At 60.3% G+C, this 228,417-nt stretch carries 209 protein-coding genes, 3 tRNA genes, 3 pseudogenes and 1 riboswitch (2 of these 216 cut by a window edge); of the genes and pseudogenes, 132 read left to right on the forward strand and 83 right to left on the reverse strand.

The features are described from left to right. Positions 1-102, forward strand: the final stretch of a protein-coding gene (locus J3P92_RS04770) for a DUF2975 domain-containing protein (protein WP_420764052.1). 417 nt of this gene lie to the left of the window's left edge; 102 of the gene's 519 nt are visible here — the last part of the coding sequence; its start codon lies beyond the left edge, outside the window; it ends in the stop codon at positions 100-102. A gap of 7 nt (positions 103-109) precedes the next feature. Beyond that, a complete protein-coding gene (locus tag J3P92_RS04775; RefSeq protein ID WP_434562314.1) occupies positions 110-343 on the forward strand; it encodes a helix-turn-helix domain-containing protein in 234 nt (77 codons plus the stop codon). On the opposite strand, the gene ggt is transcribed toward J3P92_RS04775, so the two are convergent. After that, complete coding sequence (gene ggt / locus J3P92_RS04780) at positions 325-2,169, reverse strand: gamma-glutamyltransferase (protein ID WP_434650013.1); 1,845 nt, start codon at positions 2,167-2,169, stop codon at positions 325-327. The two genes, J3P92_RS04775 and ggt, sit on opposite strands and share 19 nt — an antisense overlap. A gap of 107 nt (positions 2,170-2,276) precedes the next feature. Further along, positions 2,277-3,077 carry a helix-turn-helix transcriptional regulator gene (locus tag J3P92_RS04785; protein WP_420764055.1) on the reverse strand — a complete coding sequence of 267 codons (801 nt, stop codon included), beginning with the start codon at positions 3,075-3,077 and terminating at the stop codon, positions 2,277-2,279. Positions 3,078-3,200: 123 nt separating this feature from the next. On the opposite strand from J3P92_RS04785, the gene J3P92_RS04790 reads away from it, so the two are divergent. Both J3P92_RS04790 and J3P92_RS04795 read left to right on the forward strand, forming a co-directional pair. Further along, a complete protein-coding gene (locus J3P92_RS04790; RefSeq protein WP_434562318.1) occupies positions 3,201-4,022 on the forward strand; it encodes a carbon-nitrogen hydrolase family protein in 822 nt (273 codons plus the stop codon). Positions 4,023-4,169: 147 nt separating this feature from the next. Further along, positions 4,170-5,495 carry an APC family permease gene (locus J3P92_RS04795; protein WP_434562320.1) on the forward strand — a complete coding sequence of 442 codons (1,326 nt, stop codon included), beginning with the start codon at positions 4,170-4,172 and terminating at the stop codon, positions 5,493-5,495. Positions 5,496-5,626: 131 nt separating this feature from the next. Here J3P92_RS04795 and J3P92_RS04800 read toward each other — a convergent pair. Together J3P92_RS04800 and J3P92_RS04805 are read right to left on the reverse strand one after the other, a co-directional pair. Continuing rightward, positions 5,627-5,703: transfer RNA gene (locus tag J3P92_RS04800), tRNA-Met, on the reverse strand. 103 nt (positions 5,704-5,806) lie between these two features. After that, entirely contained in the window at positions 5,807-7,864 is a 2,058-nt protein-coding gene (locus tag J3P92_RS04805) for a methyl-accepting chemotaxis protein (protein WP_434650014.1), read from the reverse strand. A gap of 335 nt (positions 7,865-8,199) precedes the next feature. On the opposite strand from J3P92_RS04805, the gene J3P92_RS04810 reads away from it, so the two are divergent. The 3 genes from J3P92_RS04810 to J3P92_RS04820 all read left to right on the forward strand — a co-directional run bounded on the left by J3P92_RS04810 (position 8,200) and on the right by J3P92_RS04820 (position 11,796). Next, on the forward strand, positions 8,200-9,417 hold the full coding sequence (locus J3P92_RS04810; protein ID WP_434562324.1) for an MFS transporter: 1,218 nt from the start codon (positions 8,200-8,202) through the stop codon (positions 9,415-9,417). A gap of 144 nt (positions 9,418-9,561) precedes the next feature. Continuing rightward, positions 9,562-9,717, forward strand: coding sequence for a hypothetical protein (locus J3P92_RS04815; protein ID WP_420764060.1), 156 nt, complete (start codon positions 9,562-9,564; stop codon positions 9,715-9,717). Positions 9,718-9,720: 3 nt separating this feature from the next. Next, complete coding sequence (locus J3P92_RS04820; protein ID WP_434650015.1) at positions 9,721-11,796, forward strand: calcium-binding protein; 2,076 nt, start codon at positions 9,721-9,723, stop codon at positions 11,794-11,796. A gap of 55 nt (positions 11,797-11,851) precedes the next feature. On the opposite strand, the gene ychF is transcribed toward J3P92_RS04820, so the two are convergent. The 8 genes from ychF to J3P92_RS04860 all read right to left on the reverse strand — a co-directional run bounded on the left by ychF (position 11,852) and on the right by J3P92_RS04860 (position 18,769). Beyond that, a complete protein-coding gene (gene ychF / locus J3P92_RS04825) occupies positions 11,852-12,952 on the reverse strand; it encodes a redox-regulated ATPase YchF (protein WP_420764062.1) in 1,101 nt (366 codons plus the stop codon). Positions 12,953-12,974: 22 nt separating this feature from the next. Continuing rightward, positions 12,975-13,559, reverse strand: a complete 585-nt coding sequence (gene pth, locus J3P92_RS04830; RefSeq protein WP_003185374.1) for an aminoacyl-tRNA hydrolase — start codon at positions 13,557-13,559, stop codon at positions 12,975-12,977. Between the two features lie 166 nt (positions 13,560-13,725). Next, on the reverse strand, positions 13,726-14,328 hold the full coding sequence (locus J3P92_RS04835) for a 50S ribosomal protein L25/general stress protein Ctc (RefSeq protein ID WP_420764064.1): 603 nt from the start codon (positions 14,326-14,328) through the stop codon (positions 13,726-13,728). A gap of 140 nt (positions 14,329-14,468) precedes the next feature. Continuing rightward, positions 14,469-15,410 (reverse strand): ribose-phosphate pyrophosphokinase, encoded by a 942-nt coding sequence (locus J3P92_RS04840; RefSeq protein ID WP_003171603.1) that lies wholly within the window; start codon positions 15,408-15,410, stop codon positions 14,469-14,471. A gap of 47 nt (positions 15,411-15,457) precedes the next feature. Further along, positions 15,458-15,532: transfer RNA gene (locus tag J3P92_RS04845), tRNA-Gln, on the reverse strand. Between the two features lie 37 nt (positions 15,533-15,569). Then, positions 15,570-16,421 carry a 4-(cytidine 5'-diphospho)-2-C-methyl-D-erythritol kinase gene (gene ispE, locus J3P92_RS04850; protein WP_434650016.1) on the reverse strand — a complete coding sequence of 284 codons (852 nt, stop codon included), beginning with the start codon at positions 16,419-16,421 and terminating at the stop codon, positions 15,570-15,572. 1 nt (position 16,422) lies between these two features. Then, positions 16,423-17,040: a lipoprotein insertase outer membrane protein LolB gene (gene lolB, locus J3P92_RS04855; RefSeq protein ID WP_420764066.1), complete on the reverse strand. Its 618-nt coding sequence runs from the start codon at positions 17,038-17,040 to the stop codon at positions 16,423-16,425. A 4-nt stretch (positions 17,041-17,044) separates the two neighbouring features. Next, entirely contained in the window at positions 17,045-18,769 is a 1,725-nt protein-coding gene (locus J3P92_RS04860; protein WP_434650017.1) for a tetratricopeptide repeat protein, read from the reverse strand. Between the two features lie 181 nt (positions 18,770-18,950). Between J3P92_RS04860 and hemA the strand changes: the two genes are divergently transcribed. The 6 genes from hemA to J3P92_RS04890 all read left to right on the forward strand — a co-directional run bounded on the left by hemA (position 18,951) and on the right by J3P92_RS04890 (position 24,331). After that, entirely contained in the window at positions 18,951-20,240 is a 1,290-nt protein-coding gene (gene hemA, locus J3P92_RS04865) for a glutamyl-tRNA reductase (protein WP_039592198.1), read from the forward strand. Further along, a complete protein-coding gene (prfA, locus tag J3P92_RS04870; RefSeq protein WP_039592197.1) occupies positions 20,237-21,319 on the forward strand; it encodes a peptide chain release factor 1 in 1,083 nt (360 codons plus the stop codon). The genes hemA and prfA overlap by 4 nt, the downstream gene beginning before the upstream one ends. 14 nt (positions 21,320-21,333) lie before the next feature. After that, positions 21,334-22,164, forward strand: coding sequence for a peptide chain release factor N(5)-glutamine methyltransferase (prmC, locus tag J3P92_RS04875; RefSeq protein WP_434650018.1), 831 nt, complete (start codon positions 21,334-21,336; stop codon positions 22,162-22,164). Next, entirely contained in the window at positions 22,158-22,913 is a 756-nt protein-coding gene (locus J3P92_RS04880; RefSeq protein ID WP_434650019.1) for a molybdopterin-synthase adenylyltransferase MoeB, read from the forward strand. Before prmC ends, J3P92_RS04880 begins: the two co-directional genes overlap by 7 nt. Continuing rightward, positions 22,906-23,697 (forward strand): glutamate racemase, encoded by a 792-nt coding sequence (gene murI, locus J3P92_RS04885; RefSeq protein ID WP_434650020.1) that lies wholly within the window; start codon positions 22,906-22,908, stop codon positions 23,695-23,697. Before J3P92_RS04880 ends, murI begins: the two co-directional genes overlap by 8 nt. Positions 23,698-23,812: 115 nt before the next feature. Continuing rightward, a complete protein-coding gene (locus tag J3P92_RS04890; protein WP_434562343.1) occupies positions 23,813-24,331 on the forward strand; it encodes an acyloxyacyl hydrolase in 519 nt (172 codons plus the stop codon). 120 nt (positions 24,332-24,451) lie between these two features. Here the strand turns inward: J3P92_RS04890 and J3P92_RS04895 are convergent, their stop codons facing one another. The 6 genes from J3P92_RS04895 to J3P92_RS04920 all read right to left on the reverse strand — a co-directional run bounded on the left by J3P92_RS04895 (position 24,452) and on the right by J3P92_RS04920 (position 30,143). Beyond that, positions 24,452-24,757: a YkgJ family cysteine cluster protein gene (locus J3P92_RS04895; RefSeq protein WP_420764073.1), complete on the reverse strand. Its 306-nt coding sequence runs from the start codon at positions 24,755-24,757 to the stop codon at positions 24,452-24,454. 28 nt (positions 24,758-24,785) lie between these two features. Then, entirely contained in the window at positions 24,786-25,493 is a 708-nt protein-coding gene (locus tag J3P92_RS04900) for an SDR family NAD(P)-dependent oxidoreductase (RefSeq protein WP_434611520.1), read from the reverse strand. Positions 25,494-25,633: 140 nt separating this feature from the next. Further along, positions 25,634-27,073: a deoxyribodipyrimidine photo-lyase gene (phrB, locus tag J3P92_RS04905; protein WP_434650021.1), complete on the reverse strand. Its 1,440-nt coding sequence runs from the start codon at positions 27,071-27,073 to the stop codon at positions 25,634-25,636. An 11-nt stretch (positions 27,074-27,084) separates the two neighbouring features. Beyond that, positions 27,085-28,023, reverse strand: a complete 939-nt coding sequence (locus tag J3P92_RS04910) for a MerR family transcriptional regulator (RefSeq protein ID WP_434609588.1) — start codon at positions 28,021-28,023, stop codon at positions 27,085-27,087. Continuing rightward, a complete protein-coding gene (locus J3P92_RS04915; protein ID WP_434650022.1) occupies positions 28,023-28,985 on the reverse strand; it encodes a YbgA family protein in 963 nt (320 codons plus the stop codon). Before J3P92_RS04915 ends, J3P92_RS04910 begins: the two co-directional genes overlap by 1 nt. 171 nt (positions 28,986-29,156) lie before the next feature. Further along, positions 29,157-30,143, reverse strand: a complete 987-nt coding sequence (locus J3P92_RS04920; RefSeq protein ID WP_434562351.1) for an NAD(P)/FAD-dependent oxidoreductase — start codon at positions 30,141-30,143, stop codon at positions 29,157-29,159. Positions 30,144-30,338: 195 nt separating this feature from the next. Here J3P92_RS04920 and J3P92_RS04925 point away from each other — a divergent pair, with 195 nt between their 5' ends. Next, positions 30,339-31,238, forward strand: coding sequence for a TIGR01777 family oxidoreductase (locus tag J3P92_RS04925; protein ID WP_420764079.1), 900 nt, complete (start codon positions 30,339-30,341; stop codon positions 31,236-31,238). A 13-nt stretch (positions 31,239-31,251) separates the two neighbouring features. Next, positions 31,252-32,277 (forward strand): ferrochelatase, encoded by a 1,026-nt coding sequence (hemH, locus tag J3P92_RS04930; RefSeq protein WP_434650023.1) that lies wholly within the window; start codon positions 31,252-31,254, stop codon positions 32,275-32,277. Positions 32,278-32,420: 143 nt separating this feature from the next. Here hemH and J3P92_RS04935 read toward each other — a convergent pair whose 3' ends face one another. After that, entirely contained in the window at positions 32,421-33,695 is a 1,275-nt protein-coding gene (locus J3P92_RS04935; RefSeq protein ID WP_434562355.1) for a uracil-xanthine permease family protein, read from the reverse strand. Positions 33,696-33,697: 2 nt separating this feature from the next. Further along, positions 33,698-34,336 carry a uracil phosphoribosyltransferase gene (gene upp, locus J3P92_RS04940; RefSeq protein ID WP_039592183.1) on the reverse strand — a complete coding sequence of 213 codons (639 nt, stop codon included), beginning with the start codon at positions 34,334-34,336 and terminating at the stop codon, positions 33,698-33,700. Between the two features lie 163 nt (positions 34,337-34,499). Between upp and J3P92_RS04945 the strand changes: the two genes are divergently transcribed. The 4 genes from J3P92_RS04945 (at position 34,500) to J3P92_RS04960 (ending at position 36,492) form a co-directional block, all read left to right on the forward strand. Beyond that, positions 34,500-35,057 carry a hypoxanthine-guanine phosphoribosyltransferase gene (locus tag J3P92_RS04945; RefSeq protein WP_030138595.1) on the forward strand — a complete coding sequence of 186 codons (558 nt, stop codon included), beginning with the start codon at positions 34,500-34,502 and terminating at the stop codon, positions 35,055-35,057. A 4-nt stretch (positions 35,058-35,061) separates the two neighbouring features. Further along, complete coding sequence (locus tag J3P92_RS04950; protein ID WP_434650024.1) at positions 35,062-35,535, forward strand: WbuC family cupin fold metalloprotein; 474 nt, start codon at positions 35,062-35,064, stop codon at positions 35,533-35,535. Between the two features lie 122 nt (positions 35,536-35,657). After that, positions 35,658-36,143 carry a hypothetical protein gene (locus J3P92_RS04955; RefSeq protein ID WP_420764083.1) on the forward strand — a complete coding sequence of 162 codons (486 nt, stop codon included), beginning with the start codon at positions 35,658-35,660 and terminating at the stop codon, positions 36,141-36,143. Positions 36,144-36,204: 61 nt separating this feature from the next. Further along, positions 36,205-36,492 (forward strand): PA4642 family protein, encoded by a 288-nt coding sequence (locus tag J3P92_RS04960; RefSeq protein ID WP_420764084.1) that lies wholly within the window; start codon positions 36,205-36,207, stop codon positions 36,490-36,492. A 112-nt stretch (positions 36,493-36,604) separates the two neighbouring features. On the opposite strand, the gene mqo is transcribed toward J3P92_RS04960, so the two are convergent. Beyond that, positions 36,605-38,113 carry a malate dehydrogenase (quinone) gene (gene mqo, locus J3P92_RS04965; protein ID WP_420764085.1) on the reverse strand — a complete coding sequence of 503 codons (1,509 nt, stop codon included), beginning with the start codon at positions 38,111-38,113 and terminating at the stop codon, positions 36,605-36,607. Positions 38,114-38,848: 735 nt separating this feature from the next. Beyond that, positions 38,849-39,082, reverse strand: coding sequence for a hypothetical protein (locus J3P92_RS04970; protein ID WP_420764086.1), 234 nt, complete (start codon positions 39,080-39,082; stop codon positions 38,849-38,851). A 205-nt stretch (positions 39,083-39,287) separates the two neighbouring features. Here J3P92_RS04970 and J3P92_RS04975 point away from each other — a divergent pair, with 205 nt between their 5' ends. Further along, on the forward strand, positions 39,288-39,872 hold the full coding sequence (locus J3P92_RS04975) for a YajG family lipoprotein (protein WP_030138601.1): 585 nt from the start codon (positions 39,288-39,290) through the stop codon (positions 39,870-39,872). Positions 39,873-40,005: 133 nt separating this feature from the next. Here J3P92_RS04975 and J3P92_RS04980 read toward each other — a convergent pair whose 3' ends face one another. Continuing rightward, positions 40,006-40,212, reverse strand: a complete 207-nt coding sequence (locus J3P92_RS04980; protein WP_420764087.1) for a hypothetical protein — start codon at positions 40,210-40,212, stop codon at positions 40,006-40,008. A 225-nt stretch (positions 40,213-40,437) separates the two neighbouring features. Between J3P92_RS04980 and J3P92_RS04985 the strand changes: the two genes are divergently transcribed. Then, positions 40,438-40,719 carry a hypothetical protein gene (locus tag J3P92_RS04985; protein WP_420764088.1) on the forward strand — a complete coding sequence of 94 codons (282 nt, stop codon included), beginning with the start codon at positions 40,438-40,440 and terminating at the stop codon, positions 40,717-40,719. 66 nt (positions 40,720-40,785) lie between these two features. Here the strand turns inward: J3P92_RS04985 and J3P92_RS04990 are convergent, their stop codons facing one another. Next, positions 40,786-41,952 (reverse strand): 1-acyl-sn-glycerol-3-phosphate acyltransferase, encoded by a 1,167-nt coding sequence (locus J3P92_RS04990; RefSeq protein WP_434562359.1) that lies wholly within the window; start codon positions 41,950-41,952, stop codon positions 40,786-40,788. 137 nt (positions 41,953-42,089) lie between these two features. Here J3P92_RS04990 and J3P92_RS04995 point away from each other — a divergent pair, with 137 nt between their 5' ends. The 3 genes from J3P92_RS04995 to J3P92_RS05005 all read left to right on the forward strand — a co-directional run bounded on the left by J3P92_RS04995 (position 42,090) and on the right by J3P92_RS05005 (position 43,344). Continuing rightward, entirely contained in the window at positions 42,090-42,272 is a 183-nt protein-coding gene (locus J3P92_RS04995) for a CPXCG motif-containing cysteine-rich protein (protein ID WP_186612369.1), read from the forward strand. Positions 42,273-42,281: 9 nt separating this feature from the next. Next, a complete protein-coding gene (locus J3P92_RS05000; protein WP_434609604.1) occupies positions 42,282-42,542 on the forward strand; it encodes a putative signal transducing protein in 261 nt (86 codons plus the stop codon). 178 nt (positions 42,543-42,720) lie between these two features. Further along, on the forward strand, positions 42,721-43,344 hold the full coding sequence (locus J3P92_RS05005) for an SOS response-associated peptidase (RefSeq protein ID WP_434562365.1): 624 nt from the start codon (positions 42,721-42,723) through the stop codon (positions 43,342-43,344). A gap of 57 nt (positions 43,345-43,401) precedes the next feature. Here the strand turns inward: J3P92_RS05005 and J3P92_RS05010 are convergent, their stop codons facing one another. After that, on the reverse strand, positions 43,402-44,244 hold the full coding sequence (locus J3P92_RS05010) for a methyl-accepting chemotaxis protein (RefSeq protein ID WP_434564080.1): 843 nt from the start codon (positions 44,242-44,244) through the stop codon (positions 43,402-43,404). A gap of 63 nt (positions 44,245-44,307) precedes the next feature. Continuing rightward, positions 44,308-45,585, reverse strand: a pseudogene (locus J3P92_RS05015) (methyl-accepting chemotaxis protein); the annotation flags it as partial. A gap of 172 nt (positions 45,586-45,757) precedes the next feature. On the opposite strand from J3P92_RS05015, the gene J3P92_RS05020 reads away from it, so the two are divergent. Further along, positions 45,758-46,573, forward strand: a complete 816-nt coding sequence (locus J3P92_RS05020) for a M48 family metallopeptidase (RefSeq protein WP_434650025.1) — start codon at positions 45,758-45,760, stop codon at positions 46,571-46,573. Positions 46,574-46,634: 61 nt separating this feature from the next. On the opposite strand, the gene J3P92_RS05025 is transcribed toward J3P92_RS05020, so the two are convergent. The 3 genes from J3P92_RS05025 to J3P92_RS05035 form a co-directional block, all read right to left on the reverse strand. After that, the gene (locus J3P92_RS05025) at positions 46,635-47,219 is read right to left on the reverse strand and encodes a TMEM165/GDT1 family protein (RefSeq protein ID WP_039592168.1); all 585 of its coding nucleotides are present in this window, start codon (positions 47,217-47,219) and stop codon (positions 46,635-46,637) included. A 90-nt stretch (positions 47,220-47,309) separates the two neighbouring features. Next, positions 47,310-47,431, reverse strand: a riboswitch (yybP-ykoY riboswitch). A gap of 50 nt (positions 47,432-47,481) precedes the next feature. Further along, the gene (locus J3P92_RS05030; protein WP_434650026.1) at positions 47,482-48,480 is read right to left on the reverse strand and encodes a methyltransferase; all 999 of its coding nucleotides are present in this window, start codon (positions 48,478-48,480) and stop codon (positions 47,482-47,484) included. A gap of 33 nt (positions 48,481-48,513) precedes the next feature. Further along, a complete protein-coding gene (locus tag J3P92_RS05035) occupies positions 48,514-49,479 on the reverse strand; it encodes a 2-hydroxyacid dehydrogenase (RefSeq protein WP_434609611.1) in 966 nt (321 codons plus the stop codon). A gap of 199 nt (positions 49,480-49,678) precedes the next feature. Between J3P92_RS05035 and J3P92_RS05040 the strand changes: the two genes are divergently transcribed. From J3P92_RS05040 to J3P92_RS05065, 6 genes are all read left to right on the forward strand, one after another. Beyond that, complete coding sequence (locus J3P92_RS05040; RefSeq protein WP_420764095.1) at positions 49,679-50,308, forward strand: LysE family transporter; 630 nt, start codon at positions 49,679-49,681, stop codon at positions 50,306-50,308. A gap of 145 nt (positions 50,309-50,453) precedes the next feature. Continuing rightward, complete coding sequence (locus tag J3P92_RS05045) at positions 50,454-52,136, forward strand: fatty acid--CoA ligase (RefSeq protein WP_434650027.1); 1,683 nt, start codon at positions 50,454-50,456, stop codon at positions 52,134-52,136. 287 nt (positions 52,137-52,423) lie between these two features. Continuing rightward, entirely contained in the window at positions 52,424-54,286 is a 1,863-nt protein-coding gene (locus J3P92_RS05050; RefSeq protein ID WP_434650028.1) for a DUF1302 domain-containing protein, read from the forward strand. A gap of 25 nt (positions 54,287-54,311) precedes the next feature. Next, a complete protein-coding gene (locus J3P92_RS05055) occupies positions 54,312-55,676 on the forward strand; it encodes a DUF1329 domain-containing protein (RefSeq protein WP_434650029.1) in 1,365 nt (454 codons plus the stop codon). A gap of 336 nt (positions 55,677-56,012) precedes the next feature. After that, positions 56,013-58,745: a LuxR C-terminal-related transcriptional regulator gene (locus J3P92_RS05060; protein WP_434650030.1), complete on the forward strand. Its 2,733-nt coding sequence runs from the start codon at positions 56,013-56,015 to the stop codon at positions 58,743-58,745. Positions 58,746-58,916: 171 nt separating this feature from the next. Then, on the forward strand, positions 58,917-59,417 hold the full coding sequence (locus J3P92_RS05065; RefSeq protein ID WP_434609621.1) for a methylated-DNA--[protein]-cysteine S-methyltransferase: 501 nt from the start codon (positions 58,917-58,919) through the stop codon (positions 59,415-59,417). A gap of 87 nt (positions 59,418-59,504) precedes the next feature. On the opposite strand, the gene J3P92_RS05070 is transcribed toward J3P92_RS05065, so the two are convergent. The 5 genes from J3P92_RS05070 to J3P92_RS05090 all read right to left on the reverse strand — a co-directional run bounded on the left by J3P92_RS05070 (position 59,505) and on the right by J3P92_RS05090 (position 65,619). Then, positions 59,505-61,412: an alkaline phosphatase D family protein gene (locus J3P92_RS05070; RefSeq protein ID WP_434650031.1), complete on the reverse strand. Its 1,908-nt coding sequence runs from the start codon at positions 61,410-61,412 to the stop codon at positions 59,505-59,507. A 111-nt stretch (positions 61,413-61,523) separates the two neighbouring features. Further along, the gene (gene dctM, locus J3P92_RS05075) at positions 61,524-62,807 is read right to left on the reverse strand and encodes a C4-dicarboxylate TRAP transporter large permease protein DctM (RefSeq protein WP_420764102.1); all 1,284 of its coding nucleotides are present in this window, start codon (positions 62,805-62,807) and stop codon (positions 61,524-61,526) included. After that, positions 62,804-63,436, reverse strand: coding sequence for a TRAP transporter small permease (locus tag J3P92_RS05080; RefSeq protein ID WP_420764103.1), 633 nt, complete (start codon positions 63,434-63,436; stop codon positions 62,804-62,806). The genes dctM and J3P92_RS05080 overlap by 4 nt, the downstream gene beginning before the upstream one ends. 66 nt (positions 63,437-63,502) lie before the next feature. Then, complete coding sequence (gene dctP / locus J3P92_RS05085) at positions 63,503-64,498, reverse strand: C4-dicarboxylate TRAP substrate-binding protein DctP (protein WP_434650032.1); 996 nt, start codon at positions 64,496-64,498, stop codon at positions 63,503-63,505. Positions 64,499-64,623: 125 nt separating this feature from the next. Beyond that, positions 64,624-65,619 (reverse strand): TRAP transporter substrate-binding protein, encoded by a 996-nt coding sequence (locus tag J3P92_RS05090; RefSeq protein WP_434562385.1) that lies wholly within the window; start codon positions 65,617-65,619, stop codon positions 64,624-64,626. Positions 65,620-65,820: 201 nt separating this feature from the next. Here J3P92_RS05090 and J3P92_RS05095 point away from each other — a divergent pair, with 201 nt between their 5' ends. After that, positions 65,821-66,192 carry a PH domain-containing protein gene (locus J3P92_RS05095; RefSeq protein WP_039592153.1) on the forward strand — a complete coding sequence of 124 codons (372 nt, stop codon included), beginning with the start codon at positions 65,821-65,823 and terminating at the stop codon, positions 66,190-66,192. A 21-nt stretch (positions 66,193-66,213) separates the two neighbouring features. Here the strand turns inward: J3P92_RS05095 and J3P92_RS05100 are convergent, their stop codons facing one another. After that, the gene (locus tag J3P92_RS05100; RefSeq protein ID WP_434650033.1) at positions 66,214-66,630 is read right to left on the reverse strand and encodes a VOC family protein; all 417 of its coding nucleotides are present in this window, start codon (positions 66,628-66,630) and stop codon (positions 66,214-66,216) included. A 265-nt stretch (positions 66,631-66,895) separates the two neighbouring features. Here J3P92_RS05100 and J3P92_RS05105 point away from each other — a divergent pair, with 265 nt between their 5' ends. The 7 genes from J3P92_RS05105 to J3P92_RS05135 all read left to right on the forward strand — a co-directional run bounded on the left by J3P92_RS05105 (position 66,896) and on the right by J3P92_RS05135 (position 74,202). Next, positions 66,896-68,050, forward strand: a complete 1,155-nt coding sequence (locus J3P92_RS05105) for a mandelate racemase family protein (protein ID WP_434650034.1) — start codon at positions 66,896-66,898, stop codon at positions 68,048-68,050. A 69-nt stretch (positions 68,051-68,119) separates the two neighbouring features. Then, positions 68,120-69,742, forward strand: coding sequence for an ABC transporter substrate-binding protein (locus J3P92_RS05110; protein WP_434650035.1), 1,623 nt, complete (start codon positions 68,120-68,122; stop codon positions 69,740-69,742). Positions 69,743-69,775: 33 nt separating this feature from the next. Beyond that, on the forward strand, positions 69,776-70,813 hold the full coding sequence (locus tag J3P92_RS05115) for an ABC transporter permease (RefSeq protein WP_420764109.1): 1,038 nt from the start codon (positions 69,776-69,778) through the stop codon (positions 70,811-70,813). Beyond that, complete coding sequence (locus tag J3P92_RS05120; RefSeq protein WP_420764110.1) at positions 70,813-71,721, forward strand: ABC transporter permease; 909 nt, start codon at positions 70,813-70,815, stop codon at positions 71,719-71,721. The genes J3P92_RS05115 and J3P92_RS05120 overlap by 1 nt, the downstream gene beginning before the upstream one ends. A 10-nt stretch (positions 71,722-71,731) precedes the next feature. Continuing rightward, positions 71,732-72,571, forward strand: coding sequence for an ABC transporter ATP-binding protein (locus J3P92_RS05125; protein ID WP_434650036.1), 840 nt, complete (start codon positions 71,732-71,734; stop codon positions 72,569-72,571). Positions 72,572-72,581: 10 nt separating this feature from the next. Continuing rightward, positions 72,582-73,349, forward strand: a complete 768-nt coding sequence (locus J3P92_RS05130; RefSeq protein WP_420764112.1) for an ABC transporter ATP-binding protein — start codon at positions 72,582-72,584, stop codon at positions 73,347-73,349. 130 nt (positions 73,350-73,479) lie between these two features. Next, entirely contained in the window at positions 73,480-74,202 is a 723-nt protein-coding gene (locus J3P92_RS05135; protein ID WP_434609638.1) for an oligogalacturonate-specific porin KdgM family protein, read from the forward strand. 147 nt (positions 74,203-74,349) lie between these two features. On the opposite strand, the gene J3P92_RS05140 is transcribed toward J3P92_RS05135, so the two are convergent. Further along, positions 74,350-75,093, reverse strand: a complete 744-nt coding sequence (locus J3P92_RS05140) for a FadR/GntR family transcriptional regulator (protein ID WP_434609640.1) — start codon at positions 75,091-75,093, stop codon at positions 74,350-74,352. Between the two features lie 96 nt (positions 75,094-75,189). On the opposite strand from J3P92_RS05140, the gene J3P92_RS05145 reads away from it, so the two are divergent. Next, positions 75,190-75,903, forward strand: coding sequence for a FadR/GntR family transcriptional regulator (locus tag J3P92_RS05145; RefSeq protein WP_434650037.1), 714 nt, complete (start codon positions 75,190-75,192; stop codon positions 75,901-75,903). 55 nt (positions 75,904-75,958) lie between these two features. Here the strand turns inward: J3P92_RS05145 and aceE are convergent, their stop codons facing one another. After that, the gene (gene aceE / locus J3P92_RS05150) at positions 75,959-78,628 is read right to left on the reverse strand and encodes a pyruvate dehydrogenase (acetyl-transferring), homodimeric type (RefSeq protein WP_434650038.1); all 2,670 of its coding nucleotides are present in this window, start codon (positions 78,626-78,628) and stop codon (positions 75,959-75,961) included. Between the two features lie 174 nt (positions 78,629-78,802). Here aceE and J3P92_RS05155 point away from each other — a divergent pair, with 174 nt between their 5' ends. Further along, complete coding sequence (locus J3P92_RS05155) at positions 78,803-79,255, forward strand: MarR family winged helix-turn-helix transcriptional regulator (protein WP_420764117.1); 453 nt, start codon at positions 78,803-78,805, stop codon at positions 79,253-79,255. Positions 79,256-79,266: 11 nt separating this feature from the next. On the opposite strand, the gene J3P92_RS05160 is transcribed toward J3P92_RS05155, so the two are convergent. Beyond that, positions 79,267-80,118, reverse strand: a complete 852-nt coding sequence (locus tag J3P92_RS05160) for a transketolase-like TK C-terminal-containing protein (protein WP_434650039.1) — start codon at positions 80,116-80,118, stop codon at positions 79,267-79,269. Between the two features lie 344 nt (positions 80,119-80,462). On the opposite strand from J3P92_RS05160, the gene J3P92_RS05165 reads away from it, so the two are divergent. Then, a complete protein-coding gene (locus tag J3P92_RS05165; protein ID WP_434628286.1) occupies positions 80,463-81,101 on the forward strand; it encodes a glutathione S-transferase family protein in 639 nt (212 codons plus the stop codon). A 217-nt stretch (positions 81,102-81,318) separates the two neighbouring features. Further along, on the forward strand, positions 81,319-82,047 hold the full coding sequence (locus J3P92_RS05170; protein ID WP_434609653.1) for a helix-turn-helix transcriptional regulator: 729 nt from the start codon (positions 81,319-81,321) through the stop codon (positions 82,045-82,047). A 16-nt stretch (positions 82,048-82,063) separates the two neighbouring features. Here the strand turns inward: J3P92_RS05170 and J3P92_RS05175 are convergent, their stop codons facing one another. Then, positions 82,064-82,699 (reverse strand): acyl-homoserine-lactone synthase, encoded by a 636-nt coding sequence (locus J3P92_RS05175; protein ID WP_434609655.1) that lies wholly within the window; start codon positions 82,697-82,699, stop codon positions 82,064-82,066. A 227-nt stretch (positions 82,700-82,926) separates the two neighbouring features. On the opposite strand from J3P92_RS05175, the gene J3P92_RS05180 reads away from it, so the two are divergent. From J3P92_RS05180 to J3P92_RS05200, 5 genes are read left to right on the forward strand one after another with little or no spacing between them, the layout of a single operon-like run. Further along, on the forward strand, positions 82,927-84,102 hold the full coding sequence (locus J3P92_RS05180) for a pyridoxal phosphate-dependent aminotransferase (RefSeq protein ID WP_434609657.1): 1,176 nt from the start codon (positions 82,927-82,929) through the stop codon (positions 84,100-84,102). Further along, complete coding sequence (locus J3P92_RS05185) at positions 84,095-84,613, forward strand: DUF6190 family protein (RefSeq protein ID WP_434609660.1); 519 nt, start codon at positions 84,095-84,097, stop codon at positions 84,611-84,613. Before J3P92_RS05180 ends, J3P92_RS05185 begins: the two co-directional genes overlap by 8 nt. Beyond that, positions 84,603-85,406 carry a dihydrodipicolinate synthase family protein gene (locus J3P92_RS05190; RefSeq protein WP_434650040.1) on the forward strand — a complete coding sequence of 268 codons (804 nt, stop codon included), beginning with the start codon at positions 84,603-84,605 and terminating at the stop codon, positions 85,404-85,406. Before J3P92_RS05185 ends, J3P92_RS05190 begins: the two co-directional genes overlap by 11 nt. Beyond that, positions 85,403-86,260 (forward strand): iron-containing redox enzyme family protein, encoded by an 858-nt coding sequence (locus J3P92_RS05195; protein ID WP_434650041.1) that lies wholly within the window; start codon positions 85,403-85,405, stop codon positions 86,258-86,260. Before J3P92_RS05190 ends, J3P92_RS05195 begins: the two co-directional genes overlap by 4 nt. Next, complete coding sequence (locus tag J3P92_RS05200; RefSeq protein ID WP_434628289.1) at positions 86,244-86,480, forward strand: Rieske (2Fe-2S) protein; 237 nt, start codon at positions 86,244-86,246, stop codon at positions 86,478-86,480. The genes J3P92_RS05195 and J3P92_RS05200 overlap by 17 nt, the downstream gene beginning before the upstream one ends. 190 nt (positions 86,481-86,670) lie before the next feature. On the opposite strand, the gene J3P92_RS05205 is transcribed toward J3P92_RS05200, so the two are convergent. Next, positions 86,671-86,970: a hypothetical protein gene (locus J3P92_RS05205; protein ID WP_434650042.1), complete on the reverse strand. Its 300-nt coding sequence runs from the start codon at positions 86,968-86,970 to the stop codon at positions 86,671-86,673. Positions 86,971-87,140: 170 nt separating this feature from the next. Between J3P92_RS05205 and J3P92_RS05210 the strand changes: the two genes are divergently transcribed. Continuing rightward, positions 87,141-87,683 carry a DUF4256 domain-containing protein gene (locus J3P92_RS05210; protein ID WP_434650043.1) on the forward strand — a complete coding sequence of 181 codons (543 nt, stop codon included), beginning with the start codon at positions 87,141-87,143 and terminating at the stop codon, positions 87,681-87,683. A gap of 23 nt (positions 87,684-87,706) precedes the next feature. On the opposite strand, the gene J3P92_RS05215 is transcribed toward J3P92_RS05210, so the two are convergent. Continuing rightward, complete coding sequence (locus tag J3P92_RS05215; RefSeq protein ID WP_420764120.1) at positions 87,707-89,218, reverse strand: DUF6630 family protein; 1,512 nt, start codon at positions 89,216-89,218, stop codon at positions 87,707-87,709. A gap of 100 nt (positions 89,219-89,318) precedes the next feature. Further along, the gene (locus J3P92_RS05220) at positions 89,319-89,723 is read right to left on the reverse strand and encodes a DUF488 domain-containing protein (protein WP_434650044.1); all 405 of its coding nucleotides are present in this window, start codon (positions 89,721-89,723) and stop codon (positions 89,319-89,321) included. 281 nt (positions 89,724-90,004) lie between these two features. Between J3P92_RS05220 and J3P92_RS05225 the strand changes: the two genes are divergently transcribed. From J3P92_RS05225 to J3P92_RS05245, 5 genes are all read left to right on the forward strand, one after another. Further along, positions 90,005-96,148: a filamentous hemagglutinin N-terminal domain-containing protein gene (locus J3P92_RS05225; protein ID WP_434650045.1), complete on the forward strand. Its 6,144-nt coding sequence runs from the start codon at positions 90,005-90,007 to the stop codon at positions 96,146-96,148. Between the two features lie 97 nt (positions 96,149-96,245). Next, a complete protein-coding gene (locus J3P92_RS05230; RefSeq protein ID WP_420764123.1) occupies positions 96,246-97,910 on the forward strand; it encodes a ShlB/FhaC/HecB family hemolysin secretion/activation protein in 1,665 nt (554 codons plus the stop codon). Positions 97,911-98,236: 326 nt separating this feature from the next. Further along, on the forward strand, positions 98,237-99,073 hold the full coding sequence (locus J3P92_RS05235; RefSeq protein WP_420764124.1) for a response regulator transcription factor: 837 nt from the start codon (positions 98,237-98,239) through the stop codon (positions 99,071-99,073). Continuing rightward, positions 99,073-101,460, forward strand: a complete 2,388-nt coding sequence (locus J3P92_RS05240; RefSeq protein WP_434650046.1) for a 7TM-DISM domain-containing protein — start codon at positions 99,073-99,075, stop codon at positions 101,458-101,460. The genes J3P92_RS05235 and J3P92_RS05240 overlap by 1 nt, the downstream gene beginning before the upstream one ends. A 1-nt stretch (position 101,461) precedes the next feature. Beyond that, positions 101,462-103,813 (forward strand): TonB-dependent receptor, encoded by a 2,352-nt coding sequence (locus tag J3P92_RS05245; RefSeq protein WP_434711771.1) that lies wholly within the window; start codon positions 101,462-101,464, stop codon positions 103,811-103,813. Here J3P92_RS05245 and J3P92_RS05250 read toward each other — a convergent pair. Next, positions 103,797-104,882 (reverse strand): diguanylate cyclase domain-containing protein, encoded by a 1,086-nt coding sequence (locus J3P92_RS05250; protein ID WP_434650048.1) that lies wholly within the window; start codon positions 104,880-104,882, stop codon positions 103,797-103,799. The genes J3P92_RS05245 and J3P92_RS05250 overlap by 17 nt on opposite strands. Positions 104,883-105,096: 214 nt before the next feature. Here J3P92_RS05250 and J3P92_RS05255 point away from each other — a divergent pair, with 214 nt between their 5' ends. Then, entirely contained in the window at positions 105,097-105,330 is a 234-nt protein-coding gene (locus J3P92_RS05255; protein ID WP_434651102.1) for a DUF4160 domain-containing protein, read from the forward strand. 3 nt (positions 105,331-105,333) lie between these two features. Next, a complete protein-coding gene (locus tag J3P92_RS05260; RefSeq protein WP_434650049.1) occupies positions 105,334-105,819 on the forward strand; it encodes a DUF2442 domain-containing protein in 486 nt (161 codons plus the stop codon). A 168-nt stretch (positions 105,820-105,987) separates the two neighbouring features. Here the strand turns inward: J3P92_RS05260 and J3P92_RS05265 are convergent, their stop codons facing one another. The 3 genes and pseudogenes from J3P92_RS05265 to J3P92_RS05275 all read right to left on the reverse strand — a co-directional run bounded on the left by J3P92_RS05265 (position 105,988) and on the right by J3P92_RS05275 (position 108,056). Beyond that, positions 105,988-106,269 (reverse strand): Rho-binding antiterminator, encoded by a 282-nt coding sequence (locus J3P92_RS05265; RefSeq protein ID WP_434650050.1) that lies wholly within the window; start codon positions 106,267-106,269, stop codon positions 105,988-105,990. 96 nt (positions 106,270-106,365) lie between these two features. After that, positions 106,366-107,254, reverse strand: a pseudogene (locus J3P92_RS05270) (dihydrodipicolinate synthase family protein). A gap of 19 nt (positions 107,255-107,273) precedes the next feature. Beyond that, positions 107,274-108,056, reverse strand: coding sequence for an aldolase (locus tag J3P92_RS05275; protein ID WP_420764132.1), 783 nt, complete (start codon positions 108,054-108,056; stop codon positions 107,274-107,276). Positions 108,057-108,206: 150 nt separating this feature from the next. Between J3P92_RS05275 and J3P92_RS05280 the strand changes: the two genes are divergently transcribed. Both J3P92_RS05280 and J3P92_RS05285 read left to right on the forward strand, forming a co-directional pair. Further along, on the forward strand, positions 108,207-108,773 hold the full coding sequence (locus tag J3P92_RS05280) for a helix-turn-helix domain-containing protein (RefSeq protein WP_420764133.1): 567 nt from the start codon (positions 108,207-108,209) through the stop codon (positions 108,771-108,773). Between the two features lie 508 nt (positions 108,774-109,281). Continuing rightward, positions 109,282-109,641, forward strand: coding sequence for a DUF6124 family protein (locus tag J3P92_RS05285; protein WP_434650052.1), 360 nt, complete (start codon positions 109,282-109,284; stop codon positions 109,639-109,641). A 143-nt stretch (positions 109,642-109,784) separates the two neighbouring features. Here J3P92_RS05285 and J3P92_RS05290 read toward each other — a convergent pair whose 3' ends face one another. Then, positions 109,785-110,594, reverse strand: coding sequence for an AraC family transcriptional regulator (locus tag J3P92_RS05290; protein WP_434650053.1), 810 nt, complete (start codon positions 110,592-110,594; stop codon positions 109,785-109,787). A gap of 44 nt (positions 110,595-110,638) precedes the next feature. Between J3P92_RS05290 and J3P92_RS05295 the strand changes: the two genes are divergently transcribed. Together J3P92_RS05295 and J3P92_RS05300 are read left to right on the forward strand one after the other, a co-directional pair. Continuing rightward, the gene (locus tag J3P92_RS05295) at positions 110,639-111,796 is read left to right on the forward strand and encodes a trans-sulfuration enzyme family protein (RefSeq protein ID WP_434650054.1); all 1,158 of its coding nucleotides are present in this window, start codon (positions 110,639-110,641) and stop codon (positions 111,794-111,796) included. A 435-nt stretch (positions 111,797-112,231) separates the two neighbouring features. Beyond that, a complete protein-coding gene (locus tag J3P92_RS05300; RefSeq protein WP_434650055.1) occupies positions 112,232-112,846 on the forward strand; it encodes a hypothetical protein in 615 nt (204 codons plus the stop codon). Between the two features lie 135 nt (positions 112,847-112,981). Here the strand turns inward: J3P92_RS05300 and J3P92_RS05305 are convergent, their stop codons facing one another. Together J3P92_RS05305 and J3P92_RS05310 are read right to left on the reverse strand one after the other, a co-directional pair. After that, positions 112,982-113,656 carry a DUF4276 family protein gene (locus tag J3P92_RS05305; RefSeq protein WP_434650056.1) on the reverse strand — a complete coding sequence of 225 codons (675 nt, stop codon included), beginning with the start codon at positions 113,654-113,656 and terminating at the stop codon, positions 112,982-112,984. Continuing rightward, complete coding sequence (locus J3P92_RS05310; protein ID WP_420764139.1) at positions 113,653-114,780, reverse strand: AAA family ATPase; 1,128 nt, start codon at positions 114,778-114,780, stop codon at positions 113,653-113,655. The genes J3P92_RS05305 and J3P92_RS05310 overlap by 4 nt, the downstream gene beginning before the upstream one ends. Before the next feature lie 305 nt (positions 114,781-115,085). On the opposite strand from J3P92_RS05310, the gene J3P92_RS05315 reads away from it, so the two are divergent. Next, positions 115,086-115,757, forward strand: a complete 672-nt coding sequence (locus J3P92_RS05315; RefSeq protein ID WP_434650057.1) for a hypothetical protein — start codon at positions 115,086-115,088, stop codon at positions 115,755-115,757. A 14-nt stretch (positions 115,758-115,771) separates the two neighbouring features. After that, entirely contained in the window at positions 115,772-116,458 is a 687-nt protein-coding gene (locus J3P92_RS05320; RefSeq protein ID WP_434650058.1) for a tetratricopeptide repeat protein, read from the forward strand. Positions 116,459-116,565: 107 nt separating this feature from the next. Here J3P92_RS05320 and J3P92_RS05325 read toward each other — a convergent pair whose 3' ends face one another. Both J3P92_RS05325 and J3P92_RS05330 read right to left on the reverse strand, forming a co-directional pair. Continuing rightward, a complete protein-coding gene (locus J3P92_RS05325) occupies positions 116,566-116,895 on the reverse strand; it encodes a hypothetical protein (protein WP_434650059.1) in 330 nt (109 codons plus the stop codon). Between the two features lie 344 nt (positions 116,896-117,239). Continuing rightward, a tRNA-Leu gene (locus J3P92_RS05330) sits at positions 117,240-117,324 on the reverse strand. Between the two features lie 108 nt (positions 117,325-117,432). Between J3P92_RS05330 and queA the strand changes: the two genes are divergently transcribed. The 6 genes from queA to J3P92_RS05360 all read left to right on the forward strand — a co-directional run bounded on the left by queA (position 117,433) and on the right by J3P92_RS05360 (position 123,513). Next, entirely contained in the window at positions 117,433-118,482 is a 1,050-nt protein-coding gene (queA, locus tag J3P92_RS05335; RefSeq protein ID WP_018607457.1) for a tRNA preQ1(34) S-adenosylmethionine ribosyltransferase-isomerase QueA, read from the forward strand. A 14-nt stretch (positions 118,483-118,496) separates the two neighbouring features. Further along, positions 118,497-119,612 (forward strand): tRNA guanosine(34) transglycosylase Tgt, encoded by a 1,116-nt coding sequence (tgt, locus tag J3P92_RS05340; RefSeq protein WP_161951757.1) that lies wholly within the window; start codon positions 118,497-118,499, stop codon positions 119,610-119,612. A 43-nt stretch (positions 119,613-119,655) separates the two neighbouring features. Continuing rightward, positions 119,656-119,991: a preprotein translocase subunit YajC gene (gene yajC / locus J3P92_RS05345; RefSeq protein ID WP_007956696.1), complete on the forward strand. Its 336-nt coding sequence runs from the start codon at positions 119,656-119,658 to the stop codon at positions 119,989-119,991. A gap of 63 nt (positions 119,992-120,054) precedes the next feature. Continuing rightward, positions 120,055-121,923 (forward strand): protein translocase subunit SecD, encoded by a 1,869-nt coding sequence (secD, locus tag J3P92_RS05350; protein ID WP_420764144.1) that lies wholly within the window; start codon positions 120,055-120,057, stop codon positions 121,921-121,923. A 9-nt stretch (positions 121,924-121,932) separates the two neighbouring features. After that, positions 121,933-122,847, forward strand: coding sequence for a protein translocase subunit SecF (gene secF / locus J3P92_RS05355; RefSeq protein WP_434650060.1), 915 nt, complete (start codon positions 121,933-121,935; stop codon positions 122,845-122,847). A 117-nt stretch (positions 122,848-122,964) separates the two neighbouring features. Then, a complete protein-coding gene (locus tag J3P92_RS05360; RefSeq protein WP_014336691.1) occupies positions 122,965-123,513 on the forward strand; it encodes a glycine zipper 2TM domain-containing protein in 549 nt (182 codons plus the stop codon). 312 nt (positions 123,514-123,825) lie between these two features. Here the strand turns inward: J3P92_RS05360 and suhB are convergent, their stop codons facing one another. Then, complete coding sequence (gene suhB / locus J3P92_RS05365; RefSeq protein ID WP_039592127.1) at positions 123,826-124,644, reverse strand: type III secretion system regulator SuhB; 819 nt, start codon at positions 124,642-124,644, stop codon at positions 123,826-123,828. Between the two features lie 144 nt (positions 124,645-124,788). On the opposite strand from suhB, the gene trmJ reads away from it, so the two are divergent. The 22 genes from trmJ (at position 124,789) to J3P92_RS05475 (ending at position 144,149) form a co-directional block, all read left to right on the forward strand. After that, on the forward strand, positions 124,789-125,559 hold the full coding sequence (gene trmJ, locus J3P92_RS05370) for a tRNA (cytosine(32)/uridine(32)-2'-O)-methyltransferase TrmJ (protein WP_434609706.1): 771 nt from the start codon (positions 124,789-124,791) through the stop codon (positions 125,557-125,559). A 1-nt stretch (position 125,560) separates the two neighbouring features. Beyond that, a complete protein-coding gene (gene cysE, locus J3P92_RS05375) occupies positions 125,561-126,337 on the forward strand; it encodes a serine O-acetyltransferase (protein ID WP_434562427.1) in 777 nt (258 codons plus the stop codon). 241 nt (positions 126,338-126,578) lie between these two features. After that, positions 126,579-127,070: a Fe-S cluster assembly transcriptional regulator IscR gene (gene iscR, locus J3P92_RS05380; RefSeq protein ID WP_030139599.1), complete on the forward strand. Its 492-nt coding sequence runs from the start codon at positions 126,579-126,581 to the stop codon at positions 127,068-127,070. A gap of 50 nt (positions 127,071-127,120) precedes the next feature. Then, positions 127,121-128,335: an IscS subfamily cysteine desulfurase gene (locus J3P92_RS05385; protein ID WP_030139598.1), complete on the forward strand. Its 1,215-nt coding sequence runs from the start codon at positions 127,121-127,123 to the stop codon at positions 128,333-128,335. Positions 128,336-128,378: 43 nt separating this feature from the next. After that, complete coding sequence (gene iscU / locus J3P92_RS05390; protein ID WP_003185157.1) at positions 128,379-128,765, forward strand: Fe-S cluster assembly scaffold IscU; 387 nt, start codon at positions 128,379-128,381, stop codon at positions 128,763-128,765. Between the two features lie 24 nt (positions 128,766-128,789). After that, positions 128,790-129,113, forward strand: a complete 324-nt coding sequence (iscA, locus tag J3P92_RS05395; protein WP_420764149.1) for an iron-sulfur cluster assembly protein IscA — start codon at positions 128,790-128,792, stop codon at positions 129,111-129,113. 8 nt (positions 129,114-129,121) lie between these two features. Continuing rightward, complete coding sequence (gene hscB, locus J3P92_RS05400) at positions 129,122-129,643, forward strand: co-chaperone HscB (RefSeq protein ID WP_420764150.1); 522 nt, start codon at positions 129,122-129,124, stop codon at positions 129,641-129,643. A 50-nt stretch (positions 129,644-129,693) separates the two neighbouring features. Further along, complete coding sequence (gene hscA / locus J3P92_RS05405) at positions 129,694-131,556, forward strand: Fe-S protein assembly chaperone HscA (protein WP_434562429.1); 1,863 nt, start codon at positions 129,694-129,696, stop codon at positions 131,554-131,556. Positions 131,557-131,559: 3 nt separating this feature from the next. After that, the gene (gene fdx / locus J3P92_RS05410; protein WP_420764152.1) at positions 131,560-131,901 is read left to right on the forward strand and encodes an ISC system 2Fe-2S type ferredoxin; all 342 of its coding nucleotides are present in this window, start codon (positions 131,560-131,562) and stop codon (positions 131,899-131,901) included. Between the two features lie 13 nt (positions 131,902-131,914). Further along, the gene (iscX, locus tag J3P92_RS05415; RefSeq protein WP_305498989.1) at positions 131,915-132,115 is read left to right on the forward strand and encodes a Fe-S cluster assembly protein IscX; all 201 of its coding nucleotides are present in this window, start codon (positions 131,915-131,917) and stop codon (positions 132,113-132,115) included. 87 nt (positions 132,116-132,202) lie between these two features. Continuing rightward, a complete protein-coding gene (gene ndk / locus J3P92_RS05420; protein WP_042727994.1) occupies positions 132,203-132,628 on the forward strand; it encodes a nucleoside-diphosphate kinase in 426 nt (141 codons plus the stop codon). Between the two features lie 28 nt (positions 132,629-132,656). Then, positions 132,657-133,805 (forward strand): 23S rRNA (adenine(2503)-C(2))-methyltransferase RlmN, encoded by a 1,149-nt coding sequence (rlmN, locus tag J3P92_RS05425; RefSeq protein WP_420764153.1) that lies wholly within the window; start codon positions 132,657-132,659, stop codon positions 133,803-133,805. A gap of 12 nt (positions 133,806-133,817) precedes the next feature. Further along, positions 133,818-134,576 carry a type IV pilus biogenesis/stability protein PilW gene (gene pilW / locus J3P92_RS05430; RefSeq protein WP_434609712.1) on the forward strand — a complete coding sequence of 253 codons (759 nt, stop codon included), beginning with the start codon at positions 133,818-133,820 and terminating at the stop codon, positions 134,574-134,576. Continuing rightward, positions 134,576-135,607 carry a RodZ domain-containing protein gene (locus J3P92_RS05435; protein ID WP_434609714.1) on the forward strand — a complete coding sequence of 344 codons (1,032 nt, stop codon included), beginning with the start codon at positions 134,576-134,578 and terminating at the stop codon, positions 135,605-135,607. The genes pilW and J3P92_RS05435 overlap by 1 nt, the downstream gene beginning before the upstream one ends. 3 nt (positions 135,608-135,610) lie before the next feature. Continuing rightward, positions 135,611-136,720, forward strand: coding sequence for a flavodoxin-dependent (E)-4-hydroxy-3-methylbut-2-enyl-diphosphate synthase (ispG, locus tag J3P92_RS05440; RefSeq protein WP_325717643.1), 1,110 nt, complete (start codon positions 135,611-135,613; stop codon positions 136,718-136,720). A gap of 22 nt (positions 136,721-136,742) precedes the next feature. Then, positions 136,743-138,032, forward strand: coding sequence for a histidine--tRNA ligase (gene hisS, locus J3P92_RS05445; RefSeq protein ID WP_434562435.1), 1,290 nt, complete (start codon positions 136,743-136,745; stop codon positions 138,030-138,032). A gap of 40 nt (positions 138,033-138,072) precedes the next feature. Beyond that, positions 138,073-138,714, forward strand: coding sequence for a tetratricopeptide repeat protein (locus J3P92_RS05450; protein ID WP_039592112.1), 642 nt, complete (start codon positions 138,073-138,075; stop codon positions 138,712-138,714). Then, positions 138,707-139,858 carry an outer membrane protein assembly factor BamB gene (bamB, locus tag J3P92_RS05455; RefSeq protein ID WP_420764157.1) on the forward strand — a complete coding sequence of 384 codons (1,152 nt, stop codon included), beginning with the start codon at positions 138,707-138,709 and terminating at the stop codon, positions 139,856-139,858. Before J3P92_RS05450 ends, bamB begins: the two co-directional genes overlap by 8 nt. A gap of 134 nt (positions 139,859-139,992) precedes the next feature. Further along, positions 139,993-141,465 carry a ribosome biogenesis GTPase Der gene (der, locus tag J3P92_RS05460; RefSeq protein ID WP_045155133.1) on the forward strand — a complete coding sequence of 491 codons (1,473 nt, stop codon included), beginning with the start codon at positions 139,993-139,995 and terminating at the stop codon, positions 141,463-141,465. 269 nt (positions 141,466-141,734) lie between these two features. After that, on the forward strand, positions 141,735-142,883 hold the full coding sequence (locus tag J3P92_RS05465) for a pyridoxal phosphate-dependent aminotransferase (RefSeq protein WP_434562437.1): 1,149 nt from the start codon (positions 141,735-141,737) through the stop codon (positions 142,881-142,883). Then, positions 142,871-143,665, forward strand: a complete 795-nt coding sequence (locus J3P92_RS05470; protein WP_420764159.1) for an amidohydrolase — start codon at positions 142,871-142,873, stop codon at positions 143,663-143,665. Before J3P92_RS05465 ends, J3P92_RS05470 begins: the two co-directional genes overlap by 13 nt. 64 nt (positions 143,666-143,729) lie before the next feature. Continuing rightward, positions 143,730-144,149: a hypothetical protein gene (locus J3P92_RS05475; protein WP_434650061.1), complete on the forward strand. Its 420-nt coding sequence runs from the start codon at positions 143,730-143,732 to the stop codon at positions 144,147-144,149. Between the two features lie 111 nt (positions 144,150-144,260). Here the strand turns inward: J3P92_RS05475 and leuA are convergent, their stop codons facing one another. From leuA to xseA, 3 genes are all read right to left on the reverse strand, one after another. Further along, positions 144,261-145,940 (reverse strand): 2-isopropylmalate synthase, encoded by a 1,680-nt coding sequence (gene leuA, locus J3P92_RS05480; RefSeq protein ID WP_420764161.1) that lies wholly within the window; start codon positions 145,938-145,940, stop codon positions 144,261-144,263. A 463-nt stretch (positions 145,941-146,403) separates the two neighbouring features. Beyond that, complete coding sequence (locus tag J3P92_RS05485; protein WP_434650062.1) at positions 146,404-147,225, reverse strand: peptidoglycan DD-metalloendopeptidase family protein; 822 nt, start codon at positions 147,223-147,225, stop codon at positions 146,404-146,406. 3 nt (positions 147,226-147,228) lie between these two features. Further along, positions 147,229-148,608, reverse strand: coding sequence for an exodeoxyribonuclease VII large subunit (xseA, locus tag J3P92_RS05490; RefSeq protein WP_420764163.1), 1,380 nt, complete (start codon positions 148,606-148,608; stop codon positions 147,229-147,231). Between the two features lie 216 nt (positions 148,609-148,824). On the opposite strand from xseA, the gene J3P92_RS05495 reads away from it, so the two are divergent. The 7 genes from J3P92_RS05495 to J3P92_RS05525 all read left to right on the forward strand — a co-directional run bounded on the left by J3P92_RS05495 (position 148,825) and on the right by J3P92_RS05525 (position 155,253). Next, positions 148,825-149,592 carry a sulfite exporter TauE/SafE family protein gene (locus tag J3P92_RS05495; RefSeq protein ID WP_434650063.1) on the forward strand — a complete coding sequence of 256 codons (768 nt, stop codon included), beginning with the start codon at positions 148,825-148,827 and terminating at the stop codon, positions 149,590-149,592. A 70-nt stretch (positions 149,593-149,662) separates the two neighbouring features. Beyond that, positions 149,663-150,211 (forward strand): sugar ABC transporter ATPase, encoded by a 549-nt coding sequence (locus J3P92_RS05500; protein WP_420764165.1) that lies wholly within the window; start codon positions 149,663-149,665, stop codon positions 150,209-150,211. A 242-nt stretch (positions 150,212-150,453) separates the two neighbouring features. Further along, a complete protein-coding gene (guaB, locus tag J3P92_RS05505) occupies positions 150,454-151,923 on the forward strand; it encodes an IMP dehydrogenase (protein ID WP_434650064.1) in 1,470 nt (489 codons plus the stop codon). A 79-nt stretch (positions 151,924-152,002) separates the two neighbouring features. Then, positions 152,003-153,580: a glutamine-hydrolyzing GMP synthase gene (gene guaA / locus J3P92_RS05510; protein ID WP_420764167.1), complete on the forward strand. Its 1,578-nt coding sequence runs from the start codon at positions 152,003-152,005 to the stop codon at positions 153,578-153,580. A gap of 356 nt (positions 153,581-153,936) precedes the next feature. Next, positions 153,937-154,212, forward strand: a complete 276-nt coding sequence (locus tag J3P92_RS05515; RefSeq protein ID WP_434650065.1) for a hypothetical protein — start codon at positions 153,937-153,939, stop codon at positions 154,210-154,212. A 4-nt stretch (positions 154,213-154,216) separates the two neighbouring features. After that, entirely contained in the window at positions 154,217-154,741 is a 525-nt protein-coding gene (locus J3P92_RS05520) for a helix-turn-helix transcriptional regulator (protein ID WP_434650066.1), read from the forward strand. A 218-nt stretch (positions 154,742-154,959) separates the two neighbouring features. After that, the gene (locus J3P92_RS05525; RefSeq protein WP_434650067.1) at positions 154,960-155,253 is read left to right on the forward strand and encodes a hypothetical protein; all 294 of its coding nucleotides are present in this window, start codon (positions 154,960-154,962) and stop codon (positions 155,251-155,253) included. A 186-nt stretch (positions 155,254-155,439) separates the two neighbouring features. Here the strand turns inward: J3P92_RS05525 and J3P92_RS05530 are convergent, their stop codons facing one another. Beyond that, complete coding sequence (locus J3P92_RS05530; RefSeq protein WP_434650068.1) at positions 155,440-161,391, reverse strand: RHS repeat domain-containing protein; 5,952 nt, start codon at positions 161,389-161,391, stop codon at positions 155,440-155,442. Between the two features lie 352 nt (positions 161,392-161,743). Here J3P92_RS05530 and J3P92_RS05535 point away from each other — a divergent pair, with 352 nt between their 5' ends. Next, on the forward strand, positions 161,744-163,120 hold the full coding sequence (locus tag J3P92_RS05535; protein ID WP_434650069.1) for a multicopper oxidase family protein: 1,377 nt from the start codon (positions 161,744-161,746) through the stop codon (positions 163,118-163,120). Next, positions 163,120-163,617: a tRNA adenosine(34) deaminase TadA gene (tadA, locus tag J3P92_RS05540; protein WP_434650070.1), complete on the forward strand. Its 498-nt coding sequence runs from the start codon at positions 163,120-163,122 to the stop codon at positions 163,615-163,617. Before J3P92_RS05535 ends, tadA begins: the two co-directional genes overlap by 1 nt. A 73-nt stretch (positions 163,618-163,690) precedes the next feature. On the opposite strand, the gene cmoB is transcribed toward tadA, so the two are convergent. The 8 genes from cmoB to J3P92_RS05580 all read right to left on the reverse strand — a co-directional run bounded on the left by cmoB (position 163,691) and on the right by J3P92_RS05580 (position 173,055). Beyond that, positions 163,691-164,647: a tRNA 5-methoxyuridine(34)/uridine 5-oxyacetic acid(34) synthase CmoB gene (gene cmoB, locus J3P92_RS05545; protein ID WP_434650071.1), complete on the reverse strand. Its 957-nt coding sequence runs from the start codon at positions 164,645-164,647 to the stop codon at positions 163,691-163,693. Then, positions 164,644-165,387, reverse strand: a complete 744-nt coding sequence (gene cmoA, locus J3P92_RS05550; RefSeq protein ID WP_434562463.1) for a carboxy-S-adenosyl-L-methionine synthase CmoA — start codon at positions 165,385-165,387, stop codon at positions 164,644-164,646. Before cmoA ends, cmoB begins: the two co-directional genes overlap by 4 nt. A 60-nt stretch (positions 165,388-165,447) precedes the next feature. Further along, entirely contained in the window at positions 165,448-166,083 is a 636-nt protein-coding gene (locus J3P92_RS05555; RefSeq protein ID WP_434650072.1) for a lysoplasmalogenase, read from the reverse strand. A gap of 2 nt (positions 166,084-166,085) precedes the next feature. After that, on the reverse strand, positions 166,086-166,478 hold the full coding sequence (locus tag J3P92_RS05560) for a protease inhibitor I42 family protein (protein WP_434650073.1): 393 nt from the start codon (positions 166,476-166,478) through the stop codon (positions 166,086-166,088). Positions 166,479-166,686: 208 nt separating this feature from the next. Then, positions 166,687-169,101 carry an endopeptidase La gene (gene lon / locus J3P92_RS05565; protein ID WP_420764176.1) on the reverse strand — a complete coding sequence of 805 codons (2,415 nt, stop codon included), beginning with the start codon at positions 169,099-169,101 and terminating at the stop codon, positions 166,687-166,689. 150 nt (positions 169,102-169,251) lie between these two features. After that, a complete protein-coding gene (locus J3P92_RS05570; protein WP_434562467.1) occupies positions 169,252-170,565 on the reverse strand; it encodes an MFS transporter in 1,314 nt (437 codons plus the stop codon). 426 nt (positions 170,566-170,991) lie between these two features. Further along, positions 170,992-172,230: a CNNM domain-containing protein gene (locus J3P92_RS05575; protein ID WP_434650074.1), complete on the reverse strand. Its 1,239-nt coding sequence runs from the start codon at positions 172,228-172,230 to the stop codon at positions 170,992-170,994. A 12-nt stretch (positions 172,231-172,242) separates the two neighbouring features. Next, the gene (locus tag J3P92_RS05580; protein ID WP_434562471.1) at positions 172,243-173,055 is read right to left on the reverse strand and encodes a cytochrome C assembly family protein; all 813 of its coding nucleotides are present in this window, start codon (positions 173,053-173,055) and stop codon (positions 172,243-172,245) included. A 206-nt stretch (positions 173,056-173,261) separates the two neighbouring features. Here J3P92_RS05580 and ffh point away from each other — a divergent pair, with 206 nt between their 5' ends. From ffh to J3P92_RS05635, 11 genes are all read left to right on the forward strand, one after another. Next, the gene (ffh, locus tag J3P92_RS05585; RefSeq protein WP_413794151.1) at positions 173,262-174,638 is read left to right on the forward strand and encodes a signal recognition particle protein; all 1,377 of its coding nucleotides are present in this window, start codon (positions 173,262-173,264) and stop codon (positions 174,636-174,638) included. Between the two features lie 251 nt (positions 174,639-174,889). Further along, positions 174,890-175,141 carry a 30S ribosomal protein S16 gene (rpsP, locus tag J3P92_RS05590; RefSeq protein WP_003198088.1) on the forward strand — a complete coding sequence of 84 codons (252 nt, stop codon included), beginning with the start codon at positions 174,890-174,892 and terminating at the stop codon, positions 175,139-175,141. Positions 175,142-175,146: 5 nt separating this feature from the next. After that, positions 175,147-175,683 (forward strand): ribosome maturation factor RimM, encoded by a 537-nt coding sequence (gene rimM / locus J3P92_RS05595; protein ID WP_420764180.1) that lies wholly within the window; start codon positions 175,147-175,149, stop codon positions 175,681-175,683. Further along, complete coding sequence (gene trmD, locus J3P92_RS05600) at positions 175,665-176,438, forward strand: tRNA (guanosine(37)-N1)-methyltransferase TrmD (protein ID WP_434650075.1); 774 nt, start codon at positions 175,665-175,667, stop codon at positions 176,436-176,438. The genes rimM and trmD overlap by 19 nt, the downstream gene beginning before the upstream one ends. A gap of 45 nt (positions 176,439-176,483) precedes the next feature. After that, positions 176,484-176,834 carry a 50S ribosomal protein L19 gene (rplS, locus tag J3P92_RS05605; protein ID WP_003175895.1) on the forward strand — a complete coding sequence of 117 codons (351 nt, stop codon included), beginning with the start codon at positions 176,484-176,486 and terminating at the stop codon, positions 176,832-176,834. A 126-nt stretch (positions 176,835-176,960) separates the two neighbouring features. Continuing rightward, entirely contained in the window at positions 176,961-177,857 is an 897-nt protein-coding gene (xerD, locus tag J3P92_RS05610) for a site-specific tyrosine recombinase XerD (protein WP_434650076.1), read from the forward strand. A gap of 161 nt (positions 177,858-178,018) precedes the next feature. Then, a complete protein-coding gene (locus tag J3P92_RS05615) occupies positions 178,019-178,750 on the forward strand; it encodes a DsbC family protein (protein ID WP_420764182.1) in 732 nt (243 codons plus the stop codon). A 132-nt stretch (positions 178,751-178,882) separates the two neighbouring features. Further along, positions 178,883-180,187, forward strand: a complete 1,305-nt coding sequence (locus J3P92_RS05620; RefSeq protein WP_434650077.1) for a homoserine dehydrogenase — start codon at positions 178,883-178,885, stop codon at positions 180,185-180,187. 104 nt (positions 180,188-180,291) lie between these two features. Further along, positions 180,292-181,701 (forward strand): threonine synthase, encoded by a 1,410-nt coding sequence (gene thrC / locus J3P92_RS05625; protein WP_420764184.1) that lies wholly within the window; start codon positions 180,292-180,294, stop codon positions 181,699-181,701. Between the two features lie 120 nt (positions 181,702-181,821). Beyond that, a complete protein-coding gene (locus J3P92_RS05630; protein WP_434562475.1) occupies positions 181,822-183,198 on the forward strand; it encodes a transporter substrate-binding domain-containing protein in 1,377 nt (458 codons plus the stop codon). A gap of 157 nt (positions 183,199-183,355) precedes the next feature. Continuing rightward, positions 183,356-183,643 (forward strand): DUF3509 domain-containing protein, encoded by a 288-nt coding sequence (locus J3P92_RS05635; protein WP_420764186.1) that lies wholly within the window; start codon positions 183,356-183,358, stop codon positions 183,641-183,643. Positions 183,644-183,887: 244 nt separating this feature from the next. Here the strand turns inward: J3P92_RS05635 and J3P92_RS05640 are convergent, their stop codons facing one another. Further along, positions 183,888-185,087, reverse strand: coding sequence for a CaiB/BaiF CoA transferase family protein (locus J3P92_RS05640; RefSeq protein ID WP_434650078.1), 1,200 nt, complete (start codon positions 185,085-185,087; stop codon positions 183,888-183,890). A 147-nt stretch (positions 185,088-185,234) separates the two neighbouring features. Between J3P92_RS05640 and J3P92_RS05645 the strand changes: the two genes are divergently transcribed. The 3 genes from J3P92_RS05645 to J3P92_RS05655 all read left to right on the forward strand — a co-directional run bounded on the left by J3P92_RS05645 (position 185,235) and on the right by J3P92_RS05655 (position 189,014). Further along, positions 185,235-185,777: a YaeQ family protein gene (locus J3P92_RS05645; protein ID WP_434650079.1), complete on the forward strand. Its 543-nt coding sequence runs from the start codon at positions 185,235-185,237 to the stop codon at positions 185,775-185,777. Positions 185,778-185,934: 157 nt separating this feature from the next. Next, a complete protein-coding gene (gene recJ / locus J3P92_RS05650) occupies positions 185,935-187,644 on the forward strand; it encodes a single-stranded-DNA-specific exonuclease RecJ (protein ID WP_434650080.1) in 1,710 nt (569 codons plus the stop codon). A 263-nt stretch (positions 187,645-187,907) separates the two neighbouring features. After that, a complete protein-coding gene (locus J3P92_RS05655; RefSeq protein ID WP_434650081.1) occupies positions 187,908-189,014 on the forward strand; it encodes an NADH:flavin oxidoreductase/NADH oxidase in 1,107 nt (368 codons plus the stop codon). Positions 189,015-189,090: 76 nt separating this feature from the next. Here J3P92_RS05655 and J3P92_RS05660 read toward each other — a convergent pair whose 3' ends face one another. Continuing rightward, positions 189,091-190,716: a glucan biosynthesis protein D gene (locus tag J3P92_RS05660; protein ID WP_420764191.1), complete on the reverse strand. Its 1,626-nt coding sequence runs from the start codon at positions 190,714-190,716 to the stop codon at positions 189,091-189,093. A gap of 359 nt (positions 190,717-191,075) precedes the next feature. Here J3P92_RS05660 and J3P92_RS05665 point away from each other — a divergent pair, with 359 nt between their 5' ends. Next, positions 191,076-191,261, forward strand: a complete 186-nt coding sequence (locus J3P92_RS05665; RefSeq protein WP_434562483.1) for a hypothetical protein — start codon at positions 191,076-191,078, stop codon at positions 191,259-191,261. Between the two features lie 45 nt (positions 191,262-191,306). Here the strand turns inward: J3P92_RS05665 and J3P92_RS05670 are convergent, their stop codons facing one another. The 9 genes and pseudogenes from J3P92_RS05670 to J3P92_RS05710 form a co-directional block, all read right to left on the reverse strand. Then, a complete protein-coding gene (locus J3P92_RS05670; RefSeq protein WP_434650082.1) occupies positions 191,307-191,606 on the reverse strand; it encodes a type II toxin-antitoxin system RelE/ParE family toxin in 300 nt (99 codons plus the stop codon). Next, positions 191,569-191,832 carry a CopG family ribbon-helix-helix protein gene (locus tag J3P92_RS05675; RefSeq protein WP_420764194.1) on the reverse strand — a complete coding sequence of 88 codons (264 nt, stop codon included), beginning with the start codon at positions 191,830-191,832 and terminating at the stop codon, positions 191,569-191,571. The genes J3P92_RS05670 and J3P92_RS05675 overlap by 38 nt, the downstream gene beginning before the upstream one ends. A 145-nt stretch (positions 191,833-191,977) precedes the next feature. Beyond that, positions 191,978-193,402, reverse strand: coding sequence for a gamma-aminobutyraldehyde dehydrogenase (locus tag J3P92_RS05680; RefSeq protein WP_434562487.1), 1,425 nt, complete (start codon positions 193,400-193,402; stop codon positions 191,978-191,980). A 146-nt stretch (positions 193,403-193,548) separates the two neighbouring features. Further along, a complete protein-coding gene (locus tag J3P92_RS05685) occupies positions 193,549-194,361 on the reverse strand; it encodes an ABC transporter permease (protein ID WP_434650083.1) in 813 nt (270 codons plus the stop codon). After that, positions 194,351-195,298: an ABC transporter permease gene (locus J3P92_RS05690; protein ID WP_420764197.1), complete on the reverse strand. Its 948-nt coding sequence runs from the start codon at positions 195,296-195,298 to the stop codon at positions 194,351-194,353. The genes J3P92_RS05685 and J3P92_RS05690 overlap by 11 nt, the downstream gene beginning before the upstream one ends. A gap of 1 nt (position 195,299) precedes the next feature. Further along, positions 195,300-196,336 (reverse strand): annotated as a pseudogene (locus J3P92_RS05695) (ABC transporter ATP-binding protein). Between the two features lie 193 nt (positions 196,337-196,529). Further along, the gene (gene ydcS, locus J3P92_RS05700; protein WP_420764199.1) at positions 196,530-197,681 is read right to left on the reverse strand and encodes a putative ABC transporter substrate-binding protein YdcS; all 1,152 of its coding nucleotides are present in this window, start codon (positions 197,679-197,681) and stop codon (positions 196,530-196,532) included. A 129-nt stretch (positions 197,682-197,810) separates the two neighbouring features. Beyond that, entirely contained in the window at positions 197,811-199,268 is a 1,458-nt protein-coding gene (locus tag J3P92_RS05705) for a gamma-aminobutyraldehyde dehydrogenase (protein ID WP_420764200.1), read from the reverse strand. 97 nt (positions 199,269-199,365) lie between these two features. Further along, entirely contained in the window at positions 199,366-200,280 is a 915-nt protein-coding gene (locus J3P92_RS05710) for a LysR family transcriptional regulator (RefSeq protein ID WP_420764201.1), read from the reverse strand. A 185-nt stretch (positions 200,281-200,465) separates the two neighbouring features. Between J3P92_RS05710 and J3P92_RS05715 the strand changes: the two genes are divergently transcribed. The 8 genes from J3P92_RS05715 to J3P92_RS05750 all read left to right on the forward strand — a co-directional run bounded on the left by J3P92_RS05715 (position 200,466) and on the right by J3P92_RS05750 (position 208,485). After that, positions 200,466-201,176 (forward strand): tellurite resistance TerB family protein, encoded by a 711-nt coding sequence (locus tag J3P92_RS05715; RefSeq protein WP_434650084.1) that lies wholly within the window; start codon positions 200,466-200,468, stop codon positions 201,174-201,176. 392 nt (positions 201,177-201,568) lie between these two features. Then, a protein-coding gene (gene prfB, locus J3P92_RS05720; protein WP_095963568.1) for a peptide chain release factor 2 occupies positions 201,569-202,664 on the forward strand; the annotation gives its coding sequence in 2 pieces (ribosomal slippage) (positions 201,569-201,640 and positions 201,642-202,664; 1,095 coding nt in all). A 107-nt stretch (positions 202,665-202,771) separates the two neighbouring features. Further along, a complete protein-coding gene (gene lysS / locus J3P92_RS05725; protein WP_434650085.1) occupies positions 202,772-204,274 on the forward strand; it encodes a lysine--tRNA ligase in 1,503 nt (500 codons plus the stop codon). A gap of 101 nt (positions 204,275-204,375) precedes the next feature. Next, positions 204,376-205,092, forward strand: a complete 717-nt coding sequence (locus tag J3P92_RS05730; RefSeq protein ID WP_420764204.1) for a TetR/AcrR family transcriptional regulator — start codon at positions 204,376-204,378, stop codon at positions 205,090-205,092. A gap of 147 nt (positions 205,093-205,239) precedes the next feature. Next, positions 205,240-205,794 (forward strand): hypothetical protein, encoded by a 555-nt coding sequence (locus tag J3P92_RS05735; RefSeq protein WP_434562495.1) that lies wholly within the window; start codon positions 205,240-205,242, stop codon positions 205,792-205,794. Positions 205,795-205,831: 37 nt separating this feature from the next. Beyond that, on the forward strand, positions 205,832-207,109 hold the full coding sequence (locus tag J3P92_RS05740) for a flavohemoglobin expression-modulating QEGLA motif protein (RefSeq protein WP_420764206.1): 1,278 nt from the start codon (positions 205,832-205,834) through the stop codon (positions 207,107-207,109). 144 nt (positions 207,110-207,253) lie between these two features. Beyond that, complete coding sequence (locus tag J3P92_RS05745) at positions 207,254-208,159, forward strand: alpha/beta hydrolase (protein ID WP_434650086.1); 906 nt, start codon at positions 207,254-207,256, stop codon at positions 208,157-208,159. Further along, the gene (locus J3P92_RS05750) at positions 208,156-208,485 is read left to right on the forward strand and encodes a hypothetical protein (RefSeq protein WP_434609784.1); all 330 of its coding nucleotides are present in this window, start codon (positions 208,156-208,158) and stop codon (positions 208,483-208,485) included. Before J3P92_RS05745 ends, J3P92_RS05750 begins: the two co-directional genes overlap by 4 nt. 186 nt (positions 208,486-208,671) lie before the next feature. Here J3P92_RS05750 and J3P92_RS05755 read toward each other — a convergent pair whose 3' ends face one another. The 3 genes from J3P92_RS05755 to J3P92_RS05765 all read right to left on the reverse strand — a co-directional run bounded on the left by J3P92_RS05755 (position 208,672) and on the right by J3P92_RS05765 (position 210,557). Beyond that, positions 208,672-209,463 carry an OmpA family protein gene (locus J3P92_RS05755; RefSeq protein ID WP_434650087.1) on the reverse strand — a complete coding sequence of 264 codons (792 nt, stop codon included), beginning with the start codon at positions 209,461-209,463 and terminating at the stop codon, positions 208,672-208,674. Between the two features lie 49 nt (positions 209,464-209,512). Then, complete coding sequence (locus J3P92_RS05760; protein ID WP_014336761.1) at positions 209,513-209,926, reverse strand: DUF4398 domain-containing protein; 414 nt, start codon at positions 209,924-209,926, stop codon at positions 209,513-209,515. A gap of 286 nt (positions 209,927-210,212) precedes the next feature. Next, positions 210,213-210,557: a pilin assembly protein gene (locus tag J3P92_RS05765; protein WP_420764210.1), complete on the reverse strand. Its 345-nt coding sequence runs from the start codon at positions 210,555-210,557 to the stop codon at positions 210,213-210,215. Between the two features lie 176 nt (positions 210,558-210,733). Between J3P92_RS05765 and ppc the strand changes: the two genes are divergently transcribed. The 7 genes from ppc to J3P92_RS05800 all read left to right on the forward strand — a co-directional run bounded on the left by ppc (position 210,734) and on the right by J3P92_RS05800 (position 218,157). Then, positions 210,734-213,364 (forward strand): phosphoenolpyruvate carboxylase, encoded by a 2,631-nt coding sequence (gene ppc / locus J3P92_RS05770; protein ID WP_434609786.1) that lies wholly within the window; start codon positions 210,734-210,736, stop codon positions 213,362-213,364. A 289-nt stretch (positions 213,365-213,653) separates the two neighbouring features. Next, positions 213,654-214,301 (forward strand): adenylate kinase, encoded by a 648-nt coding sequence (gene adk / locus J3P92_RS05775; RefSeq protein ID WP_420764212.1) that lies wholly within the window; start codon positions 213,654-213,656, stop codon positions 214,299-214,301. A gap of 94 nt (positions 214,302-214,395) precedes the next feature. Further along, positions 214,396-215,076: a tRNA (adenosine(37)-N6)-threonylcarbamoyltransferase complex dimerization subunit type 1 TsaB gene (gene tsaB / locus J3P92_RS05780; protein ID WP_434562505.1), complete on the forward strand. Its 681-nt coding sequence runs from the start codon at positions 214,396-214,398 to the stop codon at positions 215,074-215,076. A 342-nt stretch (positions 215,077-215,418) separates the two neighbouring features. Then, the gene (locus tag J3P92_RS05785) at positions 215,419-215,727 is read left to right on the forward strand and encodes a hypothetical protein (protein ID WP_420764214.1); all 309 of its coding nucleotides are present in this window, start codon (positions 215,419-215,421) and stop codon (positions 215,725-215,727) included. Then, the gene (locus tag J3P92_RS05790) at positions 215,727-216,587 is read left to right on the forward strand and encodes a DUF72 domain-containing protein (RefSeq protein WP_434650088.1); all 861 of its coding nucleotides are present in this window, start codon (positions 215,727-215,729) and stop codon (positions 216,585-216,587) included. The genes J3P92_RS05785 and J3P92_RS05790 overlap by 1 nt, the downstream gene beginning before the upstream one ends. A 33-nt stretch (positions 216,588-216,620) precedes the next feature. After that, the gene (locus tag J3P92_RS05795; RefSeq protein ID WP_434650089.1) at positions 216,621-217,442 is read left to right on the forward strand and encodes an isocitrate lyase/PEP mutase family protein; all 822 of its coding nucleotides are present in this window, start codon (positions 216,621-216,623) and stop codon (positions 217,440-217,442) included. Positions 217,443-217,458: 16 nt separating this feature from the next. After that, positions 217,459-218,157 (forward strand): extensin-like domain-containing protein, encoded by a 699-nt coding sequence (locus tag J3P92_RS05800; RefSeq protein ID WP_434562511.1) that lies wholly within the window; start codon positions 217,459-217,461, stop codon positions 218,155-218,157. 3 nt (positions 218,158-218,160) lie between these two features. Here J3P92_RS05800 and J3P92_RS05805 read toward each other — a convergent pair whose 3' ends face one another. Next, positions 218,161-218,781 carry an energy transducer TonB gene (locus tag J3P92_RS05805; RefSeq protein ID WP_420764218.1) on the reverse strand — a complete coding sequence of 207 codons (621 nt, stop codon included), beginning with the start codon at positions 218,779-218,781 and terminating at the stop codon, positions 218,161-218,163. A gap of 92 nt (positions 218,782-218,873) precedes the next feature. Between J3P92_RS05805 and J3P92_RS05810 the strand changes: the two genes are divergently transcribed. Next, positions 218,874-219,656, forward strand: a complete 783-nt coding sequence (locus tag J3P92_RS05810) for a class I SAM-dependent methyltransferase (protein WP_420764219.1) — start codon at positions 218,874-218,876, stop codon at positions 219,654-219,656. Between the two features lie 111 nt (positions 219,657-219,767). Here the strand turns inward: J3P92_RS05810 and J3P92_RS05815 are convergent, their stop codons facing one another. After that, a complete protein-coding gene (locus J3P92_RS05815) occupies positions 219,768-220,403 on the reverse strand; it encodes a TetR/AcrR family transcriptional regulator (RefSeq protein WP_420764220.1) in 636 nt (211 codons plus the stop codon). Between the two features lie 93 nt (positions 220,404-220,496). On the opposite strand from J3P92_RS05815, the gene J3P92_RS05820 reads away from it, so the two are divergent. Together J3P92_RS05820 and J3P92_RS05825 are read left to right on the forward strand one after the other, a co-directional pair. Continuing rightward, positions 220,497-221,597 (forward strand): efflux RND transporter periplasmic adaptor subunit, encoded by a 1,101-nt coding sequence (locus J3P92_RS05820; RefSeq protein WP_420764221.1) that lies wholly within the window; start codon positions 220,497-220,499, stop codon positions 221,595-221,597. A gap of 6 nt (positions 221,598-221,603) precedes the next feature. Continuing rightward, on the forward strand, positions 221,604-224,669 hold the full coding sequence (locus tag J3P92_RS05825; RefSeq protein WP_434562513.1) for an efflux RND transporter permease subunit: 3,066 nt from the start codon (positions 221,604-221,606) through the stop codon (positions 224,667-224,669). 135 nt (positions 224,670-224,804) lie between these two features. Here the strand turns inward: J3P92_RS05825 and J3P92_RS05830 are convergent, their stop codons facing one another. The 3 genes in view from J3P92_RS05830 to plsB are tightly spaced (at most 53 nt apart) and all read right to left on the reverse strand, a layout consistent with a single transcriptional unit that may run on beyond the window. Further along, a complete protein-coding gene (locus J3P92_RS05830; RefSeq protein ID WP_434650090.1) occupies positions 224,805-225,494 on the reverse strand; it encodes a DUF4197 domain-containing protein in 690 nt (229 codons plus the stop codon). A gap of 29 nt (positions 225,495-225,523) precedes the next feature. Continuing rightward, positions 225,524-225,922 carry a YbaY family lipoprotein gene (locus J3P92_RS05835; RefSeq protein WP_420764223.1) on the reverse strand — a complete coding sequence of 133 codons (399 nt, stop codon included), beginning with the start codon at positions 225,920-225,922 and terminating at the stop codon, positions 225,524-225,526. Positions 225,923-225,975: 53 nt separating this feature from the next. Beyond that, positions 225,976-228,417: the 3' portion of a glycerol-3-phosphate 1-O-acyltransferase PlsB gene (plsB, locus tag J3P92_RS05840; protein ID WP_434562517.1), read on the reverse strand. It continues 60 nt past the right edge of the window; only the last 2,442 of its 2,502 coding nucleotides appear in the window; its start codon lies beyond the right edge, outside the window; the stop codon is at positions 225,976-225,978.

Consider the following 228,417-nt stretch of genomic DNA (forward strand, 5'->3'; position numbering starts at 1 on the left):
CCGTCCTTCGTCGCTTTGTTTCTGGCGGCGTGCATTGCGATCATTGCCCGGATATTGTCCCAGGCCGCTGAAGTCGATTCAGAAAACCGAACTTTCGTTTGAGATACCCATGCCTATCGTGATTCAACTTGATGTGATGCTGGCGATGCGCAAGGTCAAGTCCAAGGATCTTGCCGCCGCCATTGGCATCACCGAGGCCAACCTTTCCCTGTTGAAGCAGGGAAAGGTCAAGGGCATACGTTTGGCGACCCTGGAAGCCATCTGTGACTATCTGCACTGTCAGCCGGCCGACCTGCTGGTTTACCAGCCGCGAAGCGAATCCGATCAGTCGCCCAGCGCTTGACCTTCGCGCCTTGGATCCGCCCCGCCAGCCAGCGAGGATTTCCCTTGGCCATCACGCACCCGGATGATCGCCTGGGTGCCGCTGGTCATGTCGATTTCGCCCACTGTGTGGCCTTTGTCTTTCAACGCCTGGACCAACGCCGGGCTGAATTGCCCCTGTTCCAGTTCGGTGGGGCCATTGCGGCTGCCGAAGTTGGGAAGATTGATGGCGGCTTGCGGGTCCAGGTCCCAATCCAGCAGGCCGATGACGGACTTGGCGACGTATTCAATGATCTGCGATCCACCTGGGGAACCAACCGCGGCCAGCCATTCGCCGCTCTGTCGATCAAAGATCAGGGTCGGAGCCATGGACGATCGCGGGCGTTTGCCGGGCTCGACGCGGTTGGCGACTTTGCGCCCGTTCTCTTCAGGTATGAAGGAAAAGTCAGTCATCTGGTTGTTGAGCATGAATCCCTGCACCATCAAGTGCGAACCAAACGCTGACTCCACCGTGGTCGTCATCGACACGGCGCCGCCCTGGTCATCCACGGCCACTACTTGCGAGGTGGAGATTCGCAGGGGCGAGCGATCCGGCGCGAAGGCCATCTGGATGCCCGGTGGTGTTCCCGGCTTGGCAACGCCCATGCTGCGAGGGCCGATGAGGCTTGCGCGGCTCGCCAGATACGTGGGGTCGACCAAGCCTTTGACCGGCACGGGGACAAAATCCTGATCGGCAACGTAGAGGGCGCGGTCAGCGTAGGCCAGGCGCTCAGCCTCGGAAATCATGTGCACGGCTTCGGGCAAAGGCTCGATACCAGCGGGGTTCGTGGATTTGATCGGTTTCAATGCCGCGAGGGCGGTTAGGCCGTCGCGCTGTTCCAGGTTCTCCAATGTTCCGAGGATCTGCGCCACGGCAATCCCGCCGGAGGAGGGCGGCGCCATGCCACAGACTTGCCAGCGTTTGTAGTCGGTGCACAACGGCGCGCGCTCGCGGGCGGCGTAACCTTTGAGGTCGCTCAACGACAGACTGCCCGGATTGGCGTGGCTTTGGACCTTGGCGACAATTTCTTCAGCAACGGGCCCTTCGTACAAAGCATTGGGGCCTTCGTTGGCAATACGCTTGAGGACGCCCGCCAGTGCCGGATTTTTAAGCAGGGTGCCCATTGCCTTGGGGCTGCCGTCGGCATTCAGGAAATAGGCGGCCATGTCGGGGGAGCCGGGTAAAGAGGCATCGGCGGCAATCATCGAGTGAAGTCGAGGCGAAATCCTGAACCCCTGTTCCGCCAATACAATCGCCGGCTCGAACAGTGTCGCCCACTTCAGGCGGCCATGTTTGCGATGGGCCAGCTCCAGGGCACGCAACACGCCCGGTGTACCCACGGAGCGGCCGCCGATCTGCGCGGCGGTAAACGGCATCGGTTTGCCGTCGGCCTGGATGAAGAGTTTTTCGGTAGCACCGGCCGGCGCCGTTTCGCGGCCGTCGTAGGTACGCACCGCCTTGCCGTCCCACAGCACAATGAACGCACCTCCGCCGATGCCGGAAGACTGCGGCTCCACCAACGTCAGCACTGCCTGCATGGCAATTGCCGCGTCGATGGCCGACCCGCCGCGCCGGAGCATTTCCCGGCCGGCTTGCGCGGCAAGCGGGTTTGCCGCGGCGGCCATGTGTTTGTCGGCATGATGTGTCTGTAGGTCGGTGCGGTAGCCGGAAGCGATTTCCGGAGCCGTGGGCAAGGCAGAAGCGGACGTGGAGGAGGGCGGAGCCTTGCAGGCGACGAGTGCCAAGGCGACAGCCAGCAGCGAAACGGCTGACAGGCGATGAAGATTCGATTTGAGATCTGAAAGCACGTGTCGCTCCGTCCATGGGCCAAGGATATTGAGATCGACTGTAGCGATACGAGGCGTGGGGCGCAAATCGACGGGGGGCGGCGATTCGGCTTCGCCCCCACAAGACGTCAGGCGTTCTGCGCCTGGAGAAAAATAGAAAACAGCTCGGACTGGGACTTGATCCCCAGTTTGCTGTACATATGTTTTTTATGGACTTTTACGGTTTCGGCGGAAATTTCCAGCTTGCGGGCGATTTCCTTGCTGGAGCAACCGCTGAGCATCAAGCGCCCGACATCCAGCTCCCGTGCGGTCAATTGCGCGCCTTTGAGCTGCTGGACTGACGCTTCCAGCTGCACGCGCCAATCGGCTTGCGGCGGTGCTGGTGCAAGGGCCACCACTTCGTTGATTTCGTAAGGCAGGCGCTGGCGCAACAGGCCGAGCACCCAGGGCTGGATGAGTGACAGCAAGGCAGTCTGCTCGCCACTGAACCGCTGCTTGCTGCCCAGCGACAGGCAAAGCGTGCGGTCGCCTTCGAGCTGGCAATTGAATTGGACCTCATCGGACACCACATTCAGGCGGAAGTAACGCTGGTAGTACTCGGTCAACTCGAAATGTTCCGGTGCGACTTCCGACAGGCGATACAGCCCGGTGCGCGACTGCTCGCGACAGGCGATGTAGAACGGATCGAGCAGATACAGGCCGCGCAGATAATCCTGGAACAATTGATCCGGACTGCCGTCCGCACCCGGGCACTCTGCGAATACCTGCGGGCGCTGGTCGGCGCTGAAAAGCAGTGCCACCCAGCTGTCGAAAGGTACGTATTGATCGAGCAAACGGACCAGCTGCGTCCAGAAATTAGGCTTGTCCAAGGCGTCGATCAGTTGCCCAACCGAGCGGTGCCACGCAATGTCGTCTAACGAAAGTGTCATGCCTCTACCCCTATCGGGTTACCCCAGCGGCGTGATTTCCCGCCGTGGGCCTGCTGCGCATACTGGCGCACAGACACCGACCGGGCAATCTTTCAGCCCGCCTGGTTAGAACAAGGAATACCCATGAAAGTCGAACTCGCCCAGTTGGCGGGCCGTGATAACGACACGGCCTATAACCTCGAACGCGCCCTTCAGGCGATTGCCGCCTGTGCGGCCGATACGCAGTTGATCGTATTTCCCGAAACGCACCTGATGGGCTTCCCATCGCTTGAGACAGTGGCAGAAACCGCTGAGCCATTGGATGGCCCGACTGTCAGCGCGGTGCTTGCTGCGGCCCGGGAGCACAACATTGCCGTGGTCATAGGCGTGGCCGAAAACGACCGTGGCCGCTTCTACAACACCACGCTGCTGATCACCCCGCAGGGCATCGCGCTGAAGTATCGCAAGACCCACCTCTGGGCGTCGGACCGCGGTGTGTTCGAGGCCGGCGACCGTTACGCCACGTGTGAGTGGAACGGTGTGCGCGTCGGTCTGCTGATCTGCTACGACATCGAGTTCCCGGAAACCGCCCGAGCCCTGGCGCAACTGGGGGCCGAACTGCTGATCGTCACCAACGGCAACATGGACCCCTACGGGCCGACTCACCGCACCGCGATCATGGCTCGAGCCCAGGAAAACCAAGCGTATGCGCTGATGGTCAATCGGGTGGAAGAAGGGGATGGCGGGTTGGTGTTCGCAGGCGGCAGTGCGTTGGTGGACCCGCTGGGCACGCTGTTGTTCGAGGCCGGGCGCGAAGAAGGGCAGTTTGCGGTGGAATTGGACCTGAACCAACTGACGGCGGCGCGGCGTGATTATCGCTACCTCGATGATCAGCGGCTGAAGATGCCGGGAGAGATTGTCGAGCATCCCTATGGATTGCGAGAGCTGTTGATTCCTTCGCGTTGATCCTGAATCTGTGTCGTCAGGGCTTGCCCGCGAAGAGGCCCTGACAAGCAACACGTTTGCGTTGAAAAAAACAGAACAAGAACCTAACACCCGAAATTGCGCCGAACTCGGCTCTGCCATAAATCTAATAATTCGGAGTAGTCACTCATGGCTCATTTGCAACGCACCCTGTCATTGGGGTCGGTGGTGCTGTTCGGCATCGCCTATATGACACCGATCATTGTCCTTGGCACTTTCGGTATTCTCGCTCAATCCACCTCCGGCATGGTCCCCGCCGCTTACCTGGCAGCACTGGTGGCGATGTTCTTCACCGCGATGAGCTACGGCCGAATGGCCGCGGCGTTCCCTGTCGCCGGTTCGGCCTACAGCTATGTCCGCAAGGCGATCAGCCCGAAACTCGGTTTCATCGCCGGTTGGGCGGTATTGCTCGATTACCTTTTCTTGCCCATGGCCATCTGGCTGATCGGCGCGGCCTACCTTCATTCCGCATTCCCGACCGTGCCGCAGTGGCTCTGGGTGCTGGTCTTCATTGGCATCACAAGTGCGATCAACATCGTCGGTCTGAAACTGGCCAACGGCATCAACGCGCTATTGATGCTGGTGCAATTCCTGGTGCTGATCGCCTTCGTTGCGTTGTGCGTTCATTATGTCGGCGGGGATGCGAGCACACCGTTATGGTCGGTCGAGCCCTTTTTTAACGGTGACATGCAGATGCCATTGATCATGAGCGGCGCAGCCATCGCCTGTTATTCATTCCTGGGGTTCGACGCGGTCAGTACCCTGACCGAAGAAACCCGCGATCCGCGCCGTACCATTCCACGAGCGATCATGCTGATTACCCTGGTCGGCGGATTGATCTTCGTCAGCGTGTCGTACTTCGTGCAGATCGCCCATCCGTCGTCCCAGTTCGACAGTGTCGACGCGGCGGCCTATGAAATTGCCCGCAATATTGGTGGCGACCTGTTCGTATCGATCTTCCTGATCGGCCTGATCGTTGGCCAATTCGCGTCGGGGCTGTCGGCCCAGGCCAGCGGCTCCCGGCTGTTGTTCGCCATGGGCCGAGATGGCGTACTGCCGAAATCGTTCTTTGGCGCCTTGCATGAACGCTTCGGTACGCCGGTCAACAGCATTCTCTTGTGCGCTGTGGTCGCGTTGCTGGCACTGAAACTGGACGTCACCACCTCAACCTCGTTCATCAACTTCGGCGCGTTCCTGGCATTCAGCCTGGTGAACCTGTCGGTGATTTTTCACTACTGGATCGGCGCGCAGAAGAAAGGGCTGCGTGAATTCGTGTTGTTCCTGCTGTTCCCGTTCGTTGGTCTGGCGGCTGATGTATGGCTGATGGTCAGCCTCGATCACTTGGCGATCTACCTTGGCCTGAGCTGGCTGGCGATTGGCTTGGTGTATCTGGCGGTGCTGACGGGAGGTTTTCGTCGCCAGCCACCGGAGATGGATTTCCAGGAAGCCACATAAATCACTACGCCCCGTGGGAATAGCTGAATCTTGCGGGGGCATTCAGGGAGATATATCCAGAAACAAGAAAGCCCGCACTAGGCGGGCTTCTTGTTGTTCAAAGACATTCAGGAACATCTTTGAACAGGACTTGGTGGCTACACAGGGACTTGAACCCCGGACCCCAGCATTATGAATGCTATGCTCTAACCAACTGAGCTATGTAGCCAAGTGGCGCGCATTATTCGCTGGTAACGAAGATGTGTCAAGCGTAAATCCAAAATATTTCTCTGCACTTTCAACCGCTTAACCATCCTCGTCGCCAATGTGCGTCAACTGAGCTGAAATCTCCCTGTGTTCGCGCTCAAGGCCTGGCTGCCTTGGCTCAAGGTGTCCGCCGCCACGTTCACCGCGCGGGCGCCTTCCAGCAGGCGCATGGCCGCTTGATCGACCTGCTGGATATTGCCGCTGACCTCGTCGGCTGTGCTGGCCTGCTCATCCACCGCGGTGGCGATTTGCGCCAGGGTATCGGTGACGCTCTGTACGGCGCTGGCAATTTCCCCCAGACGCTCGCCAAGGCCGGTCACGGCTTGCGCGTCGGTCTGGGCTTGGCCGCACGCCGCTTCCATCAGGCTGACGGCTTCGTTGACCGTGGCGCGCAGGCTGTCGACGGTGCCGGCGATCTGTTGGGTGGAGGACTGGGTACGTTGCGACAGGCTGCGCACTTCATCGGCCACCACGGCAAAGCCCCGGCCTTGTTCACCGGCGCGGGCGGCTTCGATGGCGGCGTTGAGCGCCAGGAGATTGGTCTGCTCGGCCACGCCGCGAATGGTATCGACCACCAGCTGGATCTGTTGGCCCTGCTCGCTGACCCGGCCCAAGGCGGCGGCGGTTTCGTTGAGCCGCTGGTTGAGCTGCTGAATGCTCGCCGTGGTGCGCTGGCTGTCGCGGCTGCTGTCGGCGGCGATGCGGCGGGTCTGTTGCGCGCTGTCTGACGCCTGTTCGCAACTTTTCGCAACGCCTTGGGAGGTCGCGGCCAGCTGCGTCGCGGCGGCGGCGATCTGGCTGATTTGCATCTGCTGAGCCTCGACTTCGCCCAAGGCGCCGCTGGAGTGTGTATTGAGGGTGCGCACGGCGTCGCTCAGTTGCAGCGTTTCGTGATCCACGCCCAGCAGGCTGGTGCGCAACTGCACCACGGCGACATTGAGCGCGGTGCTGATAGCTGCCAGCTCGTCGCGTCCTTGCACGGGTACCTGGAGGCTCAGGTTGCCGTCACGCAGGGCTTCGGCCAGTAGGGTTATGCCACTGGCGCTGCGGCGGATAGAGGCTTGCAAGCAGACGAACAGGTACAGCGCCGCCAGCAATAGGCAGCCAAGCACCGTGGCGACCAAGGTGAACTGGCGGATCGCAGAGCCGTGGTAATGGTCCAGCCGCGTGTCCAGTGCGAACAGCGATTGTTGTCGCAGGGTCGCCAGGTCCCGAAGAAGGGCGTCCATGTGTTTCTCGAACGCTTCCGGCTTGAGATTGATGGAGCCACCGAACACGCCGTCATCCAAGACTTTCAAGCCGGCGTCCAAGTGCTTGAGGCTGCCCTGGAACTGTCCGGCCCAGGATTGCAATTCGCTGGGCAAGCGTGTCTCCAGCAACGCACCGGTCTTGACCAACTGATCCCGGGCGTCGCCGATGCGGCTGCGCAAGTCACGCAGTTGCAGGCGGCTCTGCAAAGTGAATTGGCCTGACACCACCGAGGCCTGGCCAACGCTGGCCAGGCGGCCGACACGTTCGATCAGCTCGGGTGTCTGCTGGGTCGAAATCTGGGTGAGCAGGTAGGTTTCCAGCCAGGAGGCGAGCGTCAGGCGATTGTCCATGACCATCTGTTCGCGCAACGCTTGCAATGCGCTGAGGGCAGCGGTGAAACGATCATAGCCATCCGGCCACCAACCCACGGCGCCCAGGCTCTTGGAATCCAGGCCGTTGAGGCTGGTCTGCAAGGCCTGGTAGCGGGCGAGGGTGTCGGCTTCGACGCCCTCGGCCTGCAAGGTCGCGCCAAGATCGTTGGCGACCTGGTTGAGCTCTGGTTGCACCGCATCGAACGCGGCCATGGCGGCGATCGTCGCAGGGGTGGGTTGTCGATTGGTCTCCGTGGCCCGCCAGCGCGCCGCGCGATTGCGCTGTGCGGCGAGCAGGTTGTCCAGGTTATCCAGGGCGAGCAACTGGCGTACGCCGGCGCGCTCTCCGGAAATCAGGTTGAGTTTGTCCCGGTAGTCCTGGCCGATGAGCCACAGGCTGCCCATGAGCGGCAGGATGAACAAAAGGAACAACAACTGGAATTTACGGGCGAAACCAAAATGCCCCAGCAACCGGATGCCCGGTGATAGAAAAGCCTGCATGCCCATACTCCCCTGAACACCCTTGCACTTTTTTTGTGCGTTTTTACACAAGTGCCGAAACGGGTGCTCTTTCAAAAGGCCTCGAAAGCTTGTCCAGGCCGGCTCTGTAGGCCTGCTCTGTAGCGAAACTTCCCATTCTCGGTCCCCTTTGTAAGGGGCCGCGTCGTAAGACTTTTACAAGGCAAGATTCAGACCATGGCGTTGCGCTATCACCTTGTTTGCCGACTATTTTTTATCGGTCGATAGCAAGCTAATGGGATAGCCTTGTCGCACTGAAAAATGGCACATTGGCGAACCTTGCCCATGTGTTCCCACCTGCCGTCTGGAAACTTCCCATGGCTATCAGCAATACCCCGGCTGACGCGACGCCCATTGGCGCCACGCCCCAAAGCAGTCCTTTGGTCATGCGCATCATTGGTGCGGTGGCGTTGGCTCATCTGATCAACGATCTGATCCAGGCTGTGCTGCCGTCCATCTATCCGATGCTCAAGGACAGCTATGGCCTGACGTTTACCCAGGTCGGCCTGATCACCCTTACGTTCCAGTTGACCGCATCTTTGTTGCAGCCTTGGGTCGGCTATCACACCGATCGGCACCCGAAGCCCTGGCTGTTGCCGGCCGGAACGGTGTGCACGCTGATCGGCATCGTGATGATGTCCATGGTCGGCAGCTTTGCCATGATCCTGCTGGCGGCGGCCTTGATCGGTATCGGCTCGTCGACTTTTCACCCCGAGGCATCGCGAGTGGCGCGACTGGCTTCCGGCGGTCGTTACGGCCTGGCGCAATCGACTTTCCAGGTGGGCGGAAACGCCGGCTCCGCATTCGGCCCGCTGCTGGCCGCAGCGATCATCATTCCCTACGGTCAAGGCAATGTGGCCTGGTTCGGCTTGTTCGCGCTGTTTGCCTTGTTCGTGCTGTACCGCATCAGCCGTTGGTACGCCAATCACCTGAACCTGTTCAAGCTCAAGCAAGGCCAGGCGGCGACGCATGGCTTATCCAAGGGGCGGGTCCTGAGTGCGTTGGTGGTGCTTGGCCTGTTGGTGTTCTCGAAGTATTTCTACATGGCCAGTTTCACCAGCTATTTCACCTTCTACCTGATCGAAAAGTTCGACCTGTCGGTGGCATCTTCCCAACTGCACCTGTTCCTGTTCCTTGGCGCAGTGGCGGCGGGGACCTTCTTTGGCGGCCCGATCGGCGACAAGATCGGACGCAAGGCGGTGATCTGGTTCTCGATTCTGGGTGTGGCGCCATTTACGCTGATCTTGCCTCACGTGGACCTGCTGTGGACCAGCATCCTCAGCGTAGTGATCGGCTTCATCTTGGCTTCGGCTTTCTCCGCCATCGTGGTGTATGCCCAGGAGCTGGTGCCGGGCAACGTTGGGATGATCGCCGGCGTGTTCTTCGGGTTGATGTTCGGCTTCGGTGGGATCGGCGCCGCGCTGCTGGGGCATCTGGCGGACATCCGGGGTATCGAATACGTGTATTGGCTGTGCTCGTTCCTGCCGTTGTTCGGCGTGTTGGCGATTTTCCTGCCAAGGACCAAAAGGGCCTGAATCGAACATTCCGAGCCCCGTTTCAACGCAGTATGGGCCAGTGCGGATACCTTTCGTACAGAGCCTCGGTCAATCCATCAGGCATTTTTGCTCTCGACCCCGGATGGGGTCGATGTACCGTTTATCGTTGTCCCTGAGCCATGAATGAACTTGCCGCTCTTTGGTGTTTCCGACGCAAAGAGCCTGTTCCAGTCAATTGGCTCCAACAAGAAGCCACCGGTCATGGTTATGACCGAGGCAGCGTGCAAAGCGTTGTCGCTCTACCAGGTGACGAAACTGGCATTTCTTTTAAGGGACTAAACCATGGCAACCGTCGATAACCCGAACCTGAATTCCCATACCGTAAGAACCGGCCCCGGCACTGTCCAGGTCGACCTCACCGGCCAGCTAGATGATGCCCAGAGCATCATTATCCAGCCGGACGGCAAGATATTGATTGGCGGCTATACCGAGTACCTGGCATGGGGCTACCCCGGGGCGCCAGGTGAGGAAAGCTACGGCTACGAGCAGAACCATTCCGTTATCCGCCTGAATGCGGATGGCAGCCTGGACACCCGCTTTCATGAAGGTGGCGTCGATACGATACCGACCACGACAGCCCCAGCGTCCCGCTATGAGCTGACGGCGGTGCAGGCCGATGGCAAGGTGCTCGTCGCTGTGGCGCTGAACACCGGCATACAGGTGGAGCGCTACAACAGTGACGGGACGCGTGATGTCGGCTTTGGTCAGAACGGTGTCGTGACGGTCGACATCAGCCATGATTTCAAGGATATCGACCTGACGGCCAATATGGACGGCACCTTTCAGGTCAGTGCCCGCGGGTTTGACCAGGCTACCGTGACCAAGGCTGGCAATGACGGCAGCTTGTTCGACGGCTTTGGTCACAACGGCGTGCTCACCGTCGACATTTACGAAGACCCGTTTTTCAACGGAGGGATCTCCAGTGCGGTGTTGGCAGATGGGAGTGTCGTGGTCGGGGCTGCCTACAATGCCGCCGGCACGGGCGATCCGACGTTCGCCTTGCAGCGTTTCAACGCCGACGGTCAGTTGGATACCCGTTTCGGTGACGACGGCGTCCTGCATTTGAGCGCTGCCATGGGGTTTGGGGAAGACTCGGTGGTCACCGTGCAGGCTGACGGAAAGATCATCGTGATGGGGCATGGCGAGGGCGATCGCCTGGCTACCGTGGCGCGGCTCAACGCTGACGGGTCATTCGACAGTAGTTTCGGCAGCAATGGCTCGGTGACCTTCGAGGCCGACACGCCGGCGGCTTTGACGGTGCAAGCCGATGGCAGGATCGTGGCTGCCGGCACGAACAACGGAGATTTCAATGTCATCCGCTTGAACGCCGACGGTAGCCTGGACTCAAGCTTTGGCAGCCAGGACGGCAAGCTCCATATGGAGGGGTACGCCGGCGAGGAAATCTTGCGGGGCACCGATGCCGCCGAAATCATCCACGGCCTGGCGGGCGATGATGTGCTCCACGGCGACGGCGGGCGTGATGTGTTGCAAGGTGGCTCAGGCTCGGACATCTTCCGTTTTACCGAACTGGGCGACAGCTTCCGCACCGCCACGCTGAACAGCAGCGACCGAATCCAGGACTTCGATGTCTCCGAGGACCGCATTGACCTGATCGGCCTGGGCTTCACCGGTATTGGCGATGGCCATGACGGTACCTTGGCCATCCAGGCCAGCGCGGACGGCACCCGCACCTACCTCAAGAGCTTCGACGCCGATGCTACCGGGCAACGTTTTGAACTGACCTTGGATGGCAATCTGGTCGGGCAATTGAACAACACGAATCTTGTGTTCACAGCGCCCACTCTTGAAGGGGAATCTACCAACGATACGATTACCGGTTCTGCCTTGTCGGAAATCATCCATGGCCTGAACGGCAATGACCGTATCAACGGCGGCGCCGGAGCGGATGTCATCATCGGCGGCGCGGGCGCCGATCGTCTCAACGGTGGGGACAGAGCCGACATTTCGTTGTGGACGGACAATCGGGAAAACGCCGACGTGTTCCGCTATCTCTCCATCGAGGACAGCTACCGTACCGACAACCAGAGCTTTGCCGACCTTATCGAAGGCTTTACGGTTGACGACAAGATCGATGTGTCGGCACTGGGCTACACCGGCTTCGGAGAGGGTACGGGCACTACGCTGAAGTTGGTCTACAACGAGGCATTGGACCGCACTTACCTGAAGGATGCGCAAGCGGACGCGAAAGGCCATTCGTTCCAGATTGCGCTGGCCGGGGACTGGCGGGAAAGCCTCGGCGAAGACAACATGGTCTTTGCTCCCACAGCGGCTCCCGACGCCCAACTAGGCCTGATCGGGGTGGCGCCAGACGTCGATCAATGGCATTTGTTAAGTTGACGCCCATAAAAAAACACCGCGTGACAGTCACTGCCACGCGGTGTTTTTTTTCATTTCAGACGTTGAAGCGGAAGTGCATCACGTCGCCGTCCTTGACGATGTATTCCTTGCCTTCCAGACGCCACTTACCGGCTTCCTTCGCGCCAGCTTCGCCCTTGTACTGGATGAAGTCGGCGTAGGCGATGACTTCGGCGCGGATGAAGCCCTTTTCGAAGTCGGTATGGATGACGCCAGCGGCTTGCGGGGCGGTGGCGCCCACGCGAACGGTCCAGGCGCGCACTTCTTCGACACCGGCGGTGAAGTAGGTCTGCAGGTTGAGCATTTCGTAGCCAGCGCGGATCACCCGGTTCAGGCCAGGCTCTTCCAGGCCCAGGGCCTCGAGGAACATGTCCTTCTCTTCGCCATCGTCCAGTTCGGCGATTTCCGCTTCGATCTTGTTGCAGACCGGAACGACCATGGCACCTTCTTCCTCGGCGATGGCACGGACCACGTCCAGATGCGGGTTGTTCTCGAAACCGTCTTCGGCGACGTTGGCGATATACATGACCGGCTTGGTGGTCAGCAGGTGGAAGCCCTTGATCACCAGCTTCTCGTCGGTGCTCATGTCCTTCATCAGGCTACGCGCGGGCTTGCCCTCGGTGAAGTGAGCGATCAATCGCTCCAACAGGCCTTTCTGGACGACTGCATCCTTGTCGCCACCCTTGGCGTTGCGGGCAACCTTCTGAAGTTGTTTCTCGCAACTGTCGAGGTCGGCGAAGATCAGTTCCAGGTCGATGATCTCGATGTCGCGTTTCGGGTCGACGCTGTTGGAAACGTGGATCACGTTCTCGTCTTCGAAGCAGCGCACCACGTGGGCGATGGCATCGGTTTCGCGGATGTTGGCCAGGAACTTGTTGCCCAGGCCTTCACCCTTCGAAGCACCGGCCACCAGGCCTGCGATGTCGACGAACTCCATGGTGGTCGGCAGGATGCGCTTGGGATTGACGATGGCCGCCAGTGCGTCCAGGCGCGGATCGGGCATCGGCACGATGCCGCTGTTCGGCTCGATGGTGCAGAAGGGGAAGTTCTCGGCCGCGATACCGGATTTGGTCAGGGCGTTGAACAGGGTGGACTTGCCGACGTTAGGCAGGCCGACGATGCCGCAATTGAATCCCATGGTGTTTCCCCTCGGATAAGTGTCAGGCCTTCTGGCTGTGCAGGTTTTTCATCGCGCGGTTCCATTCACCGGCGAGGATATCCGGCAGCACGCCGAGGGCAAAGTCGATGCTGGCATCGAGTTTTTCCTGTTCGGCGCGAGGCGCGCGACCCAGGACAAAATTTGAAACCATACTGGCAACGCCCGGGTGGCCGATGCCGAGCCGCAGGCGGTGAAAGGTATTTTGATTGCCCAGTTGCGCAATGATGTCGCGCAACCCGTTGTGACCGCCATGGCCGCCGCCCTGCTTGAGCTTGGCAACGCCCGGAGGCAGGTCGAGTTCGTCGTGGGCCACCAGGATTTCTTCAGGCTTGATGCGAAAGAAACCGGCCAACGCCGCCACGGCCTGGCCGCTGCGGTTCATATAGGTGGTGGGAATCAACAGGCGAACATCCTGACCCTGGTGTGAAAAACGCCCGGTCAGGCCAAAATATTTGCGATCGGCGGCCAGGCTGACGCCTTGGGCGTGCGCGATGCGCTCAACAAAAAGGGCCCCTGCGTTATGCCGGGTCTGTTCGTATTCGGCGCCTGGATTTCCCAGGCCAACGATCAGTTTGATGGCAGTCACGATAGGGGCCCTTCCTGGAGTGGTGGTTAACATGTCGCGGTCAGACGGTGTGGCGACAACGAACGAAAATTGCGGATCTACCGTTAAGTAAACTTCGCGTTCTTGCCCGTTGTCTCGCTACGTTCCAGTCCGCGATGTTTCCGGTCACTCCGGCGACAGAGTGTAATTACTCTGCTGCGCCTTCTTCAGTCGCTTCTGGAGCAACACGTGGAGCGTGGACGTTGGCAACAGCCTTGTCATCACCGTGTGCCAGGGCAACAAACTCAACGCCTTTAGGAGCCTTGAGGTCGGACAGGTGAACGATCGTGCCAATCTCGGCGTCAGCCAGGTCGACTTCGATGAATTCAGGCAGGTCCTTCGGCAGGCAGGAAACTTCCAGCTCGGAAGTCACGTGCGAGATTTCGCCGCCTTTCTTGATCGGAGCAGCTTCGTTGATGAAGTGCACTGGAACGGTAGCGGTCAGTTTCTGGCCAGCCACGACGCGGATGAAGTCAGCGTGCATGATGAACTGCTTGGCCGGGTGACGCTGCATCGCTTTAACGATGACGTTTTGCTTCTTGCCATCAACGTTCAGTTCGATCACGTGGCTGAAAGCAGCCTCGTCTTCGAACAGCTTGGCCACTTCTTTGGCCAGCATGGTGATGGATTCAGGGGCCTTGTCACCACCGTATACAACGGCAGGAACCTGGCTGGCGAGACGACGCAGGCGGCGGCTCGCACCTTTCCCCAGGTCGGTACGCGCTTGGGCGTTCAGAATGAAATCGGTCATGTTGTTTCTCCAAAATAGCCATATCCGAATGACGTCTGCGACCGACGCCAAAGCGGTATGGGCAAAAAAGCCCCGCCCCAACATGAGTGTTGGGGCGGGGCGCTTTTCGTCAACGAGATATCCGGGAAAGGGCAGGGCCCTTAGCGGAACATCGCACTGATCGATTCTTCATTGCTGATGCGGCGAACCGCCTCGGCAACCACCGGTGCGATATCCAACTGACGGATACGCGCACAGGCTTGTGCTGCAGCGGACAGCGGGATGGTGTTTGTCACCACCAACTCGTCCAGCACGGAATTTTCAATGTTTTCGATCGCCCGACCCGACAGCACAGGGTGCGTGCAGTAGGCGAAGACCTTGGCAGCGCCATGCTCCTTCAAGGCCTTGGCCGCGTGGCACAGGGTGCCGGCGGTATCGACCATGTCGTCGACCAGGATACAGGTGCGCCCTTCGACATCGCCGATGATGTGCATCACTTCGGAGTGATTGGCCTTCTCGCGGCGTTTGTCGATGATACCCAGATCAACGCCCAAGGATTTGGCTACGGCCCGTGCACGCACGACGCCGCCAATGTCCGGGGACACGATCATGAGGTTTTCGAAGCGCTGATCCTCGATGTCATCCACCAGGACGGGGGAGCCGTAGATGTTGTCCACGGGAATATCGAAGAAGCCCTGGATCTGGTCAGCATGCAGATCGACCGTCAGTACACGATCGATGCCGACCACGGTCAGCATATCGGCAACGACTTTCGCGCTGATGGCCACGCGTGCGGAACGCGGACGGCGATCCTGGCGGGCATAACCAAAGTAAGGAATAACAGCAGTAATACGAGTAGCCGAGGAACGGCGGAAGGCATCAGCCATCACGACGAGTTCCATCAGGTTATCGTTGGTCGGAGCGCAAGTCGGCTGAATAATGAAGACGTCTTTACCGCGAACGTTTTCATTGATCTCGGCAGTGATTTCGCCGTCGGAGAACTTACCGACAGAGATGTCACCGAGAGGGATATGCAGCTGACGTACGACACGCCGAGCCAGATCGGGGTTAGCGTTCCCCGTAAAGACCATCATCTTGGACACGCGCAGTACCTGAAGGCTGAGGGTATACCTGGATGAGTATAGGAAAATGGCAGGGGCGGCTGGATTCGAACCAACGCATGGCAGGATCAAAACCTGCTGCCTTACCGCTTGGCGACGCCCCTGTATCTGTTGCTGCGAGTGCCCAGCACTCGATTCCTTTTAGAGCAGACTTTGCAGCTTGCGATGCAACATCGAAACGTTGCTTCCTTTTGCTACAAACCCTGTAAGGGTCTCTGTAAGAAGGGCCGAGACTTTATCAGCTTCAGCTTTGCTTGGGAAGCCCCCAAACACACAACTTCCAGTTCCGGTGAGTTTTGCTTCGGTAAATTTACCTAACAAATTCAATGCGTTACGAACATCTGGATAACGCCTTGCTACCACCGGTAAGCAGTCATTTCGACTGTTTCCCTTGGGAACGGGGCGCACTTTAATGGGAGGAGAGTTACGTGTCAACAGTGGATCTGAAAAAATTTCTGCTGTACTTACAGAGACTTGCGGCACCAGCACCAAGTACCAAGGTTCCTCGGGCTCTACCGGTGTGAGTTTTTCCCCGACGCCCTCGGCGAAAGCCGCGTGGCCACGCACGAAAACCGGTACGTCGGCACCCAGCGAAAGGCCCAGCGCCGCGAGGCGATCCATGTCCCAGCCCAACTGCCAGAGATGATTGAGGCCTAGCAGCGTCGTGGCCGCATTCGAACTGCCGCCACCGATTCCTCCGCCCATGGGCAGGATTTTTTCGATCCAGATGTCGATGCCCAGCGAACAGCCGGATTGCTCCTGAAGCTTCTTCGCCGCCTTGACGATCAGGTTGCTGTCGTGGGGAACACCGTTGAATTCGGTGTGCAAACGGATCACGCCGTCATCGCGCACGGCAAAAGTGATCTCGTCGCCATAATCCAGGAACTGGAAAATCGTTTGCAGCTCGTGATAGCCATCCGGGCGACGACCGAGGATGTGCAGCATCAGGTTGAGCTTGGCCGGGGAGGGCAGCGTCAGGCGTGCAGCGGTCATGTCATTGCCCCAGCTTGCGCGGCTGCCATTGCTTGATGACCAGCGTGACGTCCAGGTTGCTGCCGTGCAGCTTGATGCGCTCCGGCAACCAGTAGCCGTTCTGCTCGGCATAGCTCAGGTATTCGATCTGCCAGTCATCCTGCTCCAGGTTCGACAGGCGGCTGTCGGCGTCCAGGGTCAGACGGCTCTTGCTGTCCGGTGCCGGGAGGCCGCGAACCCACCAGGTGAGGTGGGAAACCGGCAGTTTCCAGCCCAGCTGTTCTTCCAGCAGTGCTTCGGGGCTCGGAGCCTCGTAGCGTCCCTGGTTGGCGACTTCCAGCGAAACCTGCCCCGGCCGGCCGGTCAGCCGCGCCGCACCGCGCCCCAGGGGGCCCGAAAGTCGAATGTCGTAGTAATCCTGGCGCTGCAACCAGAACAAGGTACCGCTGCCAGAGTCCTTGGGCGCACGAATGCCGATCTTGCCGTCGATCTGCCAGCCGTCGAGGCCGCTGAGCTGTTCTTTATGCTCGCGCCACTGGGCCGGGTCGCCATGGCCCTGGACGGATTCTCGGGCGCCGAAGCCCGCGCAACCGGCGAGCAGGGCGATGAAACTGAAAATAATGAAGTGGCGCACAAACATAATCTTAAAGGGTCTCTGATCCGGTCAGGCGTTTGATGGTGCCGCGCAGAATCGGGCTGTCCGGTTGTTCCTTGAGGAACTTGTCCCAGATCTGCCTGGCTTCGCGTTGTTTGCCGTTGGCCCACAGTACTTCACCCAGGTGCGCGGCGACTTCCTGGTCGGGGAAGCGCTCCAGGGCCTGGCGCAACAGGCGTTCGGCTTCGTCGAGGTTGCCCAGGCGGAAATTCACCCAGCCGAGGCTGTCGAGTACGGCCGGGTCTTCCGGATTGATCCGGTGGGCCTGCTCGATCAGCACCTTGGCCTCATCGTAGCGGGTGGTCCGATCCGATAGCGTGTAGCCGAGGGCGTTGAGGGCCATCGCGTTGTCGGGGTCGCGCTGGATGATCAGCCGCAGGTCTTTTTCCATCTGGGCCAGATCGTTGCGTTTTTCCGCGAGCATGGCGCGGGTGTACAGCAGGTTCAGATCGTCCGGGTATTGCTTCAACGCTTGTTGCAGAACAGCCCAGGCTTTATCGCCCTGCTTGTTGGCCGACAGGGTTTCGGCCTCGATCAGGTAGAGCTGGATGCCATAGTCCGGCTGGGTGTCGCGCTGAACGGCCAGGCGACTTTGGGCCTCGGCCGTCCGGCCGTTGCCGATCAGGATGTCAGCCTGGCGCAGCTGCGCTGGGAGGTAGTCATTGCCCGGGCCGACCTGGGCGTACTCGATCAGCGCGCTCTCGGGATCGTTGCGCTCCTCGGCGATGCGGCCCAGGTTCAGGTGGGCCGAGTCGACGTGGCTTTCCCGGGCTATCAGGTCTTCCAGGTAACCCTTGGCTTCTTCCCACGCCTTGGCCTCCAGGCAGACCAGCGCCAGGGAATAACGCAAATCGTCGTCTTCGGGGTATTGCTGCACCAGGCTGGAAAACTCGACCTTGGCGTCGTCCATGCGGTTGTTTTCCACCAGCATGCGGGCGTAGGTGAGGCGAAGGCGTTTGTCGTCCGGGTACTTCTTGATGCTTTTTTCCATCAGCGGCAGCGCTTCGTCGCCGCGATTCATGCCTTGCAGCAAGCGTGCACGCAACAGGATAGGCGCCACTTCGCCCGCTTCCGGCGGGTTGTCTTCCAATAAGGTGAGGGCGCCTTGGGAGTCGCCGTCCTGCTGCAGCAGCAAGGCCTTGCCGAAAATCAACTGGCCGTTGTTCGGGTGACGTTCCAGCAGGCGATCGAAACTCTTCTTCAAGCCGTCGCGGGTCTCTTGGTCGGTATCGGCGGCGGACAGCGCAAGGAAATCGAAATGGGTATCGCCCTTGCCCAGCAAGACTTTTTCCATGTACACCATGGAATCGTCGTAACGCCCGGCGCGCGCCAGTTGCACGGCGGCGGCGCGTTGCGCTTCGAGGTCGTCCGGGGCGTTTTTGGCCCAGATCAGCGCCGTATCCAGCGCGGCCTGGTCGGCCCCCAGGTATTCGGCAATGCGGAACGCCCGCTCGGAAATGCCCGGATCCTGAGTGTTGATGGCCTGGGTGACGTAGTTATCCAGGGCAATGTCGAAACGATTGCGCTGGCCTGCCAGCTCGGCACTCAGCAGGCTGAAGACAGTTTCTTCGCTGAACGAGCCGTACACCTTGGGCTTTTCGGGAGCCGGAGTGCTGCCTTCGACCGGTGGCGTACCGTCCGTCGAAACGGGGGCCATGGACTGGCAGCCGCCGAGAAAGGCAAAAGCGAGGAGCAACGCAAAAGATCTATTCATATAGGAAGAGGACGACTTACCTGCGGTCGGATCATCATGACACAAGCCATCGGTCAAACATAACCGAGTCTCGGCGGATGCCTTATAGGCACAGGTAATTGTGACAATAGTCGGTGGTGGTTGTTCTCAATCTGGCGAAGTAGGACAATTGCCGGCTTCACGTCACCATCAGCGACCTTGAATGGCCTTCCTTGCACTTGGTATTAACCACAAGACTGCTTCAGTAGATGTCCGCGAGCGCGTGGCCTTTACGCCTGAGCAGCTGGTTGAGGCCCTGCAGCAGCTCTGCCGACTCACCGACAGCCGCGAAGCTGCGATCCTCTCCACCTGTAATCGCAGTGAGCTTTATATAGAACAGGATCACGTCTCGGCCGATTCGGTGCTGCGCTGGCTGGCCGAATACCATGACCTGAGTCTGGAAGAGCTGCGCGCCAGTGCCTATGTCCATGAGGACGATGCGGCTGTTCGTCACATGATGCGTGTCGCTTCGGGGCTCGATTCGCTGGTGCTCGGCGAACCGCAGATTCTCGGCCAGATGAAGTCGGCCTATGCCGTGGCGCGCGAGGCCGGCACCGTCGGGCCGCTGCTGGGGCGTCTGTTCCAGGCCACTTTCAACGCCGCCAAGCAAGTGCGCACCGACACCGCCATTGGCGAAAACCCTGTGTCCGTGGCGTTTGCCGCTGTCAGCCTGGCGAAGCAGATATTCAGCGATTTGCAACGCAGCCAGGCGCTGCTGATCGGTGCTGGCGAGACCATCACCCTGGTCGCCCGCCATCTGCATGACCTGGGGGTGAAGCGCATCGTGGTCGCCAACCGCACCCTTGAGCGCGCCAGTACCCTGGCCGAGCAATTCGGTGCGCATGCGGTGCTGCTGTCGGATATTCCCGCCGAACTGGTGCACAGCGACATTGTCATCAGTTCCACCGCCAGCCAGTTGCCGATTCTGGGCAAGGGCGCGGTGGAAAGCGCCTTGAAACTGCGCAAGCACAAGCCGATCTTCATGGTCGACATTGCCGTGCCCCGCGACATCGAGCCCGAAGTCGGCGAACTGGATGACGTATACCTCTACAGTGTCGATGACCTGCACGAAGTCGTAGCCGAGAACCTGAAGAGCCGGCAAGGCGCGGCGCAGGCCGCCGAGGAAATGATCACCGTTGGCGCCGAGGATTTCATGGTGCGCCTGCGCGAGCTGGCGGCGGTGGACGTGCTCAAGGCGTATCGTCAGCAAAGCGAGCGCCTGCGCGACGAAGAATTGCAAAAGGCCCAGCGCCTGCTGGCCAACGGCGGCAGCGCCGAAGAGGTGTTGGTGCAACTGGCGCGCGGCCTGACCAACAAATTGCTCCATGCCCCAAGCGTCCAGCTCAAGAAGCTGACGGCCGAGGGCCGCCTCGATGCGCTGGCCATGGCCCAGGAACTTTTCGCCCTCGGTGAGGCTTCACCGGATAGCTTTTCGGATAAAAAATCGCAATGAAAGCGTCACTGCTCAATAAGCTGGACATTCTCCAGGACCGTTTCGAGGAACTGACCGCCTTGCTGGGCGACGGCGAAGTCATTTCCGACCAGAACAAATTCCGCACCTATTCCAAGGAGTACGCGGAAGTCGAGCCGATTGTCGCCACCTATAAGCAACTGCTCAAAGTGCAGGGCGACCTTGAGGGCGCCCAGGCGCTGCTCAAGGACAGCGACCCGGACATGCGCGAAATGGCCGTGGAGGAAGTGCGCGAAGCCAAGGAGCAATTGGTCGAGCTGGAAAGCAATCTACAACGCATGTTGCTGCCAAAGGACCCGAATGACGGACGAAACGTCTTTCTCGAAATCCGCGCCGGCACGGGCGGCGACGAAGCCGCGATCTTTTCCGGCGACCTGTTTCGCATGTATTCGCGTTATGCCGAGCGTCGCGGCTGGCGGGTGGAGATCCTGTCGGAGAACGAAGGCGAACACGGTGGCTATAAAGAAGTCATCGCCCGGGTCGAGGGCGACAACGTCTACGGGAAGTTGAAGTTCGAATCCGGCGCCCACCGCGTACAACGGGTGCCGGCCACCGAATCCCAGGGCCGCATCCATACATCGGCCTGCACCGTCGCGGTGTTGCCCGAGCCGGACGAGCAGGAAGCCATCGAGATCAACCCGGCGGACCTGCGGATCGACACCTACCGTTCTTCGGGGGCTGGTGGCCAGCACGTCAACAAGACCGATTCGGCGATCCGCATCACTCACTTGCCCTCGGGCATTGTCGTCGAGTGCCAGGAAGAACGCTCCCAGCACAAGAACCGGGCACGGGCGATGGCCTGGCTTTCGGCCAAGCTCAACGACCAGCAGACCAGCGCCGCCGCCAACGCCATCGCCAGCGAGCGCAAACTGCTGGTGGGGTCGGGCGACCGTTCCGAGCGCATCCGTACCTACAACTTTGCCCAGGGCCGGGTGACCGATCACCGGGTCAACCTGACCTTGTACTCCCTCGACGAGATCCTGGCCGGTGGTGTCGACGCCGTCATCGAGCCTTTGCTCGCCGAATACCAGGCCGACCAACTGGCCGCGATTGGCGAGTAAGCACGGGTGACCCAATGACCATCATCGCCAGTTTGCTTCGCGCCGCCGAATTGCCGGATTCCCCCACGTCACGCTTGGATGCGGAGTTGTTGCTGGCCGCTGCCCTGGGCAAGTCCCGCAGCTTCCTGCACACCTGGCCCGAGCGGATCGTGCCGAGCGAGGCCGCGCTGGTGTTTTCCGAATATCTACGCCGTCGTCGCTCCGGCGAGCCGGTGGCCTATATCCTCGGGCAGCAGGGTTTCTGGAAACTGGACCTGGAAGTCGCGCCCCACACATTGATCCCGCGTCCCGACACCGAGTTGCTGGTTGAAGCTGCGTTGGAGCTGCTGACAGCCACGCCGGCCCGGGTCCTCGACCTGGGCACCGGCAGCGGCGCGATTGCCTTGGCATTGGCCAGCGAGCGTCCGGCCTGGAGCGTGACGGCGGTCGATCGTGTGCTGGAGGCTGTGGCGTTGGCCGAACGCAATCGCCAGCGCCTGGGCCTGCGTAACGTCGCAATCCTGAGCAGCCACTGGTTCAGTGCGCTGGAAGGCGAACGTTTCGGGCTGATCATCAGTAACCCGCCCTATATAGCCGCCAGCGATCCGCATCTGGCCGAGGGCGACGTGCGTTTCGAGCCGGCCAGTGCGCTGGTGGCGGGGCCGGACGGGCTCGACGATTTGCGCGTGATTGTCCAGCAGGCCCCCGATCACCTCGAGGCAGGCGGCTGGCTGATGCTCGAGCATGGTTATGACCAGGCCGACGCGGTGCGGGGGCTGCTGCAAGAACAAGGTTTTGCCCAGGTCCATAGCCGCAAGGACCTCGGTGATCACGAACGCATCAGTCTGGGACGCCTGCCGTGCTGAACGATCAAGAGCTGCTGCGCTACAGTCGACAGATCCTGTTGCAACACGTCGACATCGATGGGCAACTGCGCCTCAAGCAGAGCCGCGCATTGATTGTCGGCCTCGGTGGCCTGGGCGCGCCAGTGGCGTTGTACCTGGCCGCAGCCGGTGTCGGCGAGTTGCACCTGGCCGACTTCGACACGGTCGACCTGACCAACCTGCAGCGACAGATCATCCACGACACTGATAGCGTCGGGTTGACCAAGGTCGATTCGGCGATGCGCCGCCTCACCGCCATCAACCCTGAAGTCCGACTGGTCCCCCATCCAACGGCCATGGACGACGGCAGCCTGGCTGACGCGGTGGCGGCGGTCGACGTCGTGCTGGACTGCTCCGACAACTTTTCCACCCGCGAAGCGGTGAACGCAGCCTGCGTCGCCGCGGGCAAGCCCTTGATCAGCGGCGCGGCCATCCGCCTGGAGGGCCAACTGTCGGTATTCGACCCGCGCCGCCCCGAAAGCCCTTGTTACCACTGCCTCTACGGGCACGGCAGCGAAGCCGAGCTGACCTGCAGCGAGGCCGGCGTTCTTGGGCCGCTCGTGGGGTTGGTGGGCAGTCTCCAGGCGCTTGAGGCCCTGAAACTGTTGGCCGGCTTTGGTGAGCCGCTAATGGGGCGCCTGCTGTTGATCGATGCGCTGGGCACGCGATTTCGCGAATTGCGGGTCAAGCGTGATCCGGAGTGCGGCGTTTGCGGTACCCGACATGAGTGAGGCACCGGTCGGGGTGTTCGATTCAGGGGTCGGCGGGCTGTCGGTGCTGGGGGAAATTCGCCGATTGCTGCCCCATGAGTCGCTGCTGTACGTAGCCGATTGCGGGCATATTCCCTACGGAGAAAAAAGCCCGGAATTCATCCGTCGGCGGTGCGCGATCATTGCCGATTTTTTTCAACGCCAGGGAGCCAAGGCGCTGGTGGTGGCCTGCAATACGGCAACCGTCGCCGGAGTGGCTGACCTGCGTCGTGATTATCCGGACTGGCCCATTGTCGGCATGGAACCGGCGGTCAAGCCGGCCGCTGCGGCGACTCGAAGCGGCATCGTCGGTGTGCTCGCCACCACAGGCACGTTGCAGAGCGCCAAATTTGCCGCATTGCTCGACCGCTTCGCCACGGACGTGCGAGTGGTCACGCAGCCCTGTCCCGGATTGGTCGAACTGATCGAGGCTGGCGACTTGCACAGCCCGGCCTTGCGCCAGGTGCTGCAGGGCTACGTTGCCCCGTTGCTGGCGGCTGGTTGCGACACGGTGATCCTGGGTTGCACGCACTATCCATTCCTCAAGTCACTGCTCAAAGAGATGGTTCCGGAGGATGTCAGCCTGATCGACACTGGCGCTGCCGTGGCTCGCCAACTCCAGCGCTTACTGAGCGAGCGGGCAATAGCTGCCGAGGGGCCTGCTGGCGAAACGCAATTCTGGAGCAGTGCCGATCCGTCACATTTAAGAAAAATCCTACCGATGCTATGGAATTCTTCCGGCATTGTGCGAAGCTTCGTCCTGTAAAAAAAACGTGAAAATTATGTAAATCGTGCTGAACTTCTGTTTTGGCGCGGATTTCTATAGCTCTGTCTGTTTGTAAGAAAAAACTAACTAAAGCTGTCGGAAAAGGATGTTTCTAATGAAGCGTTTATTCTGCTTTGCCGCGCTTGCGGCTGCGTTGCTGGGGCACACTTACACCGCACAGGCGGCAGGCGTGGAGTTCGGGGTCGGCCAGACCGGCGACTCGACCATGACCTATCGCCTGGGCATGCAGTTCGATTGGGACAAGAGCTGGCTGCAGAGTGACGTGGGTCGGCTGACCGGTTATTGGAGCGGTGCCTACACTTACTGGGAAGGGGACAAGACCTCCAGTAACCATAGCCTGTCGTTCTCGCCGGTGTTTGTGTACGAATTTGCGGGTCAGAACGTGAAGCCCTACATCGAGGCGGGGATCGGCGTCGCGTTTTTTGACAATACCGAGATCGAAACCAACAAGCTCGGTACGTCGTTCCAGTTCGAAGACCGTGTCGGTTTCGGCCTGCGCTTCAATGGCGGACACGAAGTGGGCATTCGTGCCACTCACTATTCCAACGCCGGCATCTCGTCGGACAACGACGGGGTAGAAAGTTACGCGCTGCACTACACGATGCCGCTGTAACAGCAAAAACCGTGTCAGCGAGCTTGCTCGCGATAGCGGTGACCAGCGCCTGCACTCGCCTGGTCCACCGCTATCGCGAGCAAGCTCGCTCCACAGGGATCCAGTGCGTCAGACCATTCTTTATCGATACGCCGTCGCAATGCCCTGGCGTTCTTCCAGGCACTCCGGCGCGCCCATCTCGAATTCTCTGCAGATCAGCGGGCGCTTTTCGTAGATCGTGCACATCATGCTGTCGCGATCCAGCGCCGCGCACCAGCCGTCATCGAGCCTCAGCATGACCTCCCCACCCCAATCGTCTGTGTCGATGAAACGTTCCGGAACGCCAGTATCGGTGATCAACATCACTTCCAGCTGGCAGCAGCACGCCGCGCATGTCGAGCATGTGACGACCGGCGCAGGCAGTTCAACGAGGGGGATGGTTTTCATGGCGCGCAGTGTAAGGCAACCGGGTCGATCAGGGTTGTCCCTTGATCGGGGATTCGCCAGCGGGCTGGGTGTCCGCGGGAAAATTGTTGGCCGGGGAGGGTAACGGCCAGAGGGTCTTCATGGAGGCGGCGGGTAGGGGCGTTTCGTGGGGGCGTTCGTTCAACTGCGCCAAGATGTAGTTCGCCGTCGCTGGGGCCGACCATCGGGTCGGGATGGGAAGGCTACCGTCGAGACCCATCGCCGGGTCGTCGAATCCTGGGATAACCAGCGTTACGTCGATGCCTTTGCCGGACGGGGCGCCACGAACCGATTCAAACACCTGGCGCAGCGTAGTGCCGTCGCCTGGCGCGTGGGAGGGCGCCAGGTACGTGACGGGGCTGGTAATGCCTACCAGGTGAGGCGTGCCCCCCTGGCGCAATAACGGCAGCGCCACGTCAATGCAAAAACTTGCAACCAACAGATTGCTGCGGATGATGCGTTCGACCAGCGTATGGTCAGCCGGTTGGCCTTCAACGTATTCGGCCGTTCCGGCATTGATGATCACCGTGTCCAACGCGCCCCATTGCTGGGAAATCAATTGGCCGACCTCTCGAGCGATCTGGCTGTTGGTCAATTTGGCCGGTACCGCCAAGACTTGGTCGGGAAAGCGCTGGGAAAGGAGGTTGGACATTTTAGACGAGCCGATAGCCAACTGCGCCCCGGTCTGAAGCAATGCTTCAGCCAGCGAGGCACCCACGCCATCAGCCGCACCGGTTAGCCAATACCTTCGTCCCAATCCTGTTCTCCTATGCAGAAGCCCTAAGTTAGTAAGACTATATAAGGTCCAGCGCGATGTGAATTCCCGATCTGGCCAATTTCATGTCTGATAATCGCGCTTCAGTTTGATTTCATGTCCTGGCGAGACGGCAACCGCTTGAAGGCCGCCAAAGCCCGCATTCTTGATTGCGCCAGATCAACGATCGGTGACGGATAATCCGTTGCGTCAAACAGTTCGCGCTGGGCATCAGGACGGTGGACACGTTGGTTATCCAAATTGTTCAATTCAGGCAGCCAACGCTTGATAAATAGTCCCTCGCGATCAAATTTCTCCGATTGGCTCAGTGGATTGAAGATGCGGAACCAGGGCGCCGAGTCCGTCCCGGTGGAAGCGCTCCATTGCCAGCCGCCATTGTTGGCCGCCAGGTCGCCGTCGATCAGATGGCGCATGAAAAAACGTTCGCCTTCGCGCCAGTCGATCAGCAGATTCTTGGTCAGGAACATGGCCACCACCATCCGCAACCGGTTGTGCATCCAGCCCGTCTCCAGCAGCTGGCGCATGGCCGCATCGATGATCGGCAGGCCGGTGCGCGCCTGTTGCCACGCCGCCAGTTCATCCGGCGCTTGGCGCCACGCCAAGGCCTCGGTCTCCGGGCGAAACGCGCGGTGTCGGGACACGCGTGGATAGCCCACCAATATGTGTTTGTAAAACTCCCGCCAGAGCAATTCATTGATCCAGGTCACTGTTCCTGCATTTCCACTTTCGAATTCACCCTGGTTGGCGTGCAGTGCCGCGTGCAGGCATTGGCGCGGCGATACCACGCCGGCCACCAGGTAGGCCGAAAGCTGGCTGGTGCCAGTCCTGGCCGGGAAGTCCCGCTCAGTCAGGTAGTCGTCGATGTGCTGCTCGACAAACCCATCCAGCCGCCGCCGGGCTTCGCTCTCACCGGCCGGCCACAGGGTTCGCAGCGTTTCGCTGGGTGGCTCGAAACCTTCGACGCACGTCGGCACGGGATCACTGGCTATGGCGGTGGACGCTTGCCGGGCAGGCGTGGGCACCACGCTCGGTAGTGAGAAATGCAAGCGTTGGTAGCACACCTTGCGAAACTGGCTGAATACCTGGAAATAGTTGCCGGTCTTGGTCAGCACGCTGCCGGGCTTGAACAAGAGCTGGTCGAGGTGGCTATGAAACTCGACACCCTCTCCAGCCAGCGCACGAGCGACTTCGGTGTCGCGTCGGGTTTCGTTCAGGCCGTATTCTTCGTTGACGTGCACGGCGTCGATGTTCAGCTCCCGGCACAGTGTCGCCAATACTTCTGGCGCCTGGTCCCATTGGGGCGCTTGGCGGATCAGCAGCGGGATGTTCAGTCCTTCCAACGCCGTGCTCAGCGACGCCAGGTTGCGCAACCAGAAATCGACTTTGCAAGGCGCATCATCGTGGGCGCGCCATTGCCCCGGGCTTGGCAGATATACCGCCACGCAGGGGCCTCGGGCGGCAGCGGTGGCAAGCGCGGTGTTGTCGTGCACGCGCAAATCGCTGCGCAGCCAGATCAATTGCATGGACATACTCTTTAAAGAAGCGCCCGACGATTCAGTTCGGCGTGAGCGCAGAGCGGGTTTTCGGCCCAACTGACGTGGGGCATCGAGACGTCGGTGGATAGCCTGGCGAGATGAATGGACACGGCCGGGCCGGCGATGATGATCGGGCAGTCGACGGCATTCAGTTGCCTAGGCAATTGGGAAAGGTTCAAGGCATTGCTTGAATACAGCAACACGGCGCGGGCCTTGAGCCGTTCGACCGCCAGCGCCAACTCTCCCGCCGGCAAAGGCGCATCGAAGACCTCCACGGGGCAATCGGAGCTGCTGGCGAGCCAGGCCGTCAACCACAGGTGCGGTTCCTGGGACGACAGAGAATGATTGACCATCAGCAACGGCGCGCCATGCACCTGGCGGTTGTTGTGGTAGACCCGGCTGCCGAACTTGCTGCGCAGCCAGGAATAAAAGAACACCTGCTCCAACTGCGCGCCGAACTGCCCTTGCCAACGTGTCTGCAATTCGTCGAGCAAGGGCAGCAGCAACTGTTCGCAAACAGTACTGGGCGGATAAAGCGCCATCGCCTGGTTGACCAGATGATCGACTTGCCGCTCGGCCAGTTGCATCACCGCCAGGGCAAGGGCGTGGCGCTGGCACTGCCAATCATCTTCCAATGGCTCGTCGGGCGGCTGCGGAGTGTCGAGCAACGGCTTGACCTTGCTCACGGCCACGCCGCGATTGATCCAAGTGAGGATGCTCTGGATCCGTTGCACATGTTCAGCGCTGAACAAGCGATGGCCCTTGGGGGTGCGGTGCGGCACGATCAAGCCATAGCGGCGCTCCCAGGCACGCAGCGTGACGGCGTTGACGCCGGTCCGCCGGGACACTTCGCGTATGGGCAGCCAGCCCTGCGCCAGCGCTGTGGCAAAATCAGCGCCGAGGTCTTCGCTGGCGCTGGAGTCGGGTTCGTCGTTCATCAGATGGCGTTTCGCAGGCTGAGGTTTTCCGGGTGGGGTTGCAGGTACGCCTGTTGCGCAAGATATGGATCGGGATGCTGGCGCAGGTGATGCTTGAGTAACGTCAGCGGCACCACCAAGGGCACGATGCCGAGGCGATATTGCTGGATGAGGTGCTGCACTTCCCGCTTGTCATCGGCGCCGATGGCGCGTTTGAGATAGCCGCTCAAATGTTGAAGTACGTTGGCGTGGGTTCGGCGGGTGGCGCATTTCTTCAAGGCCGTCATCAGGGCACTGAAATAACGCGGGCCCAACTCATTGGGATCCGACGTGCCCATGTTGCCCAACAGGTTGCCGAGGGCCTTGTATTGCACCGGATCGTGAGCCATCAGCAAGTATTTGTAGCGCGAGTGGAATTCGATGAGATCACGCCGGGTCAGGTCGCGACGGCGCAGCGGTTGCCAAGCGGCGTAGACGAACACACGCGTGAGGAAGTTCTCACGCAATACCGGGTCGTTGAGGCGACCGTCTTCTTCCACCGGCAGGTCCGGATGCCGCGCACAAAAGGCCTGCGCGTAGATACCACGCCCGCCGCCGTCCTGGGGCACGCTGTTGTGATCGTAGACCTTGACCCGTTCCAGCCCGCACGACGGCGACTTCTGCATGAAGATGTAGCCGCAAATGTCGTTTAGTTCCTCGGCCATTTGCCGACCGTAATCGTCCAGCGGTTGGGTGACATCGAGATCGCGGTTCACGGTGCCGACCGCGTGGGGTTGCTCGGGTTTGCCCACCAGCCGAATCGGTTCCCGGGGAATGCCCAAGCCTATGGCGACCTCAGGGCAAACCGGGACGAAATCGAAAAAGTCATTAAGCGTGCGGCTGCATAGCTGGGATTGCTTGTGCCCGCCATTGAAGCGAACTTCGGCGCCCATCAGGCATGCGCTGATAGCAATCTTGGGTTTGGCGTTCGCTTCGCTGGGCATGAGCTACCTCTGGGATAAAAATCTTGTACATATTTACTTCGCTGTACAATATTTTTAATCATAGGTCCGAATGGACACAAGTCAACCGGCAATGGAATGAACGGGCGATGCCACGGAGGGCGCAGATGGGCTGCTGTCTGTTGCGACAGCAGCGAGGGAGGCAAGGGCGATCTATTGGAGGCTGGCGTGCAACCGGCGCGCGGCGTCCTGGCCGCTGAGCCAAGCCCCTTCGACCCGGCCGGACAGGCACCAATCTCCGCACACGTACAACCCCAGGTCGGCATCGGCCAGCGCGCCCCATTCGTGACTGCTGGCGGGGCGGGCGTACAGCCAGCGGTGGGCTACGCTGAAGCTCGGAGCGGGCATCGCGCTGTGCAGCAGTTCGGCGAAGGCACCGTGCAGGTGTTCGATGACCGCTTCCTTGGACATGTCGATGTGCTGGCGGCTCCAGTCGCTGGTGGCGTGCAGCACCCAAGTGTCGAGCTTGCTATCGCGGCCTGGCTTGCTGCGGTTGCGTGCCAGCCAGTCGAGAGGGCTGTCCTGCACGAAGCAGCCTTCCATGGGCGTATCCAAAGGCTGTTCGAAGGCCAGCGCCACCGCCCAGGTCGGGTCCATTTTCACCCCGGCGGCCACGCCAGCCAGTTTCGGCACCGCGGCCAGTAATGCGGTCGCCTGGGGCGCGGGCGTGGCGATGACCACCTGGCCGAACGGGCCATGGGTGAACCCTTCAGCGTCCTGCAGATGCCAGTGCTCCTGGCCGCGAAACACTTCGGTGATGCGGCAGGAGAACTGCACGGGCAGGTCGCCGAGCAGGGCACGGGTAATCGCGCTCATGCGCGGGGTGCCGACCCAACGGGTCTGTTCGTCCGGTGAAGGGCTCATCTGCCCGTCCTGGAAGTGATAGAGCTGCGGGTTCCATTCCGCTGCCCAGCCGTTGGCTTGCCAGCGCTGCACCTCCGTGACGAAGCGCCGGTCCCGGGCAGTGAAATACTGGGCGCCCATGTCCAGCGCGCCAGCGTCGCTGCGCTTGCTCGACATGCGTCCGCCGCTACCGTGGCTTTTATCGAAAAGTTGGATGACATGCCCGGCCTCCGTCAGGGCCTGGGCGGCGGAGAGTCCGGCGATGCCGGTGCCGATGATTGCGATAGGTACAGTCATGAGGGCCTCGTTTACTTTCTGTACAGACTACGCCGTCGTTTAATCCTGTACAATTTTGGTTTTTGGTATAAGTTTTACCGTTCGCGTTTTGGCAGGTTGTCCTATTGTTAGAAACAGACCTTGGCCGATGTGAAAAAACTCTACCTATAAAAATAGACTAATGGACCGGGTAAAACGCGATGCGAGGAACACCTCATGCACATATTGCTGACCGGCGGTACTGGTTTGATCGGACGTCAGCTCTGCCAGCACTGGTTGGAGCAAGGCCATCGCTTGACGGTATGGAGTCGTCGACCCGAGCAGGTGGCGAAAATCTGCGGGGCGCAGGTGCGCGGCATCGCCGCGCTCGATGAAATTGGCGAGCCGGTGGACGCGGTGGTCAACCTCGCCGGCGCGCCCATCGCTGATCGGCCCTGGAGCCACAAGCGCAAGATCTTGCTGTGGAGCAGCCGCATCACGTTGACCGAGGCTTTGCTTGCATGGCTGGAACGGTGCGAGCAGAAACCGCAGGTGCTGATTTCCGGATCCGCCGTGGGCTGGTATGGCGACGGTGGCGAGCGGGAGCTGACCGAGGAATCAGGGCCGGTCAGCGAGGACTTCGCCAGCCAGCTGTGCATCGCTTGGGAGGAAACGGCGCAGCGGGCCGAGGCCTTGGGCCTGCGCGTGGTCCTGGTTCGAACCGGCCTGGTCCTGTCCGCCGAGGGCGGCTTTTTGTCGCGGTTGCTGCTGCCCTTCAAACTGGCGCTGGGCGGGCGTATCGGCAACGGGAGACAGTGGATGCCATGGATTCATATCGACGATCAAATCGCTCTGATTGATTTTCTTCTGCACCGCAGTGATGCCAGCGGTCCTTATAATGCCTGCGCGCCGAACCCGGTGCGCAACCGCGATTTTGCCAAGGCCCTGGGGCACGTGTTGCATCGCCCGGCCGTGGTGCCGATGCCGGAGCTTGCGCTGAAAGTCGCGTTGGGGGAATTGTCATTGCTGTTGCTGGGCGGCCAGCGCGCCACGCCGGCCCGATTGCAGGCGGCGGGTTTTTCATTCCAGTTCACTGATTTGCCCGCGGCCCTGGAAGATTTATCGGGTCGCCTTTGAAATAGGACGTTGCATGACCGATCACGCGTTGCTTCTGGTGAATCTGGGTTCGCCTGCCTCCACCTCGGTGGCCGATGTGCGCCGCTACCTCAATCAATTCCTGATGGACCCGTACGTGATCGACCTGCCATGGCCGGTCCGGCGGTTGCTGGTGTCGCTGATCCTGATCAAGCGCCCCGAACAGTCTGCCCACGCCTACGCGTCGATCTGGTGGGAAGAGGGCTCACCCCTGGTAGTGCTCAGCCGCCGCTTGCAACAGGCGATGACCGCCCAATGGACGCAGGGGCCCGTAGAGTTGGCGATGCGTTACGGCGAGCCGTCGCTGGAGTCCACCTTGGTGCGCCTGGCGAGCCAGGGCCACAAGAACATCACCCTGGCCCCGTTGTATCCGCAATTTGCCGATAGCACCGTCACCACGGTCATCGAAGAAGCCAAGCGGGTTGTGCGCGAGAAGAAGCTCGACGTGAAATTCTCGATTCTCCAGCCTTTCTACGATCAGCCGGAATACCTCGATGCGCTGGTTGCCACCGCCAAGCCGTACCTGATGCAGGACCATGATCATCTGTTGTTGAGTTTCCATGGCTTGCCCGAGCGGCACCTGACCAAGCTCGACCCCACCGGTTACCACTGCTTCAGGGATGCCGACTGCTGCAAGAACGCGCCGCCTGAAGTCATGGCGACCTGTTACCGCGCCCAGTGCATTCGTACCGCCGAATTGTTCGCCCAGCGCATGGGCCTGGCGCAGGGTAAATGGTCGGTGTCGTTCCAGTCGCGATTGGGCCGTGCCAAGTGGATCGAACCCTACACCGAAGCGCGTCTGGAGGAACTGGCCAAGAGCGGCGTGAAAAAAGTCCTGGTGATGTGCCCGGCGTTCGTGGCCGATTGCATCGAGACGCTCGAGGAAATCGGTGATCGCGGCCGAGAGCAGTTCCGCGAGGCGGGAGGCGAGGAGTTGGTACTGGTGCCTTGTCTCAATGACGATCCGCGCTGGGCGCAGGCCTTGAGTACCCTCTGCGAACGGGCGCCTTTAGCGCTATAAAAATTCTGCGGCCCCTTCGCGAGCTGGCTCGCTCCCACAGTAGATCTCGAGTGGTCACAAAATTTGTGTTCACAACGGATCTCCTGTGGAAGCGAGCCTGCTCGCCAAAGCAATCTGACTGACAGCAATAACCTCAAGCTGAGTCAGACCAGCGGCTCATCCGCCTTCTTCTGCTTCCATCCGTCATTGCCTGGCAAGATCAGGTTCAACGCGATCGCCACCACGGCGCACAGCGCGATGCCCTTGAGGCCGAAGTCGTCCGGGCCCGTGCCGGTGCCGACCAGCACGCCGCCGATGCCGAACACCAGCGTCACCGAAACGATCACCAAATTGCGCGCCTCGCCCAGATCGATCTTGTGACGAATCAGCGTGTTCATGCCCACTGCGGCAATCGAGCCGAACAACAGGCACAGGATCCCACCCATCACAGGCACCGGAATGCTTTGCAGCAGCGCGCCGAACTTGCCGATGAACGCCAGGCTGATGGCAAAGATCGAGGCCCAGGTCATGATCTTCGGGTTGTAGTTCTTGGTCAGCATCACCGCGCCGGTGACTTCGGCGTAAGTGGTGTTGGGCGGGCCGCCGAAGAGGCCGGCTGCGGTGGTGGCGACGCCGTCGCCGAACAACGTGCGATGCAGGCCTGGCTTTTTGAGGTAATCGCGACCGGTCACGCTGCCCACGGCAATGACGCCGCCGATGTGCTCGATGGCCGGTGCCAGCGCGACGGGCACGATGAACAGGATCGCCTGCCAGTTGAACTCCGGTGCGGTGAAGGCGGGCAGGGCGAACCAGGGGGCCGCGGCGATCTTCGCGGTGTCGACGACGCCAAAGAAAAACGCCATGGCGAAGCCCACCAGCACGCCGGAGATGATCGGCACCAGGCGGAAAATGCCCTTGCCGAACACGGCGACAATCAACGTGGTGAGCAACGCCGGCATCGAAATCATCATCGCGGTCTGATAATGAATCAGCTCGGTACCGTCGCCGGCCTTGCCCATGGCCATGTTCGCGGCAATCGGCGCCATCGCCAGGCCGATGGAAATGATCACCGGACCGATCACCACCGGCGGCAGCAGGCGGTCAATGAACCCGGTGCCCTTGATCTTCACCGCCAGGCCCAGAAACGTGTAGACGAAACCGGCCGCCATCACGCCGCCCATGGTCGCCGCCAGGCCGAACTGGCCCTTGGCGAGGATGATCGGTGTGATGAAGGCAAAGCTCGACGCCAGGAACACCGGCACCTGGCGCCCAGTGACGATCTGGAACAGGATCGTCCCCAGGCCCGCCGTGAACAGTGCCACGTTCGGGTCCAGGCCCGTGATCAGCGGCATCAGCACCAGCGCGCCGAAGGCGACGAACAGCATCTGCGCGCCGGACAGCACCTGACGCCAGAGCGGATCGTTGAATTCGTCCTGCATGCTCAGGCGTCCTTCTGCTTGGTGCCGAAGATCTTGTCGCCGGCATCGCCCAGGCCCGGAATGATGTAGCCGTGTTCGTTGAGTTTCTGGTCGATGGAGGCGGTGTAGATGGTCACGTCGGGGTGGGCATCTTCCACGGCCTTGATGCCTTCGGGCGCGGCGACCAGCACCATGGCGCGGATATCGCGGCAACCGGCCTTTTTCAACAGATCGATGGTGGCGACCATCGAGCTGCCGGTGGCGAGCATCGGGTCGATGATCATTGCCAGGCGTTCGTCGATTTCCGGCACCAGTTTTTCCAGGTAGGTGTGGGCTTGCAGGGTCTGCTCGTTGCGGGCCACGCCCACGGCACTGACCTTGGCGCCCGGGATCAAGCTGAGCACGCCTTCGAGCATGCCGATACCGGCGCGCAGGATCGGCACCACGGTAATCTTCTTGCCGGCGATTTTTTCCACTTGCACCGCACCGGCCCAGCCGGCGATCTCGTAGGATTCGAGCGGCAGGTCTTTGGTGGCTTCGTAGGTGAGCAGGGCGCCGACTTCCTGGGCGAGTTCGCGGAAGTTCTTGGTGCTGATGTCTGCGCGGCGCATCAGGCCGAGTTTATGTCTGATCAGCGGATGGCGGATCTCGAGGATGGGCATGGGGAAGGCTCCGGCGGCGGGCAAAAAAACCGGCCTAGATTAATCTATCCGAGGGTGTTGTCCTATAGACAATACAGAACGTTAGTCCACAAATGCTTGATCTGGCCGGGCGGGATGCGTACCTTTGCCCGCTTTTCCGAACTGCCACCCCTGGAGAGCGCACATGTCCGCTGATCTCGAGCATATCCGTCAAGTCATGCGAGAGGCTGACTGCCTGTACACCGAAGCTGAAGTCGAAGCGGCCATCGCCCGTGTCGGTGCGCAAATCAACGATCAATTGGCTGAAAGCAATCCGGTCGTGTTCTGCGTGATGAACGGCGGGCTGATTTTCTCCGGCAAGCTGCTGACCTATCTGAACTTCCCGCTGGAAGCTTCCTACCTGCACGCCACCCGTTATCGCAACGAGACCAGCGGCGGCGACCTGTTCTGGAAAGCCAAGCCGGAAGTCTCGTTCATCGACCGTGACGTGCTGATCATCGACGACATCCTGGATGAAGGGCATACCCTGGGCGCGATCATCGATTTCTGCAAACACGCTGGCGCCCGCGCGGTGCACACCGCCGTGCTGATCGACAAGGACCACGACCGCAAGGCCCGTCCTGACCTGAAGGCCGATTTTGTCGGCCTGCCGTGCATCGACCGCTACATCTTCGGCTACGGCATGGACTATAAAGGCTACTGGCGCAACGCCAATGGCATTTTCGCCGTCAAGGGGATGTAATCGGATGACTTGCCCTGCCTTCCTGGATCAAGCCTTGTTCGATGAGCTGGCCGAGAAGGCCGGGGCCAGTGCGCGTGGGCGCCAACACCACAATTTCCACCAGATGGATGAGCCTTGCCACCGCATGGCGGTGGGTTTGCAGCCCTCGACCTACATCCCGCCGCATCGCCACCTGAGCGCCGACAAGGCTGAAACCTTACTGGTGCTCAAAGGCCGCCTCGGTGTGTTGATCTTCGATGAAACCGGAACCGTGACCGGCAAGCGCATCCTGCAGGCCGGTGGCGATTGCCTCGGTGTCGATCTGCCGGCCGGTGTCTACCATGGCCTGGTGGTACTGGAGGCTGACAGCCTGATGTTCGAATGCAAAGCCGGCCCCTACCGGCCGGTGGGCGACGGCGAACTGGCCCCTTGGGCGCCCCGCGAAGGCGAGCCCGGTGTTGCGCAATACCAGGCCTGGATGCGCGCTCAATTCGACTAATATCGATGGCGATCGCGCTTTTATGAGGCCCGCGCTGATAGCCTGTGCCGCGAATGAATTGTCCGGGTCGCTTATTTTTTCGATGAATGCTAGCGTGCCCGGCCAAGCCTCCGGAGCCTGTCATGAGTGTATCGATCCGCCGCTGCGCCACTTTGCTGTTGCTAACTAGCTTGCCCTTGATGGCCGTGGCCGCGCCGATGCACAGTCAGTTCTTGCCGCCGGATGACCTCGTGGCGCGCCAGGAGCAGCCTGAACAGCAGCAGTTGCTGCAAGTCACCGAATACTCGGTGGTGCTGGGCAACCAGCGCCCTTCCAACCAGCAGCCGATCCCGGTCACCTCACCATTGATGGTGCGCCTCAAAGGCAAACCGTTGAACAAGGGCGCGACCATCAGCCAGGTGATTCTCAATTTCGACGGGGAAAGCAAAAGCCTGAAGAAACCGGCGTACGACGAGGCGAGCAAGACCTTGACCTTGTCTTATCCACAGGCCCAGTACCGGGTGGTCATTGACCTGTTGCGCAATGACACGGTGTACGTGCAATTCCTCAGCTACGCCAACGGCCATATCTGGGCCGATCTGCACACCGGCACCGCACGCCCGCGTTGAGCCGCAACGCCCGCCGGGGGTAAACTGCCCGCCCCGTGAATTGTGCGAGTTGGAGCCGGCAATGCGTAAAGACAAGAAACAAGTGATTGGTGACGAGATTGGCGACGAACAGATCAAGCTGTTCCTCAATTTTGAACCGGTCGATGCTACGTCGCCGTCGCTGCACAAACTGATCAAGGCCTACCGTGGGCTGCGTGTCGACGACTTCGAGCGTTTCCTGGTGTTTTTCGTCGAGGCGGGCTACGACCTCGATGGCAAGGACGAACATGGCAATGATTTCGTTGCGCTGAACAAGGACCAGCGCAACGCCGAGGAATACATCGAGTTGATCAACAAGGCGCGTGGCTGATAGGCCGAGGGCCTGCCTGGCAGGTCAGCGGGAGCAAGCTCCCTCGCCACGAAAAGCTTCAAAAAAAAAGCCCCGCCCTCATGGAGAGCGGGGCTTTTTTTAGCCGACCGAATCAAGCGTAGCTTTGGGTCTCGCTGCTTTCTTCAACCAGTTCCAACGCAATGTTGTTCTGCGCATTGATCTTGCGATACAGCGCGGCATCGGTTTCCAGTACTTTTTCCCGGGCTGGGAAGATTTCCGCGAGCTTGGTGGCCCACTCGCCCTTGGCTTTTTCCGGGAAGCAACGCTCGATCAGTTCCAGCATGATCGAAACGGTGACCGAGGCGCCTGGCGAAGCGCCGAGCAGGGCGGCGAGGGTTCCGTCCTTGGCCGCCACCAGTTCGGTGCCGAATTGCAGTACGCCGCCTTTCTTCGGGTCTTTCTTGATGATCTGCACCCGCTGGCCGGCCACTTCCAGGCGCCAGTCCTCGGCTTTCGCCTCGGGGTAGAAGCGGCGCAGGGATTCCAGGCGCTGCTCCATGGACTGCATCACTTCGCTGATCAGGTACTTGGTCAGGTCCATGTTGTCCCGGGCCACGGCCAGCATCGGGCCGATGTTGCCGGCGCGTACCGACATCGGCAGATCCATCAGCGAGCCGTGCTTGAGGAACTTGGTGGTGAAACCGGCGTAAGGCCCGAACAGCAGGGACTTCTTGCCGTCGACCACGCGGGTGTCCAGGTGCGGCACCGACATCGGTGGCGAGCCCACGGCGGCCTGGCTGTAGACCTTGGCCTGGTGGTGCTTGACCACTTCCGGGTTGTCACAACGCAGCCACTGGCCGCTGACCGGGAAACCACCGAAGCCCTTGCTTTCTTCGATACCCGACGCTTGCAACAGCGGCAACGCGGCGCCACCGGCACCGAGGAAGACGAACTTGGCGTCGACTTCGCGGGTGCTGCCGGAATTGACGTCCTTGATGCTCACGGTCCAGCCGTCACCTTTGCGCTTGAGGCCGGTGACGCGCTTGCAGTATTTGATCTGAGTGTCCGGCGCGCTGCCCAGGTGCTTGAGCAACTGGTTGGTCAAGGCGCCGAAGTTGACGTCGGTCCCGTTCATGACGCGGGTGGCGGCGATGACTTCATCGGCGGGCCGGCCTGGCATCATCAGGGGCATCCACTCGGCCATCTGGTCGCGATCTTCGGTGTATTCCATGTCGGCGAAGGCGTGATGCTGGCTCATCAGTTCGAAGCGCTTCTTCAAGAACTCCACGCCTTTCTCACCCTGTACGAAACTCAGGTGCGGCACCGGGGCAATGAAGGATTTCGACGAGCCGAACGTGCCCTTTTTAGTCAGGTACGTCCAGAACTGCTTCGACACCTCGAACTGGGTGTTGATGTGCACGGCTTTCTTGATGTCGACAGTGCCATCGGCGGCCTGGGGCGTGTAGTTCAGCTCACACAGCCCGGCATGACCGGTACCGGCGTTGTTCCAGGGGTTGGAACTCTCCGCGGCACCCGAGTCCATCAGCTCGACGACTTCCAGGGAAATCGCCGGGTCGAGCTCCTTGAGCAGTACGGCCAGGGTGGCACTCATGATGCCGGCCCCTACCAGAACTACATCAACTGCTTCGTTATGCGCCATTTAACGCGTCTCCAAAATCTGCAGCACCAAATTGTCGGCATAGCGGCCAGGAAGCGGGGCAGGTCAGTTGCGCCCCAGGTATCCATGGCCAGGAATCGCCATGTCCGAATCTTCGCAATTTTTCGCACTCTTGCGGATGCATGCAGCCTGGCCTCTAGAGTCCCATGAACTCATTTAAGCGCAGGGCAAGCAATTCGACTTATGGCCGAGACATCCGTTCGTGCAACCAAATCCGTAGCGGACAGGCTTCAGGCGGCGGTTCTTGAGCGATATCCGGTCCTGTGTCGTTGGGCTGTTCCAGACGCTGATGGTGCTTGTTCAGACGCAAAACTCTTCATTTGCTCGCCACACTCTTGTGAAGTTGTGAAAACCCGTTTTTTCACGCTCTTTTGAAGACGTGAACCTCAAAAAAGGGCTGTCCCAGCCTGGCACCGGGCCCGGTTTGGTTGCCCCCATGCAATACATGACAGGCAAAACGGGCAGACAGCTCAGTGACCGAGCGTAATGACAGCTCTGCAGATTCGCGAAAAGCGGTGATTTGCCAGGGAAACAGCAAGCGCGCCAGCTTCACTCGATCTGTGTGGGCGGCTCTCTGTGGGCGGTGCGGGGTGCCAATACAAGCGCATCAGCGGCGTTGCGAGGCCCGATCAGGAGACGTCCTTATAATCGGGGGGAGATTGTAACGAAGAAACGCGTAGAAATGGTCGTGTTTTATGACTTTTATTAGCCTTGCGGTCAGAAGGCCAACAGCTGGCGGTTACGTACGCGAGTGCGAGGCGGTTGTACCAGGGCACTGGCAGGCAAGGGCTGGTGCAGCCAGTTGAGGCGGATCTCTTCGATTTCCACCCAGCCATCGCCCATGGGCTGCAGGCTGCACTGCTTGAATGCCTGGCAGCGGCCGGTACGGTCCAGCAGGGCGAAGCAACGATGATGCGGGCGCGGGGTAAACAGGGAGATGAGAAAACGCATGGTCAGGTACCGTGTCCGGGGAGCTTGGGGACAGCCTGACAGCCAGCCATGACACCCTGGTGTAAGGACCGTGACAAAGGGGTGACAGGAACCGCCTATCCGGGCCCGTGTCAGACAATTCAGTATTCATCGAAGGCGCTGGTTCGCCGCGATGGCGCACCGCTATACTGCCGGCCTGTCTGTGCCCGATTCTGGAGAGAAGAGCATGTTGCAACGCCTGTTGTTCGGTTTGATCGCAGTGACCAGTCTGACCCTCGTCGGCTGTGCCCACAGCCCGCAACAACTTAACCCGGAGCCCAAGCTCAACGCCCAACTGGCGCCGGTGGGTCGCGGCCAGCCGGTGGTGGTCCGTGTCGTGGACGGTCGTCCGTCGCCGACCCTCGGCACACGTGGTGGCTTGTACCCGGAAACCAGCGTGATCACGGTGCAGGGTGCGCAAATCCTGCCTAAATTGCAGGCCCAGGCCGAGGCGGCCGTGCGTTTGCTGGGCTTCACCCCCACCGCCAATGCAATGAATGCCCCGCAACTGACCGTGACCCTGGCGGAACTGAAATACCAGTCGCCCAAGGAAGGCATGTACGTGACCGAGGCGACGATTGGCGCGACCTTCCGCTCTGACGTGCAGAACGCCAATCGTCGCTACAGCGGTCGTTATGGCGCTTCGCTGGACCAACGCTTCGGCATGGCGCCCAACCAGGACACCAATACCAAGCTGGTCAGCGATGTATTGAGTGATGCCCTGACCCGTCTGTTCAAGGACCCGACCATCGGTCAGGTGTTGGCAGAGTAACGACTGAAGACCCGTATCCCCTGTGGGAGCGAGCTTGCTCGCGATAGCGATGTTTCAGCCACTTCGATGTTGGCTGATCCATCGTCATCGCGAGCAACCTCGCTCCCACAGGGGTTTTTTATGGGCGATAAATTCACGCCGCCTGGGAATAGAGCTCCAGCACGCTGATCCCGGTCAGCAGGTCCGTCTCCGGCAGATCGGCATGTGAATGGCCGCCGAGGGCGCAATACACCAGCCAGTGCCGGTCCTGCACGTTGAAGGACAGGCTGTCGACGAGGTTCTGTTGTTCGTCGCTCGGGCTGATGAGATAGAGGCGATCCTGGTTTTCGGCGTGCAGCATGACGGGTTCCGTGCGGGTTTGGAGGGCGACAGGGTGGCCTATCCATATGACGAAACCGTTACCGATGAAATTAATCCGCAAACACGCTCGCCCAAAAGCACCCAACCTTGCGAGGCATCGTTACCGGTCGGAAAAACCGACGCAGCACGCCAGGCTTTCGGTAGAATCCGCGCCCTGTTCGTAGGTCCCGGGCGCAAGGCGTCCGTTATTCGCTTGAGGTCTGTGATGTCGTTGCAATTGTTTTCGCTGTTCGCTGCCCACCCGGCCAAACTGATCAACCTGCTCGCGCTGCTGTTTGCCTGCCCGGGTGGCTGGGTATTGCATGCAACGCGCCGCCGCGAACAGCGAGCACGCGCCTGCCTCCAAGCGCGCAGTGGCGAAAGCAATGAACGATTCGAAGCCCTGCTGGACCTGGCCACCCAGCGCATGAACCGGTTTTTCTACCGGTTCGGCTTTGCCTGCCTGGGCGTCGCGCTGCTGATGTCCTGGATCAGCACGCAGCTCTGAGCGCAGCAGCTTCAGTGTCGAGGGAGCAAGCCCCCTCGCCATTAAAGTTGCTGGGCAATCACTGCTTTAAAGCGGCAACCCCGCCTTGACCCGATACTGATTACGCACCGGCGTTGCATATTGCAGCACCAGGAATGGCCGCTGTTCCGCCGGGCACGCATCCAACCGACGCTGCCATTCTTCCTGAGCTTTCGCCAGTTCTTCGGCACCGAACACTTCAGCCGCCGTCGGCACCTGCAGCTGCGGGTCGGCATCGGTCCATTGGGCGTAGGCCAGGTAGTGCACGGGAAACAGGCGATAACCGCCGAGAATCTGCCGGTCCATCTCCGCTGCCAACTGCTTGGTGTCCTCGAACAGCTCTGTAATCGGCGCGGAGAAGTTCACGTGGACCCGGCCTTTGTAGCCGGTGATGCCCTTGGCGATGCTGACGTCGTCCTCGCCTGGTGCCTTGGTGTAGGTCCCGGTGGTGGCGCGGATGTAAAGCTCCCGGGCCTTGGCCTGGTCGCACGGATCATATTCGTAGCTGATCGACACCGGCGTGAGGTTCAGCGAGCGGATGACCTCGCCGAACGGCTCGTCCTTGCGGCTCATGTGGAACATCTTGAGGATCGCCGATTCGGTCCGGTCATCGCCGTCCTTGGCTCGGCCCTCGGCCTGGGCGATCCAGATCGAGGCGCAATCGTTGCGGATCGAGTGATTGATGTACGCCGACAGCAACTGGTACGCCGCCATTTTTTCCCGGCGACCGGTGATGGAACGGTGAACGATAAAACTCTTGTTCAAGCGCATCAGGTCGCTGACAAACGGCTTTTGCAGCAGGTTGTCGCCGATGGCGATGCGCGGCGTCGGCAGGCCCGCGTGGTAGACGGCGTAATTGACGAATGCCGGGTCCATCACGATATCGCGGTGGTTGGCGATGAACAGGTACGCGTTGCCGGACTTGAACTGCTCCACCCCCGTGTAGGTCACGCCATCGGTGGCGCGTTCGATGGTGTGGTCGACATAGAACTCCACTTTGTCCTGCAACGTGGCGACCGATGTCACACCGGCGAACTCTCGACGCAGCTTCTGCGCTATAAGGGGTTTGAGCATCCAGCCGAAAGCACCGGCCAGGCGCGGGAAGCGGAAGTGGGTGAGGATATCTAGAAACGCCTTATCGCTGAGCAGCCGTGCCAGCACCGCTGGGACTTCACTGTCGTCGTAAGGTCGGATGGCATCGAATTCGCCCATCATGCTCTCTTGTTGGAAACGGCTAGGGTAAGTAAAGGTTCGATAAATAGCGCCAGGGCACGGCCAGGAAGACAGTCCAGGCAACAATAGCCCTGCAAATAGACCGGCGATTATACGCACAAGTCACTCGGGAGACCGCGATGCTGGAAGCTGCTGAATATGAATGTCCGTATTGTGGAGAAGAGGTCGAGACTTCATTGGATCTTTCCGGTGGCGACCAGACCTATATCGAGGATTGCCAGGTCTGTTGCCGGCCGATCACTTTCGTACTGCAGGTACACGATGAAGAATGGCACCTCGAGGTCTTCAGCGAAAACGAATGAGGGGCGGCCATGCAGCGAATCTACGAATTGGAAAACCTGATGGAAGGCGAATTGCTGCAAGGCATGCTCGCCAGCGAAGGCATCACCGCGCATCTGGTGGGACGTGACCTGGTGGGGGGCGCAGGGGAATTGCCGATGCATGGCTTGCTGGGGCTGGCGGTGGACGATGAACAGGCGCAATACGCCCAGGAACTGATCGCCGCCTACAATGCCGCGCTGCCGGTGCCCGGCGATGAGCCGGACAGTTACCCCGGAACGCTGGTCTGTTAGGCTCTGTACGAAATGTATCCGCACTCACCCATACTGCGTTGAAACGGGGCTCGGAATGCTCATGTACTCCAGTACACTGCGCTTCCTCGCCCCGTTTCGCCTTGTCTGGCCTTCGCGCGAATACATTTCGTACAGACCCTAGGCTGGCCGCCGTTTGATAGGAGAGTCGTGTTACCCCATGTGTGGACGTTATGCCCTGTTTCGCTGGAACCCCGCCTTTGCGGCCTTGCCTGGCTTCCCTGCCGACCAGAAGGCCCAATGGAACATATCGCCCAATGATTCGGTTCTGATGCTGCGGGCTGGCGCCGATGGCCAGCGCGAATTGGCCCGCGTCCGTTGGGGGCTGACGCCGCCGTGGCTGACGGACCTGTCCCGGACCCCGGCCCATGCTCGGGCCGAAACCGTCGCCGAACAGCCGATGTTCCGCGAGGCCCTGCGGTTGCGTCGGTGTCTGCTGCCGGCCAACGGGTTCTACGAATGGCGCGGTGGTTCGCGTAAACGCCCCTATTGGCTGACGCCGGGGGAAGGTTCGTCGCTGTTTTTTGCGGCGATCTGGGAAGCGTATCCGGTGCAGGAACAGGTGTGGTTGAGCACCGCCGTCATCACCCAGCCGGCGGCCGGTCAGCGGCGTCCATTGATTCTGGATGAAGAAGGCCAACGGTTGTGGCTCGACCCCGAGACACCCTTGCATGCCTTGCAAGGGCTGCTGGCGAGCGAGCCTGCGCAACTGCGCGAGCGGGTGCTGGCCAACATGGTCAACGACCCGAAACTCAATGGGCCGGAATGCCTGACGCCGGCTTGAGGTTTGTGATGGCTGTGCAGGCCTCATTGCGAGCTTGCTCGCAATGAGGTGCTTGGGTCAGACCCTGAACTGATTGATCAACCGCCGCTGCTGCTCCGCCAACTTGGTCAGCCCGGCACTGGCCGCGCTCGACTCGTCGGCGCCGCTGGCCACCTCGTTCGCCACTTGGCCGATGTTGATCACGTTGCGGTTGATGTCATCCGCTACGGCGCTTTGCTCCTCGGCGGCGCTGGCGATCTGGGTGTTCATGTCGTTGATGACCGACACCGCCTGGGTAATTGTCTCCAGCGCCTGGGCTGCCTTGGCTGCGTGCTGCACGCTTTCATCGGTGCGGTGCTGGCTGTCTTCCATGACGCGCACCACATCGCGGGTGCCCTGTTGCAATTGCTGGATCATCGACTGGATTTCTTCCGTGGCCTGCTGTGTTTTCTGCGCGAGGTTGCGCACCTCATCGGCGACCACCGCAAAACCTCGACCTTGTTCACCGGCCCGAGCCGCTTCGATGGCCGCGTTGAGGGCCAGCAGGTTGGTCTGCTCGGCGATCCCGCGGATGGCCGTGAGGATCGCGTTGATGTTCTCGCTGTCCTTGGCCAGGGTTTGCACCACGCCCACGGCCTTGCCGATTTCCACGGCCAGCGCGCCAATGGAGGTGGAGGTGTCGCGTACGATCTGCATGCCCTGGCTGGCGGCCTGGTCGGCGTGACTGGCGGCTTGGGCGGCCTGGGTCGCATTGCGGGCCACGTCCTGGGCGGTGGCAGTCATTTCATGCACGGCGGTGGCGACCTGATCGATCTCCGACATCTGCTTGTGCACGCCCTGGTTGGTGCGGATCGCGATGTCGGCGGTGTGCTCCGACGAATCGCTGACACTCTGCACCGAGGTCACCACTTGGGTAATCATCCCCTGCAATTTGCCGAGGAACGTGTTGAAGCCCTTGGCGATGGCGCCCAGTTCATCGGCGCGGTCGCTGGTCAATCGGCGAGTCAGGTCGCCCTCGCCCTGGGCGATGTCATCGAGCATCGCCACCATTTGCTTGAGCGGCCGGGCGATGCCGTGGCCCACCAGCCAGATCACCAGCAGGCCGATGGCGGCAATCGCCAGGCCGACCATGGCCATGCCGAAAATGTCGGTCTCGCGCTGATCGTCGAGGTCCTTCTGCAAGGCTTGCAGATCTGCCATCACCGCGTTCAACGGCAGTTGCATCATCAGCGTCCAGCGAGCGCTGGTCTCGCCGATGCCGAACGGCATGTACACCTCGATGTGACCGTGGGCTTCGTCGACGTCGTAACGCACTTCGCCAGCGCCAAGCTTGGCCAGGTTGTCCAGCTCGTTGGCGTCCAGCAGGTCGCTGGCTTTTTCCCCGAGCTTGCTTGGGTCCTTGGTGAAGGCCACCAGGCGATTGTTGCTGGCGAGCAAGGCCATTTCCCCGGCGCCGTCGTACAGCTTGGCGTCAGCGGCAACGAGCATGTCCTGGATGAAGTTCACCGACAGGTCGGCGCCGACGATGCCCTGGAATTTACCATCGATGAGGATCGGTTCGATGAAGGAGGCCAGCATGGTCATGGTGCTGCCGACGCGGTAGGGCGCCGGGTCGATCACGCAGGCTTTCCTGCTGTCCTGGGAGCACAGGTAGTATTCGCTGGCACGAATGCCGGTGGACAGCAGTTTCTGGTCAGTCACGTCGGCGAGCTTTTCCAGGCCCAAGGTGCCGTCCTGGTTGCGAAACCACCACGGCAGGAAGCGCCCATTGGTTTCCATGCCGAGCACCTGGCTGTTCACATAGTTGGCGTCGTCGTGGTCGATAGCGTTCGGTTCCCAGGCGATGTAGGCACCCAGGACCTTCGGGTTGCGCACCACGGACTCGCGCAACAGGCTGATCATCTGCTCACGGGGCATCTTCAATAACGGGTTGCCGTCCGTGCCGTTCATGCCCATCAGGGCGTTAGTCGTCGCCAGTCCTCGGGCAAGCAACAGCGGTGCTTCAAGCTCGCGTTGGATCAGGCTGGCCTGGGTGCGGGCGAGCGCACTGAGGCGTTGTTCGATGAGTTGCTCGAATTGCGCCTTGGTCCGTTGTTGCACCATTTCCTGGGTACGGGCGCCGGCGAACAATGCGTACAGCACCAGGGCACCAACAACGCTGAGGACGATGGCACCGGCCAGGGCGGCAACGGAAAACTGGATCGATTTGAATTTCATAATGGCTCCGGACCCGGAAATGACGTCTGGTATCTGTATCGGCATTTCCGTGGGCGGGCATGAGGCGCTGTTCGTCGGGTGACTGTATTGGTTAGGTGGGAGTCGTAAAAGGATGAGTGGGACCTGTCCGAAAAAACTGTAATCGCTCGCTGTGTATCTGGCGCCGATACAAATCAAAGCCTAGGATACGCCCACGATTCCATGGAGCTTCTTTTGTATGAACAAGACTTTGATGGTGAGCGCTCTGGGCGCGGCTCTGCTGCTCGCCGGTTGCCAGTCAGTCAACACCACCAGCGGCGGAGCCGTGGGCGTGGAGCGCAAGCAGTACATGTTCAGCATGCTGTCGACCGCCGAGGTCAACCAGATGTATGCCCAGTCCTATCAGAAGACGTTGGGTGAGGCGAGTGCGCAAGGTGCCCTGGACAAGACCAGTAGCGACGCCAAGCGCCTGCAGGTTATCGCTGATCGTTTGATCGCCCAGGCGCCTGTGTTCCGTCCGGATTCGGCGCAGTGGAACTGGGAAGTGAACCTGATCAAGAGTGATGAACTCAACGCCAACTGTGGTCCCGGCGGCAAGATCATGTTCTACACCGGCCTGATCGACAAACTGAAGCTGACCGACGCTGAAATCGCCGCGATCATGGGCCATGAAATCGCTCACGCTTTGCGCGAGCACGGCCGTGAAGCCATGTCCAAGGCTTATGGCATCGAAATGGCCAAGCAGGGTGCCGGTGCGATATTCGGCCTGGGCCAGGATAGCCTGGCGTTGGCCGACACGGTTGCCAACTATGGCATGACCCTGCCTAACAGCCGTGGCAACGAGAACGAAGCCGACCTGATCGGCCTGGAGCTGGCCTCCCGCGCCGGCTACGACCCGAACGCCGCGATCACCTTGTGGAACAAGATGGCCAAGGCTTCGGAAGGGGCACCACCGGAATTCATGAGCACCCACCCGTCCTCGAGCAGCCGGATCGCCTCGTTGCAGGCGGCGATTCCGAAGGTGATGCCGCTTTATCAGCAAGCCAAGAAGTAACCACCGTCATGTGGTGAAGTTTTTTTGTGGCGAGGGAGCAAGCTCCCTCGCCACAACAGCCTCAAACCCACCCACTGCTCTGCATCGCCTTGTACACCGCAACGATCGCCAGGATGAAAAACGCCGAGGCGGCCAGGCGGCGGATGAGGGCCAGGGGCAGTTTCTCGGCGGCAAAGTTGCCAGCCAGTACCACCGGCACGTTGGCAATCAACATGCCCACGGTGGTGCCAATGATCACCAGCCACAGTTCCGGGTATTGCGCGGCGAGCATCACCGTCGCGATCTGGGTCTTGTCACCGATTTCCGCCAGGAAAAACGCGATCAGTGTGGTCAGGAAGGGGCCGAACTTGCGGGCCGTATTCGCCTCTTCATCGTCGAGCTTGTCCGGCACCAGGGTCCAAAGGGCCGTGGCCGCGAAGCTTGCCGCCAATATCCAGTGCAACACCGCATCGGAAAAGAACCCGCTGACCCAGGCTCCTACCGCGCCCGCGGCCGCATGGTTGGCCAGGGTCGCGGCGACGATGCCAGCGATGATCGGCCACGGCTTGCGAAAGCGAGCAGCGAGGATAAGCGCAAGCAGTTGCGTCTTGTCGCCGATTTCGGCCAGTGCAACGATGGCGGTGGGAACAAGGAAAGAGTCCAGCATCAGGTAATTCCTAAGAGGGGCGGGTCGACACGGCTATGACACGTACAGCCTTCCCGCCCCGGGTAAGGTGTGCGTGTCATAGGTCTTGTCAAACCCAGCGACCATCTGCGTGGACGCTTGGGCCGCATACGCCATGGTCTGCTGACCAAGTATGTTGACGTATGCCGGGCGAGCAGGGCGCTCGCGGGAGACTACTCCCCTAGGACGGTGCGGATTCTGCCTAGGCAAATCCGATTGGGCAAGCGCTGTTTCTCAAAACGCTTCAGCCGCGCTTGGCCCGGTAGATGCGAAAGCCTTGGCCCTCGGCCTTGATCGCGCAGGGGCCCAGGTGCTCTTCGATCAGCGGCTGATACTTCAGGAAACTGTTCGCAACCAGGCGCAGTTCACCGCCGTTTTTCAGATGTTTGGCCGCTTTTCGCAACAGGTTTTCGGTCGCGTGGTAGTCGGTGTGTACGCCGACGTGGAACGGCGGGTTGCTCAGAATCGCGTTCAGGCCCATGGGCGCGGCGTCGATCCCGTCACCCGTCAGCACTTTGGCTTCCAGGCCATTGGCGGCCAGCGTCAATCGACTGCTGGCGGCGGCGAAGGCATCCACGTCCAGTAGCGTCACGGTGTTATGGGGATAGCGCCGCTTGACCGCCGCCCCCAGCACGCCGGCGCCGCAGCCGAAGTCCAGCAGGTGGCCGCTGGGCAGCTTGTCAAGATGCTCCAGCAACAGCGCGCTGCCGCGATCAAGGCGGCCGTGACTGAATACTCCCGGCAAACTGATGACCTTGAGCGGGCCCTCGACCAGTGGCAATTCATAGGTTTGCGCGAGGCTTTCCAGCGGCTTGGCTTCAGGGACGTTGGCGACGGTGACCTGCCACAGTTGGCAATGCCGTGCGCTGTCGAGCTTGCGCGGCTTGCCAAAGGGGTTGAGCTGCTTGGAAGCGCCTTCGATGCCGCTGCGCTTTTCCCCCACCAGATACACCTCGCGCCCAGCCAGGCGCGCGGCAACGGCGTTGAGGATGTAGTCGGTCAGGTCCTTGGCCTTGGGCAGGAAGACCACGGCAGCGTCGAACGAAAGTTCGGGTACATTCACGCCAAAATGGCTGCGCCCTGGGAAGCGGGCATCCAGGGCCGCCTGGTCGCCGGCATGCCAGCACCAGCCATGGGCCTCGGGCAAGCGGCCAAGCAGGTCGTCGGCTGGGAGCCCGGCCAGCAGGACCGGACCCTGGAATAACTCGGCCTGACGAAGCAGTACTTCACTGCGCGGATCCATGGTCTGCTCCTTGTTAAAAAGTGCGGCAGTCTATCAATTGACGACTCGTTGCGCTGTACCGCTGAAAAAGCCCCGGGCGTTTTCCGCCAGTTGGCCGACGATCCGTTGCCTGGCCTCGCGGCTGCCCCAGGCGTTGTGCGGCGTGACGATCAGCCGGGGGATATCACCTGCCAGCAGCGGATTGCCCTGGGTCGGCGGCTCAACGCTCAACACGTCGGTGGCCGCCCCGCCCAGGTGACCGCTGCGCAGCGCATCGGCCAGTGCCTGTTCGTCGATGAGGCCACCGCGTGCGGTGTTGACTACGAACGCGCCGGGTTTGAGCGACGCCAGTTCACGCGCGCCAATGAAGTGGCGGGTGTGCTCGTTGAGCGGGCAATGCAAGGTCAAGGCATCCACCGCGGGTAGCAGTTGGTCCAGGGCCACGCGGTCCGCACGGGCGGGCCTTCCTGGAATCTGCCCCAGCAGCACGCGCATGCCGAAGGCTTCGGCCAGCCGTGCGACGGCGCCACCCAGTTCGCCATGGCCGAGCAGCCCGAGGGTCTTGCCCTGCAGTTCGACGATCGGGTAGTCCAGCAGGCAGAACTGCGAAGCCTGTTGCCAGCGACCTTCGCCCACGGCTTTTTGATAGTCGCCCAGGCGCGTCGCCAGGTTCAGTAGCAGCATGATCGTGTGCTGGGCCACCGACGGTGTGCCATAGCCCTGGCAGTTGCTGACGACGATGCCATGGCTGCGGGCAGCGGCGAGGTCGACGTTATTGGTGCCGGTGGCGCTGATCAGGATCAGCTTCAGTTCAGGGTTGGCGGCCATGGCGGCTGCGTCGATCACGACCTTGTTGGTGATCGCCACCGTGGCGCCCTCGAGCCGGCCTGCCACCTCATCCGGGCGGGTGCCGGGAAACAGCTGCAGTTCGGTGAAGCAATCGCGCAATGGAGCCAGCTCCAGGTCGCCAAGGTCCAGTGAAGCGTGATCGAGGAAAACTGCGCGTGCGGTATTGGTCATCAGCTGTACCTGTCATGTAGAAGACTGAAGGCGTAATGTGGCGAGCCTATCAGAAGAGTTGCCGTGGCGAGGGAGCTTGCTCCCGCTGGCCTGCAAGGCAAGGCCCCGATACGCGACGAGCGACTGCTGCGTAGCCGAGCGGGAGCAAGCTCCTCGCCACGGATTTCATTCAACAAAGATTGTCGCCAGGAGCACCACCATGTACCTCGCCGAATTTCTCACTGTCGCCCTGATCCACCTGTTGGCCGTGGCCAGCCCTGGCCCGGACTTCGCCGTGGTGGTCCGCGAAAGCGTGACCCACGGCCGCCGCGCCGGGACCTGGACGGCGTTGGGGGTCGGCACGGCGATTTTCCTGCACGTGGGGTATTCGTTGCTGGGCATCGGCCTGATCGTGTCCCAGTCGATCGTGCTGTTCAACGCCTTGAAGTGGGCCGCCGCCGCTTATCTGCTCTACATCGGCTTCAAGGCCCTGCGCGCCCAGCCGGCCAAGGCGAACCCGGAAAACCTGCACAAGGAGGCAGGTGAGCGCACCGCTCGGGGCGCGTTTACCGCCGGCTTCGTTACCAACGGCCTGAACCCCAAGGCGACGCTGTTCTTCCTGTCCCTGTTTACCGTGGTCATCAATCCCCATACGCCCCTGGCGATCCAGGCCGGCTACGGTGTGTACCTGGCGGTTGCCACGGCGGCCTGGTTCTGCATGGTGGCAATGTTGTTCAGCCAGGCACGGGTGCGTGCCGGTTTTGCCCGCATGGGCCATTGGTTCGACCGGACCATGGGCGCCGTGCTGATCGCCATCGGCGTGAAACTGGCGTTTACCGAGGCCCATTGAACGAGTTGAACGAATCCTGATGATGGCTCAAGGCTAGTGTTTGCGGGCGGATCAAATCATTCCTTCGGCTGATTTGATCCGCGGACAAGCGCTTTAAAGTGCTTACTTTTCCAGCCAAGACCGTGCAGTCAGAAAAGGGATTCCTATGTTGCAGACTCGCGTTATTCCTCCAGCCGAGGGCGTTTACCAATACCCGTTGCTGATCAAGCGGCTGCTGATGTCCGGCGCACGCTATGAGAAAACCCGCGAGATCATCTACCGGGACCAGTTGCGCTACAGCTACCCCACCCTGATCGAGCGCGTCGCACGGCTGGCTGACGTGCTGACCGAGGCCGGGGTTAAAGCCGGGGATACCGTGGCGGTCATGGACTGGGACAGCCATCGGTACCTGGAATGCATGTTCGCGATCCCGATGATCGGCGCGGTGATCCATACCATCAACGTGCGACTGTCGCCGGAACAGATCCTCTACACCATGAACCACGCCGAGGATCGCTTCGTGCTGGTCAACAGCGAGTTCGTCGGCTTGTACCAGGCGATCGCCGGCCAGCTGACAACGGTGAAAAAGACGCTACTGCTGACCGACCAGCCGGACAAGACCGCCGACCTGCCCGACCTCGTGGGCGAGTACGAGCAACTGCTGGCCGGCGCCAGTCCGACCTACGATTTCCAGGATTTCGACGAAAACTCCGTCGCCACCACGTTCTATACCACCGGCACCACGGGCAACCCCAAGGGCGTGTATTTCACCCATCGGCAGCTGGTGCTGCACACCCTGGGTGTGTCGACCATCATGGGCGCCATCGACAGCGTGCGCCTGCTGGGCACCAACGACGTGTACATGCCCATCACCCCCATGTTCCACGTTCACGCCTGGGGCTTGCCGTACGTGGCAACCATGCTCGGCCTCAATCAGGTCTACCCCGGTCGCTACGACCCGGAGTTCCTGGTGGAGCTGTGGCGCAAGGAAAAGGTCACTTTTTCCCACTGCGTGCCGACCATCCTGCAAATGGTCCTCAACGCCAAGGGCGCCCAGGACACCGATTTCGGCGGCTGGAAAATCGTCATCGGCGGCAGCGCCCTGAACCGCAGCCTGTACGAGGCGGCGAAGGCCAAGGGCATCCAGCTCACCGCCGCCTACGGTATGTCCGAAACCGGCCCGTTGGTGTCCTGCGCCCACCTCAACGATGAGTTGATGGCCGGCGGCGAAGACGAGCGCATCACTTATCGGATCAAGGCCGGCGTGCCAGGGCCACTGGTGGAGGCAGCGATCGTCGACGGCGAGGGCCGCTTCCTTCCCGCCGATGGCGAAACCCAGGGCGAATTGGTATTGCGCGCGCCATGGCTCACCGAAGGTTATTTCAACGAACCGCAGAAGGGCGCCGAACTCTGGAGTGGCGGCTGGTTGCACACTGGCGACGTCGCCACGCTCGACGGCATGGGCTTCATCGACATTCGCGACCGCATCAAGGATGTGATCAAGACCGGCGGCGAATGGATCTCGTCCCTGGACCTGGAAGACCTTATCAGTCGGCATGTGGCGGTACGCGAAGTAGCAGTGGTCGGCATTCCCGACCCGCAGTGGGGCGAGCGGCCGTTTGCCTTGCTGGTCGTTCGTGAGGGGCACCAGATCGGGGCTCGCGAGCTCAAGGAGCACCTCAAGCCGTTTGTCGAGCTGGGGCACCTGAGCAAATGGGCGATCCCTAGCCAGATTGCCCTTGTTACGGAAATTCCCAAGACCAGCGTCGGCAAGCTCGACAAGAAACGTATCCGCGTTGACATCACCGAATGGCAGAGCAACAACAGCACCTTCCTTTCGACGCTTTGAGCGTCCTCGCCGTGCCCGAAAAGGGCACGGCAGCCCCACCAAGCAAGCGCTTGTCTTGTTAAATCGGAAATTTCAGCCATCCTTGCCGTGCCGACAAACGTCGGCCTGGCGAAGGACTGTTCCAGAGTGGTCGGGGGCTGCAAATCACACTTTAGAGGGATCAAGCCGTACTACCTGCTGGCTATAGTCCGCTCAAGGCTTTTCGGAATGGGACGCGCGTGCCAGCACGGCGAAGGGTTTCCGGAAACGTCCACTGCCATAACAATAAAACACATGGAGTTGCGTCGATGACCTCAGCAAACAGTTTCTGGCGCCGGGCAAAACTGCCTCTGGCCGTCAGTCTTGCCTCCTCGCTCGCCGGCCCGGCATTCGGCGTCAGCTTCAACATTGGTGAAATCGAAGGCCAGTTCGATTCGTCCCTGTCGGTCGGCGCGAGCTGGTCCACGGCCAAGGCCAACCGCGACCTGATTGGTGCTAACAACGGCGGCAAGGGCCTGTCCCAGACGTCCGATGACGGACACCTGAACTTTAAACGTGGGGAAACGTTTTCGAAGATCTTCAAGGGCATCCACGATCTTGAACTGAAGTACGGCGACACCGGTGTGTTTGTGCGTGGCAAATACTGGTACGACTTTGAGCTCAAGGACGAAAATCGTCTTTTCAAAGACATCAGCGACAGCAACCGCAAGGAAGGCGCCAAGTCTTCCGGCGGTCAGATCCTTGATGCATTCGTCTACCACAATTACGCGATTGCCGATCAACCGGGGTCGGTCCGCCTGGGCAAGCAGGTCGTCAGCTGGGGTGAGAGCACCTTCATCCAGGGCGGTATCAACGCCATCAACCCGGTCGACGTGTCCGCGTTCCGTCGTCCAGGCGCCGAGGTCAAGGAAGGCCTGATCCCGGTCAACATGTTCTATGTGTCCCAGAGCTTGACCGATAACCTGTCGGCTGAAGCCTTCTACCAAATTGAGTGGGATCAGACCGTCGTGGATAACTGCGGGACGTTCTTCTCCCAGCCGGATGTGATTGCCGATGGGTGCTCTGACAATCTGCGGGTGTTGAACAAACGATCCACCATTCCTGGTGCGTTCTTGCCGTTGCTGTCCGCAAACGGCGTAGACATCAACGAAGAAGGTGTGTTGGTGCGCCGTGGACCCGACCGTGATGCCAGGGACACTGGCCAATGGGGCGCTTCCCTGAAGTACATGTTCGAGCCGCTGGACACTGAGTTCGGTGCCTACTTCATGAACTACCACAGCCGCGCACCTATCTTTAGTGCGACCGGTGCGCCACAGTCCGTCTACAACGGTGCGCCATTTCTCGGCCCTCTGGCTCCGCTGGTCATTGCCGGCAACTCTCAATACTTTGTCGAGTACCCGGAAGACATACGCCTTTACGGCTTGAGCTTCTCCACTACTCTGCCCACCGGCACGGCATGGAGCGGTGAACTGAGTTATCGGCCGAATGCACCAGTTCAACTGAGCACCACAGATATCCTGTTTGCCGGGGTTCGTCCGCTGGGCGGTCCCGTGCTGGGCAACGCTTCGCTGCTCACCGGGGTACCGGGCCAGGATCTGCACGGTTATCGCCGTAAGGAAATTACTCAATTCCAGACCACGTTCACTCACTTCCTTGACCAAGTCATGGGCGCCAGCCGTCTCACCCTGGTGGGTGAAGTTGGCGTGACCCACGTGGGCGGCCTGGAAAGCAAGTCCGACCTTCGTTACGGCCGTGATCCAGTGTTCGGCCCAGGACAGCTTCCTGGCGGCGCATGCGACCTGCTCAATACCTCTACCGGAAATGGCGCGGGCTTGCCTGGCAGCACCGGTTTGAATACCAACTGCAACAACGACGGCTTCACCACCGCCACTTCCTGGGGCTACCGCGCTCGTGCCATCTGGGACTACCCGGACGTTTTCGCCGGTGTGAACCTCAAGCCCAACGTGGCCTGGTCCCATGACGTGAAAGGCTACTCGCCAGGCCCTGGCGCCAACTTCGAGGAAGGCCGCAAGGCCGTCAGCCTCGGGCTGGATGCCGAGTACCAGAACACCTATAACGCGAGCCTGGCCTACACCAACTTCTTTGGTGGCGACTTCAGTACCGTGGACGATCGCGACTTCCTGGCGCTCAGCGTCGGCGTGACCTTCTAAGCACCGTATTTCAGGACGACACACTATGAAAATAACAAAGAATCTGTTGCAAGTCGGAGCGCTGGGGTTGTCCCTGCTGGCGGCCAGCGTCATGGCCGCCGTGCCTGCGGCCGAGGCCGATAAGCTGGGCAAGAGCCTGACGCCGATGGGCGCCGAGATGGCGGGTAACGCCGATGGTTCGATTTCGGCCTGGAAACCCATGACCAAGAACGCCGGTAGCGTGGACGGCAAGGGTTTCCTCGCCGATCCGTACGCCAGTGAAAAACCGTTGTTCACGATCACCGCGCAAAACGTCGACCAGTACAAGGACAAACTCGCCCCCGGCCAGTACGCGATGTTCAAGCGCTACCCGGAAACCTTCAAGATGCCGGTCTACACGACCCATCGCGGCGCAACCGTGCCCGATGACGTGTTGGCCTCCATCAAGAAAAACGCCGTGAACACCAAACTGGTGGGCGGCGGCAACGGCCTGGAGAATTTCGAGACGGCCGTGCCGTTCCCGATTCCCCAGAGCGGACTCGAAGTGATCTGGAACCACATCACCCGCTATCGCGGCGGCAGCGTGACCCGCCTGGTGACCCAGGCCACGCCGCAGCCAAACGGTTCGTACAACCTGGTGTACTTCCAGGATCAGTTCGTCTTCCGCGACAAGATCAAGGGCTTCGATCCGGCCAACCCGGGCAACGTGCTGTTCTACTTCAAGCAGCAAGTGACCGCGCCGGCACGCCTGGCGGGTACCGTGCTGCTGGTTCACGAAACCCTCGACCAGGTGAAGGAACCACGCAAGGCCTGGATCTACAACGCCGGCCAACGCCGTGTGCGCCAGGCCCCGCAAGTCGCCTATGACGGCCCGGGTACCGCCGCCGACGGCCTGCGCACCTCCGACAACCTGGACATGTACAACGGCGCGCCGGACCGTTACGACTGGAAGCTTGAAGGCAAGAAAGAGCTGTACATCGCCTCCAACAGCCACAAGATCGATTCGCCGCAACTCAAGTACGCCGACATCCTCAAGGCCGGCCACATCAACCAGGACCTGGCGCGCTATGAACTGCGTCGTGTCTGGCACGTGACCGCGACCCTGAAGGAAGGCCAGCGCCATATCTACGCCAAGCGTGACTTCTATATCGACGAAGACACCTGGCAAGCGGCGGTCATCGACCACTACGATGGTCGCGGCCAACTGTGGCGCGTGGCCGAGGCCCATGCCGAGAACTACTACGACAAGCAAGTGCCGTGGTACGCCCTGGAAACCCTCTACGACCTGCAGTCCGGTCGTTACCTGGCCCTGGGCATGAAGAACGAAGAGAAATCGGCCTACGACTTCGGCTTCACCGCGTCCACCAGCGACTTCACCCCAGCGGCGCTGCGCCAGGAAGGCGTTCGCTAACCGCTTTGCCCGAGGCCGCATCCTCGAAAAAACGCCCCGACTGGTTCGGGGCGTTTTTTTTTGCCAACGCATATCTTTTGTGGCGAGGGAGCTTGCTCCCGCTGGACTGCGAAGCAGTCCCAGATCAAACCTTCCCACGGTATCCGATAAGCCAGGGCGGTCCGTTTTGGGGGGCGCTTCGCAACCCAGCGGGAGCAAGCTGCCTCGCCACAACCGCCATAAACAATCTGTAGTCTTTTTGTAGCCATTTGTAGCACTCCCTTCAATACGTCCTCGTTTACGGCTAGTCTGCGGACATCTGCAACGCCGCCACCCGCATCCCAACAAGAGCCGGCCATGACTGATCTGTCTTCACTCCCGGATTCTTCCCGCGCAGCCTTCGCGGTACAGGAAGGGCGCTTTTATCGCCCCCCTTTGCCCGATGGGCACGTCGTGCGGCCGCGGTTGTGCGAGCGCCTGAGCGCTGGGCTCGGTGGCCGGTTGCTGTTGATGAGCGCCCCGGCGGGGTTCGGCAAGAGCTCGTTGGCGGTGGAGTTTTGCCAGGGTTTGCCGACGCATTGGCACAGCCTCTGGTTGGGGCTCAGTGCCAGGGACAACGATCCGGGGCGTTTCCTGGAGCGGTTGCTTGAAGGGCTCCAGGCGTTTTTCCCCCAGTTGGGCGGCCAGGCGTTGGGCCTGTTGAAGATGCGCCAGCGCCACCAGCCCTTTGCTTTCGAGGAATGGCTGGACGGCCTGCTGGACGAGCTGTCCGGGCATCTATCGCCACGGGCGCCCTTGCTGCTGGTGCTCGATGACTACCATCTTGCCCAGAGCCCGGTGCTGGATCGCTGCTTGCAGTTTTTCCTCAACCACTTGCCCGATGGGTTGCTGGTGCTGGTGACCAGTCGCCAGCGGCCGGACTGGCATCTGGCGCGTTTGCGCCTGTCGCGCCAGTTGCTCGAGCTCAACGAGCAGGACCTGCGCCTGACCCACGACGAAGCGCTGACGCTGCTCCAGCACCACAGCAGTTCACTGCGTGGGGAAGCCTTGGAAAACCTGATCCAGCGCAGCGAAGGCTGGGTCGCCGGGCTGCGTTTCTGGCTGCTGGCTGCTTCCGAGGCCGGCAGCGAGGGGCGATTGCCCCAGGCCCTGCACGGCGGGGAAGGGCTGATCCGTGACTATCTGCTGGAGGAAGTCATCGATTGCCTGCCCGCCGAGGTGCAAGCGTTTCTCTACGACATCGCCCCGCAGGAACGCTTTTGCAGCGAGCTGTGCGATGCGGTGCGCGACGCCCACGACAGCCAGGAAATTCTCCAATACCTGGCGGCCCATCAGGTTTTCCTCGTGCCGCTGGACGAGCACGGGCGCTGGTATCGCTTCCATCACCTGTTTTCCGATCTGTTGCGCAGTCGGCCCAGCGCGCAAGCCATGGTGCCGGGCGCAACGTTGCACCTGCGCGCCTGTCGCTGGTTCAACGTACAAGGCCTGATCGATGAAGCCGTGGAGCAGGCGCTACGCGCCGGGCATCTGGACGTGGCGGCAAACCTGGTGCAAAACCTTTCGGAGGAACAACTGCTGGCCGAACAGAATGTCGGTATGTTGCTGCGCTGGAAAATGGACCTGCCCGACAGCCTGCTCATCAGCACGCCGCGCTTGATCGTGCTCTACAGCTGGGCCTTGGGCCTGGCCTGCCAACTCGATGCCGCGCAGGAGCTGGCCGCTCATTTGAGCCGCTTTCTGCCGGCCCCGTCGGCCACCGCGCATAAATCCATGCTCGCCCAGTGGCTGGCCCTGAGCGGCATCGTCGCCCGTGGCCGTGGCGATCGCCAGGCCACCCTTCGCTATTGCACCGAAGCCCTGGAAAGCCTGCCGCAAAAACGTTACGGACAACGCCTGATGTGCTTGTCCACCTTGTCGAACCTGGCGATTGCCGACGGCGACCTGTGGCGCGCCCGGGCGCTGAACCGCGATTCCCTGGAACTGGCGCAGCGGGTCGGCAACCCCCTCTTCGAGGCTTTGGCCCATTACGATCGCGCCCGGGTGTTGCAGGCCCGAGGGGAAATCCTGAGGGCGCTCGATGAGGTGAAACAGGGCTTGCAGCGCTTGCACGCGCTCTCGCCTCAACGGTTGTATGCGGTGCGCGCGCGACTGGTCCTGTACGAAGGTTTCCTGTTGACGCTGCGCATGCAATCCACGGCCGGGTTGGCGCGGTTGCAGGCAGGCCTCACTGAAGCCCGTACCTGCCGGGATATCAGCGTGTTGATCGGCCATTGCGTGATCGCCCGCGTCGAAGGCCACGCGGGCGAATTTGCCCGAGCCTTTGCCGAACTGGCCGAAGCCGAGCGCCTGATGCATATCTGGGATGTTCCGCCGGTGTACTACCTGGCGATGATCACCCTTGTGAAATGCGAGCTCTGGTTGGCCCAGGGTCGCACTGAACTGGCCGAAGCCTGGCTGGCGCGGCTGGGGCAGACCTATACCGGCGAACGCGCCGCCGCGCCACCGGAATTCCATCCGCAACTGCCGCTGCATGTCGAGCTGCAACAAGCCCTGCTGGAGTCCATCCGCGGCCAGCCGATGCAGGCTGAAGGGCGGCTCGATGCGTTGCTCCAGCACGCCCAGCAAACCGGACGGCAGATGCTCGCCGTGATGGTGCTCAACCAGAAAGTCGCCTTGCTGCTGAGCGTGGGCCGCGAACCCGATGCGCGCGGCACATTGGCCGAGGCTTTCGAAGCCGCCATCGGGGGGGCGCTGCAGCCATTTGAATGGTTGTTCAAGGAGCGTCCCGAATGGTTGCGTGAGCAACTGCTGCAAGCGCCGCACAGCGAGTTGCGTCAACAGTTGCTCGATCGTTTACCGTCGACGGTACTGCCTGTCGAGGCCGCGCCATCGGTGGAGACCCTCAGCAGCCGGGAGCGAGCGGTGCTGCAACTGATCGCCCAGGGATGTTCCAATCAGGAGATCAGCGAGCAACTGTTCATCTCGCTGCACACGGTGAAGACCCACGCCAGCCATATCAATAGCAAGCTCGGCGTCGAGCGCCGCACCCAGGCCGTGGCTCGTGCCAAAGCGTTGGGATTGTTGGGATGACGATGCTGTGAGAAACCTGTGGCGAGGGAGCTTGCTCCCGCTGGGTTGCGAAGCGGACCCCAACATCAAGCGCCGCGGTGTATCAGGCTTTGCATGGGGCTGCTTTATGCCAGCGGGAGCAAGCTCCCTCGCCACAAGCACCTATTGGGTTTGAGCCAAGGAATCACTCGAATGTTGCCGTTGTACAAAACCATCCCATCCCCGGTCGGCGAGCTGATCCTCGTTGCTCGCGACGCCAAGCTGGCAGCCATCCTGTGGGAAAACGAACGGCTCAACCGGGTGCGCCTCGGACCGCTGGAGCTCGACAGCAATCACCCGACCCTCAAGGAGGCCGAGCGCCAGTTGCTTGAATATTTCGCCGGTCAGCGCCGCCAGTTCGAGCTGGCACTGGACTTCGCCGGCACTGACTTCCAGGTGCGGGTCTGGCAGGCGTTGCTGACCATCCCGTTCGGCGAAACCCGCAGTTATCGCGACATCGCCATCCAGATCGGCCAACCGACCGCGACCCGGGCGGTAGGGGCGGCCAACGGCCGCAATCCGATCTCGATCATCGCCCCGTGTCATCGGGTCATCGGTACATCCGGCAGCCTCACCGGTTTCGCCGGCGGCCTCGCCGCCAAACAGTATTTGCTCAGCCTTGAAGGCCAGCAGAGCCTGCAACTGGCATTCTGACCTGGCCCCACCCTCTATGGGAGCGAGCTTGCTCGCGAAAGCGGTCGTTCAGTTGCATAGGCGTTGATGACCTCTGACAGCAATTGATCAGCTCATGGGGTTTTTTGGCGACAGCATGCGCGTTGGCGGCCTGCCATCGGCATTGTGTTGATAGATTCGCGCCGGTTGCCCCTGTTCGTTGAAAAATACCTGGCCGATCCCGGCCGAGTTCCATAACCGTTCCCCGGCCTCGGCGTGTTCCGGGACATGGGGAACGATGCGCATGCTGCGGCGCTTGGTGAACCAGTTCAACGGCGAACGGGGTGAATAGAGCCAGCGGTTCAGGCGGTCGAACCACTCCAGCAACGCCGGCGGAAATTCATTCTTGATGCCGCTGCTGGTGATCTGCCAGACGCGCGGGCCACCCTTGCGATGTGGGATCAATACCTCGTAGACGAACGAATAATGCACGTCGCCGGACAGCACCACGTAGCTGCCCGGTGTGCGCGAGTGTCGGAAGATATTCAGGATCACCTGGGCCGCGCCACGGTGGGCCATCCAGTTTTCCGCGTCCACCAGCAGCGGGTAGCCGCACCAGCTGAACACCCGTTGTACGGTCTCGATCAGCTTGACGCCAAAAATCGGCGCCGGCGAGACGATGATCGCCGAAGGGTGGTCGAGCAATTCTTGTTGCAGTTCGCTCAGGGCCTCCCAATCCAGCAGGCCCGACGGCTGCTTGAGACTGTTCTCGCTGCGCCAACGGCGAGTACGGGTGTCGAGGACCACCAGCGCCGGGGTCGTCGGCAACACGTAATGCCATTGTTGGAAACTGAGCAATCTATCGATCAACGCATCCTGGGGGGCGCTGTCGATGTAGCGGTCCTGGGCGGTTCCGCTCAAGGCCACGGTTTGCTGGATGACCTCACCAAAGGCATCCGGGTTGTTGCCCCAGCCCTGGCAGAGCATGTAGGCGATCAATGCATTGCCGATGATGCGCTTGGAGAAGGGATGACCGTAGGCGGTTTCTTCCCATTGGGCGGACAGGTTCCAGTCGTCCGTGATGTCGTGATCATCGAAGATCATCAGGCAGGACAGGTGAGCAAATACCCGCGCCACGCCGTCCAGCCCGGTCTTGAAGGCCTCGATCCGTTGGTGTTCCAGATCGTAGCGCTGGCGCCGTTCGACGGTCAGTTCCGGCGGTTGCGGATCGATCAGCGTCCACGGCACGGGTGACCACGCCAGCAAATACATCGCCATGACTTCAGCGAAGGTCACCAAGTGATTATCGGCGCTGCTGCTGGTAAAGATCGGCTTGCGTGCCCCGCCGAAAAATCGTTCCCGCAGGGTTTCGTTGCTTTCCAGTGCCGGCAGCAGATCGGCGCGGTGGTAGTAACTGGCCGGGTGTTGGTAAAGCTTGGCGCTGTCTTGCACCACCGCGCCTTCAAGGCACTCTTCAAACAGCCCAAGGCGCTCGATCAAGGCATGGATCGCCCGCAGCATCGGGCCCGCCACATCATCGGCATACACCTGGTCGCCGCTCATCATCAGCAGCGCCGGCCGTTGTTCGGGGGATTGCGCCAACAACCGGTCGACGCAGAGCAATCCGTCGTTGGCGGGGAAATGGGGTTTGCGGCAGGAGCCGTGGACCAGTTGGTCGATGCGCGAATGCACCATGAAACTTGGACACCGTGCATCGTCATACACCAGATGCGGCGCCCATTCGGCGATGCCGGCACCGTCCACCAGCAGGTCATAGTCAATCGCCGCGTCCAGCGGCAGGGCGGTATCGAGTTGCACATCGATCAAATGCACAAACGCGTGGCGGCCCACCGGCACCACCGTGCAATGCAGGGCGTCGAGTTGCAGATCGGCTGCGCCGTCCAGCCGCAAGGTCAACGCCAACGGCCGCGAGCCCACCAGCCACATCACCAGCCGCCGGGGCTCCAGCCGCCGCAGCAGCGGGCCTACAAGGACGGAGGGCAGGGTGCAAGAGGTGTCGGAAGAGGACGGCAACATGCGTGGAAAAGCTCTGCTTTCAAAGGAAAGCGAGGATCATAACGCAATGTGCCCGAGGGCTGTGGAGGCTGCACTGGTGTGGCGAGGGAGCAAGCTCCCTCGCCACAAGACTTAGCTCATGCCCAGCCAGTTCGGCAATGCCAACGAGATCCATGGCACATAAGTAATCAGCACCAGGAACGCCAGCAGGATCATCAGCCACGGCATGGCCGCGCGGATGGTCGCTGTCAACGACATGCCGGTTACCGCCGAGGTGACGAACAGGTTCAGCCCCACCGGCGGTGTGATCAGGCCGATCTCCAGGTTCACCACCATGATGATGCCCAGGTGGATCGGGTCGATGCCCAGTTTCATGGCGATGGGGAACAGGATCGGCGCCAGGATCAGGATGATCGCCGACGGCTCCATGAACGCACCGGCAATCAGCAGCACGATGTTCACCACCAGCAGGAAGGTCACCGGCGTCAGCCCGGCTTCGATCACCCACGCAGTGATCTGCTGCGGCAGTTGCTCGGTGGTCAGCACGTGGGCGAAGAGCATGGCGTTGGCGATGATGAACATCAGCATGATGCTCAACTTGGCCGACTCCAACAGCACCTTGGGCGTTTCGCGGAACGTCAGGTCCTTGTAGACGAACAGTGCGATAAACGCTGAGTAGACCGCCGCCACGGCTGCTGCTTCGGTGGGTGTGAACATCCCCGAATATATCCCGCCGAGGATGATCACCATGAGCAGCAGGCCCCAGCCTGCCTTGCGCGCTGCCGTCAGCCATTCACGCAAGGTTGCCCTGGGCATGGCCGGCAGGTTTTTCTTCACCGCGACAATGTAGATCACCACCATCAAGGCGGTCCCAAGCAGCAGGCCCGGTATCACACCGGCCATGAACAACTTGCCCACCGAGGTTTCGGTCGCGGCGGCGTACACCACCATGACGATCGACGGCGGGATCAAGATGCCCAGGGTGCCCGCGTTACAGACAATACCCGCGCCAAATGCCTGCGGATAACCCGAACGCACCATGCCGGCGATGGCAATGGAACCCACCGCCGCCACCGTCGCGGGGCTGGAGCCGGACAGGGCGGCAAACAGCATGCACGCCAGCACCGCCGCAATCGCCAGGCCGCCACGGATGTGGCCGACGCAGGCGTTGGCAAAGTCGATCAGCCGTCGCGCCACGCCGCCCGTGGTCATGAACGCACCGGCCAGCAGGAAGAACGGAATCGCCAGCAGGGTGTAGTGTTCGCTGGTTTCGAACAGCTTGATCGCCAGGGAACGTACCGAGTCGGGGCTGAAGAAAATGATCGTCAGCGATCCGGCCAGGCCCAGGGAAATCGCGATCGGCACGCCGATAAACATCAGCACGAACAGCGCGAGGAACAGGAAGGCAATGGTCATGGCTTGTCTTCCTCGATATCGGTCAGTTTGATCGCTTCCGCCGCTTCATCGGCCAGGCCCAGTCCGGTCTGACGATTCATCAGGATGCGTACGAGAATTTCCGCAAAGCGGATGAATACCAACGCGAATCCTACGGGCACGATCAGCCCGATATGCCATTGCATGATGCCGAAGTGGCCGAGGTCTTCGGCGCCGATCTCGGCAATCATCAAGGTGTTGATCCACTCGAAACTCGCCACCGCGAGCAACCCGGCATAACCCAGGCAGCACAGGCAGGCGATCACGCCGATGTAGCGTTGCACCGGTTTGCTCGCCAGTTTCACCAGCGCATCGACACCGATGTGCCCGGCGGTGCGCACGCCGTAGGACAGGCCAAAGAAAATCAACCAGCCGAACAGCGCCTTGGTCAAGGAGCTGCTCCAGGTCATGGCCTGGGCCATGCCCATGATGCCGTCGCCGATGGCGAACATGGGCTCGCTGGCGGCCGGCCAGTTGTCGCCAAGGCTATAGAACACCGCATAAAGGTTGTTGAGGACCACGTAGACGAAGGTGACCAACGTCATGGCGGCCAAAAGGAAGGCAATGAAAGCTTCCTCGAAATGTTCCCAAGTGCGCCGAAGGGCGTTCATGGATGGCATCTCCTGCAGGGAGGACGACAGGTCGGCGCTGCCATGACGGCAGCGCCGGCCAACCCATTACTGAGCCTTGTTGGAGGCTTCGGCGGCCTTGATCAGGTCGGCACCGATGTCACCTTCGAACTTCTTCCACACCGGTTTCATCTTCTCGCGCCATTCGTTGCGCTCTTCAGGCGTGAGCGTAATGATCTCGGTGGTCTTGGCGTTGATAATGTTCTGCTTGTCTTTCTGGTTCAGTTGCTCGGCTTCTTTGTTCACGTGCTTGGTAACTTCCACCACGATCTTGTCCAGTTCGGTACGAACGTCTGGGTCCAGGCCGTTCCAGAACTTGGTGTTGGTGATCAGCATGTAGTCGAGCAAGCCGTGGTTGGACTCGGTGATGTACTTCTGAACTTCATGCATTTTCTGGCTGTAGATGTTCGAGTACGGGTTTTCCGCACCGTTGACCACACCGGTCTGCAGGCCTTGGTACACCTCGGCGAAGCTCATCTTGCGCGGGTTGGCGTTCACCGCCTTGAACTGTTCTTCCAGTACGGCCGACGCCTGAACGCGGAACTTCAGGCCACGGGCGTCCTTGGGTTCGCGCAGTGGCTTGTTGGCGGACAGTTGCTTCATGCCGTTGTGCCAATAGGCCAGGCCGGTGATGTTCTTGCTTTCCATGGACTTGAGCAGTTTCTGGCCCTCTGGGCTCAGCTGGAAGCGGTCCACGGCGGAGATGTCATCGAACAGAAAGGGCAGGTCAAACAACTGCACCGTCTTGGTGTACTGCTCGAACTTGGCCAGGGACGGGGCGATCATCTGCACGTCGCCCAACAGCAGGGCTTCCATTTCCTTGCCGTCGCCGAACAGCGAGGAGTTAGGGTACACCTCGACTTTGACTTTGCCCGGCAGGCGTTCTTCCACCAACTTCTTGAACAGCAGCGCGCCCTGGCCCTTTGGCGTTTGTTCAGCCACCACGTGCGAGAACTTGATGACCACCGGATCAGCCGCCATGGCGGTGCTCAGCGCGCTGAGAGCCAGCGTGCAGACGAGTGCTTTCCACATAGGTTTAAACATTGGGGTTTCCTTTTATTTTTAGTTTCGCCCGTGCGGGCTCATTCAAAACACAACGCACGGTGGGACAGTTGCAAGTCTAGGCAGAAATTAGCTTGCCGGGGCATTGTGACATCAAGTGCACGGCTTTACTGCGTCTTGTTGGACGCTTCGGCAGCCTTGATCAGGTCCGGACCGATATCTGCTTCAAACTTCGCCCAAACGGGCTTCATCTTGTCGCGCCACGCGTTGCGCTCGTCCGCCGTGAGGGTGGTGATTTCGGTGGTCTTGGCGGCCAGAACCCGTTCCTTGTCGTGCTGGTTCAGTCGCTGCGCCTCTTTGTTGGCATGGGCGGTTGCCTCGACCACGATCTTGTCCAGTTCGACGCGAATGTCCGCTGGCAAACCGTTCCAGAAATCGGACGTGGTAATGAGCATGTAGTCGAGAATGCCGTGGTCCGTCTCGGTGACGTACTTCTGCACCTCGTTCAGTTTCTGGTTGTAAAAGTTCGAATAGGGGTTCTCCGCGCCATTGACCACACCCGCGCGCAGGGCCTGATACACCACCGAGAAAATCATCGGTTGCCCTTTGGCGCCTACCGCCTTGAACTGCTCCTCCAGCACGGCGGAAGTCTGCACACGAAACACCAGGCCCTGCGCATCGCTGGGCATGCGCAGCGGTTTGTTCGCCGAGAGCTGTTTCATGCCGTTGTGCCAATAGGCCAGGCCAGTGATGTTCTTGCTCTCCATGGACTTGAGCAATTGCTGGCCCTGGGGGCTTTGTTGGAAGCGATCTACCGCCGCGATGTCATCGAACAGAAACGGCAGGTCGAACAGTTGGACTTTGCGGGTGTACTGCTCGAACTTCGCCAGTGACCTGGCAATGATCTGCACGTCTCCCAGCAGCAAGCCTTCCATCTCCTTGTCATCGCCCAACAGCGTGGAGTTGGGGTAAACCTCGACCTTCACCTTGCCCGCCAAGCGTTCTTCCGCCAGTTTCTTGAACATCAGCGCGCCTTGGCCCTTCGGCGTCTGCTCGGCGACTACGTGGGAGAACTTGATGACGATGGGATCGGCTGCCATGGCGGCGCCCGATGCGGTAATGACCAATGTACAGGCGAGCGCTTTCCACAAGGATTTGAGCATGGCGGATCTCTTGAAATTATGTTTATCGTACGGACACCTTCGATGCCCCTGCGAACAGCAAACAATGGCAAGTCTAGGAGATAAAATGCGGGCCGCCGGGCTGTTTTGGCGTGGTGGGTAAAATCGCTTGGCACCTGCCGGGACTGGCCTTCAGAATCAAGCAAGCAGGATGTTCTCAAATACCAGCAAGGACTTCGCTCCATGATCGATTTCAACAACAAAGGTTTCTTCAAGCTCAAGCAAAACGATGAGTACGCCGAACGCGTCACAGCCCTCTTGCTGGACGGCGAACAAGTCATCGACGCCTACAAGTCCATGCGCGATGGGGTGGTCTTTACCAACAAACGCATCATTGCCGTGAACGTGCAGGGCATCACCGGCAGCAAAAAGGACTTCACTTCGCTGCCCTATAAAAACATCGTCGCGTACTCGGTGGAAACCTCCGGCACCTTCGACCTGGATTCTGAACTGGAGATTTACTTTTCGTCCCTGGGCAAGGTGAAGTTCGAATTCACCGGCAAGACCGGTATCGTTGAAATCTCCAAGGTCATCTCCAGGCACCTCTTGGCCTGATCGCAGCAGGCCGGCTGGAACTCAGGGCTCCAGCGACGGCCCCTTCAACTCGATCTGGTTGCCATCCGGATCGCAGCAGTAAATCGATAAGCCCTTACCCTCCGCCCCGAAGCGCATTTGCGCTTTCTCGACCTCCAGGCCGGCTGCGTGTAGATGAGCGAGCAGCGCTGGTTCGTCGAACGGTTCGATGCGCAGGCAGAAATGGTCGACGTTATGGCCGTGTTCGCCGGCTGCTTCGCCACCCTGACGGCCAAGTGGCCCGTCGACGTCCACCAGATCGATCATCGATGCTCCGGCGCCGAGGTGGATCAGTCCCAGATCGTCCCGACGTTTCCTGAGCTCGCAACCCAATACCGATGTGTAGAAGGCGAGGCTGCGTTCGATGTCTTTCACGCGCAAGACGATGTGGTCGATGCGCTCGATGCTGAAGTTCTTCATGTCGGCCTCCGCATGAGTTCTGGCGCCAATGAGTCCAGTCACTGTAGCCAACAATTCCCGCAACGGGCACGGGCTGATTCGTGGCGAGGAAGTGGTTTGTGGTATGACGACTTCTTAAAATGTCATGGTTGTAAAAAGCTGTCTGGACAAGATAAATCTCTTATTTCGTTGATTTGATGGGTTGACAGGTCGGCTAAGGTGTTCAAATAATCGGACATGTTGTATGACCACATACAAATACAAATAACAACACGGTGCCCTCCCTATGAGAATCACAGGCGTTCACGTCGAAATATTTTCCACTCCGTCGCGTCGCGCCCAGGACAGCGCCGGCCACGCTCATCCCGGCGACGAAGTCATGATCAAGATGGCCCTGCTGCGGATCAGCTGTGACGATGGATCGGAGGGTTATGCGTTCGGTACGCCTGAATTGATTCGACCTCACATCATCGAATCCTTCGTGCGCAAGGTGCTGATCGGTCGCGACCCGATGGATCGTGAGCGCATCTGGCAGGACCTGGCGCATTGGCAACGCGGTAGCGCAGGGCAGTTCACCGACCGGGCGCTGGCCCTGGTGGAACAAGCCTTGTGGGATCTGGCCGGGCGCAAGCTGAACCTGCCGGTGCACAAGCTCATCGGCGGTTACCGCGACAAAGTCCTGGCCTACGGCTCGACGATGTGCGGCGATGATCTGCCGGGCGGTCTATCGACGCCGGATGAGTACGGCCAGTTTGCCGAAAAGCTCGTCGAGCGCGGCTACAAGGCAATCAAGCTGCACACCTGGATGCCGCCGATTTCCTTCGCGCCAAATCCGCAAATGGATATCCAGGCCTGCGCCGCCGTGCGCGAAGCGGTTGGCCCGGACATCGCGCTGATGCTCGACGGCTATCACTGGTACAGCCGCATGGACGCGCTGACCATCGGCAAGGCCCTGGAAAAGTTGAATTTCGCCTGGTTCGAAGAGCCGATGATGGAAGACTCCGCCGAGTCCTACGCCTGGCTGGCGGCCAACCTGGATATTCCGGTGCTGGGCCCCGAAAGCATCGCCGGCAAATTCCACAGCCGCGCCAGTTGGGTCACGCACAAATCCTGTGACATCCTGCGCGCCGGCGTGGCCGGCGTCGGCGGCATCGGGCCCTGCCTGAAAGTGGCGCACCTGGCCGAGTCGTTCGGCATGGATTGCGAAGTCCACGGCAACGGCGCGGCGAACCTCGCCGTGGTGGGGGCGATCAGCAATTGTCGTTGGTACGAGCGTGGCCTGCTGCACCCGTTCCTCGATTACGAGCAAGTGCCGGCGCATCTCAACAGCATCGTCGATCCGATGGACGCCGACGGTTATGTGCACCTGTCTGATCGGCCGGGGTTGGGCGAGGACATCAACTTCGCCTATATCGAAGCCAACACATTATCCCGACATTGATGGCGCACTGCGTCCGAGGCTGAATGGCCCGGACGGCAAGTCTATATAAATATAAAAAAGGACTGAACCATGAAATTCTGGCCCAAGCGCCTGTCCAGGCTGCTGTGTGTCATCGTGGCGCTGTGCACAGTGCAGGTGCCCGTCAGCCTGGCCAAAGGCGAAACGCCCGCCGACCAATTGGTGGTGGGCATGAGCATGATCAACCTGCTGTCCCTGGACCCGGCCGCCGCGACGGGCCTGGAGGTTGCCGAGGTCAACGCCAACGTCTACGACATGCTCCTGGAGCAAGACGCGGCGCAGCCGGACACGCTGGTTCCGGCCCTGGCCAAAAGCTGGGAAATCAGCCCGGACCGGATGCGCCTGACGTTTCAATTGCGCGACGACGTACGCTTTCACTCCGGCGCTCCGCTCACTGCGCAGGATGTCGCCTGGTCCTTGCAGCGCGTTGTCATCCTCAACCGCGCCTTGGCTTCGACTTGGAAAGCTTACGGTTTCACAGCCGAAAATGTCGTCAAACTGATGCGGGCAGAAGGGCCGCACACCTTTGTCATGGAGCTGGCGCGCAGCACCGATCCGCTGCTGGTGCTCAATACCTTGGCAACTTCGCCCAGTGCCTTCATCGTCGACCGCTCGGTGGCCTTGCAGCATCAGGTCGGTGACGATCAGGGCGCGGCCTGGCTGGCTACGCATACGGCCGGGTCAGGCGCATTCAAGCTCGACATATGGCGGGCCAACGATGTGATCCTGATGAGTCGCAATGACGACTATTGGCGCGGCGCGCCGAAGTTGCGCCGGGTGATCATGCGCAACATGACCGAGTCACAGGCGTTGCGCCTGATGGTCGAGCGGGGTGACCTGGACGTAGCGCGCGGCATGGCCGCCACCGACATCAAGGCGCTGGGCAAGGTCGACGAGGTGCGCATTCAGAGCATCGCCCGCGGAACGCTGTACTACGTGGCGATGAGCATGCAGCAACCGCTGTTCCAGGACATCCGCGTGCGCCAGGCGATCCGTCTGTTGATCGACTACCAGGGCATCAACGATGTGGTGATGCCGCATTACGGCGTGATCAACCAGCGGCCGATGCAGTTGGGCTTGCCGGCGCGCCTGGAGGATCCGGGTTATCGCCTGGACGTTGCCAAGGCCAAGCGCCTGCTGGCAGAAGCCGGTCACGCCGAAGGCTTCAAGGTGAGCATCCGTTCGCTGACCGACCCGCCGTTCATCAACATCGCCACCAGCCTGCAAGCGACGCTGGCCCAGGCGGGCATCCAGGCGACGATCATCACCGGCACCGGCAACCAGATTTACGGGGCGATGCGCGACCGACAGTTCGACATCCTCGTGGGGCGTGGTGGTGGCGGGGCTGAGCGCCATCCGCATTCGAGCCTGCGCGCTCTGGTGTACAACCCGGACAACCGCACCGAAGCCAAGTTGAGCAACTTCCAGGGCTGGCGCACCTCGTTCTTCAACCCGCAGCTCAACCAGTTGATCGAACAGGCCGAGAGCGAGCGCGACCCCGAGCGCCAGCGGCAAATGTACGCCCAGGTCCAGACCCTCTATGACCAACAGGCCGGGGCAATCATGCCGGTCTCGCAGATGGTCGATGAGGTGGTGATCCACGCTGACGTGCGCAACTACATCGGACACACCGCCGCTACCACGCGCCTTCGGGACGTCTACAAGCAGCGCTGAAATCGACGGCCGCAGGCCAAGGCAGGAATGAATATGTCGACTGCATCCTTTTCAATCTGGACCACCCGGGCCGTTTCGGCGACCCGGCGCGGCGGCTCGGTGGCGGTGACGCTGCTGGGGTTGCTGCTGCTGACTTTCTTTATCGGGCGCGTGATGCCCCTGGACCCGGTGCTGGCCATCGTCGGCCCGGACGCCGACGCTTCGGCGTATGCCCAGGTATATAAAGAGCTCGGCCTGGACAAGCCATTGTGGACCCAGTTCGCTATCTATCTCGGCGATCTGGTTCACGGTGATTTCGGCATGGCGTTGCTGACGGGCAACCCAGTCATCACTGACATCGCCCGAGTATTCCCGGCGACATTGGAACTGGCGACCCTGGCCATTCTGTTCGGCGTGCTGGCGGGCCTGCCGCTGGGTGTCTACGCGGCGACCCATCAGGGCCGTGCCGGTGACCATATCGCACGGCTGATCACACTGTTCGGTTATTCCACGCCGATTTTCTGGATCGGCATGATGGCTTTTTTGGTGTTCTACGCCTGGCTGGGTTGGGCCGGCGGCGTTGGGCGGATCGGCCTGGCCTATGACGGGCTGATCCCCAGTCACACCGGATTGTTGTTGATCGACACGGCTTGGTCCGGCGATTGGGAGGCCTTTCGCAGCGCACTGCGGCACATCCTGCTGCCGGCGGTGATCCTCAGCTTCAACTCGGTCGCCTACATCAGTCGCATGACCCGCAGCTTCATGCTCGAACAGCTGTCCCAGGAGTACATCATCACGGCCCGGGTCAAGGGGCTGTCCCAGCGCAAGATCGTCTGGGGCCATGCCTTCGGCAACATACGTGTGCAGCTGTTGACCATTGTCGCGCTGGCCTACGGCGGGTTGCTCGAAGGCGCGGTGCTGATCGAAACCGTGTTTGCCTGGCCGGGCTTCGGGCAGTACCTGACGAGCAGTCTGTTGCTCGGTGACATGAACGCGGTGATGGCTTGCGTTCTGTTGATCGGCCTCATCTTCGTGACGCTGAACCTGATCAGCGATGCGCTCTACAAGATCTTCGACCCGAGGACTCGCTAATGAACCTGCCCCTTGCTTCCAGCGCAGCCGGCAGTGCCGCGCTGCCTGCTTCGAGTACGGCTGCGCTGGTCGCCAGCGCCACCCGGCTGCTGCGATTTCTGCTGCGCAACCCGATGACGTTCGCCGGCCTGGTCGTCGTCTCGACCCTGATCCTGGTCGCGGCCTTCGCGCCCTGGATCGCCGGTCACGATCCCTTGGCGCAGAACCTTGCTGGCGCATTGCATGCGCCCAGCAGCGAGCACTGGTTCGGCACTGACGAGTACGGTCGCGATGTGTTCGCCCGGCTGGTGTATGGCTCGCGAATCACGCTGTACATCGTCTTGCTGGTGACGGTGATCGTCGGCCCTATCGGCCTGTTGGTCGGCACGGTTTCCGGTTACTTCGGCGGTTGGGTCGACAGCCTGTTCATGCGCATCACTGACATCTTCATCTCGTTCCCCAGCCTGGTGTTGGCGCTGGCTTTCATCGCTGCCCTCGGCCCGGGCCTGGAGCACGCGGTGATCGCCATCGCGCTGACGGCGTGGCCGCCGATAGCCCGATTGGCACGCGCTGAAACCCTGCCGCTGCGCAACGCTGACTTTGTCGTGGCGGTCCAGCTCCAGGGCGCGTCGAGTCCCCGGATCATCCTGCGCCACATCATTCCGATGTGCCTGTCGTCAGTGATCATCCGCCTGACCATGAACATGGCGAGCATCATCCTCACCGCCGCCGCCCTGGGCTTTCTCGGCCTCGGCGCTCAGGCACCCTTGCCGGAGTGGGGGGCGATGATCTCCACCGGGCGGCGCTACATGCTCGAAAGCTGGTGGCTGGTGGCGGCGCCCGGTGCGGCGATCATGCTGGTCAGCCTGGCCTTCAACCTGTTGGGCGACGGCTTGCGCGACGTCCTTGATCCCCGCAGCCAATCCTGAGGAACAAGTCATGACTGAGATAAAACTTGCGGTACAGGATTTGTGCGTGGAGTTTCGCAACGCGGGCAAAACCTCGCTGGCGGTGCGTGATGTGTCGTTCAACCTGGGCCGGGAAAAACTCGCCATTGTCGGCGAATCCGGCTCGGGTAAATCCACCGTCGGCCGCAGCCTTTTGCGTCTGCATCCGCCGACGGCGCGGGTCACCGCCAAGACCCTGCGCTTCGCCGATATCGACTTGCTGAGCGCGAGCGAAAAGCAGATCCAGGCGATTCGCGGCGCGCGCATGTCGATGATCATGCAAGACCCGAAATATTCACTGAACCCGGTGGTGCGCGTTGGCGAGCAAATCGCCGAAGCCTATCTTGCCCATCACAAAGTGCCCCATCGCCAAGCGCGGGAACGGGCCTTGGACATGCTCGCAAAGGTGCACATTCGTGACCCTCGTCGGGTCTATGACCTGCACCCCCACGAAGTCTCTGGCGGCATGGGCCAGCGGATCATGATCGCCATGATGGTCATCACCGATCCCCAGGTGATCATCGCCGACGAACCCACCTCGGCCTTGGACGTATCGGTGCGCCGGCAGGTGCTCAACGTGCTGGAAGAGCTGGTCAGCGAGCGTGACCTTGGACTGATTTTCATCAGCCACGATTTGAACCTGGTACGGCATTTCTGCGACCGCGTGCTGGTGATGTACGCCGGCCGCGTGGTCGAGTCGTTTGCCGCCGCCGACCTGGATAACGCCACCCATCCCTACACCCAAGGCCTGTTGGCCGCATTGCCCAGCCTGGACCATCCGCGCGCCACGCTGCCGGTGTTGCAGCGCGACCCACACTGGTTGAATCCTTGAGGAGCCTGTCATGAGCATGATCGAAATCACCGGCCTGAACCTCAGTTTCGGCACCGGCGCGGCACTGAACGCGGTACTGCACGACGTGGGCCTGAGCGTTGGCGAAGGTGAGGCGTTTGGCCTGGTGGGGGAGTCCGGTTCGGGCAAGACCACCGTGCTGCGTTGCCTGGCCGGACAATACCAGCACTGGACTGGTCAACTGCAAATCGCCGGCAGGGCAGTGACGCGCAAGCTGCCGCTGGACCACTACCGTACCGTGCAGATGGTTTTCCAGGACCCGTACGCCTCGCTGCATCCGCGCTACACCATCGACGCCGCGCTGCAGGAGCCACTGCGTATCCACGGTATCGACGGGCGTGGGCCGAAGGTCAGCGAGATCCTGCGCAAGGTTGGTTTGAACGACAGCTTTCGCTTTCGTTACCCGCATCAATTATCCGGCGGCCAGCGCCAACGCGTGGCGATTGCCCGTGCGCTGATCCTGCGCCCTCGGGTATTGCTGTTGGACGAGCCGACCTCGGCGCTGGATGTCTCGGTGCAGGCGGAAATCCTCAATCTGTTGGCCGATCTGCGTCGTCAGGAAGGGCTGACCTATTTGATGGTCACCCACGACTTGGCGGTCGTTGCGCATTTGTGCGATCGGCTGGCGGTGATGCAGCAGGGCAGGGTAGTGGAGACACTCGACAGTCACTTGCTCGCGAACAATGGCGCCGACCATGAATACACGCGCCTGTTGGTGCAAGCCAGTCGCGATATTCAACGCGTACCTATTGCCGTTTGAAGTAACTGACCCGCTGTACCTGTTTTAAACCGCAGAACACGTTGAACCGCACGTTTCAATGCGCGTACGCGCTCGCCTGCGATTTGGCGTTCAACCCAACTAATGATTTCAACTTACAAGAATAAAAAATATGAAAAAGACCCTCGTAGTTTTGTCGATCGCTTCGTTGTTCACCTCGGTTGTCGCTCAGGCGGATACCGGTTATATCAATGTCCGGCATCAATATGCTGAAAAGACTCGAATGCATGCCGACCGCGCCAAGTTCGGCATCAGGCTGGATAACGGCGTGGGCCTGGAAGGTGAACTCAAATACAAGACGGCCGGTGACCGGAAAGACGTCGCCTTCGACAATACCGTCGGCAGCGGCCATGAATTTACCGTCAACTACCAGCATAAGATCAATGATCGCTGGACGCTGACGCCTTCGTTGGCCCTGGACAGCGATGAGGAGTCCACCACCTACAAGTTGGGCCTGCGCCTGGGTTACCGAGTAACCAAAGAGCTGAGTATCGCCGGTCGCTATCGCTATGATTCAGCCAAGCTGGACCGCGACAAGATTGACCGTGACGTTCCGCACAATGGGCAAGACGACCAGAAGGTCAACCGTTACGATGTTTATGTCAACTACGGTCCTCAAGGACCGTGGGCCTATGAATATCAATTGACTTACTTCGATGCCGACTACATTCGCTATAACGGCGGTACTGACGACTATGAGCAGAATGCCGTGGTTAAATACCAGTGGGATAAACGCTGGGCGCCGTTCTTTGAAGTGGGTGATATCAAAGTCAACTCGGTGGACAGTGATCGACAACTGCGGTTGCGGGTCGGCGTTAAATACAGCTTCTTCTAAGTAGTGAGGCGGCACTGCTCATTCGAGCAATAGTTGAATTGCGTGGCGAGGGAGCTTGCTCCCGCTGGGCTGCGCAGCAGTCCTTCTTTGTGGGCACTTCGCGCCCAAGCGGGAGCAAGCTTCCTTGCCACAGGGGCCTACAAGCATTTAGTCGTTGTAGAACGCCTGGCGTTGTTGGGTTTCACACAGGCGCATGCGGCTGTTGCTCAAATGCAGGTACATGGCCGCCCGCGCCGCATCGACATTGCGACTGGCGATGGCATCGAAGATTTGCTGGTGCTCGGCATTGATCCCCTGCAGGTAGGCGCTGCGATCACTTTGCCCTGAGTAGGCGGAGTTCATCCGGGTGCGCGGGATCAGCTTCGTACCCAGGTGCTTCATGATGTCGATCAGGTAGTAATTGCCGGCCGCCTTGGCGATTTTCAAGTGGAACTGAAAGTCGGCGTTGATGGTGGTGCCGGATTTTTCCGGCCCTTGCAACAACGCATCCAACGCCTGGGCCAGTTCGGCCAGGGCTTCGGGCGTGGCGCGTTCGGCGGCCATGCCGGCGGCCTGCACTTCGAGGCTCAGGCGAAACTCCAGCAAGTTGAGCACGTCGGACAATGTGGCAATCGTCGCTGGCCCGAGGGTAAACCCTTCCGGTGCCGGCATATCCAGAACAAACGTGCCGACGCCATGGCGCGTCTCCACCAACCCCGCCGCCTGCAAACGCGACAATGCCTCGCGCACCACCGAACGGCTGACGCCTTCGGCTTCCATGATGTGCACTTCGGTGGGCAGTTTTTCGCCACATTTCAGGATGCCGTCGCGCATGCGCTGGGCAAAACGGTCGACCAGTGTTTCGGCCAGGCGGCGCGGCTTGTTCAATGGAGATAACGCTTGGTCCGTCATCGGCGTGCTCTAGTGAGATCAGCGGGCATTATAGTGAGTTTTGAGGCAAGGTCGCGGCTATAATGCCGCGATCGTCTGGCTTGATGGATAGGTGCAATGGAGCGTGTCACAACCGATCGACGCCTGAGCATGACTCAGCAACTGGTGGTCGACCTGACGCAGCAGATACTCACGGGCGACCTGCCTGCGGGCAGCAAGTTGCCAACGGAACAGGTGATCATCAAGGAGCGTGGCGTCAGTCGGACTGTTGTCCGTGAAGCCATGTCCCGGCTCCAGGCTGAAGGCTTGGTGGAAACCCGACATGGCATCGGCACGTTTGTGGTGGACACCGCGCGCCCGGGAGATTTCCAGGGCGGCAAACATGTCAAGGGTGGCGCTTATGACGCGCTGGCCGTGATCGAGCTGCGCCTGAGCCTGGAAGTGGAAGCTGCGGGTATCGCTGCGCAACGCGCCACGCCGGATCAGTTGCTAACGATGCGTGAGGCGCTCGATGCGGCGAATGCGCTTGATCCAACGGATGAGGAAAGCGCCCGGGTCGATTTCGAGTTTCATCGGCAGGTCGCCCAGTGCACCGGCAACAGCTTTTTCATCGATGCCATGGCCCATGTGGGCAACACGTTGATCGAGGTAGTGCAACAGGCCGGGCCGTCGGTGACAGGCCAGAACCGGGCACTGGTGGTGCGCGAGCGGGAGCAGATCTACGCGGCGTTGGCGCGGCACGATGCGCAAGCAGCACGGGCTTCGATGCGGTTGCATTTGATCAATATGTTGCAGCGAGTCCGGGGTGTGGTCGAACTGAAGGCGCAATGACCTGCATCACCATCCACTGTGGGAGCGAGCTCGCTCCCACAGGTTGATCGTGGGGTCAAACTTTCGCAGGGTTCTGCTTTTGCGGATCGATCCCATAAAGTGTGATCGCCTCAGCGACTTTTCCCCTTGGGATTTGCCCGTCGTCGGCCAGGGCCTTCAACGCCGCGAGGGCGATGAAGTGACGGTCCACCTCAAAGAATCTGCGCAGCGACTCGCGAGTGTCCGATTGACCGAAACCATCCGTGCCCAGGGCCACGAAGCGGCGCTTGGGTACGAACGGGCGGATCTGGTCGGCGAAAATCTTCATGTAGTCCGTCGCGACCACCACCGGGCCCTGTTTGTCGTGCAGGCAACTTTCCACATAACCGACGCGCGGCGCGTGCTCGGGATGCAGCAGGTTCCAGCGTTCGGCTTCCTGGCCGTCACGGCGCAGTTCGGTCAGGCTGGTCACGCTCCAGACTTCGCTGCTGACAGCAAAATCCTGTTCCAGCAATTGGGCCGCCGCAACGACTTCCTGAAGGATCGAACCGCAACCCATCAGCTGCACATGCTTGCCTTCGACAGGTTTTTCCGACGCCGAGAGGCGGTACATGCCCTTGAGAATGCCTTCCTCGACACCTTCGGGCATCGGTGGGTGGGCGTAGTTTTCGTTCAGTACGGTGATGTAATAGAAGATGTCTTCGTTTTCAGCGTACATCCGCCGCATACCGTCCTGGATGATCACCGCCAGTTCGTAGGCGTAGGTCGGGTCGTAGGATACGCAACACGGGATGGTCGAGGACAGCACGTGACTATGGCCGTCGTCGTGTTGCAGGCCTTCACCCATGAGCGTCGTCCTGCCGGAAGTCGCCCCGAGCAGGAAGCCGCGAGCGCGTGCGTCGCCCGCCGCCCAGGCCAGGTCGCCAACGCGCTGGAAGCCGAACATCGAGTAAAAGATGTAGAACGGCACCGTCATCACGCCATGGGTGCTGTAGGACGTGCTTGCGGCGATCCACGAAGATATCCCGCCGGACTCGTTCAGACCCTCCTGCATGATCTGGCCGTCCCGGGCTTCTTTGTAGTAGCTCAACTGGCCGGCGTCTTGTGGGGTATACAACTGGCCGACATGGGAGTGAATGCCGATCTGGCGGAACAGGCTTTCCATGCCAAAGGTGCGAGATTCGTCCGGCACAATGGGCACGATCAGCTTGCCGATGTTCGGGTCCTTGAGCAGCGTGCCGAGGATGCGCACGAACGCCATGGTGGTGGAAATCGCCCGTTCGCCCGTGCCTTTGAGCTGTGTATCCAGCGCTGATAAGGGTGGCACCTGCAATGGCGCCACGGCGTTGAAACGCGCCGGGATATAGCCGCCCAACTGGGTCCGCCTGGCTTGCAGGTAGAGGGCTTCGACGCTGTCCGTGGCGGGTTTGAGATAAGGCATGTCACCCAACTGGTCGTCGGTGAGCGCCAGTGCGAACCGGTCACGGAACGCCTTGACCGCCTCGTCGCCCATTTTCTTGAGTTGATGATTGATGTTCTGGCCTTCACCCGCTTCGCCCATGCCGAAGCCTTTCACGGTCTTGGCCAGAATGACTGTCGGCCCGCCAGTGTGGCGCATGGCAGCGGCATAGGCGTTGTAGACTTTTTCTGGATCGTGGCCACCGCGAGACAACTTCCAGATGTCGTCGTCGCTCAGGTCGCTGACCAGCTCCAGCAACTGGGGATACTTGCCGAAGAAGTGTTCACGCACATAGGCGCCGTTCTGGGATTTGTAGTTCTGGTAGTCGCCGTCAACGCATTCCATCATCCGTTGGCGCAGCAGGCCGCTCTTGTCCTTTTCCAGCAGGGCATCCCAGCCGCTGCCCCAGATCACCTTGATGACATTCCAGCCGGCCGCCCGGTACAGGCTTTCGAATTCCTGGATCACCTTGCTGTTGCCACGCACCGGACCGTCCAGGCGTTGCAGGTTGCAGTTGACGACAAAAATGATGTTGTCGAGCTTCTCCCGGCCCGCCAGGGAAATGGCCGCCAGCGATTCCGGCTGATCCATTTCACCGTCACCGAGAAACGCCCAGACTTTGCGGCCTTGGTGTTCTTTCAGGCCACGATCTTCAAGGTAGCGCATGAACCGGGCCTGATACGCGGCGGTGATCGGTCCGAGCCCCATGGAGACCGTTGGAAACTGCCAGAAGTCTGGCATCAGCCGTGGATGCGGATAGGACGAAACACCGTCGCGGTCAGTCTCGCGGCGGAAGTTGTCCAGCTGCTCTTCGCTCAGGCGACCTTCCAGATAGGCGCGTCCATAGATGCCGGGTGAAGAATGGCCTTGGATGTACACCATGTCGCCAGCGAATTGCTCGGTGCGGCCACGGAAAAAATGCTCGAAGCCGACGTCATACAAAACGGCCGCCGATGCATAGGACGCGATGTGCCCGCCCACGTTTGAATGTTTGCCGGCGCGCAGCACCATGGCCAGTGCATTCCAACGGATATAGGCGTTGATCCGGCGCTCGACGGCCAGGTCGCCAGGATAGGGCTGCTGGCGGTCGACCGGGATCGTATTGACGTAGGGGGTCGTCACTCGGCCGTAGAAATCGCCGTGGCGGTTGGCGTCGAAATCAAGCATCTGGTCGATCAGGTAGTGAGCGCGAGGGCGCCCTTCGACGCTTGCCACCGACTCAATGGATTCGAGCCATTCGCGAGTCTCTTGTGGATCCTCGTCGAGAAACATGGATTGTTGTGCCATCGTTGTCGTCTCCTGGACAGTGCTGCAGCACCGAGTCGTTTGGTGCCTGACTAAGGGGCGTGGGTGGACGCCAACCTTCTGGAATTTTGTAGTTGCATTTGCAACTACGAGCGAGAACTTATCCTGCCACGCGCTACAATTGCAACTAAATCGATCTCATCAAAAAGGTGCTGCATGTCTTCAAACGAGCCGGACACCTGGTTCAGATTCGTCCGGGCCCACCGCTGCCTGATCCGCGAAATAGAGCGTCGCCTGGCGGCTGAGGGGCTGCCTGCCTATGCTTGGTACGACGCGTTATGGGGCTTGGAAAGTGGCCCTGACGGCGCGCGGCGGATGAGCGAATTGGCCGATGTCATGGCCATCGAACGCTACAATCTCACGCGCCTGGTCGACCGCCTGGAGGCTGAGGGCCTGGTCACCCGCAGCCGCGCCAGCGACGACGGTCGAGGCGCGTACGCGGCCATCACCGAGAGCGGGAAAGCGCTGCGCAAGAAGATGTGGAAGGTCTATGAAGGCGCGGTGGACGAATTGTTCCTGTCGCAGTTCGATGACGACCAGCAACGAGTCTTCAGCGAAGCATTGGAACGTGCGGCCAAAGCGGCGCGCTCCAGTGGGCGAGCGGGATGAGCGATGTGTGGTCATTGCAACAGGTATTGGCTCATCGCCTGCTCGACCAACGCTCGGTCGATAAGCCCATCCTGAGCCAGGGCCTGCAACGACGACACCACGATCCAGTGTTTATCCACCGCTGCGCAAGCGGCACCGATAGAGTCGGCGCCGAGGGCCACGAACCGTGAGCCGATGTGGCTGCCGATCTGCTCGGCGACGTGCTGCGCGTAACCCGTCACCGCGACGACCGGACTGTCCGAGGGGCCCAGGCAGTCGAGCAGATGCGACGATCGTCTTGGCATCCCGGGGTGCATGCGATTCCAACGCTGTGCCTTGTGCGCGTCACGGGCCAAGCGGGTATAGCTGGGGCAGCTCCACAATTCGCTCGCGATGCCCCAGTGGTCGCTCAACATTTGCCCCGCGCTCACCACCGATTGCAACGCCAACCCCGCGCCCAACAAGCGAACCCGAGGGGCGCCAACATTGGTCTCGATTTCGGTCAGCTTGTACATTCCCTTGAGCGCCTGGCTCGCGCTGGCATTGCCGATTGGGGCCAGGAAATCATTGGGCTCATCGTGAAGCGCCATGTAATAAAAACCATCGTTGCCCTCCACGTAAAGGCTCTCCAGAGCGGCCAGGGCAATGGCATGCGCTTCGGCGCCGCTGGCTGGGTCGAATGGCAGGCATTGCGGATTGGCCACCAGCCAGAGCGGCACCCAGGGATGAGCCCCCTTGGGCCAGCGCGAGGGCAGGGTTTCTATGTCGTTGCACAGTATTCCGCGGTTTGCCGATTCGTTTGACAGCGCGCAAAGTTCGGCCGATGTCGCTGAACTGGTCAGGTACAACAGCGGTTTCTCGCTCGCGCGGGCGGCAGGGCTCATGCGCAACGGCCAAGCACTGATGCGGGTGTGATGGCTTTCGGCTTGAGGCTGTATGTTGGCTCGAATCACCCAGATGTTCCGAGCTGTTCCCGGATCTCTTTCGAGGCGGTTGGCAATATCGATCATGGTGTAGAGCGGCGAGCAAAACCCACCTGCGTGCTGATCGGCAAGCGTTCGAATCTTATCGATACAGGCCTGTGCGGCGAGGCGGGTCTCAGGCGTTTTACTGAAGCTGGAAAAGCCGATCATTCCACAATCTCCGTGCGTTCCGTCGTGCTTGCACCTTACTGCACGGATTAATATGATTGCAAATGCAATTAAATTGATACGAAATGGAGTTCCTCATGAGCGCTGCTGTTCCGATCACGCTGTATACGGCCGATACGCCTAACGGACAAAAAATCAGTATTTTCCTGAAGGAGGCAGGGATTGCTTGCGAAATTGTGAAACTCAACCTCTCGGAAGGCCGACAACACTCGCCGGAATTCCTGGCCATCAATCCGAACGGGAAAATCCCCGCCATCGTTGATCACCAAGCGGGCGTTTCGGTTTTTGAATCCGCCGCCATCCTGGATTACCTGTCGCACAAGCATGGTTTTTTGCAACCCGATGCGTCTACCGAACGGCTCGCGGTCCAACAATGGCTGTTCTTCCAGGTCGGGGCCATTGGTCCAATGTTGGGCCAACTGTGGTGGTTCCTGCATGGCAGCACTACACGCAACGAGGAAGCTATAACACGTTATCGCAGAGAGGCCCTGCGCCTTTATGGGGTGGTGGATAAGCAGTTGGCCGAGCGCAGTTACCTGGCGTGCGAGCAATATTCCATTGCCGATATCGCGGCGTTTCCCTGGTTGCGCACCTACGAAGAGTTGGACCTGAATATCACGGCGTTCCCCCATGTGCTGCGCTGGTTGAAAACGATTGAGTCCCGTCCTGCCGTGCAAGCCGGGCTCGCCGAATCCCGGGATATGCCGGTAAGTTGATACACGTTCCATACAGACTCTAAACTGGAGCGAGCCGCCTGATCCGCAAGAGAAGGACGGCTTACCCCAACGGAGGCGAGTCTTGCTTCAATTCGGTCGTCGAGTATGTAGTGGTCATTTGGCTTTACTACGAATTGAGACTTGGATTGAATGCTTTTTTCATCATTCTGCAGCAAGGATCTACTCAAGCAACGAAACCATAAAAAAGGGAGTTTTTATGAGCAATCAAGCTTTGAGAGGGCGGCGCTTCATCAATACCGGGTCTGAATTGGATGAAAGACTCAAGAATACATTCGAGAAGTGCCTGCGGCCGTTGGAAGGTTGTCATTATGCTTACTTTGTCATGTACAAGGGGCGTGAAGTAAAACCGAGGATTTTCTCAAATTATCCGAAACGCTGGCTCGACGTGTATAGGGCTGAGAATTTCCACCTTATCGATCCGGTCATTAAACATGGCATGAAATGCATAGCGCCGTTCTTTTGGCATGAAGCGCTTGAATCCAAGACGTCAGGTCAAGGGCAGGCGGTTTTTGCATCGTCGGAAAAATACCGGATATCGGACGGCTTCACTTTCAACCTGCACGATGCCAATGGCTTGTTTGCTGCACTGAGTATCAGCAATACCGAGCGTCGTCAGGATTTCGAGCAGACCATGACGCGCAGGGCGGCAGAAATCCAGATGACGCTCGTTCAGTTTCAAAGCAGGTTGACTGATTGTTTTTCGTTGAGCGAATTATTCCCGGAGTTGACCGAAGCCGGGCTGTCGGACAGGGAGCTTGGGGTCCTGAAATGGGTCGTCATGGGTAAGGCTTACAGCGAAATCGCCGCTATCCATGCCATCTCCGTGCGCACCGTTAAATTCCATATGGCGAACATCGTGGACAAGCTCTGCGTCTGCAACGCCAAGCAAGCGGTCTACAAGGCTGTCAGCATGGGGCTGGTCTGAACCGACAGCAGGTGCCCTAGCAGGGCAACCCTTGTTTGCAAGCCTGCGCCACGCCGCGGCGCTGCTTCGACTCGATGGTTTGCCTGAGGCTCCGGTCGTTTTCGGGGCGCACTGGCATGTTGAGCAGCAACACCTTTTCGCCGGGTGAAGCTTCGCCAGTATCCAGAACTTCGTAGTGCCAACCCGCCCGCAGAACGATGCGAGACATGGCTTGGCTGACCACCGTTATGATCGAACCCAGGCCCTGCCGGGCGGCATGTTCGTGCATGGCCAACAGCAACATTTCGGTAAGCGGTAGTTGGTTCAAACCCATGGCGCGAGAACGGGTTTTATCCACAAAGAAACGACTGGATTCGGCCATCGAATTGTGTTTTGGAACTTCGCACTTGAAGAAGTTTCGGAATGGACCTTCGACCATGTAAGGGTTCAGCGTATTGATCAGGCGCAAACTAGCCAGCGCTTGCCCCGCACACAGACCGACGAGATAGGTTGCATTGGCATTGTCATATTCGTCAATTTCCCTTCCGTGCTGAATCGTGACGCGCCAGTCAAGCCGGTCCGCAAAAACTTCTTTTCTCAAACCGTACAGGTCACTCAATAGCTCTTCTGAGGCATCGGAATAATTGATGGCATGAAAGCTGACGTTGTCCATGTCCTGCAATGCCCTTGGGTATTTATGCTGAATTATCGTGCGCGCCGAGCATGGCGGCATGAACCAGGAAAAGCAACTGTACCTAGATACAGGAATGCAAATGCCAAGCTGCACCCAAGTACAGTTGTTCGACAATGAAACAATGCTAACTATAGATCAGGGTTTATCTACGGCGCCGTGAGCCGGCCAGCGAGATGAACATACTCAGTACCTATAGGAATAATAATATGAGCGTCTTGACCCGCCTGGATGATAAAGAAGATATCACCCAACATGAAATTTCTGCCTTGAAAACACGCTTCAATCTCGCCGACGCCCATACGCATCAGGACCAAAGCGTCACCCAGCGAGAGATTGTCAGCCGTCTGCCCGAACTCTGGTATCGCGCCCAAGGCCAGAGCCAATATCAGAGCGAGCAGGAATTTATCCAGGCGTTCTTCACGTTCCATGGTCAAGAGCATGCGCTCAAGCGACATGATGAAATCTATCTGGTCTACGCGGCCTCCATTGCGATGCACATCACCGCGACCTATCTGCGCAAACGCAACATGAGCGTGGGTTTGATCGAACCTTGTTTCGACAACTTGCATGACCTGCTCAAGCACATGGAAGTGCCGTTGACTCCACTGGACGAAGCCCTTTTGCAGTCGTCTACGAGTGTCTATGCAAAGCTTCAAGCCGCGGCGGCAAACGTCGATGCGATTTTCCTGGTGGATCCCAACAACCCGACCGGTACCAGCATGTTTGCCGACGGCGCCGACACCTTTGTCGAAGTGGCGCGTTACTGCAAGGATCACCGCAAGTTGTTGATTCTGGATTTTTGCTTCGCCGCGTTTTTCAAAGCTTCAGGGGGTAGCCGCCTCGATGCCTATGCCATTTTGGATGACATCGGTACCGAGTACATCATCATGGAAGACACAGGAAAAACCTGGCCGCTGCAAGACACCAAGTGCGCGACGATCATGTCCAGCCGGGCCATCAACGCTGACATCTACAGCATCGTCACCAGCGTATTGCTGAACGTGTCGCCCTTTATTCTGAATGTCGTGACTCAATACATTCGAGACAGCAACGCTGACGATTTCGAGTCGGTACGTTCGGTACTCGATGTAAACCGCGCGGCCGCCCGAGAACATTTGCACGGCAGTTTCCTGAGTTATTTGACGCCGGCGGTTGAGACCAGTGTTGCCTGGTTCGAAATCCTGCGTGATGGCGTGTCGGCCGATGACTTGCAGGCGTACCTGATGGCCTATGAGGTGTACGTCCTGCCTGGCAAATATTTCTATTGGAGCCAACCGCAGGCAGGGCAGAAATACATCCGCCTGGCATTGGCGCGCAAGCCTGAGGAGTTCGAACAGGCGGTCAGGACCATCGCCCTGGCACTGGAGAACTATCATGGCTGAAGCCTCCATTGCGGTTATGGACGCCACTGTGTTCATGGGTATGCATCATCGCGACCCTGAGGTAAGGGCGCAATCGCTGGGGTTTTTCAGCGCTTTTTATTCACGTCAGGTGCTGATGAGTTTTGGCCAGATTGGCATATGCGATGCCATTATCTGGAAGAAGAGCCGACACCTGCAGGACGTCTATTACCCGTTCATGGACGTACTTCATACGGACATGAACATCCAGCGCCAGGGCTATAGCAATAAAGTCTTGAAGCGCGCCTGCCTGGAGCCCGACTGGGCGCACTTGAGTGTGGAAAAGAAGATGCTGGTCGCCCATGTGGTCGAGCATCAACAACCGTTCTACACCCATGACGATTCGCTTCGCGATCTGACGTTGCTCAAGCCCTACCTGAAGACGTTTCCCATGGCGTCCTCGCAGTCCGTGTTTCCTGAAAAGCTACAGGGCCTGTACGAGCAGTCGTTGCAGATGACCATCGGACAAGAGGACTTCCAGCATGTCGACTAAGCACATCTACGTACCGTTGATCACGCCTCTTGATGATCAGTCGCGCGTCTGCGAAGCGAGCGTGCGTCGCTTGCTTCATTGTTCACGGCCGTTTGTCGATGGATACATTCCTTGCCTGACTTCCGGCGAGGGCTGGCGGCTGGGTCGGCGGGAGTGGCAGCGCATGCTGGAGCTGACGCTGGCCCACGCACAGGACAAGGCGGTAATAGCCGGTATAGAACGCGCGACGACGGCTGAAGTCGTCGAGTACGCATTGTTGGCGCAAAAGCTTGGGGCCCAGGCGGTCATGTTCACATCGCCTTTTGCTTCAGGCACAAGCCAACAAGACATGATCGAGCATTACCGGGCGGTCCATGATGCGACGTCGCTGGATATCTTCATTTATAACGAGTCAGCGTTATCCGGTAACGAGAAAAGCTTCGAGACCTTGTTCTCGATCGCCCAACTACCGAGAGTCATCGGTATCAAGGACTCACCCTCCCAGCCGCGTGTGCAAAGCGAGATCGAGCGCCTGCGCAACGAGGGGCTCGATTACCTCATTGGCTGGGAAATGCTGCTTGCGCGGGAGCTCGAGTCCGACGGTAATGTGGTGTCCTTGGCCAATCTGGAACCCGGAGTCTGTCGACTGGCAATTGGCGCCCGGCAAACTTCAATCGGTGAACTAGTGGAAGAGCTCAATGAGCGCTTTGAACTAGGCGCCGACGATTGGTACGCCCAGGTCAAGAAAGAACTCAAGGCCCGCGGCATCATCAGCACTGACCGTGTGTTCGCAGAGCAGGAGGCCATGGCATGAGCGACTTGCAGAAAGAACTATTCCTGGCGAATCGGTCATGCATCAAACAGCTCAAACCGTTGGAAAACCATATCCTGGCTTTCGAGCGTGAGTGGATCGAGTCGACTATCCAGAAGACGCGAACCGCCAACCCACCGACCAACCTCGCTGCATTGCGCAAGCAACTGGCTGAACTGGTGGAAATGGAGCGCAGCGTGATCCCGCCCAGCGCAGCCTATGTAAGCGAGCATATGAGCCTCGACGAGTTCAGGATCCTGGTGCAGGAGTTCGCGTTGGATGGTTTGACCGAGGCACAAGTGTTTTATCACCTTATGCCCCGGCTCAGCCTGGCGGCGCAGATGCCGATGTTGCGCATGATGATCGACGAGTTCGGGTCCGGTAACCTGAAGCGCTCCCATACGACGCTGTACATTGATCTGCTTAATGAGTTGGGAATGCCTACCGACCTGGACTTCTACATCGACGTTAACGCCCCGGCTGGTTTCTCGTTTCCCAACATGTTCTGTTGGTTGACGATGAGGGCGGATGATCCGTCGTATTTCGCGGGGGTGATTACTTACTTCGAAACCGTCGTACCGTTCTTTTTTGAATGCTACACGTCCATCTGCTCGCGTTTGCAGATCAAGGCCCATACCTACTATTCCGAGCATGTTCACATCGATGTCTTCCATGCGATTGAAGGCCAGCGCCTGCTCAAGGCAATGGACGTGGCGAGGGACCTGGATCCTGTCAAAGCGTGGAAAGGCATCTGCATGGGACGGGACATCACCAACGCCGCCTTCGATGCCGCTGTCGAAAAGGCGAGGCGGCAGAAGTACTTCGATAAGGAGCGCATGTGTGAGCGAGCCATCTGAATTCTATCGCCCAGGCACGTTCGCCATCGTCATTGACGACCAGCACTTTGAAGTGCCGCACACATGCCCGCATCGCGCTGGATGGCTGGAACATGGAGTGATCAATGAGCAGCGGAAAAGCATCACCTGCCCGTTGCACTTTTCGGTGTTCAGCCTGGAAACGGGCGAGCAATTAAGTGGGCCGCCTTGCGGGCGTCTTGAGGTGAAGCGCGTGAGTTAGCGCGAACCTTGACGATGCGGTATTACAGTGAGCCGGCGCGTCCTTTGAGGATGCGGCGGTCTCACTCACTCAATGCCTCGCCCGTTATCTTCTCAAGGACGAAGACGCTGGCCGGACCGCCCGCGCCGCGTAGCGCCCAGGTGAGGCGCTGACCGGGTGTCCTTTCCACGGGCTCACCAGCAGCGGGTGTTCATTCGCAATAGATGTGCTTCACTTTTCTTTTTTTGTCGATCACCACAGTGAGGCGAGATTTATCCGGATGCTTGGCCCGTTCCGAGTGGGTGATCCGCACGCGCTTCACATCCAGTTTTTCCTTGTACTGGGCTTTGGACAAGGCTTTTTGAGCTATACCTCCAGGTTCCAGAATCATCGCCAGCCCGACTTTCTGAATATTGCAGTCCTCGGTCGCCAGCGCCGGGAAACAGGTGCCGGCCAATGTAATAGGCAGGATAAGTGGGAGCGCTCTGATGCAGCTTATCGTTGTATTCACCCTAGGCTCCTGCTCGCGAACCTGTAGCAGGTTAAGAGCCAACGCCGCTGCGCAACTACTGTCAGAGTCGACAGTAGCCAATATCAAATTGAAATATCGAAGCTGTGACTTGCTGCATATCGTATTAAGCGCTCCATGCACAACCCATCGGCACCCAAGGACCTCGCGCCATGAAAGAACAACAACAAACCTTGCTGCAAACCCTGCGGGCCCGTTTTGAACAGAACCCCGACCGCCATCCAAACATCCCATGGGCCGACGTCCAGACGCGGCTCGACAACAACCCCAGCGCCCTTGAAACGCTCCAAGCCATGGAAGCCACCGGCGGCGAGCCCGACGTGATTGGCCTGGACGCGAAGACAGGCTCTATCACCTTTTGCGATTGCGTAAAGGAAAGCCCGACCGGCCGCCGCAGCCTCTGCTACGACCGTGCGGCCCTGGATGCGCGCAAGGAGAACAAACCCAAAGGCAGTGCCCTGGAATTGGCCGAAGCGATGGGCGTGAGCCTGTTGACCGAAGAGCAATACCGGGCATTACAAGCGCTGGGTGAGTTTGATGCCAAGACGTCCAGTTGGTTGGCAACACCTTCGGAAATCCGGGCGCTGGGTGGGGCGTTGTTTGGCGATTTTCGTTATGGCCGGGTGTTCGTTTACCACAATGGGGTGCAGTCGTATTACGCGGCGCGTGGGTTTCGTGGGGTGCTGCAGGTTTAAGACAAACCCGTGGCGAAATCGCCTCACTGAAAAGTCAGAACCTCACATCCTTTGGCCTCAAGGATCTGCGCGAAGCCCGGCAACCGCGCCACAAAATCCGTCTCGAACGCCAGATACCGTTCCTGCGCCGGCACGTAACGAATCTCAGGCTTGACGCGCGGGATATCCTTGGTCGAGAGCTTCACTACCTCATTGCTGCGTTGATTCCAAAACCATGCCAGGGTCTGGGTGCCGAAGGTGTTGGCGCGATAACGCCACACCCACCAATCACCATGCCCACGGGACACATGAAGCTGTCCATGGAACGTGCGCAGCGTGATCACCTGCTTGGGCTGGGTGACCAGCAGGCGGGTGTCCTGGCGCAGCTCGCTGCCGAAGCCGTCCAACGTCGCCTTCGCCTTGGCACCGGTGATGAAATTGAAGCGCCACGCCAACAGCACCGTCTCTTGATAACCCGAGTGCTCGACGTTCGGCCGCGCGCCTTCGCTGAACAGCAAAATCTCGTCACCGCCCAGGTACGCGGTCGATGCGCGCAGCTTATAAGCCTCGGCGGGCATTGGCTTGGCGGCGACGGCCTGGTGCGGCGGGTCCTGGTTCCAGACCCAGCAGCGCTTGCCGTTGTGTTGCATGAACAGCAATCGGCGCGGGCCGACGGGCAGGATGGTCAGCTCATCCGAGTCCTCGAAAATCACCTCGCTGCTGTCCGCCGTGGTCCGCCAGATCCTCGTCAGGTGCTTGGGCTCGTAAATGCGCTGGCGCTCGAAAATCGTGTCGTCTGCCACAACGCAGGGTTCTTCGAATGCCTGCCACTCCTGGCCGGCAGGTCCGAAGTCCTCGATGGTATCGCCCCGGCGAATCTCATATTTGAACCGATCATCCGCGCTGTAATCGCCGCGTTTGACCTGGCGTCGCCACAGGCTGCGCTGGGCGTTGGCGTCGATCAGCCGCAGGTCCCCGCCATCCACCTCATCGGTGCGTTGTTCGAGCATGTCCAGCTCGACAGGCGGCCACTGGTTGTAGTCGATCAAAAAGCACAACCACCGGTCTTCGTCCTGCTCGGTGATGGCAGCCCAGCCATTGCGGTAGTTGTATTCATGCACGTGAGTGGGGCCGGGGTAGTCATGGACTTCCTGCAGCCAGTTCACCTTGCCGCGCTTGGTCTTGGCCGGTTTGTGTTCGGTCACCATGGGCTTGGGCGGCTCGATCAATCTCGGCGTGAATCTGGGTTCGCCACGTGGGCTTTGCCAATGCTGGGCAAACGCCTCGCGTTGGTCGGAGGGGAAAATAACCGGCCGATAATCATCGCCGCCGGCGTCCAGGTTCCACAGGTCGTAACCCTGGTGCGACAACAGCGCCGCCAGCGCCTCGAAGCAGACCTCGGGCATCTCGTTGGAAAGCTCATCCAATAACGTCTCGAACCCCGGGCCCGCAAACACCCCGATGTCGGGGTAGTAATGCTGCAGCAGCCCAAGCAAGTCGCTGCCGGGTGTTTTCCAATCGATATGAACCAACGGATCAAAGGGCGATGGCGTCACGGCTGTCCTCCCGGTGAATTCTCTGCGCCGATCTTAGGCAAATCGATAACCCGTGGCGAGGGCGCAAGGTCCCTCGCCACGGTGTTACAGCAAGCCCCTTTCAAAGCTCTGGAAACTCATCCAGATAACACACCGGTGAGCTCGACTCCGTGCGTTTCTCCACCTCATCCTCCAACCACTGCGCCAGCACCACCGCGTTATTTTCATCCGTCGATTTGGCCGCATACACCAGGGTAAGCCTTCCATCCCGCGCAAGGTCCACCAGCTTCCACCAATGCTCCGGCCGCGCCGCCAATTCCTTGCGATACGCCTCGCGGAACTGCTCGAACGAAACCGCGCCCGCCTTGAACGCCTTGCGCAATGGGTGGGAAGGCCCGAGCTGCGGCAGCCACTCGGCGATCGCCAAGGCATCCTTGGGGCAGTTACGCGGCCACAAGCGGTCGACCAGCACCCGCACGCCATCCTCGGCGGTAGCGGTTTCGTAGGCGCGTTTGCATCGGATCATCAGGGCCCGCCTGTGGAAACTGGACCGACTGAGCATAGGTCGCCGACGAGGAGGTGACCAGCGAGCCACCCATCGGAAAATTGGAATTCCATCCCCTCATTCAAAAGCCATGGGCGCTCAAGCAAAGGCACTGCCCCCAGCGCGGCGGACATGATGGGCGCAGCACTGTGGGATTTTTCGAGCCGCAATCCGCCCCGGATTCGGTTTCTCCGTTTGATTTGTCGACAGGAACCGTCGGGTCGTCTTGGCGTGACCCGCTGTATCAGGAATGAGTGAACACAATGAATAGAAGTTACCGAGTCGTCTGGAATGTCGTGATGGGCGCATGGCAGGTGGCATCCGAGTTGGTCAAAAGCCAGGGCAAGGACAAAAGCCGTCAATCCCTCAACCTCAGGCTGAGCCTCGTCATGGGCGTGGGCGGCAGTGTATTCGCCTCGTTTGCCACGGCGGGGCCTTTGCCGTCCGGCGGCAATATCGTGGCGGGTAACGGCAGCATCCACCAGGGCGGCACGGGCATGGTCATTCATCAGGGCAGCGACAAGCTTGCGATTGACTGGCAGAGCTTCTCCATCGGCAAGGGCAACACCGTCCAGTTCGTCCAGCCTGGCGCGAATTCTGTCGCATTGAACCGGGTATTAGGCTCGGATGTGTCGGTGATCCAGGGCGCGCTGAAAGCCAACGGCCAGGTGTTCCTTGTCAACCCCAACGGCGTATTGTTCACCCCCGGCGCGCAAGTGGATGTGGGCGGTCTGGTGGCCTCCACGCTTAATCTATCCACCGAAGATTTCCTTGCCGGCAATTACCGTTTCAGTGGCGACAGCGCCGCGTCGGTGGTCAACCAGGGCAACATCAACGCAGCGCAAGGCGGCACTGTTGCCCTGATCGCTGCGAAAATCGTCAACGAAGGCAACATCACCGCGCACAAGGGCAACGTGCTGCTGGGCGCCGGCAGCGTCGTGACGCTCGACTTGGGTGGGCCGGTGCAGTTGGAAGTCCAGGAAGGCGCGTTGCAGGCGTTGATTGAAAACGGCGGTGCCATTCGTGCCGATGCCGGGAAAATCCTGCTGACCGCCCGTGCGGCGGAAACCCTGGCGAGCACCGTCATCAACAACACCGGCCTGATCGAAGCCCGTTCCCTGGATGTCGGTGAAAACGGCGTGGTCACGTTGATGGGCGACCGGGGCGACGTACAAGTCGCCGGGCGCATCGATGTGTCTTCCGACACCGCCAAGGGCGGCAAGATCGTCGTGACCGGGGATCGCGTGGCCATCAACGGCGGCGCTGCGCTCGACGCCACCGGCGCCAAGGGCGGCGGCGAGATTTACGTGGGCGGAAGCTGGCAAGGCAAGGACGCTTCGATCAAGCAGGCCAGCCAGACCACTATCGCCGCTGGCGCCGTGCTCGATGCATCGGCCACCGATAACGGCAAAGGCGGCACCGTGGTGGCCTGGTCGGATGTGAAGAAGCCTGGCAGCGTGACGCGCGTGGACGGCACCTTGAAAGCCACCGGCGGCGCCAAGGGCGGTGACGGCGGCAAGATCGAAACCAGCGGCGCCAAGCTGGCGGTGAGCAAAGCCGCCGATGCCTCGGCCAAAAACGGCAAGGGCGGCTTGTGGTTGCTCGATCCGGACAGCGTCACGGTGGGACCGGGCAACGGCGGGTTGACGGGCGGCGCCAACGGGACAGAGGCCACGGTCGGTTTCAACGCGATCGATACGGCCCTGGCCGGCGGCACCGATGTGGCGATCAAAGCCGACAACAGCATCCACTGGAACGGCGACTACACCCCGACGAACATCAGCGGCGATCGGACGCTGACCTTGCAGTCCGGGCACAACGACGTCGGCACGGGCCGCTACGTCTTCGGCAATATCTTCCTCAACGGTGACATCGACGCCAGCGGCGCGGGCAATGGCAACAGTTTGGCGTTGATCTTCAATGGCAAGATGGCGCTCAACACCGACGTCAGCCTGAAGAGCAACGGCGGCAACATCGTGTTTGCCGGCGTGGTGGATTCCGATGCGGTGGCCAACAAGCGCGAGCTGCGCGTGGACGCAGGTTCAGGCTCGATCATCTTCAGCGACATGGTGGGCGGTAACAGCGCCCTGGGCGCCCTGTACGCGACCACCAGTGGCGCCGGCAAGACGTATATCAACGGTGCAAAAGTCTTCACCAGCGGCGAGCAGGTCTACAACGGTGCGGTTGAGATGGGCACCTCGCAGTTCCTGAACGCCGACTTCGAAAACGGCCTGGTCGGCTGGAAGACCTCCATCGACCAGTTCTTCACTGGTGTGACCGTGGTGGAGGGCGTGGTATCTCCCGATGACCCGACGCTGCCAACCACATCGCCGACCAATGGCAACCCGCCGAGCGTTTCGCCTGGCGACCAGGGCGACATGAACTACAAGCCCCTCACACCGGTCGTCGCGGCTGGCCAGGGCCAGGACGGTGGCGCTGCGCTGCTGCTGGGCACCGAGAACAACTCCAACTGCCAGAACGCACCCGCCGGTTGCATCATGCGCGGTCCGTCGGTGGTGAGCGAGGGCACGGTCTCCCTGGCGGCGGGGGAAGCGGTCAGTTTCGATTACAAACCGGTTGCGGGCGGCGATACCTATGATGTCTTCGGCTATCTGTTGAACGTCAACACCGGTGAATACCAGATCATCCTGAACGAAACGGGGAACGGCACGGGCGCGGTGGATTGGAAAAGCCATACGGCGACCGCTGACAAGGCCGGCACGTACAAATTCGTGTTCGTTTCGGGCAGTTTCGACCAGACCGCCGGCAAGCAGGTTGGCGGCTCGCTGTACGTCGACAACATCAAGACCAACACCTCTGGCAGCAAGGGCCTGCAAGGCAGTTCGATTACGTTCAACGGCAGCCTCAACGGCACCGACAACAACCTGGCCATCAAGGCCGACGATATCAACTTCAACGGCGGCGCCGGCAGCGTTACCGGCAATGGCTCCATTGCCCTTGAAACCAACACCCCGAGCAAAAACATTGCCGTGGGCGGCAGCACCGGCGACGCCGCCGGTTCGTTGGAACTGACCGGCACCGACATCAGCGCCCTGGGCGACGGGTTCACTTCCGTCAAGATCGGTGGCGCGGACATGACCGGTGACATCAGCATCATCGAAGCCACCCGCATCAACGACAACCTTATCCTCGATGCCGGCACCGGCGATATCCACATCAATGACCAGTTGACCGTGGCGGACGCACCGGGCACCGGCAACGACGACAACAAACCGGCTCCGGTCCTGGCATTGCAAAGCAATGGCGGCAAGATCGACCAGACCGCTGGCGGCGCCATTGTCGCCGATGGCCTGGTGTTGCTGGGTGACGGCGCCGTCCATGACCTGGACAACGCCGCCAACGACGTCGACACGATTGCCAGCGACACCGGCACCGTCAGCTTTGCCGATGTCGATGACCTGACCGTCGGCGTCGTCACCGTTCCTGACAGCCAGACCCCGGCGAACCCGCAAGGTGTGCCGGTGGCCGGCATGACTCAGACCGGCGACCTGAACCTTATCGCCGACACGCTCACGGTCGGCCAGGCATTGGCGACCCAGGGCAATACGAGCCTGACCGCCGACGAAATCGATCTCGCCGCGAGCGTTGCCGGTGGCGGCAGTCTCACCTTGCAGCAGAAAACCCCAGGCCTGGATATCCACGTGGGCGGCAGTGATGACCCAGAGGTGACCGGGCCAAACGATCCGCTGGTGCTGTCCGACGCTGACCTGGCCAACATCCAGGACGGTTTCGACAAGGTCGTCATCGGCAATGACAAGACCCGCAACATCACCGTCGACGATGAAGGCGCGACGCTCATGGACGACCTGGCGTTGGTCGCCAACGGTGTCCTGAACCTGCTGGGCGATCTGACCCTCCAGGATCCCGAAGGCACCGACGAAGACGGCACGACCGGCAAAGGCCTGACCCTCACCGTCGACGCCGGCAAAGGGGCGACCCAGGCAACGGGGGCGACCATTACCGCAGACGAATTGGCCCTGCGCGGCGAAGGCGATTTCGACCTGGGCAAGGGGAATGACGTGGGCGTGATCGCCGCCGATGTCGGCAGCTTGAAATTCGCCGGCAACGGCAACCTGACGGTTGGCGTCGTGGACGGCACCGTTGGGATTACCTCCGACGAAGCGGTCACCCTGAAAACCGACCACGACCTGTCGCTGGTAAAAGGCATCACCATCGAAAACGGCCCACGGGATGACGCCGGCCAGGGTCAAACCCGCGCCGACGACATCATCACCCTGGAAGTGGCGGGCAACACCACTCAGGCCGGTGACGCCGGGGCCAAGCTCGATGCCAGCGGCCTGGTGCTGCTGGGCGGCAACTACGGCCTGGGCAACAGCGGTAACGTGATCGGCGATATCGCCAGCGATGCGGGCAAGGTCCAGTTCAACAACAACGGGAACCTCAAAGTGGGCTCGCTTACCGCGACCCATGCCGATGGCACGCAAACGACCGTCACCGGTGTGAACAACACTGGCGACGTCAGCATCGCCACCGACGGTGATCTGGCGATCAACGAAGCGCTGGCCACCAGCGGCAACGTGTTCCTCAACGTCGATGGCAAGACCACCCAGGATGCCAACGGCAACATCACCGCTGACGGCCTGGCGCTCAATGGCGGCGACTTCGAGTTGCGCAACAACGGCAACGTGGTGGGCGACATTGCCAGCGAGGCGGGCAAGGTCGCGTTCAACAACACTGGCAATTTGAAGGTCGGCACGCTGACTGAAACCGACGGTAACGGCAACGTGGTCAAGACGACCACCGGCGTGAACAACACCGGCGACGTGAGCATCGGCACCGACGGCGATCTGGCGATCAACGAAGAACTGGTCACCAGCGGCAACGTGTTCCTGAACGTCGATGGCAAGACCACCCAAGATGCCAACGGCAACATCACCGCGGACGGCCTGGCGCTCAACGGCGGCGACTTCGAGTTGCGCAACAACGGCAACGTGGTGGGCGACATCGCCAGCGAGGCGGGCAAGGTCGCGTTCAACAACACTGGCAACCTGAAGGTCGGCACGCTGACTGAAACCGACGGCAACGGCAACGTGGTCAAGACGACCACCGGCGTGAACAACACCGGCGACGTCAGCATCGGCACCGACGGCGATCTGGCGATCAACGAAGCGCTGGCCACCAACGGCAACGTGTTCCTCAACGTCGATGGCAAGACCACCCAAGATGCCAACGGCACCATCACCGCCGATGGCCTGGCGCTCAAGGGCGGCGATTTTGACCTGCGCAATGCCAGCAACTGGGTCGGCGATATCGCCAGCCGGGCGAAGGACGTCAACTTCGTCAACCGCACGGACGTCACCGTCGGCAGGCTGACCGAGACGGCGCTTGACGGCACCCAGCTGGATCAGATCGTTGGCATCGGCAACACCGGCAAAGTCCAGGTTGTAACGACCACCGGTAATATCACCCTGACCGAGAACGTCAGCACCACCAGCAATGCCGCTGATGCGATCGTGCTCAACGCCGGTCAATCCGCTTCGGCGGGCGTGGCCTCGGGCGGTGACGTGAAAGCCAACGCGGGCGTGACGGTGTCCACCGGCGCGGGTGGCCGGGCGGTGATCTACACCGGCAGCCTCGCCGGCAGCACCGGCGTGGTGGATGTGGTGGGCAGTGGCAGCGGCAACTTCCGCTACAACAGCGACGAGCAGCAGAGCAATTTCGGTCGGGCGCTGGGTGACACCGGGGTTCATGCCGTATACCGCGAGCAACCGACGCTGGTGGTGTCCACGAACGGTACGACCACCCAGACCAAACCATTCGACGGCCAAACCACGTTCAACGGTGGCGGTGCAGCCGGTTTCGACGTCAACGGCCTGCAGAACGGTGACACCAAACAGATGCTCGGCCAGCCGGAGTATTCGATAGGAAACCCAGACCCCGGCACCCACCAGATCAATATCGGTGGGCTGGCTGACCTCGGTTACCTGATCGTCAGCGACCCGGCCAATGCCAACCTCACGGTGACGCAGTCCATCGATATCAGCGCCATCCAGCAGAGCGTCGCCGATGCAACGCGCATCGTCGTGCAAGTGACTTCGCCCCATGCGCCGGAGCTCAATCCGGTCCAGCCGAAACCGACTGATTGGTCCGACGTCGGGGTCGAGGACGGCGGCCTGCTGCTGGTGGATCAGAGCGGCGCGCCGGCAAACGCCAATGGCGGCAACGCTGCGGGCGACGCCCTGGCCCAAGGCGACGGCGATTCGGCTGCCCAGGCCCAGGACGCCGACAGCGAGCGGGAACTGGCCGGGACTGTCTGCGCCGACGGCGGTGTATCGGGTGGGGCCGCCTGTGCGGCCTACCCGCCACAGACTGTTTTCGTCGTGCGCGGCGGTGTGCGCTTGCCGAGCCTGGCCATGCGTCCCTGACCCCTGACACTCACTTTTCCCTTTGAAGGAGCCCCTTGGCCGCGTCCCCGGACGCGGTCATGGGCTCAGGCAACCCGCTTTATTCGAGACATATTCAATGCATAACAAATTGATGTATTGCGCCGCTGGTCTGGCGCTGTTGTCCACTTCCCCGGCCTGGGCGGCGACCCTACCGGCACGCCCAATCCCTGACGCGGGGCGCATCCTGCAAGAACTGCCGATTCCTCAACAGGAACTGCCGCAAAGCATTCGCCTGGACGTCGAGGCGCCGCAACCGGCGCAGGAAAAAGTCGGCGGCGCCAAGGTCCAGCTCAATGCCGTGCGTTTCACCGACAATACCCGTATCGACGAGGCCAGCCTGCAACGCGTCGTCGCGCCGGCCATTGGCAAGTCCCTTGATCTGGACGAGCTGCGGGAAATCGCCCGGCAGGTCACGCTTTACTACCGTGAGCACGGTTACCCGTTTGCACGTGCCTACCTGCCGGCTCAGCGCATGGCCAACGGCGAGCTGACCATCGCGGTGATCGAAGGGCGTTATGGCAAAGTCACTGCCGTCAACGACGATGCAAAACTGGCCGCGCAGGCGCAGCCCTTCCTGGACGACTTGCAGCCGGGCGACGTGATCGAGCGTGACCGCCTGGAGCGCAGCATTCTGGTGCTGTCCGACCTGCCGGGCGTGGCGGTTCGTCCGGTCATCCGCCCGGGTGACGAGCTCGGTACGGGCGACCTCGATGCCCAGGTGAGCAAAACCAAGGCCTTCGAAGGCAAGGCCACGCTGGACAACCACGGCAACCGGTATTCGGGGCGCAATCGCCTGACGGTACAAGGCGACTGGAACAGCCCGATGATGCTGGGCGACCGGCTGAGCGCCGCCGTGATGGCCACGGATGAGGAGCTGTATTTCGGCAGCCTCGGCTACTCGATGCCATTGGGAACCTCTGGCCTGCGCGGCAACGTGGGCTACGCCAAGAGCTCCTATGACCTGGGCGCTGAATTCGCCGACCTGGGTGCGACCGGTACCGCCGAAGTCAGCAGCGTCGGCTTGAGTTATCCGCTCGTACGCAGCAATCAGGCGAACCTCATGTTGGCCGGGCAGTACCAGCACAAGGATCTAGAAGATAAGTACGAAGTACTGGGCCTGAGCTTTGAAAAAAGCAGCGACTCGCTGCCCATCAGCCTGCAGTTCGATGTAAGGGACACCTTGCTCGGCGGCGGCATCACCTACGGCGGCGCGACGCTGACCTACGGTGACCTGAAACTCGATTCCGCCCTGCGCGAGGGCGACCGTCAGACCGCCCAGACCGAAGGTCAATTCAGCAAGGTGAACGTCGACCTTGCCCGCCTGCAAGCGCTGCCCGCCAACTTCACGCTGTTCGCCCGGTTCCTCGGCCAATGGAGCCAGGACAACCTCGATTCGTCCGAAGATTTCAGCCTCGGTGGCATCGATGGGGTGCGGGCTTATCCACAAAGCGAAGCCTCGGGCGACGAAGGCATGCTGACCCAGATCGAGCTTCGCTACCCCATCGACAAGCTGACGCCTTACCTGTTCTGGGACGCCGGCAAAGTGCGCATCAACCACGACGAGTGGGCTGATGAGGAAAACACCCGCAGCATCTCCGGCGGCGGTGTGGGTTTGCGCGCTCAGTACGGCCCGCTCTCGTTCGACGCAACGGTCGCCTGGCGTCACTCCGGCGGTGAAGCGCAAAGCGACACGCGTCAGGAAAACCCACAACTGCTGGCCCAGATTGGTTACCAGTTCTAACCAAACGCCGCTGATTCAAGGTACTCAACAAACCCGTGGCGAGGGAGCTTGCTCCCGCTGGGCTGCGCAGCAGGCCCTGCAGTTCGGCACAGTTAGTCGACCATATCTCGTTTGTGGCGAGGGGATTTATCCCCTCGCCACATGTCTATGCCCCCCAACTACATCCCGCCCCGAACGGCATGACCGTTTATCGTCTGTTGAAAATTTGATAGCTTCAGTTCTCGCCCGCCCTGCCGTTATATCCATTTATTGCCGGCCCGATAGGTGATCTTCCGCCGGCAGTTTCGCGACAGAGAGCTGGCTAAACACAACAAGAGACCTGGCGAATGGACAACGGACGATACGCAAGGCAGGCAGCGACGGCGGAGGGCACGGCGGTGTCCGAGCCCGTGCCGCATATCCTGCTGATCGATGATATCCCCGAAGACATCCGCGCCACGCTCATCCTCTTGAAGGCCCAGCCCTGGCGCATTTCCCTGGCCAGCGACGCCTATCAGGGCTATCAACGGGCACTTGCGCTGCGCCCGGACCTGATCGTCCTGGATGTGCACATGCCACAAATGGACGGCTTCAGCCTGTGCAGGCTCTTGCGCGAGGCACCGGCCACCCGGCATATCCCGATTCTGTTCCTGTCTTCTGCAAATACCTCATTGGAACGATTGGAAGGGCTGACCGTGGGCGCCGTGGACTACATCCCCAAATCCTGCGCCCCCGAAGAAGTGCTGGCGCGCATCAAGATCCACCTGCAGCTGACTTGGCGCGCACCACCGACCGTCCAGGAAAGTCCGGCCGATCCGGAGCCGCAGGGTGATGAAATCGTGCTGCGCGCGGCCATGCGACTGATAGAGAACCAGTTGGACGACATGCCGTCCCTGGGCATGCTCGCGCAAAAAGTCGGCACCCATGAGAAACGCCTCTCCGCCATTTTTCGCGAGCATCTCGGGCTGACCGTGTTCGCCTATATTCGCGACGCGCGATTGCGGCGCGGTCAGGATCTACTGTGCGAAAGCGCCATGAGCGTGCAGGATGTCGCCGAACTGGTGGGCTTTCGCAGCGCCTGCAACTTCACCACGGCCTTCCGCCAGCGAATCGGCATGACGCCCAGCCAGTTTCGCCAGCAAACCCTGGGCATCGTTGAAACCGAGTCGGCCGGGCGCACCTGATGCGGCTTCTTCAGTTTCTATTGCTGACCATTACATTGTTATCCACAGGCCTGCTGCGTGCGGCACCTGTGGATATCTGCCGCGCCGACTCTCTGAACCTGATGTCCGTCGTGCGGATTCTCGAAGACACTCAGGCACGCCTGAGCCTGGAAGAAGTCGCTCGGCTGCCAGACACGCAGTTCAAAGCCGCCACCCCAAGCTGGCCGACGCAGGGCTACAGCCGCTCCGCCTTCTGGTTGAAATTACGGCTGACCAATTCGAGCGATGCGGCGTGTTCGCGCTTGCTGGTGGTCGGGGCGCCGCGCCTGGAAGACATCCGCGTCTACCGACCGGGGTACGAGGCACACGGCGGCGGCGCCTATCCCCTGGCCGAATGGCCTCAGCCGGCGGCGCGTCAGCCGGCGTTCCCGGTGTCGTTGGCGGCGGGGCAGAGCACCACGGTGTTCGTCCGGGTGGCGAGCAACTTCCAGATGCTGCTGGAGCCGGAACTGTGGTCCGAACCGGCGCTGCTGCGCAGTCAGCAACAGACGTACCTGAGCGACGGGCTCTCCCTCGGCATTGTCCTGCTGGTCGTGCCGTTCGGCTTTATCGTCGGCTGGATCCTGCGCTCCCGGCTGCTGATGGTGAACGCGGGTGCGGTACTGAGCTACATCCTGCTGACCTGCATCCTCAACGGTTACCTGATCTACTGGCCGTCGGCGCTGGGCTGGATGCGCGAGCTGCTGACCTGCGCCAGCGCGCTCTCGTTCGTACTGTTCCTGGCGTACTTCCGTGTACTGTTGCAGGTGTCCCAGCTGCCCAGGATCATCGGCTGGAGCTATTGGGTGCCGCTGCTAGGTTGTGTCTTCGGCCGACTTTGGTGGTTGAAGATCGATGCGGTCCAGGGCGCGCAGATCGTTCAGGTCTTCCTGATGAGTTTCTACGGCGTGTTGTTCGCTACGTTATTCATGGCGTGGCGCAGGCGGCTGAGCTACAGCTGGATGGCATGGCTGGTGCCCGGGCTCTTGGTGGGGCAACTGCTGATGCGGATTTTCTTCCCCCAGGAACAATTGCCCTGGCAGTCGCCGGAAAGCAAGTACAGCCTGTCTTCCACCTTGGCGGGCGTGGTGTTGCTGGTGTGCACCTTGATCATGGAAGTGGCCCGCAGCCGCAACCGGGAAAAGCACGCGCTGTCGACCCTCGAACAGCAACGCCAGGCAGAGCACGAGCGCCTGGAAAGCACCGTGGCCCTGCGCACCTCGCAGCTGCGCGACTCCCTCGCGGCTCGCAGCGCATTGATGGCACGGATCAGCCACGACCTGCGCTCGCCACTGGTGCGCATCATCGACTATGCGCGCCTGCTACACGGCGGGCCGAATCGCGACTACCCGGCGACGATCGAGCGCAACGCCCGTCAACAATTGGAGCTGATCGACGAGATGCTCGAGTTCTCCCAGGGCGAGCTGGAGCAGATGCAACTGACCCTCGCGCCGGGCTATCTGTACGGCTTTCTCCAGGAAATCGCCGACGAGGCGGGCTTTCTCGCCGCGCGCCAGGGCAACAGCTTCAACGCGGTAATGGCCCAGGATCTGCCGCCCCTGGTGGAGGCCGACTTCAAGCGGCTTCGGCAGGTGTTGATGAACCTTCTGGCGAACGCGGCGAAGTTCACCCGCAACGGCCAGATCCGTTTCGAAGTGGGCTGTTGTCCGGGAGCAACCGCTGACACCGTGGAGCTGCGCTTCAGCGTGATCGACACCGGCATCGGCATCGACCCGCAAGAATTCGAACAACTGCTGCAACCGTTCCGCCGTGGCCGCAACGCCCAACGCTACGAAGGCAGCGGGCTGGGGCTGTCCATCGTCACCCAATTGCTGGAACGCATGGGAAGCCGTCTCGAACCCCAGGCCACGGGGCAGGGCAGCCACTTCAGTTTTCGCCTGCAACTCAAATGCGCCCAAGAAGATGACCTGGAAAACGGCATCGTCGATAACAACATCACGCCGCTCGATGGCCAGGGCAAACACGTGTTGCTGGTGGACGACATCGAACAAAACAGCGAATGGCTCTATGACCTGCTGGCCGGTTACGGTTTCGATGTGAGCATGGCGGCGAGCGGCGAAGATGCCTTGGCTTGCCTGGCGGAACAGCCAGTCGACCTGCTGATCAGCGATCAGATGATGCCTGGGATGGACGGTTGGGAACTGCTGCGACACGTGCGTGCCCGTGAGCATGATCTGCCCGTGATGCTTTATTCAGCGGTCCCGCCACACAGGCCGCCGGGTTACCCCGAGGACCTGGCCTTCGACGCTGTGCTGCTCAAGCCCACCGACAGCCGCCAATTGCTGGCGCGGATCAAGACCCTGGTTTGCCCGGACACGGTGCATCGAGCAATGGCCCGGGAGTTCTAGCATGCCGGGTATGGGTTATCGGCTGCTCTTGCTCGGCAGCCTTACGGTATTGCCTTGGCTGTCGGCCAAGGCAGCGCAAGACACCTCCGGCGGCCTCGTCCTTGACCAGACCACCGTCACCGCTCGCCGCCGCGAAGAAGACCCGCAAGACGTGCCGATCCCGATCAACGTCCTCTACGGCGATCAGCTGGACGAAGCCGGCCTGCATCGTCTGCAAGACATTCAACAACGGGTGCCGGGCCTGGTGGTGTCCGGCCACGATGCCCGTTATGCCGGTTTCGGCCTGCGCGGCTTTGGCGCGACCGCCTACAACGATGGTCTGGAAGGCAGCGTCGGCACCTACGTCGATGGCGTTTACCAGGCACGCCAGGGCATGGCCTTCAGCGAGTTGATGGACATCGAACGCATCGAAGTGTTGCGCGGGCCGCAAGGCACCTTGTTCGGCAAGAACACCACCGCGGGCGCGCTGAACATCGTCACGCGCCAGCCGACTTTCCAGCCCGAAGCCAACCTCGAAGCCAGTTACGGCGAGCGCGGTCTGCGGGAATATCGCGGCACCGTCTCCGGGCCGCTGCAAGACGGCGTTCTCGCCGGGCGGCTCAATGTCTTCGACGGCTCCAGCGAGGGCGCCGTGGAAAACCTGCACGACGGCAGCCGCCTCGGCGACGCCGACAGCCAAGGCCTGCGCGGCCAACTGCTGTGGACGCCGAACAGCGACTTCAGCGCCCGCCTGATCGCCGACTACGCCGAGCAGAACGAAGCCGGCAACGTCCTGTTGGTCAATCACTACAGCGAGCAAACCCGCAAGCGCGCCAAATTCCTTGGCTATCCGCTGGCGGAGCCCGACCCTTACCAACGGGAGAACCGCATCGACGCGCCGGGTCGCCCGCGAACTCTGCAGAACGGCGTGTCACTGGAATTGAATTGGGACTTGGACGAGGCGATGCGCTTCACCAGCATCACCGCCTACCGCGACTGGGACTACCGCGCCGGCCGCGACGGTGACAGCACCGCGCTGGCGGTGGCCCAATCCGAAACCGAGTTGGGCCATCGGCAGTTCAGCCAGGAATGGCGGCTGTCCGGCACGGCCGGCTCGTCCGTCGATTATGTCGCCGGGCTCTATTACCTGCGCCAACAGCTCGACCGCCAGATCGACGCCGAATTCGGCCCGGACGCCGCGCCCTGGTTTGTTGGTGATCAACTGGAGGCACTGCAAAAAATCTTCGGCATCACGTTTACCGATCCGAGTCAGGTGCCTTCCGCGCTGCTCGATGGCGCTCGGCAGCGTTATGACGGCGAGCAGAAGGGCGACAGCCGGGCGGTGTTCGGTCAACTTTCCTGGCGTCCGATCGACCCGTTGGAACTCACCGGCGGCCTGCGCTACAGCCAGGAGCGCAAGGACGGCTGGATCTCCCGCGACGTCAGCAACCTTGCCCCGCTGAACGGCTTACCCCCGGTGTTCCAGGTGGGCGGGCAATTGCTGCGGGACATCGCCCTCGGCGGTACTTATTACCGTGAAGACTCCATAAAAGAAAACAACGTCTCCGGCCTGCTCAGCGCCAGCTATCGCTTCAGCGATGCCGTGATGGGCTACGTCAGTTGGTCGCGGGGCTACAAGGCCGGCGGCATCAACTTCGACGTGATCGGGCCGTTCACCGAGCCCACCTTCGAGCCGGAACGCGCCACGTCCCTGGAAGTGGGCATGAAGACGCAGTTCTGGGATCAGCGCGCATTGCTCAATCTTGCCGTCTACCAGACCGACGTCGATGACTACCAAGCGCTCACCTACAGCCCGCCGACATCGCTGTTCGCGCCGCCGCTGCGGGACAACCTGATCAACGTCGGCAAAGTCCGCTTGCGCGGCATCGAACTCGATTCCGCGTGGCAACTCACCTCCCAACTCACCGGGCGCCTGGGCGTGGCCTGGAGCGACGCGCGCTACCGCAGCTTCCCCAACGCCCCGTGCCCACCGGCCTCGGGTCAATGGACCTGCGACCTCAGCGGCGAGCGCCTCTACAACGCGCCGGAATGGAACCTGAGCAGCGGCCTCGACCACACCCACCCGCTGCCCTATGGCCTGGAACTCTACAGCGGCGTCGACTACAGCTTCCGCACCGGTTACTACGGCACCCTCGAAGGCGGCGAAGGCAGCTATCAACCCAGCTACGGTCTCACCAACCTGCGCCTGGGCATGCGCAGCCAGGATCGCGCCTGGGAAGTCGAAGGCTGGGTGCGCAACGTGTTCGATCGCAACTACATCACCGCCGTCTACTCACTGCTCGGTGCCGGCGACTACGGCGTCATGACCGGCAGCGAACGCACCGTCGGCACCACCGTCAGGTTTCGTTATTGACCGAAAGGCAGCGGGTTGGACAAAACGCCAGGCGATTACCACCGGCCTTTTTCGACAGATACATGGCCTGATCCGCCTTGCTGATCAGCCCATCCACCTCAAGCCCATGCTCCGGAAAAAACGCCACCCCGATACTCGCGGCAATCTCCACCGTCTGCGCGCCAATCAGAATCGGCGCGTTGGCCGCCGCCAGCATCCGCTTGAGCATCGGCTCGCAATCCTCCACTTCCTGTAGCCCCACCAACCCGGCCACAAACTCATCCCCCCCAAGGCGCGCGAACGTATCGCCCTCGCGCAACGTCGCATTGATCCGCGCCGCGACAATCTGCAACACCCGATCCCCCCAGTCATGCCCATAACTGTCGTTCAGCGCCTTGAACCCATCCAGGTCGATAAACGCAATCGCCACCTTCTGCTGATGAACCCGCGCCTTGCCCAACGCCTGACGCATCCGCTCGGCCAACAACAACCGATTGGGCAACTGCGTGAGCGCGTCATACCGCGCATCCCGTTCCAGCAGCTGCAAGCGCTGCTTCATCTGCGTCATGTCGCTGAACAGCGCCACGTAGTGCTGAACATTGCCGTGACGGTCATGCACCGCACTGATGCTGATCCTCGACGTCATCTCCCGGCCATCTTTATGGTTGGTCTGAATCTCACCGGACCAATGCCCGTGGAAATCCAGCGCGTTCTTCATCGGCGCGTAAAACGCGGTGAGGCGACGGACCATGCGATGGGAGTTCAGCTCATGGCCCTGAATCTCTTCCTGACCATAACCGGTGAGCCGCGTGAAGGCCTCATTCACGGCGATGACCCGGCCGAAGGGATCAACGAGGATGATGCCTTCGCGGGCGTGGCAGAACACGGTGGTGGCCAGCTCTGGGCACAGGGTGTTGAGGTGACGATCCAGGGCGGCTTCGTCGCGGGTGGTGGGCCATGTATTGGAATCGAAGCCTTGCAGGGCCAAGTAGCGGACCAGGGAAGAGAGCGATTTGTGCAGGCGGGTCAGGGCATTCGTGGCAAGCCTGGAGTTCAGGCAATAGCTGCGAATGAAGGTGTGTAGGTTCATGGGAGGGACGCGGTGCTCGGTTGTAGCGCTTGGGGTGGGTGAAGCGGGGGATTATCGAGGTGGGGGGGCGGTGGGGTGTTTGCTGGAGGGGATGGGGGCTTTGCGGGAGGGGATGGAGTGGAAAGATATTTTTGGGCGGGTGATATCAGCCGGCGGGCGGATGGATGTCCGGCGTCCTTGCGGTAGGGAAAAAAATTCCCTAGCCATGCTTGGCATGGCTGCCGTATATAGCGACCGTAACTGGAAAATAAAAATCTACCCGGACGATCACGCTCCGCCGCATTTTCATGTACAAACGCCTGACGGTGAATCGCTGGTGGAGATCGATGGGCTCCAGGTCCTTGGCAAAGGAGCCAACCCTAAAGCCTTGAAAGCCGCCTTGGCGTGGGCGACAAGTCACAAGGCTGGACTGCAACGTGTTTGGAATGAACAGAATCGGAGGCACTGACCCATGATCAGCAAAGCCAGAATCAGCAGCGTGAAGCCTGTCCCCGGCAAACATGCCTTGCAGGTGGAGTTTGCTAACGGTAAGCGCTACGACGTTGACTTGCGGGAATACATCCAACAATTCCCGGTGCTCAAGCCCCTGGAGGACTTGTCGTTGTTCGGCACCGCCCAAGTGGGCGAATGGGGCTTCGATGTGAGCTGGGGGGATGACTTGGAACTGGCGGCCGTCACTTTGCATCGGTTGGCGCTGGAGCAAGCCGGTGAGGTGATGCCGACCCAGGCATTCAAACGCTGGATGGCCGCCAACAAACTCTCGTTGACGACCGCCGCGCAGGAGCTGGGCTTTACCCGTCGCACTATCACCGCTTATAGCAGTGGAACCTCAATGATTCCCAAGCATGTGGCCCTGGCTTGTAAAGGATGGGAGTCTGAGCACAAGGGCAAAAAAGTGACAAAAGCTGAGAGCAAAAGGACCTCGCAAATAGCTTAATGAGACGAAGCCCCTGCCCCGCTACTTTACTGACTGAATGATTACGGCTGTACAGGAGCAAGCTACCTCGCCACGGGGATAACTGGACGTCCGTTGAGTTTCAGGCGCAACAGTCCCTTGTGGGAGCGAGCTTGCTCGCGATAGCGGTGCGTCTGTTAGCGGATCCTTTCACTGACCAACCTGGTCATCCACCGTCAACATAACCCGACCAAACCTGGCGTTCTCATTCAGCGGCGTAATTGCCAATAACTGATCGAGGCGAATCTCCTGACGACCGTCCGCCGTTTCGATTTCGAGAAACTCTTCCCGCGTGGAAGCGGTCCGCGTGGTAATCGCCCGAGCCGTCACGCGTTGGCCGTCAGTCAAGTCGATGTCCAGCGTGTAGCCGCACAGGCAAGCGATCTCCAAGTAGTCATGCAGGTCACAGTGCAACGGTTTATAGGTGTCCATCTCACGCCTCGCCGTTTTGCAGTTTGAGAATGAAGTGAAGCGACCGACAGGTTGACGTTTTGAGTCGCCACCCGTCGGGTCGCAGGGCAGGGCGAATCAGAGCAGTTGCTTCAGCATCGCTTGCAGCCGGTCATTCCCCGACTCATCGAGCGGAAACACCGGCAAGCGCGGGTCGCCGACTTCCAGGCCGAGGGTGCGCAGACCCGCCTTGATGGTAGCGGGCAAGCCGCCCTTGAGGATGAAATCCAACAGCGGCAATTGACGATAAAACAATGCCCGAGCTTTGCTCAGGTCATTGGCCAACACGGCGGCGTAGAGGTCGAGATTGAGTTGCGGGATGAGGTTCGGGCGCGGCGGTGCACCAGCCCTTGGCACCGGCCGCGAAGGCTTCCAGCGCCAGTGGATTGCAGCCGTTGTAGAACGGCACCTGGCCTTCGCCCAGCAGTTGCAGCTTGTGCATGCGCTGGATATCGCCGGTACTTTCCTTGACCATGGTGACGTTATCCACCGCGTTGAAAATCCGCAGGATCAAGTCCACGGACATGTCGATGCCGCTGGTGGCCGGGTTGTTGTAAAGCATGATCGGCACATCGATGCTGGCGCCGATGGTCTGGTAGTGCCTGAAGATTTCCGCCTCGCTCAGTTTCCAATAGGAAGCCGGCAAGACCATCACCACATCGGCGCCGTGATCCTGGGCAAAACGCGCGCGGCGCACCGCTTTGGCGGTGGTCAAGTCAGACACGCTGACCACGGTCGGCACCCGGCCGGCAACGCGGGCGATGCTGAACTCGCTGACCTGGTCCCACTCCGCGTCGCTCAGGTAGGCGCCTTCGCCGGTGCTGCCCAAGGGCGCGATGGCATGTACGCCGCTGTCGATCAGGCGGTCGATGGACCGGCCCAATGCGTCCAGGTCCAAGCCTTGGCCGTCGGCGGAGAAGGGCGTGATGGTGTAACCGATGATGCCGTGGATGTTGGGGGTAGACATGGCGTCGCTCCTATTGGGTTCAGTTCAGGCAATCGGCGTGTTGGCGCAGGTTCTGCCGGGCGTAGTAGTTGAAGGCGGCGGCGTGACGCTTGGGACGGGCGATCCAGTCGTGAGCTTCGCGGCCCAGGTGCGGCAGGATCGGCTTCACCTCGCCGGCGGCCATGGCGAGCAATTGCAGCTTCGCGGCGCGCTCGATCAACTGGGCGATGTTGCAGGCTTCTTCCACGGTCTCGCCGGTGGACAATTGACCGTGGTGGGAAAGCAGAATCGCCCGCTTGTCACCCAGGGCGCCGGCGATCAATTCGCCTTCCTCGTTGCCCACGGGCACGCCCGGCCAGCCTTCCAGGAACGCGCAGTCTTCGTACAACGGGCAGAGGTCCATGTGGGAAATCTGCAGCGGCACTTCCAGCATCGACAGTGCGGCGATGTGGGTCGGGTGGGTGTGGATGATGCAATTCACATCCGGCCGGGCGCGGTAGACCCAGGTGTGAAACCGGTTGGCCGGGTTGGGAATGCCGTGGCCTTCCAGGACCTCGAGGTCTTCGTTGATCAACAGCAGGTTGCCGGCGGTGATCTCATCAAACCCCAGGCCCAGTTGCTGGGTGTAGTAAGTGCCAGGCTGCGGCCCGCGTGCGGTAATCTGCCCGGCGAGGCCGGAGTCGTGACCGTTCTCGAACAAGATGCGACAGGTCAGGGCCAGCTTTTGTCGCACAGTCCACGTATTATCCGGCAGTGATTTCTGCATCTGGTTTACAGCATGCTGGACCAATTGGTCCTTGGGCGTCGCCAGTGTCTTGCTCATGTCAGTTCTCCTGATTCGTTCTTTGACCGTTCTTGATCCGCGTCATGGAAGCTGTGGGATGGACGTGCTAATGACACTAAATAGACTATATGACACAAAGTGTCATTTGCAATCGCAGATTGTCCGTTTCCCTGGAAATGTGGGTTACCTATGTCCATTCGCTTGAAATTGCTCAGAAAAAAACTCGGTGTGACGCTGGACGTCCTGGCTGAAAAAACCGGAATGACCAAGAGCTATCTGTCCAAGGTGGAACGGGGTCTGAGCACGCCCTCCATCGCCACGGCGCTCAAGCTGTCCAAGGCGTTGAACGTGAACGTCGAGGAGTTGTTCTCCGAGGAAAACGTCTCGCTCGACAGCTACAGCCTGGTGCGGTGTGAAGACCGCCAATCCCTGGCGGCGAACCCTGGCAGCGCTGAATACGCCGTGTTGGCTCACCAGGTTTCCGAGCGAACCTTGCTGCCCTTCATCCTCTACCCCCCGGCCGAATTCGCCGCGCACCATGCGTTCAAGGAACACACGGGCGAGGAGTTCCTGTTCGTTCACGAAGGCCAGGTGGAAGTGGACTTCATGAACGAGCGCGTCGTGTTGAATCGCGGCGATGCGTTGCATTTCAACGCGCAAAAACCCCATCGCCTGCGCTCGGTGGGTGATGTTCAGGCGCAGTTGCTGGTGGTGGTGCACAGCGCTGAATCGGCACAGAAGGGCGAAGACGCCTAGCACCGCGTTGCTCGCTGGGTAAACACCAAACCCCGTGGCGAGGGAGCTTGCTCCCGCTGGGCTGCGCAGCAGCCCCCTCCCATGAGCGCCTTGCCACAGATCTTTCGACAGCCTCAATTGAACGGCATCGGACACCTGCTCGGACCAGTCGAGTGACGTCCTGTCAGTAAAGACCGACAGACACTAGCGACAAGGCCTGCCAAGCCACAGCGCCTTGCGCCTTTGCCTACAACTACGCCAGAATCCGCCGGCTTGTGCGCCTTGGGCCGCGTCGGTAGTTTGGGACCTGTCACTGCTCATCAGTGATCGGGTTTAGTCGCCCAGGGTGAAACAGGTTGTGCAAGGCGTCATCCAGTCGGGATTCCCATCCTGCACTTGATGGTGGCTGTGCGCAGGGCGTCCTCGGACGCGCCGGTTTCTTGTTTCCCCGGTCGACTAACCTGCGTACAGCTGCCTCCCATCGTTTAGTCGCGAGCGGGTGATGGCTCCAACTACAGGAAGCAAAACGATGGTAAAAGTTACTCCAAATCCTCCCGACACGAACGAACACGTCTCCCGTGCTCAGTCTGCCCGCAACAAGAAAATCGACGACGCTGCCACGCGAGCGTTGGATTGTTATCTGAAACCCAAGCCTAAGGGCGAAACGTCTGACAAGACTGACTCCATTTTACGGATTGATCCGAGTGTGGATTCTGAGTGTTTGCTTGCGAATCTCAGTGAGAATTTGGCTTCGGCGAACGCGATGATCAGTGATTTGGCGTTTGACCTGGATGGGTCGCGGCGGCGGGTTGCGATGGGGATTTTGCAGGTGATTGAGGTAAGTGAGCTGTTGGCGAATCGGGCGTTGGATATTGTTGAGGTGAGGTAGCCGAGGCGTTCGCCTCGGCAGGAAAGGTCTTGCGCAGCAGACCTTTCCTGCCGCCTGACGGGAGCATCAAAGCACACTTAAGACCTGCAGCGTGTGTGGAAGGACCAGAGTCGTTTTGATCTGGGCGATGATGTAACGAGGAATCACTGAGGCGCGCTTTGCATTAAATGAGTGGACTGAAAGGCCCGTGGCGTACTGCCTGTTATTTTTCGAAAGGCCGCCACATAGGCTGCTGCACTCGCAAACTGCAAAGTATGTGCAACCGATTTGACGGACCGATTCGATGCCAGCAGATCCAGCGAGGCAACGATGCGCGCCCGTTGGTACCATGTGCGATAGTTCAAGCCCACTTCCGCGCTAAAGCGCCGCGTAAAGGTGCGTTCGGACATGGCCGCACGATACGCAATTTCAGATATCGACCAATGCCACTGATTGCCTGAAATCAGCTCCATCAATGCCGCGCGCAGCCGCTCGTTAGTCGGCATCGGCAAGTGTGTCGGTAGGCAGGCCGCTTCACCCAATGCATGCAGCAATAACTGCACCATCAATTCGCGCATCTCACCCTGGCGCGGCTGTTCGAACAAGCCCAGTACCAGTTCCCTGATAAGGCTGGATGCCACGACCGCGTGCACTTCCTTGCAACGCACGAAACCGGCGATTTGAGTGAACAATGCCGGTTGGAAATACACCGTTCGCATCTCAACATCCGACAGGATCTGAAGGGCATGGGATTGATGCGGCGGTATCCACAACGCCCGTTGCGGTGGAACCGTCCAGCGACTTTGCTGTGTTTCAACCAACATCGTGCCGCGCAACGCAAACACCAATTGCCCGGTCTGGTGCTCGTGCGAAGGCAACACAGCGCCGCGCTCATGCCGCTTCGCTAACAGGCGAAACTCGGCGGGCTCGGGATGGCGCGTCAGCGATATTTTTTGGCTGATGGAGTCTGACATGCCAAACATACTATAGGACTCTGACCACTCGAATCGAGGCCATCATGCACCGTGACTCTGCTCTTGTTCACCTGGGCCGCACCAGCGCCGCAGCGGTTCATGCGGTGAACCCACCCTTGGTACGCGCCTCAACAGTAGTGTTTGAAACCCTGGAGGAATATCGGCATTCGTACCAGGGCAGGGTTTTCGAATCGTCACGTTATGGGCGCTCGGGCACGGTCACCACGTTTGAGTTACAAGAGGCCATGGCACGTCTTGAAAATGCCGAAACCTGCATCGCCACCTCCAGCGGTTTGAGCGCTATCGCCGCAGTGTTAGGCGCACATGCGGGGCCGGGAAAACATATCCTGGTCTACAACGGCGTGTATGGTCCGACCCGAGTATTTTGCGAGCAATCGCTGACAGCACTTGGCACGAAGATCAGCTTCTTCAACGACAGCGCCGAAGTCGGCCAACTGATCGACGACAAGACGAGCCTAGTCTTCATCGAAGTGCCTTCATCGTTGACGATGCAGATGCTGGACATCACGCAAGTGTGCGCGGCGGCCCATGAACGGGGCATACCGGTTGCCTGCGACTCAACGTGGGGCTCACCGATGTACTTCAACGCCCATGCGCTGGGGATCGATATCTCGATTCATGCGGCTACCAAGTTCATCAACGGCCACTCAGACGTCATTCTCGGCCTGGTGACCGGCGCTTACTCAACGTTGGACACGACGCGCAAATGGTGTGGCCGCCACGGCTCGCATGCCTCCCCGGATGCGTGCTGGCTCACCCTGCGCGGATTGAGAACACTCGCCGTGCGCATGCCCCGGCATCAAGCCAGCGCAATCGAAGTGGCTGAATGGTTAAGTGCACATTCGAAGGTCAAACGCGTGATGTTTCCAGTATTGGCCTCCGATCCCGGGCACGCCCTCTGGAAAAGACAGTTTTCCGGTGGCGCCGGGCCCTTTACCTTCGAACTGCAACTTTGCAATGAAGCCGCATTTGAACGCTTCATCAACGCGTTGAAATTGTTTGGCCTAGGCACCAGTTGGGGCGGGTATGAAAGTTTGGTCATGCCCGCCATTCCACACGAACTGCGCTCGATCAAGACGCTCCCTGACGAGGGGCGGCTGGTTCGTTTACACATTGGGCTCGAGCATGCGCCGGATCTGTGTGCGGATCTGGCCCAGGCGTTTGATCGGATGGATGAATGAGCCGGAAAATTGCTTCTTTTGAAAGGTCTGACAGTCTTGGCTAACAGCGCCCGTAAGCCCCACGTCGCCCTGCGCCTTTGCCTACAACTACGCCAGAATCCGCCGGCTTGTCCGCCTCCGGTTGCGTCGGTACTTCGGGGCCTGTCAATGCTCATCAGTGATGGCTCCCACTACAGGAAGCAAGATGTTGGCGAAAGTTACTCCGAATCTTCCCGATACAAACGAACACGTCTCCCGTGCTCCATCTGCCCGAAATAAGAAAATCGATGACGCCGCCACGCGAGCGTTGGTTTTTTACCTGAAGCCTTGTGCGGAACAGGCTCGCCAGCATGCATGCGGTAGGCACGAGATAAGGCATACGATAAGGTCGTCAGAGCGACCCACGGACTCCCGGCGGATAGCGACGGGCTCACCCTAATAACTGATGGAAAGCGCATGGACAAGCTAGCGATACTGGATGCATTCGAGGCAGCCCATGATAAGTATTTTCATCTTATGCTCGAACACTATCCGACGTTTCGTACCGCAGAGCCGAACGGCGGTTTCGGACCTCCTGAACTAATTACGCTTGCGATCGAAGCCCACTCGTGCGCCATCGCGTTAGGGCCGAAAGCGCTAAAGCGACTATGTTATCTGGGGCTGGATGTCCTTTATCCGTTTGACAATATCGTCGATCTTTACAATTGGCGGGTGAAGGTCAAAAAGGAAAAAATTGAACACACCACCTATGCTTCCATAGCCATCCGCATCGACTCGGAAATCGACCGGATGCGCCGTGTGTTTTCGCTAGGGGCATACGACTCATATGAGGCTTTGCCTACCGAAGAGTTTCTTGTATCGAAGTTACGCTACAGCGCGTCGCCCCAAAACGTGAGCGCAGTCGAAGCGCCTCAAGAGATGCCTGCACCAACCATGCGCGTCGATACGATAAATGTGCAATACGCTGCGGATTCACAGGCCGTCAGTGATCTCGAAAAGCTTGAGAAAGAAACGTCGATCGGATCGAACCTCAGCACAATTATTACGACGTTGAGACAGCTATTGGGTTGAGAGTACCCATGCTCGGGCTGAAGCTGTCGAGCTATTGGCTTTGTATTCCCGTGCGCTTTATAGACATGTCTGCCCTGACCCATGATGGCGACCCATAAGGTAGCTGAGCGTCAGCAAAGGCTGTAGAATATTCTTCTATGTGATGGGTAGCAAGGATTCCATGCATTTGATCCAAGCATCAAATCTGTTGCATTGCGACCGAATCACCGGTAGCCCAATCTCAATTGCTGCCAACGAGCCATGCCATGGTTTGTCATAGCCCTGGTATAGGTTCTGGATTCGTTTGCTCGGAGCTGTCAACGGACTATTGTTGATGGCTTCCGGAGTATCGAAATCGTTTCGGATCCGCAGCAGCTTTGCTTCGAGGGCCGGTTGATTGATTCCTTGGGCAAGTCGCGTGGGACAGCTGAACAGTAATCCCTCGAATTCATACATTTGGACGTAAGGAATGAAGCGGCGCATTACCTCGCCACCGAGCTTTTCTCGTAGCTTTTCTGTCATGGTCTCCAGCAAGCAATCAGCTTTGGCATCCATAGTTTCCTTGCTGTTGGCTTCATTTTTTCCGGGAAACGCTTCGGGCAAGCCATAGAAATCGAAGAAGGTAGTGCAATAGGCCTGACGGTCTCCGAGCAGCCGTTTCTCAACATCAGTAAGCAAGCGCTCAAAACGGAAGTTACCACCCTTGTGCCCCGGTTTACCTATTAAGGCTGGCACAAGATAAATGTTCAAATGATGGAAGGCTGGTGCAAGCACCTCATTAATGAACATTTCCTCGGTCTGACCCTCGCAGATGACATGTACTCGAATCATCTACGCGGCCTCCCGCCAAGGATATTTTTCTCCCAAAGCTCACCAACTGAATAATCTTCTAACCAGATATCAAACTCGTTCTCGTCGAGCCGTTTGAATACCGTCGCCCCTTCTTCGCGCTCGACTATGATCAGATCGCTAATGGGAAACTCATTCACCAACGGAACTGACTGGGTTGAGACAATCACTTGCATCCTCGTCGAGGCCGACCGAAGCAGGGAGCCCAACAAAGTAATTGCATACGGGTGCAAACCCAGTTCAGGTTCGTCAATGATGATTGTGGAAGGCGGCTCCGGTTGTAGTAGCGCAGTGACCAGGCAAATGAAGCGGATAGAACCGTCTGAGAGCTGGCTGGGCCAGAAGACGTAATCGCTGTCTTTCTGTCGCCACAGCAAGTTGATCAGCTCCTCTTCCGTCTTTAAGCGAAGAGGAATGAGCACGAAATCATCAAAAAACGGAATCGCCAATTGAATTGTTTTACGAATCTGTTCGTAGACATCCGGCGCTTCTGTAAAGAGCCGATATAGATAGGCTGCCAGGTTGGATGCGTCTGGGCGCAGGTAGTCGTTGATGTGGACGGGGCCGCGACGCTTGACGCTTGCTGTATCGCTGCTGTCATGGAAGTGGAATACTTTCCAACTGGAAATCGATTCGTAGCAGTAGGAGACCACATCGTTTTTGTAATCGGCATAAAAACGCTTGGAATTGAATGTTTCTTTCAGTTTCGCTTCTTGATGTCCAGAACCTAGCTCTATCCATTGTGCTCCGTACCGAGGGCCATCAAAGAAAAGTCTCTCATTCGAAAATACAAAGTCCCCATCCACTGTTGGCTCAAGCTCGAATTGGTATCCGTTTAGGCCAAATTTGACGAAGGACACGATTTTCTGAGTTTCTTTTACGCCGAAACTGAGGATGCGATCAGCAGAGCCCTGTTGAGCGGTCCATTTCTTCAGGCGTTGTTCCATCATCTCGCCAAGCATGCGAAAGTAGGAGACGAAGCTGCTCTTGCCGGCACCATTGGCGCCCAGCAGGACGTTCAGGCTGCCAAGCTCCAGGCCCTCCAAATTTTTTATGGACTTGAAGCCCTTGATTGTCAGCCGGTCGATGGCGTTTTTCTTGCTCATTGATGCGACATTCCTTAGCGATACTGTCCCGTGAAGCTCAGGCCGCTTTTGTGATAGCTTTCCAGAGTTTGCCACTGATTTCAGAGGCTGGCTTGTTGCATCCTAACTCTAATCTTTTCCGGCTAATACCAGCCCTTGATTACGCCGTCGTTCACTGGATATTTTTCAGATATCACTGAGCGTTCAGCGGATCATGAGTCTGATCTCTGGTTTTCGGAGTCCGGGGCTTCTCCCGCAGGCCCGCGTTACTAAAGTTCGTGACCCATAAGCCGACAGCCTTCGTTTCCACCTCACGGATGATTCTAATGTTCCGCTCCGTTTTTTCCGGCGTTGCTTTGCTCGCTGCCGCCGCTGCCTGCACGGCCCAGGCCCAGACCGTCACCACTCCCGAACAACTGCTGACCGAATTTTCTCGTTGCGATGCGCGTTTCTTCGAGAGCCTGCGTGACGCCCGCCTGCCGGCAGGTACAGTGCGCCTGAGTGATTACGGTTCGGTCAGGGCACCGACCATTATGAATCCGCTCCAGGAGGGTGGCACTTACCAACATTTCGAAGCGCCCCTGATCGTCAACGGTGTGCGTATGGTCGGCTATTACAACCAGGCCCAAACCATCAAGGATCTCGGTAATTTTCTGTTCTGGGGGTTCGTAGTCGATGGCTCGCCGCAAGAGGTGGCCGCGAAACTAAAGCCGTTGATCGTCGATAACGCGCGCTTTGTCAGTCAGGGCAAAGCCATTGCCCGCGCCGAAATTCGCCGCGTCGGTGACCCGATCGGCCAATGGCGCACCGAAGAATTGACCGGCCCTGGCGTCGCCACTCCGTTTGGTTTCGTAGACCGTGTGTTGATGGTCGACACGGGCGACACGACACCGCCGCTCGCCGGGCATACAACCGTGTTCTGCTCGCTCCAAGGCACCGTGACCGCGCCGCTCTTGCAGGCCTATCGCCCTGACCTCAACGCTCGTCTCTTCGACTGACAAGGTTGCTCTTCATGAAAGCTCGCTGGCCCGCACTGATCGCTTGCTCCCTCATCCTGATGGGATGTGCCGGGATGCAGAACCCGCAAAAAGCCAACCTTGCGCACTGCACAAATCAGCTCAAGGCGGGTAAAGCCGAAAACTATCCACTGGTGCTGCAGGAAGGTGATTTGTGCTTACAGAAAAATACGCTGCCTGCCTCGCTGGAAAGTCTGATTTACGCGGTGCAGGCTGACGCCCACAGCAACCTCAAGCATTTTCCCGAAGCTGTGGCTGCCAAGGAAAAATCCATCCAGTTGGCGGCCAAGCCTGATGCACGCGCCAATCTGGATTTGAGCGGTATGTATCGCGACGCTGGCAATCCGAAAAAAGCGCTGGAACTTGTGCAATACAACCTCGACAACGGGCTGGGAGAAGCCGGAAAGGGTTCGGGCTTCCACATGCCGACCTACTATCATCTGGGCCTCGCGCTGACAGACCTGGGTCAGTACAGAGAGGCCGCTGAAGCATTCAGCACCGGCCTTGAGCGTCAGTCGAACTATGCCTGGGCCTATTATGCGCGCGGGATCGCCTATGATCATTTGGGGGACAAGGACGATGCCAAGATCGACTTCATGAAGTTTTCGCAAATCGTCGATGAAAAGTACGTTCGGGATGAGCACAAGGCCAAGCTTGCCGAGTACAAGATTTCCTTGCCTTGATGTTGCGGTGGATTGTCTGGTCTTGGAGCGGTATAAACCTGCCCAAGACCAGCAGCTCTCAGTTCCTTATGCGTTACCACGCGGAGCGTGGGAACGAGCGCTGGGGTTTATAGAATATCTTTCACATAAGCGTTAAGCGCGATGAGCGGAGCGTGAAGGTCGTCTATCTTTTGCGCTGAGCTGAAATCCGTAGCCAAACGATGCAGCTCTCGGCCCAGCACTGTATCCACCCCCCCAATCGCCCCCAACGCCAAATCCAGGCATCGACTGATTTCGCCCTGAATCCCGGCCACATCGCCCCGCCGCACCAACAACTCGAAAATCTCCCGGTCGCAACTGCCCATCAACGGATCATCCCGCAGGATCGGGCTGTGGCCTTCTGTCTCATAAGCCAGTTTGAGGGAGTAGAGAGCGACCGTTTCCAGCAGCAATTCCATGGGGTGAAATCCTTTGTGACTGGGTGAGGAGGGTGGGGTGGAGTTGGGTTGAGGGTTCATGGCTTGGCGAGTGCTAGTCGGAGTATCGGTGTGGGGAGTGACTATTTTGTGAGCGCTTTGCGCTCAGGCGGGAGCAAGCTCCCTCGCCACGGGGTTTTCCCTACTTCCTGTCTTCCTTATTGCAGGTTCTTTCTCGCCACTGGGCTGGTATTTGGGGCTGCTTTGCAGCCCAGCGGGGATGAATCCCCTCGCCACAAAAGCGGGCTGGTGGCGTCGATCATGGGCCTAACCACTTTCTTGCAGACGAAAAAAAAGACCTTGAATTTCAAGGTCTTTCTTTAATATGGTGCCCCGAGGGAGACTCGAACTCCCACTCCTTTCGAAAACGGATTTTGAATCCGCCGCGTCTACCAATTCCGCCATCAGGGCTCAATGGCGGCGAAGTATAGAGAGGTGCCTACCGTTGGTCAATCACGTTTCATGGTGAATTTATAATATTTCCGCTAGACTTTCCGGCCCTGCTAGACGAACCCCATCATGCGTGTTGCTGACTTTACTTTCGAACTCCCGGATTCGCTGATCGCTCGCCACCCGCTGGCCGAGCGGCGCGCCAGTCGACTGTTGACCCTGGACGGGGTCAGCGGTGCCATGGCTCACCGTCAATTCACTGATTTGCTCGAGCATTTGCGTCCGGGCGATTTGATGGTGTTCAACAATACCCGGGTGATTCCGGCGCGGTTGTTTGGCCAGAAGGCCTCCGGTGGCAAGCTGGAGATTCTGGTGGAGCGGGTGCTGGACAGTCATCGCGTGCTGGCCCATGTGCGGTCGAGCAAGTCGCCCAAGCCGGGTTCGTCGATTTTGATCGACGGCGGCGGTGAGGCGCGGATGGTGGCGCGGCACGATGCGTTGTTCGAGCTGGAATTTGCCGAAGAGGTGTTGCCGCTGCTCGACCGTGTCGGGCACATGCCGTTGCCTCCTTATATAGACCGCCCGGACGAAGGTTCGGACCGCGAGCGCTATCAGACCGTATACGCCGAGCGCCTGGGGGCGGTGGCGGCGCCGACGGCGGGGCTGCATTTTGATCAGCCGTTGCTGGAGGCGATTGCGGCCAAGGGCGTGGAGACGGCGTTCGTGACGCTGCACGTCGGCGCCGGCACGTTCCAGCCGGTGCGGGTGGAGCGCATCGAAGACCACCACATGCACAACGAATGGCTGGAAGTGAGCCAGGAAGTCGTCGATGCCGTGGCGGCCTGTCGCGCGCGCGGTGGGCGGGTGGTGGCGGTGGGGACCACCAGCGTGCGCTCTCTGGAAAGCGCCGCGCGCGATGGCGTGCTCAAGCCGTTCAGTGGCGACACCGATATCTTTATCTACCCGGGCCGGCCGTTTCATGTGGTCGATGCCCTGGTCACCAACTTTCATTTGCCCGAATCCACGCTGTTGATGCTGGTTTCGGCCTTCGCCGGTTACCCCGAAGCCATGGCCGCCTACAAGGCCGCCGTCGAGCATGGGTACCGCTTTTTCAGCTACGGTGATGCGATGTTCATCACCCGTAACCCCGCGCCACGCGGGCCCGAGGAAACCGTATGAGTCGCACCTGTCGCATGTCCTTCGAGTTGCTTGCCACCGATGGCAAGGCTCGTCGCGGACGCCTGACCTTCCCCCGCGGTACCGTGGAAACCCCGGCATTCATGCCGGTGGGCACCTACGGCACGGTCAAGGGCATGCTGCCGCGTGATATCGAGGCAATTGGCGCGGAGATCATTCTCGGCAACACCTTCCACCTGTGGCTGCGCCCGGGCATGGAAGTGATCAAGGCCCACGGCGACCTGCACGATTTCATGCAATGGAAAGGCCCGATTCTGACCGACTCTGGCGGTTTCCAGGTGTTCAGCTTGGGCGCGATGCGCAAGATCAAAGAGGAGGGCGTGACCTTCGCTTCTCCGGTGGACGGTTCCAAGGTATTCATGGGGCCGGAAGAGTCGATGCAGGTGCAGCGCGACCTGGGCTCGGACATCGTGATGATCTTCGACGAATGCACGCCGTACCCGGCCGATGAAGACGTGGCGCGGGTGTCCATGGAGCTGTCGTTGCGCTGGGCCCAGCGTTCGAAGAATGCCCACGGCGAAAACACCGCGGCGCTGTTCGGCATCGTCCAGGGCGGCATGCACCGCGACCTGCGCATGCGCTCGCTGGAAGGCCTGGACAAGATCGGGTTCGACGGCCTGGCGATTGGCGGTCTGTCGGTGGGTGAACCGAAGCACGAAATGATCAAGGTGCTCGATTACCTGCCGGGGGAAATGCCCGCTGACAAACCTCGTTACCTTATGGGCGTTGGCAAACCGGAAGATCTGGTTGAGGGTGTGCGCCGCGGGGTGGACATGTTCGATTGCGTGATGCCAACCCGTAATGCCCGCAATGGGCATCTGTTCATCGACACCGGTGTGCTGAAGATCCGTAACGCGTTCCATCGCCATGATGATTCGCCGCTGGATCCGACGTGCGATTGCTACACCTGCCAGAACTTCTCCCGCGCTTATCTGCATCATTTGGACAAGTGCGGCGAAATGCTCGGCAGCATGCTCAATACCATCCACAATTTGCGCCATTATCAGGTGCTTATGGCTGGTTTGCGCGAGGCTATCCAACAGGGTACATTGGCCGCCTTTGTCGAGGCCTTCTATGCCAAGCGCGGGTTGCCTGTTCCGCCTTTGGACTGAGTTTTCCGATCCCTAGATTCAATACTTGCAACTGGAGTGCTAAATGAGCTTTTTTATCTCTAACGCCATGGCCGATGCCGCTGCACCTGCAGCTGCGCCAATGGGTGGCGGTTTCGAGTGGATTTTCCTGGTCGGCTTCCTGGTCATCTTCTACCTGATGATCTGGCGTCCACAGGCCAAGCGCGCCAAAGAGCAGAAGAACCTGCTCAGCAGCCTGCAAAAAGGTGATGAAGTGGTCACCACCGGCGGCATCGCCGGCAAGATCACCAAAGTGGCCGATGACTTCGTGGTACTGGAAGTGTCCGACACGGTTGAAATGAAGTTCCAGAAGGGCGCCATCGCGGCCACGCTGCCAAAAGGCACGCTGAAAGCGATCTAAGTAACAACTTCTCTTCAATCGACGGGGCGCGCAAGGCGCCCCGCGTCATAAGCGGGCGGCGTGATGCTGAACAAATACCCTCTGTGGAAATACCTACTGATCCTGGCGGTGCTGGCGGTCGGTCTGATTTATTCCGCTCCCAATCTTTACCCGGATGACCCGGCCATTCAGGTCAGTGGCGCAAGCACTGCGCTGCAGGTCACCCAGGCCGATCTGGACCGCGCGAGCGCTGCGCTCAAGGCGTCCAATATCGAGGTCAAGGCTGCGTCCATCGCCGAAAACGGCAAGGGCGGCCTGTTGCGCCTGGTCAAGTCTGAAGACCAGTTGCCGGCCAAGGACGTGGTGCGCAAGGCGTTGGGCGACGATTACGTTGTAGCCCTGAACCTGGCCCAGACCACCCCACAATGGCTGCGCAATCTCGGCGCCCACCCAATGAAGCTGGGCCTGGACTTGTCCGGTGGTGTGCACTTCCTGCTGGAAGTGGACATGGAAAAAGCCCTCGACGCACGCCTGAAAGTCTACGAAGGCGACGTCAAGAGCCTGTTGCGCAAAGAGCGCGTGCGCTATCGCAGCCTGCCGCAGTTCGAAGGTGCCATTCAGCTGGGCTTCAGTGATGAAGATACCCGCGAACAGGCCCGTGCGCTGGTCCGCAAGAATTTCAACGATTTCGACATTGTGCCGGCCGACCTCAATGGCCAACCGGTGCTGCGTCTGGCGATGACCCCGGCCAAGCTGGCGGAAATCCGCGAATACTCCATCAAGCAGAACTTGACCACGGTCCGTAACCGCGTCAACGAGCTGGGTGTGGCTGAGCCGATCGTGCAGCGCCAGGGCGCCAACCGCATCGTGGTCGAGCTGCCGGGCGTGCAGGACACGGCCGAAGCCAAGCGTATCCTCGGTAAGACCGCCAACCTGGAATTCCGCCTGGCCGCTGAGCCGGGTGCATCCAAGGCCACTTCCGAGAGCTTCGAGTTCCGTGAGGGCGGCCGTCCGGCGGCGCAGATCGAGCGTGGCCTGATCATCACCGGTGACCAGGTGACCGATGCCCAGGCGGGCTTCGACGAGCAAGGTCGTCCGCAGGTGAACATTCGCCTCGACGGCCACGGCGGCGAACTGATGAGCCGCGCCACGCGCAGCAACGTCGGTCGCAGCATGGCGGTGATCTTCATCGAGCAGAAGCCGACCACCACCTACACCAAGCAAGTGGTCAACGGCGTCGAAAAAGACGTACCGGTCCAGACCTTCAAGGAAGAGAAGAAAATCATCAGCCTGGCGACCATCCAGTCGCCGCTGGGCAGCCAATTCCGCATCACCGGCCTGAACGGCCAGGGCGAGTCCTCGGAACTGGCCCTGCTGCTGCGTGCCGGTGGCCTGGCCGCGCCGATGTACTTCGCTGAAGAACGCACCATCGGCCCGAGCCTGGGCGCCGACAACATCACCAAGGGTGTCGATGCATCCCTGTGGGGCATGCTGTTCGTGTCGCTGTTCATCATCGCCATCTACCGCTTCTTCGGCTTGATCGCCACGGTTGCGCTGGCGGTGAACATGGTGCTGCTGCTGGCCCTGATGTCCTTGCTGGGCGCCACGCTGACCCTGCCGGGTATCGCCGGTATCGTCTTGACCATGGGCATGGCGGTGGACGCCAACGTGCTGATCTTCTCGCGGATACGTGAAGAGATCGCCGCGGGCATGTCGATCCAGCGGGCAATCAACGAAGGCTTCGGCCGCGCATTCACTGCGATTATCGACTCCAACCTGACCACGTTGCTGGTCGGCGGGATTCTCTTTGCCATGGGCACCGGCCCGGTCAAAGGCTTCGCAGTGACCATGTCCCTCGGGATCTTTACCTCGATGTTCACAGCCATTCTGGTGACCCGTGCAATGGTCAACCTGATTTATGGTGGCCGTGACGTCAAGAAGTTGTGGATTTAAGGGGCTGACATGTTACGTACAATCAACTTCATGGGCGTCCGCAACATTGCGTTCGGCGTCACATTGTTTCTTACGGCCCTGGCGTTGTTCAGCTGGGCCACCAAGGGCCTGAACTACGGCTTGGACTTCACCGGCGGTACGCTCATCGAGCTGACCTACGAACGTCCGGCCGATGTCACCAAGGTGCGTGAGCAACTGGCGACCTCGGGCTACAGCGACGCCGTGGTGCAGAGCTTTGGCGCCACCACTGATTTGCTGGTGCGCATGCCGGGTGAAGACCCGCAACTGGGCCAGCGCGTAGCGGATGCCTTGCAGAAGGCTGGTGGCGACAACCCGGCGGTGGTCAAGCGCGTCGAGTTCGTCGGCCCGCAAGTGGGTGAAGAACTGCGCGACCAGGGCGGCCTCGGCATGCTGTTGGCGTTGGGCGGCGTGATGCTCTACCTGGCTTTCCGCTTCCAGTGGAAGTTCGCGGTGGGCGCCATTGTCTCGCTGATCCACGACGTGATCGTGACCGTGGGCATCCTGTCGTTCTTCCAGATCACCTTCGACCTGACGGTATTGGCGGCGGTGCTGGCGATCATCGGTTACTCGCTCAACGACACCATCGTGGTGTTCGACCGGGTGCGTGAGAACTTCCGTGTGCTGCGCAAGGCGTCCTTGATCGAGAACATCAACATCTCGACCACCCAGACCCTGTTGCGGACCATGGCGACGTCGATCTCCACCTTGTTGGCGATTGCCGCGCTGCTGTTCTTTGGTGGCGACAACCTGTTCGGTTTCTCCATCGCGTTGTTCATCGGTGTGATGGCGGGTACCTACTCCTCTATCTACATCGCCAACGTGGTGTTGATCTGGCTGAACCTGAGCACCGAGGATCTGATTCCTCCGGCCGCTACGGAGACCGAGGTGGACGACCGCCCGTAAGGCTCGGTTTTCCGTCCGTCACCGCTGAGAAGGCGCGAGTTGAACTCGCGCCTTTTTTTATGCTCCAAGGCTGGGAGAAGCGCGGATTATTCCGCTTGTGATGGTCAGGAGGTTCAAGTGAACAAATCGATGCTGGTTGGTGCGGTATTGGGTGCTGTCGGTGTAACAGCCGGTGGTGCGGTCGCCACCTACAGCTTGGTAAAAAGTGGCCCTGAGTACGCGCAAGTACTGGCCGTGGAACCGGTCAAGACCCAGATCAAGACTCCGCGTGAAGTGTGCAAGGACGTCACCGTGACTCGGCAGAAGCCCGTCCAGGACCAACACCAGATCGCTGGCACCGTGCTCGGTGCTGTGGCCGGTGGCCTGTTGGGCAACCAGATCGGCGGCGGCACCGGCAAGAAAATCGCCACGGTGGCGGGTGCGGCCGGCGGTGGTTATGCCGGTAACAAGATCCAGGAAGGCATGCAAGAACGCGACACGTACACTACCACCCAAACTCGCTGCAACACGGTCAATGACATCAGCGACAAGGTGGTCGGCTACGACGTCCGCTACATGCTCGACGGCAAGGAAGGAAAAGTCCGCATGGACCGCGACCCGGGCAACCAGATCCCGGTTAGCAAGGAAGGCCAACTGATCCTGGGCCAGAACGAACCGGCCCAGTGATCCAACCGCTATGAAAAAGCACCCTTCGGGGTGCTTTTTTTGCGCCCACATTTTATGCCCATCCCATATCCTCTGTGAGAGCGAGCCTGCTCGCGAAAGCTGCATTCATATTCCAGATAAACCTGTGGCGAGGGAGCTTGCTCCCGCTGGGCTGCGCAGCAGGCCCAAGATCTTGCGGTCGCTGCGCACTGGAGCGCCAGCCCGGCCGAGCGGGAGCAAGCTCCCTCGCCACGGAGTGTTCACATCTGAACAGAGTGGTTTGAACAGGCAAAAAAAAGCACCCCGAAGGGTGCTTCTATTGAGCCAAGCGGCTTAGCGCTTCAGCGAGGCCGGCAGGTGTGGCTGGATCGCCGTCAGCACAGCCTTGAAGCATTTGGTGTTGCCAGCAACGATGTGGCCTTTTTCAAGGAAGTCATGGCCGCCAGTGAAGTCGCTCACCAAGCCACCCGCTTCCTGGATCAGCAGAGCGCCTGCTGCCATGTCCCACTCTGACAGGCCCGACTCCCAGAACGCATCGAAACGACCGGCCGCGACATAAGCGAGGTCCAGGCTGGCGGCACCGGCGCGGCGGATGCCGGCGGTCTGGCCGACCAGGGCACGGAACATGCCCAGGTAGTTGTCCAGGTTGTCCATCTGGTCGTCACGGAACGGGAAGCCGGTACCCAGCAGGGCGCCGTCCAGGCTGGTGCGGCCGCTGACGCGCAGGCGACGACCGTTCAACTGGGCGCCACGGCCACGGCTGGCGGTGAATTCTTCCTGGCGAACCGGGTCCAGCACGACGGCGTGTTCCAGGCGGCCACGGTATTTGCAGGCGATGCTGACAGCGAAGTGGGGGATGCCGCGCAGGAAGTTGGTGGTGCCGTCCAGCGGATCGATGATCCACAGGTACTCTTCGCCTTCGATGCCGGTACCGGCGTGCATGCCGGTCTCTTCACCGCGGATAGAGTGGTTCGGGTAAGCCTTGCGCAGGGCGTCGACGATTTTCTGTTCGGCGGCGCGATCGACCTCGGACACGTAGTCCTTGGCGTCTTTTTCATCGACCTTGATGGTATCCAGGCGCTCGATGGAGCGGAAGATCAGTTCACTGGCGCTGCGGGCGGCGCGCAGCGCGATATTCAGCATGGGCTGCATGGATGTGTCACCTAAGGTTGTTAAAGAAAGCCGCGCATTCTATCAGAAAGTTTTCTCAGGAGAAGGTTGGTGTTCGCTTTCATAGCTTAACGGTAGGTGCTTAGGTAAGATTTGCTCCCTTTTATGTGTTCGAGAGCGCCTCCCTTGTTGCAGAACATTCGTGTCGTCCTGGTCAATACCAGCCATCCGGGAAATATCGGCGGAGCTGCGCGGGCCATGAAGAACATGGGCCTGTCGCGGCTGGTGCTGGTCGAGCCCCGTTCGTTTCCCCATCACGAAGCCGATGCCCGGGCATCCGGCGCCAACGACATCCTGGCCAATGCCGAGGTCGTCGCCACGTTGGAAGACGCCCTGGTGGGTTGCAACCTGGTGCTCGGCACCAGCGCCCGTGATCGGCGTATCCCGTGGCCGCTGCTCGATCCCCGCGAATGCGGCACCAAAGTGGTCGAGGAGGCGGGGCAGGGCGTGCAGATCGCTTTGGTGTTCGGCCGAGAAGATTCCGGCCTCACCAACGAAGAACTGCAGCGATGTCATTATCACGTGCATATCCCTTCCGACCCTGGATTCAGCTCGCTGAACCTTGGGGCGGCGGTGCAGGTGTTGAGCTATGAAGTGCGCATGGCCTGGCTGCAAGCCGAAGGCCAGCCCAGCAAGGTGGAAAAATTCGAGGCGACGTCGCCGCGCAGTGAGACACTGGCGACCATGGACGAACTGGAGCGATTCTATGAGCACCTGGAACAAGCCCTGGTGGACATCGAATTCCTCGACCCGGACAAGCCTCGACACTTGATGGCGCGCCTGCGTCGGTTGTACGGACGAAGCTCGGTGAGCCGGGCGGAAATGAATATATTGCGCGGCATCCTCACGGAAACCCAGAAAGCGGCCCGTGGCGAGCTGATTAAGCGGAAGGAATAAAATGTTCGAACGTTTGCGTGAAGATATCCAGAGCGTCTTTCATCGTGACCCGGCGGCGCGCAATGCCTTTGAAGTATTGACCTGCTACCCGGGGATGCACGCCATCTGGATCCATCGCCTGTCCGGCGCCTTGTGGAACATGGGTTGGAAATGGCTGGCGCGGCTGGTCTCGAACTTCGGCCGCTGGCTGACCGGGATCGAGATCCATCCGGGCGCCAAGGTCGGTCGCCGGTTCTTCATTGACCATGGCATGGGCATCGTCATTGGCGAGACCGCCGAGATCGGCGACGACGTGACGCTGTACCAGGGTGTGACCCTCGGCGGCACCAGCTGGAACAAAGGCAAGCGCCACCCAACGCTGGAGGACGGCGTCGTCGTCGGTGCCGGCGCCAAGGTGCTCGGGCCGTTCACGGTAGGGGCGGGGGCGAAGGTCGGTTCCAACGCCGTGGTTACCAAGGCCGTGCCGCCTGGCGCGACCGTGGTGGGTATTCCGGGGCGGATCATCGTCAAATCGGATGAAGAGCAGGACGCACGGCGCAAAGCCATGGCCGAAAAGATCGGCTTCGACGCCTACGGTGTCGGCGAAGACATGCCCGACCCGGTCGCCCGCGCCATCAACCAGCTGCTGGACCATTTGCAGGCCGTCGATGGACGCCTGGAGGGGATGTGCGGAGCCCTCAAGGACCTGGGCAGTAATTATTGTGCCAAGGACCTGCCTGAGCTGCGCGAAGAAGACTTCGCGTGTGTGAAGGACAAGGATGAGACCCAGGCTGGCTGAAACCCTGCTGGCCTCATCGCGAGCAGGCTCGCTCCCACGCCTACAGCGGTGATCTCCTGTGGGGGCGAGCCTGTTCGCGGAGAACGGTAACGCGGTATAGCTGGTCGTTAGCCGCCTACCTTTGCTATCATGCGCGCGCTCTTTTGCGGGTAATCCCGAGTAAAGCACTAGGTCTTATACTTGACTTAAATACTCGGGAATTGCATACTCGCCCCCATTCCGAACTCCGTGGTAATTGTCCATGCGACTGACTACAAAAGGCCGATACGCCGTGACCGCAATGCTGGATCTGGCATTGCATGCGCAGCACGGGCCGGTGTCCCTGGCCGATATCTCCGAGCGCCAGGGCATCTCCCTGTCTTACCTCGAACAGCTGTTCGCCAAGCTGCGCCGCAGCAACCTGGTTTCCAGCGTTCGTGGTCCCGGTGGCGGCTACCAGCTGTCACGCGAGATGCAAGGCATCCAGGTCGCCCAGGTGATCGATGCCGTGAACGAATCGGTCGATGCGACCAAATGCCAGGGGCTGGGCGATTGCCATGGCGGCGATACATGCCTGACCCACCATCTGTGGTGTGACTTGAGCCTGCAGATCCACGAGTTTCTGAGCGGTATCAGCTTGGCCGACCTTGTAACTCGCCGTGAGGTGCAAGAAGTCGCCCAACGTCAGGACCAGCGCCGTTGCAATGGCAAGGCGCCGCACCTGGACAAGATCGAAGCGTCCGCCGTCGAATGACCGCCGCAGAGCAAGCGGAACGCCAGCCAGCCTGATTTAGGAGAGAGTCCATGAAATTGCCGATTTACCTTGATTACTCTGCGACCACCCCGGTTGATCCGCGTGTCGCGCAAAAGATGAGTGAATGCCTGCTGGTCGACGGAAACTTCGGTAACCCGGCTTCGCGCTCCCACGTGTTTGGCTGGAAAGCCGAAGAATCGGTCGAAAACGCTCGTCGCCAGGTCGCCGACCTGGTCAACGCCGACCCGCGCGAGATCGTCTGGACCTCCGGTGCCACCGAATCCGACAACCTGGCAATCAAGGGTGTCGCGCATTTCTACCACACCAAGGGCAAGCACTTGATCACCTCCAAGATCGAGCACAAGGCTGTCCTGGACACCACGCGTCAACTGGAGCGTGAAGGCTTCGAAGTCACCTACATCGAGCCCGGTGAAGACGGCCTGATCACCCCGGCCATGGTCGAAGCCGCCCTGCGCGACGACACCATCCTGGTTTCGATCATGCACGTGAACAACGAAATCGGCACCGTCAACGACATCGCCGCCATCGGCGAGCTGACCCGTTCCAAGGGCGTCCTGTTCCACGTCGACGCGGCGCAATCCACTGGCAAGGTCGACATCGACCTGTCGAAGCTGAAAGTCGACCTGATGTCGTTCTCGGCCCACAAGACCTACGGTCCTAAAGGCATCGGCGCCCTGTACGTCAGCCGCAAGCCGCGTGTTCGCCTCGAAGCGACCATGCACGGCGGTGGTCACGAGCGCGGCATGCGTTCCGGTACCCTGGCGACCCACCAGATCGTCGGCATGGGCGAAGCGTTCCGAGTTGCCAAGGAAGACATGGCTGCCGAAAACGTGCGCATCAAGGCCTTGAGCGATCGTTTCTTCAAGCAGGTCGAGCACCTCGAAGAGCTGTACGTCAATGGCAGCATGACCGCCCGCGTCCCGCACAACCTGAACCTGAGCTTCAACTACGTTGAAGGTGAGTCGCTGATCATGGCGCTCAAGGATCTGGCCGTGTCGTCCGGTTCGGCGTGCACCTCGGCGTCGCTGGAGCCTTCGTACGTACTGCGCGCCCTGGGCCGCAACGACGAACTGGCCCACAGCTCCATCCGCTTCACCTTCGGCCGCTTCACCACCGAAGAAGAAATCGATTATGCCGCGCAGAAAGTCTGCGAGGCAGTGACCAAGCTGCGCGCACTGTCGCCGCTGTGGGACATGTACAAAGACGGCGTCGACATTTCGAAAATCGAATGGGCAGCGCACTGAGAAGTCGCCACCAGAGCGGCTCCACTGATGAGGATTGAAGCAAATGGCATATAGCGAAAAGGTCATCGACCACTACGAGAACCCGCGCAACGTCGGCAAGATGGACGCGCAGGATCCTGACGTCGGCACCGGCATGGTCGGTGCTCCGGCGTGCGGCGACGTGATGCGCCTGCAGATCAAGGTCAACGAGCAAGGCATCATCGAGGATGCCAAGTTCAAGACCTATGGCTGCGGCTCGGCCATCGCGTCCAGCTCCCTGGCTACTGAGTGGATGAAGGGCAAGACCCTCGACGAAGCCGAAACCATCAAGAACACCCAGCTGGCCGAAGAACTGGCCCTGCCGCCAGTGAAGATCCACTGCTCGGTACTCGCTGAAGACGCCATCAAGGCCGCCGTTCGCGACTACAAGCAGAAAAAAGGCTTGATCTGATCCGCGTTACGGTAAGGAGTTTCCATGGCTATCCAGATGACAGAAGCAGCAGCTAAGCATGTGCAGCGTTCTCTTGCAGGGCGCGGCAAAGGCGAGGGTATCCGCCTGGGTGTTCGCACCACGGGCTGCTCTGGCCTCGCCTACGTGCTGGAATTCGTCGACGAAGTGGGCGAAGAGGACCAGGTATTCGAAAGTCATGGTCAGAAAGTGATCATTGACCCGAAGAGCCTGACGTACCTGGACGGCACCGAGCTGGATTTCGTCAAGGAAGGGTTGAACGAAGGCTTCAAGTTCAACAACCCCAACGTGCGCGGTGAGTGTGGCTGCGGCGAAAGCTTCAACATCTGAGGCTGCTCGTGGGTACTCCTTGTCATTTTGCGTTGTTCCAGTTGCAGCCTGCTTTCCAGCTGGACCTCGATCAGTTGTCCGCGCGTTACCTGGAACTGGCCCGTGGTGTTCATCCCGACCGCTTTGCCGATGCCTCCGAGGCGGAGCAGCGGCGGGCGCTCGAGCAGTCGGCGAACCTCAACGAGGCTTACCAGACGCTCAAGAACCCGGCCAAGCGCGCGCGCTACCTGCTGGCTATCAGCGGCCATGAGTTGCCGCTGGAGGTCACGGTCCATGATCCCGAGTTTCTTTTGCAGCAGATGCAATGGCGCGAAGAGCTCGAAGACCTGCAGGACAGCGCGGATCTGGCCGGTGTCGCGGTATTCAAGCGTCGCTTGAAAGACGCCCAGCAAGAACTGAACGAAGACTTCGCAGCCTGCTGGAACGATGCCGCGCAACGCGAACAGGCCGAGCGCCTGATGCGGCGCATGCAGTTCCTCGACAAGCTCACCCACGAAGTGCGCCAGTTAGAAGAGCGCCTCGACGATTAACCCAGTGCCGCTCCGGTCGCACGCCTGATTACAGATAAGTCCTGATTACGATGGCCCTACTGCAGATCGCCGAACCCGGCCAAAGTCCACAACCGCACCAGCGTCGCCTGGCTGTCGGGATCGACTTGGGTACCACCAATTCCCTGGTCGCTGCTTTGCGCAGCGGTCTTTCCGAACCGCTGGCCGACGAGCAGGGGCGGGTCATCCTGCCGTCCGCCGTGCGCTACCACGCCGATCGCGTCGAAGTAGGCGATTCGGCCAGGCTGGCCGCCGCCAGCGATCCCCTGAACACCATTGTGTCGGTCAAGCGCTTGATGGGTCGTGGTCTGTCCGACGTCAAGCAATTGGGCGAACAGCTGCCGTACCGCTTCGTTGGCGGCGAGTCCCACATGCCGTTCATCGAGACCGTGCAGGGGCCGAAAAGCCCGGTCGAGGTTTCCGCTGACATCCTCAAGGTCCTGCGCCAGCGCGCCGAAGCGGCATTGGGTGGTGAGTTGGTGGGAGCGGTCATCACCGTTCCGGCCTATTTCGACGACGCCCAGCGCCAAGCCACCAAGGACGCTGCCAAGCTCGCCGGCCTCAACGTGTTGCGCCTGCTCAATGAGCCGACCGCCGCTGCCGTTGCCTACGGCCTGGACCAGCACGCCGAAGGCCTGGTCGCGATCTACGACCTGGGTGGCGGTACTTTCGATATTTCGATCCTGCGCCTGACCGGCGGTGTCTTCGAAGTCCTCGCTACCGGTGGCGACAGCGCCCTGGGCGGGGACGATTTCGACCACGCGATCGCTGGCTGGATCATCGAGCAGGCCGGCCTCTCTGCCGACCTCGACCCAGGTGCCCAGCGCCATCTGCTGCAAACCGCCTGCGCGGCCAAGGAAGCCTTGACCGACGCTGCCTCCGTTGAAGTCGCTTATGGCGACTGGAGCGCCGCCCTTACCCGTGAAGCCTTCAACGCACTGATCGAACCCATGGTTGCCCGCAGCCTCAAGGCCTGCCGCCGTGCCGTGCGTGATTCCGGCGTGGAGCTTGAGGATGTGAAAGCGGTGGTCATGGTCGGTGGTTCGACCCGAGTGCCGCGGGTTCGTGAAGCCGTTGCCGAGGCCTTCGGCCGCCAGCCGCTGACCGAAATCGACCCGGACCAGGTAGTCGCCATCGGCGCCGCGATCCAGGCCGACACCCTGGCCGGCAACAAGCGCGACGGTGGCGAGCTGCTGTTGCTCGACGTAATCCCGCTGTCCCTGGGGCTGGAAACCATGGGTGGCCTGATGGAGAAGGTAATTCCGCGCAACACTACCATCCCGGTTGCCCGCGCCCAGGACTTCACCACTTATAAAGACGGCCAGTCGGCCATGATGATCCACGTGCTGCAAGGCGAGCGTGAGCTGATCAGCGACTGCCGTTCCCTGGCCCGCTTCGAATTGCGCGGCATCCCGGCGATGGTTGCCGGTGCAGCGAAGATCCGCGTGACCTTCCAGGTCGACGCCGACGGTCTGCTCAACGTCTCCGCCCGCGAGTTGGGTTCGGGCGTGGAGGCGAGCATCCAGGTCAAGCCGTCCTATGGCCTGACCGACGGTGAAATTGCCAAGATGCTCAAGGACTCGTTCCAGCACGCCAGCGACGACAAGGTTGCCCGTGTGTTGCGTGAACAGCAAGTCGACGGCCAGCGTCTGATCGAAGCCGTGCAAGCCGCCCTTGAAGCGGATGGCGACCGTTTGCTCGACGCCGAGGAACGCATGGTCATCGAGCTGCAAGTGCAGGAATTGTCCGAATTGCTCAAAGGCACCGATGGTTATGCCATCGAGCAGCAGACCAAGCGTCTGTCGCAAGTCACCGATGCCTTTGCTGCCCGCCGCCTGGACTCGACGGTGAAAGCCGCCCTGGCGGGGCGCAACCTGAATGAAATCGAGGAATAACTGATGCCGCAGGTGATTTTTCTGCCCCACGAGAAGTTCTGTCCGGAGGGCATGGTCGTAGAGGCTGAGCCCGGAATCTCCATTCTCGAGCTGGCCCATGAGCACCATATCGAGATGGAAAGTGCCTGTGGCGGCGTCTGTGCTTGCACGACCTGCCATTGCATCATTCGCGAAGGCTTCGACTCGCTGGAAGAGGCGGACGAACTGGAGGAAGACTTCCTTGATCGGGCCTGGGGACTGGAAGCGCAATCGCGCCTGGGTTGCCAGGTTATCGTCGGCACCGAAGACCTGACCGTCGAAATCCCGAAATATTCGCTTAACCATGCGGCCGAAGCGCCGCACTGATGGTGACACTGTCATGAGCTATGGTTGGAATGATGTACAGCGCATCGCAGAAGAATTGGCTGAAGCCCATGAGGGCCTCGATCCGTACTCTGTAGGTTTCGTCCGTCTGCAGCAGATGATCCTGGAGCTGCCTGGCTTCGATGCCACCTCTGGCCGAGTCGGCGAGAAGGTGTTGGAAGCGGTTCAGGAGCTCTGGGCCGCCGAATTGGACTGATCGCTTCGCAGGTTAGGCAATACCTAAGAACCCGCGTATAATTCGCGGGTTTAATTTTTCGTAAATTACCGTTTCTGGAGTTACACCATGGCTGTTCAACGTACTTTCTCCATCATCAAGCCTGACGCCGTTGCTAAAAACGTGATCGGCAAGATCGTTACCCGCTTCGAAGACGCTGGCCTGCGCGTTGTAGCTTCGAAAATGAAGCAACTGTCCAAAGCCGAAGCCGAAGGCTTCTACGCTGAGCACAGCGAGCGCGGTTTCTTCGGTGAGCTGGTTGCTTTCATGACTTCCGGTCCGGTTGTCGTTCAGGTGCTGGAAGGCGAAAACGCCATCGCTCGCAACCGTGAGCTGATGGGCGCTACCAACCCTAAAGAAGCTGCTGCCGGCACCATCCGTGCTGACTTCGCTGAATCCATCGACGCCAACGCCGTCCACGGTTCGGACTCCGAAGCTGCCGCTGCTCGCGAAATCGCTTACTTTTTCTCCGCTACTGAAGTAACCACTCGCTAAGCCCAGGCTTTTGAGTGAAGGTGAATCCATGACTACATCGAACGGCAAAACCAACCTGTTGGGCCTGACCCAGCCGGAAATGGAGAAATTCTTCGACTCGATCGGGGAGAAGCGTTTCCGTGCCGGCCAGGTAATGAAATGGATTCACCACTTTGGCGTCGACGATTTCGACGCCATGACGAATGTCGGCAAGGCCCTGCGCGAAAAGCTCAAGGCTGTTGCCGAGATTCGCGGTCCCGAAGTGGTCAGCCAGGACATCTCCAGCGACGGCACCCGTAAATGGGTAGTGCGCGTGGCTTCCGGCAGCTGCGTCGAGACCGTCTACATTCCCCAGGGCAAGCGCGGCACCTTGTGCGTTTCGTCCCAGGCAGGCTGTGCCCTGGATTGCAGTTTCTGCTCCACCGGCAAGCAAGGCTTCAACAGCAACCTCACCGCCGCCGAAGTGATCGGCCAGGTGTGGATTGCCAACAAATCCTTTGGCAGCGTCCCGGCGACCGTCGACCGTGCCATCACCAACGTGGTGATGATGGGCATGGGTGAGCCGCTGCTGAACTTCGACAACGTCGTCTCCGCCATGCACCTGATGATGGATGACCTGGGCTACGGCATTTCCAAGCGCCGCGTGACCCTGTCCACCTCCGGTGTGGTGCCGATGATCGATGAGCTGGCCAAGCACATCGACGTCTCCCTGGCGTTGTCGCTGCACGCACCCAATGACGCATTGCGTAACCAATTGGTGCCGATCAACAAGAAATATCCGCTTAAGATGCTGCTCGAGTCGTGCCAGCGCTACATGTCGTCCCTGGGCGAAAAACGCGTGCTGACCATCGAGTACACCCTGCTCAAGGACGTGAACGACAAGGTTGAACACGCGGTCGAGATGATCGAGCTGCTCAAGAACATTCCGTGCAAGATCAACCTGATCCCCTTCAACCCGTTCCCGCATTCCGGTTACGAGCGTCCGAGCAACAACGCGATTCGTCGCTTCCAGGATCAGCTCCACCACGCTGGCTTCAACGTCACCGTGCGCACCACCCGCGGCGAAGACATCGACGCCGCGTGTGGCCAATTGGTTGGACAGGTGCTGGATCGCACCCGTCGCAGCGAACGCTACATCGCCGTGCGCGAATTGAACGCCGCCGACGAAGTCGCGCAGAACGCTGCGAACAGTCACTAAGAGAGGAACTCTATGTCCCTGCGCTTCGCGCTGCTGTTGCTGTTGGCCGGACTCTGCTCCGGTTGTGTCCTGTCGGGTGACTACAACCCGATGAAGACCAGCAAAGGGCGCGACGAGGCGCGCGAAGCCTATGTGCAGTTGGGCATTGGCTACTTGCAGCAGGGCATGACCGAGCGGGCCAAGGTGCCTCTCAAGAAAGCCCTGGAACTGGACAGCTCCGACGCCGATGCCAACGCGGCGCTGGCGTTGGTGTTCCAGGCGGAGCTGGAGCCGGAACTGGCTGACGAGCATTTTCGCAAGGCGCTGTCGGCCCAGCCGCAAGATGCCCGGATCCTGAACAATTACGGCAGTTTTCTCTACGAACAGGCCCGCTACAAGGACGCCTACGAACGTTTCGAGCAAGCCGCCGCCGATACCCTTTACCCCGAGCGCTCACGGGTCTTCGAGAACCTCGGCATGACCGCCGCGAAACTCGGCCAGCGCGACCTGGCCCGCCAGCAGTTGGAAAAAGCGCTGCGGCTCAACCGCCAACAACCCCGTGCGTTGCTGGAAATGGCTGAGTTGTCCTACGAAGACAGGCATTATGTGCCCGCGCGCGACTATTACGAGCGTTTTAGCCTGCTCAGCGAGCAAAATGCACGTAGTCTATTGCTCGGCGTTCGGCTGGCACATGTGTTTGAAGATCGCGACAAGGCCGCAAGCTACGGCCTGCAACTCAAAAGACTTTATCCCGGTACGCCGGAATATCAGCAATACCTGTCGGAGCAATGATGAAAGCGGCGCATCCCGAAGTTGTAGCAGCGACTCGCGTAAATCCCGGTGAGACCCTGCGTCAAGCCCGCGAAAGCAATGGTTGGTCGCTGGCCGAAGTGGCCCTCAAGCTCAACCTCACCGTGACTTCCCTGAGCAACCTGGAAGCAGGCGCGTTCGACAAATTGCCAGGGCATACCTTTGCCCGGGGCTATATCCGCGCCTATGCCAAACTGCTTGGCATGGACCAGACCACGCTGGTCCAGCAATTCGATCAATACACCGGTTCCGATGCCCAGGGCAGCAGCGTGCACAGCCTGGGTCGTATCGAGGAGCCGGTTCGCGTTTCCCACACCATTTTGCGAATCGTCAGTCTGTTGCTGCTGATTGCGGTGATTGGTGGTGGTTTTGTCTGGTGGCAAGACCAGGCTTCCTTGCGTGGCAAGGAGCCGGTTGCCATGAACCCCGAGCACGTCGAAGTCGAAGGCGCCGACGGCACGACCCAGATCCATCCGCTGGACGAACCGGAAGACCAGGCCGTCGTCGAAGGCCAGGCCGAAGGCGAAACCGCCCTGGCCCTGCCGCAAGGCCCTGACAATGGCGAGACCGGTGCCGCCGCGGGTACCGAATCAGCCGCTCCAACGGCCCCAGCCACTGCGCCCGCACCGACCGCGCCGGTCCAGGCTGGCAGCGCTCCGGCGGCACCAGCAGCCCCGGCAGCTCCGGCCCCTGTCACGCCCGCGCCGACCGTGGCGGCTCCAACGGTGCCGGCGGCGCCGGTTGCTCCAACCGCTCAGGCCCCCGCACCGGGCGACGGCCAGGTACAGATTCAGTTCACCGCCGATTGCTGGACGCAGATCACCGACGGCAACGGCAAGGTGTTGTTCAGTGGCCTCAAGCGCAAGGGCGACAGCACCTCAGTCAACGGCAAGCCACCGTTTGCCGTACGCCTGGGTTATGCCCGTGGCGCGCAGGTCAGCTACAACGGCCAGCCGGTCGATGTGGCTCCGTTCACCAGTGGCGAGACCGCTCGCCTGAAATTGGGTCAATAAGTCATGCACGGCGAATCTCCAATCAAGCGTCGCGAGTCCCGGAAAATCTGGGTCGGTAACGTGCCCGTGGGCGGCGATGCGCCAATCGCTGTGCAGAGCATGACCAACAGCGACACCAATGACGTGGCCGCCACGGTCGCGCAGATCAACCGCCTGGAAGCCGCCGGCGTCGACATCGTGCGCGTGTCCGTGCCGGATATGGACGCCGCCGAGGCATTCGGCAAGATCAAGCAACTGGTCAAGGTCCCCTTGGTGGCCGATATCCACTTCGACTACCGCATCGCCCTGCGCGTGGCCGAATTGGGCGTCGATTGCCTGCGCATCAACCCCGGCAACATCGGTCGCGAAGACCGTGTGCGGGCCGTGGTGGATGCCGCCCGTGATCGCGGCATTCCGATCCGCATCGGCGTCAACGCTGGCTCCCTGGAAAAAGACCTGCAGAAAAAATACGGCGAACCGACCCCAGCCGCGCTGGTGGAGTCGGCCCTGCGCCATGTGGAGCACCTCGAACGCCTGAATTTCCAGGACTTCAAGGTCAGCGTAAAGGCGTCCGATGTGTTCATGGCCGTCGAAGCCTACCGCCTGCTGGCCAAGGAAATCGTCCAGCCGCTGCACCTGGGCATCACCGAAGCCGGTGGGTTGCGTTCGGGTACGGTGAAATCCGCCGTCGGCCTCGGTATGCTGCTCGCCGAAGGGATTGGCGATACCATCCGCATCTCGCTGGCGGCTGACCCGGTCGAGGAAGTGAAAGTCGGCTACGACATCCTCAAGTCCCTGCACCTGCGTTCGCGCGGCATCAACTTCATCGCCTGCCCGAGCTGCTCGCGGCAGAACTTCGATGTGGTCAAGACCATGAACGAGCTGGAAGGGCGCCTTGAAGATTTGCTGGTGCCGCTGGATGTCGCGGTGATCGGCTGCGTGGTCAACGGGCCTGGCGAAGCCAAGGAGGCCCATATCGGCCTCACTGGCGGCACACCGAACCTGATTTACATCGATGGCAAGCCGTCGCAGAAACTGACGAATGACAATCTGGTGGATGAGCTGGAAAAGCTGATCCGCCAGAAAGCGGCCGAAAAGGTCGAAGCCGACGCAGCGGTCATCGCGCGCGGTTAAGTCGCAAGATTAAGGAATACATGTGAGCAAGTCTCTGCAAGCCATTCGTGGCATGAACGACATCCTGCCCGAGCAGACGCCCCTGTGGCGCTATTTCGAGGGCACCGTGGCGCGTTTGCTGGATAACTACGGTTATCGGCAGATCCGCATGCCGATCGTCGAGTTCACCGAGCTGTTCAAGCGCTCCATCGGTGAAGTGACCGACATCGTCGAAAAAGAGATGTACACCTTCGACGACCGCAACGGCGATTCCCTGACCTTGCGCCCCGAAGGCACGGCGGCATGCGTGCGTGCAGTGCTCGAGCATGGCATTACCGGCGGGGGCCAGGTGCAGAAACTCTGGTACGTCGGCCCGATGTTCCGCCACGAGCGTCCGCAGAAAGGCCGGTACCGCCAGTTCCACCAGATCGGTCTCGAGGTGTTCAACCTCGAAGGGCCGGACATCGACGCCGAATTGATCGTCATGACCTGGCGCCTGTGGGGCGAGCTGGGGCTGCGCGACGCAGTCAAGCTTGAGCTCAACAGCCTGGGCACCAGCGAGTCCCGTGGCCGCTATCGCGAAGCGCTGGTGGAGTTTCTGTCCGCGCACATCGACAAGCTCGACGAAGACAGCCAGCGCCGCCTCAAGACCAACCCGCTGCGCGTGCTGGACACCAAGAACCCGGAAACCCAAGCGATCCTGGTGGACGCGCCGAAAATGGCCGACTACCTCGACGACGAGTCCCGGGCGCATTTCGAAGGGTTGAAGGCACGCCTGGACGCCGTTGGCATTCCTTATGTGATCAACCCCAAGTTGGTCCGGGGCCTGGATTACTACAGCAAGACCGTCTTCGAGTGGGTCACCGACAAGCTCGGCGCCCAGGGCACCGTGTGTGCCGGTGGTCGCTACGACGGGCTGGTGGAGCAGATGGGCGGCAAGCCGACCCCGGGCGTGGGCTTTGCCATGGGCATCGAACGTTTGGTACTGATGCTTGAAGCTCTGGATAAAGTGCCTGAAGAGCTTTCCCGCCAGGTCGACGTATACCTGTGCGCCTTTGGCGAGGCCGCCGAACTGGCCGCCTTGTCGTTGAGCGAGCGGATCCGTGACCAGCTACCCAACCTGCGCTTGCAGATCAATGCCGGCGCCGGCAGCTTCAAGAGCCAATTCAAGAAGGCCGACAAGAGCGGTGCGCTGTACGCATTGATCCTCGGTGACGACGAACTGGCCCAACAAGTGGTAGGTTTCAAACCCCTGCGTGGCCAGGGCGAACAACAAAGCATTGCCTGGGATGCGCTTGCCGCGCACCTGGCCACCTGCGTCGTGCAGGGTTGAAGCTGTCAAACAGCCGATTTAGCGATTAAGGAGTATTGGGGTGTCGAGTACCGAAGATGAACAGCTGGCGGATTTGAAGGACTGGTGGACGCGCAATGGCAAGCCGCTGGTCACTGGCGGCCTGTTGGCGCTGGTCATCGTGTTCGGCTGGCAGGCCTACCAGAAATACCAGAGCAACCAGTCGCAAGGCGCCTCGATGCTCTACCAGCAATTGCTGGAAACCACCCTGACCCCGGACGGCAAGCCTGACGCGGCCCGCGTGGCGGACCTGGCCGGCAAGCTCAACAAAGAGTTCGGCGGCACCGCCTATGCCCAGTACGGCAGCCTCTTCGTGGCCAAGGTCGCGGTGGACAGCGGCAAGCTGGACGATGCGGCCACCGAGCTGAAAGCGATCGTCGACAAGCCGGCCAACCCGACCCTGGGCGAAGTGGCGCGTCAGCGCCTGGCACAGGTGCTGGCGGCACAGAACAAGGCTGAAGATGCATTGAAGCTGCTCGACGGCGACGCCGACAAGGCGTTCCTGGCGACTCGCGAAGAACTCAAGGGCGACCTGCTGGTACAGCTGGGTCGTGCCGATGAGGCCCATGCGGCCTACCAAAAAGCCAAGGCTGCGCTGTCGGATGAAGCCGCGGTCGGTGGCCTGCAAATCAAGCTGGACGACCTGGCCAAAGGGGATGCGTGACGTGATCCGTTGGAAACATGCAGCATTGCTGACCCTGGCCATTCTGGCCGCGGGTTGCAGCAGCAACAGCAAGAAAGAACTGCCTCCGGCCGAACTGACCGACTTCAAAGAAGAAGTCGTGCTGCAGAAGCAATGGAGCCGCTCCATCGGTGACGGCCAGGGTGAAACCTACAATATGCTGGTGCCGGCCATCGACGGCGACACCATCTATGCCGGCGACGTTACTGGCGTCGTCATGGCCATGGATCGCACGAACGGCGACGTGAAGTGGGAAAAAGATCTCGAGCTGCCTGTGTCCGGCGCCGTTGGCGTGGGTTACGGGCTGGTCATGATCGGCACGCTCAAGGGCGAGATCGTCGCCCTTGACGCGAGCAGCGGCGAAGAGAAATGGCGCGCCCGCGTGACCAGTGAAGTCCTCGCGCCGCCTGCCACAAACGGTGATGTGGTCGTGGTCCAGACCCAGGACGACCGTCTGATCGGCCTGGACGCCGCCACCGGCGACCAGCGCTGGTTGTATGACAGTACCCCGGCGGTCCTGACCCTGCGCGGCACCAGCGCACCGATCGTCACCAACCGCCTCGCGGTGGCTGGCCTGTCGACCGGTAAAGTCGTGGCCCTGGACATTTCCAATGGCGTGCCAGTCTGGGAGCAGCGTGTAGCGATCCCTCAAGGCCGTTCGGAACTGGAACGCGTGGTCGACATCGATGGCGGCTTGCTGCTGTCCGGCGGTACGCTGTACGTCGCCAGCTACCAGGGCCGCGTCGCGGCGCTCGACCTGGAAACCGGTCGTCCGTTGTGGCAGCGCGATGCGTCCAGCTACGCCGGTGTCGCCCAAGGCTTTGGCAGCGTCTACGTAAGCCTGTCCTCGGGCACCGTCGAAGGCGTCGACGAGCGTTCCACCACCGCATTGTGGAGCAACGATTCCCTGGCCCGTCGTCAACTGTCGGCCCCGGAAGTTTTCTCCAGCTACGTTGCAGTGGGTGACCTGGAAGGTTACCTGCACCTGCTCAGCCAGGTGGACGGTCGTTTCGTCGGCCGTGAGCGCATCGACAGCGACGGCCTGCGTGCCCGTCCGCTGGTGGTGGGCAGCATGATCTATGTGTATGGCAACAGCGGCAAACTGGAAGCCCTGACCATCAAGTAAGACTATGCTTGGGGCTTATCCCCCAAGCGGCCTTGTTCGCGAGGCTTGCAGTGCTTGCACAGGCTGCCCCGAGCACCAGCCGCTGCCTCGCAGCGGCTTTTGTATTTTCTGGAAATAACGAAGTGGAGAGCCGCATGGTTCCCGTAATCGCCCTGGTGGGCCGACCGAACGTCGGCAAGTCCACCTTGTTCAACCGCCTGACCAGGACTCGCGACGCCATCGTCGGCGACTTGTCCGGTCTGACCCGTGATCGCCAATACGGTGAGGCCAAGTGGCAAGGGCGTACCTATATTCTGGTCGACACCGGCGGCATCTCCGGTGATGAACACGGCATGGATGAAAAAATGGCCGAGCAGTCGCTGCTCGCCATCGAAGAAGCGGATGTGGTGCTGTTCCTGGTAGACGCCAAGGCCGGTTTTACCGCCGCCGACCAGATGATCGCCGAGCATTTGCGCAAGCGTAACAAGCGTTCTTACGTGGTCGCCAACAAGGTCGACAACATCGACCCGGACATGGCCCGCGCCGAGTTTGCACCGTTGGGCATGGGCCAGGCGATCCCGATCGCCGGCGCTCACGGGCGTGGCATCACCCAGATGCTGGAAATCGCCCTTGAGAGTTTCCCCAAGGACGATGAAGACGAGCCGGAAGAAGGCGAGGAAGAAGTCGTTGCCGAAGGCGAGGAAGCCAAGCGCATTCCGGGCCCGAGCGAAAAAGACGGGATCAAGATCGCAATCATCGGCCGCCCGAACGTGGGCAAGTCGACCCTGGTCAACCGCATGCTCGGCGAAGACCGGGTCATTGTGTACGACCAGCCCGGCACCACCCGCGACAGCATCTATATTCCCTTCGAGCGTAACGAAGAGAAATACACGCTGATCGACACCGCCGGTGTGCGCAAGCGCGGCAAGATCCACGAGGAAGTCGAGAAGTTCTCCGTGGTCAAGACGCTGCAGGCGATCAAGGACGCCAACGTGGTGATCTTCGTGATGGACGCCCGCGAAGGCGTGGTGGATCACGACTTGAACCTGCTGGGCTTTGCCCTCGAAGCCGGTCGTGCGCTGGTCATCGCGATCAACAAGTGGGACGGCATGACGCCGAGCGAGCGCGACTTTGTGAAAGTCGAACTCCAGCGTCGGTTGTTCTTCGTCGACTTCGCCGACATCCACTTCATCTCGGCGCTGCACGGCACGGGCGTGGGCAACCTCTACGCTTCGGTGCAGAACTCGTTCAAGTCGGCGGTTACCCGCTGGCCGACCAACCGCCTGACCCAGATCCTCGAAGATGCGGTCGGCGAGCACGCGCCACCGATGGTCAACAACCGTCGGATCAAGCTGCGCTACGCCCACTTGGGCGGTGCCAACCCGCCGATTATCGTGATCCACGGTAACCAGATCGAAAAGGTGCCCAAGTCGTACGTTCGATACTTGGAGAACACCTATCGCCGAGTCCTGAAGCTGGTCGGCACGCCGATCCGCATCGAGTTCAAGGGCGGTGAGAACCCGTACGAAGGCAACAAGAACACACTCACCGACCGCCAGGTCAACAAGAAGCGCCGCTTGATGTCGCACCACAAGAAGGCCGACAAGAAGCGCCGCGACAAGCGCTGAATCAGGTTTGCTCAGGACCGCTCTGTGGCGAGGGAGCTTGCTCCCGCTGGGCTGCGCAGCAGCCCCAAAGATGTACCTGCCACCGCAGTGCATCAGATGAAACACAGGGGCTGCTTCGCACCCCAGCGGGAGCAAGCTCCCTCGCCACGGTGGTTCGGCGACAATTGAAGAGGGTGCCCACGGGCACCCTTTTTCATGCCCGGCGATTGGGCTATCCTCGACCTCTCCCGCGCCGCACCAGAGCCGGGTGCAGACCCAGGGAACCCTCGATGATCACCAGCAAGTTGCCGAACGTCGGCATCACGATTTTCACCCAGATGTCCCAACTCGCCGCACAGACCGGCGCGCTGAACCTGTCCCAGGGGTTTCCCGATTTCGATGGCCCGCAAGCCCTGCGCGATGCTGTCGGCCGGCACATCGCCCAAGGCCACAACCAATATTCCCCCATGACCGGCCTGCCGGCGCTGCGCCAGCAGATTGCGGCCAAAGTTGCCCGCAGCTATGGCGCTACCGTCGATGCCGATCAGGAAGTCACCGTGACCCCTGGCGCGACCCAGGCGATTTTTTGCGCCATCGCGGCGGTGGTTAACAGCGGCGATGAAGTCATCGTCTTCGACCCCGCCTACGATAGCTACGAGCCGTCCGTGCAACTGGCCGGCGGGCGTTGCGTGCATGTGCCATTGAGCCTGGGCGATTTCGCCATCGACTTTGAAAAGCTCGGCGAAGCCCTGAGCCCGCGCACGCGCATGATCATCCTCAACACGCCGCACAACCCCAGCGGTGCGTTGATCAGCCGCGCCGAGCTGGACCAATTGGCGGCGTTGATCCGCGACCGTGACATCTATCTGATCAGCGACGAGGTGTATGAGCACCTGGTGTTCGACGGCGTGGCTCATGTCAGCGTGCTTGCCCATGAAGAACTGTATCGCCGTGCCTTCGTGGTCAGTTCGTTTGGCAAGACCTACCACGTCACCGGCTGGAAGACCGGTTATGTCGTCGCGCCACCGGCCCTGACGGCGGAGTTGCGCAAGGTGCATCAGTACGTCAGTTTTTGCGGCGTCACACCGTTGCAGTATGCCTTGGCCGACTACATGGCCGCGCATCCGGAGCACGTCGACGAACTGCCGGACTTCTACCAGGCCAAGCGCGATCTGTTCTGCGATCTGCTGGCACCGTCGCGGTTCAGCTTCAAGCGCGTCACCGGCACCTATTTCCAGCTGGTGGATTACTCGCAGATCCGCCCGGACCTCAACGACGTCGACATGGCGGTGTGGATGACCCGCGAACATGGCGTGGCGACCATTCCGATCTCGGTCTTCTACCAGAACCCACCGCAAGGCCAGCGCCTGGTGCGCCTGTGCTTTGCCAAGCGCGAGGAGACGCTGCGTGAAGCGGCGCAAAAGCTATGCGTGATTTGAGCACCTTGCCCAACCTGAACGTTGCCTTGATCCAGACAACCCTGGCCTGGCATGACCGTCGAGCCAACCTTGAGCATTTCGACGCGCTGCTTGAACAGGCGCGGGGGGCGGACCTGATCATCCTGCCGGAAATGTTCACCACGGGCTTTTCCATGGAGTCCGAGACGTTGGCGGAGCCCGAGAATGGTCCGACGCGCCAATGGCTCAAGGACCAAGCGGCGAAACTGGATGCAGTGATCACCGGCAGCGTGATCGTCCAGGCCGGCGATGGCAGCCATCGTAATCGCTTGCTGTGGGCACGGCCCGACGGCGAGGTGCTGCATTACGACAAACGCCATCTGTTCCGCATGGCCGGTGAGCACAACCACTACACGCCGGGTGATCAGCAGGTACTGTTCGAGCTCAAGGGATGGCGGATTCGCCCGTTGATCTGCTATGACCTGCGCTTTCCGGCGTGGAGCCGCGACGCCGAGGACACCGACCTGTTGCTGTACACCGCCAACTGGCCGGGCGCTCGGCGTCAGCATTGGAACCGTTTGCTGCCGGCACGGGCCATCGAAAACCTGTGCTATGTGGCGGCGGTGAATCGGATCGGCACCGACGGCAAGGGCTTCGCCTACACCGGCGACAGCCAGGTGCTGGACTTCCAGGGCGAGACCCTGCTCGGCGCCGGCGAAGCCGACGGTGTGTTCACGGTTTGCCTGAGCGCCGCGGACCTGGCTGAGTATCGCAAACGCTTTCCAGCGAACCTGGATGCCGATCGTTTCGAATTCATCTATTGAAACGATTCAGCCTCAAGGAACGGTGTTGCGCGCCGATAACCGGTCAGCCAAGGAGGAATCCCCTATGACCAGCATCAGCGCAACGACCGTAAACCCTTATCCATTGTCTGCTCCCACAGTCACCATCCGCGGGGCTGAGGAAGACAGGGCGGTCAGTCCAGTGACACCGACCGAAACCGCCGAAGACAAAGACAAGCCACTGAAAGTCGACACCAGCGGCGCGAACATCGCAGGTGCCGGCGGCAGCAGCGCCAGCAGCGATGTCATCGAACAGTTGAAGAAGCAGATCGAACGAACCGAAAAATTGCTGGCCGACCAGCAAGCCCAACTGGCCCGCGTCCAGAAAAGCCAGGCCGACCAGGCGCAGAAATCCCAGCAAGCCATGGCGATCCAGACCCAGATCATGGCGACCCAGGCAACCTTGCAGACCTTGCAGGCTGCGCTGTTGCAGGCGATGACGATTTCGATCGATACCCATGCCTGAGATTTTTATTGGCTGACTCGCGAACAGGCCAGAGCAGCCAGTTCAAATCATCAGCCAAACAAAAAGGCCCTGAGGTTCACACCCCAGGGCCTTTTTGCATTTCAGCCTTGGTCAGGCCGCCTTGGCTTCCGGCTGGCTCAGCGAGCGGTTCAGTGCACTGAACAGCGCCTTGAAGCTGGCGGTGGTGATGTTTTCATCGATGCCCACGCCATGCACCGCACGCTCACCGTTGACCCGCAGCTCGATGTAAGCCGCCGCCTTGGCGTTGGTGCCGGCGCCGATGGCGTGTTCGTTGTAGTCCATGATTTCCACCGGAATCGGCAGGCCGGCCACCAGCGCTTCCAGCGCGCCGTTGCCTTTGCCACGCCAGTGCAGGTTGGTTTCGCCCTGGCCTTTGCTGGCAACTTCCACTTCCACGGCGCTGTTGCCGTTTTCTTCCTGCAGGCGATGGCTGACCAGCGCATACGGGGTGTTGGCTTGCAGGTATTCACGCTGCAACAGGGCATGGATCTGCTGGGCAGTCATTTCCAGGCCCAGGCGATCGGTTTCGCGCTGCACCACTTGGCTGAATTCGATCTGCATGCGACGCGGCAGACTGATGCCGTATTCCTGCTCCAGCAGGTAGGCGATGCCGCCCTTGCCCGACTGGCTGTTCACGCGGATCACCGCCTCGTAGCTGCGGCCGATGTCAGCCGGGTCGATCGGCAGATACGGCACTTCCCAAAGGGTGTCGGGTTTCTGCTGGGCGAAGCCCTTGCGGATCGCGTCCTGATGCGAGCCGGAGAATGCAGTGTGGACCAGGTCGCCCACATATGGATGGCGCGGGTGCACCGCGATCTGGTTGCACTCTTCGACCACTTTGCGTACGCCGTCGATGTCGGAGAAATCCAGCTCAGGGTCGATACCCTGGGTGTAGAGGTTCAGCGCGACGGTCACCAGGTCGACGTTGCCGGTGCGCTCGCCGTTGCCGAACAGGCAGCCTTCGACACGGTCGGCGCCGGCCATCAGGCCCAGCTCGGTAGCGGCCACGCCGGTGCCACGGTCGTTGTGGGTGTGCAGGCTGATGAGCACGCTGTCACGACGGCTGATGTTGCGGTGGAACCACTCGATTTGGTCGGCGTAGATGTTCGGCGTGGCGACTTCCACGGTGGCGGGCAGGTTAAGGATCACCTTGCGCTCCGGGGTCGGGTTCCACACTTCGATCACGGCGTCGCAGACTTCCTTGGCGAACTCCAGCTCGGTGGCGCTGAAGGTTTCTGGGGAGTATTCGAACTGCCACTGGGTTTCCGGCTGCTGGGCGGCGTATTTGACGAACAGCTTGGCCGCGTTCACTGCAATTTCCTTCACGCCTTCCTTGTCCTGGTTGAACACGATGCGGCGGAACGACGGACAGGTGGCGTTGTAGAGGTGGACGATGGCTTTCTTCGCGCCACGCAGGGATTCGAAGGTACGGGCGATAAGGTCTTCGCGGGCCTGGGTCAGCACCTGGATGGTGGTGTCGTCCGGGATGTGGCCTTCTTCGATGAGGGTGCGCACGAAGTCGAAGTCAGTCTGGGAAGCGGCCGGGAACGACGCTTCGATTTCTTTCACGCCCACCGCCACCAAGGTTTTCCAGAAGCGCAGCTTCTTGGCCGCGTCCATGGGCTCGATCAGCGACTGGTTGCCATCACGCAGGTCGGAACTGCACCAGATCGGCGCGGCAGTGATGGTTTTCGACGGCCAGGTGCGATCCGGCAGGTTGATGGTCGGGAAGGCGCGGTATTTCGAAGATGGGTCTTTGAGCATGCTCATGAGGAAATCCTTATTGTCGTGGCCGGAAAAAGGCGGCCTGCCGGTGGTTCGAATGGGGTGGCTTGTCAGCCGGGACGAGTTGCCGCGATTCAGCCCGGCAGTCGTGCGCTGACGAGGCACAGGCTGCGGTGCTGACGAAGCTGAATGAGGGTGTGAGAGGTTTTCATGCCCTCAACCCTAACCGCGTGGACGGGGGGTTGCAAGCAGTCGGAAAAAATTGGGAGAAGTTCTGTTTTCGGATGGGTTTGCGAGATTTTATCGCGTAAGCGGTCAGAATAGGCTCAAAGGATTGCGCTGATATTTAGGGCTCGGCAATTCCAAGGATGGTGGTGCCAGGGCCTACGTCTTCGCGAGCAGGCTTGCTCCCACAAGGGATCTTTGTGGTTGCAATGTTGTGGTCTACGCAGATCCCAATGTGGGAGCGAGCCTGCTCGCGAAGAGGCCAGTAGCCTCCCCGCAATGCTCAGGGCTGAAACGCCCCGATAAAAATCGCCGGATCCACACGAGCATCGTTCAGGCTGATGTTCCAGTGCATATGCGGCCCGGTCGCCCGGCCGGTGGCGCCGACCTTGCCGACCACTGTGCCACGGGCCAACTGCTGGCCGACCTTCACATCTATTTTCGACATGTGGCAGAACATGCTGATGAAGCCCTGGCCATGGTCGACGAATACCGTGTTGCCGTTGAAGAAATAGTTGCCGGTGAGGATCACCTTGCCGGCGGCCGGGCTCTTGATCGGTGTGCCGGCGGGCACGGCGAAGTCCAGGCCTGCGTGGGGGTTGCGTTCTTCGCCGTTGAAGAAACGGCGCACACCGAACTTGCTCGACAGCGGGCCGTTCACCGGTTTATCCAGCAACAGATTGCTGGGGATGTTCGGGCTGAAGCTGCGGTAGGCCTTCAACTGCACCGCCAGCTCGGCGTCGATGCGCGCAAGGTCCGCCGGGTTAGGGTTGACCTGACGCTTGTTCTTCAGCGTGATGTGCTGCTCGGGATACTTCTTGTAACCGACCACGAAGGGCTGAGCGCTGCCGCCGCTGCTGATCTGCTGCGTGCCGGGTTGTACCGTCAACGGAATGCCGACAATCGCCAGCCAGTTCTGTTGCTCCTTGACCACCAGCACCGGTTTGCCCTGGTAGGTGGCTTTTGGCGCCTGGGCCGCGCTGCCCAGATCCACCACGGCCACACCGCCGGGCACCGGTTTGTTCAACAGGCGGGTGATGTAGCTGTCGGCGTGGGCGTTGAAGGTCAGGCACAGCAACAGCAGCGGAGCGAGGAATCGCGGCATGAATCAATCCAATAAAGAAAGGGTGACTGGCGTCAGGTGGTTGTCTTCGACCCGCACCAGCAGTTCGCCTTCGCCGAGCTTGGCGGTCAGGCGCTGGCCCATCTGGGTTTGCCCGGCGTTGCGGATGGCATGGCCGCGCTCGTCGAGCAGGATGCTGTAGCCACGACCAAGGGTCGCCAGCGGGCTGACGATGTGCAGCGTCTGCATCTGGTTTTGCAACTGCACGCGTCGCGTTTTGAGCCCTTCGCGCATGGCCCGGGGCAGGCGTTCGGCAAGGCTATCGAGGCGATGACGCAACATGGCCAATTGCCGGCCCGGATGCTGTCCGGCCAGACGGGTTTCCAGGCGGATCAGCCTTTCGCGGCGGGTGTTGAGGCTGCGTTCGAAGGCCCGGCGCATGCGCATGTCCAGATCGTCGAGGCGCTGGGCCTGTTGGCGCAGCCGTTCGCCGGGATGACGCAGGCGCCGCGTAAGACCTTCGAGGCGCAGTTGGTCGCGCATCAGCCGGTCACGCATGCGCATCACCAACCGGCGGTGCAGACTTTCAACCCGGCGGACCAGGTCGCCGGCATCCGGTGCCAGCAGTTCGGCGGCGGCGGACGGGGTCGGGGCGCGGACGTCGGCGACGAAATCGCTGATGGATACGTCGGTCTCATGGCCGACGGCGCTGACGATCGGCGTGACGCAGGCATCCACCGCCCGGGCCACGGCTTCTTCGTTGAAGCACCACAAATCTTCCAGCGAACCGCCGCCCCGGGCCAGGATCAGCGCGTCGAAGCCGCGGGCATCGGCCAGTTTCAGGGCGCGAACAATTTGCCCGGTGGCTTCTCGGCCTTGCACTGCGGTGGGAATCAAGGTCAGGGAAATCTGCGGCGCGCGGCGGCGGAAGACGCTGATGATGTCGCGGATCACCGCGCCGGTGGGCGAACTGATGATGCCGATGCGTTGCGGATGGGCCGGCAGCGGCACTTTGCGTTCGGCGCTGAACAGCCCTTCGGCGCTGAGCTTTTCCTTCAGGGCATCGAATGCCAGGCGCAGGGCACCATCGCCGGCCGGTTCCACGGTGTCGAGGATCAGTTGATAGTCGCCACGGCCCTCGAACAGCGAGACCTTGCCGCGCACCTTCACCGCCAACCCATCCTTCAAGGCCTGGCGCACCCGTGCGGCGTTCTGCCGGAACAGCGCGCAGCGCACCTGGGCGCCGCTGTCCTTGAGGGTGAAATACACGTGGCCGGAAGCCGGGCGGGCGAGGTTGGAGATCTCGCCCTCGACCCAGATGTTGCTGAACACGTCTTCCAGCAACACCCGTGCACGGCCGTTGAGTTGGCTGACAGTCAGGACCTCGCGGTCCAGGCCCAGTCGGGCAAAGGGATCTTTAATCATGGGCGGCATGATAAGGGGATTCGCCAATGGTGTGCAGACAATTAGACCGGGTTGTCTGCATCGCGAGCAAGCTCGCTCCCACAGGGGATCCATGTCGCACCGAAGATCCAGTGTGGGAGCTTGCTCGCGATAGCAGTAGCCCAGTCAGCACAAATACTGGATATGCCCCGACACATCTGGCTAAAGTCCCCGCTCTCCTCATCAAGGAAGTGCCGGATGAATCTTCTCCCATGGTTGGGCCAGTGGGCATTTGCCCCGATGGAATGGCTGGTAATCGCCTCGGCCATTGTCCTGGCCTACATCGTGTTCGGCATCGCCGGGTTCGGCACCGCCCTGGTGGCTGCGCCGATCCTGCTGTTGTTCATGCCGCTGTCGAAGATTGTCCCGCTATTGGTCTTGCTGGATTTTGTCGCCGCCTTTGGCAACTTGTTGCCGTCGCGGCGGGACGTGTCCCGGCCGGAGCTGCTGCGGTTGCTGCCCTGCATGGCTGTGGGGTGCACCTTGGGTGTGATTTTCCTGCTCAACCTCAAGTCAGATCTTTTGCTGCTGTTGATGGGGCTGTTTATTAGCGCCTATGCGATCTACAGCCTGTTGATAAAAACCAGGCCCAAGCAGTTATCTTCATTGTGGGCGTTGCCGATGGGCACGGTGGGCGGGATGTTCGGAGCGTTGTTTGGCAGTGGCGGCTTTTTATATGCCATCTACCTGAACAGCCGTTTGCCCAAGGAGGCGGCGCGGGCGACCCAGAATGCGCTGATCAGTTGCAGCACTGTGGTGCGCTTGAGTTTGTTTGTCATTGCGGGCGTGTATGCCGAGCTACCCTTGCTGGTACTGGCGCTGTGTTTATTGCCGGCCATGGCGCTGGGGTTGTGGGTGGGGCGTCGCCTGACCCTGAAGATGTCGCGCGAAGCGTTCGTGCGGTTGGTCACCTGGCTGGTGCTCGCCAGCGGGCTGGCGTTGATCGGCCGTTACCTGAGTGCTTGACCTGGCACGGCCAGGGATTAAGCTGCCGGCCTTTTATCAGATCCTGCCAGGGAAACAGCCAGGCCTCGCCATGAATTCGCAAAGCATTATCGTCCCGAAAATCTCCACACTGCCGGTCCACGAGCCTCGGGCCCGGGCAATCGTGCGCTGGCTGGTGCGCAAGAACATTATCGAAGAGCAATTGACCACTTGCGGCCGCACCGGCAATCGCATGGCCCACGCCATCGCTCCCGGTGCGCGCGACGTGGTCATGCATCCCGAAGCCTTGCCGTTCGGCGAGCCGATCAACGGCCTGGAGATCATCACCAAGCGTTGCATCTATACCCCGGCCAAGGGTTTTCTGGAGGAGGCCGGTTGCGCCGAGTGCCGCAAGGAAGTCGGCGAAGCGCTGTTCGAAAGCCTGGAAGACTGGATGCCGGGGCGCACCGACAATTTCACTTGTCCTGAGTGCGGGCATGAGGACGACATCAATGGCTTCCTGTTCCTGCAACCCTGCGCGTTCTCCAACCTGGGGTTCATCTTCAATAACTGGCTGGAGGCGGGGTTCAAGCAGGGGTTTCTTGATGAATTCGCCGACTGGCTGGATCAGCCGGTGAGTTGGGTGAAGGTGGAATTGTAAGAGCGCCGATGAGCCAATGTGGGAGCGAGCTTGCTCGCGATGGCGGCGGCACATTCAACATTGTTGCTGGCTGATCCACCGCTATCGCGAGCAAGCTCGCTCCCACAGGGGATTGTGTTGCAATGAGGTAGGTTTCAGCCCGTCAATCACCCCGCCAATAATAGACAGAGTTTTACATTGAGCCAGACGGGGTGCATGAGTATAATGGCGCGCTTCCATTTTCCCGCTCGGGAGCCCCCGCGATGCTGCGTATCAGCCAAGAAGCTCTGACCTTCGACGACATTCTCCTAGTGCCCGGTTATTCCGAGGTGCTGCCTAACGAAGTCAGTCTCAAAACCCGTCTCACCCGTGGCATCGAACTGAATATCCCCCTGGTTTCCGCCGCCATGGACACCGTGACCGAAGCCCGTCTGGCCATTGCCATGGCCCAGGAAGGCGGTATCGGTATCATCCACAAAAACATGACCATCGAACAGCAGGCCGCTGAAGTGCGCAAGGTCAAGCGGTTCGAGGCTGGCGTGGTCAAGGATCCGATCACCATCGAGGCTGACGCCACGGTCCGGGATCTGTTCGAACTGACCCGCATGCACAACATCTCCGGTGTTCCGGTGCTGCACGATGGCGACCTCGTCGGCATCGTTACTTCCCGTGACGTGCGCTTCGAAAGCCGCCTGGACGCCTCTGTTCGCCAGGTGATGACGCCTAAAGAGCGCCTGGTCACGGTCAAGGAAGGCACCAGCAAGGACGACGTCCGCGAATTGCTGCACAAGCACCGCATCGAGCGCGTGCTGATCGTCGATGACAAATTCGCCCTCAAGGGCATGATGACCGTTAACGACATCGAAAAAGCCAAGGCCTACCCGCTGGCCAGCAAGGACGACCAGGGTCGTCTGCGCGTCGGCGCCGCTGTCGGCACCGGCAAGGACACTGGTGAACGCGTCGCCGCCCTGGTCAACGCTGGCGTTGACGTGGTGGTGGTCGACACCGCCCACGGTCACTCCAAAGGCGTGATCGACCGCGTGCGCTGGGTCAAGCAGAACTTCCCCGACGTACAGGTGATCGGCGGCAACATCGCCACCGGCGCTGCCGCCAAGGCCCTGGCCGAAGCGGGCGCCGACGCGGTCAAGGTCGGTATCGGCCCAGGCTCGATCTGTACTACCCGTATCGTCGCCGGTGTCGGCGTGCCGCAGATCAGTGCCATCGCCAACGTCGCCGCTGCCCTTGAAGGCACCGGCGTGCCGTTGATCGCCGACGGCGGTATCCGTTTCTCCGGTGACCTGTCCAAGGCCATCGTCGCCGGTGCCTACTGCGTGATGATGGGTTCGATGTTCGCCGGTACCGAAGAAGCGCCGGGCGAGATCGAACTGTTCCAGGGCCGTAGCTACAAGGCTTATCGCGGCATGGGTTCGCTGGGCGCCATGTCCCAGGCCCAGGGTTCTTCCGACCGTTACTTCCAGGACTCCTCCGCGGGTGCCGAGAAGCTGGTGCCGGAAGGCATCGAAGGTCGCGTGCCGTATAAGGGCACCCTGAGCGCCATCATCCATCAACTGATGGGCGGCCTGCGTTCCTCGATGGGCTACACCGGCAGCGCTGACATCGAAGAGATGCGCACCAAGCCGGAATTCGTGCGCATCACTGGCGCCGGCATGGCCGAGTCCCATGTACACGACGTGCAGATCACCAAGGAAGCGCCGAACTACCGCGTAGGTTAAGGCTTCCAGCAAAACGTTAATCACCGGGGCTGTTCATTCAGCCCCGAGTTGTTTCTGATTCACTACATGAGAATGAGTCATGGCCCTCGACATTCACGCTCACCGCATCCTGATCCTCGACTTCGGTTCCCAGTACACCCAGCTGATCGCCCGCCGCGTGCGTGAGATCGGCGTGTACTGCGAACTGCATCCGTTCGACATGGATGACGAAGCGATTCGCGAATTCGCTCCGAAAGGCGTCATCCTCGCCGGCGGCCCCGAGTCCGTGCACGAAGCCAACAGCCCGCGTTGCCCGCAAGCGGTGTTCGACCTGGGGGTACCGGTGTTCGGCATCTGCTACGGCATGCAGACCATGGCTGAACAGCTGGGCGGCAAGGTCGAGGGTTCCGACCTGCGTGAGTTCGGTTACGCTCGCGTCGACGTGGTCGGCAAGAGCCGCCTGCTGGACGGCATCGAGGATCATATCGACGCCGACGGCCTGTTCGGCCTCGACGTGTGGATGAGCCATGGTGACAAAGTCACCAAGATGCCTGAAGACTTCCACATCCTGGCCAGCACCCCGAGCTGCCCGATCGCTGGCATGTTCAGCGACGAGCGTCGCTACTACGGCGTGCAGTTCCACCCGGAAGTGACCCACACCAAGCAGGGCGGCCGCATTCTGTCGCGCTTCATCCTCGACATCTGCGAATGCGAAGCCTTGTGGACTCCGTCGAAGATCGCTGAAGACGCCATCGCCCAGGTCCGCGCCCAGGTCGGCACCGACAACGTATTGCTGGGCTTGTCTGGCGGCGTTGATTCCTCGGTGGTTGCCGCACTGCTGCACAAGGCCATCGGCGACCAGCTGACGTGCGTCTTCGTCGACAACGGCCTGCTGCGCCTGCACGAAGGCGAGCAAGTGATGGCCATGTTCGCCGAGAACATGGGCGTCAAGGTGATTCGCGCCAATGCCGAAGAGCAGTTCTTGAACAACCTGGCCGGCGAGTCCGACCCGGAGAAGAAACGCAAGATCATCGGCCGTACCTTCATCGACGTGTTCGATGCCGAATCCTGCAAGCTGGACAACATCAAGTACCTCGCCCAGGGCACCATCTACCCTGACGTGATCGAGTCGGCCGGCGCCAAGAGCGGCAAGGCCCACGTGATCAAGTCCCACCACAACGTTGGTGGCTTGCCGGAAGAGATGAACCTGAAGCTGGTCGAACCACTGCGCGAACTGTTCAAGGACGAAGTGCGTCGCCTCGGCCTGGAACTGGGCTTGCCGTATGACATGGTCTACCGCCACCCATTCCCGGGCCCAGGCTTGGGCGTGCGGATCCTCGGCGAAGTGAAGAAGGAATACGCCGACCTGCTGCGTCGCGCCGACCACATCTTCATCGAAGAACTGCGCAAGGCCGACTGGTACCACAAGGTCAGCCAGGCATTCGTGGTGTTCCAACCGGTGAAATCGGTCGGCGTGGTCGGCGATGGCCGTCGCTACGCCTGGGTCGTGGCCCTGCGCGCCGTGGAAACCATCGACTTCATGACCGCTCGCTGGGCACACCTGCCGTACGAGCTGCTGGAAACCGTTTCCGGGCGGATCATCAACGAAATCGAAGGCATTTCTCGCGTCACGTATGACGTGTCGAGCAAGCCGCCGGCGACGATTGAATGGGAGTGACGGGGCGTCCGGCGCTGACCGGTAGCCTCTAGCAAGGAACACCCTGAAGCCCGCTTGATTGCGGGCTTTTGGCATTTTGGGGTTCGGCACCTCCTTGTAGTCGGTCCGCGCCAGCACGCGGTCGGCTTCCAGATCCTTCTATTGCTGGATCAGCACTTTGTCACTGACGTGATGAGACTTGAAAGGCTCGCGTCATTGCCCGCCAAACACAAAACCGTGGCGAGGGAGCTTGCTCCCGCTGTATCCATGCTGCGACCGGGCAAACGTGACCCCCACTGGGCAGAGCATCGTTTGAAAGAAAGAGCAAGGTTGTCATTTGACAACCTTGCTGGTCATGCGAATACTGGAGATCACGGATGATTCGTCCAACGCACCCGAAAAAAGAAATCGAAGAAACGCTTAGGTATGCCGAAGGGCAGGGGTGGCGCATAGACGCTGGTGGCAGTCACGCTTGGGGGCGGATTTATTGCCCATACAAAGACGCGGAATGCCGCTGTGGCGAATTCTGTATCACATCGATATGGAGCACGCCGAAGAATCCTGGCAACCACGCGCGAGCATTGCGACGCGTCGTGGATAATTGCACTGCGCATCGCAATCGGCGCGGCGCTGATGGCGATGATGAGGAATAGAACAATGGAATATATTTTTACCTTGAAATATCAGCTTGCTGACGATGGCTGTGCCATGGATGAACTGGTGGAGCGGCTGGGACAAGCGGGCTGCGACGATGCTCTGGTCGGCATCGGGCAACCGGGCCGGCTGGCGCTTGAGTTCACCCGCGAGGCGCCTGATGCGGTCAAGGCGGTGCTTAGCGCTCTGGCCGACGTCCATCGCGCAGTGCCATCGGCCAAATTGATCGAGGTTGCGCCTGATTTGGTTGGGCTGACCGATGTAGCGGAGATCGTAGGCGTGTCTCGGCAGAATATGCGCAAGCTGATGTTGGCTCATCCGAGCAGCTTCCCGACACCGGTGCACGAGGGGAGTGCATCTATCTGGCATCTGGCGGATGTACTGACCTGGCTGCAGGCCAAGGGCAGCTATTCGCTTACCCAGAATGTGTTGGATGTGGCCCAGGTAGCGTTGCAGGTCAACGTTGCGAAAGAGGGGCGACGGTTATCTGGCATGGCTTCCAAAGAGTTGGACGCTTTGGTTGGATGACGCCATGCCTAGCCTCCTCCTCAGTTTGATGAGTTGGTTGTCAGGAGCAATCGTTTTTTTGCGCGGCTCTTGTTATCTAATCGTTTTTCACAACCTTAACCGTTAGCTGGCAGTATCAGGTGCACGGCATATTTTTGAAATGCCCGTGCCGGAACAGGTCGGAGTGGGCCTCAATCGTTGAGGCCGTGTCGCGGGCCTTTGAGATAAATGGACGGACAATGGTTGTGCCCCCGGATGAATTGGTCAAGTGGTTGGGTGAAGCGGGCTGCGACGATGCCCTGGTCGCTATCGGGCAGCCGGGGCGGCTGGCGCTTGAGTTCAGTCGCGATGCGCCTGATGCGGTCAAGGCAGTGCTTAGTGCTCTGGCCGACGTTCATCGCGCGCTGCCAGTGGCCAAACGGGTTGCACCTGGGCGGTTGACCGACGTCGCTGAGATCGTAGGTGTATCGCGACAGAATATGCGCAAATCGATGTTGGCGCTCATCTCGGCAGCGTCCCGACGCCTTGCTTGAAGCACTGCATCGATCTGGTACTTAGGGGATGTTCTGAGCTGGCAGCAGGCCAAGGGCAGGTATCTACCCGCTTACCCAAGTGGCGTTGAGGTCACGTTGTGAAAGAAAGCCTGCGGCAGCCTTTTGATGCAGTGGGAAGCCTGAAGGTCGATAATTAAACCACCGGCCTTCAGGCTTTGTCCGCTCTTATTTTTGCGGGAAGTGTATTGGTTTATATTCCCACTTCAGAAAGTCCAAAGGTTCTGTAGTAAAACTATATGGGTTGGTTTTTGGGACATTATGAGTAATTTTATCGGCAAAAATCTGCCGTATTTCAGCAGCCGTATATTTTGGGTCAGCAAAAATTTCTGCCATGGCCGTCGATCCCCGATCCATTGTTACCTTTCCCAAAAAGGCCTTGACGTTACGTTGTGTCAGTCGTTGGAAGTCCGCGGCAAGTGAAGCATCCCCGCCGTTGGCAGAGAAACAAATCAACAAGCGGGTATTAGGATAATTGGAAGGGTCGAAGCCTTTGCTTCGTAAATTCTGTATTAGTTCAGCAGCAGTTAACTCCGCGTTGTTGAGTAGGGCTTTAGATGACTTATTGAAATATCGTTCTACGATATTGAGGTCAACACCGTGGACCGCGACATTCAGGCGATCCAGTCCTTTGTAGCGGTCGACGAAGGTGTAGAACTCCCCGTTAATTTGCGTCACCTCCTGCATTTTGCCGCCCATTGTAACCAATCCGCGTGGGCTGCTTCGAGCCATGGTCTTCGGCATGCCCTTGTAGACAGCGCCTCTTGCAGCTCCAGCAAATTTTCCGGCAGTGATAAGACCTGTTCCGATCGACATCGCATCGAAAAAAGTCGACAGTTCCGGATTGCTATCAGAAGTTGCCGCAGCGGCGACGCCGAACCCTGCCGATACAATTGCCAGTCCTGTCATCGCTGCGGCCACGCCTAAGGAGCCTCCTCCAGTAAACGGAGCAAGTGCCACCCCAATGCCACCCATGAGGATGGCTTGGGCGACCCGATTATAAATAAGGGGTTGATGGGGCATCTCTATGTATTTACGTACTACCTCGGTCAGGCCCGTTGGGTCGCTGAAATTAATAGGGTCGTTGCCACAGTAGGCATAGCCGTTGATACCTCCTTCGTCGAATGGGCTGTATTCATCATAGGCCAGGAAGCACTGGCTCATCGGACTATAACTGCGCGTACCATTGCCCAAATGATAAAGACCTGAGCTCCGGTCCAGCGGCTCGCCATTGAAGCCGAGCCAGCTTCTGTTTTCCCAACTGTCGGGGCGATAGCCAAACGGAGTATAGGCGAAGTGAGTAAACGACTGGTTTTGTAAATCGTAGCTGGCCAGCAAATTACCTCTGGCATCCAGAATTTCAAAACTGTTGGAAAATTCGCTTGCTCCCCCATCGGGTTTCAGTTCCTGCTCCATGAGCCGACAGCCAGCACTGCGATTCAGAAGTACTGAAGTTCTTGAATACAAGATACTGTTGTGATTGAATTGGCCTTGCCTGGCATATTGATACTGCCCATTGTAAAAGTAACGTTCATAATAATCGAGCCCTTCGCAGGCACTCTGCCGGCCTAGGGAGTCGTAAAGGAAAGTGTACTGTTGATGCGATTTAATATAATTTAGCAAGTTACCTGCGGCGTCGTAAGTGTACGATGCTCCTAGTTGGTCTTTGGTCTGCTGTCCTGATGCGTCGTATTCCAGGTCGACTGTAGAGTCCGGTTTGCTGATTGTCCTTGGCTGAGTCCGGTCAGCAGTGTCGTATTCATAAATATACCTAATGTTGCCAGTATCTGAATAGCTGGTGTATTCAGTGATTCCACCAAGAGCGTTGTAGTGGAAGTCTTGGGCGTTCAGGATATTATTGTGAGCATCTGTAGGTTTTACTGGTCCGGAGCAGACATAGCTATACAGTCGTTTATTGTCATCGTAGGTGAAAAGCTCATGGCGCAACGGAGAATTGTCTAGGATGATGTCGGTTTTATCCAGGCGTCCCTCCTTGTTGTATACTTGTTTAAATGTCAGTGTTGAACTCTCGATTTTGAAGCTGCGTTGAATTTCCCGATCCTGATCGTCGTAAGTGTAAGTGATCTGCATCGTAGTGTTTCGACCCTTGTCGGTGACATATTCCTCCTGGAGCCGCTGCGCACTGTCATAGGTTATTCTTCGCTCAACTTTTTGGCTGGAGGATTGACTAAGTCGTCCAAGACCGTCGTACTGATGCTCTGTACGATTTCCATAGACATCTGTTTCGGAAAGTAAGAGACCTCGTAACGAATGAGAATAGGTGGCCGATTTATCCCCCTTGAAACCATTGTGCACGTTCTCGGTTGGGGTATTGAATTCAGTGAGTATTCCAGTGCCAGGGTCATAGCTTGAGGTTATGACAAAAGAGCTGTTGGGAGGGGACACTGTATTAGCATATCCGAAGCGTGAGCTGCCGTCGTAAGAAAAGTTCAAGCTGCGTCCGCCAACATCGATGCCAGCAACTCGCCCAAGCCCGTCTATTCTACGTTTACCAAGCTCGTACGCTGCGCCATCAGAAGACGATTCAATGGATATGTCTGTGGCAACGGATAACATCATGCTTGGCGGATAACTGCGTTTGATAGTCGTACCATTACAGCTTCGACTGGTCATTCGACCGCTGGTATCGTAAGCATACGTGCTGGTCGGATTGTTGGAGGGGATCTCCTCGCTTAGACATCCCCAGGTGTCGTAGACGTACCTGTGTGACTGGTATTCAGAGCCCCTGGAGTTTTGGAAGCTGATTTTCTCAACTTGTCCATGTGTGTTGTATGAGCTAACGACTTTACCGCTCGAACTACCATCCGGATATTTTCGCCACTGCGTCAGGGTCAGCTTTTCGGGTGAAATTTGCGCGTATTGTGTGCCTGCGCCGACTGTTTCTCTTGACAATGGATTGTCCCAAGCGTCATAGGTTAACTTCGTCAGTCGGTCAATTATCTGTACCCCGCCCGGATCGTAATCATATTCTCTTATCGAGGTCTCCTGATCCTGGAAGTTGTAACCGATCTCTGTGAGCCGTTTCCATGCTGACGTCGGAGCGTGCCAGTTTTCCGTGTACATCAAACGGCCTAGTGCGTCATAGGCCTCCCGGACCTGTTCGTTATCAGGGTAAATCACTTGGATGGTATGACCATCGCCGTTGAGCTGATAGATATAATGAGTCTCCCGGCGTAACTGAGGGTCTTGGGCGAAATTAACCTGAGTGATCACACGGTTAAATGAATCGTAGCTATATTCAGTCGTGTTACCTAACTCATCAATGACGCTGAGCAATTGGCCAGTCATCGTCGAGGTGGTCTTTTGTGTTGTTTGGGTGATGCCATCAACGATTGTTTCTACGTTGGTGGTCAGGCGGTCGTTGTCGAGGCTGTAAGTGAATACGGATTGCTGACGGGTGGAAGGTATGACATAGCCGCCCGCGTCCAGGGTTTGTTTATAGCGAGAGAGAACTCGGCCATAAGTCGCGATATCCGATGGATCTTCACCCCAGTCAATTGATTCCAGGAGCATCGAGGACTCTTGGTACTGCGCTAGTCCCATAAAAGTTGGAGTAGGAACGGGCCTCAAGATAGTTAATTTCTGCACGGGCTGAAGAGGACCATCTGCTACTTCGCTGCTTTTAGCAGCTCCAGCGCGATAGCTATAGTAAATCCATTGCAAATCAACTCTCTTTCCATCGATGATTTGATAGCTTTTTTCGCACTCCAGATATGTGCTGAAGTAGTTCGGGTCACCATCTGTGCCGACGTAAACGGGTAGCTGGTATTCTTCTTTTCTAAATTGTTCCCATGCTGAAATTGTCTCGGTAACTTCGTAATACCTGGCCCAGGTAAAACCTTTTTTGTTGAATATTTTGTTCAATAGGCCGTATGGGGTTAGATTGTCCGCTGCCCAATTTACCCCGTAGCCGATTGCACCGAATACTTTTCCTGAAGCGTCCGAGTAATCATCTGGGTTATATTCGACCTCGTATTCGCCTGTTTTTGTAGTAGTTGTGTGTCTAGGGCCACCGAAGTAATAAGTGTACTCGGTTGTGATATTGTTCACTGTTTTACTACTTAAATTACCATTTTTATCAAATTTCAGGGTGGATACGGTGCTAGGGGAGGGATTAGTGGTGTTTGCACTGTGGTGATATGTTTGGGTGATTGTTTCACTTTCTGAGAGCTTGAAAGTGGTGACCGTGGTGTTCTGTGTGTCATCGTTCAGGTAGGAAGTAACGCTCTTCAGGGCGTGACTCTCATCATACTCAAAGATGCTGGTTTTAACTTGCTCGGCGACAGTTTGCACTTTTGTGCGTGTATCTTGACTGTTTTCATAAGTGTACGTGGTTGTGCTTGGTATATCAGTTGGGATGCTATCTGTTTTTTCGACGACCTTGTTGAAGTCGCCATATTTTAGCTCGGTGGCAAGGCCGCAGGAATCACTGATGGTCATGACTTTGAAATTGTCAGGCACACCAATGCCTGGCGTGGTGCTGTAGGTAAACGTTTTTTTGAATGTTTGATTTTCCGGTGTGGATAGGATTATTTCTGTCAGCTTGTTATTGTCGATTTTTAGTTCGTGGCTGTGGCGGCTACTGTTAACGCTCATAACTGCAGAGTCGGCGTTGTAATTAATACTGAAAAGCGTCTGCTGCTCGTCGGTAATGGCGGTCAAGCGAGGGGCTTGGAAATTGTTCGAGATTGGGTGGGTTTCCCAGGAAAAATTGAGTGCGAAGCCCAATTTTGTGATTATTTTTTCGGGTACCAAATAAAAATGACCGCGATTAACTGCCACGTCTGACTTAAACGGCACGAGTATCTCGGTGGTGCCATCAGATCTTATGACTTTTAAACCTTCAGATATATTGTTCGAATGCAGCGGTATGATTTTATAGTGTGCCGCATAGGTTCCGATATTGGTGTCGGTAGGTGCTACGTTTAGCCGGATTTCGATTGCCTTGGGTTCGTTGGCTATGAAAAGTTCTGCGGTGCAGGTGTCGTTCTTTTTGATTACGCGGCAATAAGTAATATTTAATGCCCAATTGCCAAAATCAATGAAACGCTCTGCTGAATAAGACAAGGTCAGGTCCAGGGCTGGGCCGTGGCCTGCGTTGCCAATAAGAGTGGCAATAGGAAGTGATGTGTAAAATTGCCCGGTTAGAGGATTGACGCCTTCTGTTTCCAGGTTTCGGTTGGAGAATAGAGCTGGGAGCGCTTCCCACTCCGGGAGTTCTACGTTAAAGGTGACGCTCTCGCTGGTCTCTTCCCAGCCGTTATTTTTCGTACCTATTTGTGCATGTATCGTGTGTTTGCCCAGCGACAGCGGGAAGTCGACGTTTATGGCCCAACTTTGCTGGTCCGGCATTATTGTTGTGTGCGCAATTAAAGTTCCAGCAGTATCTCTTACCTCTAAAATACCGTCGTTGTACTTCCTGGGAAAGCATGTTCCGGTGATTACGGGTTTGCGCCCATGGTCTGATCCTGGTCGTGGAGAGTCGATTTTTAGCGTTGCAAGGGCGCGGAGCTGCATCGGGGCTTCTTGCACCGAATAATCCTGTTTGGCACACCATGGGGAGTATTGGCTACCCATCAATTGCTGGGCGGTGATCGGATAGGTCCCGACGGGTTTCTCAATGTTAGTGACCGACCAATTGCCGTTGGCGTCAGCGTAGAGCTTGTCGTCATCGTAGCGAACGTCGCGACTATAAGAATAAACGACGACCTTGGCGCCGGGTGCTGCCTTGCCGCTGATGGTGAACGGCGAGAAAACATGATTTGCCGGGGGCGGGATGATCGACGGCGCAGAGAGAGGGCTCTTGCTCGGCGCGGCCGACCAGGTGCTGACGACGTACTTTTGCGTGGTTGACCAGCCAGATGTCTGGCCATTCAGAGACTGCTGGGCGGTGACCGGATAGGTCCCGACGGGCTTCCTAACGTTGGTGATCGACCAATTGCCATTGGCATCAGCGTAAAGCTTGTTATTGTCGTAGCGAACGGCGCCACCGGGGGCATAGACCACAACCTTGGCACCGGGGCTGGCCACACCGCTGATGGTGAAAGGTGAAACAGGCCCTACGGGAGCATTGATTGAAACCGGTATGGGAAAGCTCATGCTGTTATTCTCCTCAGACTGATTGGGAATTTTGCTCTTGCTGACTTTTATAAGAGCGTTCCCAGGAATGGACGGGAGCCTGCACTGATTAAGTTGCCTTCTTCTGTCCGGTATGGAAGGGATGCTAGAAGTCGGTTTTGCTAGCGCCTACTGTCAGACCTGACAGTGACGACCAACGGTGATCCGCTTTGGGGAAGCGAGCTAGTGTCATTTGCATTGTCGATACGGGTGTGTGGCATACCCCTATATGTTTTTTCATCTTCCTTTCCTTACCGTTTCTCATCTGCGGGTGTATCGTATTCGCCTTTTGCGGGCCCACCGGTCCGTCGCAGATCCAGAGGTAGTTGCGTTCATGTCTTTCACGCGTCGCCAAATACTCGGTGGCCTGGCCGGTCTTGTTGTCGTTGGTGTGGGGGCGGGAGGCGCGTCGCGGTACTGGCTGGGGAAAATGGCCGATGCCGAGGCCGGTCACGACTACGAGCTGATCGCGGCGCCTTTGGACGTGGAGCTGGTGGCCGGGCACAAGACCCAGGCCTGGGCGTTTGGCCCCTCGGCGCCGGGGACGGAGTTGCGGGTGCGTCAGGGCGAGTGGTTGCGGGTTCGCTTTATCAACCATTTGCCGGTCGCGACGACCATTCACTGGCACGGTATCCGTTTGCCGCTGGAGATGGACGGCGTACCTTATGTCTCGCAACTGCCGGTGCTGCCGGGTGAGTACTTCGACTACAAATTCCGCGTGCCGGACGCCGGCAGCTATTGGTATCACCCCCACGTCAATAGCAGTGAAGAGCTCGGGCGCGGGCTGGTGGGGCCGCTGATCGTCGAAGAGCGCGAGCCCACCGGTTTCAAATACGAACAGACCCTGAGCCTCAAGAGCTGGCACGTGGACGAGCAGGGCCAGTTCGTCGAATTCAGCATTCCCCGCGAGGCTGCGCGTGGTGGTACGGCTGGACGGTTGTCGACCATCAACGGCGTGCCGCAGGCGGTAATCGATCTGCCGGCAGGGCAGATTACCCGGGTGCGTTTGCTCAACCTCGACAACACGCTTACCTATCGCATCAACATTCCAGGCGTAGAGGCGCAGATCTATGCGTTGGATGGCAACCCCATCGAGCCGCGTCCGCTGGGCAAGGAATACTGGCTGGGGCCAGGCATGCGCATTTGCCTGGCGATCAAGGCCCCGCCGGCCGGTGAAGAATTGTCGCTGCGCAATGGCCCGGTGCGCTTGGGGACCCTGCGTTCGGTGCCAAACAATGACGCGCCGACCCCATGGCCGCCAGCATTGCCGCCCAACCCGGTGGCCGAGCCGGACCTGGCCAATGCCGAGAAGCTCAACTTCAATTTCGAATGGGTCGGTTCGGTGTCGGTCAATGTCGACAATGGCAAGCCGCCGAGCCTGTGGCAGATCAACGGCAAGGCCTGGGACATCACCGACAAGACCTGTTCCGACCGGCCGATCGCTACGCTGAAAAAAGGCCAGAGTTACATTTTTGAATTGAAGAACATGACTCAGTACCAACATCCGATCCATCTGCACGGCATGAGCTTCAAAGTGATCGCGTCGAACCGGCACAAGGTCATCCCTTACTTCACCGACACCTACCTGCTGGGCAAGAACGAGCGGGCGCAGGTGGCGCTGGTGGCGGATAATCCAGGCGTGTGGATGTTCCACTGCCATGTGATCGACCACATGGAAACCGGCCTGATGGCCGCCATCGAGGTGGCGTGATGCGCCAGATTCGTCCCGCCAAGATCATCGACCGCAGCCGTGACCAGGATTTCATGCGCGAAGCCCTGGCCCTCGCGGAACAAGGCGCCGCCCTGGGCGAAGTGCCGGTGGGTGCGGTGCTGGTGCAGGACGGTGAAATCATTGGGCGCGGCTTCAACTGCCCGATCAGTGGCCACGACCCCAGCGCCCATGCGGAAATGGTCGCGATCCGCGCCGCCGCCCAGGCCGTGAGCAACTATCGCCTGCCGGGTAGCACCCTTTATGTCACGTTGGAGCCGTGCAGCATGTGCGCCGGGCTGATCGTGCATTCGCGCATCGCCCGGGTCGTCTACGGCGCATTGGAGCCCAAGGCCGGAATCGTGCAGAGTCAGGGGCAGTTTTTCAGCCAGGGGTTCTTGAACCATCGGGTGCTGTTCGAGGGCGGGGTGCTGGCTGAGGAGTGCAGCACCGTGCTGAGTGAGTTCTTCAAGACCCGAAGAGCCAAATCGCAAGGTTGAACACATACCCTCGCCACAATGATTGGCAGCCCTTAAGTGAGTAGGTTGCTCTCCCGCAGGGGGCTCGGGCGATTTATTTGCGCGCCACGATCACCGCCCGCATCGGCGCCGGCAGTCCTTCGATGGTCTTGCTGTGGTCCGCCGGATCGAGGAAATCACTGAGCGACTGATATTTCATCCATTCGGTGCCGCGCTGTTCCTCCACGGTCGTCAGGCTCACGTCCACGCAGCGCACGTCGCTGAACCCGGCGCGACGCAGCCAGCGCTCCAAGGCCGGGACCGATGGCAGGAACCACACGTTGCGCATCTGCGCGTAGCGATCTTCGGGCACCAGCACTTGATGCTCGTCGCCCTCGATCACCAGGGTTTCCAGCACCAGTTCGCCGCCCTTGACCAGGCAATCCTTCAAAGCAAGTAGATGCTCGATTGGCGAGCGGCGGTGGTAGAACACGCCCATGGAAAACACCGTATCGAAGCCTTCGAGCTCTGGCGGCAGGGCCTCGAAGGGAAACGGCAGGTGCCAGGCATTGGGCTGGGACAGGTAGCGCTGTACCGCCTGGAATTGGCAGAAGAACAGCCAGTTCGGATCGACGCCGATCACCGTGTCGGCTCCGGCGCCCAGCATGCGCCACATGTAGTATCCGTTGCCGCAACCAACGTCGAGGATCCGCTTGCCCTTGAGATCCAGATGCGGGGCGACGCGCGACCATTTCCAATCCGAGCGCCATTCGGTATCCACATGCACGCCAAACAGATCGAACGGGCCTTTGCGCCAAGGCGAAAGGCCCATCAACGCGGTACGCATTTGGGCGCGGGTTTCGTCGGAGCAATCGGCGTCCAGCGTCAGCCCATTCAGCAAATCCACCGTGGTGGGCTGCAAGAGCGGCAGCGCATCGAGGGCGCTTTGCCAACGTTCCAGGTCGCCGTGACCCTTCTCCATCTTGACGTCGAGCTGCGTTTGCAACGTCGCGGCCCAGTCGGCCAGAGGTGTGCCGGCCAGATGGCGGGCGAGGGGAGACAGATCGATCATGGCAGGGCAATCAACGAGGCAAAGTTAAGACACTGGAACCACGGCACGACTTTCGAGAACCCGGCGGCCAGCAGGCGCTCGCGGTGCTCTTCGAGGCTGTCGGGCTTCATGACGTTTTCGATGGCGCTGCGTTTCTGAGCGATTTCCAGTTCGCTGTAGCCGTTGGCGCGCTTGAACGCCACGTGCAGCTCGGTGAGCAACGCGTGTTCCTCGGCATCGTTGAAGCGCAGCTTCTCCGAAAGGATCAGGGCGCCGCCGGGTAGCAACGATTGGCGAATGCGGCCCAATAGCGCGGTGCGCTGGTCCGGCGCGATGAATTGCAGGGTGAAGTTCAACGCCACCACCGAGGCCGGTTGAAACGTCAGGGCGAGGATGTCACCTTCGATCACTTCCACCGGCAGCAGCTCTTGGAACATCGAGTCCTGGCCGTTGAGGTATTCGCGGCAGCGCTCGACCATGGCCGAAGAGTTATCCACCGCAATCACCCGGCAACCCTCGGTGCGCACGTGGCGGCGCAATGCCTGGGTCACGGCTCCGAGGGAGGAGCCCAGGTCATAAAGCACGCTGTTGGGCTGGGCAAATTGCGCCGCGAGCACGCCGAGGTTCTCGACAATGGTCGGGTAGCCTGGCACTGACCGCTTGATCATGTCCGGGAACACCCGCACCACGTCTTCATTGAAGGCGAAGTCGGGCACCTGGGCCAAGGGTTGGGCGAATAGGCGGTCGGGCTCTTTGCTCACGGCGGTTCCAGCGGCTGGGGTGTTGAAAAAGGCCGGCATTTTAACCAGAAAAACGGTGCTTTAGTGCGGCTTTCGGGGGAACGCCGATGCAGTGATGCCCCACTGCCCCAGCCAGTAACTGATGATGATCAGGTAGGGCGCGGCATGGAACGGCGCCACGAACCGGTTGATCCCGATCAGGCTGTCGGAAAAGACAAACCCCAGCGCTCCAACGGCTGCGAGCAGGGCCGAGCGTTTCGGCACCTCGGTCCCCAAGCGCGCCAGGGCCCTCCAGAGCATAGCGCTGATGACCAAGTCATAGACGACCACCGGCACCAGCAGCGGCCCGAGGCCGTTCGACACCAATATTCCCAACAGCAAGGCGCCAATGAACAAGGCAATCGTCAACGGCATGAGCGCCGGGCGGCGGCAGTCACTGAGGTAGGCTTTCAAATAGGCCAGGTGCGCCAACAAAAAAGCGCCGAGCCCCAATACAAACAAATCTCCTGGCCAGGCCAGCAATACGTCGCCCACCACTGAAAATATCAGGCCCAGGCTTATCCAGCGTCGGTAATCGCCCGGCGGCGCGTCGTGCAGCCAGCCCAGCAGGGCCAGCACCGGCATTGGCTTGACCAGCAGGCACAGCAACGTGGCATGCACGCTCAGGCCATATAGAAAGGTGGCCGCACCCATCAGCGCGAGGATCAGCCAACCCACGGTCATTTCACCGAAATAGCGCAGTCAAACGTTTCCACGGGTGGCACTTCGGGTGCCCATGGCTGTTGATAAGTCAGGCGCAAGCGCCCGGTGCCGGCGTCGAACGCCTGGAAGCGCCAAGTCGAGACACCGGCGGCGCCGACGATGCCGGCATCTTCCGGGTTACGGTAAACCTCGGGGCCGAGGCCTTTGAGAACACCGCCGGCCGAATCCTGGATGCTCCAGCGATAGCCGGTGGTGGGATTGCTCGGCAAACTCAGGATCAGGTTCTGCCCGTTTTTGAGCTGCACCGGGCATTGGCTCTGTTTTTCCACCGTCACATTGTGTTTCGGCTGTGTGGCGCAGGCGCTCAGCAAGGCGAGGCTGACGGGGACAAGCAGGCGGGTGAGGGACATAAGGGCTCCGGCATTCACGACGAACGGCGAGCATAACCGAAGATGCTACTGGGTGTGTCAGCTGGAGATGTGTTGTTTGTTAAGGCCTCATCGCGAGCAAGCTCGCTCCCACAGGGGATTTGTGGTGTTCACAGCATTTGTGATCCACACCGAACCCTGTGGGAGCGAGCTTGCTCGCGATGAGGCCAGTCCAGCCGCTACAGGAACATCAGAACAACACCTTCACCACATCCGCAAACCGCTTGGCAAAGTGCACCGTGACGCCTTCCTTCAGGTAGTCCGGCAGCTCCTCGAAGTTGCCACGGTTGGCTTCCGGCAGGATCAACTCATTGATTTTCTGCCGGCGCGCCGCGATGACCTTTTCGCGTACGCCGCCAATCGGCAGGACGTGGCCGGTAAGTGTCAATTCGCCAGTCATGGCCACGCCTTTCTTCGCCGGCTGGTTGCGCGCAAGGGACAGCAAGGCGCTGGCCATGGTTACGCCGGCACTCGGGCCGTCCTTGGGCGTGGCGCCTTCCGGTACGTGCAGGTGCACGAAGGCCTCGTCAAAGAACTTCGGATCGCCACCGAACTGCTTCAGGTGGGAGCTGACGTAGCTGTGGGCTATCTCCGCAGACTCCTTCATCACCTCGCCCAGTTGCCCGGTGAGCTTGAAGCCGCGATTGAGAGTGTGGATCCGCGTTGCCTCGATCGGCAACGTGGCGCCGCCCATGCTGGTCCAGGCCAGGCCGGTGATGACCCCGACGCCAGACAGCACCTGCTCGTTGCGAAATACCGGTTTGCCCAGGGAGGCTTCGAGATCCTTGGGCCCGAGCTTGATCACGGCTTTTGGATCCTCGATCAGTTTCATCACGGCCTTGCGCACCAGTTTGCCCAGTTGTTTCTCCAACTGGCGTACCCCGGCTTCACGGGCGTAGCCGTCGATTAGGGCCTTCAGGGCGCTATCGTTGATGCTCAGGCTGCCCTTGGACACGCCGGCCTTGGCCAGTTGCTTGGGCCACAAGTGACGCTTGGCGATGGCAACCTTCTCTTCGGTGATGTAGCCCGACAGGCGAATGACTTCCATGCGGTCCAGCAGCGGGCCGGGGATCGAGTCGAGGGTGTTGGCGGTGCACACAAAGAGCACTTTCGACAGGTCCAGGCGCATGTCCAGGTAATGATCGAGGAATTCGACATTCTGCTCGGGGTCGAGGGTTTCCAGCAGCGCGGATGCTGGGTCGCCCTGGTAGCTCTGGCCCATCTTGTCGATTTCGTCGAGCATGATCACCGGGTTCATCACTTCGACGTCCTTGAGCGCCTGCACCAGCTTGCCCGGCTGGGCCCCGATGTAGGTGCGCCGGTGACCCTTGATTTCGGCTTCGTCGCGCATGCCGCCGACGCTGAAGCGATAGAACGGCCGCCCGAGGGATTCGGCAATGGATTTACCGACGCTGGTCTTGCCCACGCCGGGCGGGCCCACCAGCAACACAATGGAACCGCTGATCTCACCCTTGTACGCGCCCACGGCGAGGAATTCCAGGATGCGCTCCTTGATGTCGCCCAGCCCGGCGTGGTGCTGGTCGAGAATCTTGCGCGCATGCTTGAGATCGAGCTTGTCCTGGCCATACACGCCCCAAGGCACTGATGTTGCCCAGTCCAGGTAATTGCGTGTGACGGCGTACTCCGGTGAGCCGGTTTCCAGGATCGAGAGTTTGTTCATTTCCTCTTCGATGCGCTTCTCGGCCTGGGCCGGCAATACCTTGCCTTCAAGGCGCTGTTCGAACTGTTCCAGGTCTGCGCTGCGGTCGTCCTTGGTCAGACCCAGCTCCTGCTGGATGACCTTGAGTTGTTCCTTGAGGAAGAACTGGCGCTGATGTTCGCCGATCTTGCTGTTGACCTCGGCGGAAATTTCTTTCTGCAACCGCGCGACCTCGACCTCCTTGCGCAGCATCGGCAGGACTTTTTCCATGCGCTTGAGCATCGGCACGCAATCGAGTACTTCCTGCAATTCGCTGCCGGTGGCGGAGGTGAGCGCGGCGGCGAAATCGGTCAGCGGTGACGGGTCGTTGGGGCTGAAGCGGTTGAGGTAGTTTTTCAGCTCTTCGCTATACAGCGGGTTGAGCGGCAGCAGCTCCTTGATCGCGTTGATCAGCGCCATGCCATAGGCCTTGACCTCGTCGGTCGGCTCGCTCGGCTGGTGCGGGTATTCGACTTCCACCAGGTACGGTGGGCGGTGGTGCTTGAGCCAGGTGCGGATGCGCACGCGGGTCAGGCCCTGGGCAACGAACTGCAATTTGCCGGCTTCACGGCTGGCGTGGTGGACCTTCACCAGCGTGCCGTAGAGCGGCAGCTTCGAAGTGTCGAAATGGCGCGGGTCTTCCTGGGGTGAGTCCATGAAGAACAGCGCCAGGGAATGATGTTCGGACTTGGCCACCAGTTCCAGGGTTTCGGCCCACGGCTCTTCGTTGACGATGACCGGCAGCACCTGGGCCGGGAAGAACGGGCGGTTGTGGATAGGAATGATGTAGACCTTGTCCGGCAGGCTCTGGCCGGGCAGGGCCAGGCCGGTGCCGGAAACGGTGTGTTCGATGTGCTCGGATTCTGTGTATTCGTTATTCGCTTCAGTAGAGTGCTGGTCGCTCATGGGGCACCTGCGCAATGGGGTATGGACCTTAGATGGGGCGGGCAGGGGGTTGTTTCAATGGCGGGCAATTGTCAGCGGTTATTTCATTGATGGGTATTCAGGTGGGCGACAGGTTGGCGTGGCGAGGGGATGCCCCCCTCGCCACGCGTTTCAGCCTACGCGGTTCAGGTCGTTGTGGCGTGTTTCCTTCAGGCACAGTACGGCGATCACGCTGAGCACCGCGGCAGCGGATACGTAACCGCCGACGTAGCTCAGGCCGCCCATCGCCACCAGCTTCTGCGCGAAGAACGGTGCCGCAGAAGCGCCGACAATGCCACCCAGGTTGTAGGCCGCCGACGCGCCGGTGTAGCGCACATGCGTAGGAAACAGCTCCGGCAGCAACGCGCCCATGGGCGCGAAGGTCACGCCCATCAGGAACAGCTCGATGCACAGGAACAGCGCCACGCTTCCCGTGGAGCCTTGAGTCAGTAGGGGCTCCATGAGGAAGCCCGAGGCCACCGCCAGCAGGCCGCCTGTGATGAGCACCGGCTTGCGGCCAAACCGGTCGCTTGCCCAGGCCGACAGCGGCGTGGCGGCGGCCATGAACAACACTGCAAAGCACAGCAGGCCGAGAAAGGTCTCGCGACTATAGCCCAGGGTCGCGACGCCATAGCTCAAGGAAAATACCGTGGAGATGTAGAACAGGGCGTAACACACCACCATCGCGGCCGCGCCAAGCAGTGTCGGCGCCCAGTACTGGCTGAACAACTCCACCAGCGGGATTTTCACCCGTTCCTGGCGGGCCATGGCGTTGGCGAACACCGGCGTCTCGTGGAGCTTGAGACGTACATAGAGGCCGACGATCACCAATACGGCGCTGAGCAAGAACGGAATCCGCCAGCCCCATGAGCGGAACTGCTCGTCATCCAGGGTCATGGCAAGGGTAAGGAACAATCCGTTGGCCGCCAGGAAACCGATGGAGGGGCCCAGTTGCGGGAACATGCCGAACCAGGCGCGCTTGCCTTTTGGGGCGTTCTCGGTGGCCAGCAAGGCCGCGCCGCCCCATTCGCCGCCAAGCCCCAACCCTTGGCCGAAACGCAAAAGGCACAAGAGAATCGGGGCCCAGGCGCCAATGCTGGCGTAGCCAGGCAGCACGCCGATGAGCGTGGTACACACGCCCATCAGCAGCAGCGAGGCCACGAGTGTCGACTTGCGCCCGATGCGGTCGCCGAAGTGGCCGAACAGCGCCGAGCCCAGGGGGCGGGCGAGAAACGCGATACCGAAGGTCAAAAAGGACGACAGCATCTGTGCCGTGCCTGAGGTCTGCGGAAAGAATACCGGTCCGATCACCAGGGCCGCGGCGGTGGCATAGACGTAGAAATCATAGAACTCGATGGCGGTGCCGATGAAGCTCGCGGTCGCCACGCGGGTGGCGGAGTTGGTCGGCTCGACAGGCACTGCTTCGTTGCAGGTAGTGGTTGTCATGCGGTTGTCCCTGACAGTCATATGCTCCGTTGGAGCGAATTATTATGGTCAAACACCCAGGGATGTGGGGTGGGCGCTGTCGCTGTTTCGGGTAGGAACAGTCGCAGGGCTGAAGCGAATAGAACCGGTGAACGGCCCGGAACCGTCTGTGTGCAGGGTAGGCACGAGGTTCGGGCGGGGCTGGGTAAGCGGTTTGAGTATAGGAAGGAGGCTAATGATTCAACAAGTGAGCCCGCACACAATATTGAGGCGTGCGCCGAGCTTTTTGTGGCGAGGGAGCTTGCTCCCGCTGGGCTGCGAAGCGGCCCTGAAACCTGATCACTCGGTGTGTCAGGCAGGTTGGGGGGGGGCTGCTTTTGGGGCTGCTGCGCAGCCCAGCGGGAGCAAGCTCCCTCGCCACAAGGGCTATCAGGTCCAGACAGGGATTCAGGAAACAGCAGGCACCGAGCTGTTATGCCACACCAGCACCTGGCTGACGCGGTTGTCGACGGTCTCGATGATTTCCAGGCGGTAGCGGCCGATCTTCAGGCACACCGGGCTTTCCGGGATGGTTTCCAATGCTTCGGTCACCAAGCCATTGAGCGTCTTGGGGCCGTCGCAGGGCAAATGCCAACCGAGGGTCTTGTTCAGCTCGCGGATCGACGCGGCGCCATCGATCATCAAGCGGCCGTCGGGTTGGGGATGAACGTGGGGATTGTCGAGGCTGTGCTCGCTTTCGAACTCGCCGACAATCTCCTCCAGGATGTCCTCCAGGGTCACGATGCCCATGACTTCGCCATATTCGTCCACCACCATGCCCAAGCGGCGTTGCTGCTTGTGGAAGTTGAGCAGCTGCAGCTGCAGCGGGGTGCTCTCGGGAACGAAATACGGTTCGTGGCAGGCAGCCAGCAGTGCTTCCTTGGTCAGGCTCGCATCCGCCAGTAGATGGCGAACCTGGCGGGTATTGAGGACTGCTTCGACCTGGTTGATATCGCTGTGGAACACGGGCAGGCGGGTTCGCCGATTCAGGCGCAACTGCTCGATGATGTCGCCGATGGGGTCGTCGAGATTGATCCCGTCCACCTCGCTGCGAGGGACGAGGATGTCGTTGACGGTGATGTTGTCCAGCGCGTGGATACCGGAAACCGGATGCACCCGACCGCTGGTCTGTTCCTGTTCCTCGGCACGCGGCGTCGCGGGGGGCTCGTCGTCGCTTTGCTGGACCGCGCCAGCCTTGCGGGCAAAAGGGCGCAGCAGCAACTGGCTGAGGCCATTGAGCAGCCAGGCCACCGGATAAACGATTTTCAACGGAACGCCCAGCAAACCGTTGCCCAGGGCCAGCACCGCATCGGGATGACGGGTGGCGAGCGTGCGTGGCAGGTAGTCGGCGAAAACCAGCAGGGCCACGCTGGTGCCGAGCCAGGCCAGCCAGGGGCCGTTTTCCAGCCAGGTGAAAATAGCCAGCCACGTGCCGATGACCACGGCGAGGGCGCGACAGAGGGTGTTGCACAGGATCAGGCTGGCCAAGGGAAAGCTGAGCTTCGCCAATGGCTTGTCGCCGGAGCGCGAGGCCCTGCGTTGGGCGAGTAGATACTGTTGGGCGGCTTCGATGGCCGTGAACAGGGCTGACCACAGGATCAGCACGACCATTACCGCAAACAATGGCCCCAAGGGCAGCCTATCCATCAGCGTCGTCCGTCAGACATGCAGGATGTATTCGCGGACCAGCTTGCTGCCGAAGTAGGCCAGCATCAGCAGGCAGAATCCCGCCAGGGTCCAACGAATGGCTTTGTGGCCACGCCAGCCGAGGCGGTTGCGACCCCACAGCAGCACGCTGAAAACGACCCACGCCAGGCACGCCAGCAGAGTCTTGTGCACCAGATGCTGGGCGAACAGGTTCTCGACGAACAGCCAGCCGGAGATCAACGACAGCGAGAGCAGGGTCCAGCCGGCCCAGAGGAAGCCGAACAGCAGGCTTTCCATGGTTTGCAGGGGCGGGAAATTGCGGATCAGACCGGAGGGGTGCTTGTGCTTGAGCTGGTGGTCCTGCAACAGCAGGAGCAGTGCCTGGAACACCGCGATGGTGAACAGGCCGTAGGCGAGGATCGACAACAGGATATGCGCCAGGATGCCCGGTTCCTCGTCGATGATCTGCACGGTGCCCGAGGGCGCGAATTGCGCCAGCAGCACCGTGGCCAGCCCGAGGGGGAACAGCAGCACCAGCAGGTTTTCCACGGGGATGCGCGAGCAGGCCAGCAGCGTCAGCGCGATCACGGCCATGGCGATCAGGCTGGCGGCGTTGAAGAAGTCCAGGCCCAGGCCGATCGGCGTCATCAAGTGGGTGAACAGGCTGACCGCATGGCCGAGCACCGCCAGCACGCCGAGCGTGACCAGCAGGCGCTTGTTCGCCTTGGCGCCGGAGGCCAGACGGGTGCCCTGATAGAAGGTCGCAGCGGCATAAAGACAAGCGGCGGCGAGGGTTGCAAGCAAGCTGGGTGACAAGGGGAGCATAAATCCTGTTAGGCAGGCCCGAAAGGCGCTGAGTTTGGCATAGAACCCCTACCGCACGAAAGACCGCCGCAACCGACGGCGAGGTGTACGTCGCACGCTTCTTCGCTATAATCCGCGACCTGCCCACGCCGCAGGCTCGCCGAGCACATATTTCACGGTCTGGGCCGCCATTATCCCGGTCTTATCTGGGCCTGAAAGGATCGCGCATGTTTGAAAACCTAACCGACCGTCTCTCGCAGACGCTGCGCCATGTCACCGGCAAGGCGAAACTGACCGAAGACAACATCAAAGACACCTTGCGCGAAGTGCGCATGGCGTTGCTCGAAGCCGACGTTGCCCTGCCGGTGGTGAAGGACTTCGTCAATTCGGTGAAGGAACGCGCCGTCGGCACCGAAGTGTCCCGCAGCCTGACCCCGGGCCAGGCGTTCGTAAAGATCGTCCAGGCCGAGCTCGAAAGCCTGATGGGCGCCGCCAACGAAGACCTGAACCTCAGCGCCGTGCCGCCAGCGGTGGTGCTGATGGCCGGTCTGCAGGGCGCGGGCAAGACCACCACCGCCGGCAAGCTGGCGCGCTTCCTTAAGGAGCGCAAGAAGAAGTCGGTGATGGTGGTGTCGGCGGACATCTACCGTCCGGCGGCAATCAAGCAGCTGGAAACCCTGGCCAGCGATATCGGCGTGACGTTCTTTCCGTCCGACCTGAGCCAGAAGCCGGTGGACATCGCCCAGGCGGCTATAAAGGAAGCGAAGCTCAAATTCATCGACGTGGTCATCGTCGACACCGCCGGTCGCCTGCACATCGATGAAGAGATGATGGGTGAGATCAAGGCGCTGCATGCCGCGATCAACCCCGTGGAAACGCTCTTCGTGGTGGATGCCATGACCGGCCAGGACGCGGCCAACACCGCCAAGGCGTTCGGTGACGCACTGCCGCTGACCGGCGTGATCCTGACCAAGGTCGACGGCGACGCCCGTGGCGGTGCCGCGCTGTCGGTACGCGCCATCACCGGTAAGCCCATCAAGTTCATCGGCATGGGCGAGAAGAGCGAAGCGCTCGAGCCGTTCCACCCCGAGCGTATCGCTTCGCGCATCCTCGGCATGGGCGATGTGCTCAGCCTGATCGAGCAGGCCGAACAGACCCTCGACAAGGACAAGGCCGACAAACTGGCCAAGAAGCTGAAGAAGGGCAAGGGCTTCGACCTCGAAGACTTCCGCGACCAACTGCAACAAATGAAGAACATGGGCGGCCTCGGCGGCCTCATGGACAAACTGCCGAACATCGGCGGCGTGAACCTGGCGCAGATGGGCAATGCCCAGGGCGCGGCTGAAAAGCAGTTCAAGCAGATGGAAGCCATCATCAACTCCATGACCCCGGCCGAGCGCCGCGACCCTGAGCTGATCAGCGGTTCGCGCAAGCGTCGTATCGCCATGGGTTCCGGCACCCAGGTGCAGGACATCGGACGCTTGATCAAGCAGCACAAGCAGATGCAGAAGATGATGAAGAAATTCTCCGCCAAGGGCGGGATGGCCAAGATGATGCGCGGCATGGGCGGTATGTTGCCCGGCGGCGGCATGCCGAAAATGTAAAGAATCTGCGCCGGCTGTCATGTCGGCGTTGCCTCGCACGGAAGCGGGGATTTCCAGCAAACCCGCGCTACGCGGGAGCTGACCCGCCGTTTTTCATGACGGCTCTATGGCAAATCTTGATTGCACCGCGCCAGGCGCCGGAAAAAGTCATTTGCAAAAGTCCGGATATTCCTTAGAATATGCGGCCTTTCGGGCACCTATGCCCGCTGTGCATTTAGATTTGCAGCACCGACTACAGGAACGATGTTCACATGCTAACAATCCGTCTTGCCCTTGGCGGCTCCAAAAAGCGCCCGTTTTACCACCTGACCGTAACCGACAGCCGCAACCCGCGTGACGGTTCCCACAAGGAACAGGTTGGTTTCTTCAACCCTGTTGCCCGTGGTCAGGAAGTTCGTCTGTCCGTGAACCAAGAGCGCGTGGCCTACTGGCTGAGCGTTGGTGCACAACCTTCTGAGCGTGTTGCTCAGTTGTTGAAGGAATCGGCTAAGGCCGCGGCCTGAGCAATATGAACGCGACGCCAAAAGATGCCGGTGATTTGATCGTTGTCGGCAAGATCTACTCTGTACATGGCGTTCGCGGCGAAGTGAAGGTGTATTCCTTTACTGATCCGATCAAGAACCTGTTGGACTACAAAACCTGGACGCTCAAGCGCGAAGGTAGCGTGAAACAGGTGGAGCTGGTCAGCGGACGCGGGAACGACAAATTCCTGGTCGCGAAGCTCAAGGGTCTCGATGATCGTGAAGAAGCGCGTCTTCTGGCCGGTTATGAGATCTGCGTGCCGCGCAACCTGTTCCCTGAACTGACCGACGGCGAGTACTACTGGTACCAGCTGGTGGGTCTGAAGGTCATCGACCACCTCGGGCAATTGCTCGGGAAGATCGATCATCTGCTCGAGACCGGTTCGAACGATGTCATGGTGGTCAAGCCTTGCGTCGGCAGCCTGGATGATCGCGAACGCCTGTTGCCCTATACGGAGCAATGCGTGTTGGCAGTCGACCTTGAAGCAGGCGAGATGAAGGTGGAATGGGATGCGGATTTCTAAACGTGGCTAATTTGCGCGTTGAAGTCATCACGCTGTTTCCCGAGATGTTTTCCGCCATCAGCGAATACGGCATAACCAGCCGCGCGGTGAAACAGGAGCTATTGCAGCTCACCTGTTGGAATCCGCGAGACTACACCACGGATCGGCATCACACTGTGGACGATCGCCCGTTTGGCGGTGGTCCGGGCATGGTGATGAAGATCAAGCCCCTGGAAGATGCGCTGGTTCAGGCCAGGATGGCAGCCGGGGAGGGTGCGAGGGTGATCTACCTGTCGCCCCAAGGCCGTCAGCTGACTCAGTCGGCGGTACGCGAGCTGGCGAATTCGGATGCATTGATCCTGATTGCCGGCCGTTATGAAGGCATTGACGAGCGTTTCATTGAAGCTCATGTCGATGAAGAGTGGTCGATTGGCGACTATGTACTGTCTGGCGGCGAGCTGCCGGCGATGGTCCTGATCGATGCGGTTACACGACTGCTGCCTGGAGCTTTAGGGCATGCGGATTCCGCCGAGGAAGATTCCTTTACGGATGGTCTGCTGGATTGCCCGCACTACACCCGACCGGAGGTGTATGCGGATCAGCGTGTTCCCGACGTGTTGCTAAGTGGCAACCACGCGCACATCCGGCGTTGGCGTTTACAGCAGTCCCTTGGTCGGACCTATGAACGACGCGCCGATCTTCTGGAAAGCCGCTCGCTTTCTGGAGAAGAGAAGAAGCTGCTCGAGGAATACATCCGCGAGCGGGACGATAGTTAACAACGTATCGATGGTAAGTCCGTTGACTTGCCTTAGGAGCACAGCATGACTAACAAAATCATCCTTGCACTCGAAGCAGAGCAGATGACCAAAGAGATCCCTACCTTTGCCCCAGGCGACACCATTGTCGTTCAGGTGAAAGTGAAGGAAGGCGACCGTTCGCGTCTGCAAGCGTTCGAAGGCGTTGTTATCGCCAAGCGTAACCGCGGCGTAAACAGTGCATTCACCGTTCGTAAAATCTCCAACGGTGTTGGCGTAGAGCGTACTTTCCAGACCTACAGCCCGCAAATCGACAGCATGGCTGTGAAACGTCGCGGTGACGTGCGTAAAGCCAAGCTGTACTACCTGCGTGACCTGTCGGGTAAAGCAGCTCGCATCAAGGAAAAACTGGCTTAAGTCCAGCTTCCGATGCAAAAAAAAGCAGCCTGCGGGCTGCTTTTTTGTTGCCTGCGATTTGTGCTTTGAGCACTCTTCACTCGTCGTTTTTTATGCGACGCAGCCTTCGCTAGCTCATGAGTCTTTATGCCAGCCATCGACCATCCACTGATAGACCAGTTCCTCGACGCCCTGTGGCTGGAGAAGGGGCTCTCCGATAACACCCGCGGCGCCTATCGCAGCGACCTGGCCTTGTTCAATGGCTGGTTGCAGGAACAGAATCTGGAGTTGATCTACGCCGGAAGGGAATTGATCCTCGATCATCTGGCGTGGCGTTTGGAGCAGAAATATAAACCCCGCTCTACCGCCAGATTTCTTTCCGGGTTGCGTGGCTTCTATCGCTATTTGCTGAGGGAAAAAGTGATTGCGGTGGACCCGACCTTGCGCGTGGAAATGCCGCAACTGGGCCGTCCGCTGCCAAAATCCCTGTCGGAAACGGACGTGGAAGCATTGCTGGCGGCCCCCGACCTCAGTGACCCCATCGGCCAGCGCGACCGAGCGATGCTGGAAGTGCTGTATGCCTGTGGTTTGCGGGTCACCGAACTGATCAGCCTGACACTTGAGCAAGTGAACCTGCGCCAGGGCGTGCTGCGGGTGATGGGCAAGGGCAGCAAGGAACGCCTGGTGCCCATGGGCGAGGAAGCGATCGTCTGGGTCGAGCGCTACATGCGCGATGCGCGTCATGACCTGCTGGGTGGGCGTCCCAGCGATGTGCTGTTTCCGAGCCTGCGCGGCGAGCAGATGACCCGCCAGACTTTCTGGCACCGCATCAAGCACCAGGCCAAGGTGGCGGGAATCAATAAATCGCTGTCCCCCCACACCTTGCGCCATGCCTTCGCCACGCACCTGCTCAATCATGGCGCTGATCTGCGGGTAGTACAGATGTTGCTGGGACATAGCGACCTGTCCACCACCCAGATCTACACCCACGTGGCTCGGGCGCGGTTGCAGGACCTGCACGCCAAGCATCATCCCCGCGGCTGAAGAAGGACCCCACAGATAAGCGCTCGCCATTGCCTTGCATCACCGGCATTCGGCCACGCCAGCCTTATGTGGTAGGCTTTCCCGGTTTGCACGGTGGGCGGCTGGAACCCGAATCTGCGGGTCGTTGGTTCCCGTCCCATTTGTTCGCCTCAGGAGTCCTCATGCGTTTGATCCAGATGTTCACCGCCGCCGCCATTGCGTTGGCCAGCACCTTTGCCATCGCCGACGACGCGGCTGACCAGGCTATCCGCAAGAGCCTGGCCAACCTCGAGCTCGAAGTGCCGATCGAAGCCATCTCTGCCAGTCCCATGTCCGGGCTCTATGAAGTCAAGCTCAAGGGCAGCCGCGTGCTGTACGCCAGCGCCGACGGCCAGTACATCGTCCAGGGCAACCTGTTCACGCTCAAGGACGGCAAGCCGGTCAATCTCACCGAGATCACCGAACGCCAGGGCATTTCGAAGTTGATCAACGGCATCCCGGTCGCCGAAACCGTGGTCTATCCAGCAGTCGGCGAAACCAAGTCGCACATCACCGTGTTCACCGACACCACCTGTCCTTATTGCCACAAGCTGCACGCTGAAGTGCCCGAACTCAACAAGCGCGGCATCGAAGTGCGTTATGTAGCGTTCCCGCGCCAGGGCCTGGGCTCGCCGGGTGACGAGCAGTTGCAGGCGGTCTGGTGTTCCAAGGACAAGAAAGCAGCCATGGACAAGATGGTCGACGGCAAGGAGATCAAGTCTGCCAAATGCGAGAATCCGGTTTCCAAGCAGTTCGCCCTCGGCCAGTCCATCGGCGTCAACGGTACGCCGGCCATCGTTTTGGCGGACGGCCAGGTGATTCCGGGCTATCAGCCGGCGCCGCAAGTCGCCAAACTGGCTTTGGACGCAAAATGACCTGCGTCGATCCGCTTTTGAAGATCACGGCTCGGCGAAAACGTTCGTCGGGCCGTTAAACACAAAGTCGCGTTGCTGCGCGGCTGTATTTCACGGCCGACCTTGCGTCGGCCGTTTCATGGGGAGTCAAGAGTGAATCCGGTCAAAGTAGGCATCTGTGGGTTAGGTACCGTCGGTGGCGGCACCTTCAACGTACTTCAGCGCAACGCCGAGGAAATTGCTCGTCGTGCCGGGCGTGGAATCGAAGTGGCACAAATTGCCATGCGCACGCCAAAGCCTCAGTTCCAGACGACCGGTATTGCGATTACCAACGATGTCTTCGAAGTGGCCACGAACCCTGAGATCGACATCGTGATAGAGCTGATGGGCGGCTATACCGTTGCCCGAGAGCTGGTACTCAAGGCCATCGAGAATGGCAAGCATGTGGTCACCGCGAACAAGGCGCTTATCGCCGTTCACGGTAATGAAATCTTCGCCAAGGCACGAGAGAAAGGCGTGATCGTGGCGTTCGAAGCCGCCGTGGCGGGTGGCATCCCGGTGATCAAGGCGATTCGCGAAGGCCTGTCGGCCAACCGTATCAACTGGCTTGCGGGAATCATCAACGGCACCGGCAACTTCATCCTCACCGAGATGCGCGAGAAAGGTCGCACCTTCGAGGACGTCCTCACCGAGGCCCAGGCCCTGGGTTATGCCGAGGCGGATCCAACCTTCGACGTGGAGGGCATCGACGCGGCGCACAAGCTGACGATCCTGGCTTCCATCGCCTTTGGAATACCGCTGCAATTCGACAAGGCCTACACCGAAGGCATCACCAAGCTGACCACCGCTGACGTGAACTATGCCGAAGCCTTGGGCTACCGCATCAAACACCTGGGCGTGGCGCGCAGCACCGCCAGCGGCATCGAATTGCGCGTACACCCGACGCTGATCCCGGCCGACCGCCTGATCGCCAACGTCAACGGTGTGATGAACGCAGTGATGGTCAATGGTGATGCCTGCGGGTCGACGCTGTTCTACGGGGCTGGCGCGGGCATGGAGCCGACTGCATCGTCGGTGATCGCCGACCTGGTGGATGTGGTTCGCGCGATGACCTCGGATCCAGAGAACCGAGTGCCGCACCTGGCCTTCCAGCCGGATTCGCTGTCGGCCCATCCGATTCTTCCGATCGATGCTTGCGAAAGTGCCTACTACTTGCGTATCCAGGCCAAGGACCATCCGGGCGTATTGGCCCAGGTGGCGAGCATTCTTTCGGAGCGCGGCATCAACATCGAGTCGATCATGCAGAAGGAAGTCGAGGAACATGATGGCCTGGTGCCGATGATCCTGCTGACCCATCGCGTGGTCGAGCAGCGCATCAACGATGCGATTGCGGCATTGGAAGCGCTCCAGGGGGTCGTTGGCCCAGTGGTCCGTATCCGCGTCGAACATTTGAACTAATTTAGCGGCAAGCTATAAGCTGCAAGCTGCAAGTAAAAGCCGAACCGCTTTTCACTTGTAGCTTGCAGCTTGAGGCTTGAAGCTCAAACCGAAGGTTTGCCCCTATGCGCTATATCAGCACCCGCGGCCAGGCACCGGCCCTGAATTTCGAAGATGTCCTGCTGGCCGGCCTGGCCACGGATGGCGGTCTTTATGTGCCGGAGAACCTGCCACGTTTCACCCAGGAAGAGATTGCCTCCTGGGCCGGCCTGCCGTACCACGAGCTGGCTTTCCGGGTCATGCGCCCGTTTGTTGCCGGCAGCATCCCGGACGCCGATTTCAAAAAGATTCTGGAAGAGACCTATGGGGTCTTTTCCCACAATGCCATCGCACCGTTGCGCCAGCTCAACGGTAACGAATGGGTCATGGAGCTGTTCCACGGTCCGACCCTGGCGTTCAAGGATTTCGCCCTGCAGCTGCTCGGCCGCCTGTTGGACTACGTGTTGCAAAAGCGTGGCGAGCGCGTGGTGATCGTCGGCGCAACGTCCGGCGACACCGGCTCGGCCGCGATCGAAGGCTGCAAGCATTGCGAGCACGTCGATATTTTCATCCTGCACCCGCACAACCGTGTCTCGGAAGTGCAGCGTCGGCAGATGACGACGATCTTCGGCGACAACATCCACAACATCGCCATCGAAGGCAACTTCGATGACTGCCAGGAAATGGTCAAGGCCAGTTTCGCCGACCAGAGCTTCCTCAAGGGCACCCGGCTGGTGGCGGTGAACTCGATCAACTGGGCGCGGATCATGGCCCAGATCGTCTACTACTTCCACGCGGCGCTGCAGTTGGGCGGCCCGGCCCGTTCGGTGGCGTTCTCGGTGCCTACCGGCAACTTCGGCGATATTTTCGCCGGTTACCTGGCGCGCAACATGGGCCTGCCGATCAACCAGTTGATCGTCGCCACCAACCGCAACGACATCCTGCATCGCTTCATGAGCGGTAACCAGTACGTCAAGGAAACCCTGCACGCCACGCTGTCACCTTCGATGGACATCATGGTGTCGTCGAACTTCGAGCGCCTGTTGTTCGACTTGCACGGTCGCAATGGCGCCGCGATTGCCGGCCTGATGGACAGCTTCCGCCAGGGTGGCGGTTTCAGCGTCGAAGCCGAGCGCTGGACCGAAGCCCGCAAGCTGTTCGACTCCCTTGCAGTGGATGACGCGCAGACCTGCGAAACCATCGCCGAGGTGTTCGAGCAGAGCGGTGAGCTGCTCGACCCACACACCGCCATTGGCGTGAGAGCTGCACGCGAGTGCCGCCGCAGCCTGGATACCCCGATGGTCGTCCTGGGCACCGCACACCCGGTCAAGTTTCCGGAAGCCGTGGAGAAAGCTGGCGTAGGAAAAGCGCTTGAACTGCCTGCACATCTTTCGGATTTGTTTGAGCGAAACGAGCGTTGCACGGTGTTGCCCAATGACTTGAAAGCCGTGCAGGCCTTTGTCAGCCAGCATGGCAACCGCGGCAAGCCTCTCTGATAGCTGGAAGTTGTCACATTTTGAAGCCCGTCTCCTGACGGGCTTTCTTGTTTCTGCATGCCAAACTGGCCGGGTTTCCGCCCTTGGAGGGACGGGCGGGTAATCTCGAAGGAAGTGCAGATGTTGTTCTTTATACGTTGCAAACCAGTGATGAGCTGGATGATGGGCCTGGTGTTTTTGTTTGGGGCGCCATGGGGAGGCGCGGCCCAGTTGGCGGCCTCTGGCAAGCCACCGTTCGAATCCAGCGGACGGATCGCGCTCGATGCCCAGGAGCTGAAGTGGATCAGCGAAAACCCTCGCGTCGTCGTCGCCTCGATGCAGTTCCCGTTGTACCTGTTCAAAAATGAACGTGGGCAATGGAACGGGCTGAACGACGATATTCTCCGGCGTATCGAGCACATGACCGGACTTGAATTCGTTCATCGGGAGTCGTTCTCTCCCGATCAATTAATGGCCCTGTTGGAAAAAGGCGAGGCCGACATGACGACTACCCTGGCGATGAATGACGAGCGCAGGGAGTTCTTGAGTTTCAGCCATGCCTTCGGAGGTTCCGGTTGGGTCTTCGTCGGACGTGACGCAGAGCCCGCACTTCGTTCGCTGGAGCAACTCGAAGGCAAGGTGCTGGTGTTGCCGGCACGGCATGCGTTGGAGTCGGAGATCAGGCGCAATCATCCAGCCATCGAGTTGCGCACGGTCAAGACGTACGGTGAAGCTCGGGCGCTGGTGGAAAGCGGTGAAGCCTACGCCACCATTGAAAATGAAACCGGCGCGCACCTGTACCCTGCGGGGCAGCTGCAAGTAGGAAGCAATCTCGAAGGCAAGTGGGAGCCCGACTATCTGGCTGTGCGCCAAGACCTTCGGCCATTGTTAAGCATCCTGAACAAGGCGCTGGAAGCGTTCCCCGCCGAAGAGATGCGAGCGCTGCGCTCGAAATGGCTGACAGGCATCGCTCCCCATCCGTCACCGTCTTCCTGGTTGTACATCAAACAGTGGGGCTACTGGTGTGTGGTCGTGTTCGGGGTGTTTGGCCTGTTGTCCCTGCTGTCGCTGTTATGGAACCGACGCCTGCAGGTCCAGATTGATCAACGGCTCAAGGTCGAGGCCGTACTCAATGACCAACTGAAGTTCCAGCGAGCCCTGATGGACGCGATCCCCGATCCGATCTTCATTCGCGACCTGGAAGGTCGCCTGATCATGTGCAACAAAAGTTATGAGGATCAGTTCGAGACTCGCTTCGAGAAGCTGCTGGGCACGCGCCTGACCGATTCCGCGACGTTTCCAGCAGCAACCGCCGAATTGTTGCACGGCGAGTTGATGGAGCAGCTGCAAACCCGCCAGCCGCGTTTTGTGGACCGCCAACTGATGTTCAGCGGTGGCTTGCGGGACATCTATCACTGGTCAGTGCCGTTCTATGGGGCCGATGGTCAGTTGCGCGGTCTGCTGGGAGGGTGGATCGATGTTGGGCATCGTTGGCGCCGCAACCGCTTCCTGGCTTGATGATGGCCGTGCCTGTTGCCAACCTGTCATATTGGGCGCGCATGCTCGGTTGAACACGCTGCAAAAGTGTCGGTTCGTTGCGCTGGCAGAACTTTAGGCCATGGCCCACGGTCACTTAATGTGCAGTTGTTTTCTCGGACTATTGAAGGGTGATCGAATGGAAAGTATCAGCCTGTTGCTGAATGAAGCCTTGAGCCCGTATCAGGTCACGCTCACTCCCTCCGGTGCCAAGGGTGAATGCCTGGTAACGCTGAAAAACCCCACGGGGGCCATCATGGTCGAGCGGGTGTTCAACCAGGCCCAGCTGGCCGACAAGCGCCAGCTCACCGACGTGGTCGATGGCCTGCACCGCGATGTACTGATCGCCGAAGGCCGCCTGGAGCCCTGCGTGATCGCGGCTTTGCGTAATCTGGCAGGGGACAAGGCCATGGCTGTCCCTAATTGAGCGACGGTTTGAGGGAACCTTCCTACGTCCCTGTGAGTCAGACCTTTTACCAACAAGAGCGAGCATTGTGCTCCGGTGCTTGTCGCTTGTTGCACGGACCTTGAATGGTCACGTTTAACCCCGAGTTGTCTCCCCACTTCTCGGGGTTTCTTTTTGCCTGGCGTTCAGGGCTTGGCTCGTTCTATCCCGCCAAGGGCATCGCTCCCACAGTTAAAGATCTGACAACGTGCTTTAGCTGCTTATCTCAAATAGCACCATCGGCCCGCAGTTTGGCGATCCGCTGCGCATCGTAGCCCAGCTCGCCGAGTACCTGTGCCGTGTGTTCACCCAGCGCCGGCCCGACCCATTCGGATGTGCCCGGCGTGTCCGACAGTTTCGGTACGATGCCCGGCATCTTGAACGCCTTGCCGTCCGGCAGCTTGGCCTGCAAGAACATTTCCCGGGCGAGAAACTGCGGGTCGCTGAACATGTCTTCGGCGCTGAAGATCCGGCTGGCCGGTACTCCGGCCTGGTTCAGTTGGTCGATGACAGCCTCCAGCGGCAGTGAGTTGACCCAGCGATCGATCACGCCATACAGCTCGTCGCGGCGACTGTCGCGTCCATCGTTGCCGGCCAGTTGCGGGTCGTTGGCCAGGTCGTCGCGGCCGATGATCTGCATGAAGCGCTTGAAGATTGCGTCACCGTTAGCGCCGATCTGCACGTGTTTGCCGTCGGCACTGGTGTGGATGGATGACGGGGTGATGCCGGGCATGATATTGCCGGTGCGCTCGCGGATGAAGCCGAACACATCGAACTCCGGCACCATGCTTTCCATCATGGCGAAGATCGCCTCGTACAGCGCCACGTCCACCATTTGTCCGGTCCCGCCATTTACCTCGCGGTGACGCAAGGCCATCAGTGCGCCGATCACGCCCCAGAGTGCGGCAATGGAGTCGCCGATTGAAATTCCGGTACGCACTGGCGGACGATCCTCGAAACCGGTGATGTAGCGCAGGCCGCCCATGGATTCGCCGACGGCGCCAAACCCCGGTTGATCCTTCATCGGCCCGGTCTGGCCGAAACCGGAGAGCCGCACCATGACCAGTTTAGGGTTCAGCGCGTGCAATACGTCCCAGCCCAGACCGAGCTTTTCCAGCACGCCCGGGCGAAAATTCTCGATCAGGATGTCCGCTTCGCCGATCAGCTGTTTCAGGATCGACAGGCCTTCGGGGTGCTTGAGGTTCAGAGTCAGGGACTTTTTGTTGCGTGCCTGGACGAACCACCACAAGGACGTGCCTTCATACAGCTTGCGCCATTTGCGCAGCGGATCGCCGCCGTCGGGGGATTCGACCTTGATCACCTCGGCACCGAATTCACCGCAGATCCGCGAGGCGAAGGGGCCGGCGATCAAGGTGCCGAGTTCAATGACTTTGACTCCGGCAAGGGGTTTGGCAGTAAGCGACATGGCGAATCCTGTAGGACAAAGGCAGAACGAATAGAGCGTTTTATCATAGGCCAACGCCTGTCGCCGCAGGTTGATGGTCGGCAATTCGTGGATTGGCCGCCTCATCGGTTAGACTTGCCGACTTTCCTCGTATCAAGAAGCCCGTTCATGGCCCAGCCGTCCACGACCTACAAATTCGAACTGAACCTCACCGACCTCGACCGCAGTGTGTATGAGAGCGTGAAGCAGACCATCGCCCGCCATCCTTCGGAAACCGAGGAACGCATGACCGTGCGCTTGTTGGCCTACGCGTTCTGGTACAACGAGCTGCTGGCGTTTGGTCGTGGCCTGGCAGACGTCGATGAACCTGCCCTGTGGGAAAAAAGCCTGGATGACCGTGTCCTGCATTGGATCGAAGTCGGCCAGCCGGATGCCGAACGCCTGACGTGGTGCTCGCGTCGTACCGAGCGCACCAGCCTGCTGGCCTATGGCAGCCTGCGTGTCTGGGAGGGCAAGGTGATTCCAGCCGTGAAGACCCTGAAAAACGTGAACATCGCCGCCGTGCCCCAGGAAGTCCTCGAAACCCTGGCCAAGGACATGCCCCGCGTCATCAAGTGGGACGTGATGATCAGCGAAGGGACCATTTTCGTGACCGACGACCGTGGCCAGCATGAAGTCCAGTTGCAATGGTTGCTGGGTGAGCGTGGTTGAGCCATTGACAAGTATTGAGTGAACTCATTGTGGCGAGGGAGCTTGCTCCCGCTTGGGTGCGCAGCGCCCACAATCAAGGGGGCCGCTACGCAGCCCAGCGGGAGCAAGCTCCCTCGCCACGGTCCAGGACCAAAAAGTAGAGAAATGTCCGTCCCCCATGCGCATAGAACCCCGCCAACTCCCCGACACCCTGCCGTTCCTTGGTGACCTGCCGCCCTTGTTGACTCGCCTCTATGCCGCTCGAGGCGTGCAATCGGCGGCTGAGCTGGACAAAAGCCTGGCGCGCCTGATTCCCTACCAGCAGCTCAAGGGGATCGATGCGGCGGTGGATCTGTTGGTGGCGGCGCTCGAGCAACGCCAGCGGATCCTGATTGTCGGCGACTTCGACGCCGACGGCGCGACGGCCAGTGCCGTGGGTGTGTTGGGCCTGCGGCTGCTGGGCGCGGCTCATGTCGATTACCTGGTGCCCAATCGCTTCGAATACGGCTATGGCTTGACGCCGGAGATCGTCGAAGTCGCCCTGACACGCGAGCCACAGTTACTGATCACCGTGGACAATGGCATTTCCAGCGTGGAAGGCGTGGCGGCGGCCAAGGCGGCGGGCCTGAAGGTGCTGGTTACCGATCACCACTTGCCTGGGTTGGAGTTGCCGCAGGCCGATGCAATCGTCAACCCGAACCAGCCGGGCTGCGAATTCCCAAGCAAGGCTTTGGCGGGCGTCGGGGTGATTTTTTATGTACTGATGGCGCTGCGGGCGCGCCTGCGCGGCCTGGGCTGGTATGCCAGCACGCCCCAGCCGAACATTGGTGAGTTGCTGGACCTGGTGGCGCTGGGCAGCGTGGCCGACGTGGTGCCCCTGGACGCCAACAACCGGATCCTGGTTCACCAGGGTCTGGAGCGTATTCGCGCTGGCCGCGCGCGTCCCGGGATCAAGGCCATCCTGGAAGTGGCCAAGCGCGATCCGTCGCGCGTCACCTCCACGGACCTGGGTTTCATCGTCGGTCCACGACTGAATGCGGCGGGACGCCTGGACGACATGAGCCTGGGCATCGAATGCCTGCTGACCGCCGACCCAACGCTGGCCCGTGAGATGGCGGCCCAGCTGGACGGCATGAACCAGGATCGCAAATCCATTGAGCAGGGCATGCAGCGTGAAGCCCTGGCTCAGCTCAAGGACCTGCCGGTGGAGTCGATGCCGTTCGGCTTGTGTCTGTTCGACCCGCAATGGCACCAAGGCGTGATCGGTATCCTCGCCTCGCGCATGAAGGAGCGTTATTTCCGTCCGACCATCGCTTTCGCCGATGCCGGCGACGGTCTTCTGAAGGGCTCCGGTCGTTCAGTGCCAGGCTTCCATATCCGCGATGCCCTGAGTGTCGTTGCGGCACAGCATCCAACCCTCATTAGCAAATACGGCGGCCACGCCATGGCGGCGGGGCTGACATTGCCCGAGGCGAATTTTCCGTTGTTCGCCGAGGCATTCGACGCTGAAGTACGTAGGCAACTGCGTGAGGAGGACCTGACTGGAAGACTGCTGTCGGACGGCACCCTGGCGGTCGAGGAATTCCATCTGGAACTGGCCCGGGCACTGCGCCATGCGGGACCGTGGGGCCAGCATTTCCCGGAGCCAGTGTTCCACGGTGTTTTCCAGTTGGTCGAGCAGCGAGTGGTGGGCGAACGTCACTTGAAGGTTGTTCTCAAAAGTGAGTGCGGCTCGCTGAAGCTCGATGGCATCGCCTTTGGCATCGACCGTGAGATCTGGCCGAACCCGACTGTGCGCTGGGTGGAACTGGCCTACAAGCTCGACCTCAACGAGTTTCGTGGCCAGGAAACGGTGCAACTGATGATCGCCCATATCGAGCCGCGATAGCAGAACCCAAGCGAAACCTGTGGCGAGGGAGCAAGCTCGCTTGCCACAAGACCCAGGCGAACAGCTTGGCCACCCAGGGTCGGTTTTTGGAATCGGAACCCTCCCTCCTTCGAAGTTGTCGACTAGTCTCTAAGCACTGCTTGATAGCCCTTGTGACGTCTTGTCGGATTTTTGCCCGCGGGGGCGGGTGTTGTACCTTTTTGTCACTCGTCGACTTTTCAAACAGAACCCTGGAGCCTGCCCACTGATTCGAGAGGTGCCCCATGAGTCTGCTGCTGGAACCCTATACCCTTCGCCAATTGACCCTTCCCAATCGCATCGCGGTTTCGCCGATGTGCCAATACTCGAGCGTCGATGGCCTGGCCAACGACTGGCACCTGGTACACCTTGGCAGTCGCGCCGTGGGCGGCGCCGGGCTGGTGTTCACCGAAGCCACCGCAGTCACCGCGGACGGCCGTATCACCGCCCAGGACCTTGGGTTGTGGAACGATGAGCAAATCCCGGCGCTGCAACGCATCACCCGTTTCATCACCGCCCAAGGGGCCGTCCCCGGCATCCAGCTGGCGCACGCAGGTCGCAAGGCAAGTACCTGGCGGCCCTGGTTGAGCAAGCATGGCAGCGTCAAGCCGGAGGACGGCGGCTGGGTGCCGGTCGGTCCTTCGCCAATCGCCTTCGACCCACAACACACCCAGCCGATGCAATTGGACGAGGGGCAGATCGCTGGCGTGATCCAGGCATTCGTGGACGCGGCCAAGCGTGCCCTGACCGCAGGCTTCAAGGTGGTCGAGGTCCATGCGGCCCACGGTTACCTGCTGCACCAGTTCCTGTCGCCCTTGAGCAACCAGCGCCGCGATCAATACGGCGGGTCGTTCGAAAACCGTATCCGGCTGGTGCTGCAAGTGACTGAAGCGGTGAGGGCGGTGTGGCCAGAAGAACTACCGGTGTTCGTTCGCGTCTCCGCCACCGACTGGGTCGAAGACGGTTGGAACCCGGACGAAACCGTGGAACTGGCGCGACGATTCAGGATGTTGGGGGTGGACTTGATTGACGTGTCGTCGGGCGGAACCGCCGCGAATGCGGAAATTCCCACCGGCCCGGGTTATCAGACCCGCTTCGCCGAGCGGGTACGCAAGGAGTCGGAAATTGCCACCGGCACCGTGGGCATGATTACCGAGCCGGCCCAGGCCGAGCACATCCTGCGCACCTGCCAGGCCGATATCATCTTCCTCGCCCGGGAATTGTTGCGCGATCCGTATTGGGCCTTGCATGCCGATGATGACTTGGGTGGGCGCAAGGCCACTTGGCCGGCGCAGTACCAGCGGGCGACGCATCGGGACCAGCCGATCCATGAGTCGGATCTGCGGGACTGAATTGGCGATGAAACAAAAAGCCCCGGTCATTGGCCGGGGCTTTTCGTTTTTTGTTTATCGGGTGTCCAGAGTTGGTTCAGGGATACTTACGCCGATCCGGCGCCGGCGGGAAATACTGGTACAGCCAGGTCTCGCTCAACGTGCGGTCCTTGGAACGCAGGAAGAGCCGCATCTCTACCGGGTCCACGCGATCGTCGGTCGGGTACCAGTCGAAAGTAATGCGGTAGCCCTTGATCGCGTCCAGTACCAACACGTTGAAGTCCTTGACCTCGCCGTGGGAGCAGGTCACGACCGGTTCGATACCGGTGCCCGGTGGCAACTGGTCGAGGCCACCGCCGGTGAAGTCCACGGCAAAGCGCCGCGCCCAGACGGTCGGGTAATGCTCGCCGGGTGCCCAGCCTTCGATGAAGCCGCCCATGCCGGAGCGGGTGGCATCGACACGCGCCAGGTCGGTGCTCACGGGTGGCAAGGCACTCCAGTAGAGCTTGTAGCCGTAATTCAGCGAATCACCGGCGGCGACGGGTTTTTTCGGGGTCCAGAACGCGACGATGTTATCCAGGGTTTCGCCGGTTGTAGGAATTTCCAACAGATCGACTGAGCCTTCTCCCCATGCGGTCGTAGGCTCGACCCACAGGCTCGGACGTTTGCTGTACCAATCCACGGTGTCCTGGTAGCTGTCGAAGTCATGGTCGGTCTGCACCAGCCCGAAGCCTTTCGGATTCTTGTCGGCGAACGCGTTGAATTGCAGGGTGGCGGGGTTGTTCAGCGGGCGGCAGACCCATTCGCCGTTGCCGCGCCACATGGCCAGCCGGTCGGAGTCGTGGATTTGCGGGTGAATGGTGTCGCACATGCGCCGCTCGACCGTGCCGCAGCTGAACATACTGGTCATCGGCGCGATGCCCAGTTGCTCAATGGCGGTACGGGCATGGATGTGCGCATCGATTTCCATGACGACCCGGGTCGGCTGGCAATCGATATCGAAACGATAGGCGCCGGTGGCGCTGGGCGAGTCGAGCAGGGCGTAGACCACGAAACGGGTGCTGTTCTTGTCCGGGGTTTCGAACCAGAACTTGGTGAAATCCGGAAACTCCTCGCGCTTCTTCGCATAGGTGTCGATGGCCAGGCCCCGGGCCGACAGCCCGTACTGGCCGCTGGCATCGACGGCGCGGAAATAGCTGGCCCCCAGGAATGAAACGATGTCGTGCCGGTCCAGCTCCGGTGCCTTGAACACCCGGAAACCCGCGAAGCCCAGGTCACCGGTCAATTGCGAGGTATTGACCGTGGTCTTTTCGTAGTTGAACAGCTCCGGGCGGAAATGCACCTCACGGGCCATACGCGTCTTCGGGTCGACGCTGTACATGCGAACCGGTTGCTTGAAACCCATGCCGACATGGAAGAACTGCGCGTCCAATTGCCCGTCCAGCTCATTCCACAGGGAGTGGTTGGCGTCGTACCGGATGGCATTGAACTGCAGCGGCGACATCTGGGCCAGGGTCGGTGGCAGGACTTGCTTGGTGTCGACGTAGCGGCTCTCGGCCAGCCGCCGGGCCTGATCCTTCAGCCCTTTGAAATCGAAGGGACGGGCTTCGCCGTCGGCGGTCTGGTCAGCGGCCCAGGCGCGTGCGGCCATGAGTCCCGACGCCGATAGCCCGGTGTAGGCGGCGAAGGCCATGGAGGCCTTGAGCAAATTCCTGCGGTGCATAAATACAACCTTAATCAAAGCAATCCCGAGCCGATCCTGGCAACAGAGATTGAAAAAGGAGTTCGGACATGCCTTTGGCCAAACGCGACGAACGTAAGAACAGATACCTGAGAGCTGGATCGGTTCACCGAGGCGCAAAATCATAGGGGAAATGCGAGCTTGGAGAGACAGGAAAGCGTGACCTGGTCAAAATTTCTTACAGTTATTTCCTTTTTTATGAACATTTTGGGTTTTTTTGACTAATTACTCTAAAACTCCCTTTTCACCCGATGAATCCTCCCTATTCTTGAGTGTGAAGGACGATGTAACCGGTTCACCGGGCGCTATCAGGTCAACTCGACGTAACAGAAGGACAAGTCATGACGAAAATACAGGGCCTTACCGAAATGCTGGGAGTCTTCCCGGGCCTGATCAACGCGCGCAAGAAACGCCGGCTCAGCCGGGAAGAATTGAGATTGGTCGAACGGTACCGGGAGCTGTCGGAAAGCGACCGGATCGCCATGCGCTACCTGCTGGATGCGATGCGCAGTGTTTCGCGGTTTTGAATACCCATGGAGATCGGCGGCTGGGTCGGGAGGTGTTAGTCGGCGTTACTGCTCTGACCAGTCCGGGGGGGGCTCGGTGCGCTGGTGCAATACTCGCAGGACCTGCAGTTGCCCATGCAAGAGTCGGTAAGGGGCAAAAAACGGATAGCGCGTCAGCACCAGCTCTCGGATATCGGGAGCAGGTGAGGGACGACCCGAGCCAGGAAAACGCTGCAGTTGCTGCAACGTTCCAAGGATCGTGAGGACGACCTCATCAGCATCGTCCGGGCCGATAGCGTGGGAGTAATATTCATGGATCGAGTCGAGGTCACTCTGTGCTTTGTCGGTCAGTACGATGCTCGGCACGCTTTGCCCACTTAGCCTTCACGGCGTCCAGGTCGGTCAGATGTCCAGCATCGGCATCCGCCATGCCTTCGCTGATCGCTTGCAGATGCCACGATTCGGCTTCCACATATCGAACCAATGCACGCTTGAGGTGATATTGACGGTCGCGGTCGGTGGCGGCAGCCAGCAAGTCCAATTGCTGGGCCAGACCTTCCTCGACACGAAAGGACAAAACGGGCGAGGCCATGGTTCATCTCCTGGATGTATACATTGTAGACACCCTAGGCGCTGCCAGAATCTCCGTCAACCGGCGGCGTGCACCGATCGACGAAAACCTTAGCAGGACGAACGCGGGGCAGGCATGGGCATGTGTTGCCAACGTTGTCTTTACATCAGTGCTTGAACATCACATGCCGCACCACTGTGTAATCCTCCAACCCATACATGGACATGTCCTTGCCGTAGCCAGAACGTTTCTGACCGCCATGGGGCATTTCGCTGACCAGCATGAAGTGGGTATTCACCCAGGTGCAGCCGTATTGCAGCCGCGCCGAGAGGCGATGGGCGCGGCCGATGTCGGTGGTCCATACCGATGAGGCCAGTCCGTAGTCCGAATCGTTGGCCCAGGCCAACACTTGCGCTTCATCAAGGAACGGCGTGACGGACACCACCGGGCCGAAGACTTCGCGGCGGACGATTTCGTCATCCTGCTGGGCATCGGCTAGCACTGTCGGTTCGAAAAAGAAACCGTTGCCTTCTACCGCCTTGCCCCCGGTGACCAGGCGGATGTGGGGCTGGGCAATGGCTCGCTCGACGAAGGCGGCCACTCGGTCACGATGCTGGGCAGTGATCAGCGGCCCCATCTCGGTGTCGGGCTCGTTCTGCAGACCGTACTTGATGCTGGCGACGGCGGCGCCGAGTTTCTCGACAAACTTGTCGTAGATGCCTTGCTGGGCGTAGATGCGGCAAGCGGCGGTGCAATCCTGGCCAGCGTTATAGAAGCCGAAGGTGCGGATGCCTTCCACCGCAGCGTCGATGTCGGCATCATCGAAAATGATCACCGGGGCCTTGCCGCCCAACTCCATGTGCATGCGTTTGACGCTGTCGGCGGTACTGGAAATGATGTTCGAGCCAGTGGCGATGGAGCCTGTGAGGGATACCATGCGCACTTTCGGGTGGGTGACCAGCGGGTTGCCCACGGTTTGCCCGCGGCCGAAGATCACGTTGAGCACGCCCGCCGGAAATATCTCTGATGCCAATTCCGCCATGCGCAACGCTGTCAGCGGCGTCTGCTCCGACGGCTTGAGCACCACCGTGTTGCCGGCGGCCAGGGCGGGGGCGATTTTCCAGGCAACCATCATCAACGGGTAATTCCACGGTGCGATGGACGCGATGACGCCCACCGGGTCGCGACGGATCATCGAGGTGTGGCCCGGCAGGTATTCGCCGCCCGCCGAGCCGTTCATGCAGCGACTGGCGCCGGCAAAGAAGCGGAACACGTCGGCGATTGCCGGGATTTCGTCGTTCAGCGCGGCGTTGAACGGTTTGCCGCAGTTATCCGATTCCAGTTTCGCCAGTTCCTCGCCATGGGTCTCGATGGCGTCCGCCAGCTTGAGCAGCAACAGGGAACGGTCCTTGGGCGGCACCTGCGACCAGGATTCGAAGGCGTTATCGGCAGCGCGGACCGCGGCATCGACCTGGGCCTCGCTGGCTTCGTTGATTTCCACCAGCACCCGGCCCAGGGCCGGATTGAAAACGGCCTGGCCAGGGCCCTCGCCGTTGACGAGGTGGCCGTTGATAAGCAGTTTGGTTTGCATGTCCATGTCCTCTTGAACGTTAGTGCTTTTCTGTGGGAGCGAGCCTGCTCGCGAAGGCGTCCTTGCAGCCGACATCTGTGTTGAGCGCTGGTCAGTCATCGCGAGCAGGCTCGCTCCCACAGGGGATATTCATCTTGGCGGCGAATCTATTTCCCACCGCTCCCCGCCACGCTTTCACCACCACGGGTCAGGTAATACGCGCCGAGGATCGGCAACATCGTGACCAACATCACCAGCATCGCCACCACATTGGTTACTGGGACGTCGCGAGGGCGGCTGAGCTGGTTGAGCAGCCAGAGCGGCAAGGTGCGCTCGTGGCCGGCGGTGAAGGTGGTGACGATGATTTCATCGAACGACAAGGCAAACGCCAGCATCCCTCCGGCCAGCAGGGCCGATCCAAGGTTGGGCAGGACGATGTAGCGAAAGGTCTGCCAGCCGTCGGCGCCCAGGTCCATCGAGGCTTCGATCAGACTATGGGACGTGCGGCGCAGGCGGGCGATGACGTTGTTGTAGACGATCACCACGCAGAAGGTTGCGTGGCCGACAATGATGGTGAGCATCCCCGGCTCGATGCCCAGGCTCTTGAAGGTCGCCAACAGCGCAATGCCGGTGATGATCCCCGGTAGGGCAATCGGCAGGATCAACATCAGGGAAATGCCTTGTTTGCCGAAGAAGTCCCGGCGATACAGCGCCGCCGAGGCCAGGGTGCCGAGCACCATGGCGATCAGCGTGGCGACAGCCGCCACTTGCAACGACAACTTGATCGCTTCCAGCACGTCCGGGCGCGAAAAGGCCACGCTAAACCATTTCAACGTCAGGCCCTTGGGCGGGAAGCTGAACGCGGCGTCTTCGGTGTTGAAGGCATAAAGGAAGATGATCAGGATCGGGAAGTGCAGGAACACCAGCCCGCCCCATGCCGCGATGCGCAGGCCCCATGACGCTCGAGAGTCAGAGTGCATCGAAAGCCCCCAGTCGCTTGACGATGGAAAGATAGATGGCGATCAGCACGATGGGCACCAGCGTGAATGCCGCGGCCATGGGCATGTTGCCGATGGCGCCTTGCTGGGCGTAGACCATGCTGCCGACGAAGTAGCCCGGCGGGCCCACCAGTTGCGGCACGATGAAATCCCCCAGGGTCAGCGAGAAGGTGAAGATCGAGCCGGCCGCGATGCCTGGGACCGACAGCGGCAGGATCACTTGCATGAATGTCTGGTGTGGGCGGGCGCCCAGGTCCGCCGAGGCCTGCAGCAGCGACGGCGGCAGGCGTTCGAGGGATGCCTGGATCGGCAGGATCATGAACGGCAGCCAGATGTAGACGAACACCAGGAAGCGCCCCAAGTGCGATGTGGACAACGTGCTGCCGCCCACGCCGGGAATCTCCAGCGCCCATTGCAGCAGCGGCCCCAGGCCCAGGTGCTGGACGAACCATTGCGCCACGCCGCCTTTGGCCAGCAACAGCGTCCAGGCATAAGCCTTGACGATATAGCTGGCCCACATCGGCAGCATCACCGCGATGTAGAAGAACGCCTTGGTCTTGCCGCTGGTGTGGCGCGCCATGTAATAGGCAATCGGGAACGCAACCAGGGCGCTCGCGATGGACACGGCAATCGCCATGGTCAGGGTGCGAGCGATGATGTCGAAATTCGATGGCTGAAACAGTGCTGAAAAATTCGCCAGGGTCAGGTCCGGCGTGACCGCCATGGTGAAGTCGTCGAAAGTGTAGAAGCCCTGCCAGAGCAGGGTCAGCAACGAACCCAGGTAGATCGCGCCGAACCAGATCAGCGGAGGCACCAGCAGCATCGACAGATACAGATTCGGTCGTCGGTACAGCAGATTCGAAAAGCGCCGCAACGCCGAGCCGTGCGTCGCTGTTTGAGTCATGGCCAGGGTGCTCATCTCAGACCTCGCTGCCGACGGTGTCGTGCAGGGCAACCATCGCCTCGCGGGCCCAGCGCACGGCCAGGTGCTGGCCGGCCTGATGCCGGGTGCCGTTGTCGCTCCACTGGGTGTTGGCCTGGCTGAGGCTCAGGGTCTGGCCGTTTTCCAGCTTCAATTCGTAGCGTGTCGCGCTGCCTTGGTACTGGATGTCATGGAGCAGGCCATTGACCTCTATTTCATGACTCGCCAGCGGTCCTTCGGCAAAACGCACGTGTTCCGGACGAATCGAGAACGGCTGTGGATAACCGCTCAGTTGTCGCGCCAGTTCGCCGCGGATCACGTTGGAGGTGCCGACGAATTCGGCAACGAAGGTAGTGGCCGGTTTCATGTACAGGTTGCGCGGCGTATCGACCTGTTCAATGCGGCCCTTGTTGAACACCGCCACGCGATCGGACATCGACAACGCTTCGGTCTGGTCATGAGTAACGAAAATGAAGGTGATGCCCAGCTGCCGTTGCAGCTTCTTCAGTTCGCCTTGCATCTGTTCACGCAGCTTCAAGTCGAGGGCGCCCAGCGGCTCGTCAGCAACAATACCCGTGGGCGATTGACCAACGCACGGGCCAGGGCGACACGCTGGCGCTGGCCGCCGGAAAGTTGCACCGGCTTGCGCTCGCCGTAGCCGCCCAGGGCTACCATCTCCAAGGCTTCGTCGGCGCGCTTGATGCGCTCGGCCTTGGCGACGCCTTTGACTTTCAAGCCATAGGCCACGTTGTCGCGCACATTCATATGGGGGAACAGGGCGTAGTCCTGGAAAACCGTATTCACGTCCCGCTGGTAGGGCGCAAGACCCACGGCTTCTTCACCGTGGATACGGATCGAACCGGCGCTGGGTTGCTCGAAGCCTGCAATCAGCCGCAGGCAGGTGGTCTTGCCGGAGCCGGAAGGGCCCAGCATGGAGAAGAACTCGCCGTCCTGGATGTCGATGGAGACCCGATCGACGGCCTTCACATCGCCGAACTGACGGGACACATGGGTGAACTGGACTGCAAGTGTCATGGTGCGGGGCTCCACAAAACGGGGCGCTATGAATATTGAAATGCAATCCCGTGGCGAGGGAGCTTGCTCCCGCTGGCGGGCGAAGCACGCCCAAAACCGACCGATGCGGTCTTGCCTGTTTCACCGCATCGGCTGGTTTTGGGATGGCTGCGCCAACAGCGGGAGCAAGCTCCCTCGCCACGGAGATAGTGCGTTAACGCCCACCCATGATCGCTATGTAATCCTGGGTCCAGCGGCTGTACGGTACGAACTTACCACCCTCGGCCTGGGGCGTTTTCCAGAAAGCGATCTTGTCGAACTGATCGAAACCGTTGGTTTTGCAACCTTCGGCGCCCAGCAGTTCGCTGCCTTTGCACGCCTCGGGCACGGCAGGCAAGGAGCCGAACCATGCGGCCACGTCACCCTGGACTTTCGGTTGCAGCGACCAATCCATCCACTTGTAGGCGCAGTTGGGGTGCTTGGCCTCGGCGTGCAGCATGGTGGTGTCGGCCCAGCCGGTGGCGCCTTCTTTGGGAATGGTCGAGGCGATTGGCTGTTTCTCGTTCATCAAACCGTTGACCTGATACGGCCAGGCGCCGGACGCCACCACGCCTTCGTTCTTGAAGTCGCTCATCTGCACGGTGGTGTCATGCCAGTAGCGGTGAATCAACGGTTGCTGGGCCCGTAGCAATTGGAGCACAGCCTTGTACTGGGTTTCGTCGAGCTGGTACGGGTCCTTGATACCCAGTTCAGGTTTGGCGGTCATGAGATAAAGCGCCGCGTCGGCGATGTAGATCGGGCCGTCGTAGGCTTGCACGCGCCCCTTGTTCGGCTTTCCGTCGGGCAGGTTCTGGGCTTCGAACAGCACGCTCCAACTGGTCGGTGCCTGCTTGAATACCTGGGTGTTGTACATCAACACGTTTGGGCCCCACTGGTAGGGCGTGCCGTAGGTCTGTTGATTGACCACATACCACGGCGCGTCTTTGAGGCGCGGGTCGAGGTTTTTCCAATTGGCGATCAGCGCGGTGTTGATCGGCTGCACGCGTTTGCCGGCAATCAGCCGCAACGAGGCATCGCCCGAAGCAGTGACGAGGTCATAGCCGCCCTTGCTCATCAGGCTGACCATTTCATCGGACGTGGCGGCGGTTTTCACGTTGACCTTGCAGCCGGTTTCCTTTTCGAAACCGGTGACCCAGTCATAGGCCTTGTCGCTTTCACCGCGTTCGATGTAGCCCGGCCAGGCGACGATATCCAATTGGCCTTCGCCGGCACCAATGGCCTTGAGCGGTTCGGCGGCCTGGACGCTGACGCTGGTCAGCAGCGCCGTGGTGATTGCACTGAGCAATACGGTCTTGTGCGCGTACATGGAAATCCCTCTTGCTTTAATTATGGTCGGGGCAGTTTTTTGAGAACGTGTCGCTGGTTATTGTTTTAGCTTAGCTGCAAGCCTTGAGCCGCAAGCTGCAAGGTAGCGAAGGGCTTGAAAGCTCGCAGCTCAAAGCTCCCGGCCATGCCGGGCCATGATATGGCGCACCACGCTGTAGTCCTGGAGCGAATCGCTGGACAGATCTTTCCCATAGCCCGAGCGTTTCAAGCCGCCGTGGGGCATCTCGCTGACCAGCATGAAATGGCTGTTGATCCAGGTGCAGCCGTATTGCAGCCGTGCCGCCACTTGCATCGCCTTGTCCAGGTTCTGGGTCCATACCGAGGAGGCCAGGCCATATTCCGAATCGTTGGCCCAGTCCACCGCTTGGCTGAGCTCGTCGAAGCGGGTCACGGTGACCACCGGGCCGAACACTTCCCGTTGGACGATCTCATCGCTTTGCTTGCAGCCGGCCAGCAGCGTCGGCTGATAGTAGAAACCGGCCCCGGAATGCACCGCCGCACCGGTGATGCGTTCGATGTGCGGCTGGCCAAGGGCTCGCTCGACAAAACTGGCGACACGGTCGCGCTGGCGCACGCTGATCAGCGGACCGATTTCATTGTCGGCGTCGCGCTTGCCGGCAAAGCGCAGGCTGCCGACCGCCGCGCCGAGTTCCGCCACCAGCCGGTCGTGGATACCGGCCTGGGCGTAGATCCGGCAGGCGGCGGTGCAATCCTGTCCGGCGTTGTAATAACCATAGGTGCGCACGCCCTCGATCACCGCTTGGAGATCGGCGTCGTCACAGACAATCACTGGGGCCTTGCCACCCAGTTCCAGATGCGTGCGCTTGAGGGTTTTCGCCGCCGCCTGAAGGATCTTCTGGCCGGTGACGATATCGCCGGTCAGCGAGACCATGCGCACCTTCGGATGGCTGACCAGATGGCTGCCGACGCCTTCGCCGCCACCGCAGATGATGTTGATGACGCCGGGCGGCAGGATCTCGGCCAGTATTGGCGCCAGGGCCAGGATCGACAGCGGCGTGTGCTCGGAAGGCTTGAACACCAAGGTATTGCCAGCGGCCAGGGCCGGGGCGATCTTCCAGGCCGCCATCATGATGGGGTAGTTCCACGGCGCGATGGAGGCCACCACGCCGATCGGGTCCCGGCGCACCATGCTCGTGTAGCCCGGCAGGTATTCACCGCTGAGCTGGCCGGTCTGGCAGCGCACCGCGCCGGCAAAGAAACGGAACACATCCACCGTGGCGCTCAAATCATCCTGGCGAGCCAGGTGCAAGGGCTTGCCGCAGTTCAAGGATTCGAGACGGGCCAGGTGATCGGCATTTTTTTCGATGGCGCTGGCGATTTCCAGCAGCAGGTTCGAGCGTTGTTGCGGCGTGGTACGTGACCAGCCGCCGAAGGCGTGATGAGCCGCGAGGATCGCGGCTTCGACCTGTTCGATACTGCCCTCGGCGATTTGCGCAACCACTTCACCCGTGGCCGGGTTGAGAATCGGCTCGACAAAACCCTCGCCGGCCGCCAATTCTCCGTTGATCAACAACGCGGTACACAACGGGGTTTGCGTGCCAGCCATGTTTTATTTCTCGAGTTGTCAGCAGTCTTGAGGATTCAGCAAGACTAGTGCGCACTCGCAAGGCCTACAAATTCGAAATACTCAACGCTGCGTTCTATTAAATCGATGGCTTGCGTCCGCCATGGGATTGTTCCCGAGCGACCGCCAGGAACGGGTCGACCGAGGCCGGGCGTGCAGTTCCCCGGCGCCAGGCCAGCCCGACATCCAGCGTCTGGTTGAGGTCGGCGATGGGGCGCGCCTCGATGATGTCGCCTTCCAGCGACCAGGGGCGGTAGGTCATGTCCGGCTGGATCGAAACACCCAGGCCGGCCGCCACCAGGCTGCGTACCGCTTCGGTCGAGGCTGTGCGGAGGGTGATTTGCGGTTGCAGGCCGGCGCCGCGCCACAGGCGTTGCGCGTTGCGGTCCATTTCATCGACGTTCAATTGGATCAGCTGTTCCCGGGCGACATCCGCCAGGTGGATGCTGTCGTTTTCAAGCAGCGGATGCTGCGCCGGCAACCACAAGCGATGGGGTGAGTGGGTCAGCACTTCGGTCTGCAGGGCGTGGCGGTCTTCCAGGTTGGAGAGGATCAGCACGCCGACATCGATCTCACCGCTGACCAGCAGATGTTCGATGTAGGGACGTTCGTCCTCCATAACCCGGATTGCCACATTGGGGTAGGCGCGCTGGAAACGGGTCAGGAGATCCGCCAGGTAGTAACCGGCGACCAGGCTGGTCACGCCGATGGTGATCTGGCCGGCCACCTGGTCGGTGCTTTGCTGCAGGCTACGCTTGGCGTTATCGACCGTGGCGAGAATCAGATGGGCCTGGCGCAGGAACTGGTGTCCCTGATGGGTCAGCGTCATGCCTTTCGCGTGGCGGTTGAACAGGCTGACGCCGATTTCCTCTTCCAGTTGCTGGATTGCCAGGGTCAAGGTCGATTGGGAGATAAATGCGGTCTGCGCGGCGGCGGAGATCGAGCCGGTCTCGGCCACTGCGATGAAATGACGGATCTGGCGCAGGGTCATCATGACGCATATCCTGAGATCGGATTTATCGAGACCTTGAAGTGTATATCGTTTTTATCGAATGTTGCCGGCGAGACTCTGGTTGCCCAGGCAACATCTCGAAGCAATGTGACCAAGGGTAGTAGGGCACTTTCGTTCTAGGCTGAGGGCCTTATGATCCGGTTAACCCGAATGCGTGGAGGCGGCAAATGAACACCCGTGGATTGCTCGATCAGTTACTCAAGTCCGGTCAGGAAATGTTGCAGAACAAGGGCGGCGGTTCGCAAGGCAAGCCATCCAGCGGCCTGGGCGGTTTGCTCGGCGGCTCCGGCAACCTGGGCGGCATGCTGTCCGGCGCGGGGGGCGGGGCGCTGGCGGCGAGCGCCATGGGCATGCTGCTGGGCAACAAGAAAGCCCGCAATTTTGGTGGCAAGGCGCTGGCTTATGGTGGCCTGGCTGCCCTGGGCGTGATTGCCTACAAGGCTTACGGCAATTGGCAGGCCCAACAGGGCAACGCGCCGAAAACCGAGCCGCAGACTCTGGACCGCGTGCCGGCGGCGCAAGTCGAGCAACACAGCCAGGCGATCCTCAAGGCTCTGGTCGCGGCGGCCAAGGCTGACGGCCATGTGGATGACCGCGAGCGGCAGTTGATCGAAGGCGAATTCACCAAGCTCGATAACGACCAGGAGCTTCAACACTGGCTGCATGCCGAGCTCAACAAACCGCTGGACCCCACCGACGTGGCACGTGCCGCAAGCACGCCGGAAATCGCCGCAGAGATGTACATCGCCAGTGTGATGTTGGTGGACGAAGAGAATTTCATGGAAAAGTCCTACCTCGACGAACTGGCGCGGCAGTTGAAGCTGGAGCCGGGGTTGAAGGCGGAACTGGAAAAGCAGGTGCGCCAGGCGGCTGCCTGATCTGTTCGTAGAGTAATTGGAAGAGTTGAAACTATACCTGTGGAGGGTTGCTGCGGGATCAGTCCCAGCCGTCGCTGCTGATCCTCCGACCTTCCGGCCGGCAATCGGGTGGGGGGTTAAATAGGTTTGCGGGGGAAAGATGCTTTTCGTGGCGAGGGAGCTTGATCGCGCTGGGTTGCGCAGCAGCCCTAAAATGGCTCCCTCGGTCAACCTGACACACCGAGCCAACTGGTTTCAGGGGCGCTGCGCGCCCCAGCGGGAGCAAGCTCCCTCGCCACAGGGGCCGTACGCGGAATCTCATTGCCCCTAAAGCCGCCGGGCGGGCTGCCGCTGGCGTTTGATTACGTTATACTCGCCGGCTTTCAAAAGTTCGCCAACGAGTGCTGCCCGCCATGGAAATCAACCCGATCCTGAACACTATCAAGGACCTGTCCGAGCGCTCCGAAACTATTCGGGGGTATCTTTGACTACGATCAAAAGCATGAGCGCCTGACCGAAGTCAATCGCGAGCTTGAAGATCCGAATGTCTGGAACAACCCTTCCTACGCCCAGGAACTGGGCCGCGAGCGTTCTGCGCTGGCGCAGATCGTCGAGACCCTGGACGAATTGTCCAGCGGCCTGGCCGATTGTCGCGACCTGCTGGACATGGCTGTCGAAGAGAACGACGAAGGCGCGGTCGGCGATGTCGTCGCCGAACTGACTCGCCTGGACGAGAACCTCGCCAAGCTGGAATTCCGTCGCATGTTCAGCGGCGAGATGGACATGAACAACGCCTACCTGGACATCCAGGCCGGTTCCGGCGGCACCGAAGCCCAGGACTGGGCCAACATCCTGCTGCGCATGTACCTGCGCTGGGCTGACAAACGCGGTTTCGACGCCACGATCATGGAACTGTCCGCCGGCGAAGTCGCCGGGATCAAGGGCGCCACCGTGCACATCAAGGGCGAATACGCCTTTGGTTGGCTGCGGACCGAGATCGGCGTGCACCGCCTGGTACGCAAGAGCCCGTTCGACTCCGGCAACCGGCGCCACACCTCGTTCTCAGCGGTATTCGTCTCTCCGGAAATCGATGACAACATCGAAATCGAGATCAACCCGGCCGACCTGCGCATCGACACCTACCGCTCCTCCGGTGCCGGTGGCCAGCACGTAAACACCACCGACTCGGCCGTGCGGATTACCCACGTACCGACCAACACGGTGGTGAGTTGCCAGAACGAACGTTCCCAGCACGCCAACAAAGACACCGCGATGAAGATGTTGCGGGCCCGCTTGTACGAGCAGGAAGTGCAGAAGCGCAACGCCGCGTCCCAGGCACTGGAAGACACCAAGTCCGACATCGGCTGGGGTCACCAGATCCGTTCGTACGTGCTCGACGCCTCGCGGATCAAGGACTTGCGTACCAGCATCGAACGCAGCGACTGCGACAAAGTGCTTGATGGCGACATCGATGAATACCTGATCGCCAGCCTCAAGCAAGGGCTGTAACGCGACACCCACGCGGTGGGCAGGCACGCTTGCACGCAAGCGAGGCCTGCCCGCAAACTCCGGCCCGGGGCCGGGGGCAACGAACCTGTGATGGAATCCTTAAAGACATGAGCGACCTAGAACTCGACCCGCAAGCCCTGCAACAGGAAGAAAACTCCCTGATCGCCCTGCGCAAGGAAAAGCTTGCTGCCGAGCGCGAGAAGGGCCAGGCCTTCCCCAACGACTTCCGCCGCGACGCGTATTGCGACGTCCTGCAGAAGAAGTACGCAGACAAGACCAAGGAAGAGCTGGCCGAGGCGGCGATTGCGGTCAAGGTTGCCGGTCGCATCATGCTCAACCGTGGTTCGTTCATGGTGATCCAGGACATGACCGGGCGCATTCAGGTCTACGTCAACCGCAAGACCCTGCCGGAAGAAACCCTGGCCGCCGTCAAGACCTGGGACCTGGGCGACATCATCGCCGCCGAAGGCACCCTGGCCCGCTCCGGCAAGGGCGACCTGTACGTCGAAATGACCAGCGTGCGCCTGCTGACCAAGTCCTTGCGCCCGCTGCCGGACAAGCACCACGGCCTGACCGACACCGAGCAACGTTACCGCCAGCGCTACGTCGACCTGATCGTCAACGAAGACGTGCGCCATACCTTCCGCGTGCGTTCGCAAGTCATCGCCCACATCCGCAGCTTCCTGATGAAGCGTGACTTCCTGGAAGTCGAGACGCCGATGCTCCAGACCATCCCTGGCGGTGCGGCGGCCAAGCCGTTCGAAACCCACCATAACGCCCTGGACATGGAAATGTTCCTGCGTATCGCCCCGGAGCTGTACCTCAAGCGCCTGGTGGTCGGCGGCTTCGAGAAAGTGTTCGAGATCAACCGCAACTTCCGTAACGAAGGCGTTTCGACCCGGCACAACCCCGAGTTCACCATGCTCGAGTTCTACCAGGCCTATGCTGACTACGAAGACAACATGGACCTGACCGAAGAACTGTTCCGCGAACTGGCGCAGTTGGTCCTGGGCAGCACCGATGTGCCATACGGCGACAAAGTGTTCCACTTCGGAGAGCCGTTCGTGCGCCTGTCGGTGTTCGATTCGATCCTCAAGTACAACCCTGAGATCACCGCCGCCGATCTGCAGGACATCGACAAGGCCCGTGCCATCGCTAAGAAGGCCGGCGCCAAGGTGCTTGGCTTCGAAGGCCTGGGCAAGCTGCAGGTGATGATTTTCGAAGAGCTGGTGGAGCACAAGCTGGAGCAGCCGCACTTCATCACCCAGTACCCGTTCGAAGTATCGCCGCTGGCCCGTCGCAACGACGAAGACCCAAGCGTGACCGACCGCTTCGAGCTGTTCATCGGTGGCCGGGAAATCGCCAACGCCTATTCCGAGCTCAATGACGCGGAAGACCAGGCCGAGCGCTTCATGGCCCAGGTAGCCGACAAGGACGCGGGCGACGACGAAGCCATGCACTACGACGCCGACTTCGTCCGCGCCTTGGAGTACGGCATGCCGCCGACCGCAGGTGAAGGCATCGGCATCGATCGCCTGGTGATGTTGCTGACCAACTCGCCGTCGATCCGGGATGTGATCCTCTTCCCGCACATGCGGCCCCAAGCGTAATGGTCTGAATCAAAAAGCCGCCTCGATGGGCGGCTTTTTATTGCCTGTCTGGTACAAACGTATCAATTGGTTACTTCTGAAATAGCGAGGAAACACCTGTCGTGAATCGTGCAATGGCTCCAGAAGGTGCAGCGGGCGTCGCCACTGCTGTCGCTGAAAGTGTTCAGTACCAGGGTCGCAAGGCCAGCCGACAGGGCAGTGAACAGCGCCGCCAGGACATTCTCGACGCGGCCATGCGCATCGTCGTGCGCGATGGCGTGCGGGCCGTGCGACACCGCGCGGTGGCCGCCGAAGCGGGCGTGCCGCTGTCGGCCACCACTTACTACTTCAAGGACATCGACGACCTGCTCACCGATACCTTCGCCCAGTACGTGGAGCGCAGCGCGGCGTTCATGGCCAAGCTGTGGACCAACAACGAGGGGCTGCTGCGTGAAATGGTCGCCTACGGGGACGGCAGCGCCGAGTCGCGCTCGCAATTGGCCGACGACATTGCGCGGATGACCGCTGATTATGTGCAGCATCAGTTGCAGAGTCGTCGCGACTATTTGATGGCCGAACAGGCCTTTCGCCAGGAAGCGCTGCTCAACCCACGCCTGGCGGAACTGGTTCGTTCTCATCAACGAATCCTGCTCCATGGCACCTGTCAGTTTTTCCAGGTGTTGGGCTCGCGCGAGCCGCAACAGGATGCCAAAGTGTTGACGGCGATTATCGGTCGGATGGAATATCAGGGCTTGCTCAATGGCGCCGAGCCTGTCGCTGAAGAAGACATGCTCGGCATCCTGACCCGCTACATGCACCTGGTACTGGCGTCGGTGTAGCCTTTTTTGGGTTACAACAGGTCCCCCGTGGCGAGGGAGCTCGCTCCCGCTGGGCTGCGCAGCGGCCCCCTTTGTGAGCGCTGCGCACTCAAGCGGGAGCAAGCTCCCTCGCCACAAGACAAAGCGCTGAAGCCATAGGGAGTTCCAATGAAAGCCTGGCATGCCGTTGTTCTGGCCGTGTCGTTGCTGCTGCTCAGTGGGTGCCTGGTGTCGTTCAAGGCGCCGTTGCCCGACAGCGAAGCCGCGCCCAAGGGCCTGCTCGGCCAATGGACCAGCACCAACGCCTGGGGCGAGCCGTTGAACCTGGAGCTGACGCAAGTCGGCAAGCACCGCTACCAGGCCATCAGCTACTTCAGGGCCAAGCCCCGGGAACGCGAAGCCATTCCCGTGACGGTCTCCCGACACGGCAGCCGCTGGTACCTGTCGGCCAAGGTGCCGGCCCGCTATGGCGGACATTTCGTCATTGCCGGTTTCGAACTGACCGACAAACAGGAACTGGTGGTCTACAACCTGGACATGGAACAGATCAACCAGGCCATCGGCCAGAAGCTCCTCAGTGGTCAGCCGAACCCAAGCGAAGAGGGCGATGGCGTGCTGGTGGACAGCGACATGGTCAAGGTGTTCAGCTACCTCGACGACCCAGCCAATTCCGACGTGTTCTCGGAAGCCGTGCGCTATCAGCGACTGGCCAAATCCCAATAACTGCTACAAGCGGACGTTTTTTTCACAGGAGTTCCGGGTGGACGATTACCAGCAGACGATACGCACCTTGTCCGATCGCATTGTGCTGGCGCAGACGCCGATTCGAATCCTCGACGCGGTGAAGTGGGACGAGAACATCCGCAAAGGTTTTCTCAAGACCAAGGGCAAGGAAATGCCCGCCGTGGACCGCGACTATTATCTCAACCGACCGCTGTCGTTCGATTCCAGCAAAGTGAAGCTGGAGTTTCAGAACATCGAGCGCGACATCACCCGCCAACTCGGGCAGTTCAACCCGGTTGGCCAGATCATGCGCCGCATGTGCAAGGAATACCGCATGGTGGTGCGCATGCTCGAAGCGCGCGGCACCGAGGACTTCGGGCTGATTTCCCAGGAGCTGTATGGCGCGGCGTCCGACGCCTTCCACGCCGGTGACCCGACCCTGGCCGACCTGGGGCTGATGCTGTCCGATTACCTGAACAACATCGATGGCCGTGGCGACCTGAAGGACGAGCCCAAGGTCCTCAGCGCCAAGGAAGCCGTGAGCCTGTTGCAGCATCGCCTCAACCGGGTGTTCGGCGAAGCCGAGGAAACCATCCGCGTGTTCGAGTCCGATGGGATCGTGGCCGACGCGGCAGCGGGCGCCGACTACATCAAGATCCGCACCGACGCGATGTTCAACGAGCGCGATGTGCGCGCCCTGGAGGTCCATGAAGGGCTGGTGCACGTCGGCACTACCCTCAACGGCCTGAACCAGCCGATCTGCACCTTCCTGTCCAAGGGCCCGCCCTCGTCGACAGTGACCCAGGAAGGCCTGGCGATCCTGATGGAGATCATCACCTTCGCGTCTTACCCGAGTCGCTTGCGCAAGCTCACCAACCGTACCCGCGCCATTCATATGGTGGAAGAGGGCGCCGATTTCCTGCAGGTCTACGAGTTCTTCCGTGAACAGGGCTTTGAAATGGCCGAAAGCTATGGCAACGCCAGTCGGGTTTTCCGTGGTTCGGTGCCGACCGGTCTGCCATTTACCAAAGACTTGTCCTACCTCAAGGGCTTCATCATGGTTTACAACTATATTCAGCTGGCCGTGCGCAAAGGCAAGCTGGAGCAGGTGCCGTTGCTGTTCTGCGGCAAGACCACCCTGGAGGACATGCGCACATTGCGCCAGTTGGTGGATGAAGGCCTGGTCGTACCGCCCAAGTACCTGCCCGACCAATTTCGCGACATGAACGCGCTGTCGGCCTGGATGTGCTTCTCCAACTTCTTGAACCACCTGAGCCTGGACCGGATCGAAGCGGATTATTCCAATATCCTTTAACCACACCAACAATCCCTGTGGGAGCGAGCTTGCTCGCGATAGCGACAGGACAGTCAATACAGCTGTGACTCACATACCGCTATCGCGAGCAAGCTCGCTCCCACAGGGGACTGCGTTCACTTCTGACTTGCGAGGCTTCACCGGATGCGAACCCTCGGCATCATTTGCCTGCTGCTGGCCCTGAGCGGTTGCAGCTCCCTGCTGTTCTACCCCGAACGCGGCCTGCCGTTTACCCCGGAACGGGCCAAGCTTGACTACCGCGACGTCACCCTGACCACCGCCGATGGGCTGAAGCTGCGGGGTTGGTGGCTGCCGGTGAAGCCGGGTGTAGAGGTCAAGGGCACGGTGCTGCATCTTCACGGCAACGGCGGCAACCTGGCCTGGCACCTCGGCGGGAGCTGGTGGTTGCCGGAGCAGGGTTATCAAGTCTTGATGGTCGATTACCGTGGCTATGGCGTTTCCGAAGGCGAGCCGAGCCTGCCGGCGATCTACCAGGACATCGACGCCGCGTTCAATTGGCTCGACCAGGCGCCCGAAGTGCGGGGCAAGCCGTTGGTGCTGCTCGGCCAGAGTCTCGGTGGCGCGCTGGCGGTGCATTACCTGGCCGAGCACCCGCAGCGCCAGCAGCAGCTCAAGGCCTTGGTGCTCGACGGCGTGCCCGCCAGTTATCGTGATGTAGGGCGTTTCGCTCTTGGCACCTCATGGCTGACCTGGCCACTCCAGGTGCCGCTGTCGTGGCTGGTGCCGGACGGCGACAGCGCCATCGGCTCGATCGCGCAATTGAACGGCGTACCGAAACTGATCTACCACAGCCTCGACGATCCGATCGTGCCCCTTTCCAACGGCATCCGCTTGTATCAAGCTGCGCCGCCGCCACGGGTGCTGCAACTGACCCGTGGCGGGCATGTGCAGACCTTCGCCGACCCAACCTGGCGAACCGTGATGCTGCGCTACCTCGACGACCCCCGGCACTTTGACGGCCTGCGCCGCCTGGGCGAAATTCCGAATTACCCGAAATCACCCGTTGAATCACCTGAGAATCCGCAATGAGCGAAGAACGTAACGCCATCCCCCTGATAATCACAGGTATCTGCAGCATCCTCGGCACCGTCGCGGCGCTCTGGTACTACGGCTACCTGCATTTCGCCAAGCCCGAGGATGCGTTGCTGCTCAACGAGTTCACCATGCTCAAGACCGTTCCGGGGGAGGACTACAAGGTTTCCCTGGAGCCGGCGCCGCAAGTGGCCCAGTGCATCGAGGGCGTGCTGGTGTTGTTCGACACCGAACAGAAAGGCCTGACCGGTGTGCTGATCAACGAGAAGAAGCGCGCGGTGCGGTGCATGGGGCAGGAGACCCCACAAAAACTTCAGCCTTAAGCGAGACCCCTGTGGGAGCGAGCTTGCTCGCGATAGCGGTGGTTCAGCAGCATTGATAGTGCCTGACACTCCCCTATCGCGAGCAAGCTCGCTCCCACAAGGATCGTGTGCAGCCAAATAAATTTGATCATAAAAAAGCCCCGCCTGATTGAAGTCAGGCGGGGCTTTTGAGTTGCAGTCAACCGATCAGTTGGCGCTCATGGTCGAACGCGGGGCGACGGGCTGGTTGTCGTTGGAGATGGTGACCTCCACGCGACGGTTCATGGCGCGGCCCGAGACGCTGGTGTTGTCGGCGACCGGGAATTCCTTGCCGTAGCCCTGAGTCACGATGCGGGCCGGGTCGACGCCCATTTTCACCAGGGCGGTGCGCACGGAGCTGGCGCGGCGTTCGGACAGCGATTGGTTGTAGGAGTCCGAACCGGTGCTGTCGGTGTAGCCTTCGATGATCACCTTGCGATCCGGGTTTTCCTGGAGGAACTGCGCCAGTTTGCTCACGTTAGTCATACCGCTGGTACGCAGGTCCGACTTGTTGGTGGCAAACAGCACGTCGCCGAAGGTCACCAGCGTACCGCGCTCGGTCTGCTTGGCGTTGAGGCTGTCCTGCAACTGCTTGATCTGCGCGTTGCGGGCTTCCAGCAGTGCGCGGGCGCGTTCGTCACCGGCGTTTTTCAGCTCGGCTTCGGCGTTGCGCAGGGCAATGGTCTGCTTGGCCACTTCGACACGCTGGTTGGTCAGGTAGGCCAGTTGGTCGACCTTGGCTTCGTCCTCGTTATCCATGTAGGCCTTGTCGGCCTTGGCGAGAAAATCGCCAGCGTCCTTGGTTTCCAGAGCCGCGACCTTGGTGGCCGCCGGGTCGGCCTGCAAGCCGTTGTAGTTGGTGCGCGCCTGTTCCAGGTTCGCGTTCGGATCGTGGGAGCAAGCGGCCAGGGCTACGCAGGCGGCAAGCAGGGCGGGCATCATGAAATGTTTGTGCGTCATAGTCTGTCGTCCTTTTATCAATGAGAAGTGCGTCGTGGCTCAAACCGGGTCACTGGACCTTGTTCATGCCTTCCTGACGCAGTTCCTGAACCCCTTTCTGGGAATCCTTGAGGGCCTGTTCGGCCTTGGCGGCCTGGGCCTTGCGCTCGGCGACGCGGGCATCCCATTCGGCCTGTTCGGCCAGACGCTTGGCCTCTTCGTAATTCTCGTCGTGCATGGCGATCTCGGCCTGCTTGAGCTTGTCCTGGGCCGATTTCATTTCCACGGCGGCAAACTCGGTGCCGCCAGCGCTGACGGCGCTGTTGACCGCAGATTGCGTGACCGCGTATTGCTCCGAAGGTGGGTTGCCGGCACAACCGGCCAGAATGAAGCTGCTACCGATAGCCAGGGCAGCCAACTTCAGGCCGCGCAGGCCAGTGGATGAGGGTTTGGCAGTGCAGGTATTCATAGGCTTCAACTCCATTGGAAAACTCCTGAAAAAAACACCATTCCATGCTGGGACCGAAGCCGTGACGTCTGTTTTGGCGCTGGCGCCAGGGCGCGTTTTTTTAAACGGCCGTTCCAGTATGGTTATTCGGTGTGACCCGAGGCGTTTTTCAAAAGTTCAGGCAAGGATGGCCATTCGCCAAAAGAAATACTGACTGATTGGTCAAGCGCCGCAAAGCTGAACTTTCAAGGCGGGCAGCGGTATTCCAGCGCGACTGGGACAGGCTCCGCGCTGGAATTTCGCACGCTGGGAAGGGCGGCAATCAGTGTTTGGATTTGTCGCTGTGGGAGGAAAGTTCGCGCAGATGACGGCGTGACAGCGCGAGAAAACGTGGCGTCGGGCCCACGTCTTCATACAGCGGATCACCTTCCTCATCGGTCGATACGACTTGCGATCCCTTGACGTAGGGGAAGCTGGCTTCCAGCTCTTCCAACGCGGCGCCGATCAGCTCCCCGAGCAGTTCTTCGGGCTGACGCTTGGGGTACATGTCGCAGATGGCCGCCAGGCGCGCAGCGGCCTCTACATCGAGATGAATCGTGTAGCCGGTCTGGGTCAGGCGACCCTTGGCATTTTCTTCCCAATGCTGGGCAAGCTCACGGATTTTCATGATGACCTCAATAGCCCTGCTTATGGCAGGCGCGACAGTGACAAGCCGTTGTGTGGCTTATCTTGAGACTAGCTTTGTCCGACAAGGTTTAATGTCCCTTCGTCGCTTGTCATAAACGATCAGCATCGGCACTCTCTCTTACAAAGCTGTCCGGACCTTTTGCTGGAGAACTGCTGATGACCGATATCGATGCCCGCCTGCGCGAGGATGTCCACCTGCTCGGCGAGTTGCTGGGCAACACCATTCGCGACCAGTACGGGGACACCTTTCTCGACAAGATCGAGCAGATCCGCAAAGGCGCCAAGGCGGACCGACGTGGTTCCATGGACGCCGAACTGAGCGCCAGCCTCAATCAGTTGAGCGAGGAGGAATTGCTGCCGGTCGCGCGAGCGTTCAACCAGTTCTTGAACCTGGCCAACATCGCTGAGCAATACCAATTGATTCATCGGCGCGAAGAATCCAAGCCTGCGCCGTTTGAAGCGCGAGTGTTGCCCGAGTTGCTGGCACGCTTGCGCGCCGAAGGCCACAGCGCCGAATCGCTGGCCCGGCAGTTGGGCCGGCTCGATATCGAGTTGGTCCTCACCGCCCACCCAACGGAAGTCGCCCGGCGTACGCTGATCCAGAAATACGACGCCATCGCCGCGCAACTGGCGGCCCAGGATCACCGTGACCTCACCAGTGCCGAGCGCGCGCAGATCCATGAGCGCTTGCAAAGATTGATCGCCGAAGCCTGGCACACCGAAGAAATCCGCCGCACCCGGCCCACGCCCGTGGACGAGGCCAAGTGGGGCTTTGCGGTGATCGAGCATTCGCTGTGGCAGGCCATCCCCAATTACCTGCGCAAGGCCGACCAGGCCCTGCACGCCGCCACCGGGCTGCGCTTGCCGCTGGAAGCCGCGCCGATCCGCTTTGCCTCCTGGATGGGCGGCGACCGGGATGGCAACCCGAACGTCACCGCCGCGGTCACACGCGAAGTGCTGTTGCTGGCGCGTTGGATGGCGGCGGACCTTTATCTGCGCGATGTCGATCACCTGGCGGCCGACCTCTCCATGCAAAAGGCCAGCGAGGCCTTGCGCGCCCAGGCCGGTGACAGCGCCGAACCCTATCGCGCGGTACTCAAGCAATTGCGTGAACGCCTGCGGGCCACCCGCAACTGGGCCCAGGCCTCCTTGAAAGCCACTACGCCGGCCTCTTCCGAAGTGTTGCAGGACAACCGCGAACTGCTCGATCCGCTGGAGTTGTGCTATCAGTCCCTGCACGAGTGCGGCATGGGGGTGATTGCCGACGGGCCGCTGCTCGATTGCCTGCGCCGCGCGGTGACCTTCGGGCTGTTCCTCGTGCGCCTCGATGTGCGCCAGGATTCGACGCGCCACACGATGGCCATGACCGAGATCACCGATTACCTCGGGCTTGGACGCTATGAAGACTGGGACGAAGAGCAGCGCATCCGTTTTCTGCTGGATGAGCTGAATAACCGTCGTCCGTTGTTGCCGCCGCATTTCAAACCGTCCGCCGACACTGGCGAGGTCCTGGCGACCTGTCGGGAAGTCGCGGCGGCACCGGCGGCGTCCCTGGGTTCCTACGTGATCTCGATGGCCGGTGCCGCTTCCGATGTGCTGGCAGTTCAATTGCTGCTCAAGGAAGCCGGCGTGTTGCGGCCGATGCGGGTGGTGCCGCTGTTCGAAACCCTCGCCGACCTGGACAACGCTGGGCCGGTGATGGAGCGCCTGCTGGCGTTGCCGGGTTATCGCTCGCGCCTGCAAGGACCCCAGGAGGTGATGATCGGCTATTCCGATTCAGCCAAGGACGCCGGGACCACGGCGGCGGCGTGGGCACAGTATCGAGCGCAGGAGCGACTCGTGGACATCTGCCGCGAGCAGCAAGTCGAACTGCTGTTGTTTCATGGTCGCGGGGGTACGGTAGGCCGTGGCGGTGGCCCGGCGCACGCGGCGATCCTGTCGCAGCCGCCAGGTTCGGTGGCGGGGCGGTTCCGCACCACTGAGCAAGGCGAAATGATTCGTTTCAAATTCGGCCTGCCGGACATCGCCGAACAGAACCTCAACCTTTATCTCGCCGCGGTGCTGGAAGCGACCCTGCTGCCACCGCCGCCGCCCACGCCAGAATGGCGCCATTTGATGGACGAATTGGCCGCTGACGGCGTCAGTGCCTACCGCGCGGTGGTGCGGGAAAATCCGCAATTCGTCGAGTATTTTCGCCAGTCCACGCCGGAGCAGGAGTTGGGTCGTCTGCCCTTGGGCAGCCGTCCGGCCAAGCGTCGCGCCGGGGGGATCGAGAGCTTGCGGGCGATTCCGTGGATCTTCGGCTGGACCCAGACCCGCCTGATGCTGCCAGCCTGGCTCGGTTGGGAAACCGCCCTGGGCAAGGCGCTGGAGCGCGGCGAGGGTGAATTGCTGGGGCAGATGCGCGAACAATGGCCGTTCTTCCGCACCCGCATCGATATGCTGGAGATGGTGCTGGCCAAGGCCGACGCCGATATTGCCCAGTCTTACGATGAGCGTCTGGTGGAACCGGCATTGCTGCCGTTGGGCGAGCATTTACGCGACCTATTGTCGCAGGCCTGCTCGGTGGTCCTGGGGTTGACCGGCCAGTCGCAGCTACTGGCACATAGCCCAGACACCTTGGAATTCATTCGCCTGCGCAACACTTACCTCGACCCCTTGCACCTGTTGCAAGCCGAACTGCTGGCACGGTCGCGGCAGCAGGACGTTGCCCAAGGCAGCCCCGTGGAACAGGCATTGCTGGTGTCTGTAGCCGGGATCGCCGCCGGTTTGCGCAACACCGGCTGACGTCGGGTCGTTACCCGCGACAACTCGCCCGGCTCGTCCGGGCGTAGCCGTTTATGGAGAACGACAGGTCGGCCAGGCGACAGTTTGTTGTCAGGTTGCGACTCTCGCCACCTCGTACGAAGGTCGCGTTCGACGCGGGTTCCTCCGACTTTCGGCGGCTTGTGTGGGTCGGGCCTGCTGTGTATCTTGATCAGCCTTTGGCCGTTTGGGCGGCCACGATCCTGTTTTCCGAGATTGGCCCCACGAGGCGAATCCGAGCGTTTACATAAAAAAATTGAGGAGCACATCGATGCGCGTCATTCTGCTGGGAGCTCCCGGGGCCGGTAAAGGTACTCAGGCAAAGTTCATCACCGAAAAATTCGGTATCCCGCAAATCTCCACCGGCGACATGCTGCGTGCGGCGGTCAAGGCCGGCACCGAGCTGGGCATCAAGGCCAAGAGCATCATGGATGCCGGCGGCCTGGTGTCGGATGACCTGATCATCGCCCTGGTCAAGGATCGTATCGCTCAACCTGACTGCGCCAATGGCTTCCTGTTCGATGGTTTCCCGCGCACCATTCCACAGGCTGAAGCCCTGGTGAGCGCCGGCGTCGAGCTGGATGCAGTCGTTGAAATCGCCGTCGAGGACGAAGAAATCGTCCAGCGCATCGCCGGTCGACGTGTTCATGAGCCGTCCGGCCGTGTCTATCACACCGTCTACAATCCTCCAAAAGCCGAAGGCAAGGACGATGTGACGGGTGAAGAACTGGTGCAGCGCAAGGACGATACCGAAGAAACCGTGCGTCATCGTTTGTCGGTCTACCACTCCCAGACCAAGCCGCTGGTGGATTTCTACCAGAAGCTGTCGGCTGCCAACGGCAAGCCGAAATACAGCCATATCGAAGGCGTCGGTTCGGTTGAGGCCATCACTGCCAAAGTGCTTGCGGCCTTGAGCTGAAAAGTCTGATCGGCAGCAACAACTACGGCCCGCTTGCGGGCCGTAGTTGTTTATACTGGCGCACTTTTTCCCCACCTGATTTACGGACACATTAATGAGCACCTTGCTGGCCCTGGACACCGCGACTGAAGCTTGCTCCGTTGCTTTGCTGCACAACGGCAAGGTCACGAGCCATTACGAGGTGATCCCGCGTTTGCATGCGCAGAAATTGCTGCCGATGATCCAGCAGTTGCTCAGCGATGCCGGCACCAACTTGCAAGCGGTGGATGCAATCGCCTTCGGTCGCGGGCCCGGGGCTTTCACCGGTGTGCGCATCGCCATCGGCGTGGTGCAGGGCTTGGCCTTTGCCCTGGAGCGCCCGGTGCTGCCGGTGTCGAACCTGGCGGTGCTGGCCCAGCGCGCCCTGCGCGAACACGGTGCGCGCCAGGTCGCCGCGGCGATCGATGCGCGCATGGACGAGGTGTATTGGGGCTGCTATCGCGAAGCGAACGGCGAGATGCGCCTGGCGGGGCCTGAAGCGGTACTGCCACCCGAGGCGGCGGCGCTGCCGGCTGAGGCGAGTGGTGATTGGTTCGGCGCCGGTACGGGCTGGGGTTATGCCGAGCGGATCGGTGTCAGCCTTGTTGGCCAGGACGCCTCGATGTTGCCCCATGCCGAAGACTTGCTTGCGCTGGCACGCTTCGCCTGGGAACGCGGCGAGGCCATTGTGGCCGATGATGCCCAGCCGGTTTACCTGCGGGACAAGGTAGCAACGCCAAAATCCGAGCGGCTCTGACCTCAAGCGAACGGCCTTCGTGGCGAGGGAGCTTGCTCCCGCTGGGACGGTCCGACGCTTCGGGCGGAGCGGCCCCGACCTTGGTGTGAAAGCCAACTATCGAGCGAGTGCTACGCACTCGAGCGGGAGCAAGCTCCCTCGCCACAAGGGCATCGACCAATTTCAGATTTGCGCTTGAAAAGTCATTTCTCTAACTAAAAGTCACACGCCACATTGCCAGTCGTCACTTTTCCGGCCCGTTTTTAAACCTTTTTGGCTTTCTGTGTTCTAGTTATCACTTGCGCGTTTGCGCGGCTACGAATGTGCCGCTAAATTGCCATCATTGATACCGAGCATTCTGTCATGCGTATAGACGGCGTTTCATCCCAGTCCTACCCGATCAAGCGTCGGCCTCGTGCGGGTAAATCCGCTGAGCCCGAAAACTTCGATGATATCGATGGCGACCTGGAATTTCCGTCCGAAGAGCAACTGGCCGCACGTGCCGCCAAAGCCTCTGCGCAGCGCCTGAGCAATCTCCCCGCCCGTCAGCAGGACATGCTGTATCACCGCGCCATGAGCCGCAGTGTCGCCACGGCCCTTGCCAGTTATTTGAGCACTGCCGGTTTTGTCGACTGGGATATGGAAGTGCTAGGGCTCGACCTCTACATCTGATGCGGTTGCCTTATTACCTGGGCTGCCCATCCTGGAGCGAAAACGCCTGGCGCGATTATCTTTATCCCCAAGACGCAAAAAGCTCCGACTTCCTGAACCTCTATAGCCAGGTTTTCAATGCCGTGGAAGGCAACACGACCTTCTATGCGAGCCCGTCTGCGGCCACTGTCCAGCGCTGGGCGGAAATCATGCCCGAGCATTTTCGTTTCACGGCCAAGATCCCGGGCGACATCAGCCATGGCGGCGACTTGCGTGAACACCTGACCGCCACTGAAACCTTCGTTCAACTGCTCAGCCCGCTGGGCGAGCGCGTCTCGCCGTTTTGGCTGCAGCTGTCCAAGGCCTTCACGCCCAATCGGATGCAGGAGCTGGCGGCGTTTATCGACGCGTTCCCGAGCCCGTTGGCGGTCGAGGTCCGTCACGACGAGTTTTTTGCCAAGGGCGATGCCGAGCGCCGGCTCAATCGCCTGTTGCTCGATCGCGGCGTGGAACGCATCTGTCTCGATCCACGGGGCTTGTTCAGCTGCGCCTCGACCGATCCCTCAGTGATCCATGCGCAATACAAGAAGCCTCGGGTGCCAACGCGGCCAGCGGCTTTCACTCAATGCCCGCAGGTGCGCTTCGTCGGCCATCCAGTGGTGGAAGCCAACGAGCCGTTCCTGACGCCCTGGGTGGAAAAAATCGCCGAGTGGATCGAAGAAGGGCGCACCCCGTACATGTTCCTGCACACCGCCGACAACCTTCTGGCGGCAAAGCTCGCGATGCGTTTTCACAGCCGCTTGATGAACCGTTTGCCTGGCTTGCCGGCCCTGCCTGAGCTATATAGAGAACCCGCCGCCGAGCAACTGGGTTTGCTCTAAGGCAAACCCTCCCATTGCTCAGGAGCGACTCTGATGGATGCACAAACCCGGCGAGCCCAGGCGTTCAAGGCCCTGCATGAACGCGAAGGGGCCTTTGTAATTCCCAATCCGTGGGATGCCGGATCGGCGAAGATGCTCGCCAGCCTTGGCTTCGAAGCCTTGGCGACCACCAGTGCCGGCCACGCTTTTTCCCTGGCGCGGCCCGATGGTGCGCTGGGCCTGGATGACACCCTGGCCAACGTGCGAGCGATTGTGGCGGCCACGGATCTGCCAGTGGCGGTCGACCTGGAAAACGGCTTTGCCGATGCGCCCGACGCATGCGCGGCCAGCCTGCTGCGTGCGGCAGAGGCCGGGGCGGTGGGGGGCTCCATCGAGGACGCCACGGGGCGCGAAGACAGCCCGATCTATCGTTTCGATCAAGCAGTGGCGCGGGTCAAGGCCGCGGCCGAGGCGGTGCGCAGCCTGCCGTTCCCGTTCATGCTCACCGCCCGCGCGGAAAATTTCCTGCACGGCAAACCCGACCTGGACGACACGATCCGACGCCTCAAGGCGTTCGCCGACGCAGGCGCCGACGTGTTGTACGCGCCAGGATTGAGCAGCGCCGAACAGGTCCTCGCGGTGGTACAAGCGGTGGCGCCCAAACCGGTCAATGTGCTGATGTCCGGCGCCCTGGACCTTACCGTGGCGCAGTTGAGCGAACTGGGCGTCAAGCGCATCAGTGTCGGCTCGGCGTTGGCGTTGGCGGCCTATGGCGAGTTCTTCCGCGCCGCGCAGGAAATCCAGGAGCAAGGCACGTTCACCTTCACCCGTCGCTCGATGCCATTCAAGCAGGCCAATCAATTATTCAAGGGCTGATGCCCGGGGCGTTGTCGTGCGGTTTTTCAAAGGTTTGATGGTGGTGCTGCTGATCGTCGGCGCCGCAGTGCTTGGCGTATGGCGCGGCTGGTTGTCGGTGCCGCCGCAATGGAATCCCTGGGCGCCACTGGACGTCAGCGCCCCGCCGAACATGCTGACCCGCTACAAGCTGATGGCCCTGCGCAACGACCCGCAACTGTGCGACCAGGCGCTCGCCACGTCAGGGCTTCGGACCTCTCGCCAGGCGGACAGCGGCGCCAACACCACCTGTCCGTTGACCAATGTGTTGCGAGTGCAGGGCGGCGAGGTGGCGCTGAGCAGCAGCTTCCTGGCCAGTTGCCCGCTGGCCGTGGCTTTCGCGTTGTTCGAGCGTCATGCGCTGCAGCCGGCGGCAACGGCGGCCTATGGGCAGAAAGTCACGCGGGTCGATCATCTGGGCAGCTTTGCCTGTCGCAACATGTACGGCCGTGAGAGCGGGGCGCGCAGCCAGCACGCCACCGCCAGCGCGCTCGATATTGCCGGGTTTCGCCTGGCCAATGGGAAGGCGATCAGCGTGCTCAGGGACTGGCCGAAAGACAACACCGATGCGCAGTTCCTGCGGCAGGTGCGAGATGGCGCCTGTGAGATGTTCAGTGTGGTGTTGAGTCCGGACTACAACGCGGCGCACCGCAACCACTTCCATCTGGATGTAGGACCGTGGTGGATCTGTCGGTAAGAATCAGGCGGCGATACGCAGGTTCTGCAGAACGATCGGACGTGCCCAACGGGTATCGAAATCGAGTTGCTTCTGCTGCGCCACCAATTCCTCTTCCGGGAACGGAGGGAACGGTTTATCCAGCAAGTCGAGTTCGAACTCGGCGATCGGCAGGTGCAATGGACGCGGGTGCGGCGCCGGGCCCGGTTCCGACTGTGGCTGGCCGGCTGTGAGGACGATCGGGCGAACCCAGTTGCTCTCGAAGGTTTGCTGCTTTTGCTGGGCAACGATTTCTTCGGGCGGGAACGGTGGGAACGGTTTGTCCAGCAAATCCAGTTCGAACTCGGCAATCGGCAGGAACAACGGCTCTGGCGGCTTGACCTGGGTTTCCTTCACGTCGCAGGTGCGCTGGCTGACGATGTGCTCCAGCAGCTCGGCGCCAAGGGTCGGTTCAACCGCTTCATCGAGGGCGACGGGCTGGTAGCTGCCAGGCGCCGGTGCGTTTTCACCCAGTTGATCGGCCAGGGCCCGGGCAAAAAAATCCTGCCACAGGTGACTGACGCCGCTCAGCGCTTGGGTGTTACGCAGGCTGTAATCGCCGTAAGGGGAGATAACGCCTATCGATGTGGATTGAATGTCTGACATTTTTCTCGGTCGACGCTCAGCTCTGGCAAAATGCCGTTCACCGTTGTTATCGGCTGGTTTTGCCGATCCTTAATTTTTTCGAGCGTGTTTTCATGATTGAGCAACCCGCGGCCTGCCGCATCCATGTCGAGGCCTTGATTCCGGCGTTCCAGCCCCAGGCCGAACAATGGGCAGAGCGGCTTGGCCTGCCTTTGCAAGTGGACGATGGCGAGTTTGCCTTGCAGGTCGGCGAGCAGGGATTGCAATTGCAGCAATTGGGTCCGGACGCGCCGGGACCGGTGCGGGTGGATTTCGTCGAGGGTGGCGCGGCCCATCGGCGCTTGTACGGCGGTGGCAGCGGTCAGATGATCGCCAAGGCGGTCGGTGTCGCCCAAGGTGTGCGTCCGCGGGTACTCGACGCCACGGCCGGGTTGGGCAAGGACGCGTTTGTGCTGGCGAGCCTGGGCTGCGAAATGAGCCTGATCGAGCGCCAGCCGCTGATCGGTGCACTGCTGGAAGATGGCCTGGCCCGTGGCGCGGAAGATTTCGACGTGGCGCCGATCGTGGCGCGCATGCGTTTGCTCAAGGGCAACTCCATCGAGGTGATGCGCCATTGGGAAGGCGAGCCGCCCCAGGTGATCTACCTGGACCCGATGTTTCCCCATCGGGAGAAAACCGCCCTGGTGAAAAAGGAAATGCGCCTGTTCCGACCTTTGGTGGGCGATGACAATGACGCACCGGCGCTGCTGGCCGCGGCGCTGGCGCTGGCAACCCACCGGGTGGTGGTCAAGCGCCCGCGCAAGGCGCCTTGCATCGAAGGGCCGAAGCCGAGCCATGGGCTCGAGGGCAAGTCCAGTCGGTACGATATCTATCCCAAGAAGGCGCTCAAGGCTTGAAACCGAGGCGCCCCCGTTCGCGAGCAGGCTCGCTCCCACACGGAACACCACGATCCCTTGTGGGAGCGAGCCTGCTCGCGAATGAAGCCCCCAAGTGATGGCGCTTGGGAACTAAGGCCGATAGGCCCGCATGAACAACCCCACCACTTCCTGCACATGAGCCTCGGCCGCCTCGGCGTCTTGCGGTCCGTCGCAGCCGTACAGCAACCTGAAGTTGGCCGCCCCCTTGATCAGGCAGAAAAAATGCTCGGCGGCATTTCGCGGTTTGTCGATGCTCAAGGCGCCGCTCTGGTTGACCTTGCTCAATAACCGCTCCATGCCGCAGAGCATGCGTTGCGGGCCGGCCTCGTAGAAAATCGTCGAGAGCTTCGGATCCTGACTACCCAGGGCGACCATCAGCCGATGCAGATTCACCGACTCGTCGCTGTTGATCAGTTGATTGAAGCCTCGGGCGATGTTCAACAACACGTGTTCGATCGGGACGCCTTCGACCCATTCGAAGAACAGCGGCGGCACTTGCTCCTCGCACTTGGCGATCACCGCGGCGGAAAACAGCGTTTCCTTATCGTTGAAGTGGCTGTAGACCGTCAGCTTCGATACGCCGGCCTCGGTCGCCACCGCATCCATGCTGGTACTGGCGTAACCCAGGCTCAGGAAGAGATTTTTGGCCGCATCGAGAATGGCCTGGCGTTTGGCCAGATCCTTCGGACGACCAGGGCCGCTGGGAGGGGGAGGATTGTTCGACATTTTTCGCTTTAATACTGGACTGGTGAGTTTGCTATTAATAACATACCCGCCAGTATAATTATTCCAAGCATCATTAGCGAAAGGTCATCCACCATGTTCCGCTATGTCCTGCCCCTCGCCGTGCCAGTCAGCCTGGCTTTTTTATTGTCTGCGTGTGGCCACGAGGAGCCGGTGGCCGTCACCGTCCGCCCGGCCATGGTGGTAAAGCCCGAGCCCTCGGCCCAGGCGATGGACAGTTATCCTGGCGAAGTGCGGGCGCGATTCGAGCCGGACCTGGCCTTTCGCATCGGTGGCAAAGTCAGCCGACGGCTGGTGGAGGAGGGGCAGCGGGTCAAGGCCAATCAACCCTTGGCTGAACTCGATCCCGAAGACGTGCGTCTGCAACTCGAGGCGAGCCGGGCCCAGGTCGCTGCCGCCGAGGCCAACCTGAGCCTGGTGCGTGCCGAGCGTGACCGCTACAAGACCTTGATGGAGCGGCAGATGGTCAGCCGCTCCCAATACGACAACGCCGAAAATCTCTTTCGCTCCGGGGCCGCGCGGGTCAAGCAGATCAAGGCTGAATTCGACGTTGCCAGCAACCAGGCCAGCTATTCGATTTTGCGTGCGCCCCAGGATGGCGTCGTGGCCCGGCGTTCGGTGGAAGTGGGTCAGGTCGTGTCGGCCGGTCAAACCGTCTTCACCCTGGCCACCGACGGTGAACGCGAGGTGCTGATCAGCCTGCCGGAGCAGAGTTTCGGTCGGTTCAAGATTGGCCAGCCGGTTTCGGTCGAGCTGTGGAGCCAACCTGATCAGCGCTTTAGCGGACGTATCCGCGAACTCTCGCCGGCCGCCGATCCCAGATCCCGCACCTTCGCCGCTCGTGTCGCCTTCACCGCCGGCAGCGTCCCGGCGGAACTGGGCCAGAGCGCCCGGGTGTTTATCCAGAATGCCGAAAAGGTCCCCCTGTCAGTGCCGCTGTCGGCCCTCACCGCCGAGAACGGCGCGACTTATGTCTGGGTGGTCAACCCCGACAACACCCTCAAGAAAGTCCCGGTGCGTGTCGGTGCCTTTGGCGAAAACAACGTGCCGGTGCTTGAAGGCCTGGGTGCCAATGACTGGGTGGTGGCCGCTGGCGTGCATGTGCTCCTGGACGGCCAGCAGGTGCGGCCGGTGGATCGCTCCAACCGCGTAGTCAACCTGGCGGCCAAGGAGTAACCCCCGATGGGCTTCAATCTTTCCGAATGGGCGTTGCGGAACCGCCAGATCGTACTGTTCCTGATGCTGTTGCTCGCAATCGTCGGGGCGCTTTCCTACACCAAGCTTGGCCAGAGCGAAGACCCGCCGTTCACCTTCAAGGCCATGGTCATTCGCACGATCTGGCCAGGCGCCACGGCTGAGGAAGTGTCGCGCCAAGTCACCGAGCGCATCGAAAAGAAGCTGATGGAAACCGGCGATTACGAAAAGATCGTCTCGTTCTCCCGCCCGGGCGAATCCCAGGTGACGTTCATGGCTCGCGACTCCTTGCATTCCAAGCAGATTCCCGAGCTGTGGTATCAGATCCGCAAGAAAATCAGCGATATCCGGCATACCTTGCCGCCGGGTATCCAGGGGCCGTTCTTCAACGATGAGTTCGGCACCACGTTTGGCAATATCTACGCACTCACCGGTGACGGCTTCGATTATGGCGTGCTCAAGGATTATGCCGACCGCATCCAGATCCAGCTGCAGCGGGTCAAGGATGTGGGCAAGGTCGAATTGCTCGGCCTGCAGGACGAGAAAATCTGGGTCGAACTGTCGAACGTGAAACTGGCGACCCTCGGCCTGCCGCTGGCGGCGGTCCAGCAAGCCCTGGAAGCGCAGAACGCGGTGTCTACGGCCGGATTCTTCGAGACCGCCAGCGAGCGATTGCAGCTACGGGTTTCCGGGAATTTCCAGACCGTGGAAGAGATCCGTGACTTTCCGATCCGCGTGGCCGACCGCACCTTCCGCATCGGCGATGTAGCAGACGTGCGTCGCGGCTTCAACGATCCACCCGCGCCGCGCATGCGGTTCATGGGCGAAGATGCCATCGGCCTGGCCGTGGCGATGAAGGAGGGCGGTGACATCCTTGTGTTGGGCAAGGCCCTGGAAGTCGAGTTTGCCCGCATCCAGAACACGCTGCCGGCGGGTATGCAATTGCGCAAGGTTTCCGACCAGCCCGCGGCGGTGAAGACCGGTGTCGGCGAGTTCGTCCAGGTGCTGGTGGAAGCGCTGACCATCGTGTTGCTGGTGAGCTTTTTCTCCCTGGGGCTGCGTACCGGGATGGTGGTGGCGCTGGCGATTCCGCTGGTGTTGGCGATGACCTTCGCCGCGATGTACTACCTGGGGATCGGCTTGCACAAAATCTCCCTCGGCGCGCTGGTCTTGGCCCTGGGGCTGCTGGTGGACGACGCGATCATCGCCGTGGAGATGATGGCGATCAAGATGGAGCAAGGCTTCGACCGGATCAGGGCGGCCAGCTACGCCTGGACCAGTACGGCGTTTCCGATGCTCACCGGGACCTTGATCACCGCGGCGGGCTTCCTGCCGATCGCCACCGCCCAATCGGGCACCGGCGAGTACACCCGTTCGATTTTCCAGGTGGTGACCCTCGCACTGTTGGCTTCCTGGGTGGCTGCCGTGGTATTCGTGCCGTACCTGGGGGAAAAACTCCTGCCGGACCTGGCGAAGATTCATGCGGCCAAGCATGGCACGGTGGACGGCCAGCCCGATCCCTACGGTACGCCGTTCTACCAGCGTGTACGGCGATTGGTGGAGTGGTGCGTGCGTCGGCGCAAGACCGTAATCGCGTTGACCGTGCTGCTGTTCCTGGGCTCAGTCGTGTTGTTCCGTTTTGTCCCGCAGCAGTTTTTCCCGGCGTCGGGGCGCCTGGAGCTGATGGTCGATTTGAAATTGGCCGAAGGCGCTTCGTTGGTCAACACCGCCGAGCAGGTCAAGCGCCTGGAAGCGTTGCTCAAGGACCACGCCGGTATCGACAACTACGTCGCTTATGTCGGCACCGGTTCACCGCGTTTCTATCTGCCCCTGGATCAACAACTGCCGGCGCCGAGCTTCGCCCAATTCGTGGTGTTGGCCAAGACCATCGAAGACCGCGAGCCGTTGCGCAGTTGGCTGATCACCACCCTGAACGAGCAGTTCCCAACCTTGCGCTCGCGGGTGACGCGCCTGGAGAACGGTCCGCCGGTGGGCTACCCGGTGCAGTTTCGCGTGACAGGCGAGCACATCGAGGAGGTGCGGGCCCTGGCGAGGAAAGTGGCGACAAAAGTCCGGGAAAACCCCTACGTTGCCAATGTGCATCTGGATTGGGAAGAGCCCAGCAAAGTGGTCTATCTGAACATCGACCAGGACCGTGCGCGAGCCTTGGGGGTGACCACCGCGAATCTGTCGAGCTTCTTGCGAAGCTCCCTCACCGGATCCAGCGTCAGCCAGTACCGTGAAGACAACGAGTTGATCGAGATTCTGCTGCGCGGCACGGTGCATGAGCGCACGGAGCTGTCGCTGTTGCCAAGCCTGGCGGTGCCGACCGACAACGGCACGACCGTTGCCCTGTCGCAGATCGCCACGCTGGAGTATGGCTTTGAAGAGGGCGTGATCTGGCACCGCAACCGCCTGCCGAGCGTGACCGTTCGGGCCGATATCTACGGCAAAGAACAGCCGGCGACCCTGGTGCAGCAGATTTTCCCGACACTGGATCCGATCCAGGCGGAACTTCCGGATGGTTATCTGCTTGAGGTGGGTGGCACGGTAGAGGACTCGGCCCGAGGCCAGAAATCGGTGAACGCCGGTGTGCCGTTGTTCATCGTGGTGGTGCTGACCTTGTTGATGCTGCAACTGCGCAGCTTCTCTCGCACTGCCATGGTCTTCCTCACCGCGCCGCTGGGGTTGATCGGCGTGACGCTGTTCCTGTTGGTGTTCCGCCAGCCGTTCGGTTTCGTTGCAATGCTTGGCACCATCGCCTTGTCCGGCATGATCATGCGCAACTCGGTGATCCTGGTGGATCAGATCGAACAGGACATCAAGGCCGGGCTTGCCCCGTGGCAGGCGATCATCGAAGCGACGGTGCGACGGTTCCGCCCGATCGTGCTCACCGCGCTGGCGGCGGTGCTGGCAATGATCCCGCTGTCACGCAGCCTGTTCTTCGGCCCGATGGCGGTGGCGATCATGGGGGGATTGATCGTGGCGACGGCATTGACGCTGCTGTTCCTGCCGGCGTTGTATGCGGCGTGGTTCAGGGTCAAGAAGACTTGAACCGAGTCTGATAGCACTGAAAATCAAATGTGGGAGCGAGCCTGCTCGCGATTGCGGTGCTACAGCCAACAGAGATGTTATGGCTGATACCGATATCGCGAGCAGGCTCGCTCCCACAGTGTTTTTGCGCTTGGCTTAGAGGGTGCCAAAAACCTTCTTCGCCAAACTGGTCGCCGCAGCCGCCGGATTCTGGCGAATGGTGGCTTCCTGTTTTGCGATCATCTCGAACAAACCATCCAGCGCCTGTTCAGTCACATAGTTCTCGACATTGGCGCTCTTGGCATCGACCACTCCCAGTGTCGCGGCTTGGCCGGCAAAGGCGTTGTATTGCTGGGCCAGGCCGACCTTGTCGGTGGCTTGCTTGACGATGGGCAGGAACTTGGCGCGAATCTGCTCGCGGCTGCTCTTGATCAGGTACTGGGTGGCCGAATCGTTGCCGCCGCTCAATATGCCCTTGGCGTCGCTCACGCTCATGTTCTTCACGGCGTCGACCAGGATCGGCTGGGCCTGCACCACCGCGGCTTCGGCCGCCTGGTTCATGCTGGTTTCCAGCTGATCCACCTGGTCACCCATGCCGAAGGCTTTCATCTTGCTGGCGACTTTGCCGAGCTTGCCTGGCAATTCAATCTTGACGTCCGGGTTGTTGCTGAACCCGCCTGGGGTGCCCAGCTGCTTGACCGCCACCTGGGCGCCTTGGGTCAGGGCATCCTTGAGACCACCCGTGGCGTCTTTCTGGGAAAGGTCGCCGAGGGACAGGGCCATGGCATTGGCGCAGATCAACAGGCCGGCGCACAGGCCGGTGAAACGAAGGGTAAAGCGGAGCATGGCAGCTTCCTTGAAGAGTGGAACAGGAATCAGCGTGCAGCGTTGACGCGAATCTTCAACGGCTGCGGATCTTTGCCATCGAGCTGCACGGTGTGTTGTTCAGTGCTGATGAACATCAACTGGCCGTCGACTTCGATGCGGGCGCTCACGGCATAACGGTGGCCGGGCTTGACCTGCGCCGGATCATAACTGAGCTTGAATGGTAATGGGACTTGGCCTTTGACGGGGCCCCGCTGCTCATCGACCGTCACGGCTGGCGCGTCGGCGAGGGAGACGTCTTGCAGGCTCACGGTCAAGGTAGCAGTGGGCGGTAAGGCGATGCGTTGCAGGTAGAACACCTCGCCGTCGAGGCTGTTCTTGCTGGCCAGCGGCGTGCTGGAGCAGGCGCTGAGCAACGTGGCAGCAGCGACGAGAAGAAGCTTTTTCATGGGGACATTTCCATATTGGGGGCCCCAGTGAAATCCTGGGGCCTGTGACAGAATCAATCCTGGGTGACTGGCGTGTCCGGAGCCATGGCGTCTTCACTGCGATGCAACGCCACCTGGCGGATCGACAAGCGAATCTCCGCCGGCAACACACGCTTGGCCGCGCCTTCGGCCAATTCGCCGAGCAGCTCGTGATAGCTTAGCTTGCCCGCTTCATCACGGCGCAGTACGTCGAGGTCGAGCATCGTCTGGATGAAGTGGCGGAACAGGCTCTTGTCGAAGAACTCCGGCGCGTTGAGTCCGTGCAGTATCGACAGCCGCTGGGCCATGACTGTGCAGAGGTCTTCCAGTTCTTCGGCGCTGATGCTGTTCTGCCCGCTGTTGAGCAGCAGCGAAACGGTCATGTAGAAGCGCTGCAAGGTCTGGGCGATGCTCTTCGATAGCAAGGTCAGCAGCACAAAGTGTCGAGAACTTGGAACGGGACGCAAGTACAGGTCTTTCTCGAAGCGCAGCAGGCCCTGTTCGACGAACGCTTCAAGCCACTGGTCGACCACATCGTCCAGTTCTTCCAGCGACCAACGAATGAACAGCTCCGATTGCAGGTACGGATACAGGGCCCGTGTATAACGCAGGATCTGTTCGCGGCTCATGCGCGAGCTGCTCTGGAAGAAGCTCGCCAGCAGCGCCGGAAGGGCGAAGATGTGCAGCACGTTGTTGCGGTAGTAGGTCATCAACACCGCGTTCTGTTCATCCAGATACAGAATCTTGCCCAAGGCATCGCTCTGTTCCGACAGCAGGTCCATGCCTTTGACATGCTCGATCAACGCCCGGCCGTCGCCCTCAGGCAAGGTGGTGTGGGGCGAATAGGGCACTTTGCGCAGCAGCGCGAGGTACAAGTCCAGCACGCGGGCCATGGCCTGGTCGTCGAGAGCCAGTCGGCTGGTGGACAGCAATGCCAGGGCGACAAGGTTGACCGGGTTGATAGCGGCGGCCTCGTTCAGGTGCCGCGCCACGCGTTCGCCGAGGCGGTTGGTGGTCGCGTTGAGCCAGGCCGGCTTGAATTGCGGGCCCAGCTCCTGCTGGCGCCAGCCAGGTTGCTCGCCGTCGAGGAATTCCGCCAGCTTGATCGGCTCGCCGAAGTTCACCGCCACTTGGCCGAAGCGTTGCTTGAGGGCGCCGATGACCTTGAAGATGTCGAAGATCGACTCCTTCTTCTTGCTCGCGCCGCGCAGTTCGCCCAGGTAGGTACGGCCTTCCAGGACCCGCTCATAACCGATGTACACCGGCACGAAGACGATGGGCATGCGTGACGAGCGCAAGAAGCTGCGTAGGGTAATGGCGAGCATGCCGGTCTTGGGTTGCAGCATGCGCCCGGTGCGCGAACGGCCGCCTTCGACGAAGTACTCCACCGGGAACCCCTTGGTGAACAGCGTATGCAGGTATTCGTTGAACACGGCGGTATAGAGCGGGTTGCCCTTGAACGTGCGGCGCATGAAAAACGCCCCGCCGCGGCGCAGCAGGCTGCCGATCACCGGCATGTTCAGGTTGATGCCGGCGGCGATGTGCGGTGGCGTCAGGCCATTGCGAAACAGCAGGTACGACAGCAGCAGGTAGTCGATATGACTGCGGTGGCAGGGGACATAAATGACTTCATGGCCTTGGGCAACGTTTTGCACGCCTTCGATGTGGTTGACCTTGATGCCGTCGTAGATCTTGTTCCAGAACCAGCTCAGCACCACTTCCAGGAAGCGGATGGCCGTGTAGGTGTAGTCCGAGGCGATCTCGTTGCCGTAGCGCAGGGCCTGGGCTTTGGCTTTCTCCGGCGAGATCTTCTCCCGCTCGGCTTCTTCGGCGATGGCCTGCTTGACCAGCGGCTGGTTCAACAGACCCTTGACCAGATGGCGTCGGTGGGAGATGTCGGGACCGATGACCGCCGCTTTCAAGTTGCGAAAGTGTACCCGCAGGATCCGCTGGGCCATGCGCACGGTGCGTTCGTGGCCTTTATCGTGCTCGATCAGTTCGCGCAGATGGATCGGGGCGGAGAACTGCACGCGGGTCTTGCGCCCCAGGATCATGATGCTCAGCAATCGGCGCAGGCGTCCGGTGACCGCCCAACTGTCGGCGAACAACAGTTTCCACGGGCTGGATTCGCTGTCGGGCGATTGGCCCCAGAACACGCTGACCGGAATGATCTGCGCGTCCTCGGCGGCGTTGTGGGTCAGCACGTCGACCAGCCGCGTCAGGGTGGGCGGCGCACCGCGTTTATCCTGGCGCCCGAGCCAGTCCGGTGCCGGCGTCAGGTAGAAAAATGCCGCCGGCTCCAGCAGGTTGCCCACCGAGACCGGCAGTACCGGGCGCGGCAGGCCGGCCTTGGTGCATTCGGTGTCGAGCACCGCCAGGTCGGTCAGCGAAGGGTCTTGCAGGACGTAGAACACGGGGCGACTGCGGTCGAGGTTGAGGGTAAAGGACGACTGATTGATCGTCTCGGAGCGAACCCA

Origin of the sequence: Pseudomonas sp. D3-27 (genome assembly GCF_051132165.1) — a bacterium.
Classification (GTDB): Bacteria; Pseudomonadota; Gammaproteobacteria; order Pseudomonadales; family Pseudomonadaceae; genus Aquipseudomonas.

Coding starts and splice junctions, on each gene's coding strand:
- J3P92_RS05325 (WP_434650059.1), bottom strand. CDS start 116,895: ATGGAATTGCTGCTGGAAACGGTCGCTCTCTACTCCCTCAAACTGGCT.
- J3P92_RS05025 (WP_039592168.1), bottom strand. CDS start 47,219: ATGCTGGACTCTTTCCTTGTTCCCACCGCCATCGTTGCACTGGCCGAA.
- bamB (WP_420764157.1), top strand. CDS start 138,707: ATGCGTGACGTGATCCGTTGGAAACATGCAGCATTGCTGACCCTGGCC.
- iscX (WP_305498989.1), top strand. CDS start 131,915: ATGAGCTATGGTTGGAATGATGTACAGCGCATCGCAGAAGAATTGGCT.
- J3P92_RS05220 (WP_434650044.1), bottom strand. CDS start 89,723: ATGATCCGATGCAAACGCGCCTACGAAACCGCTACCGCCGAGGATGGC.
- secF (WP_434650060.1), top strand. CDS start 121,933: ATGTTACGTACAATCAACTTCATGGGCGTCCGCAACATTGCGTTCGGC.
- J3P92_RS05665 (WP_434562483.1), top strand. CDS start 191,076: ATGACGAAAATACAGGGCCTTACCGAAATGCTGGGAGTCTTCCCGGGC.
- guaB (WP_434650064.1), top strand. CDS start 150,454: ATGCTGCGTATCAGCCAAGAAGCTCTGACCTTCGACGACATTCTCCTA.
- J3P92_RS05105 (WP_434650034.1), top strand. CDS start 66,896: ATGAGAATCACAGGCGTTCACGTCGAAATATTTTCCACTCCGTCGCGT.
- iscU (WP_003185157.1), top strand. CDS start 128,379: ATGGCATATAGCGAAAAGGTCATCGACCACTACGAGAACCCGCGCAAC.
- J3P92_RS05020 (WP_434650025.1), top strand. CDS start 45,758: ATGAACAAGACTTTGATGGTGAGCGCTCTGGGCGCGGCTCTGCTGCTC.
- J3P92_RS05815 (WP_420764220.1), bottom strand. CDS start 220,403: ATGTCGAACAATCCTCCCCCTCCCAGCGGCCCTGGTCGTCCGAAGGAT.
- J3P92_RS05080 (WP_420764103.1), bottom strand. CDS start 63,436: ATGAACGCCCTTCGGCGCACTTGGGAACATTTCGAGGAAGCTTTCATT.
- J3P92_RS05515 (WP_434650065.1), top strand. CDS start 153,937: ATGATTCGTCCAACGCACCCGAAAAAAGAAATCGAAGAAACGCTTAGG.
- J3P92_RS04995 (WP_186612369.1), top strand. CDS start 42,090: ATGCTGGAAGCTGCTGAATATGAATGTCCGTATTGTGGAGAAGAGGTC.
- J3P92_RS05640 (WP_434650078.1), bottom strand. CDS start 185,087: ATGTCGCTTACTGCCAAACCCCTTGCCGGAGTCAAAGTCATTGAACTC.
- trmD (WP_434650075.1), top strand. CDS start 175,665: ATGGGATGCGGATTTCTAAACGTGGCTAATTTGCGCGTTGAAGTCATC.
- xseA (WP_420764163.1), bottom strand. CDS start 148,608: ATGATTAAAGATCCCTTTGCCCGACTGGGCCTGGACCGCGAGGTCCTG.
- J3P92_RS05255 (WP_434651102.1), top strand. CDS start 105,097: ATGGCTGCCGTATATAGCGACCGTAACTGGAAAATAAAAATCTACCCG.
- J3P92_RS05005 (WP_434562365.1), top strand. CDS start 42,721: ATGTGTGGACGTTATGCCCTGTTTCGCTGGAACCCCGCCTTTGCGGCC.
- J3P92_RS05715 (WP_434650084.1), top strand. CDS start 200,466: ATGAACACCCGTGGATTGCTCGATCAGTTACTCAAGTCCGGTCAGGAA.
- J3P92_RS05045 (WP_434650027.1), top strand. CDS start 50,454: ATGTTGCAGACTCGCGTTATTCCTCCAGCCGAGGGCGTTTACCAATAC.
- J3P92_RS04925 (WP_420764079.1), top strand. CDS start 30,339: ATGCACATATTGCTGACCGGCGGTACTGGTTTGATCGGACGTCAGCTC.
- ychF (WP_420764062.1), bottom strand. CDS start 12,952: ATGGGATTCAATTGCGGCATCGTCGGCCTGCCTAACGTCGGCAAGTCC.
- J3P92_RS05470 (WP_420764159.1), top strand. CDS start 142,871: ATGCGTGATTTGAGCACCTTGCCCAACCTGAACGTTGCCTTGATCCAG.
- J3P92_RS04910 (WP_434609588.1), bottom strand. CDS start 28,023: ATGAACGACGAACCCGACTCCAGCGCCAGCGAAGACCTCGGCGCTGAT.
- J3P92_RS05195 (WP_434650041.1), top strand. CDS start 85,403: ATGAGCGACTTGCAGAAAGAACTATTCCTGGCGAATCGGTCATGCATC.
- J3P92_RS05660 (WP_420764191.1), bottom strand. CDS start 190,716: ATGCACCGCAGGAATTTGCTCAAGGCCTCCATGGCCTTCGCCGCCTAC.
- xerD (WP_434650076.1), top strand. CDS start 176,961: ATGCCAGCCATCGACCATCCACTGATAGACCAGTTCCTCGACGCCCTG.
- J3P92_RS05560 (WP_434650073.1), bottom strand. CDS start 166,478: ATGTCCCTCACCCGCCTGCTTGTCCCCGTCAGCCTCGCCTTGCTGAGC.
- J3P92_RS05785 (WP_420764214.1), top strand. CDS start 215,419: ATGCGTATAGACGGCGTTTCATCCCAGTCCTACCCGATCAAGCGTCGG.
- J3P92_RS05160 (WP_434650039.1), bottom strand. CDS start 80,118: ATGAGCCCTGCCGCCCGCGCGAGCGAGAAACCGCTGTTGTACCTGACC.
- J3P92_RS05110 (WP_434650035.1), top strand. CDS start 68,120: ATGAAATTCTGGCCCAAGCGCCTGTCCAGGCTGCTGTGTGTCATCGTG.
- J3P92_RS05485 (WP_434650062.1), bottom strand. CDS start 147,225: ATGCCGCGATTCCTCGCTCCGCTGCTGTTGCTGTGCCTGACCTTCAAC.
- J3P92_RS05645 (WP_434650079.1), top strand. CDS start 185,235: ATGGCCCAGCCGTCCACGACCTACAAATTCGAACTGAACCTCACCGAC.
- J3P92_RS05520 (WP_434650066.1), top strand. CDS start 154,217: ATGGAATATATTTTTACCTTGAAATATCAGCTTGCTGACGATGGCTGT.
- J3P92_RS05530 (WP_434650068.1), bottom strand. CDS start 161,391: ATGAGCTTTCCCATACCGGTTTCAATCAATGCTCCCGTAGGGCCTGTT.
- J3P92_RS05070 (WP_434650031.1), bottom strand. CDS start 61,412: ATGTTGCCGTCCTCTTCCGACACCTCTTGCACCCTGCCCTCCGTCCTT.
- J3P92_RS05250 (WP_434650048.1), bottom strand. CDS start 104,882: ATGAACCTACACACCTTCATTCGCAGCTATTGCCTGAACTCCAGGCTT.
- lolB (WP_420764066.1), bottom strand. CDS start 17,040: ATGTTTGTGCGCCACTTCATTATTTTCAGTTTCATCGCCCTGCTCGCC.
- J3P92_RS05630 (WP_434562475.1), top strand. CDS start 181,822: ATGTTGTTCTTTATACGTTGCAAACCAGTGATGAGCTGGATGATGGGC.
- J3P92_RS04960 (WP_420764084.1), top strand. CDS start 36,205: ATGCGTAAAGACAAGAAACAAGTGATTGGTGACGAGATTGGCGACGAA.
- rpsP (WP_003198088.1), top strand. CDS start 174,890: ATGCTAACAATCCGTCTTGCCCTTGGCGGCTCCAAAAAGCGCCCGTTT.
- J3P92_RS05035 (WP_434609611.1), bottom strand. CDS start 49,479: ATGACCAATACCGCACGCGCAGTTTTCCTCGATCACGCTTCACTGGAC.
- J3P92_RS05095 (WP_039592153.1), top strand. CDS start 65,821: ATGATCGATTTCAACAACAAAGGTTTCTTCAAGCTCAAGCAAAACGAT.
- J3P92_RS05835 (WP_420764223.1), bottom strand. CDS start 225,922: ATGAAAAAGCTTCTTCTCGTCGCTGCTGCCACGTTGCTCAGCGCCTGC.
- lysS (WP_434650085.1), top strand. CDS start 202,772: ATGAGCGACCTAGAACTCGACCCGCAAGCCCTGCAACAGGAAGAAAAC.
- pilW (WP_434609712.1), top strand. CDS start 133,818: ATGTCCCTGCGCTTCGCGCTGCTGTTGCTGTTGGCCGGACTCTGCTCC.
- J3P92_RS05100 (WP_434650033.1), bottom strand. CDS start 66,630: ATGAAGAACTTCAGCATCGAGCGCATCGACCACATCGTCTTGCGCGTG.
- ispE (WP_434650016.1), bottom strand. CDS start 16,421: ATGACCGCTGCACGCCTGACGCTGCCCTCCCCGGCCAAGCTCAACCTG.
- J3P92_RS05230 (WP_420764123.1), top strand. CDS start 96,246: ATGCATAACAAATTGATGTATTGCGCCGCTGGTCTGGCGCTGTTGTCC.
- ydcS (WP_420764199.1), bottom strand. CDS start 197,681: ATGTACGCGCACAAGACCGTATTGCTCAGTGCAATCACCACGGCGCTG.
- J3P92_RS05060 (WP_434650030.1), top strand. CDS start 56,013: ATGACTGATCTGTCTTCACTCCCGGATTCTTCCCGCGCAGCCTTCGCG.
- tsaB (WP_434562505.1), top strand. CDS start 214,396: ATGAGCACCTTGCTGGCCCTGGACACCGCGACTGAAGCTTGCTCCGTT.
- queA (WP_018607457.1), top strand. CDS start 117,433: ATGCGTGTTGCTGACTTTACTTTCGAACTCCCGGATTCGCTGATCGCT.
- der (WP_045155133.1), top strand. CDS start 139,993: ATGGTTCCCGTAATCGCCCTGGTGGGCCGACCGAACGTCGGCAAGTCC.
- ffh (WP_413794151.1), top strand. CDS start 173,262: ATGTTTGAAAACCTAACCGACCGTCTCTCGCAGACGCTGCGCCATGTC.
- tgt (WP_161951757.1), top strand. CDS start 118,497: ATGTCCTTCGAGTTGCTTGCCACCGATGGCAAGGCTCGTCGCGGACGC.
- J3P92_RS05040 (WP_420764095.1), top strand. CDS start 49,679: ATGTACCTCGCCGAATTTCTCACTGTCGCCCTGATCCACCTGTTGGCC.
- prmC (WP_434650018.1), top strand. CDS start 21,334: ATGACCATCATCGCCAGTTTGCTTCGCGCCGCCGAATTGCCGGATTCC.
- tadA (WP_434650070.1), top strand. CDS start 163,120: ATGCGCCAGATTCGTCCCGCCAAGATCATCGACCGCAGCCGTGACCAG.
- J3P92_RS05735 (WP_434562495.1), top strand. CDS start 205,240: ATGAAAGCCTGGCATGCCGTTGTTCTGGCCGTGTCGTTGCTGCTGCTC.
- J3P92_RS04955 (WP_420764083.1), top strand. CDS start 35,658: ATGAGTGTATCGATCCGCCGCTGCGCCACTTTGCTGTTGCTAACTAGC.
- J3P92_RS05055 (WP_434650029.1), top strand. CDS start 54,312: ATGAAAATAACAAAGAATCTGTTGCAAGTCGGAGCGCTGGGGTTGTCC.
- mqo (WP_420764085.1), bottom strand. CDS start 38,113: ATGGCGCATAACGAAGCAGTTGATGTAGTTCTGGTAGGGGCCGGCATC.
- phrB (WP_434650021.1), bottom strand. CDS start 27,073: ATGCAATTGATCTGGCTGCGCAGCGATTTGCGCGTGCACGACAACACC.
- J3P92_RS05465 (WP_434562437.1), top strand. CDS start 141,735: ATGATCACCAGCAAGTTGCCGAACGTCGGCATCACGATTTTCACCCAG.
- J3P92_RS05755 (WP_434650087.1), bottom strand. CDS start 209,463: ATGACGCACAAACATTTCATGATGCCCGCCCTGCTTGCCGCCTGCGTA.
- suhB (WP_039592127.1), bottom strand. CDS start 124,644: ATGCAGCCCATGCTGAATATCGCGCTGCGCGCCGCCCGCAGCGCCAGT.
- lon (WP_420764176.1), bottom strand. CDS start 169,101: ATGAGCGACCAGCACTCTACTGAAGCGAATAACGAATACACAGAATCC.
- J3P92_RS05675 (WP_420764194.1), bottom strand. CDS start 191,832: ATGGCCTCGCCCGTTTTGTCCTTTCGTGTCGAGGAAGGTCTGGCCCAG.
- J3P92_RS05065 (WP_434609621.1), top strand. CDS start 58,917: ATGTTGCCGTTGTACAAAACCATCCCATCCCCGGTCGGCGAGCTGATC.
- J3P92_RS05265 (WP_434650050.1), bottom strand. CDS start 106,269: ATGGACACCTATAAACCGTTGCACTGTGACCTGCATGACTACTTGGAG.
- thrC (WP_420764184.1), top strand. CDS start 180,292: ATGCGCTATATCAGCACCCGCGGCCAGGCACCGGCCCTGAATTTCGAA.
- J3P92_RS04990 (WP_434562359.1), bottom strand. CDS start 41,952: ATGATGGGCGAATTCGATGCCATCCGACCTTACGACGACAGTGAAGTC.
- J3P92_RS05615 (WP_420764182.1), top strand. CDS start 178,019: ATGCGTTTGATCCAGATGTTCACCGCCGCCGCCATTGCGTTGGCCAGC.
- J3P92_RS04935 (WP_434562355.1), bottom strand. CDS start 33,695: ATGCAGGACGAATTCAACGATCCGCTCTGGCGTCAGGTGCTGTCCGGC.
- dctM (WP_420764102.1), bottom strand. CDS start 62,807: ATGACCATTGCCTTCCTGTTCCTCGCGCTGTTCGTGCTGATGTTTATC.
- J3P92_RS05535 (WP_434650069.1), top strand. CDS start 161,744: ATGTCTTTCACGCGTCGCCAAATACTCGGTGGCCTGGCCGGTCTTGTT.
- hscA (WP_434562429.1), top strand. CDS start 129,694: ATGGCCCTACTGCAGATCGCCGAACCCGGCCAAAGTCCACAACCGCAC.
- J3P92_RS05820 (WP_420764221.1), top strand. CDS start 220,497: ATGTTCCGCTATGTCCTGCCCCTCGCCGTGCCAGTCAGCCTGGCTTTT.
- J3P92_RS05655 (WP_434650081.1), top strand. CDS start 187,908: ATGAGTCTGCTGCTGGAACCCTATACCCTTCGCCAATTGACCCTTCCC.
- ispG (WP_325717643.1), top strand. CDS start 135,611: ATGCACGGCGAATCTCCAATCAAGCGTCGCGAGTCCCGGAAAATCTGG.
- J3P92_RS05810 (WP_420764219.1), top strand. CDS start 218,874: ATGATTGAGCAACCCGCGGCCTGCCGCATCCATGTCGAGGCCTTGATT.
- J3P92_RS04810 (WP_434562324.1), top strand. CDS start 8,200: ATGGCTATCAGCAATACCCCGGCTGACGCGACGCCCATTGGCGCCACG.
- J3P92_RS05140 (WP_434609640.1), bottom strand. CDS start 75,093: ATGACGGACCAAGCGTTATCTCCATTGAACAAGCCGCGCCGCCTGGCC.
- J3P92_RS05575 (WP_434650074.1), bottom strand. CDS start 172,230: ATGGATAGGCTGCCCTTGGGGCCATTGTTTGCGGTAATGGTCGTGCTG.
- J3P92_RS05745 (WP_434650086.1), top strand. CDS start 207,254: ATGCGAACCCTCGGCATCATTTGCCTGCTGCTGGCCCTGAGCGGTTGC.
- J3P92_RS04815 (WP_420764060.1), top strand. CDS start 9,562: ATGAACTTGCCGCTCTTTGGTGTTTCCGACGCAAAGAGCCTGTTCCAG.
- J3P92_RS05170 (WP_434609653.1), top strand. CDS start 81,319: ATGAGCAATCAAGCTTTGAGAGGGCGGCGCTTCATCAATACCGGGTCT.
- J3P92_RS05210 (WP_434650043.1), top strand. CDS start 87,141: ATGAAAGAACAACAACAAACCTTGCTGCAAACCCTGCGGGCCCGTTTT.
- secD (WP_420764144.1), top strand. CDS start 120,055: ATGCTGAACAAATACCCTCTGTGGAAATACCTACTGATCCTGGCGGTG.
- J3P92_RS05260 (WP_434650049.1), top strand. CDS start 105,334: ATGATCAGCAAAGCCAGAATCAGCAGCGTGAAGCCTGTCCCCGGCAAA.
- upp (WP_039592183.1), bottom strand. CDS start 34,336: ATGCCCATCCTCGAGATCCGCCATCCGCTGATCAGACATAAACTCGGC.
- J3P92_RS05705 (WP_420764200.1), bottom strand. CDS start 199,268: ATGGCTGGCACGCAAACCCCGTTGTGTACCGCGTTGTTGATCAACGGA.
- J3P92_RS05165 (WP_434628286.1), top strand. CDS start 80,463: ATGAGCGCTGCTGTTCCGATCACGCTGTATACGGCCGATACGCCTAAC.
- J3P92_RS05010 (WP_434564080.1), bottom strand. CDS start 44,244: ATGATTACCCAAGTGGTGACCTCGGTGCAGAGTGTCAGCGATTCGTCG.
- J3P92_RS05245 (WP_434711771.1), top strand. CDS start 101,462: ATGCCGGGTATGGGTTATCGGCTGCTCTTGCTCGGCAGCCTTACGGTA.
- J3P92_RS04975 (WP_030138601.1), top strand. CDS start 39,288: ATGTTGCAACGCCTGTTGTTCGGTTTGATCGCAGTGACCAGTCTGACC.
- J3P92_RS05710 (WP_420764201.1), bottom strand. CDS start 200,280: ATGATGACCCTGCGCCAGATCCGTCATTTCATCGCAGTGGCCGAGACC.
- fdx (WP_420764152.1), top strand. CDS start 131,560: ATGCCGCAGGTGATTTTTCTGCCCCACGAGAAGTTCTGTCCGGAGGGC.
- J3P92_RS04785 (WP_420764055.1), bottom strand. CDS start 3,077: ATGACACTTTCGTTAGACGACATTGCGTGGCACCGCTCGGTTGGGCAA.
- J3P92_RS04805 (WP_434650014.1), bottom strand. CDS start 7,864: ATGCAGGCTTTTCTATCACCGGGCATCCGGTTGCTGGGGCATTTTGGT.
- murI (WP_434650020.1), top strand. CDS start 22,906: ATGAGTGAGGCACCGGTCGGGGTGTTCGATTCAGGGGTCGGCGGGCTG.
- J3P92_RS05130 (WP_420764112.1), top strand. CDS start 72,582: ATGAGCATGATCGAAATCACCGGCCTGAACCTCAGTTTCGGCACCGGC.
- J3P92_RS04945 (WP_030138595.1), top strand. CDS start 34,500: ATGTCCGCTGATCTCGAGCATATCCGTCAAGTCATGCGAGAGGCTGAC.
- iscR (WP_030139599.1), top strand. CDS start 126,579: ATGCGACTGACTACAAAAGGCCGATACGCCGTGACCGCAATGCTGGAT.
- J3P92_RS05155 (WP_420764117.1), top strand. CDS start 78,803: ATGTCTTCAAACGAGCCGGACACCTGGTTCAGATTCGTCCGGGCCCAC.
- J3P92_RS05385 (WP_030139598.1), top strand. CDS start 127,121: ATGAAATTGCCGATTTACCTTGATTACTCTGCGACCACCCCGGTTGAT.
- ppc (WP_434609786.1), top strand. CDS start 210,734: ATGACCGATATCGATGCCCGCCTGCGCGAGGATGTCCACCTGCTCGGC.
- J3P92_RS05295 (WP_434650054.1), top strand. CDS start 110,639: ATGCACCGTGACTCTGCTCTTGTTCACCTGGGCCGCACCAGCGCCGCA.
- J3P92_RS05580 (WP_434562471.1), bottom strand. CDS start 173,055: ATGCTCCCCTTGTCACCCAGCTTGCTTGCAACCCTCGCCGCCGCTTGT.
- J3P92_RS05760 (WP_014336761.1), bottom strand. CDS start 209,926: ATGGAGTTGAAGCCTATGAATACCTGCACTGCCAAACCCTCATCCACT.
- rplS (WP_003175895.1), top strand. CDS start 176,484: ATGACTAACAAAATCATCCTTGCACTCGAAGCAGAGCAGATGACCAAA.
- J3P92_RS05125 (WP_434650036.1), top strand. CDS start 71,732: ATGACTGAGATAAAACTTGCGGTACAGGATTTGTGCGTGGAGTTTCGC.
- J3P92_RS05690 (WP_420764197.1), bottom strand. CDS start 195,298: ATGAGCACCCTGGCCATGACTCAAACAGCGACGCACGGCTCGGCGTTG.
- J3P92_RS04895 (WP_420764073.1), bottom strand. CDS start 24,757: ATGAAAACCATCCCCCTCGTTGAACTGCCTGCGCCGGTCGTCACATGC.
- J3P92_RS05280 (WP_420764133.1), top strand. CDS start 108,207: ATGTCCATTCGCTTGAAATTGCTCAGAAAAAAACTCGGTGTGACGCTG.
- guaA (WP_420764167.1), top strand. CDS start 152,003: ATGGCCCTCGACATTCACGCTCACCGCATCCTGATCCTCGACTTCGGT.
- J3P92_RS05180 (WP_434609657.1), top strand. CDS start 82,927: ATGAGCGTCTTGACCCGCCTGGATGATAAAGAAGATATCACCCAACAT.
- J3P92_RS04985 (WP_420764088.1), top strand. CDS start 40,438: ATGTCGTTGCAATTGTTTTCGCTGTTCGCTGCCCACCCGGCCAAACTG.
- J3P92_RS05805 (WP_420764218.1), bottom strand. CDS start 218,781: ATGTCAGACATTCAATCCACATCGATAGGCGTTATCTCCCCTTACGGC.
- J3P92_RS05000 (WP_434609604.1), top strand. CDS start 42,282: ATGCAGCGAATCTACGAATTGGAAAACCTGATGGAAGGCGAATTGCTG.
- rimM (WP_420764180.1), top strand. CDS start 175,147: ATGAACGCGACGCCAAAAGATGCCGGTGATTTGATCGTTGTCGGCAAG.
- J3P92_RS04920 (WP_434562351.1), bottom strand. CDS start 30,143: ATGACTGTACCTATCGCAATCATCGGCACCGGCATCGCCGGACTCTCC.
- prfA (WP_039592197.1), top strand. CDS start 20,237: ATGAAAGCGTCACTGCTCAATAAGCTGGACATTCTCCAGGACCGTTTC.
- J3P92_RS05285 (WP_434650052.1), top strand. CDS start 109,282: ATGGTAAAAGTTACTCCAAATCCTCCCGACACGAACGAACACGTCTCC.
- J3P92_RS05225 (WP_434650045.1), top strand. CDS start 90,005: ATGAATAGAAGTTACCGAGTCGTCTGGAATGTCGTGATGGGCGCATGG.
- iscA (WP_420764149.1), top strand. CDS start 128,790: ATGGCTATCCAGATGACAGAAGCAGCAGCTAAGCATGTGCAGCGTTCT.
- J3P92_RS05305 (WP_434650056.1), bottom strand. CDS start 113,656: ATGATTCGAGTACATGTCATCTGCGAGGGTCAGACCGAGGAAATGTTC.
- J3P92_RS04980 (WP_420764087.1), bottom strand. CDS start 40,212: ATGCTGCACGCCGAAAACCAGGATCGCCTCTATCTCATCAGCCCGAGC.
- J3P92_RS05275 (WP_420764132.1), bottom strand. CDS start 108,056: ATGAGCAAGACACTGGCGACGCCCAAGGACCAATTGGTCCAGCATGCT.
- rlmN (WP_420764153.1), top strand. CDS start 132,657: ATGACTACATCGAACGGCAAAACCAACCTGTTGGGCCTGACCCAGCCG.
- J3P92_RS05310 (WP_420764139.1), bottom strand. CDS start 114,780: ATGAGCAAGAAAAACGCCATCGACCGGCTGACAATCAAGGGCTTCAAG.
- J3P92_RS05570 (WP_434562467.1), bottom strand. CDS start 170,565: ATGACAACCACTACCTGCAACGAAGCAGTGCCTGTCGAGCCGACCAAC.
- J3P92_RS05145 (WP_434650037.1), top strand. CDS start 75,190: ATGGAGCGTGTCACAACCGATCGACGCCTGAGCATGACTCAGCAACTG.
- J3P92_RS04790 (WP_434562318.1), top strand. CDS start 3,201: ATGAAAGTCGAACTCGCCCAGTTGGCGGGCCGTGATAACGACACGGCC.
- J3P92_RS05635 (WP_420764186.1), top strand. CDS start 183,356: ATGGAAAGTATCAGCCTGTTGCTGAATGAAGCCTTGAGCCCGTATCAG.
- J3P92_RS05765 (WP_420764210.1), bottom strand. CDS start 210,557: ATGAAAATCCGTGAGCTTGCCCAGCATTGGGAAGAAAATGCCAAGGGT.
- J3P92_RS05825 (WP_434562513.1), top strand. CDS start 221,604: ATGGGCTTCAATCTTTCCGAATGGGCGTTGCGGAACCGCCAGATCGTA.
- J3P92_RS05500 (WP_420764165.1), top strand. CDS start 149,663: ATGAATTCGCAAAGCATTATCGTCCCGAAAATCTCCACACTGCCGGTC.
- J3P92_RS04775 (WP_434562314.1), top strand. CDS start 110: ATGCCTATCGTGATTCAACTTGATGTGATGCTGGCGATGCGCAAGGTC.
- J3P92_RS04820 (WP_434650015.1), top strand. CDS start 9,721: ATGGCAACCGTCGATAACCCGAACCTGAATTCCCATACCGTAAGAACC.
- J3P92_RS05030 (WP_434650026.1), bottom strand. CDS start 48,480: ATGGATCCGCGCAGTGAAGTACTGCTTCGTCAGGCCGAGTTATTCCAG.
- J3P92_RS05300 (WP_434650055.1), top strand. CDS start 112,232: ATGGACAAGCTAGCGATACTGGATGCATTCGAGGCAGCCCATGATAAG.
- J3P92_RS05090 (WP_434562385.1), bottom strand. CDS start 65,619: ATGCTCAAATCCTTGTGGAAAGCGCTCGCCTGTACATTGGTCATTACC.
- J3P92_RS05830 (WP_434650090.1), bottom strand. CDS start 225,494: ATGCTCCGCTTTACCCTTCGTTTCACCGGCCTGTGCGCCGGCCTGTTG.
- J3P92_RS04860 (WP_434650017.1), bottom strand. CDS start 18,769: ATGAATAGATCTTTTGCGTTGCTCCTCGCTTTTGCCTTTCTCGGCGGC.
- J3P92_RS05190 (WP_434650040.1), top strand. CDS start 84,603: ATGTCGACTAAGCACATCTACGTACCGTTGATCACGCCTCTTGATGAT.
- yajC (WP_007956696.1), top strand. CDS start 119,656: ATGAGCTTTTTTATCTCTAACGCCATGGCCGATGCCGCTGCACCTGCA.
- J3P92_RS05185 (WP_434609660.1), top strand. CDS start 84,095: ATGGCTGAAGCCTCCATTGCGGTTATGGACGCCACTGTGTTCATGGGT.
- J3P92_RS05315 (WP_434650057.1), top strand. CDS start 115,086: ATGTTCCGCTCCGTTTTTTCCGGCGTTGCTTTGCTCGCTGCCGCCGCT.
- J3P92_RS05495 (WP_434650063.1), top strand. CDS start 148,825: ATGAATCTTCTCCCATGGTTGGGCCAGTGGGCATTTGCCCCGATGGAA.
- leuA (WP_420764161.1), bottom strand. CDS start 145,940: ATGAGCATGCTCAAAGACCCATCTTCGAAATACCGCGCCTTCCCGACC.
- hemA (WP_039592198.1), top strand. CDS start 18,951: ATGGCCTTCCTTGCACTTGGTATTAACCACAAGACTGCTTCAGTAGAT.
- cmoB (WP_434650071.1), bottom strand. CDS start 164,647: ATGATCGATCTGTCTCCCCTCGCCCGCCATCTGGCCGGCACACCTCTG.
- J3P92_RS05135 (WP_434609638.1), top strand. CDS start 73,480: ATGAAAAAGACCCTCGTAGTTTTGTCGATCGCTTCGTTGTTCACCTCG.
- J3P92_RS05235 (WP_420764124.1), top strand. CDS start 98,237: ATGGACAACGGACGATACGCAAGGCAGGCAGCGACGGCGGAGGGCACG.
- J3P92_RS05320 (WP_434650058.1), top strand. CDS start 115,772: ATGAAAGCTCGCTGGCCCGCACTGATCGCTTGCTCCCTCATCCTGATG.
- J3P92_RS05290 (WP_434650053.1), bottom strand. CDS start 110,594: ATGTCAGACTCCATCAGCCAAAAAATATCGCTGACGCGCCATCCCGAG.
- dctP (WP_434650032.1), bottom strand. CDS start 64,498: ATGTTTAAACCTATGTGGAAAGCACTCGTCTGCACGCTGGCTCTCAGC.
- J3P92_RS05050 (WP_434650028.1), top strand. CDS start 52,424: ATGACCTCAGCAAACAGTTTCTGGCGCCGGGCAAAACTGCCTCTGGCC.
- J3P92_RS05790 (WP_434650088.1), top strand. CDS start 215,727: ATGCGGTTGCCTTATTACCTGGGCTGCCCATCCTGGAGCGAAAACGCC.
- hemH (WP_434650023.1), top strand. CDS start 31,252: ATGACCGATCACGCGTTGCTTCTGGTGAATCTGGGTTCGCCTGCCTCC.
- J3P92_RS05435 (WP_434609714.1), top strand. CDS start 134,576: ATGAAAGCGGCGCATCCCGAAGTTGTAGCAGCGACTCGCGTAAATCCC.
- J3P92_RS05750 (WP_434609784.1), top strand. CDS start 208,156: ATGAGCGAAGAACGTAACGCCATCCCCCTGATAATCACAGGTATCTGC.
- cysE (WP_434562427.1), top strand. CDS start 125,561: ATGTTCGAACGTTTGCGTGAAGATATCCAGAGCGTCTTTCATCGTGAC.
- adk (WP_420764212.1), top strand. CDS start 213,654: ATGCGCGTCATTCTGCTGGGAGCTCCCGGGGCCGGTAAAGGTACTCAG.
- J3P92_RS05475 (WP_434650061.1), top strand. CDS start 143,730: ATGACCAGCATCAGCGCAACGACCGTAAACCCTTATCCATTGTCTGCT.
- J3P92_RS05685 (WP_434650083.1), bottom strand. CDS start 194,361: ATGCACTCTGACTCTCGAGCGTCATGGGGCCTGCGCATCGCGGCATGG.
- J3P92_RS04795 (WP_434562320.1), top strand. CDS start 4,170: ATGGCTCATTTGCAACGCACCCTGTCATTGGGGTCGGTGGTGCTGTTC.
- J3P92_RS05795 (WP_434650089.1), top strand. CDS start 216,621: ATGGATGCACAAACCCGGCGAGCCCAGGCGTTCAAGGCCCTGCATGAA.
- J3P92_RS05240 (WP_434650046.1), top strand. CDS start 99,073: ATGCGGCTTCTTCAGTTTCTATTGCTGACCATTACATTGTTATCCACA.
- J3P92_RS05175 (WP_434609655.1), bottom strand. CDS start 82,699: ATGGACAACGTCAGCTTTCATGCCATCAATTATTCCGATGCCTCAGAA.
- aceE (WP_434650038.1), bottom strand. CDS start 78,628: ATGGCACAACAATCCATGTTTCTCGACGAGGATCCACAAGAGACTCGC.
- J3P92_RS05120 (WP_420764110.1), top strand. CDS start 70,813: ATGAACCTGCCCCTTGCTTCCAGCGCAGCCGGCAGTGCCGCGCTGCCT.
- J3P92_RS05115 (WP_420764109.1), top strand. CDS start 69,776: ATGTCGACTGCATCCTTTTCAATCTGGACCACCCGGGCCGTTTCGGCG.
- J3P92_RS05525 (WP_434650067.1), top strand. CDS start 154,960: ATGGTTGTGCCCCCGGATGAATTGGTCAAGTGGTTGGGTGAAGCGGGC.
- J3P92_RS04915 (WP_434650022.1), bottom strand. CDS start 28,985: ATGCCCAGCGAAGCGAACGCCAAACCCAAGATTGCTATCAGCGCATGC.
- J3P92_RS04950 (WP_434650024.1), top strand. CDS start 35,062: ATGACTTGCCCTGCCTTCCTGGATCAAGCCTTGTTCGATGAGCTGGCC.
- J3P92_RS04835 (WP_420764064.1), bottom strand. CDS start 14,328: ATGACCGATTTCATTCTGAACGCCCAAGCGCGTACCGACCTGGGGAAA.
- J3P92_RS05680 (WP_434562487.1), bottom strand. CDS start 193,402: ATGCAAACCAAACTGCTTATCAACGGCCACCTCGTCAACGGCGAGGGC.
- recJ (WP_434650080.1), top strand. CDS start 185,935: ATGCGCATAGAACCCCGCCAACTCCCCGACACCCTGCCGTTCCTTGGT.
- J3P92_RS04970 (WP_420764086.1), bottom strand. CDS start 39,082: ATGCGTTTTCTCATCTCCCTGTTTACCCCGCGCCCGCATCATCGTTGC.
- J3P92_RS04890 (WP_434562343.1), top strand. CDS start 23,813: ATGAAGCGTTTATTCTGCTTTGCCGCGCTTGCGGCTGCGTTGCTGGGG.
- ndk (WP_042727994.1), top strand. CDS start 132,203: ATGGCTGTTCAACGTACTTTCTCCATCATCAAGCCTGACGCCGTTGCT.